Raw genomic sequence first — 230,686 nt, forward strand, 5'->3', positions numbered from 1 at the left:
CTCTCTTTTGACCAGCAGACAAAAACCAACAAGTCTATGCACATATGTTCTTTGACCTTTTTTCGAAGCCGTATATGCCTTCGCAAAGGCAGGAAGCTCCTTCACATCTGTGTAAGATGGCTGAACGAGCTGAGGACCACTCACATAATTGGAGACAGGGCCTACCATGCCAATACGATCTGATGCAAAAAGGGCTTCTCTTAAAGGCAAAAGCCAGTTTTCGGTCACAATCGTGTCGTTATTTAAAAAAAGAAGACTATCTCCTGTTGCTTTTTTCGCTCCTTGGTTACAGCCCTTGGCAAAGCCTTGATTCTTCTCGTTGTCAATCAACACGACATCTTCCAGTTGTCTCACATATTCCTTTGTTCCGTCTGATGAAGCATTATCCACGATAATGAGTTCATATTCATCAGGCTGAGTATGCTTCTTGATACTGTCGATACATTTTTTCGTTAGGTGCAGTTCATTGTACGTCAGCATCACAATGCTCGTTTTTCCTTTCATCTCATTTCCACCTTTCGCCCGCCTGTTCCATATGTATGTCATAGGTAGCACGTTCAGAAGATGAGTGATTGTCCTTTCTTGATTAAACGTTTGTTTAACAAAGGAAGACCAGCTGCCTCATGCAGCTGGTCTTTTTTCATACCGTTTCCCCTTCATCATTCACGACGGCACGGTTTCTCTTTTTTAAATCTTCTTCAATCTCTTCAAGACTTTTCCCTTTCGTTTCTGTGACTAAATATTTCACAAATAAGAAGGCACCTATGCCGATGGCTGCATAAATAAGGAAAAGGTTACTGATGCCAATTGCACTTAACAAGGTTGGGAATGTGAGCGAGATGATCAAATTCCCTGTATGCAGTAGGAAGGTCGATACCCCCGTACCGATTCCCCGGACATGTACTGGGAACAGCTCCGGCAGCATCACCCATACGACCGGGCCCCAGCTGACAGCAAAAATGACGATGAAAAGTCCTAAACATATAATCGTTGTCCACCCTGCAGCTGTTGATCCCTCGAAAAAACGATTGACCACTGCTAGAACAATCAAACTAAGAACCATCCCTACATTTCCAAATAGGAGTAACGCTTTCCGCCCGACACGATCAATGATTTTAATCGCAACAAACGTCATGACAACATTGACTGCACCAATTCCTACAGTTCCTAAAATGGCTGCTGAATCGCCAAAGCCGACACTTGTGAATGTTTTTGGTGCATAATAAATGATTGTATTTGTCCCAATAAACTGCTGTAAAAAGGCTAAACCGACACCAGCAATTAAAGCGGGGCGCACCCATGGTTCGAGTAATTCCTTAAGACCGCCTTTTTCTTCACTTTCTGCTTTTTGAATATCCGCAATTTCGTCTTCAACTTCCTGCTTATTTTGTCTAAGTTTTGACAATATTTCTTTCGCCCGATCCGCCTGTCCTTGGACAAACAGCCAGCGAGGACTTTCTGGCATAAACAAAATACCACATAACAAGAGAACAGAAGGAACAACGGCAATTCCAAGCATCAGACGCCATGCCTCTGCATCTGCTAAAACGTAGTTCACAATATAGGCAAGAAGAATACCAAATGTGATCATGAGTTGGTTTAATGAGGAAAGTGCCCCTCTTGATTCCTTTGGCGCAAGTTCAGATAAATATAATGGAACAATCGTCGTCGAGCATCCGACAGCAAGTCCTAGCACGATTCGGAATAAGACCATGACCTCCGTATTCGGTGCAAGGGCTGTTCCAAATCCGCCGATAATAAATAAAATGGCTGCGGCGATTATCGCTTTTTTCCGTCCGAATTGATCTGTCAGTTTTCCAGAAAGAGAAGACCCGAGCATCGCCCCGATTAAAATCGAGCTGACCACAAGTCCCTCTGTAAATGCATTTAAACCTAAATCCTCTTTCATAAATAAGATAGCGCCAGAAATGACACCTGTATCGTAACCATATAAGGCGCCGCCAAGTGCGCCGAAGAAATAAAGCCACCCATTCCGATTTTTCATGATCATAACCCCTCTTTTATCTATGTAATGACTAGATGTTTCTCTATGAAAAATCATTTTCCTCACTTCCTGTCATTTCAAACATTTCGATGTTTTATGACAAATATATTTCATTTGCGTATCATTGAAACTTTTTTAGATAAGGAAACGTCAATTAAGCGTTAGTGAAAAAAATGTCGCACTATATCCCGTTTTAAGGTATATTTGTTTTAGTTTGTAAGCAGGAAGAAGGACATCTTTACTATAAAATCATAGCGAGGGTTTAAATATATGGATCAAACAAGAAGTAAACGCAAAGGCAAAAAGCGTTTAAAACCATGGGTGAAAGTCACTCTTTTTATTTTTGGTATTCTTTTACTGACAACCGCTTCTGTCACCGGCTATGCCTACTATAAAGTGACATCGGCTGCGAAAAAAGCACAAGTCTCTCTAGACCGCGGTGCACAATCTGTCAAACGGATTGAAGCATTTGATCCTGGGAAAGACAGCTTTTCTGTCTTGCTGCTTGGCATTGACAGCAGACCAGGCGAAACCGTCAAACAAGCACGAAGCGATGCAATGGTATTAGCAACAGTAAATCGTACGAATAAAACCGTGAAATTATTAAGTATTCCAAGGGACTCATATGTTAATATTCCAGGTCATGGTTATGACAAAATCACACATGCACACGCATTTGGTGATGCAGACCTCACGGTGAGTACAGTTGAGAATTTACTAGATATTCCTGTCGACTTTGTGATTGAAAGTAATTTCAAAGCATTTAAGGAAATTGTGAATGAATTGAATGGTGTTTCCGTTAACATTAAAGATGAATATGTTGTGAAACAGATTCTTAAAGATACAAAGGGCAAAGTTCAGCTGCAAACGGGTACTCACACACTAGATGGTAATCAAGCTCTCGCTTATGTGAGAACAAGAAAAGCAGACAGTGATCTCATGCGTGGACAGCGTCAAATGGAAGTTTTAAAAGCCATTTTCGATAAATCAAAATCAGTAACGTCTATTCCGTCTTATGACAATATCATAGATACTCTAGGTGATAACGTCTCAACTAACCTGTCAATGAAAGAGCTAGTCGGTCTTTTCCCACTACTCACTTCATTGAAATCTGTTGATACGATTCAACTAAAAGGATCTGATTACCAGCCAAATGGCGTTTATTATTACCAATTGGATCAAAACCAACTGAACGAAGTCAAAACGGAATTGAAGAAACAGCTTGAATTATCATAAAAACAGAAAGCGTCCTTTTGGGCGCTTTTTATGTGTTGAAAAAGGTGTTTGCCCTTTTTCTTCTTTTAAGCGTGATAGAAAACCTTTGCAGTCTAGGAAGGACGAGCACCGGAGCAGAGCGAATTTGACATTCGTGAGCACCGGAGCGCAGGACTGACAAAGAATGCGAGGGTTTGTCTACACGCTAAAAGCGTCCTTTTGGGCGCTTTTTCTTATATCCTTGATCAATTGACCATTTTTGTTTAGCCTTAAAGAGAGGAATCCACGATCCGACTCTTTCATGAGAATGAAGGAAATCGTACATACTTTGAAGAGGCTATTGCATGAATGAAGGAGGATATAACAGCAATGAAAAAGATGATTGCGATTGATTTAGACGGTACACTCTTAAATACGAAAAGTGAAATATCCGCTCAAAACCGGCAAGCATTGATTCGTGCGAAGGAAGCTGGATATATTGTGACCATTTGTACAGGGCGCGCGACTTTTGATGTAAAAGAGCTTCTTGAGGATTTGGACATTCCCATTATTGCGGCAAACGGAGGAACTGTCCATACAGAAGGGTACAAGCTCTTCAGCAGAATCACCCTTGATCAAGAAGCTGGAAGACGTGCTGCAAAGGAATTAGTGGAACGGAACATTTATTTCGAGGTCTATACAGACGATGCCCTCCTTTCCCCATTTGATGGAAAAGAAAAGCTCAAAGCTGAATTTGATATGATCAAAAGCGCCAATCCTCATGAGGATGTAGCTGATTTATGGGAAGGGGCGATGACTCAATTTAAACAGTTTGGCATCAAACCTGTCGATGACATCCGTCAAATTTTTGAGTCGAATGAACCAACCTATAAATTACTATGCTTCTCCTTTGATATGAATAAGCTGCAAGAAGCACGAGATCTTCTTTCTAAGATGCCTGAGCTCTCCTTGACCTCATCTGGAGAACATATCATTGAGGTACTGCCAAAAGAGTCAGGTAAAGGACATGCCCTCAAAAAACTTGCAGCCCATTATGGCGTAGACCGATCCGATATTTATGCGATCGGTGACAGCCCCAATGATCTATCCATGTTCGATGAAGCAGGACACAGGGTAGCGATGGGGAATGCGGTGGATGTCATTAAAGAAAAAAGCACCTATATCACAAAAGGCAATCATGAAGATGGCGTCGCCTATTTTATTGATCTGCTTTTGCAGAATCAATTTCAAGAAAAAAAGACGCTTGTCTGATCAGCGCCTAGTGAGAAGTCGAGAAGTCCGATCCGAGCATTGATCGGGCTTTTTCTTTATTTTTTGATTCTAACGGCCGTCTCATATTTATCCTTCCAATACGTACTTGTTTTCATATTGGTAATGACAACGCCATTTGAAACCGTCACATGAATGACTTGATTTGAACCAGCATAAATGGCTGGCATCAACGAAGTCCCTTTAAAAAAGACAAGATCTCCTGGCTTTAGTTCCGATCGTTTCACAGGTGTACCTGCTTTAACTTGTCCCGGCGCATAGCGAGGCATCTCAATTCCAAGCACTTCTTGATAGATATACTGCGTGAATCCTGCTGTATCAAAGCCTTGCTTTGGGCTCGCACCACCTTTTACATAAGGTACTTCTCCAATATACGTAGCGGCTTTTGATACGACTGGGTCTTCTTTCGCTAGTTTCAGCTCAGTTAATCGTTTCGCACCTGTCCATTTCTCACGCCAATACGATTCAGACAAATAAGAAATCGTCACACTTTCCGAACGGCTCGCATGAATAAAGCGGTCTCCTCCGATGTACATTCCTACATGTGAAATTCCTTTTTTATACGTGTTGCTAAAAAAAACAAAGTCTCCAGGGCGAATATCGTCTCGTGCTACTTTCTCTCCAACCATCCATTGCTGCTCAGCACTTCTTGGTAAATAAATCCCAAGTGATTTTTCAAATAAATATTGTAAAAAACCTGAACAATCGAATCCTACTTTTGGATCTGATGCCCCGAATACATAAGGGATTCCTAAATATTTCATCGCATCTTTCACCAGTTGATCATCCGACATCTCTTGGGAGACAGGCAGCCGTTTGACCGCATAGAACCGATCGGTCCAATATTTACTTTTGCTGACATCTGTTTTCACCACCCCTTGACTGAGTGTGATGTGGATCACTTGATCATTTCCAGCGTACAAAGCAACATGTGTCGGGATGTCTTTTGTTTCTTCAAGACTGCGAAAATAGACAAGGTCTCCGGGCTTCGCTTTTCCCCATGATACGTTTTCACCGATTTGGTATTGATCGATCACCTTTCGCGGCAAATCAAATGCACCTGTTGTTTTGTATACATATTGTATAAAGCCAGACGCATCAAAGCCCGTTTTCGGATCGATTCCTCCTTTATGATAAGGCGTACCTATCAGCGTTTCCGCTTGTTTTAAAGGAGTTGTTGTTTGAGCAGACACCTCTGTTTGAGACATAAACATGAGTCCTACAATGGCACATCCTCCAAGCAGTATTCCTTTCCATTTCATCCTCTCTTCCTCCTTTCTTTTATAGTTTCGACATGACCCCTTTCATTTTACACCTTTTTCCGTCAAAAAAGAGCACGCCTCGCGTGCTCTTTTCATCATCATTTCTTTATTTACTCGCTTCCGCTTTTGACTGCTTTTGCTGCTCAATTTTCTGCATTTCAACCGAGATCTTTTGTTTCTCATGATCTGTGAGGCTGTCACTAAATTTAAAAGCAGACATAAAGACAAAGACTAAAATTAACGCAACAAACGGCCAGCTTGCTTTAAGGAATTTCATTTTTTATCCTTCCCCTCGTTTTCTTTTAATGTTTGAACTTTATCAGAATGATCGACTTCAAAGAAAATATGTCCGTCTTTTTCTTTCCAATCCGCATTCGTGCCATTTGTCAGCATACGGATAATCGATTTTGATTCAAGAGATCCTGCTTTAACTGGAGCAGGTGTCGCTTCTTTGATGTACATTGGAACCACTTCAAATGTCGCTTTTCCATCTTCATTCAGATGATACTGAACAATGGCAGAGTCACGTGTTCTTGACCAGCCTTGGTCAAAAATAAAGTTCCCCAAGCTATAGAAAATCGCTGTTCCGTTATAGACTTCCATCGGTTCAAGAACGTGCGGGTGTGCACCGATAATGATATCAGCACCAGCCTTTGACATCGCTCTTGCCAGCTCTCTTTGTCTGTCGTTTACTTCATTGTTATATTCCTGTCCCCAGTGCGCATGAACAACAACGATATCTGCCTTTTCAGCAGCTTGTGAAATCATCGGAATAAAGATAGATGGATCAGCTGGCAGAATACCTGCCTTGCGATTTGTTGCTTTAAAATCTTTTCCATATACATCTGTAAAACCAAGGGTAGCGATTTTAACGCCATTCACTTCTTTGTATGAAATGTTCTGCTTCGCATCTTTGACGTTGCGCCCTGCCCCTGTATAATCCATGTCAGCTTTTTCAAAGGCATCAATCGTGTTATTTAAGCCTTTTTCACCGTAGTCTGCTGCATGGTTATTCGCAAAGTTTAGTACAGAGAAATTCAAATCTTTTAACGCTTGTACAGAATCTTCATCTGTTTTCAAATGAATATTCTTTTGTGCTGCCTGTTCCTTATCTGAAGCCACTGGATGCTCAAAATTCCCAGTTACATAATCTGATACATCAAAATACGGCTTCGCATAGCGGAACAGGTGCTGCTTTCCATAGCGGTCTGTGACTTTCTCTACATTTCTTCCAAACATAATATCTCCGACAAACGAAGCGGTCAGGATGTTTTCTGGATTCTTTTCTACAGTTGGTACTTGTGCTTTCCCGATAAATGTAAATAGAAATGTACAAGCAATGACAATCGGTAAAGCAATCAGTACGTGTTTATTCGTCTTTTTCTTTTGGTTCTTTGTGATTTTCAGCAGCTTTTCCTGAAAGCTCAATTTTTTATTCATCATTGGACACACCTTATCTTAAAATAGATAGTAAACATACATGATGGCAAATGTTGCACCACTTAGAAGTAATGTGCTTCCAAGGGTAATCGTAAGACCTTGCTTTTGAATCGTATTCGCAATCAATCCAGGCACGATGATTCCAATTCCACGGAATTCTGCTATTTCAAACGGAACCACTGGATAGAAGAAATCAAATATGAGCTTTAGGGCAATTCCTGTAATCAGCATCGCCGCAAACTTTCTGCGTCCGTACAAAATCATAAATTTCGATAGACCAAAACGAACGATCACATATGTCAGCAAGCTGACAGATAAAACAACTAAAATGAAGACTGGCTGGTTAAAGACGAGCGCCAGATAACCTGGAACAACCAACCCAGCTGGTACGATTCCTGTTTTTTCTGCAAAGATTAAACTGAGTAGAACACCTAAAATTAACGAGATATAAAGATCTGATCCGAACATTTTCTATATTTCCTCCTAGCTGACAAGCTGCTTAATTTTGTATTCTTGAATTTTTTCGATTAAAGGTTCAGCGGCGCCGTGAATATTGCCGACTCCATAAACCACTCGATTATGAAGCTTTTTCTCAAGCATGTTCATAATTTGTTCTGTAGATTGATATTCAAGGTTGTGTAAGTGGTCAGCCGGAATTTTTCCATCCTCAAATGCCTTCACAATTGGATCTGTCGTTTCACCAATTAAGACAAGATCACTTGCTTCAATATAAGGAAGTACATCCTCCGCAAACTGGATCGTTCTATCTACGCGATCCGCACGACAGTTCATGATAATAATCGGTTCATCTGTTGGATATCCAATTTCCTTCACACGCTTCCAAATGTTCAATGTAGATGCTGCGTCATTAGCCGCAAATCCATTTACAAAATGTCCAGGTGTTTTTGCGTCCATTAATGGAAGAATTCTCATCGCTCCTGGATCAGGCGCGCATTTAACATGCCTCTGAATGCCGTATCTTCATCAATTCCCAATGCTTGTGCGACACCAAGTGCAAGTGAAGCATTATCCGGGAACACCATGTACTCAAATTTCCGTAAATACTCATCGGTAATCTTGGAATTATCTGCAACAATCACTTCAGTATTGCGTTTTTTCGCAATCTCTTTAAAGAAATCTGTATATTCACTATCCGTAATAACCAAGTGCCCATTGTAAGGAATTGTCGCTGTAAAGGCTTCAGCTATTTCATCAAGAGTTGGCCCCATCACATCCATATGATCTTCAAGAACGTTTACGATCACGCCAATATTCGCTTGAAGCAGCTCTTCCTGAAAGATAATTTGGTAATCTGGATTCACCGCCATACATTCACTGACGATGGCATTTGCTCCTCTTTCAACGGTTTCTCTCATAACTTCTTTCTGCTCTCCGATATTTGGTCCTTGCGGTTTCCTTTTAATCGGTTTCTCTTCTGGCGTATCCCAATAAATCATTCTTGCATCCGTTCCTGTTGTTTTGCCGACAGTTTTATAACCTGCCTCCATTAAGATACCGGTTGTCAATCTTGTAACGGTAGACTTTCCGCGTATACCATTAATATTGACGCGTACCGGCAGGGCATCGATATTTTTCTGATGACGCTTCTTTTCAATAAAGCCAATCCCTAACATGATGACACAGGCTATAACGATTAACCACATCGCTTATCTACATCTCCTTTTTTTATGAGTGTGATATGTAAATTCAATCAACAGTATATAGGTTCAGCATAAAATCACAATCGGTATTATGTAACATAATCTTTCACTTCCTCGTATGCCAAATTCCTCTAATCAGAAGGCGTATTTGCCTATCTCACGCTCAAATGAAAAGGCCAAAAGACGGACAAAATGACGACTGAATTTCTGCTTCAAACAAGAGAAAGCGTTACCATCAAACAGTGAAAAATCTTTTGTCCTTTTCTCCCTAAATTTTTCGACAATTATTAAGATGTATTTTGAATCAATGTTTTAAAGCCCTCTCATCTCTATGAAATCAGTCATATCAGCGCTTTAAATGAATAGTGCGTGTTTTAGAATATTTTATATTTTTAAATGAACAGGTTAGAAAGTCATCCTCATTGGTCAGAACGCTATGTGTTGACCTATGACAAAGGTCACCTCTCAAAAAATCAAGTCATCTGCTTATTTTCAGGTCACAAAAAATTGGGATAAGATGTCAAAGATTAATCATTTTGTTATAGCCTCTTTTTACGATATTCACTCCTTATGACCTAAACAATGAAACATTATTCATTTCTTTTTATCAAGATTCATCATTTCTTAACATTTTTAATGTGATTTTAGTTGAAAGTTGTCGGTGCGTGTCATGCTTTCCCCAAAGATGACGCATAAAATCATCTTCTCGGCTTACACTATGGTTAAAAAATCTGTGAGAGGAGGCTAAAGATGCCAAACACGAATGAGCAAACACGCTTACACTTTTTATCAGGCGGTTTTGAGGAAAAGATTCGGATTCTGAAAAAAGCATTTCAACAAAGCGCTGATTTTGAATACCGAGAATTAATGGTGAATGAAACAAAATCAGTGCTGTTTTTTATTAAAACAAGAGTGGATGAAAGTAAATTAAACAACTTCATTATTGGCAACTTGCTTGGCCCTCCTGGAAAGCAGGACTATGCAAAATCTCTTAGTACACTCGAAACAGGTGACTTGACACTGATTGTCGACAGCATTATTGCCGGAAGTATTGCCTTCCTTGATGAAAAATCCGCACAGATTAAAATATTTGCTGTTGGGCAGCCGCCGCTGCGTTCCATTTCTGAACCTTCTTCTGAAAGTATTATTGCAGGCGCACATGATGGGTTTGTTGAGAGTTTAGATACCAATTTATATTTGCTGCGTTCACACTTAAATGATCGAAAACTTGCAATCCAGTATCATAAGGTCGGTACAAAATCTGAAACAAAGGTTGCGACGGTTTATATTTCTGATATTGCCAATCAAGAAAAGATAGATGAGGTTAACAAACGAATTTCTTCTATTAAAGTAGACACGCTGCTTAGCCCCGGTTCTATTGTAGAGGCGATTGAGGATGATTCGTATTCCATCTTCCCGCAGCTTATTGACACAGAACGACCTGATAAAGTGAGATCTGCCATTCTTGAAGGAAGAATTGTTGTGCTGATGGATGGCAGTCCAATGGCTATCATTCTGCCTATTACGTTCTTTAGCTTCTTTCAATCACCAGATGACTACAATAGTCGCTGGATTCCGGCTACGTTTATTCGTATTCTTCGTTATATTGCCTGTATCATCGCTGTGATTTTGCCTTCTTTTTATATTGCAGTCATCGGCTTTCATTATGAGGTAGTCCCGGATGAATTAGCGATTACGATGAAAAATTCCATTATCGGCATTCCTTTTCCGCCTTTAATAGAAGCAATGCTGATGGAGATTACGATTGAGCTCATACGAGAAGCAGGGGTGCGACTGCCAAAGCCAATTGGTCAGACGATTGGAATTGTAGGCGGTTTGGTTATTGGGGACGCTGTTGTAAAAGCTGGACTCATTTCGAATGTTCTTATCGTTGTGGTCGCCGTGACCGCTGTTGCTTCCTTTGTTCTTCCTTCGTTTGAAATGACGTCTACCATCAGGATGCTGCGTTTTCCCCTCATGTTCATGGCATCGATGTTTGGGTTTATTGGCATTTCATTCGGCCTGTCGATCGTCCTGATGAATTTATGCCGCCTCGAATCACTAGGTGTCCCGTATTTATCACCAGTGGCTCCATTTAACTGGCAGGACTTAAAAGATACTGTGATTCGATTACCGATGTGGATGTATAAAAAGCGCCCTGTTTACTTAAATCCAAAAAAGAAAGAGCAAATTGAAAATTTGAGAGGATGGAAAAATCAAGATGAAAAATAAAATATCTCCATCTCAGGCTGTCTTTTTTATCATTCAATCTCAAATTGGTGTCGGTATTTTAGCCCTGCCTCATTTGCTCATGAAAGATATGGGGCATGATGGCTGGATGGCTATCATTTTGGCCTGTTTTTTTATCCAAATCATCAATACCATTTTTATATATATCATTCACAAATATCCTGAGACATCATTTTTCGAGGCGTTAATTGAGGTTTTTGGAAAATGGGTTGGGCGAATCTTAGTGGCTCTTTATACAATTTATTTCGCCTCAGTCTGTATTGTCGTTCTATCTATTTTCACGAGAATTCTGGGTATATGGGTTTTACCACTTACACCCAATTGGGTCATCAACCTACTACTCATGATATCCATCCTTTACATCGCCAAGGAACAAATTACAGCGATTGTCAGATTCAACTTTATTCTGACTCCTTTTTTACTCTTGTTGTCTCTCATCATGCTGTATTCATTAAAAGGAACCAATATCGACTACCTTATGCCCTTTTTCCAAACGGACTTCTCTCAATTTCAGCTTGGATTGAAGGATGTTGTATTATCTATGAATGGATTTGAGATGATTCTGATCATCTCTCCACTGATGAAAGGCACCATTAAAGCGCGATACAAGGTCATGACCATTGCCAATATATGCACGACTCTTTACTACCTATTTATCACAGTGATTTGTTTTATGTTTTTCAGCCCGATTGAGCTTAAAATCATTCCAAACCCTGTTCTTTATCTGTTAAAAACCATTTCGTTCGGTGTGATTGAGCGGACAGATCTGATTTTTCTTAGTTTCTGGGTATTTATCATTCTTGCCACACTCAGTAATTATCTTTACTTTTGTGCAAATGGCGTAGCAAGTATTCTCAAGAAAAAAGACCACAAAAAATACGTCTTTTATTTTGCCATTTTGATCTATGCGGCTAGCTGTTACCTTGCAACCGATAATTTTAGAATTCAGCGTTTTAATGATTTTACCACCATCGCTCAATATTCATTTATTTACACACTCCCAATCTTTATGGCCATTATCATCTTTATCAAACATCGCAAAGGGAAGGTGAAATCACATGCGTCATAAGTACATACTGACTTTGCTCATGTGTGTTTCTCTCATATTCATGCCTGGCTGCTGGGATCAGAACCTATTAAAGAATATCTCTCTTGTTTTAACCTCTGCTGTTGATCAAGGAGAGGATGACAATGCGAAGTACTCGATTACTTATCGAAAGGTGCAGCAGTCTCAAAGTATGGAGCAAGGAAATACTGGCAGCTTTTTAACCACTCTTCTCACAACGGAAGCACCTACTTTAAGAAAAGCAAGAACCAACTTCAGCCGGATAGTGGATCAAAAAATAGACATGTCGAAAATGCGGGTGATGCTGATCGGTGATGAATTTGCCCAAAATCGTCTTCTTCCCTACTTAGATATGTTTTATCGTGATCCAAAAAGCCCCCTCCTCGCAAATCTTGCCGTTGTTCAAGGGGGGACCTGTGAAGAAGTGATTAACTCGCTGCTGAAGGAAAAACTCATTGTGAGTGACTATTTAAATAACTTGATCACAACCGCATCACGCTCCTCCCAAGTAGCACCTAAAAACATTCAAAGTATTCGATCTAAAATGCTTCAAACTGGAGAGGATTTCACACTGCCGTTAATCTATTTTGATCAATCGAAGAAATTAATCAGTGTAAAAGGGGTTGCTCTATTTGATAATGAGAAGAAGAAAGGCGAGTTGTACGGTCAAGATGCGATCTTACTCACCGTCATGGACGGAAAAATGGGCAAGTATGCCAACTTCACCAAAAAAGTGAGAAGCGACATGAAGTCAAAAGAAAACAATTACATTACGATTCAAGTCACTGATGTGAAGAGAGACATCGAGATTCTAAATCCTGATCATCGAAACTTAACATACTCACTCAAATATGAATTCGCAACCTCTGTCCTTGAGTACCCAAAAGATAATCTAGATACAGACAAAAAAATTGAAATGCTTAACAAAAGACTTTCAACCATCTTGACAAAAGAAGCAGAAAAAATTGTTGCTGCCCTGCAAGATGCGAATTCCGATGTGCTAAGCCTCGGCAGAAAATACAGAGTCAGACATTATGATGAGTATATGAAAATGAATTGGGTCACCGATTATCCAAAAGTGAAGATCATCCCAAAAATCAAAGTGAACATTACCCAAACGGGCATTATTAGTTAAGAAAAGGAAGACGTCCTCTTTCTTTTCTTTTTTTATTTTTTTAAGATTGTTTTTTCAATGCTTTCATGATAATCTATCTGTGTAAACGGTTACACATCAAAGAAGGGAGGCACTCCATTGGCTACAATTAAAGATGTTGCAAAAGCTGCTAAAGTGTCTGTTGCAACTGTTTCACGCGTGCTCAATGATACTGGATACGTCCATATTGATACGAAAACCCGTGTGACACAAGCGATGCAGGAGCTAAACTACTTCCCCAATGAAGTGGCACGATCCCTTTTTAAAAGAGAATCTAGATTAGTTGGTCTCATCTTACCTGATATCACAAACCCCTTCTTCCCTCAGCTGGCTAGAGGCGTTGAGGATGAGATTCATGCACACGGTTTTCGCTTATTATTCGGAAACAGTGATGAAGATCGGGAGAAGGAAATGGCCTATTTACAAACCTTTAAGCAAAACCAGGTGGTCGGTGTCATCGCTGTCACAAACGAACCTGAATCGGATTTGTACAATGATGATGAACTGCCTGTTGTCTTCTTAGATCGTACCGTTCCAAATGCACCTTCTGTGTTTGCAGATGCTACGGCAGGTGGGAAAATGGCTGCAATGGAATTAATCAAACGCGGCAGTCAGCAAATCACATTGCTAAAAGGGCCCGCTCATCTTCAAACGGCGCGGCAAAGATTCAAAGGCGCACTTGATGTTCTGACTGAAGAAGGTGCTAACTTTCATGTGATGTCTAACGCTTCTTTTTCTTTTCAGGAAGTCCGAAAAAGCGCCAAGGCTCTTTTCAAGCTGTACCCTGAAACAGATGGCATCATTGCCAGCAATGACATCGTCGCAGCAGCCGTCGTACACGAAGCGCTTCGTATTGGAAAAGCCATTCCAAAAGAAGTACAAATCATTGGATTTGATGATATTCCGCAAAGTGAACTGCTCTTCCCTTCTTTATCAACGATCCGGCAGCCTGCCTATGATATGGGGAAAGAAGCCGCAAAGCTGATCATTAAAGCCATTCAAAAACAGCCTATAGATCAAGCAGTTATTCAAATGCCCGTCTCTTTTATTGAACGAGAGACCACAAGAAAGGTGGATTCACAATGAGTCAAATAGTTGTCGTAGGAAGTTGTTCCATGGATCTAGTTGTCACATCGAATAAGCGTCCCAATGCAGGAGAAACCGTCCTAGGCGAATCATTTAAAACGGTTCCTGGGGGAAAAGGAGCCAATCAAGCAGTGGCAAGCGCAAGGCTCGGTGCAGATGTATATATGATCGGCCGAGTTGGTGATGACGCGTATGGTCAGGACATTATGAGCAATTTGCAAGCACAAGGTGTTCGTACCACCTATATGAAACCGGTTACCGAAATGGAAAGCGGAACAGCTCATATCATTTTAGCTGAAGGGGATAACAGCATTGTTGTCGTCAAAGGAGCAAACAATGAGGTAACACCTCATTATGTAAAAGATGCGCTTTCTTCTATTGAAAATATCGGAATCGTCCTCATCCAGCAGGAAATTCCTGAAGAAACAGTCGAAGCCGTCTGCGCCATTTGCAGCGAAAAAGGGATTCCAGTCATCTTAAATCCCGCACCAGCTCGCAAAGTCTCTCAGCAAATATTAGATCAAGCTGCCTACATCACGCCAAACGAACACGAAGCAGCTCTTATGTTTGATGGACTCACCATAGCAGAGGCTTTGCGCCAATATCCAAACAAATTACTCATTACAGAAGGAAAAAGTGGTGTTCGATACTTTGATGGATCAAAAGAAGTGTTGGTACCGGGCTATCCTGTGAAAGCCGTCGACACTACAGGCGCTGGCGATACTTTTAACGGCGCTTTAGCTGTAGCACTAACAGAAGGAAAATCCCTATACGACGCACTTGCCTTTGCTAACTTAGCCGCATCTATCTCAGTCACAAAATTTGGTGCCCAAGGCGGCATGCCAGCAAGAGAAGAATTGGAGAATAAGAAATGAAGAAAAATGGTATTTTAAATAGTCATATCGCCAAGGTGCTTGCTGACCTTGGTCATACAGATACGATTGTCATCGCAGACTGCGGCCTGCCCATTCCAGAAGGCCCGCTCAAGATCGACCTTGCATTATCCATCGGCACACCATCCTTTCAGGAGGTTACTTCTCTCCTTCTTGAGGAAATGGCCGTTGAACACATCACGATCGCCAGTGAAATCAAAGAAGCCAATGAGAGAGATCATTTATTTCTAAAGAAAGCGTTCTCACATCCGTTAGATGAAGTCGATCACGAGACATTCAAAGACATGACCAAACAGGCAAAAGCAGTGATTCGAACGGGTGAAGCCACCCCATACGCAAACTGCATTCTTCATGCCGGTGTCATCTTTTAAAAGGAGGAGCCACTTATGAACATTGAAATGCATAACATCCATAAGGCCTTTGGAAAAAACACCGTTCTCGCCGGGGTCTCCTTTGACCTCGTCACAGGTGAAGTCCATGCACTTATGGGTGAAAACGGGGCAGGAAAATCAACGTTAATGAATCTGCTGACAGGACTCTATTCCCTGGATCAAGGAACGATTCAAATCGACGGAAAAGAAACCGCTTTCAAGAATCCGAAAGAAGCCGAGCAGAACGGGATTGCCTTCATTCATCAGGAACTGAATATATGGCCTGATATGACGGTACTCGAGAATTTATTTATCGGGAAAGAAATCTATACAAAACTTGGTCTCCTAGACACCAAGAAAATGAAAGCCCTCGCCCAAGCGCAGCTCGACCGATTATCTGTCAACCTCTCGCTTGATCAAGAGGCAGGAAGCTGTTCTGTCGGACAAAAGCAGATGATTGAGATTGCGAAAGCGTTAATGACCGATGCAAAGGTCATCATTATGGATGAACCAACAGCTGCTCTCACAGACCGTGAGATTGAAAAGCTATTTCAGGTCATTGAATCACTCAAAAAAGAAGGTGTGTCTATCGTCTACATTTCTCACCGTATGGAAGAAATCTTCGCCATCTGTGATCGAATAACCATCATGCGTGACGGGAAAACGGTCGATACGAAAGCGATACCGGACACGAATTTCCATGAAGTCGTCAAAAAAATGGTCGGCCGCGAATTAACCGATCGTTACCCTGAACGCACACCTTCTACTGGTGATACCGTCCTAGAAGTGAAGCAAGCAACGAGGAAAGGCCGCTTTCAAGATGTCAGTTTTTACGTCAAAGCTGGAGAAATTGTCGGTGTTGCAGGCTTAATGGGTGCTGGCCGGACGGAAATGATGCGGTCGCTCTTTGGACTCGATCCCCTGGATCAAGGAGAAATTTGGGTTCATGGGAAAAAGGCTGTCATTAAAAAACCAAGTGATGCAGTCAAACTTGGCATCGGTTTTATCACGGAGGATCGTAAAGATGAAGGACTGATGCTAGATGCATCCATCCGGGAAAACATCGGGTTACCTAACTTAGATAGCTTCTCTCCAAAGGGGCTGATTGATAAGAAAAACGAACAGGATTTTGTTGACCTGCTTATCAAACGACTCACGATCAAAACCGCTTCATCTGAAATCTCTGCACGCAGCCTGTCCGGTGGAAATCAGCAAAAGGTCGTCATCGCCAAATGGATCGGCATTCAGCCGAAGGTGCTGATTTTAGATGAACCGACAAGAGGTGTCGACGTCGGGGCGAAACGAGAAATTTATCAGCTCATGAACGAGCTGACGGATCGAGGCGTTGCGATTTTGATGGTCTCCTCTGAGCTCCCAGAAGTTCTTGGGATGAGCGATCGAGTGCTTGTCATCCATGAAGGAACCATCAGCGGAGAATTAAGTAAAACAGAAGCTACACAAGAACGAATTATGACACTAGCTACAGGAGGGAAGTAACATGAAACCACTTACTTCAAATGGACGATTTGACAACATCATGCAAAAGCTTGGGCCATTCTTAGGACTCATCATCCTTGTTGCCATTGTTTCTATTTTAAATCCAGCCTTTTTAGAACCATTAAACATTTTAAACTTACTCAGACAAATCTCCATTAACGCCCTCATTGCCTTTGGCATGACGTTTGTTATTTTAACCGGAGGAATTGATTTGTCTGTCGGTGCCATTCTAGCGCTGTCTAGTGCTCTGACTGCCGGCTTTATTGTATCTGGTTTGGACCCGATTCTTGCCATCATCGTTGGATGTATCATCGGTGCCATCCTTGGAATGATCAACGGTCTTTTAATCACAAAAGGAAAAATGGCTCCTTTTATCGCAACACTTGCGACGATGACGATTTTCAGAGGATTGACGCTTGTTTATACAGACGGAAACCCAATTACAGGGCTTGGCTCTAACTATGCATTTCAGCTATTTGGCCGTGGATATTTCTTAGGGATTCCTGTTCCAGCGATCACCATGCTTCTCACCTTTATCGTTCTTTGGGTCTTGCTTCATAAAACACCTTTTGGCAGAAGAACGTATGCCATTGGCGGAAATGAAAAAGCAGCCCTCATCTCAGGTATTAAAGTACCACGCGTCAAAATCATGATTTACTCATTAGCCGGCTTTATGTCTGCTTTAGCCGGTGCGATCTTAACATCTCGTCTCAACTCAGCCCAACCAACAGCTGGTACGTCGTATGAACTTGATGCAATTGCTGCCGTTGTACTTGGCGGGACAAGCCTGTCCGGCGGAAGAGGGCGAATTGTCGGCACACTCATCGGTGTACTCATTATCGGGGTCTTGAACAATGGTATGAACTTACTTGGTGTTTCATCATTCTATCAGTCTGTTGTGAAAGGGATTGTCATCTTGATTGCAGTCCTACTCGACAGAAAGAAATCTGCTTAAGGAGGCAGCTGCTATGAAAAAATATGTAATCTTGATCGTGACTCTCTCACTATTCATGCTTTCTGCCTGCTCGCTTGAACCGCCAGAGTGGGCCAAATCAACAAAGGATGGCAAGAAAAAAGACATTAAAATCGGACTGTCGATCTCGACTTTAAATAACCCATTCTTCGTTTCTCTTAAAAACGGTGTGACAAAAGAAGCGAAAAAGCTTGGCATTGAAGTTGTCATTGCCGATGCACAAAATGATTCAGCCAAACAAACGAGTGATGTAGAAGATTTAATTCAACAAGGGGTTGATGCATTACTCATTAACCCAGCCGATTCCTCAGCTATATCAACGGCTGTCGAATCTGCGAATGCTTCAGACATACCGGTCATCACATTAGACCGTTCGGCAGAAAGCGGAAAGGTTGAAGCGCTCGTTGCTTCCGATAACATCAAAGGCGGCGAAATGGCAGCTAACTTTATTATCGACAAAGTCGGTAAAGGAGCAAAAGTGGCTGAACTGGAAGGTGTACCAGGTGCTTCTGCGACACGTGAACGAGGAAAAGGTTTCCATCAAATTGCAGACAAAAAGTTAGATGTCACAGCAAAACAAGCCGCTGACTTCGACCGGACAAAAGGGCTCAACGTGATGGAAAACCTTCTTCAAGGAAACCCTGACATCAAAGCCGTTTTTGCCCACAATGATGAAATGGCACTTGGCGCACTAGAGGCCATCCAAAGCTCTGGAAAAGACATTCTTGTCGTCGGTTTCGACGGTAATGAAGATGCACTCAACTCGATCAAAGCAGGAAAACTATCTGCAACAGTCGCGCAGCAGCCAGAGCTGATCGGTCAACTGGCAGTCGGCGCTGCTGACGATGTATTAAAAGGAAAAAAGGTAGAAAAAAATATCGCCGCTCCATTGAAACTAGAACAAAAGAAATAAACACTAAACCCCCGATAGCCTCGGGGGTTTTAGATTATAGACAAAGGCTGAAATGAACTTGATTTTAGCCCTTTGTCTTCTTTTCAGCGTGATAGAAAACCTTTGCAGTCTAGGAAGGACGAGCACCGGAGCAGAGCGGATTGACATTCGTGAGCACCGAAGCGCAGGACTGACAAAGAATGCGAGGGTTTGTCTACACGCTGGACCACCGATAGCCTCAGGGTTTTAGATGTTATTCCGGCCTCTTCAGTACAAATGGCGTACCTAAATGGGCATAATCATTACCTGCTAGGCGCGCGACTGGCTTTAATTCATTCGTAAAAATATATCCTTTTTCCGCATCATAGACGGATTCATCTAAATGCGCACACACCACCCGGCCAATGATATGATCGACTGTGATCTCCCCTTCATCATTTTGAAAGGTCAGATGTTTTTCCAGCTGACATTCAAAGCGAATGCGTGCTTCCTTGATTCCTGGCACTGACACCACGCTGCTCTTCACTTGATGAAGACCGGTACGAGTCAGCTCACTCTCTTCCTCTGGCAAAGTAGCAGCTGTTTCATTAATATCTTCAATCATCGCTTCATCACTCACATGGACAACAAATTCTTCCCTGTCGATGATATGTTTTGCTGTATCTTTCATCTCTCCTTGACGACGTCCAATAGAAACAGCGATCAGCGGAGGATGGCCGCTGATGACATTAAAGAAACTAAATGGTGCAGCATTGACGACTTCTTCTTTAGAAAGGCTTGTAATAAATGCAATGGGTCTTGGAACGACGGAACCAGATAATACTTTATATGCTTCTTTTCGTGACAACTGATCCATTTGTAATGTAATCACTTCAGACATGCCTCCTCTTGTATGTAACGACATCATACCATACCCAGTTCTCTCTTCCCTTACTCCGGCTCACCGCGATGGAGAATATGATGGACAAGATGAAACAATGCTGGATTATGATTTTCTCGTCTATAAGAAATGGTCCATTCCGCGAGTAGCTGCTCACCTTCAATTGACCGATACACCACATCTAAATTAAATAAACGCCGGGCCGATGTTGGAATGACAGCAATTCCGATTCCCGCTGTGACAAGCCCAATGACCATTTGATATTCTGCTGCTTCCTGCACGATATTGGGTGAAAATCCGTACTTTTCACAAAGTAGGACAAAATGCTGATAAAGGGACGGCCATGATTCCTTTGATAAAGAAATAATCGGCTCATCACGAATATCTTCAATCGTGACTGCTTCTTTTTCCGCCAGCGGATGGTTTTTCGGAATCGCAAAAATACATTCACTTTGCTTCATTAAACGACTGACCAATTCTTCTTGCGGTGATGTAGGATGCAAAAAACCAATATCAATCTCACCATTCAAAAGCGCCTCAAGCTGCTGCGGGACAGAGAGCTGTTGCAGTTCAATACTGACAGAAGGGTACCGCTCTCTGAATTCACGGACAACTGGCGGCAGAATATCATATGTCGCTGTACCAACGAAACCGATGATAATCTTCCCAAGCTCCCCTCTTGCCGTATGCCGGGCATGATCAACGGCTTTATCAAGCTGATGCAGCACCCCCCGGACCTCCTGTAAAAAAACCTTTCCAGCAGCTGTTAACTCCACCACCCTTTTAGACCGGTGAAACAAAGGAAATCCCAATTCTTCCTCAAACTGCTTAATTTGCTGACTAAGTGGAGGCTGTGTCATGTTCAATCGTGCGGCCGCTCTGCCGAAATGCAGCTCCTCCGCGACTGTGACAAAATACTGCAAATGTCTCAGTTCCATCCTTTCACTCCTCAAACACTTATTCGTGAAACATATTAAAACTACGTTAAACATATATTGGAAAATTTATTTTGTGAAATGTATAGTAAATCATATCATGAAAATATATTTTCATAAAAAATTTTACTTGCCGAAAGGAGTGCGGGGTAAATGAATTCTCAAACACAACCCCTAACAAAACGAGGAGCAGAGTTGATTGTCGATACGCTCATTGCCCAAGGTGTGACCCATGTTTTTGCGATTCCAGGTGCAAAAATTGATGCAGTATTTGATGTATTAAAAGACAGAGGTCCAGAGCTTGTGCTATGCAGGCATGAACAAAATGCGGCATTCATGGCAGCAGCTGTCGGTCGTTTAACTGGCAAACCAGGCGTTTGTCTCGTTACATCAGGTCCTGGCGCATCCAATTTAGCGACAGGTCTATTAACAGCCAATACAGAAGGTGACCCTGTTGTTGCAATCGCTGGAAACGTCATCCGTGCGGATCGGCTCAAACGAACACATCAATCACTCGACAATGCGGCATTATTCAAACCAGTGACAAAATATAGCGTTGAAGTACAAGACGTAAACAATATACCAGAAGCCTTAACAAATGCTTTTCGCGCGGCACAAAGAGGTCAAGCTGGGGCAGCATTTATCAGCTTTCCACAAGATGTCGTGACCGAACTCACCACACAAACACCAGTGTCTGCTCACCCTTCTCCAGAACTAGGTCCTGCACCGGATGCTCTCATCAGTTCGGCCATCGCCAAAATTCAAAATGCGCACTTACCTGTTGCAATTGTGGGAATGAAAGCTAGCCGTCCAGCTGCGGCAAATGCGACAAGAACATTATTAAAAACACTTGGTATCCCATTTGTTGAAACGTACCAAGGAGCCGGCGTTCTCTCAAGAGAGCTTGAGGCTCAATATGTGGGCAGAATCGGTTTATTCCGTAATCAGCCAGGCGACCTTCTCATTGAGAAAGCGGATGTGATTTTAACTATTGGCTTTGATCCAATCGAATACGATCCGAAGCATTGGAATTTGAAACCGAAGCAGCGTCAAATCATCCATGTGGATGACATGCAGGCAGATATTGACCATTTCTATGAACCGACGCTTGAGCTTGTGGGCAATATATCTGAAACGGTGCAACATCTAGCCCACGACAGCGTTCCACTTTCATTAAGCAAAAAGAACGTAGATCTCGTCACAGAATTACAAGAGCTGTTAAGTGATATCGAAAAAACACCAGAAAGAGAAAGTCATTTATCACACCCGCTGGATGTCATTCATACGTTGAGACGTATCATCCCAGATGACACGAAAGTGACATGTGATATCGGATCGCACGCCATTTGGATGTCTCGCCACTTCCGTGTTTATGAACCGAACACGTTCCTAGTCAGTAACGGAATGCAAACACTTGGCGTGGCATTACCATGGGCGATTGCAGCCTCCATATTGAATCCAGACGAAAAGATCATTTCAGTCTCAGGTGATGGCGGTTTTCTCTTCTCCGCCATGGAATTAGAAACAGCCGTGCGCATGAAAACAAATCTCGTTCATCTCGTTTGGAACGACAGCACATACGATATGGTGGCATTCCAGCAGGAAATGAAGTATGACCGTACGTCTTGTGTTGAGTTCGGTCAGATCGACTTAGTGAAATATGCAGAAAGCTTTGGAGCAACTGGATTACGTGTCAACTCACCTGAAGAGCTTTCAACTGTCCTTCAAAAGGGTATAAACATAGAAGGACCCGTTATTATTGATATTCCGATAGACTATCAAGACAACCCAGACCTCGCCAGTCAAAAATGGCCAGAAGTCTTTCGTGAAAAACACACAACGAACGTCAGATAAGACTTCGATACATTACGTTAAAGGAGTGAGCGGATATGGGTATGATGCACCCAATGAATCAACAAAACAACACAATACCGCAGGACAAAAAGCAAGAGGTCTATCAAGTATCAACCATGACCTCCTTGCTGGAAGCCGTATACGATGGAGATTTCTCCCTATCACATATTCCCGAGCATGGTGATTTTGGCATTGGCACATTCAATCAATTAGATGGGGAACTAATCGGCTTTGACGGCGCTTTTTATCGACTGCGCTCTGATGGAACAGCCACACCAGTAACCGATCAAGATTATTCACCATTCTGCTCTCTAGCATTTTTTGAAACGGACATCGTTCATCGAATTGATGCACCGATGACGTCCAAAGAGCTAGAGGAAGAAATCGACCGAATCTTACCGAGCAAGAATGTCTTTTATGCGATCCGCATCGATGGGTCATTCAAAAAGGTTCAAACCCGTACGGTTGAAAAACAGGAAAAACCTTACGTTCCGATGGTTGAAGCAGTCAAGTCACAGCCTATTTTCGATTTTGAAAATATACGCGGAACGATTGCAGGCTTCCGTACACCACAGTACGCACATGGCATTGCGGTAAGTGGATATCATCTCCACTTTATTGATGATGATCGAAGCGTAGGCGGGCATGTATTTGATTACACTGTGGATCAAGTGACCATCCGAATTTCCCAAAAACGTCACATGAATTTACACCTTCCAAATACGCAGGAGTTCTTCCAAGCAGACATTGATCGTGCTGACCTTGCACAGCAAATTGCCAGTGCGGAAAGCAGCCCAGAAAAATAAAATGAACACACCCCGGTGATACTGGGGTGTTTTTTTATGCAAAAAGATATATTATCTTCTTTTATTATTTCATTTCGTCGCTCAATTAAAAATCAAACATTCTATTCGTAATAAAATATGATAGAATATCAACAGAAGAAAGGTGGTTATACGGTGGCACATGAATATCGCATTCCAAACTTAACATTAGATGAAAGAGATAAACAAATTCTTTCCTTATTACACGAGGACGGGCGTATGTCCTACACGGATCTAGGGAAACAAGTCGGCCTTTCCCGTGTTGCTGTACAAGCCCGTATTCAGCAGCTCATTGAAGCAGGTGTCATTGAACGATTCACCGCTGTCATTAATCCAGCAAAGATCGGCATTCATGTCTCTGTCTTTTTTAACGTAGAGGTTGAGCCGAAATGTTTAGAAACAGTCGCCCTTCAGCTTGAGCAGGAAACAGCCGTCACAAGCCTTTATCATATGACAGGACCAAGCAAGCTGCATATGCATGGCATTTTTCAAAATGAACAGGAAATGGAGACGTTCCTGACAAAGAAGCTGTACCCGCTTGAAGGCGTCGTCAGTGTTGACTGTCAAATGCTCATTAAACGATACAAAAGCCGAATGGGCATGAAATTGTAGATAGGAGTTGAACCACTTGCAATCATATCTTGAACTCATGATCGCCATGGTACGAACCGGTATTCTGGGATTTGGCGGAGGACCTTCTGTCATCCCGCTCATTCGCCATGAAGCGGTCGTCAAATACAAATGGATCAATGATGACGAATTTGGAGAAACACTCGCCATCGCCAACGCATTACCCGGACCGATTGCTACGAAAATGTCGGCATACCTCGGCTATCGATTAAAAGGTGTATCTGGCGCCATTGTTGCAACAGCTGCACATATTTTACCGACATGTCTCGCTATGGTGGCACTTGTTACACTTGTCAGCGTCTTAAGCTCTTCAGTCATCATTCAAAATATGATCGGTGCTGTGACACCAGTAATTGCCGTTCTGTTAGGAATCATGGCATATGAATTTGGACAAAAAGCGTTGAAGGGCTTCGGCATGATCTTCGGAATCGTCCTATTCCTTTTGGCATTTGTCGGTCTTCAAGTACTCTCCATTCATCCAGGAATCATTGTCATCATCTTTTTATGTTATGGTGCCTTTCATTTCAAACTGAAAGATCGCTGGACTCGAACAAATAAAGAGAAAGGAGTGTCTTCGTGATGCTGATTCTCTTTTTATTCTGGGCATTCTTCTTATCCAATCTGTTAGGGTATGGCGGAGGACCTGCCTCCATTCCGCTCAATTATGAAGAAATCGTCAATCATTTTCATTGGATGACGAACGAAGGGTTCTCCAATATGCTCGCATTAGCCAACGCACTTCCAGGTCCAATCGCTACAAAAATTGCGGCTTATGTAGGCTATGATGTCATGGGATGGCCAGGCTTTATCGTTGCACTGCTTGCGACTGTCCTGCCGTCTGCGATCGGATTGATCTTACTGCTAAAACTCATTGACCGTTTTCGCCAATCTTCTGTCGTCAAAGGCATGACCCTATCTGTACAGCCTGTCATTGCGATGATGATGCTTTTATTAACATGGGAAATTGGTGGAGATGCCGTGAAAGCCATTGGCTGGACGCAATCACTTGCCATTGCCGCCATTTCATTTTTCTTTATGACCAAATTCAAATTGCACCCTGCCTTTCTGATTGTGGCTGCATTTTTATATGGCGGATTCATTCTTCCGCATTAACGCAAAAACCGATAACACATGAAGTTATCGGTTTTTCTCATTACATATAAATAGGAGAGACAGACCTGCGTCCAATAGAATGATACTCGACACCAGCTACTTCTGCCGCTTCAAGCGTATGACAATTCCGGCCATCAAAAATGATCGGCTGCCTCATGAAATCTTTATAAGCTGAAAGTGGAAATGACTGAATATCCGCCCACTCAGTTAATATACAGACAGCATCAGCATCCTTGATCGCCTCTTCAATCGTTTGAGCAAAAAGGACTTGATCAGGCAGTTCTTGAGCTGCATTGCGAGCGGCAGCAGGATCATAGGCTACGATCTCCGCTCCTAATTGATGGAGCTGATGAGCGATCGGGATTGACGGCGCCTCTCTCATATCATCTGTATTCGGCTTAAAGGAAAGGCCAAGAAGAGCCATTCTCTTCCCTTCCAAGTTTTCTCCCATCCGCTCCTTCACACTTCGAATAAAACTTGCTCGCTGCTCATTGTTGACTTTGATGACAGCCTTCAATAGCTCAAAATCATGGGACACATGCCCTGCAATTTGGACAAGGGCATTAGTATCCTTCGGAAAACAGGAACCTCCGTAACCAATGCCTGCCCTAAGAAACGAAGCACCAATCCGCTGATCGAGTCCCATCCCTTCTGCAACTCTCTCAACATCAGCTCCCGTTTTTCCACAAATCGAAGCAATTTCATTCATGAAGCTGATTTTTGTGGCAAGAAATGCATTTGATGCGTATTTGATCATCTCTGCGCTTTTCCGATCTGTTCTCACGAATGGAATGTGGAAATCCGCATACATAGACTCTAGCTGATCTAATCCGTTCTTCGTTTCGGCTCCAATCACCAGCCGATCCGCTCGCAGCGTATCTGAGATGGCAGACCCTTCTCGTAAAAATTCTGGGTTCGATGCAATAGATAATGGCTCCTTACGACCTAACACGTGATGAATCAAATGATCAATTTGATCGCCCGTTCCGACAGGCACTGTACTTTTCACGACAAGCACTGCGCCTGGCTTTGCTTGTAAGCCCATCTCCTTTGCCGCTTGAAAGACATACTGCAAATCAGCTTGACCGTCTGCCTGCTGCGGAGTACCGACAGCAATCATTAACACGTCAGCCTGCGAATAGGCTGACGCTCCATTGATGTGAAAACGAATGCGTCCTTGCTCCATATTCCGTTTGAGCAGTTCTTTTAATCCCGGCTCGTACATCGGAGGATTCCCTTGCTTCAGCTGCATGACCTTCCGCCGGTCAATATCCATACATGTCACATCATGTCCCGCCTCTGCTAAACACACCCCTGTGACAAGCCCTACATATCCACAGCCTGCAATCGCAACCTTCATGACACATCAGCTCCCCATACTCCTTATGCTTGTAATGTCATCGTATGCCGGGGATTTTCGTTCCATTCATAAAAGCATACAAAAACCCCCTGCTGAGAGAGCAGGGGGTTACTTTTATGAAACAAGGCCATTTCGAATATGAGCAATCAGATTTTCAAGCATTTCTTTTGTTGTGACATCATTGGAATTTTCACCAATATCATGAGCGTACATCAAAATCTTTAAAAACTCTTCTTGATTTAAACCCTTATTATCCATGTCTGTATCCTTTCGATTCCACTAATTTCATTATTATATGCTGTATGGTTGGTTTATGCAATACTCTAATACATCATTCGACAGCTTTTGAAATTTATGACCATTTTCATGAAAAACTTTTTTATAAATCACCATTGAGCTATAATAAAAGAATTGGAATCTTTTACTTGGTTAGGAGCGGGTCAAATGCTTCAGCACAACATCAACGAAGAAGAAATCAAACAAACAGCCGAACAGATCAAAGAACTTCTTCCTTCAACAGATGAAAACAAGCAACTCATCAAAAAAGCATTGATTACTTATAGACAGGACAGCGTATATCGGCTCAAGCAAGAGTCTGATACCGAATGGTCAGCTTATGTACATGATGTCGTGGCAGCAAGAGTCCACCTTCATGTGCTGTTTCCAGTGAGAAGCAGCTGCTCATGTCCAGCTGATGGACTATGTAAACACATCCTCGCTGTCTTCTTTTCGCTATACGCTCAAGTAGAGAGTGTGACCGGCTTTACAGAAAATTGGTCAGAGAAGGATGAATTACAGCGCAGCAAAGAACTCATTCGTCAGCACTTCCAAGTGAAGCGCCCAGATGAACGATCACTTCAGAGCTGGCTGAATTTTTTCCAGGAGGAATTTCACCTCTGGCTGAAACGGACACCGAAGCACCAGCAAACGCCACAGCATTTGTATTACGGCTATTTATCGATCCTGAAAAAACACGCACCCACTTCACCTGAATTCAAGAGTTTGTATGCGATTCATACGTCCATCGATGTGTGGTTAAGGCTCCATGAGCTAATCGATCTCGGCCGTCTTGATGCCGAAAAAGACTTTTATTCGATGAATCCATATGTAGAACAGCTCATGAACACCATTTTTGATTCAGTGGATCATTTGAGGACATACGCCCTTTCCTTTTCCCTCGATCCGTTTCTTGAAAACACACCAACTGCCGTTCGGACACTTCTTCAAATCAGCGGACCTTTCCAACATGAACGAGTTGCGGTCTTTATGGAAATGTGGGGAACTATATTAAATAGAGGGAAATGGGTCAAAAAAGAAACAGAATTACTCAAGAGCGCCCAACAGCAGGAACAAACGGTTGAGCGAACCATTGGGCTCATGCATATGGATTATTTGCTAAAAGAAGACGAAAGACTCTTCCAGCAATTAAAATTGCTCAATGCAGATATGCTGCCGAATGTGCTCAATTGGCTAAAGGATCTCACAAATCGCAAGGACTGGAAGCGTCTCAAACTTTGGTATCAAGAGATCACATATGTATTAGAAGAATATTGCCAGCTTGACCTATCTTATAGAGAACTGCGTGGAGCCGTCAGCGATTTCTTCTTTTATTTAGACGCGTACTTTAAACAGACGAAAGATCATTTCTTGTATGAACGCTATCTCCAAATCTGTATGCCTTATGCATTTACTGAATATAGTCAGCTCTTATATGCACAAGAACGCTATGCAGAATGGATTGAAATACACAGCCTCGTTGGTTTCTCCATCAGTGAATTGGAGAAAGAACTGATCAAACAGATTGCAAAGGAAGAGCCTGAAGCACTCATTCCTTCATACCACCGGGAAATCTCACTGCTTCTCGATCAAAAGAATCGAAGTGCTTACCGGGAATCTGTGAAAATGCTCAAAAAACTGCGTACGCTTTATCATAAAACGAAAAAAACCGCGGTGTGGGAAAGATATGTACAGCAGCTGCAAGATTCAACAAAACGGCTGCGTGCGTTCCAAGAGGAAATGAAGAAAGGAAAATTAATTGATGACACGCCATAAACAAATTGTCATTCATGCAGAACAAACCGAAGATTTCTCTTTCACCATTTCAGCGCAAGCAGAGGACGGACAGCCTGTACCGCTAAATGAAATGAAGAGGCAGCTTTTCCAATGGCACGAATCATCTTTTTACGGAACATTCTTAGAAGATGTGAGCTTTATTGGCACACCTGCCTTCCTGTTAAGTCCTTGGATGACCGTTGAATTGCTAGGGAAAAATTCATTCAATACTTTCAGCCATGTGACGTTAACGGATGAAACAGAGCCGCTTATGAAAACAGCCTCAACCATTTACGAATTCATCGAGGATGAAGATTTTGTCCCAGATTTCGAGGCATGGACAAAAGGCATGCTTCGCTTTAAAGACAAAGAAGGCCTGTTAGATGGCTACACAGCTGATTGGTTCTCCTTTGCCGTACAGGATTACATTCAATATGATGATGCCTTGCAGCACAAATGGAACCGAATGACTGCTCAATCGCCTGCTCTTTCCTCCTTCCAGGGACATTTTTTAGATGAACAGGATTTCTTGGAAACGATCGGCTGGATTGATGATGAGACGCCTTTCACTGTCGGCTTGCGTTTAAATGAGCCTGATTTCGACGGGGATGATTGGAAAATTGAATTGTTTTTGCGTGATAAGAAAAACAGTGATCTGCATTTCTTTGAAGGCATCCGTTCTTTAAAAAAATCATGGCGTCCGTTTCAAGAAAAAATCACCAGAGAGCTGGAGCGGTTCGGTCAGATTGTCCCTTGGCTCTCATTTACATCTGGTACCACCCTCATGTCAGAAGAAGAAGCGTGGCTCTTCCTATCTGAAGCGAGTGAAACACTTGTGAACATGGGGATTGAGATCCTGCTCCCATCATGGTGGCAGATCGTCAAAGAAAGCACCATGATGCTAAAAGCACGGATTTCCTCCACACCACGAGGCGAATCGCACGTTGGAATGGATGCCCTTATGGACTTTAATTGGCGCTTTGCCACAAACGGTATTGAGCTGACAGAAGATGAGTTCAACGAGCTTGTTCAAAGTAAACGTCGTCTTGTCAACATTCGTGGACAATGGATTAAAATCGACCCGACCTTTATCCAGCAAATGAAGAAATGGATGGAGCGCGCTGAGAACGAAGGACTTCATATGTCGGATATTTTATCACGTGAACTCGCAGACCAAGAGGCCTCCTCTGAGTCGATTCCTGAGCTGCTAGACAGTTCGGCCTTTGCCCATATTCAATTTGAACTTTCGTCTCAATTACGAGGGCTTGTTCATCAGTTAAATGATACACAAGAGTTGCCATCCTATGAGATGAGTGAGTCCTTTAAGGGCACACTGCGCCCGTATCAGCAGCACGGTGTCAACTGGCTTCTGTTCTTAAGGTCTCATGGATTCGGGGCTTGTTTAGCAGATGATATGGGACTTGGAAAAACGATTCAAATGATCGCTTATTTCACCTATTTGAAGGAGCATCAACAAGATGCCGCTCCATCTCTCATCATTGCACCGACTTCCGTATTAGGGAACTGGCAAAGAGAGCTTGAAACATTCGCACCACATTTGAATGTCGCTCTGCATTATGGACCGTCACGTCCACAAGGTGAGAACTTTACAAAAGCGTACGAATCAACAGATATCGTCCTCACTTCGTATGGTCTCTCACATTCTGACCGTGATGAATTAACAGCAGCCAAATGGAATACCATTTGCTTAGACGAAGCCCAGAACATTAAAAATGCCCATACGAAACAATCGAGAGCCATTAGGCAATTAAAAGGACAACATCACATTGCCCTCAGCGGGACACCGATGGAGAACCGCTTGACAGAGCTTTGGTCTATTTTCGACTTCGTGAACAAAGGATATCTCGGCAGCCTGACCAGTTTTCATAAAAAGTTCGTCCTTCCGATTGAAAAAGACCGTGAAGAAAAAAGAATCCAACAGCTGCAGCAGCTGATCAAGCCATTCTTATTAAGACGAACAAAACAAGATGAAGAAGTCGCACTCAATCTGCCAGAGAAACTAGAAGAAAAAGAATTCATCCCGTTATCTGCAGAGCAGGCATCTTTATATGAACAGCTGGTCAAAGATACATTCGAACATATGGCCTCATTAACAGGGATGCAGCGGAAAGCCATCATTTTAAGTATGCTTGGCAGACTCAAACAAATTTGCGATCACCCTGCTCTTTATTTAAAAGAGAGCGGAACAGATGTGAAATTGTTGAAGCGTTCATTAAAAATGGATAAATTAGCAGAGCTGTTAAAAGCCATACACGAACAAGGAGAAAGCTGTCTCATTTTTACGCAGTATATTGAAATGGGCAACATGATCAAACAGCTCGCCGAAAAGATGTTTGGAGAACCAGTTCAATTTTTAAATGGGAGCTTATCAAAACATGATCGGGACAAAATGGTGGAACGCTTCCAGAAAAAAGAGTTCAACATCTTAATTCTTTCTTTAAAAGCAGGAGGAACCGGACTAAACTTAACCGCCGCCAATCATGTCATTCACTACGATAGATGGTGGAATCCTGCTGTAGAAAACCAAGCAACAGACCGTGCTTACCGCATCGGGCAAAAGCGGTTTGTTCACGTCCATAAGATGATCACAACCGGCACGATAGAGGAAAAAATTGATCAAATGCTCGAAACAAAACAAACGTTAAATGATCAAATTATCCAAAGTGAAAGCTGGATTACAGAGCTGTCAACGAACGAACTAGAAGATTTATTCACGTTAAGTGCAGCCGCTCAATCATCGTAATGACAGCAAAAAGAGGACTTTTCTCAAACTTGATGAAAAGTCCTCTTTTTTTAATCTCATCTAAAGGAATGCTTAAATTTGCAGCTTTTTCAATGCAGATTTCACATTCATATACGTATTCAACTCACGGAAGTCCTCTCTCATTTCTCCCATTTTCATCGCAAGATTTGGTTTAATACCTGTCACGATCAGTTCTGTGCCAGTCATTAAAATCAGATCGTTCAGCTTAAAGATCGCATCCGCCACAAATGAATCCACCTCTAATAAACCAGACAGATCCACAATGAAGTAATCGTCTTTGGATTGAGAGATATAAGTGGAGACTGTTGAGATGATTTTATCAAACCTTGGCGCTGTTAACGTACCTATGATCGGCAGGACAGAAATACCATCCTTCACCGGAACAATTGGGACAGAAATATTCAATACTTCATCAATGGATTGCTCAAGAAGCTCTTGCTGTTCCTTCTCTTTCGTAACATCCTTTTGCAGACCAACGAAATAAAGGCGTTTCCCTTCATTTTCATCAATCCATAGAGGCGCCACACTTAACTCGTTCCAAAACATTTGACCAGATTTTTTATAGTTTTTCAACTGTACAGTGACAGCCTCTTTGTTTTCAATGGCTGCCCTAATTTGTTTGAGAGCAATCTGTTCAGTTTCATCTCCTTGAAGGAAACGACAGTTCTTTCCTAATACTTCGGTTTCTTGATAGCCTGTCATATCTAAAAAGCCCTTGTTCACATATATTAAAGGATTATCAGGTAAAGACGGGTCCGTCACCGTCAGGCCAACCTGAGTATAGTCTAAGGCTTCCTTGATTAAATGCAGATTGTCGGACTTATAAGATTCCAGCGCCATTCGTTTACTCTCCTTAACTTCCTTACAAGCGGGTTATATTCATAATTAAATTATATGATGTTCCATAGCGGGTGTAAATAGAAGTAGTTCTGAATTCCTCTTTTGTAGAATGCGCTTCATCCTATGTCATTTATACAAATACATACGATTCAATTATTTCAAAAGATGTTGAATCATATGTGCCACACCATGTTCATCATTTGTTAACGTGACGTGATCAGCTAATTCTTTTATATCCTTTCTCGCATTCCCCATTGCAATTCCAACCCCAGCTGCCCGAATCATTGATTCATCATTTAAACTGTCTCCTACAGCCGCTGTTCGGCTTAATGGAATACCGAGCTTTTCTGCCAGCCTGGTTAACGCCTGCCCTTTCGACGCTTCCTTTGCTCCAATTTCAAAGTTATGATCAGCCGAACTAACCAATGTTAATTCAGAATCATGTCCAAACGCATCCCATCCGGCTTTCAATCTGTCTTGAAAAAATGAGAAACCTAAGATGTTATAAAACGAAAGATTCTGATCCTCACGAAACAATTCTTGATATGTATCAATATAAGCAAAACCTGACTGGCTGTATTGAACCTCAGCCGCTTGCTCAAGAACACGCTGATCCGTTTCTGGATTTGCACTCTTTAAGCGGTCCATTTCTATCGCCAGAAGCTCCCTGCCGCGGTTTGGTGTGTAAATGGCTTCATTCGTAAACACTTCATAGTAATAATCACGCTCCTCAAGCCATGATAAGATGTGTTTTGCTTTTTCTTCTTCTAGAACAGCCGAATGATATACCTGACCTTCTGGATCATGAATCACAGCTCCATTTGCACTGATGACCCACGTATTCATCCCAAGCTGATCAAAAATAGATTTCACATCAAAATACGCTCTTCCTGTTGAAACGACAACCTCAATCCCACTCGCCGCTGCTTCCTTTAACGCCTGCTCGTTTTCCTGACTCACTTTGTGCTCACTGTTCAATAAAGTTCCGTCTAAATCCGTTGCGATTAATTGAATGTTTGTCATCGGTCTCTCCTTTTTTGCCTGCATTTTTAGTTGACCTTCCGTTTATCAAATCCATCATCATTATGAAATGAGTATCCACTATTTGCAAGGGATGATCGGCTTATCAATGAATATAAGAGTACCCGGTCACGCTACATGACCGGATACGCATAAGGGGATTCACAGGGGACACATGACTGATACAAAGAAACCTTGGTTCTACTATTACGCAGTGAATATGTGTACAAGGCAAAGTCTATCAGCTATAGCTAGAGGAGGGCCGCGAGATGCTAGACCTTTGCCTTTTGCCTCCTTTCCTTTCAGCTAACCCTAGTCTACTGAGAAATAGCACAAGAGACAAAAAACGAAAATGACAAAATCGTTCTTCAAATTCTTTATTTCCTCAATCATTTTTACTTTTTACCGCTTGCGTATAAAACATCATCTTATTTTGTTTGACGAAATACTTATTTTTCATAAATTGATAAAAAACATCTGAATGAATCCAATTACTAGAAGGCATGTGAATATAGTCAGACCCGTCCCACGCAAACCAATAAAAACAAAGCCTTCCATCATGAATTGACAATTGAAATTCAAAACAGTCCATTTGATCGTCTGTCACATATTGAAAAGTGAGGGACTCCCCTTCTTCCATATACACGTCACAAAATGAGAGAATGTCTCCCCATGTATAGACCCTCACATTGCTTTCCTTTTCCTCACCAATATGTATGTTTCGAAGTTGATAGGACTCCATAAAACATCTCCTTTCACTTATATGCAGCTAGTTCTGAGTAGGCAGCGGTTTCATTTATACAGATGTTGTATGCTATAATGATACTTACGAATAATGAACGCTTGTGAGGTGATAAATATGAAAACCTTTAGGCTGATTGATTTAAAAATCGAACTTGATCCAAAGCAAGATAAAATGTCCAGCATTCCCCTTCGTGACGGCTTAATCATTAATAAAGAAGATGGCGAAAATCACTGGATGATCGAGGCACTGATTCCAAAGAAGCATAGACAAGTGTTTGAGGTGCTCTTTCAGCAGCATACAGAAGTAAAGATTCTCGTGACGATTACAAAAGAAAACAACCGCCCTGTTCATCTATCGGTCCAAGTCAAAAACATCGTTGCCTTAGAAGAAAACATATCTGTATTACTCGACGGTAAAATGATCACAAATCGTTACAGAACAGAAACCGAAGAAGTATTAAAAGACCTCGTCAAAGAGGGGCTATCAGGAGAAAAACTACTGGATGCTTTTAAACAGAACACATAAAAAAAGAGCGGGATGAGCCGCTCTTAGATGGTTGACAAAGGGCTAAAATGAACTTTATTTTAGCCCTTTGTCTTCCTTTTCAGCGTGATAGAAAACCTTTGAAGTCTAGGAAGGGCGAGCACCGAAGCAGAGCGAATTTAATATTCGTGAGCACCGGAGCACAGCCCTGACAAAGAATGCGAGGGTTTGTCTACACGCTGATAGCGGGATGAGCCGCTCTTTTTCTATTGCACATCTTTCGATTGGCTTTGATTTTTCAATAAATCTCTAATTTCGGTTAACAACACTTCCGTTTGATCTGGCGTTTCAACCACTTCTTCCTCTACCTTTTTCCGTTTTAATTTATTTAAATAACGAATAAAGATAAAAATGGAAAAGGAGATAATCAAGAAGTCGACCACTGTTTGAATGAAACTTCCATACAAAATTTGAGCAGAACCGATTTTAATAGACAATCCACTAAAATCATGCCCCCCAACAATAATACCAACAAGCGGCATAATTAAATCATTCACAAGAGAAGTGACAATTTTGCCAAATGCTCCCCCGATGATGACACCGACAGCCAGGTCAATCACATTCCCCTTGACGGCAAACTCTCTAAATTCTTTCAGCATTCTTTATCACCTTCATCTTTTTTTGTCTAATATGACGTTTTTTTGTCAAAAAAGCAAGTCCTCATCCGCTCTGGATGAATGTTTCCATATAAAAAACGGTTCATACAAGATGAACCGTCAGACACATTACGATACTTTCGGACCGATAGAAAATGTCAGTTCTGCTTCACATGCCACTTCGCCATCTACTGTTGCAACTGCTTTTCCTTTGGCAACTGGACCGCGAAGACGTGTGACTTCAACCTCTAAACGTAGCTGATCGCCTGGCTTGACCTGTCTTTTGAATCGGCAGCTGTCAATCCCTGCAAACAAACCAATTTTCCCTTTGTTCTCTTCTTTACCTAACATGATGACCCCAAAAACTTGAGCAAGCGCTTCTACAATAAGCACACCCGGCATGACGGGGTATCCTGGGAAATGGCCATTAAAAAATTCTTCATTTACTGTGACATTTTTGATTCCAACCGCTCTTTTCTCACCATCAACTTCTAAAATACGGTCAACCAATAAAAATGGATAACGGTGTGGAATAATGTCTTGAATTTGCTGAGCATCAAGCATGTCTTGATCTCTCCTTCTTTTCTATATCGCTAATCTTCATTTGATTCCTATTGAAGTATATTATGAATGCAGTCATTTTTCAATGTTCAGCCAACATTTATGGTAAAAAATAGAATCTATCATTACCTATTGTCATGAAATATAATCCACTCTACACTCATCGTTTTTTCACAAATATGGTAATATATATTACATCATTGATTGAATAAGAGGGTAAAAATGAATTTTATAAGCGATAAATCCATTAAAAAACTTCTCCATTCGTGGTATACAATGCTAAAACATCGACATTTTTCGAAGGCTGAAGAGATCAAAACGTCCTTAACCAAATATAAACGTAGATTGTCAAAGAAACAGGAGCTTCATTTACATTATCAGCTTATGCTTTTTCGGCACCAGCTCTGGATGAACCAAACAGAAGACTTAGAAAAACTGAAGCATGAACTCATGCTCCACAAAGATCAAATGAATGATCAACTGCAATATTATTTTTACTTTTTTCTCGGTTTATACGAATCTTTAAAGAGCGATCAAAATGATGCCATTCATTATCTTGAAAAAGCAGAAGAAAAACTGCCCCTGCTAGACGATGAGCTAGAGGAAGCGGAGTTTCATTTCCGTACAAGTGGTGTTTATTATAACAACCGCTATTCACTGTTATCCATTCGACATGTTGAAAAAGCCATGGATATCTTTGCAAAGCACGGGGATATCCACAGCATTTATCGGTGCAAAATTGTGCTCGCCCTTAACTTTAGTGATCAAAAAAAATATGAAGAAGCAGAAGCTATTTTTATTGAAATTATCGAATACGTGAAAATGATTGATGACCAAGAACTGCTTGGTATCGTGTATTATGACGCTGGTTTTATCAAGTCGAGACAGAATCGTCATAAGGAAGCACTAGAATACTTTAAAAAAGCGCTTCGGCTCCCAGCATACCGGAAATCTGCCCACTCCTATGTATCGTGTCTCTATGAAACTGTGCGTTCCTGCTTTAAAGAGGATTTAACTGATGAAGGAATGAAGTATATTCAAAAAGGGCTAAAAGAAGCCGTTGATGCCCAATTTGATCTATTAAGAATCAAGTTCCAAATTTTATTCCTTCTCTACAGCCAAACGCCCAAGGCAGATGAACAGATTGCTACACTCGTCACATGTCTTGAACGAAAAGAAGCCTGGATTGATCTTGAAGATCTGCTTGCAGATGTCTCAGATTTTTATAAAAAAAAGGGCGACTTTGAGCGAGCCGCCTTTTTTATCATGAGAGGCTGACATCCGCCTGCTCATTATCGAATGGTATTAATGAGTCCTAGCATTTGATCGCCCATCGTAATGGTTCTTGAGTTCATCTGATACGAACGCTGTGTTGTCATGAGGTCTGTTAATTCTTTAGACATGTCCACATTCGACGTTTCAAGTGCACCTTGCTGAAGTTGAATGGCCTGACGGTTTGCGCCATTCAGTGCCGTTAAAGCGCCTTGATAGTTGCCGTCGACTGAGAACAAATTTTCTCCTTCAGAGATGAGTGCTGAAGAATTATTCACTTGAACAACCCCAAGATTCACCTGCTGATTCGGTTGATTGCCTCGAGAAATAGCTGTAAGCCGGCCATTTTTATCGATAGAAATATCACGGAAATTCGCATTTAAGACAATCTCATTCCCGTTTTCGTCAAGAATCGGATGGCCTTCGCTTGTCACCAGCTGGACTTGATTCCGATTATTTCCTGGCTGTAAATAAAGAGAGCCATCTCTTGTATACCGGATGTTACCGCCAGCATTGACCTGCAAATACTGAGATGGCGCACCAAATGCAACATCAAGGTCACGGCCTGTTTCTTTAATAGAACCTTGCAATGAGTTAATGGATGCATTGACCATCGTTCCAGTTCCAAGCCTTAAACCAGCAGGTGTCAGACGACTGTTTGCCACCTGCTCATTTTTTTCATCTACCTGATTAAACTGTTGTCTGACCAGCTCTGAAAAACGGGTGTTTTTTGCGCGATACCCTGTTGTTTCACTGTTTGCGATGTTATTACTAATGATATCAAGCTGCTTTTGCACCTCGTTCATTGACACAGCTGCATTGATCATCGTTCTAAGCATGAGAATCCTCCTCTCTCTTTCATTTCTTTATTAATACACTCTTCCGATTTCATTCACTGCTTTTTCTAAACTTTTATCATATGCCTGAACCACTTTTTGGTTTGTTTCAAATGCGCGGTAGGCTGTTGTCATTTCTGTATATGATTTCGTCACATCAACGTTCGAGAGCTCTGATACACCTTGGCTTAATGTATAGGACATTTGACCGTTATTGACCGCACTTGGAAGAGGCTGGTTATCAGCTGTACGGTATAAATCATTTCCTTCACGCGCAAGATTTCTTGTATCCATTGCAACACGTACATCAATTTGTCCAAGGTTTTGTCCGTTTTCACTCACGGTTCCATCTGCGTTCACTTTGAAATTCTCACTTTGAACGGTAATCGGCTGACCCGTCACAGAAAGAAGGGCACGTCCATTGATCGTCAACTGATTTTGATCATTCAATGTAATGGAACTGCTTTTCGTATAACGAACGCCTTCTGGTGTATTCACAGCATAAAAAAGCGCTGACTTTTGATTTGTCTCCGGGTTGATGGGTACATTATTTTCTACTAATGCGATATCCGTTGTTTGATCCGTTGTTTTTAATGTTCCTTGTGTAAATTGAGGAATCAATTCCTGCATGTATGTTCCCGTATTAATTCCGCCAATCGCCGTTTGCTGTGGGATACTAAAGCCTTTGCCTGGAGATGTTTGGAAACGTCCTGATTCCATTCGGCTTAGCAGCATTTCTGGAAATGCGCGCATGGCCCCTTCATCTGCTTTATAGCCTGGAGTATTCGCATTTGCGATATTATTTGAAAGCATTTCTGTCCGCCGCTCTTGAGCGATCATGGCAGATGTTGCGGTGTATAGTCCTTTTAACACGTGCTCACCTCATTCAAATTCTTTCACATGACCTAAAATCATCAGTACACAATCTTCTATGAAATATATCGGCATATTGGCAGGCTTCTTTAATAAAAATCCCCCATTCTTTCTAAAAAGAATGAGGGAAATCATTAGCTGAGTTTACGCTTTGGCAGCTTGTCCATATTATCAAGCATCACGCCAGTACCAACTGCTACACAATCCATTGGATTTTCTGCAACGAAAACTGGTACTTTCAGCTCTTCTGCAAGCAATTGATCAAGCCCGTTTAGAAGCGCTCCGCCACCAGTAATGATGACGCCGCGGTCAATGATATCAGCTGATAATTCAGGTGGTGTTCTTTCAAGAACTTGTTTCGCAGCCTGAACAATGGCAGATACAGATTCACGTAATGCTTCTTCTACTTCTTTGCTTGTGACGGTAATCGTTCTTGGTAATCCTGTCACCATGTCTCGTCCACGAATCGAGATCTCTTCGTGACGTGCGTCTGGGAATACCGTTGCAACTTGGATCTTAATGTCCTCTGCAGTTCGCTCACCGATCAACAGCTTGTACTCTTTTTTAATGTAGTTTAGAATTTCCAAGTCAAATTTGTCTCCAGCCATTTTAATAGAAGAGGCGGTTACAATGTCACCCATTGAGATGACAGCGATATCTGTCGTTCCGCCTCCAATATCTACGACCATGTTTCCACTTGGCTGAAAAATATCCATACCAGCACCAATAGCTGCTACTTTTGGCTCTTCTTCAAGAAATACATGCTTCCCGCCGCTTTTTTCAGCAGCTTCTTTGATCGCCTTCTGCTCAACAGATGTAATGTTTGTCGGGCAGCAGATGAGCATACGCGGCTTAGAGAATAGCCCTTTCACATTTAATGAGTTAATAAAATGCTTGAGCATCGCTTCAGTTACTTCAAAATCAGCAATTACGCCATCTTTTAATGGACGAATCGCAACAATATTCCCAGGCGTACGTCCAACCATACGTCTTGCTTCTTCTCCAACAGCTAATACTTTCCCGCTGTTTTTATCAAGAGCGACAACAGATGGTTCATTTAACACAATTCCTTTTCCTTTGACATGAATCAGTACATTTGCAGTACCAAGATCAATTCCAATATCCCTAGCAAACATCTATATATATCCTCCTTGAAAATCTGTTTCCATAGCAAATACCACATTCTGCCCTAATTATATATTCTATCATAATTTGCAGAAAAAAAGATATTTCTTTACAAAAGTCTTTACAAAATTTGTGGTTAGAAACTACCGATAAGAGGAAGATATATATATCATGTTTATGAACAAAGAACTAAAGCTTACTGTTTTACAGGCTCACCTTCTAAAATTTCTTCTTTTTTATACTTTAACTTTGTGGCTTCTCCCCCTCGCAGGTGGCGGATTGATTTATGATAATCCAGTATCTCCTTCACTTCGTTAGCCAGATCTGGATTAATTTCTGGCAGTCTTTCTGTTAGATCCTTGTGTACAGTACTTTTAGAGACTCCAAATTCTTTCGCAATTACACGAACGGTTTTCTTTGTCTCCACGATATACTTTCCTATCTTGATTGTTCGCTCTTTGATGTAATCGTGCACACCACTCGACCTCCCTAAAATGGATGTGAGAAGTGTGAAATGAGATCCGTATCAATATTATCCATTTTCAGCGGCGCTTGTTCGTCTTAATTTCTCATCCATTAGGTAGTAAATGCCAAACACGATCCCTCACCTCAAACACTCTCTTTGTCAGGTTTGTAACAGTGTATTAGCATTGCATAGGGAATATGCTAAAAATGAAGATGGGACAAGGGATTTATCAGAAAAGACAAAACAAAAAATCATTTCGAGTGGCGAAAATTTTCACTTTACAAGCATCGGTGTAACACGTAAAATAGGAAAGGTGAATTTATTTACCTAGATAAATAATGAATAAAGGTGAGCCTATGGATACGTTAAACAGAGAGTGTTTACATCAAATACATCAAAGCGCGCGGCTGCTGTCTAAAAAAGCGAACGAAGCGCTTGCTGCTTATGACTTGTACATGTCCCAGTGGACTGTACTTTTTTGTTTGGATACATTCGGTCCTAAAACGCAAAAAGACATTTGGACCTATTTGAACGTCGAAGCACCGACGATTACAAGAACCGTGACGCGTCTAGAAGCAAACGGCTGGGTGAAACGAGTCCAAGGAAAAGACAAACGTGAGAATCTCATCGTCATGACAGACGATGCAAAAGCAAAGTTTCAAAAAATCAAACAGACGATGGAACAATTTGAAGAAGAATGTCTTTCAAATTTTACCTACGAAGAAAAACAACTCCTCCATACACTTTTACACAAATTATCAACTGAATAGGAAGTGACTTACACCATGAACGAACGCATTTGGACAAAAGACTTTATCATGATTGTCCTGGTGAATTTATTTACATTCACCTCTTTTTATGCCCTTTTGACACTACTCCCCATTTACACAATGGATGAATTAAATGGAACAGAATCACAGGGTGGCCTCCTTGTGACGGTCTTCTTATTATCAGCAATTGTGACAAGACCATTTTCAGGGGCCATTATTGAGAAATTCGGCAAGAAACGCATGGCGATTTTTTCTTCAACAGCTTTTGCCCTGCTCACTTATTTATACATTCCAATTGATCAATTCCAAACACTTCTCATGCTGCGTTTCGTGCAAGGAATCTTCTTCAGCATTTTGACAACCGTAGCAAGTGCCATTGCAGCTGATATGATTCCGAAACATAAACGAGGAGAGGGTCTTGGATACTTTGTCATGTCAATGAACCTCGCTGTGGTTATCGGTCCGTTTATCGCACTGAATCAAGTCGGAAAAGTAGGATTCCATTCTTTATTTCTTCTCTTTTCGATCATCGTCTCTATCGGTGCAGCTTTCACGATACTGATTAGACAGCCAGAGCCTGAAAACGGCGGAAGTGTCATCTTTCGATTCACTTTTTCTCATCTGTTTGAAAAAGGTGCTTTAAAAACGGCAGCAGTTGGAATCATTATCTCCTTCTGTTACTCGCCGATCATTTCATTTATTTCAGTCTATGCCAATTCCCTGAACCTAATGGGTGCAAGCAGTTATTTCTTCATTGTTTTTGCAGCTGCAATGCTTGGATCACGTCCATTTACAGGCAGACTGTTTGACCGAGTTGGACCTCATATAGTGATCTACCCATCGATTGCTCTCTTTGCGATTGGTTTATGGATGCTGACCGCTACCCAAACAGCCACCATGCTTCTTTTATCCGGCGCTGTCATCGGCCTTGGCTACGGCTCTTTGGTGCCATGTCTACAAACACTTGCGATACAGCACTCACCAGCAAACCGTACAGGCTACGCCACAGCAACTTTCTTTACCCTTTATGATACGGGGATTGCCGCTGGATCCTTTGTCTTCGGACTGCTTGTCAGCTTCACAGATTTTTCAAATGTATATCTCATTGCTGGCGTTGTCGTGTTACTCAGCATGGGTGTTTTTTATTGGAGCGAACGAAAACCGCAAGAAGCAAAAGCACAAAAGGTTTCCCTATCAGAATAGGATACTGTTTTAAACTTCACTGAAAACATGCTAAAATATAGGATATTTCAAATGAACAGATAGGTCTTTTGAAAAATAGTTGGCGTTAAGCGAAAGTATAGGTGATGTTTTGAATTACGAATTGTTTAAAGTCATACACGGGATGGCTCATCATTCTGAGTTTTTAGATCAGGCCATGATTTTCATTACGAAAAAGGCCATTCTCGTATATGCCCTCGTCTTATTGATTTGCTGGTTTTTAGGTAATCACAAATTTAAGAAGCATGTCTTCTTTTCTGGTGTAACAGGCATCGTGGCACTCATCGTCAATTTTGCCATTACGCTGTTTTATTATGAAGAGCGGCCGTTTGTGGCGCACAAAGTCGACACACTCATCCCGCACTCAGCAGACGCTTCCTTCCCAAGTGACCACACAACAGGTGCACTGGCTCTTTCACTAGCCATTCGATCCCGTAATAAAAAACTCGGCAATATTTTGCTTGTTTTTGGATTACTGACAGGGTTCTCCCGCATCTGGGTCGGTCATCATTATCCATTTGATGTATTAGGCAGCTTGATCGTATCGATTGTGGTTGTCTTTATCATGAATAAATTATGGAAGTTCTTTGACTCTCCAATTGACCGTATCGTGACATTTTACGAGAACATTGTGGGCAAAATTTTCAGAAGGAAGCAAAAGGACCAAGGATCAGACCTGTCCAACTCTTAAGCGGCTTGCGATAAAGTATGGAAGACCTCTCTTCTACTTTATCCCAGCCGCTTTTTTCATTGTTTGTTTTCCTCTGACCATACTCGAAAAATAAAGGCTGACGCTAATGCCGACAAGGGAAATCATGATCAATGTCCAGCCTAATTGTTCAAAATGAGAACCTGCAATTTCCTCACCAAACAGCATGCCAAGCACGGCAGATGACAGAATGGAACCAAGGTACCTGCATGTTTGAAAAAGCCCAGAGGTCGTGCCAATCATTTGTTGAGGGCTCGCTTTTAACATCGCAGCTTGAAGCGCAACATTTCCAATCCCGTAACTGAGTCCAAGCAAAGCAAGAACCAGTCCTTTCCCCCAGAATGGCGCAGGAATAAAAAAGAAAGTCATTGCGGAAGCGCCGGCCAGCATCAGCACAGCACTTGCCAAAACAGGGTGCCGTTCATCGCCGCGATCTACCCACTTGCCAGTCAGCGGCGAGACCATTATGCTCACGCCAGACATGCAAAGCATAAAGAGACCTGTCATCTCCACACGCCAGCCCAATTCATCCTGAAAATAACTTGGCAAGCCAAAAAAGAGACAATAGAAGAAAATATTCAAAATGATAAATTGCACATACACAAGCGAAAGCCGTTTCTCCTGCCTGAACATCCGAATTTGGATAAATGGCTCATCCACCTGATATTCCCACCATATAAAAGCACCCGCACTCACAAGACAGAGAATGCCCTGTACATACTGAATACCATCAGATAGTGATAATAAAAAAGAAAGCAAAAGGACAATACAAACTGTAAATAGAAACATCCCTGGCAAATCAAGCTTTCGGACAGTGTCTCCGATACGCAATTTTTTCTTCTTCTCCTTAGGAAACAAGGAAAGGCCTAGAAAAAAACTGATCAATATGAATGGCAGATTCACTAAAAAGATCGCCGGCCAGCTGCCGATCGTCATCAAAAACCCGCCAAGTGTCGGCCCGAGTGCTGTCATCGCTGAAGCAAAGATGGACAATACCGCTAAAGCAGAAGCTTGTCGTTCCTTCACATGATCCCGAATCAGTCCAACACCTGAAGGATAGATCGCACTGCTTCCAATCGCCTGAAGAAGCCGGATCACAATCAGCACCGCAAAAGTCGGGGCAAACGGCGCACAAATGGCCGAGACTGCCACTAGAACTAGTCCAAATAAAAATAAGGTTCTTCGGCTCATCACATGATCTCCAATTCGTCCACTCACCGGCTGCGTGACCGCGCTGGCCAAATAAAAGGTTGAAATGAGCCAAGATACCGTCGTAAACGACAAACCGAACTCATGCTGAATTTGATGCAAGGCTAAAGAAATCATTGAGGAATTCAATGGATTTAACATCGTTCCAAAAGCAATCGCCGTTAAAAAGACTTTTCGATTGTCTTTCCATTTGATCATACACCCGCCCCCTTCTTTTGACATACACGTTCTTTGTCTATCTCCTCGTTATTATGAGATTCATTTCCCTTTTTTACCCTGATCAATTCAAGTTCTCTCTCCGAAAAGCAAGACATACATTTTAAAAAGGGCAAGTGTTGGAAAAGCGCATATAAAATTGAGAATATGAGGAACAAATGGTAAGATGCTACACATATTGAAAAGCCTACTTTCTCCTTATACGGAGAACGGCTGAAAAGGAGGAGAAGCTTATTATTAAAAAAAGACGGTTTTGGGTCCCAGCCCTTTTCTCGGTTGCAGTATTACTTCTGTCTTCGTGTGGTTCAAATGAAACAAATGGGAACGGAGATAAACGTAATTCTACAGCGAAAGGGTCGCCGATTTTGGAGGATGGGAAATTTATTTTTGCAGCATCAGGTGAATTCCACCCATTCAGTTACATGGATGGAAACCAGATGTCTGGCTTTGATATTGATGTCGGCAATGCGATTAGCGACAAGATGGGCCTAGAGCCTGTACAGAAAAAATATAAATTCGCAGGCATCGTCGAAGGCGTCAAAGCAGGTAAATTTGATGCCGCCATTGCAAGTCATACCATCAACGAGGAACGAAAAAAACACGTCCTTTTTTCTCAACCGTATTACTACTCAGGTTCGCAAATCTTCACAAGACCCGGCGCAGACATTCACAGTGCAGATGACTTAAAAAACAAAGAAATCGCTGTCTCTAAAGGTTCGTCTTATGCGGATATTGCCAAAGAACATAGCGGTCAGGAACCGAAATATTACGACAGTGATGTTGTCGCTTTAGAAGCACTAGCCAATGGCAAACACGATGCGGTCGTCACTGATTTTGCCACAGGGGCAGAAGCCATGAAGAAAAAACTAAAAATTGAAGCACAAGAAAGACTCGGGCAAAGTGAGCAAGCAATTGCTGTCTCTAAAGACAATAAAGAGCTCATAAAAGAAATCAACGATGCGATTGATGCACTCAAAAAAGACGGAACATTAAGACAAATTAGCGAAAAGTATTTTGACGAAGATATTACCGTCAAACAGGATTAAAACCACGATTGTGCGCCTTTCTCCAGGCGCACTTTCTTCAAATGGAGATGATTGTTTTGCCTACCTTATCACATTTTTTTCAAACGCTGATTGATTCTAGAGGCGTTTTCTTAGAAGGAATGCTGCTCACCTTACAACTCACTGTCATCAGTATTTTCATCGGCATGTTCATCGGGCTTTTCTTTGCCTTACTAAAAATATCCCGCGTGGCCGTTTTCGGTTATATCGCAAATGCCTATATCTTCCTTGTACGCGGGACACCACTCATTGTGCAGATTTTCATCCTGTATTTTGGGCTTACAGAATTAAATATACCCGACTTTTGGGCAGCCTCTATTGCGCTTGCCTTCCATAACGGTGCCTATATAGCAGAAATATTCAGAGGGGCGATTCAATCAATCGATCAAGGTCAAAAAGAAGCAGGACGTTCTCTTGGCATGGGGCGATTTCTAACCATGAGACGTATCATTCTCCCGCAAGCGATGCGGCGCGCCCTTCCCCCTCTCGGCAATCAGTTTATCATCGGCTTAAAAGATTCATCACTTGCTGCCTTCATCAGCGTCAATGAACTCTTTAACATAGCCACCACTCAAGGCTCCAACAGTTTTGACAACATGACGTACTTACTTGTCGTGGCTGTCTATTACTTAGTTCTTGTCCTGCTGCTAACATTCGCTGTGCAAACCGTTGAGAAGAAACTATCAGTCAGTGATCATTAGGAGGAGAAGCATGACAGAATCAAAAGAGATCATTCGTGTTGAAAAACTGAATAAATACTTTGGAGAACTGCATGTCTTAAAAGATATCGACCTCACTGTATATGAAAATGATGTCGTCGTCTTAATTGGTGCAAGCGGCTCTGGGAAAAGCACCTTGCTCCGTTGTATGAATTTTTTAGAAATAAAAAATGACGGTCAGATCATCATTGATGGCAGTCCCGTTCATCCAAAACGAGATCAATTAAACGAAATGAGGCAGAAAATAGGCATGGTGTTTCAGCATTTTAATCTCTTCCCGCACAAAACCGTGCTTGAAAACATCATCGAAGCACCGGTTATGGTGAAAAAAACAAAGAAAGCACAAGCGATAACTGAAGCCAATGTCTTATTAGAAAAAGTCGGACTAGCGGATAAAGCAAAAGTGTACCCTTCAAAGCTATCAGGCGGTCAAAAACAGCGTGTTGCCATCGCACGAGCTCTTGCCATGAAGCCCGATGTCATGTTATTTGACGAGCCCACTTCTGCGCTGGACCCAGAGCTTGTAGGCGAAGTGCTGCAAACCATGAAAAGTCTTGCCAAAGAAGGCATGACAATGGTCATCGTCACTCATGAAATGGGCTTCGCAAAAGAAGTAGCTGACCGAGTTGTTTATATGCATGAAGGACGAATTGTCGAACAAGGTACCCCATCAGAATTATTTGATTCCCCTCAAGAGGAGCGAACCAAATTGTTTCTCAGTTCGATTTTATAGGTCAAATGCCCTTTATTTTTCGTCGTTCATACACGTTTATTCTCATTTTTTACGAACTTTTCATCCATTTATATTGATAATGACCAAAAAACCATGTTAGATAAACTTACACGAATATGTTATATATGACTTTTCTCTCTATAATGAAGAATTAAGAAATCTATTAATTCTGAATGATTCGGGGGAATGCAGCATGCAAATGGGTGATACAGTATTTATGTTCTTCTGCGCACTACTCGTGTGGTTAATGACACCGGGTTTAGCCTTATTCTACGGAGGACTTGTGAGAAGTAAAAACGTGTTAAGTACGACAATGCACAGCTTAACCTCACTAGCCATTGTCTCTATCGTCTGGATCGTGTTTGGCTATTCACTGGCCTTTGCGCCAGGCAATGCATGGATCGGAGGCTTTGACTGGGTTGGACTAAAAGGAGTTGGCTTTGAACCTGGTTCATATAGTGATACGATTCCACATTCATTGTTCATGATGTTCCAAATGACCTTTGCTGTCCTCACAACAGCCATTATCTCTGGTGCCTTCGCTGAACGTATTCGTTACTCAGCGGTGGTCGTGTTTACACTCCTTTGGGTCACATTTGTATACGCTCCAGTCGCACACTGGGTATGGGGTGGCGGCTGGATTGGCGAAATGGGAGCACTTGACTTCGCCGGTGGAAACGTCGTCCATATTTCATCCGGTGTGGCTGGTCTAGTCGTAGCCATTGTTCTCGGGAAGCGAAAAGAAGCGGCAAGTTCTTCTCCGCATAACTTGATCTACACACTTCTTGGCGGAGCTGTGATTTGGTTTGGCTGGTTTGGGTTTAACGTAGGAAGTGCCCTCACATTAGATAGTGTCGCCATGTATGCCTTTATTAACACAAATACAGCAGCTGCTGCAGGAATCATCGGCTGGCTGTTAGTCGAATGGATGATCAACAAAAAACCAACGATGCTAGGTGCAATCTCTGGAGCCATTGCAGGCCTAGTAGCGATTACACCTGCCGCAGGTTTTGTCACACCATTTGCTTCGATTATCATCGGAATCATCGGCGGAATCGTTTGTTTCTGGGGCGTCTATTCACTTAAAGCCAAGTTCGGCTATGATGATGCACTGGATGCATTCGGTCTGCACGGAATCGGCGGTACGTGGGGAGGCATTGCTACAGGCCTTTTCGCCACTACATCTGTCAATGATGGCGGAGCCAACGGCTTATTTTACGGCGATCCAAGCTTACTTTGGAAACAAGTTGTCGCCATCGTGGCCACATACGTCTTTGTTGCAGTTGTCACATACGTGATCATCAAAGTCGTCAACATCTTCTTCAAGATTCGCGCAACTGAAGAAGAAGAATCAGTCGGTCTTGATTTAACGATGCACGGCGAAAAAGCATATCAAGATTAAAGAAAAAGGGGTGCCTCTATGAGCAAAATGTATAAAGTGGAGATTGTCACACGTCCAGCTAATTTTGAAACATTAAAGGTGGAGCTTGGAAAGATTGGTGTCACCTCGATTACCTTTTCCAATGTGCACGGTTGCGGATTACAAAAGGGACATACGGAACTATACCGTGGCGTCAAAAAGGAAAGCAATGTGTACGAACGTTTAAAGATTGAAATCGTCTTAAGCAAAGTACCTGTTGAACAGGTCGTGGAAACGGCTCAAAAGGTACTTCGTACAGGAGAACCAGGGGATGGGAAGATTTTTATATATGAGATAGAAAATACAATCAACATTCGGACAGGTGAAGAAGGACCTGCCGCCTTATAATCCATCCTCCGCCGAGTGCGGGGGATTTTTTAAGACAGAAAAAAACCTCTGCATATTCATATACACAGAGGCTGCAAGGTATTAAGATTGTTTTGTTTCTTCTGACTGACTGCGGTCTTTAGAGGAATCAGAAGACTTTTCTTGATCAGAGGATTTCCCCTTCTCATCAGACTTATCTTCAGATTTTTCTTCAGCCGGCTCTTTTGCCTTATCGTCAGCAGGAGGTTCCTTCGTTTTTTCATCAACCTTTGGCTGAGCAGGTTCTTTTGCTTCTTCCGTCACTTCTTGCGCTGCTTTTTCAATGGAAGAAACAGGCTTATCAATGAAGCTAAGTGGATTAAGCGCTAAACCTTCCATACGAATTTCAAAGTGAACATGATTGCCGCTTTCAGCACCGTATAGATTCTTACCAGAAGCACCGATGACATCATTCTGCTTTACTTCATCGCCTTCTTTTACACTCACTTGAGACAACGATTGATAAACAGTAGACAATCCATCTTCATGTTCAATTTCAACAACGTGACCGAGAACTGGATCTTTTTTCGCCTGAACGACTGTTCCACTAAGAGCAGCTGTGACATCAAACACTTTGCCATCTTTATCTGCAAGATCAATACCTTTGCTTAAGGTATAGGTGTTATTATAGTTTACAAGTGCTGCTTCTTTTTCTTTTTGATCAGCATCTGCTTCATAGAACTTTTTCACGACAGAAACATTCTCAGAATTCTGGACCGGCATAGCGACATTTTCAATTGGCTTTCCAACTTCAACGGCATCATCACGTTGTTCTTGTCCTGTTTGATTTCCATCAGATAGTTGGTCTTTCACATCTTTCGATACAGCTTGATACCAAAGAACGGCTGTTAACACGACCGCTGCGCTGACCAAGTAAATAGCAGGGAATACCCAGCGCTTACGGAAAAATTGCTGAACTTTTGTGATTTTGGAAGTACGTTTCTTTTCTTCCTCTCTCATTTTTCATCACCTCAGCAACATTCTGAACACTTTTCAAAAAATATATACACACGAAATTATTTTTCTTTTTATTTTGCGCAATCGCATCAATAATATGTATGATGAATGAAAAAAGATGGGGGTACATATGGTGAAGACTTTCAACCGCATGGCAACAGAAGATGACCTCAAAGAGATCGTCGATATCTACAATTCAACGATTGCTTCAAGAGAAGTAACGGCCGATACAGAACCTGTTACAGTAGAAGACCGCCGTCAGTGGTTTTTGAATCATTCAGAGAAACGTCCTCTCTATGTGAAAACAGATGAGGAAGGAAATATCTACGGCTGGCTCAGTTTTGAAACGTTTTACGGCAGACCTGCATACAACGGTACTGTTGAAATGAGTATTTATTTGAACCAAAACTATCGAGGAAAAGGTTTAGGGTCATTGTTCTTACAAGAGGCGCTCGAATTGGCACCCTCATTAGGCATCCGAACGTTACTTGCCTTTATTTTCGGCCACAACGAAGCCAGCATCAAATTATTTAAGAAGCACGGCTTTGAGACTTGGGGACATTTGCCACGCATCGCAGAAATGGACGGCAATCGGTACGACTTAGATATTTTAGGAAAAGAGTTATAAACGGAGCGTCTCTTGAAGAAAGAGACGCTTTGTCTTCTTTTCAGATTGATAGTTCGAAAATCATTTAATTATCATAAAAAGTAAATAAATGATGAAAAAAAATCAATTGATCAACATTCACTCTTCCTAAAGTACTACATGCTCCAGTATGATAAAGAATGAGTACATAAAGGAGTGAACACAATTGCAACAAACTGAGAAAATCATTCAATCTCTTCATTCAATAACAAAGTGGGGAAAGGTTGGGAGCATCTTTCTCTATATTTCAGGTGGTCTATCCATCCTCAGTGGGTTTTGGCTTGTTCTTCCTGCTGCCATTGGCGTTTTTCTGATTATGATGGGAATACATGTCCAAAAATCCGTGAAAGCAGCTGAACAATTGATTCAAGCGCCTGATACTTCTTACGAAGAATTATTGGAACAATATGCTAAGATGATGAAAATGCAAACACTGTTTGCGATTTCAAGTATTGCCGCCGTTATTCTCTCATTCATCGCTATCGTTTTGATGTTTATACTAGGCGGACTAGCCTTTCTCCAAGACCTCCCTACTGATGTCCAACAGTACGAAGATTATTACGAAGAAGAACTTGGTGACTTTTATTAATGAAAAGGGGTATCAATGAAATACGATACCCCTTTTTTATTTGAGTTGGCATAGACTTGATACTAAACTTGACAATCAGCCTTTATCATTTTAAAATACAAATCGTAATCATTACGAAATAAAGGAGGATTATAGCAATTATGCGCGTGAAAATCACCTTAGCCTGTACTGAAACAGGTGACAGAAACTATATCACTACAAAAAATAAACGAACGAATCCAGACCGATTGGAGTTAAAAAAATATTCTCCACGATTAAAGAAATACACCCTTCATCGGGAAACAAAATAATTTTTAAGATTTAAATCGTAATCATTACTATATAAGTGAGGCGGCATACAAAATGAGCATGTTCAAAAGGACTAAAACAAATGGATAAAAGAATACCTGTCACAGTTTTAAGCGGCTTTTTAGGAGCTGGAAAAACCACGATATTAAATCATGTTCTTCAGAATCGTAAAGGCCTAAAAGTAGCTGTTATTGTCAATGACATGAGTGAAATAAACATTGATGCGGAATTAGTTAAGCAAGGCGGCGAACTCTCTCGATCAGATGAGAAACTGGTTGAACTATCTAATGGTTGTATTTGTTGCACATTGAGAGAAGATTTATTAATTGAAGTAGAACGCCTTTGTAAGGCTGGGAATATCGATTATATTGTCATTGAATCTACGGGTATTAGTGAACCAATTCCTGTCGCTCAAACTTTCTCTTACATTGATGAAGAAATGGGCATAGATTTGACACGTTTTTGCAGATTAGACACGATGGTAACGGTGGTAGATGCAAACCGTTTCTGGACAGATTTCCAGTCAGGAGAAAGTTTATTGGATCGTAAAGAAGCAGTTTCAGATGATGATGAACGAGAGATTTCCGATTTGCTTATTGATCAAATTGAATTTTGTGATGTGCTCATTATCAATAAATGTGATCTTGTATCAGCATCAGAACTAGATCGGCTTGAGCACGTGTTAACCAAACTTCAACCAGAAGCAGCCATTATTAGAACCTCTAAAGGTAACGTACAACCTAGTGATATTTTGAATACTGGTTTATTCGATTTTGAAAAATCTAGTGCTTCTGCGGGCTGGATCAAAGAAATTAATGCTGGACACTCTCAGCATACGCCTGAAACAGAAGAATACCAAATCTCATCTTTTGTTTATGAAAGAAGGCTCCCTTTTCATACTGGCAGACTGAATGCATGGTTAGATCAAATGCCAGAGCAAATCGTTCGAGCGAAAGGATTTACATGGCTAGCGACACATCATGATTTAACCATTTTAATTTCACAAGCTGGAAAATCTGTGGCAATTGAACCAATCGCATACTGGATTGCTGCCTTGCCTGAGCAAGAACGATCACGGATCTTAAATCAGGAACCAGACATTCTAGATGAGTGGGATGCAGAGTTTGGTGATCGACATACAAAACTTGTCTTTATCGGTGTAGATTTACCTAAAGCAGATATTATTCGTACACTAGATCAATGCTTACTTACACCTGAAGAATTTGATCAAGATTGGACAACGTTTGAAGACCCCTTTCAATGGAACATACACACTTAAACCAGGAGGGTTTTAAATGGCAAAGAAATCAAAAATAGCAAAAGAAAAAAAGCGGCAGCAGCTCGTTTTGAAATATGCACAATTAAGGAAAGAGCTAAAAGAAAAAGGTGACTATGAAGCTTTGCAGAAACTACCTAGAGACTCTTCACCCACTCGCTTAAAAAACCGCTGTGAATTAACTGGCCGTCCTAGAGGTTACTTGAGAAAATTTAAAATGTCTCGAATTGCTTTTCGTGAGCTTGCCTATAAAGGACAGATTCCAGGAGTGAAAAAATCGAGTTGGTAAAGATTGATTTGATCTTAGCATAGTTCCTATCAATGTAAAGCAGGACAAAATGAATAAAAATCTCTTTTTCATCCTTACTCCGTCAATTTTGAGGTACAAAATAGCATTTTAAAAAACAGCAGAATCTCTGCTGTTTTTTTATGGGGCCGAGCCTTATAGGAAAGATTGTCCTGATGTTAAAAGAAGATTTTCAACAGTGATTATAGCATTTTCTCTTCTTTTCAAAAATCGATGATCATGATACTTTGTTGTCATTACCCGCCGATGTAGGACATCTCAACTTTTTTCTGATCTTTCTTTTGCTCTCTCTCAGCTGAATATTGATCCTGTCTGTTTGACCAAAGTTCCTTCAATATGTTCACTAGGTATTCATCATTTTCTGAATTACGGATGAATCGTCTCAGATCAAAACCCGATGATGCAAAAAGACAGGTGAATAATTCGCCACGTGCAGATAGTCTAGCTCTATTACACGATCCACAAAAAGCATCTGAAACGGAAGAAATAATGCCAATCTCTCCTGACCCATCCTCATAAAAATAACGATTGGCTACTTCCCCTTGATATCGAGGAGGTTCTGGTTTGATAGGGTATTTTGAATGAATTAGCTCCATAATCTCTTTTTTCGTCAATACATGCTTGAGATTCCATTTGTTCGTATTGCCAACATCCATGAATTCAATAAATCGTAGAATGTGTCCTTCTTTTTTAAAATAGGCTGCCATTGGTAAGATATCTTGATCATTCACACCTTTTTGGACAACCATATTGATCTTAATAGCAAGTCCAGCTTTTTTTGCAGCCTCTATCCCATCAAATACTTTTTGGATAGAGATGTGTCTTCCATTCATCTGCTTAAAACGATCTGGATTTAAAGAATCTAAACTAATGGTGACTCTATTCAAACCTGCTTTCTTTAGCTTATCTGCGTACAAAGGTAACAGCGTTCCATTGGTTGTCATCGCGATGTCTTCAATACCTGGAATTTTTGCGAGTTTTTCTATCAAAACGGGCAAATCTTTACGCATTAAAGGTTCACCGCCTGTAATACGTAATTTCACCACACCTAATTCCTTTGCAAAAAGCGCAGCAAGTCGTTCAATTTCCTCGAAGCTAAGCAGCTCTTCTTTATCTAAAAAAGGATAATCTGGTCCAAAGATTTCAGCAGGCATACAGTACGTACATCTAAAATTACAGCGATCTGTTACGGATATTCTTAAATCGCGCAATGGTCGATGTCTTTTATCCAAAATACTGACCATACTTAGCCTCCTATTCTGTAATACGCTGATGATGAGTATAGATATTAAAAGATTCTCCTCTTACGAATCCAACTGTTGTTATATTTAATTCTTCTGCCATTTTAAGTGCTAACTCAGTAGGAGCTGATTTTGATATGACGATTGATACTCCTAATTTTGCTGCCTTCAACAGAACTTCAGATGATATCCGGCCGCTAAATACAAGGATTTTATCTCTCAGTGGGATTTTATGAAGTAAACAATATCCATAGATTTTATCCAACGCATTATGCCGTCCTATATCCGTCCTAGTGATGAATAGCTTTTCTGTATCACACAGTCCAGCATTATGGACACCACCAGTATGTTGAAATAACTGACTTTCCTCCTGTAAACATTTCATTAAATGAATACAAGTTTCAGCAGAAATACTGATTCGGTCAATGGCTGTTTTTGCCATCTTCACATCTTGGAGAAAATAAAAATGTCTTCCTTTCCCACAGCAAGATCCGATCACTCGTTTTGTAAAATCTGAGGATTGGAACTGAGTTGTGTGATGTAAGTCAACATATGCAAAACCCATACTTTCATCTATTGTAAACCTTTTAATCTCTTTTTCAAATCGAATGACTCCTTCTGAAGCTAAAAAACCGATCACCAATTCTTTCAAATGATCCGGTGAACAAACGAGTGTGACAAACTCTTCACCATTCACCAGCACGGTTAAAGGGAATTCTTCTACAACTTCATCTGTTTTACATGTCATTTGACCTTTGCGATATTGGTGTATGCGCCGTTTCGTTTTAACAGAAGGATTCATGATCTGATCTTCCTTTCAACACAAATTTAGTTATATGAACCAGACGAATTGTGATATTATTTTAAAAAGTCATAAAAATGTAACATATTTCTATCTTATCAAACTTTTTGTTTGCTTTATATGGAGGGAACACAATGAATAAAACAAAAAATCGTTGGCTGATCGCTACAAGTGCTGTGGGGATTCATTTATCTATCGGATCTGTTTATGCATGGAGTGTTTTTACGAATCCTTTACATCAAACCTTTCAATGGTCATTAACAGAAATAAGCCTGACATTTAGCATCGCTATTTTATTTTTAGGTTTATCAGCTGCCTTTATGGGGCATTTCGTTGAAAAGTATGGGCCGAGGGCATCAGGGCTCTTCTCAGCTATTTTCTTCGGCATTGGGATGACTGGATCAGGGTTTGCTGTCCACATGTCTTCATTACCTCTCCTCTATTTATTTTATGGTGTACTCGCTGGAATCGGATTAGGTGTAGGCTATATTGCTCCAGTATCAACATTAGTCAAATGGTTTCCAGATCGAAGAGGACTCGCAACGGGTTTAGCCATTATGGGTTTTGGGTTTGCTTCTCTGATTTGCAGTCCCATTATTCAATTTCTCATTGAAAAAGTTGATATTGCAAACACCTTCTATATTCTCGGAATCTCTTATTTTATTATCATGGTCGTTTCATCTCTTTATTTATCACCACCAACACCTGATGATGTCAAACAATTTAACGTGCTAAAAACAAGCCAAAGGAAAATTCCTCAAGATTTATCACAGCTCACCGCAAATGAAGCCATTAAAACACGGCGTTTTTATTATTTGTGGGTCATGCTCTTTATTAATATCACATGCGGAATTGCTATTATTTCTGTAGCATCACCGCTTGCTCAAGAAAGTGTTGGTTTCACGGCGGGTGCAGCAGCTACTCTTGTTGGAATTTTAGGTGCTTTTAATGGGCTAGGACGGATCGGATGGGCATCCTTCTCTGATTATATCGGAAGGCCAAATACGTATACGATTTTCTTTACTATACAGCTCATTGCTTTTCCCTTACTTCCCTACTTAAAAGAACCGCTCATCTTTTCAATCGTGATGGCGATCATTTATACGTGCTACGGAGGAGGGTTTGCTTCAATTCCAGCCTATATCGGAGATTTATTTGGTACGAAGCAGCTAGGTGCCATACACGGTTATATTCTCACCGCTTGGGCCGCTGCTGGTTTAGCAGGACCTTTATTTTCCTCCTTTATTCGTGACATTACAGGCAATTACACACAAAGTCTTATGGTCTTCTCTGGCCTATTTTTCATTGCGTTTATCATATCTCTTCTCATTCGGAAGGATATTAAACAACTTCGTGAATCAAATCTTACTGCTCCTTCTTCTGTCACGGTCCGCTCTTAATATGAATTTGACAGAATGACAATCTACAGGTAATTTTTAGATGTGAAAACGCTTTACAAAATGATAGGAGGGTGACGATATCATGGGAAAAACAAAACACAAGGGGCCTATTAAACTCAACAAAAAACCCTCACCAAAGCTATGGGCCTCTTTTGCTCCTATGGGGCTCGGAAAAGTAAAACCGAAACACATTCGAGACACGATGAAAGTGGCATGGGAGAACAAAGATAATCTCCCTTATGCGTACCGTATATTGACTCAGGGCGTTTGTGACGGCTGTGCTCTTGGTGTATCAGGTTTATACGATCAAACACTAGCAGGACCCCATATATGCACTACAAGACTGAATGTGCTACGGCTTAACACAATGCCAGCTATTGATCCAAAATGGTTCGAAGATATTGAGCGGCTCAAACAAATGGATAGCACGTCTCTTCGAAAACTTGGGCGTATTCCTTATCCCCTGATTCGAAAAAAAGGTGAGAATGCTTTTACACGCATTTCTTGGGATAATGCATTAGATCAAATCGCCGCTAAAATCAAATCAATTGATAAACGTCAGCTTGCTTTCTATTTAACGGCTAGAGGGATTACAAATGAAGTGTACTATACTGCGGCGAAAGCTGCGCGATTTATTGGAACAAATCATATCGATAATGCTTCTCGTATTTGCCATTCACCAAGCAAAACCGCTCTAAAACGCTCCCTTGGTATAGGTGCATCCAGCTGTAATTACAGTGATTGGATTGGAACAGATGTATTGATATTTTGGGGCTCTGTTGCAGCAAACAACCAGCCGGTTTCGACTAAATATATGTACGCCGCTAAAAAGAAAGGAACCAAAATCATTGTCATCAATCCATATAAAGAGCCTGCAATGGAAAAATATTGGGTCCCTTCTATTCCAGAAAGTGCTTTATTCGGCACAAAAATAGCGGATGATTTTTATCAAGTCAATATAGGCGGCGATATTGCGTTTATGAATGGTGTCATCAAACATTGGTTTGATATGGAGGAGCAAGCGCCCCATTCCGCTCTTGATCATGAATTTATCCAAGCGCATACAACCGGCATAAAAGATGTAAAGCAGCATGTCACTCAGTTAAAATGGTCGGATCTCGAAGCATCGTCAGGCTTATCTAAAGAAAGAATGAAGGAATTCGCTGTACTGCTTGCCAATGCCAATTCAGGCGTGTTTATTTGGAGTATGGGTCTCACTCAGCATCGCTTTGCAACTGATAATATATCACAAGTCGCAAACCTTGCCATGTTACGCGGATTTATTGGCAGAAAACATTGTGGCGTTATGCCTATTCGTGGCCATAGCGGTGTCCAAGGTTCAGGCGAAATGGGTGCTGATCCATTCGTATTGCCCGGCAGTGATTTTGATGAAGAGAATATTAAAAGAATCGAGAAGATATGGGGATTTGATATTCCAAAATGGCATGGTGACACGATTGGGCAATCATTTGAAAAAATGGCTCTTCCAAAAGAACACCCGCAAAAGCTGAAGATGCTGTTTACTAGCGGTGGAAACTTTTTAGAAACGATGCCAAATCCAGAAGCGATTGAAAAAGCACTATCCGAACTTGAACTCCGTGTCCATCAAGATATTATTTTGAACACCTCTACACTGGTAGAAGCAGAAGAGACTGTGATTGTTCTGCCTGCAATGACAAGATATGAACAGCCAGGCGGCGGTACATCAACCAGTACGGAACGCATGGTGTATTTCAGTCCGGAAATTGAAGGGCCTCGCATTGAAGAAGCTAGAGCTGAATGGGACATTTATATTGACCTAGCAAAAAGAGTTCGCCCAGAAGACGCGAAGCTGATTCATTTTGACCATGCTGAAGACATTCGCCGTGAGATTGCCATCGCAAATCGGAACTATGATGGGATCCAGCATTTGCGTCATAAAGGGGATGTCTTTCAATGGGGTGGCGCATGGCTTTGCGAAGATGGGGTGTGTCCAACACCGGATGGAAAAGGACACCTACTCCCAGCACAGCTGCCTCAATACCGAAAAACTGAGGGGCATTTCAATATCACGACAAGACGAGGCAAGCAATTCAACTCTATGATTTACAGTGAAAAGGATGCCTTTAATGGTGGAAAGCGGCATTCTATCTTGATGAATGAAGAAGATGCGAAAGAGCTTTACGTCCAAGAAGGCGATCCCGTTGTCCTTTTTAATCAATATGGATCCTACCAAGGAGTTGCTCAATTCGGAGAGCTGAAACGTGGAAATATCGCAGTTTATTGGCCTGAAGGAAACGTGTTAATACCAAAAGGGGTTTACGAAAGCTATTCTCAGATTCCAGAATACAATACCACCGCAATATTAGAAAAAGCCGAAACCTTTCATGCAAGAAAAGATCAGCACTACGTGGAGAAACGGATTGATGAATTGGAAACGACTTTAAATTGATCCTTAATGAAAAAACAGCTGGGGGTTTCTCCCCAGCTGTCTATTCACATCCTATTGACCAAAAGAGTTCGCTTCTTTTTGAAGAATATGATTCAATTCTTCTGCATTTGCTGCTGGTTGATATTGTCCACCACCAGATTTGGCAACAGATTTTAGACTTTTTGCTTCTTTTTCATTTACATCGAAGCCAATGATATTGACGATTGTGTCAATACCTTCTTCATGTAATTGCTTTGCTGCTTGTGATGGGCTTCCGCCACATGTTTCCTCACCATCGCTGACAACATATACAATATTTTTTCCTTTAGCTTGGTGATCTTCAAAATCTTGTTTCGTATCAGTTAATGCTTTGGCAAGTGGTGTCCATCCTGTTGGACCATACACATTTAGCGCTTGTTGAAAGGTTGCTTGCTCATATGTTCCAAATCCATAAACTGCTTCGGAACTTGCACAAGAAACGGCTTTTCCTGCATTTTTATTCGTTCCTTCATGACCAAAAACACGAAGCAAGACTTGTGTATCTTCTGATAAAATACTTGCGAAACTTTGGATCGAGCGTTTGGCGATATCGATTTTCTTTTCGCCTTCAACCGATTGTGCCATGCTTCCGCTTAAATCAAGTAAAATCACCACATGAGCAGGCTCCTTTTTCGTTACAGCATGAGCTGGTGAAGAAAGAAGCAGAACAAGACTCGCTAAAATGGTTAATATAATATTTCTTTTCATTAAAAAATCTCCCTTTTTTTCATTTGTACAGAAAAAGAGAAACGAAAGCATCAATCGTTTCCCTTTTCTTCAGCAAGTTATTCGTGTAGTTTTAATGATTCTGCTGTAAGGATAGAACCCATTTCTTTCCCTGTGCTTGCTTGGTAGTAATGACCTTTACCAGCTTTAGCTACTTGCTTCAATTGACCTTCATAGCCATCGTTAAAGTCTAATCCAATCACATTGACTACAGTAGATCCTTTTGAGTTATGAAGCTCTTTCGCTACTTTCACTGGATCTCCACCACAAGTTTCTTCACCATCAGTAATTAAGTACACAATGTGTTTTGTTCCCTTATGAAGCTGCTTATCCGCTTGCTTTGCACTTTCAAGAGCACGTGCAATCGGTGTCCAGCCATTTGGTCCAAGACCGTTTAGAGAGTTTTCGAAACTATCCTTTTCATAAGGCTGAACGCCATAAACGCCTCTAATGACTTCACATGATTGGGCTTTACCTGAGTTTTTGTTGTTTCCTTCAGACCCAAACAAGCTCATACGGATTTTAGCATCTTTCGGAAGAGACTGAGCAAATTTAAATACCTCTTGTTTTGCTAAATCGAATTTGCGCTCTCCATCCACTTTTCTTGCCATACTTCCACTTGCATCAAGTAAGATCGTCACTCTTACATCTTTCTTATGTTTTTTGGCTGATGCTGCTTCTGCAAATACTGGTGAAGAGATTGACATTGATAATGTCAATACAGCTAAGGTTACGAGTGTAAATACTTTTTTCAACATGCTTTTCCTTCCTCCTTATGTATTTGATTGAAACATCTTAATCGTAAAATATTCTGTCTTGGAATGGTATAGGACTCGATCCCTTTTTCTCTTTCATCAAAATCACTAAAATTCTGTCAGATGTCTAGATATATTCACCTAACGACTCTTTTGTCACCCTCGTTTTCTCATTCTTTCGAGGGGCTTTGTATCGGCCATCGGTTCTTGTCGGGATGTAAATGTTTAAGATTTCCTGAGGTGCGCCTTAAGTCGCAATTTGTCACATTCTGTTCAAACCTCTTCACACATAAAAAAAAGATGCCCCCATTTTGAGGCACCTTTGCTTTTATTTCTTAGCCATATATGTGTTCAGAAAGCGATCAGCTGATTCAATTTTTATCCCTTGATAATAATGTTTCACGATCGCCTCTACTTTTTTGCCTGACTGTGCCATATAATGTGCACCATACTGACTCATGCCCACACCATGGCCATACCCTTTTGTCGTAATCACGATTTGCTGACCCTTTCGTTCCCATGTAAAGTCTGCAGAGTGCAATCCTAGTGATTCGCGAATGTCTCTGCCCGACAATGTTTTTCCGTTAATGACGGCTTTGGCTACTTGATTGCCTGGTGTTCGTTCTACAATTTCTCCCACCTGCTGCTGGCCAAGGGTCACACCCAGTTTTTGCTGAAATTCACTCACTGTGATGGTTTTCTTGTTTTGAAATTTGGGTGATTTTTCGTCCCATTTGCTTGAGACGCTTTTCAAATAAGGGATTTCATTTTTCCAATAAGCTTCTGCATTTTCGGTTTTCCCATTACTTGTTGAAAAGAAGGAAGCATCAATTGGTTTTTCGTCATACGTCAGTACTTTCCCTTGTGTACTGGCGACCGCTTCTGTGACCTTTTTTAATTTCCAATTGTACGCTTTTCCCCAAATTTTCTTCAGTTCCTGTTTATTTTTGTACACTTGGAACATTTGGGTGTCATCTACAAGAGAACCCTGTGGAGATTTGACGGTTTTATCAATGATCATTTGTCTGACGATATACGTTCTAGCGGCGAGTGCCTGTGCCTTGAGCGCCTCTATTTCAAAATCGGCTGGCATTTCAGAAGCGACGACACCGATCACATACTCTTCTAAGGGGATGTTTTCTACCTGCTGATGCGCTGAACGGTAGACGGGAATGGAGACGGGTGATTGTTTCAATTTGACTGAACCTTTCACTTCTTTTTTAACTGATGGTTCTGCTGCTACGTGTTGGCTGGCTGCTGGTTTTCCTTGGAACGTCGGCAACACGAGTAAGGTTGGAATCATTAAAATGATGATGCAAATTCCTGCGATTGTCCATATCATTGGTTTCATATTGGCTGCCCCCATTTGTCATTGAATCTCTTTTATCCTATGGGCAAGGACAAGCTAATATGACAGCTTCTTTCATTCATTGGACAAGTCTTTTGGTGATATGTTTGTGCTCTTCATCATTTGATTTACTGTTCGTCTGTATGAATAAAATTTAAAATGATTGGATACACTAATGATAAGCTTTTGAAAATGAAACCAGTCTATGATTCTAAAAAAATCAGCATGCCCAAATGGACACACTGATTTCTTTTATGATTATGCGTTTAGATCTGATACAACTTGTTCTTGTGTCACATCTGCTGATTCATCATTTACTCTTTCAATGTCTGCACCGATTGCTGCTAGTTTTTGGTGGAAGTTCACATATCCACGGTCAATATGCTTCAATTCAGTGACACGTGTATGACCTTCTGCCACTAATCCAGCAAGTACAAGTGCTGCTCCTGCTCTTAAATCAGTCGCTGCCACTTCAGCACCTTGAAGTTGAACAGGTCCATTGATTATCACAGAGCGACCCTCAATTTTAATATCGCCATTCATGCGGCGGAATTCTTCAGCATGCATAAAACGATTTTCAAACACAGTTTCTGTGATCATGCTTGTTCCGTTCGCACGAAGCAATAGCGCCATCATCTGAGATTGCATATCCGTTGGGAAACCAGGATGCGGCATTGTTTTTAGATCGATTGGCTTGAGCTCAGATGGTCCAATGACTCTTAAACCTTCTTCTTCTTCAATGATCTGAATACCCATTTCTTCCATTTTCGCCACAAGTGAAGTCATGTGCTCAGGCACAGCGCCTTTTACAAGAACATTTCCTTCAGTAATGGCTGCTGCCACCATAAACGTACCAGCTTCAATTCGGTCAGGGATGATGTTGTGTTTTGCACCGTGAAGTGTTTCTACACCTTCGATTTTGATTGTACCAGTTCCAGCCCCGCGAACCTTACCGCCCATGGCATTGATGTAGTTTGCCAAATCAACAATTTCAGGTTCTTTTGCTACGTTTTCTAAAATCGTCGTTCCTTCAGCCAATGCTGCTGCCATGATGATGTTTTCAGTTGCCCCTACACTTGGGAAATCCAAATAGATTTTTGCACCTTTTAAACGGCCATTTACTTCAGCCTCGATGAAACCATTACCTACTTGAATTTTAGCTCCCATTGCTTCAAAGCCTTTTAAATGCTGATCAATTGGTCTTGAACCAATCGCACAACCACCAGGTAATGCAACTCTTGCATGACCTGTTCTAGCTAAAAGTGGTCCCATGACGAGCACAGATGCTCTCATTTTACGGACGTACTCAAACGGAGCCTCAGTTTCTAGTGCATGAGATGCATCTACTGATACTTCGTTATTTTCAAAATGTACTTCTGCTCCTAAATGACGTAACACTTCATTGATTGTATATACATCGGAGAGCGTAGGTACATCACAAATTACGCTTTTTTCTGTACTTGCTAACAAAGATGCAGCGATAACTGGTAAAACGGCATTTTTTGCGCCTTCTACTTTAACTGTGCCGTTTAACTTTTGACCGCCGCGGACGATGATTTTTTCCAAGGTCTTCCCCTCCGCGTCCCAAATTCTCTATATTAATATTCAGTCGTTACGATTGGTGTGCCAACCGTAATCGTATGATTTTCGTTCATTTCCGAACTTCTGATGGCAATTTGAACATTCATTTTATCATTTGAAGTCATAATGAACTGTTCCCACTTCTCTGTGTAAGCGGAAAGCGACACAAAATTAGACTCAACGAGATACTCAACAGGTTTTGCTTGAAATTCATTTGCTATCATTTCAGCTTTTTTTTGCAAAACAACATCCATCATACCATTTACATGACCATCGAGACAAGTAAAAATCACAAATTTTTCTTGTAATATGCTTTTTGCATGACGTACGAACTGATCATATGTATGCTCCCAGGTATTCAGTGGGCGAGCACCTTTTTGCTCATATAATAAATACGACTTTTGGTTTGATTTTGTGTCGGTCTTCACGAGTAAAATTTTCGATAATGTATCATTTTTTTCATCTTTGTAAATTCCTGTGACTTTGGTGACATGTTTCTCTTTTTTTTCGGTCCACTCATACTGTCGTAGTTCGTCTTTCAAACGTTTCACTTTTTTTGAAAATTGTTCGGATGAAATGTCTATATTTGTTTTGGCATGAAGCGTCCATCCACTTACTTCGATTTGCTGGTTTTTCATACCTTCTGCTATTTGGGCGAGCGTGGATGTTTCTTCCGCCCGAACACCTTGAATCATCAGAACAAAAAAAAGAATAAATGCAAATAATGGCCAACCTTTTAAATACTTTCTCACTTGTCATTCCCCCTTGCTACAAGTGTTGCCGCAAGGAGATCAATGCATACGTGGAAAAGTCATCAAAGGCCATATTTTTGACACTTCTTTTTACGTTCCCGCAGAAGGCAGTGACCAAACCTTTTATGTTAAAACATATAAGGGATTTGTCTGGAGAAATTTAAATAATCAAGGAAGAAATTGCTGACTGCCGATGCAATAGCAATCGTGATCAGCATCATGAGCAATCTAGCTTGAATAATTTTTCCTTTTTTAATCAGTGGATCGATATTCACCGCAAGCAATGCCCACCACGTAATGGCAATAAAAAATAGGTGGATCACAATACTGACAATTGCTTGTTGTCCTACGTCTTCCATACACTTGAATCCTCCTTTTATTGATTTCTGTAAAGGAAAACTCCCTTTCATTATATCCTCCAAAATCGGAAAGATGAATCATTTGGAAAAAAGAGCTACATTTAGAGTGAATCCCCTCTTATTCTGATGCGAAGGAGATGATATACTGCGGTGGAAGGAGCTGATCATATTTGAAAGATTCTTTTCCTGACTTTGTTGATTTGTACGGAGAACTGGTTCCCTCATTTGAACATGAATGGGAAGCCATTGCTTTCTACTTTGATTATAGACAGACACAGCTAGAAGAATTAGCACAATTGTGTCATTTTCATAACATTTCTTTGGATTACTCAGAGGAAAGCCTTTATCAGTTAGAGTCATTATACTTCGATGCCTTCCGTCAGCAGCTTTTTGCTGAGTGGAAAATGCCTATTGATGCATTGGAAGCGATGTTAAGTGTGTACATGGGTGAGGTTGTCATCAAGCATCATTCAGATGCTGATTGGGTCGTGCGGCCTTATATGGACTCTTCGCACCAATATACGCTTGGCTTACGCAGAAATAATAAAACATGGCATTGCAGTACGCAATTTTGCGAGCAGTTATATCTAGAAAAGCAAGCATCTCATCCTTATGTGTCGATGTATCAATCTCTCATGTCATCCTAAAAAAAATCCTTCTTATCACAGTGATAAGAAGGATTTTCTGTTTTATTTCCCTGCTACATTTAAACGGTTTAATGCCCGTTTTAATGCGAGTTCCGCCCTGCGTACATCACTTTCATTCGGGTGGTTCAAATGCTCTTCAGCACGCTGTTTCGCTGATTTTGCACGATCTACATCAACTTTGTCTGATGTTTCAGCAGCCTGAGCAAGAATGGTTACTTTTTCAGGGCGAACTTCAACAAATCCACCGCTTACTGCAACCAATTCAGTTGATCCACTATGTTTTAAGCGAACTGCACCGATTTTTAGCGGAGCAACCATTGGAACGTGGCCAGCTAAAATCCCAAGCTCACCGCTTTCTGCTCTTACACTGACCATTTCCACATCCGCTTCATACACTGGGCCGTCGGGAGTAACGATATTGACTTGAACGGTCTTCATGCTTTTACCCTCCTAAGGACCAGATTAGGCCTCTACACCCATCTCTTTGGCTTTTTCAACCACTTCTTCAATGCGGCCGACTAAGCGGAATGCATCTTCTGGAAGGTGATCGTATTTACCAGATAAGATTTCCTTGAAGCCTTTAACAGTTTCTTGCAATGGCACATAAGAACCTTTTTGGCCAGTGAACTGTTCTGCTACGTGGAAGTTTTGAGATAGGAAGAATTGAACACGACGAGCTCTGTGTACCACAAGCTTATCGTCCTCAGATAATTCATCCATACCTAAAATGGCAATGATATCTTGCAATTCTTTATAACGCTGCAATGTTTGCTGAACTTCACGCGCGATCGCATAATGCTCTTCGCCAACAATCTCAGGTGCAAGGGCACGAGATGTTGAAGCAAGTGGATCTACCGCTGGGTAAATCCCCATCTCTGTCAACTTACGCTCAAGGTTTGTCGTTGCATCAAGGTGAGCGAACGTTGTAGCTGGAGCTGGATCTGTATAGTCATCCGCAGGTACATAGATCGCTTGAATCGATGTAACCGATCCTACGTTTGTAGACGTGATACGCTCTTGAAGTTGACCCATTTCTGTTGCAAGAGTTGGCTGATAACCTACCGCTGAAGGCATACGTCCAAGAAGGGCTGATACTTCAGAACCTGCTTGTGTAAAACGATAGATGTTATCGATGAAGAACAATACGTCTTGACCTTGTTCATCACGGAAATGCTCTGCCATTGTCAAACCAGTTAGAGCTACACGCATACGTGCACCTGGTGGCTCGTTCATTTGACCGAAGACCATCGCTGTTTTTTCGATAACGCCAGAATCTTTCATTTCGTAGTAAAGGTCATTTCCTTCACGTGTACGCTCTCCAACACCAGCGAATACAGAAATACCGCCGTGTTCTTGTGCGATGTTGTTGATCAATTCTTGAATCAGAACGGTTTTACCAACACCGGCTCCACCGAATAGACCGATCTTTCCACCTTTGATGTAAGGAGCAAGAAGGTCAACAACTTTGATACCTGTTTCAAGAATTTCAACTTCTGTAGAAAGTTGATCAAAAGAAGGCGCTTGTCTGTGGATTGGGTCTCTTTGCGCTTCCACACCAAGTGGCTCATCTAAGTCAATGTTATCTCCCAGTACGTTGAATACACGTCCAAGTGTTACGTTACCAACTGGTACTGAAATTGGTTTTCCAAGGTCTACAGCTTCCATACCGCGCTTCACACCGTCTGTTGATGCCATTGCGATGGTTCTCACTGTATCATCACCTAAATGTAGTGCTACTTCTAAAGTTAAGTCGATATCAACTTCACTTTCGCTTTCCGCTTTATGCGAAACTTTGATCGCATTATAAATCTCAGGCAAGTGACCGTCTTCAAAACGAACGTCTACGACTGGTCCCATGATCTGACTGATGCGTCCTGTTTTCATTGCATTCCCTCCTGACAATTATTTCTATTCTAAGGCAGCTGCTCCGCCGACAATTTCTGTAATCTCTTGTGTAATCGCTGCTTGACGAGCACGGTTGTAAGAGAGTGTCAGGCTGTCGATCAATTCTTTTGCGTTGTCTGTTGCACTCTTCATTGCTGTCATCCTTGCAGCATGTTCACTTGCTTTGCTGTCAAGAAGCGCACCGAAAATCAAACTCTCTGCATATTGAGGAAGGAGAACTTCAAGAATTTCTTCTTCAGAAGGCTCAAACTCATAAGATGCGGAACGTTTATTTGGTGTCGCTGCGGCCGAAAGGTCCGTTAGCGGCAATAATTTTTTCTCTGTTACTTCTTGCGAAATGGCACTGACGAAATGGTTATAGAACATGTAAAGCTCATCAAACGCTTCATCAGAGAACATTTGCACTGTACTGCTTGCTAATTCTTTAATATCAGCAAACGCTACTTCGTCTCCAAGCCCTGTGACTTCAGAAATAACTGGAATACCACGCTTTTTGAAGAAGTCGCGTCCGATTTTACCAATCACAATCACCGCATATTCATCAGCAGATTGATGACGAGATTGAATGGCTTGGTAAGCGGCACGTAAAATCGAGCTGTTAAAAGGTCCTGCAAGTCCTCGATCAGATGTAATGACGAGATACCCTGTTTTCTTAACAGGTCTTGAAAGAAGCATTGGGTGCTTAGCACTTGTTCCAGTTGCGATTGCCGCAACGACTTCTTGGATTTTCTCCATGTAAGGAACAAAGGACTTCGCATTATTTTCAGCACGATTCAGTTTCGCAGCTGATACCATTTGCATCGCTTTTGTGATCTGACTCGATTTTTTTGTTGACGTGATCCTTGACTTAATATCGCGTAATGAGGCCAAAGATTTCACCACCTTTTTTCAGGAATCCGTGTTCATTTACGTGAAAAGAGAGAAAAAGAGAATCTTTTTCTCTCGGAAAGATTACTAATTAGTTGCTTGGTGCAAACGTACGTTTAAAGCCTTCGATCGCTGCTTTCCACTCTTCATCAGCAGGCATGTTTCCTGTTTGAGAGATTGTGTCAAACAAGTCTTTATGGTTTTCTTCAATGTACATGAATAACTCAGCTTCAAAGCGTTTGACATCAGCAATCGCTACATCATCTAAGTATCCTCTTGTCAGTGCATAAAGAATCGCTACTTGTTTTTCAACTTTCAGCGGTTTGTTCAAGTCTTGTTTTAAGACTTCAACTGTTCTAGCACCACGGTTTAATTTGGCTTGAGTCGCTTGGTCTAGATCAGATCCAAACTGAGCGAATGCTTCAAGCTCACGATAAGAAGCAAGATCCAGACGAAGTGTACCTGCTACCTTTTTCATCGCTTTGATTTGTGCAGAACCACCTACACGAGATACAGACAATCCTGCGTTTACCGCTGGACGTACGCCTGAGAAGAAGAGATCCGATTGTAAGAAGATCTGTCCATCTGTGATTGAGATAACGTTTGTTGGGATATATGCAGAGATATCACCAGCTTGCGTTTCTACGAAAGGCAATGCTGTGATAGAACCGCCACCCTTTTCATCACTAAGCTTCGCTGCACGCTCTAATAAACGAGAGTGAAGATAGAAAACATCACCAGGGAATGCTTCACGGCCTGGAGGACGACGAAGCAATAATGAAAGCTCACGGTAAGCTGCCGCTTGTTTAGAAAGGTCATCATACACAACAAGCACATGCTTGCCGTTATACATGAATTCCTCACCCATCGTTACACCTGCATAAGGAGCAAGGTAAAGAAGTGGAGCTGGCTGTGATGCAGAAGCTGTGACAACGATTGTGTAGTCAAGCGCACCATGCTTACGAAGTGTTTCAACAACACCACGAACAGTTGATTCTTTTTGTCCGATCGCTACATAGATACAGATCATGTCTTGATCTTTTTGGTTCAGGATCGTATCGATTGCAACAGATGTTTTACCTGTTTGACGGTCCCCAATAATCAATTCACGCTGTCCGCGTCCGATTGGAATCAAGGCATCAATTGCTTTAATTCCCGTTTGAAGCGGCTCATGTACCGATTTACGATCCATAACGCCTGGTGCTTCACTTTCAATTGGACGTGTTTTGCTTGTTAAAATTGGACCTAGTCCATCAACAGGCTGACCAAGTGGGTTCACAATACGTCCGATTAACTCTTCTCCTACTGGAACCTCCATGATACGACCTGTACGTTTTACGTCGTCACCTTCACGGATATCTTTGTAAGGTCCTAAGATTACGATACCTACGTTAGACTCCTCAAGGTTTTGAGCCATACCCATTACACCGTTAGAGAACTCAACAAGCTCTCCTGCCATAATGTTGTCAAGGCCATGTACACGCGCGATACCGTCCCCTACTTGAATGACTGTACCGACATCTTTTACTTCAATTTCAGATTGATAGTTTTGGATTTGCTGCTTTATCAGCGCGCTAATCTCTTCAGCTTTGATACTCACTAAGGTTTCACCCCTTCTAACGATTTTCGCCTGCAAGCTGACGTTCAATGCGGGAAAGCTTTCCGCTGACACTGCCGTCATAAATGCGGTTTCCGATACGGATTTTCACTCCGCCTATTAGATCCTTGTCAATCACGTTTTCTACACGCAGTGATGTGACTCCGGCTTTTTTGGCAAATACTTCAGATAAAGATTGAATTTCAGCTCCGCTGAGCGGTTTCACTGAATACACGATCGCATCGTCTATTTGTTTCGTACGGTTTGCAAGTTTCACAAACTCAGACGCCATTTCAGGAAAAATATTCGTGCGTCCACGGTCAATCAGTAAATACATTGTGTGCAAAACATATGTCGAAACACCTTTGAAAGCTTCTGCAATCAGATGTTTCTTTTTGTCTGCCGTAATCTTCGGATGAACAAGAAAGTCATTTAATTCTTGGTCAGCCTTGAGAACTTTTTTGATCTCATTCAGCTCTTTTTCAGTTTCGTCTACTGCCGAAGAAGCAAGAACGATGTCAAAAAGAGCAGAAGCGTAACGCTTAGAGACAATAGTCACGCTCATCGGCTTTCGCCTGCCTCTTTAAGATACTCTTGGATCAATTTCTCTTGTGCTTGCTCATCAAGTTCTTTTTCAATCACTTTAGAAGCAATTAATACAGAAAGTGATGCAACTTGCTCGCGCAGTGCAGCCACAGCTTGTTCTTTTTCTTTCACGATTTCAGTTCTAGCAGACTCTTTCAAGCGCTCTGATTCTTGACGCGCTGCTTGAATGATGTCTTCTTTTTGTTTCTCACCAATCTTTTTCGCATTTTCGATGAGTGTATGTGATTCTTCGCGTGCTTCTTTCAATAAGACACGTTGTTCTTCAAGAAGCTTTTCAGCTTGAACGTGCTTTTCTTCAGCACTTGAAATTTCATTTCCTATATAATCTTCACGCTGTTTCATAATCCCTAATAAAGGCTTAAGCGCAAATTTCTTTAAAAGTGCAAGCAGGATGAGCATAGCGATCAGCTGGAATATGATATCTCCGGTGTTTAGACCTGCTCCTAAAACTACTGGTAACTGAGACATTTAGTACGGCAACTCCCTTCTTTAAATAATATGTTAAGAAACAAAACATAAAGGAATGGCGAAGTTTCGAACTAATCTGATCTTCGCCATTAAAATTCATATTAGAACGCTTCTCACATATTAACCAAAGAATGCCAAGAATGCGATAACGACAGCGATAATTGGAAGTGCCTCAACTAAAGCTACCCCGATGAACATAAGAGTTCTTAGTTCTCTACCAGCTTCTGGCTGACGAGCGATTCCTTCAACTGTTTTAGATACGATTAGACCGTTACCAATACCTGCTCCTAGTGCTCCTAAACCGATTGCAATTGCTGCTGCTATTAAATTCATTAAAAAGCTCCTCCTTTAAAATAACGTCCTTTTTGGACTCTCAATTTTTTAGTGTTCGTCGCTGACTTTATGGGAGATATACACCATTGTCAGCATGGTGAAGATAAATGCCTGGATGGTTCCGACAAACAAACTGAATGCCTGCCATACAATCATCGGCACGATGGCACCTAATGTACCAATGATACCTAGTGCAAGGTTTTGCGAATAGAAATTAGTCGCAAGTCCTGCAAGTAAACCAAGAAGAATCTCTCCAGCGAAAATATTTCCATAAAGACGCAAACCAAGTGTTAATGTGTTTGCAAATTCTTCAATAATTTTCAGCGGTACTAAAAGTGGGATTGGTCTAAAGTAGTCTTTTGTATATTCCTTGACTCCTTTTGCTTTAACACCATAGTAGTGTGTCAATCCCATGACCATAACCGCTAGTGTCATTGTGATTGCAGGATCAGCAGTTGGTGATTTCCACCATAAGTTGTGATCGACCGTAATCGAGAATGGCAGTCCAAGCATGTTTGAAACAAATATGTACATGAGTAATGTAACGCCAAGCGCTAGAAATGGGGCTCCTGTTTTCATGTCCATCGAACTACCTATGATATTTCGAACAAAATCAACAATCCATTCCATGAAGTTCTGCGCCTTTGTCGGACGAATAGCCAGAACACGAGTAGTCAGCACCGCTATGAGAAGAACGATGATACTAGCAATCGTAATCATGAGAACATTGGATAAGTTGAACGTTAACCCTAAAAATTCTGTAGTTTTTGAACTGTGACCCAAAGAGTATTCACCTCTCTTCCATAGTAGAACGTTTAAGTTGAATGAAGGAATCTATCATAATGACAGGATATATTGTCATTAATCCTATAACAACACCTGCCAGATGAACTTCGTTAGGGTAACGCCAAGCAATCGCTACTGCGAGAATTGCGTTGGCCCACCTGGCTGTACTTCCCATTGAACGAATAGATTTTCCTTTTTTAACTGCTCGATCAAAAGCATGCATTCTCCGAATAAGCAGGAATAAATTAAAGAAAGCAAAAATTGTGCCGATAATGAAACCAAGAAACAGTGGTTTAAAACCAGGCATGGCATAGCCAAACACAAAAATTGCCAATAAATAGAACATATATTTACTCTGTCTGCGGAAAATGACGTTTGGATCGTTCATTCATCTGACTCCCGATGAAAAATATTGTAAAAAAGGTGATAAATGGTGATGAAAACTGCGTAGAAGACGCTTATGATAAGCCGTCCTATTTGAAAAAAATCAATCACCCATCGGTCTAATTGTGCAATCAGACTTGAAATCTTTAGATCTATGGGATTCTGCTTCATTCGCTGATACAAACCCTGATTATTAAAGGGTTCACAATGAGGATTAGTAGAGTGCTATAGGCTATGAAAACCTTACCATAATACCCTCGTTTAGCATACAATAGCGTCTATGATGTGTCAATCCGTTGAAAGTTAAAAAACTTTTCTATAATGAGAGAGCACACAAAATGTTCACAATTTCATCAAACTTTAGGAGAGTTGTGACATTCATTCAAAAAAACTGCTAATGTTCAGTATACATTGATTTTTCTAAGAACGATATCAACCGTTTGTCATATTTTTCAAAAAAGCCCACATGCACGTTTGCATGTGGGCTTTTCATGAATCTTTCTTATTTTGTTCCATACATACGGTCACCAGCATCACCAAGACCTGGGATGATGTAACCTTTTTCGTTTAACTTCTCATCTAATGCCGCAATGTAGATATCAACATCTGGATGATGTTTTTGCATTTCTTCTACACCTTCTGGCGCAGCAATCAGACACATGAAGCGGATGTTTTTCGCACCGCGTTTTTTCAAGCTGTTTAATGCTTCTACAGCTGATCCGCCCGTTGCAAGCATTGGGTCTACTACGATAAATTCACGCTCTTCCACATCAGATGGAAGCTTCACATAATATTCAACAGGCTTTAATGTCTTCGGATCACGGTATAAACCGACATGTCCCACTTTGGCAGCTGGAATGAGTTTCAAAATCCCGTCTACCATTCCAAGACCTGCTCTTAAAATCGGCACAACTCCGAGTTTTTTACCTGAGATCACGTTTGATTTAGCGACTTGTACAGGTGTTTCTACATCTACCTCTTCAAGCGGTAAGTCTCTTGTGATTTCAAATGCCATTAATGTTGCGACTTCATCCACTAGCTCTCTAAATTCTTTTGTTCCTGTATGAACGTCACGAATATATGTAAGTTTGTGCTGAATAAGCGGGTGATCAAATACATAAACCTTTGCCATTGCTTGCTACAACTCCTTTTCTGTCATCTTCCGGTGAACTTTGCACACTTCCTACAATTCTACATAAAAAGACATCATCTTTCAATATGATTCGCAAATCCTACAAAAAAAACCCACATGCCAAAAATAGGCAAATGGGTCTGCATCTTAATAATCTAATTCTTGATATAGAGGGAAACGAGCTGTCAGATCAGATACACGCTTTTTCGCCTCTTCTAATTTCGCTTCATCTTCATGATGTTTCAGAGCAAGCGCAATAATGGAACCGACTTCTTTCATCGCTTCTTGATCGAAGCCACGGCTTGTCACTGCTGCTGTACCTACACGTACACCACTTGTAACAAATGGTTTCTCTGGATCATATGGAATTGCATTTTTGTTCACCGTGATACCAATTTCATCAAGAACGTTTTCTGCAATTTTTCCTGTAATGCCAAGAGAGCGCAAGTCGATGAGAACAAGATGGTTATCTGTTCCACCAGATACAAGCTGAATATCCTCAGATAAAAGTGTTTCAGCTAGTTGTTTTGCGTTATCAATCACGTTTTGTGCATATGTTTTGAAATCTCCGTTCAATACTTCACCGAAAGAAACAGCTTTTGCAGAGATCACATGCATGAGTGGTCCACCTTGAATACCAGGGAAGATCGATTTGTCGATCTTTTTACCAAACTCTTCACGGCATAGAATCATTCCGCCGCGAGGTCCGCGCAATGTTTTGTGAGTTGTCGTTGTCACAAAATCAGCGTAAGGAACTGGATTTGGATGAAGACCTGCTGCAACAAGACCCGCGATGTGAGCCATGTCCACCATAAAGTAAGCACCGACTTCATCGGCAATTTCACGGAACTTTTTGAAATCAATTTGACGTGGGTAAGCACTTGCCCCCGCTACGATTAGTTTCGGCTTATGCTCACGTGCTTTTTCAAGTACATCTTGGTAGTCGATATGTTGTGTTTCTTTATCTACACCGTATTCTACAAAGTTGTACTGTACGCCGCTAAAGTTTACAGGGCTTCCATGTGTTAAATGCCCGCCATGTGATAAGTTCATGCCTAGCACTGTATCGCCATGCTCAAGGATTGTAAAGTATACGGCCATATTCGCTTGAGCTCCTGAGTGAGGCTGTACGTTCACATACTCAGCGCCAAAAATTTCTTTTGCGCGGTCACGTGCGATATCTTCTACAACGTCTACATGTTCACAGCCGCCATAGTAGCGTTTACCAGGGTAACCTTCTGCATATTTGTTTGTTAAGACAGAGCCCTGTGCTTCCATGACTGCTTCGCTTACGAAGTTTTCTGATGCAATTAATTCGATTTTGTCCTGCTGGCGTTTCCGCTCTAGTTGAATTGCTTTGAATACTTGTGCGTCTTGCTCAGGTAAATGTTTCATCAGCGAAATCCTCTCCAATCTATTTCCATTCGATGTTTTCACCATCTCATTGTACACGGTTTTTGAGTAAAATGTAAAAGTTTTTTTTGGAAAATCGACTTCTTTTTTATGAAAACCCGAATATTCAAGGGGTGGAGCGTCTTCATCATTCAACATTATATTAGAAATATATCCGAACTATGATCTTGTATAAACGGCTCGTTCTCCGCCAATCAGCTTTGGACGAGTTTTTGCAAACGTCACATGTGCTTGTCCTAATTGATGACGACTGAGACGGACCGGTACGGCTACCCGCTTTAAGTGCATGCCGATTAATGTATCACCGATATCAATCCCTGCATGCGCTGAAATGGATTCAACCAGCACAGGGTGTTCCATTTGCTGATACGCATGCGCCGCCATAGAACCACCCGCCTGACGGACAGGTACAGCCGCTACAATTTCTAAGTTAAGCCGGTACGCCACCTCTTCTTCCACAACGAGGGCACGATTCAAATGCTCGCAGCATTGGAAGGCCAATTCAATTCCTGTCTCGCGTCTCAGTTGATCGAGCTCTTGATAAATAGCTTCAGCAATTTGCTCACTTCCCGCTGTCCCAATGTGCTCGCCAGCCACTTCTGACGTACTGCAGCCAATCACTAAAATGTGGCCGGCTCGCAGTTCAACTGTTTGATGAAACTCTTTTAACATTTCAAGCCAATCTTGACCAATGTTCATGTTAAGCGCTCCTTACAGGTGCTTTTCTTCGTAATCAGCGATTTTACCAATCCGCACAGCATGACGTCCTGCAGTAAATTCTGTTGTCAGCCAAATGTGAGCAATCTCTCTTGCCAATCCTGGTCCAATGACTCGTTCTCCCATCGCAAGAACATTTGTATCATTATGTTCTCTCGTCGCCTTTGCACTGAATGTATCATGCGCCAGTGCACAGCGGATGCCTTTCACTTTGTTTGCTGAAATGCTCATACCGATACCTGTCCCGCAAATCAAAATGCCTCGATCGACTTCCCCGTTTGCCACCATATTGGCTACAGGAAAAGCATAGTCAGGGTAGTCTACAGAACCTGATCCACATTCACAACCCATATCAATGTATTCAATCTTTAATTCATCCATTAGTTGTTTGATTTCTTCACGAATATTCGTTCCGCCGTGATCGGATGCAATGGCTACTTTCATCGGGCAATTCCTCCTAAGGGTGAGTTAATCTGTCATGTCTTACATTCATTCTTTATTTACAGTTATATTTTAACCTCTGCCTAGTCATTTGCAAACAAAAGCAGAAAAACCGTTTGCGCAACGGTTTTACAGGTTGTCCATTTATGAGGATTTATGATCCTGTTTAAGCTTTTTAGCAAGTTGATACAATAGCGTTTCTAGTTCATCTCGTGTCTCCTGATAAATGGAGAGACTCCCTCCAAATGGATCCGACACGTCACCTTCTGATCCTGTAGCAAATTCTTTTAGAGTGAAGACCTTGTCTTTCACATGAGCATATTGCTCCACAATCAACTGCTTATGCTGAATCGTCATGGTGAAGACATAATCTGCTTCATGAAGAAGTTCTTCTGTTAGTTTAGACGACGAGTGATTCAGTGGAATGCTTTTCTCAAATAATGCTTCGACTGCTTGAGGAGAAGCCTTCCATGCATCAGAGGCGAAGATGCCCGCTGATTTTACAGTGACCTGTAAGCCTTTTTCATCTGCAATGGAGGAAAAAAGGGCTTGAGCCATCGGACTTCTGCAAGTATTTCCCGTACAAACAAATAAGATATTCATCTTTCGACCTCCTTTTCTTCTATTATATAGCATTTCATTCTACATGTTATGTAAGGAGACTGGCTAGAGCGGAAATAATAATTTGATTCCAAAGGCTAGTAAAATCAATCCGCCAAGCGCCCCGCTGTATGAACCTACCCATGACCGAACCTGTTTACCAAGTAATAATCCAAGCCATGTGAGCATCATACTAAAAAAGCCAAACAATAAAATGGTCATCAACACCCGAGAACCGTAAATCCCCAGGCTTAAGCCAACGGAAAAACTATCTAAACTCACACTTGTTGCAAAAAGAACGAGACCGGCCCCAACAGGTGCGATAAATGGCTTATCTTCTTTTCGGATAGAAGCGATGATCATTTGCAGACCTAGCACCAAAAGCAGCGCCCCGCCTATATAGGTTGCTAGGAGCCCAAGCCAGCCAGATAAAAGCTGACCTGTTAGCATGCCAAAAAGAGGCATAAACATATGAAATATCCCAATGACAAGTCCAATATAAAGGATCTGGCGGAATCTCAGCTGAATCATCCCCATGCCGAGTCCAACCGAAAAGGCATCCATTCCAAGTGCAAAAGCCATGATACTGAGTGTCAGCAATTCGCCAGCTAGTTCATTCATGTAAATCCCCCTTGGACACGCATTCTCCTTTAACCTATGTTTGTCCAAGAGAGGTTAGAACTATTTGAATGAAGAGAGAGTGCGCCCTCCTGCCGCTTTTTGCAGACGGTTCATGATCGCAGAACCAACTCCCTGCTCTGAGAAGGCTTCTGAAATGATCAAGTCTACATCCGTTTCATCAAATTGTCTCAGCACACGATATAAGTTTGCCGCAACCGTTTCAGGCTTTTCTCTCCATCCACAGCTAAAGATAACATCTGCCGCAAACCATTCCTTCTTTTCTTCTGTCGTCAGCACACCTACTTTTAGCCCTTCAGCTCGGTACTTCTGAATGTGCAGCTGCATGTCTTCATCACTTCCATGAAATATATACATTTGTGCTTCAGGTGCATAATGTGTATATTTCATTCCCGGCGATACAGGCGCTTCATCCTTTTTCGTCAGCCCTGGATCCGTGTTGACCGTTCCTACGACCTCTTCTAACGCTTCTTTTGTAATACCGCCCGGCCTTAAGATCACTGGAATCTCGTCTATACAGGATACAACCGTTGACTCCACGCCAATACCTGTTGAACCACCATCGACAATGCCAGCAATTTTCCCATCAAGATCACTCGCGACATGATCCGCAAGTGTCGGCGATGGTTTCCCCGAACGGTTGGCACTAGGTGCGGCAATTGGCAGACCAGCTGCTCGGATGAGTTCAAGCGCAACAGGATGATCAGGCATTCTTACGCCTACTGTCGTTAAACCTGCCGTCACCTGCTTTGATAATGTGCCCGGCTTACAAGGTAGAACAATGGTGAGAGCGCCTGGCCAAAAGGCATCCATCAGCGCTGTTACTTTTTCATTTTCTATTTGCGCAAATTCATGAAGCTGTTGAATGTCCGCAATGTGAACAATCAACGGATTATCACTTGGGCGTCCTTTCGCTTCATAAATTTTCTTCACAGCCTCTGTCTCTTTTGCATTTGCCCCTAGTCCATACACCGTTTCTGTTGGAAAAGCGACCACTTCATTCTGCCGCAACAACAGAGCTGCTTGTTCAATTTGTGGATAGTATGTGGATAAATCCTTTTTTAAATCCACAGACCACCTTTTTGTATTTAACATCATACAAACTCCTTTTAAAAAAGATAAAACTGTTGATATATCTCAATTATCCTTTTGAAAGTATAAAAGATGCTGCTAAATAAAACAAGCGTTGTCCACAATTTGTGGATAACGCTTGTTTTACAGTGGATAAGTATGTGAATAAGTCCGGTGTTTTGTGATTAACTCGCTGTTTTTTGCAGCACAACCGCCTGCTCTTTTCCCAACGACTCTTTTGCATGCGCAGATACCCACACACTTTCTGGGATTTCCTCTATAGGCGTAAAGCCCATCAGTGCTAAAAAATCATGCGAAGAGGAATGATTGGCTACAACATAAAAGGTGTCCACACCTTGCTTTTCCCCTAGCGTTTGAACACTTTGGAACAGAGAAACGATATGCCCCTGACCAAGTTTATCTGATATCACAAGTGATCTTAGCAATCCTTCTTGTTCATTTAGTCGTTCAAGGCCTAAACAGCCTGCAAGCTCACCGTCTGCATCTTCCATGACCACAAATGACGTACGCTCTGCAATCGTCACCCCGCCTTTTGCTTGGCCTTTTTCAAGAAAAGCATTAATGGCCGGGGCATCTTCTTCTGTCGCTATTCTTAATTGATAATACATGCTTTCACCTCTTTTTGTTCTCTTACTTCAACTCTATGAGGCAAAAACAGATTTAGACCTTTTTTAAGAGAAAAGACTAGAGACCCATTCGAACAGAAAGAATTTCACTTCACCCGTCTCTTCTTCTTTTACCACTTCATTGACAGATTCATTTGATGGCTCTGCGGCTACCTGCTCTTTATCATCTCCTTCTGGTGAGGCGATCGCTTCTCCGTTTGAAAAATCGATAAAGCAGAGAGGTGGGAATAACACACACCACCAATTGGCTCCGTCTCCTTCCCCTAACGTAATCAAAATGGCTTCATATTTCCCAGCAGGATAAACAAAGTTGCCATATAGCTTTGTTGGAAATGAGGCTTTTTGAAAGCTGACCGATACGGATTGATCAATGTGTTGTTCCTTTAATTTTGCTTTGGCAATACGATTGATGTCTGGAAGCTTTGAACGAATCACACGTCTGGCTTCTTCAATGGATGTGAGGTCTTTCACCCACTCCGTTATATTGGCATTGACCTCATCTCGAATACTTCGTTTCACATCTTGATCTGCCGACCGGTCACTGTTGGCTAAAATGCGTAAACGAATGGCTTCATCTGGAATCACAACAGGCTGATTGGCAGAAGCAGCCGCCGTCTCCTCTTTTCCAAGGTTTGCAAAAGCACCACATAATAATAGAAACATATAAAGACAAATCATCATTTTACTTTTGAACATAATGTGTTCCCCCCACTTTTTCTCTTCGCTACAAACATTGTGTCCAGGAAACGCATCTCGTAAACAGCAAAAATGATTTTTTTAATAGATTATGAGTAAAAAACAACTACATGAGGTGAGCGAATCAATGTTTTTTCTGCATGCAAAAAAGCCATTCAACAACTTATGAACGGCTTTTTAGTGAGGATTGGTAATCGGAAGGGTACAGTCTTCCATCCCAATCTCGGCTGATTTTTAATCCCGAATCTGTTTTGATAACTGTCATTGCACCTTTTTTCTCAATTTCCTTTTTGACCTTTCCTTTATGGTCAATAAATTGAATGATCATTTCATAGTCAAATTCAATCCTGTCATCGCTTTCATCTGAAGGTGTAAACGTAATTTTTTTCAGTTTAATTTGACAATCTTGATCTTTTGCTGCTTCTAATACACTTGGAAACATACTGTCTTCTGTATATTCTTGATATTCATGCTCGGTTAAATAATCCTTCAACTTCTCCTTCATGTCAGATAGGTCATCCGTCCGATTCACTGTGTATTGTGCTTTTTTATAGTTTTCCCCAAATGCTGCTGCTTCTTTTTTAAAGCTCGGTTTACCGCAAGCACTCACAATCAATAGTACACTGACGATGACCAACACCATCGCATACCTTCTGTTCACACCATTCGCTCCTTCAAAACAAATTTATGTAAAAAATCATGATCAGAATGTTCATTCTTCTATATATACGTTTCCCTTTTACCATAAGTTTCATCTTTACATAATAAAATAGTCCGACTTTATTCAGCCGGACTTCCGTTTTGAATGTGTGCGCAAACTGCTCGATCCTTTCCGTTGATGTCCTTGATGATATGAACATCAGCTGAAGGGAACGCCTGCAAAAGAAGCGCTTTTACATCTTGTGCTTGTGTATGTCCTATTTCAAAGACAACCACCGCTTGCTGATGAAGTACCTTGTGGAGATCACAGGCGATACGCTCATAAAACCACAGGCCATCACGCCCATCTGTCAGCGCATTAACAGGTTCATGCTTTGTGACAACCTCTGATAATCCATCCATTTCTTCTGCCGCAATATAAGGAGGATTGGAAATAAACACATCGACTTTGATGCCTTGAGACATAATCGGTTCAAGTAAATCCCCTTGGACAAAATGAACGTCTGCACCAAGCGCTTCTTGATTTCGCTTTGCTACTTCAAGTGCTTCATGTGAAATATCCGTCGCTGTCACAGTGAGAGATTCTTTTTCAAGAGCTAACGTAATCGCAATTGCACCGCTACCTGTTCCTACATCAACAGCTTTGAGCGGTTGATCATCAGGAAACACACGATTCATCATATTCAATGCCGCCAGCACCACTTCCTCCGTTTCAGGACGAGGAATCAGAACGTGTTTGTTTACCTCAAAAGGACGCCCATAAAAAAATTCAACACCCGTTAAATGCTGCACAGGCACTCCACGCTTGTGCTGTGCTACGAACTCGCTGAATTGTGAATCTTGCTCCTCTGGCAGTGGATCATGAAAACGGGCAAGAAGTTCACTTCTGCTCCATCCAAGCACATGCATCAACATTAACTCTGCTGCGTTTTGGTCTCTGCCCGCTTCCGTTAACAAAGAAGAAGCCCATTTAAGGGCTTCAAAGATCGTTCGCTCTTTATTTTGCATTTTGAAGTTTTCTTGCTTGGTCTTCCATAATTAATGCATCAATGACCTCGTCAAGTTTTCCTTCTAAAATTTGATCAAGCTTTTGAATCGTCAATCCGATACGGTGGTCCGTCACGCGGTTTTGCGGGAAATTGTACGTACGGATACGCTCTGAACGATCCCCTGTTCCAACAGCAGATTTACGGGTTTGGTCATATTCAGCTTGTGCTTCACGCTGGAATTTATCATAAATTCTCGCACGCAAAACTTTCATCGCTTTTTCTTTGTTTTTGATTTGTGATTTCTCATCCTGACAGGAAACCACTACACCTGTTGGAAGGTGAGTCAAACGAACAGCAGACATTGTGGTATTAACACTTTGTCCCCCTGGTCCGCTTGATGCGAATGTATCCACACGAATATCTTTTTCGTGGATATCAATTTCAACTTCCTCAGCCTCAGGTAATACAGCAACTGTCGCTGTTGATGTATGAATACGGCCGCCTGACTCAGTTTCAGGAACACGCTGCACGCGGTGTGCACCGTTTTCAAACTTTAGTTTAGAATATGCACCTTTACCGCTAATCATAAAGATGATCTCCTTATAACCGCCAGTTCCAGTGACACTCGCTTCCATGACTTCCGTTTTCCAGCCTTGCATTTCAGCATAACGGCTGTACATACGGTACAAGTTTCCTGCAAACAGCGCAGCCTCTTCTCCGCCCGCTGCACCACGAACCTCCACAATAACGTTCTTATCGTCATTCGGATCTTTCGGGATGAGCAAGATTTTCAGCTCGTCTTCTAAACGTTCTGTTTCCTCTGTGAGCTCTGAAATTTCTTCTTTGACCATGTCGCGCATGTCGGCATCGAGCTTATCTTCCAGCATGGCTTTCGCATCACTTAGCTGATCGTATGCCGCACGATATTGTCTATATACCTCAACAGTTTCTTGAATATCAGATTGTTCCTTCGAGTATTCGCGAAGCTTCTTAGGGTCGTTCACCACTTCAGGGTCACTTAAATATTCATTTAGCTTTTCATAGCGTTCTTCAATTGATTTTAAACGGTCTAACATGGTCTTCACCTCTGTTTTGTGCGTAACAGTCTAATTATAGTATAGCGGGGTATGACAGTCAAAAAAATTTCCAAAACAATTGATTTTCTGCAATTTTTCACTAGAAAACACGATCTTTGGCGATTGGTTACTTGTTTTGTCTAACGTGAAGGAACGGATGCTCCCGAAAGAGAATGGTACTTATAATTGAAAAAAGGGAGGGCATTTGGTTTGAATACAAATGAGGTTGCAAAGGAAATTGGTGTATCTTCAAAAACCATTCAGCGCTGGGTCAAACAGCTCAACATCCCTGTCGCCCGGAATGAACTTGGACATTACGAATTTCACGATGATATTGTCCAGCTGCTCAAAGAGGTCAAACACCAAATGAACGAAGGTGTGATTCTCCATGACATTAGATTGCCGATCCATGAAGAAACCGCCCAGCAATTATCACCTGCTGTAGAAACTTCTGACTCATCAAAACGGATAGAAGCCTTAGAAGAACAAGTGAAACAGCTCCTTCAAGAGCAATCACACGTCAGTCATATTGAAGCGCGTTTTCAGGAAATGGAACGGAAACTCGCTAAGAAAGCAGATGAAGGTGTCTCCTACCAGCTCCTCCAGCACAGAAGAGAAATTGAAGAATTAACTGCAAAATTAGAACGCCTCACAGCCACATTGACAAAACCAAAACCATCAAAAGAAGAAGAAAAGGAAAAGGCACACCCCGAAATGAAAAAAAAGCGTGTGCTCTTCCCTCTGTTTCATTCATTTCGCTAAGAAAGGCTGCCTATAAGGCAGCCTTTCTACTATATTATACGGTAAGTGCAATAATGATCGGTAATGTAATGAGTGACATGATCGCACTGATCACAAATGCGGATGCTGTTTCTGCTTCCTGTTTCTCGAATCGAGTGGCAATCATGGCCGCAACAGCTGAACCTGGGAAGGCAACAAGCAATACAGCTTTTGTAATTTCATCCGCCGAAAGACCCATAAGAATGGCAATAAAATACATAAGCAACGGTTGGACAGCTACTTTGAGCAATGCGATACTGAAAGCTGGTAAGCTCAGTTTAATTTTGCGGATACCGACTGTGACACCGACTGCAAAGAGCGCAACCCCTGATGTAACACTTCCAATTTCCTCTAGCATTTCATGTCCGATTTCAGGAAGTTTAAATCCTAAAAGAACAAGAATGATACTTGCTAACGGTGCAAGCGCAAGCGGCTCTGATAAACCGTGCAAAATCGCTTTCGTCGTCATTTTTAGGAAACTTTCGCCGTCTTTGGCTTTTCCTTTTGTTTTTTCACCGACAGTTGACACAATAATAGCAATTGGATCAAGCAATGCATTTACAACTATTCCGGTAATAGCAATCGGAATTGCAACTTCTTGAGCCCCAAATAAACTGCCCAAGACCGGAATCCCCATAAATGCAAAGGTCGGTTGTGCTGAGTTTAATGAGAAAACAGATGAATCTGTTAAATCATATTTAAAAGCAAATTTCGTAACTAAAAGGATAATGATATAAAAGCCTACGATTCCGAGAATCAATGCAACGAAAAATGGAATTTGACTATAGAATTTATCTTTTGGTGTTGACAGAATGCTGGCGATAAAGTGCGCTGGCAAAGCATACTTTGTAACAAGTGTACTTACACCTTTTGCAGATTTAGCGTCATAGCTGCCGAAGTTCCCTGCGAACCAACCCAGCGCGATAACGAAAAAAATCGGTGCTAGGAGGATCAAAATATTTAAAAAGTCCATCTTACTATTCCTCCTTGAATCCTTTACATGTTTCTTATTTTATAGCGGCATTGCTTACATTACCCGAAACAATGCCGCGTTACACATTTTATTATGCTCTTACAATTTTTTTATATTCAGGAATCCACATAGCATCTTTCACAGCTTGTTCGATGTTGTCAGGTGTTTTTCTAGCGACACCATCTTCAATTGCTGCTTTTGCTACTTCAACAGCTACCTTGATTGATACTTCTTGCAATTTATCAATGCTTGGAAGCAGTCCAGCGCCTGGTTTTTCATGATCAACCATTTCAGCGATCGCATTTGCAGAAGCAACGAACATGCCTTTTGTGATAATTTTTGATTCCGTTACGATTGAACCAAGACCAAGTCCAGGGAAAACGAACGCATTGTTTGATTGTCCGATTTCATGTTCAATTCCGTTATACTCGACATTTTCGAATGGGCTTCCAGTTGCAACAAGCGCACGACCGTCTGTCCATTTGAATAGATCTTCCGGTACTGCTTCAGCAAGTGGTGTTGGGTTAGACATCGGCATGATCACTGGACGCTCTGTATGAGCTGCGATTTCTTTAATAATTTCTTCAGTGAATGCGCCGCCTTGACCTGATGTACCAATAAGAATGGTTGGCTTCACCTTGCGAACAGCTTCAGCAAATGAGATTTGTCCTTTTTCATCACGAGCCCAGCCTTCTACTTCATCAGAAGAACGAAGGTATGGTTTTTGGAAATCAAGCACTTCATCTTCAAACTGATCTGTTAGCAATCCTCTGTAGTCTAACGTCCAGAATGCATTGTTTGCTTCTTCTTCACTTAGACCTTCAAGAACCATTGTGTCACGCATTTGATCGGCGATTCCGATTCCAGCTGATCCAGCTCCGAAAATCATCACACGGTGATCTTTCAATTGAGTACCAGTTTTCTTGACAGCTGCAAGAACACCCGCTAAAGTAATGGCACCAGTACCTTGGATATCATCATTAAATGTTAAGATGTTGTCGTTGTATTTTTTCATGATGTTACGCGCATTTTTGTTTCCAAGGTCTTCCCAGTGAAGCAATGCTTTCGGGAAGAATTTAAGTGCTGCTTTTACATACGCATCAATGAACTCTTCGTATTTTTCACCTTGCACACGTTTGTGGTGGTTCCCGATGTACAATGGATCATTCAATAATTTCTCATTGTTAGTTCCAACATCTAATACAACTGGAATCACGCGGCTTGGATCAATACCTGCTGCAGCCGTGTAAACAGCTAATTTACCGATTGCGATGTTGATACCACCAACACCCCAGTCACCAATTCCAAGAATACTCTCAGAGTCAGTTGCTACGATGAGGTCGATGTCGCCTGCTGTTGCATGTAAGTTTTCAAATGCTTTCTCAATGCCGTCAATGTTGTCGATTGAAAGGTAGACACCATGAGGTCTTCTGTATTCATGACTGTATTCTTGAATCGCTTCACCAACAGTTGGTGTGTAAACAACAGGAAGCATTTCACGAAGCTTGTCTGATATAAGCTTATAGAACAATACTTCGTTACGGTTTTGCAAATCACTTAAGTATACGTTTTGACGAAGACGATCTGGCTGAGCTAGAAATTGCTTGTATGCTCTCTCCGCTTGCTGTTCTAAAGTCAGAACAGTTGGAGGAAGTAAACCTTCTAGTCCAAGCTCTTGTCTTTCTTCTTCAGAGAAAGCAACGCCTTTGTTCAACGTTGGAATCGATAATACATCTTTACCTGTCAAAGTGGTTTCGAGGTACCCTTCTTTTGTTTTCTTCACGTTGTTCATCAAAAACTACCCTCTTTCTAAAATATAAATAAAGTGAACTATTAATACAAAGAATGATCAAGGAGAAAAATCCTTAATCAAAAAAATTATGACAAGAAATCGAACTTTTCGTTTAAATGCTTTACACTACAGTTAGTCATTTTATGCCTGCTTATACTAAAACGCAAGCGTTGAAAATTAGATAATTTTTTCGTAGCGTTATTTAATTTATTTAAGTACAAATGATGGGTGTTCAGCCAAAAACTCGAAAAACGAAACACAGCGGCATTTGCTATTTTTTTAATTGTCAAGTGTTGTACCAACATCTAGTTTTGGTACTTCATGGTGATGTCTGCATCGTGCTTCGTATGATTCCTGCGCACCTACTAAAATAATGGGATCATCATAGGATGCGGGTTTACCGTCGATCAAGCGTTGTGTTCTACTCGCTGGGGAGCCGCATACCGAACAAACCGCTTGAAGTTTTGTTACAAGCTCTGCACATGCCATTAAATGCGGAACAACACCAAATGGCTCTCCTCTGAAGTCTTGATCAAGGCCTGCAACAATGACTCGGTAGCCTTTATCAGCCAACTGAGTGACAATATCAATGATTGTCTCATCAAAAAATTGCACCTCATCAATGCCAATGACATCGGTTCGTTCTGATATGTGCGTTATTATGTCTTTTGGTGAGGTTACTGCAATCCCATCGACAGATGAACCGTTATGTGACACAACTGAGCTTGTGCTATACCGGTTATCAATCGCTGGTTTGAATATTTTTACTTCTTGTTTGGCAAAGGTGGCTCTTTTGGCTCTCCGAATCAATTCTTCCGACTTTCCAGAAAACATACTTCCGCAGATGACTTCAAGCCAACCGCTTTGTTTCATCACATACATAAGGTCTTCTCCCCCGTTTTAAAGTTCCATCAATCCACGTAAAAAAACAGGCAAGAACGGATTCCTGCCTGTTTATTGTATCTATTATTACTTAAGACCGTATTTTTTGTTAAAGCGGTCAACACGTCCATCAGCAGAAGCGAATTTTTGACGGCCTGTATAGAAAGGATGGCACTCAGAGCAAATCTCGATGCGTACCTCTTCTTTTACTGATCCAGTTTCAAACTCATTTCCACAAGCGCATTTGACTGTAGCTTTTTTGTAGTTAGGATGAATTCCTGTTTTCATCTACTGTCATCTCCTTCCGCCCTGAATCCAATTCGGAAACAGAGTTAATATCTCAGAATAAATTCTGAAACGCACATGATAAAATTATAACAGTGTGAGTCTATGATTGCAAATGTATTTTTTCAGGAAGCTATCTTCTTGATGCAGACATATTTGCTTGTTTCCACTCTTGCGTTAAAATATCAAAAAATTCTTGGTTTGTCTTTGTTTTTCTCATTTTGCGCATGAATTTCTCAGCGAAATCAGGTGTATCTGACATCGATTTTCTCATCGCCCATAGACGATCAAGATGCTCTTTAGGCACAAGCAGTTCTTCTTTTCTTGTACCGGAACGACGAATGTCGATGGCTGGGAAAATTCTTCTTTCTGCAAGAGAACGGTCTAAATGGAGCTCCATGTTTCCTGTTCCTTTAAACTCTTCATAAATCACATCATCCATACGTGATCCCGTATCAACAAGTGCAGTAGCTAAAATGGTCAAGCTTCCACCTTCTTCGATGTTACGCGCAGCACCGAAGAAACGTTTTGGGCGATGGAAAGCAGCTGGATCAATACCGCCAGAAAGCGTTCGGCCGCTTGGTGGAATGACCAGGTTGTATGCACGGGCAAGTCTTGTGATGCTGTCCATTAAGATGATAACATCTTTTTTATGTTCAACTAGACGCATCGCACGCTCTAATACAAGCTCTGCTACTTTAATGTGGTTTTCCGGTACTTCGTCAAAGGTTGAGCTAACGACATCACCTGCAACAGATCGTTCGATATCTGTTACTTCCTCTGGACGTTCGTCAATAAGAAGAACAATCAGTTCCGCCTCTGGATGATTTTCAGAAATGCTGTTGGCAATTTCTTTGAGTAAAATGGTCTTCCCTGCCTTAGGCGGCGCAACAATTAATCCACGCTGTCCAAAACCAACTGGTGCCATCATATCCATAATTCTAGTAGACAGATGATTAGGCTGTGTTTCAAGAATCATTTGACGATCAGGGAATAGCGGTGTGAGAGCAGGAAAGTGAACACGTTCCTTTGCTGATTCTGGGTCGTCCCCATTTACCGCTTCTACATGAAGGAGGCCATAGTAGCGTTCATTCTCTTTTGGAGGTCGTACCTTTCCAGACACCTTATCACCATTTCTTAAATCAAAGCGTCTGATTTGTGAAGCAGAAATATAAATGTCTTCAGAGCTTGGGGAATAGTTAATTGGTCTTAAGAAACCAAATCCCTCTGACTGAATAATTTCTAGAACCCCTTCCATAAATAAGAGATCCTCTTGCTCAGCGTTTGCCTTTAAGATAGCAAAAATTAATTCTTTTTTTGTTAGTTTGCTGTAATAAGAGATTTTGTACTTTTTTGCTAACTCATACAGCTCTTTTAATTTCATATTTTCCAAAGATGAAATCGAAACATCTTTCAATATGGACACCACACTTTTCTAGTCAATGTATTTCATTACAAATGCATGACCATTGTATTTGATTAGCTTTTAATTCCGTTTTTGTTGGAATGACCTTGCTCTCATGGTAACGCTCCCACTCGTTTTATCGTAAAGATAGGAACAATGTGAAATAGAGCTTTGTCAACATAGAGAAGGATAATGAGTATATCGTCATGATGCGGCAGTATTTAAACTTGTTGAAGCTTAAAAGAAGTAAATTCGCAGAAAATTTCGCAGCACTCTTTAGTTTTACCTCATTTGCAGGGAATATTCAACTTTAAAAAGAAAATGATATATATTTGACACCTATATGAAAAGCGGGTAAAGAATACCCGCTTTCAGATTACGGACGAATGACAAGATTCGGTTTTTTCTTTAAACTGTGTCTGCCATCGACGAATCGAACCGTACCTGATTTCGCACGCATGACAACACTATGTGTTGTTCCAACAGAGCCTTTAAATTGAACACCTTTTAATAACTCGCCATCTGTTACACCTGTCGCTGCAAAAATGGCGTCATCGCCTTTCACGAGGTCTTCCATTCTGAGGACTTTTCCAACATCCAGTCCCATTTTCTCACAGCGTCTCAGCTCTTCTTCACTTTGTGGAAGAAGCTTACCGTGGATTTCTCCACCAAGTGCTTTAAGCGCAACAGCAGAAAGGACACCTTCAGGCGCTCCACCTGAACCAAATAGAATATCAACACCTGTGTGATCAAATGCTGTATTAATGGCTCCTGCAACGTCACCATCATCGATCAGCTTGATTCTTGCTCCAGCTTCTCTCAGCTCAGCAATGATCTTTTCATGTCGCTCTCTGTTTAAAATTGTCGCAACAACATCTTCAATATCTTTGTTTTTCGCTTTTGCAACAGCACGAAGATTGTCAATGACAGGCGCTTCAATGTCGATGCAGCCTACCGCTTCTGGACCTACTGCGATCTTATCCATGTACATATCAGGTGCATTCAGCAAGTTGCCATGATCTGCAACAGCGATAACAGCTAAAGCATTCCAGCCGCCGCTCGCCACAATATTTGTTCCTTCCAATGGATCAACAGCGACATCCACGCGAGGTCCATATCCGTTTCCAAGCTTTTCCCCAATATAAAGCATTGGCGCTTCGTCCATTTCTCCCTCGCCGATGACCACAGTTCCCTTCATCGGAATCGTATCAAATACATCACGCATGGCACTTGTTGCAGCATCATCCGCTTCGTCTTTTAAACCTCTACCCATCCAACGAGCAGATTTTAATGCAGCTGCTTCTGTCACCCGTACTAGTTCCATCGATAAACTTCTTTCCATTTTTGTCCAAATCTCCTCTCACAGTCAAAGCCTTATGAATTTTGAAGTTCTTCTATTTCTTGGTCATTCAGCTTTTCACGCCAGATGGTTGCACCCAAGCCTTCAAGCTTCTCCTCAAGCATACTATATCCTCTGTCTATATGTTCAAGCCCTGTGATTTCGGTCACACCGTCTGCCATTAACCCTGCAACAACGAGACAAGCACCTGCTCGCAGATCACTTGCTTTGACCTTTGCACCTTGAAGCTGCGTTTGACCTGTAATAATGGCAGATCTTCCTTCCACCTTCATGTTAGCACCCATTCGACGCAATTCGTCAATGTGTTTAAAGCGGGCAGAGTAAATGGTATCTGTCACGACACTCGTGCCTTTCGCTTTTGTTAACAAAGCCGTCATCGGCTGTTGAAGATCGGTCGGAAAGCCCGGATACACAAGGGTTTTGATATCGACAGGCTTGAGTCCTTCATTTCTGCCAACGATCAGCATTTGATCGTTGCTTGTTTCAATTGTGAATCCCATCTCTCTAAGTTTCGCCGTAATTGATTCTAAATGAGTTGGGATCACATTATCAAGCACAACTTCATCCCCCATCGCTGCACCTGCAATTAAAAATGTACCTGCTTCTATGCGGTCAGGGATGATGGAATGCCTGCAGCCATGAAGAGATTCCACACCTTCGATCCGAATCACATCCGTCCCCGCACCTTTGATTTTAGCTCCCATGCTTGCAAGCAGTGTCGCTACATCAATAATTTCGGGTTCTTTTGCGGCATTTTCAATCACTGTTTTCCCTTCAGCTAGCACGGCTGCCAGCATGATGTTGATGGTCGCACCTACACTGACAACATCAAGATAAATACGGGCTCCGACTAATTTTTCAGCGCGCAAATAAATCGCACCCTGTTCGTTTGTCACCTCGGCTCCAAGTGCTTCAAAGCCTTTGATATGCTGATCGATCGGTCTAGGTCCTAAGTGACATCCCCCTGGCAATCCAATGACAGCCTGCTTGAATCTACCGAGCATGGCGCCCATTAAATAATAGGATGCTCGTAGTTTCTTCACTTTCCCATTAGGAAGCGGCATACTGATCATGGAGGCAGGATTGACAACCATCTCACCTTTTTCAAACGTGACCTTTCCGCCAATCTCTTCTAACAGATCTCGTAATGTGTCAATATCTGAAATATGCGGAAGGCCTTCAATGGTTACTGGAGAATCAGCGAGAATCGTGGCAGGAATCAGTGCCACAGCACTATTTTTCGCACCACTAATATGTACGGTCCCGCGCAAGGGGTCACCGCCGGCAATGTTTAACTTTTCCATATTTGTCTCCCTTCTTAAAGAAGATCACTGTTGGAGTTATACTGTTTGTGGATGTCGCGCTTTAAAAGGTCTTGTCCAAAATTTAGCCAATATCAAGAGAAAGAATACAGGTTAAACGAAATTTGTCGGAAGAAAAATAATCGAAGCTTTGCGAGGCTGTGATGTTCTCTTCTTTGCACAAAACATTTCTTAGCGTATTAAAGGAAAACTGCGGCAAACGGATGGATATCCGTCTGCCACAATCACTTATTTATTCCAGTCTGCTAAAAATTGCTCAATGCCTGCATCCGTTAATGGGTGTTTTGTCAGCTGCTTGATGACTTTCAGCGGCATTGTGCCGATATGAGCACCTCTAAGCGCAGCTTCTGTCACATGCTGCGGGTGACGAATGGATGCAGCAATGATTTGTGTATCTAATCCATGAACATCAAAAATGGTTTTCACTTCACTAATGAGATCAAGACCATTTTGGCCAATGTCATCTAAGCGGCCGAGGAATGGAGAGACATACGTCGCACCAGCTCTAGCTGCAAGAAGTGCCTGGTTTGCACTAAAAATCAACGTGACGTTTGTTTTAATCCCAAGGTCTGTTAACGCTTTGACCGCTTTAAGACCGTCTGTTGTCATTGGGATTTTAACTGTAATATTTGGTGCAATAGCAGCAAGCTCTTTTCCTTCTTCGATCATTTCTTCTGCTTTGAGGGAAATGACTTCCGCACTAACTGAACCTGATACCACGTCAGTGATTTCACGAAGGCGGTCGTGGAACGATACGTCCTTTTCTTTCGCTACTAAACTAGGGTTTGTTGTCACGCCTGCTAAAATGCCAAGCTCGTGTGCCTCTTTGATGTCTGCGATATTCGCTGTGTCTACGAAAAATAACATAACTGTGCCACTCTCCTATCAATAAATTGTCTGAAATGTAAATTTGATTGCGCTTTCTCAAGATATGGAGAAAACCGCCTGTGACTCAGGCGGCTTTCGGTTCTCATCAAATTATGCTTGGTTAGAAGAACCAAATTCACGCATTTTGCCGATAACAGTCGCTTTAATTGCGTCACGAGCTGGTCCAAGATATTTACGTGGATCATACTCTTCTGTTTTTGCAGCAAGTGTTTCGCGAACTGCTTTCGCAGAAGCAATTTGGTTTTCAGTGTTTACATTGATTTTTGCTGTACCAAGTGAAATCGCACGCTTGATGTCAGCAGTTGGGATACCTGTTCCGCCGTGAAGAACAAGTGGAAGTCCAGTCGTTTTACCGATTTCTTCCATTTCAGCGAAACCAAGGTTTGGTTCACCTTTGTATGGACCATGAACTGAACCTAGTGCAGGCGCAAGGCAGTCAATACCAGTACGTTCTACAAGCTCTTGGCACTCTTTTGGATCAGCATAAATAACGCCCTCAGCGATGACGTCGTCTTCTTGTCCACCAACAGTTCCAAGCTCAGCTTCTACAGATACACCGTGGAAATGTGCAAGCTCAACCACTTTTGCAGTTGTCGCTACGTTCTCATCAAATGGATGGTGAGAAGCATCAATCATCACAGAAGTAAATCCTGCATGAATGGCTTTTGCACAAGATTCAAAGCTTGAACCGTGATCTAAATGAATCGCAACAGGAACTGTTACATTATATTCTTCGATTAACGCTTTTACCATTGCGACAACTGTTTTGAAGCCGCCCATGTAGCGTCCTGCTCCTTCAGATACTCCTAAAATAACTGGAGATTTCTCTTCTTCAGCAGCTTGTAAAATCGCTTGCGTGAATTCTAAGTTATTTAAGTTAAACTGTCCAACAGCGTAACCTTTTTCCTTTGCGTCTTTCAACATTTCTGTCATTGAAACTAAAGGCATGATGAAAAATCCTCCCTATGTAGCTAATTTGCTTACTAAAAAAAGCTCTCCACCCTAGCATGACCAGAATTTCTCGCCATATGTAAACTTTCAAAGTCAGATCGCTTTCTTCTTCTTATCTAGAATACCAATTATTCGACAAATCGGCAACAGAATGACTTGATTCAATCATTTCCATCTAGCCATTTGTTTCGAGTGGCAAGTATTCTTTGACCGCATCACGGATTTCATCAATATCAAATGGTTTAGCAAAATGCGTTAATGCACCGAGCTCTTTAGACTCTTGAATCATATCTAGTTCGCCATAAGCTGTCATAATGATCACGCGGATGTCTTCATCAATTAATTTCATGCGTTTTAAAATCTCAATGCCATCCATTCCGGGAATCTTCATATCAAGCAGGACGAGGTTTGGTCTATGGTTTTTCACAATATCTAATGCCTGTAGTCCATTAGCGGCTTGAAAGGTTTGATAGCCTTCTTTATGAAACACTTCATTCAGCAATATTCTAATACCGTACTGATCATCGACAATTAAAATTTTCTCATTCATCTGTTACACCCCATTGCTTTCATTTTTCGCCATAAAAAGAGCTGTTGTTAAATAATTCTGTTTGATTTTCACATTTCCTTTAATTATAATAGTTTACTTTACGACATTTTCTGAGCATTTTTCCTAATATTCTCTTTATATTCTATTATAAAATGATCTGACAGAAGGAGGAAATGAGTCTTGTTAAAAATTTTCACTACCCAATTATCAGGTATTTTTTCACGTATTGGAGATAAGCAGGCCGAAGCGATCGAAGACGGTGCACGCCTTCTTGCTCAGGCCGTTGTCAGTGGACATGCCGTGTATTTTCATGGCAAGAATGAACTGGCGGCTGTAGCCTTAGAGGCATCCGAGAGCAAGGAGCCGTTTCCGGGTGCGAAGGTTCTGCCGCTGGATCAAAAGGAGCGCAGCTTACTTCATCCAAGTGACAGGGTGCTTTTATTTTATTCAGATCCAGAAGATCAAGAGATTCAATCCCTTGTCAAAGAGCTGCACGAACAAGGCACACCTATTGTCGGTGTCGGTCCTGCACAAAAGGAGACATCATTTATTGAAGAGCATTGTGATGTCCACATTGATTTTCAGCTCAAAAAACCACTTGTGCCTGCTGAAGATGGAACAAGGTTCGGCTATCCTGCACTGATGACCTGCTTATATGTCTACCATGCTCTATCGTTTACTGTGAAAGAAATCGTTGAGGAATATGAATAAAAAAACTGCCGAGAAGATGATATTCTCGGCAGTTTTTTGTTTTATTTTGATTCAGATGCCTGTAGTGAAGCACCAACGAAATCTCTAAATAACGGCTGTGGTCTTGTTGGTCTTGAAATGAATTCTGGGTGGAACTGAGAAGCAAGGAACCATGGGTGATCCTTCAGTTCAATGATTTCAACAAGGCGTCCGTCTGGGCTTGTACCAGAGAAGACAAAACCTGCTGCTTCCATTTGCTGTCTGAATTCGTTATTAAACTCATAGCGATGACGGTGACGTTCGTACACGACTTCGTCATTGTATGCAGCAAATGCTTTTGAGTCTTCGTTTAATTTACAAGGGTATAGGCCGAGGCGAAGTGTTCCACCTAAGTCATCAACATCCTTCTGTTCTGGAAGAAGGTCGATGATTGGGAATGCTGTTTCTGGATCAATTTCAGCGGAATGTGCTCCCTCTAAACCTAGTACGTTTCTCGCATATTCGATAGATGCGACTTGCATACCTAAGCAGATTCCGAAGAATGGCACTTTGTTTTCGCGCGCATATTGTGTTGCAATGATTTTCCCTTCTACTCCGCGGTCTCCGAAGCCTCCAGGAACAATAATGCCGTCTACATCTTGAGCGAAATCAGCCATATTTTCTGCTGTGACTTCTTCTGCGTTGATCCATTTGATTTGAACATCCGCATCAAATGCATAGCCCGCATGACGAAGTGATTCAACGACAGAAATGTATGCATCCTGCAGCTCAACATATTTCCCTACTAGACCAATTGTGACTTGTTTTGAAAGGTTTTGCACTTTATCAACAAGCGCCGTCCACTCCGTCATGTCCGCATCTTGACAGTCAAGCTTCATGTGCTCACATACAAGCTTGTCTAATCCTTGTTTTTGTAAATCAAGCGGAATCGAATAAAGGGTATCTGCATCCTGACATTCGATGACTGCTTTCGTATCAATATCACAGAATAGCGCAATTTTGTCCTTCATGTCTTGTGCCAATGGCATTTCAGTTCTGACCACAATGACGTTTGGCTGAATACCAAGACTGCGAAGTTCTTTTACACTATGCTGTGTTGGTTTTGTTTTCAGTTCGCCTGCTGCACGGATGTAAGGAACAAGGGTACAATGAATGTACATCACGTTTTCACGGCCGATGTCACTCTTCATTTGACGAATCGCTTCAAGGAATGGAAGGGATTCGATGTCTCCTACTGTTCCACCGATTTCTGTAATGACCACATCTGCACCCGTTTCTTTTCCGGCACGGTACACACGGTCTTTGATTTCATTTGTAATGTGGGGAATAACCTGTACTGTTCCACCTAAGTAGTCGCCGCGACGCTCTTTCTTCAAAACAGTAGAGTAGATTTTACCTGTTGTAACGTTGCTGTACTTATTTAAGTTAATGTCAATGAAACGCTCGTAGTGACCTAAGTCAAGGTCTGTTTCAGCACCGTCGTCTGTAACAAATACCTCACCGTGCTGGTATGGACTCATTGTCCCTGGGTCTACGTTGATATATGGATCAAATTTTTGAATGGTGACATCCATCCCTCTATTTTTCAGAAGGCGGCCTAACGATGCAGCCGTGATCCCTTTTCCAAGTGAGGAAACAACTCCTCCTGTTACAAAAATATACTTTGTCATTTCGTATGCTCCTCTCTTTTTTACCCTTGCATGACTAGACATGCACAGCTTCATCCTTTTAGAGTGTATCCCTAAATCTCTTGAAAAATAAGAAAGCTCCCTTTCAAATAAATGAAAGGGAGCGTAAATGAACGTATCTTTACGTACTCTTTTTTAGAGAGCCCAAAATACATACTACATAGTTCGCTCTGGAAAGTCAAGACGGTTTTGTCCTGTTTTCAGGACCGGTTTGTGAGGGTTATTTGTCTTCCTCATCATCGTCTAAATCGTCTTCATCAATTTCCGTTAAGCCGTCATCATCTTCATCATCATCTTCGTCGAAGTCTTCTATCTCTTCATCGATTTCTTCATCATCTAGGTCAAGGTCCTCGTCGTCTTCAACAAGATCAAGATCTTCTTCAAGCTCGTCGATTTCTTCTTCCTCTTCAATATCATCGAAGTCTTCTTCAACGACAGCAGCTTTTGTTTTTTTCTTTTTCGCTTTTGTTTTCACAGCTGGCTGAACTTCTTCTTCGATTTGATCAACTGGATACCAGCTGCGAAGTCCCCATCTCTGATCACCTAACGAAATAAAGCGGCCATCTATATTTAAGTCTGTATAAAATTGAGCAAGTCGATCATCAAGATCAGATTTTTGTATCCCTTGCAAACGGACCATTTCATCTATTAACTCGGAAAACGTAATCGGCGTTTTGCTGTCTCTGAAAATTTCATAAGCAAGTTCAACTAAAGACATTTGTTTGAGCTGTTCCTGTGAGTATTCTTTCAAACTCAAGGTCAGACACTCCCTTTCTATTACATGTATGTATCCATTTATCAGTGAAATAATAAGTATTTATACCTTATTCTTACGACAAACCATACCTCTCATTATAAACAAATTAGGGGAGTTTATGCCACCTTTATTGATGTTAATTTTTGATTTTTTCACAAGAGGAGCCTCTAGCGGTCAATTATTTGCGCCGAATTGGCATAATTCATGTGTGAAGCACACGTTTTGCATGCTTTTTTGTCTTCTCTTTTGATGAATACAAAGCCATTTACTCTTCTTAAAAAAGGGGATTTATTCCTTCACAAAAAGTTCACTTACGACGAATTGAAACAGAAATCTATAATAAATAGACTAATTTTGAGAGGTTGATCGAATTGCCAATGACAAAAAAAGAAGATATACAATTTGGTGTCTTGATGTGTTTTTGTATGTTTTCAGTGATGTTCTTTTATAACCTATTTCTAAATGGACGGCTTGGACATATGACATGGTTAGAAGGTGTACTCACCTATGTGATCGGTTTTGCTATCACGTTGTTGATTGAGATGTGTATTATTGGGCCTTCAGCAAAAAAAGCAGCCAACCGTTTTGCCCCAAAAGGCAAGAAAATCTATTTTATTCTCACTCTTTCTATCTTTATCGTGTTTGGGATGGTGTGTCTCATGTCTTTATGCGGATATGTCGTTCAAAGCATCAGCACAGGATTTCAAACACAATCGATTCTATCTGATTACTTAACGATTTTCGGTCATAATGTCATGCTGGCGTTCCCTTTGCAAATGTTGATTATGGGACCGCTTGTCCGTTTTGTTTTTTTCAAATGGGTGAAATTAAAACAGACAGCAGCAGTTTAGTCGAATGGATATGTTACAGCTGGATATTCTGAATGAGTGAAAAAACCAAAGGTACGGTGAATAAAGTGCCCGCAGACACGAGTACAATGAGTTTTCTGCGGCTGTTTTCTTTTTCTTCCTTCCTTTTTGGAGACTTTGAAAGCTCTGTGGAGACCATAATCCATATGATCATCGTGACGATTCCTAAAATGCCAATAAATGTTGTGTTCATCATGATAACCTCCATTTTGGTTCTTTTCCCAATTTTACCATAGTGATCAGGTGATATGAGATCATATTGGAGAGATTTCACATTTCACACAAAAACAGACCACCTCATATCAGGTGGTCTTTACTTGGTTTCTACATATCTAGCAGTTTCCGTGAGATGACCAGCCGCTGGATTTCTTGTGTACCTTCATAGATTTGAGTGATTTTCGCATCACGCATGTATCGTTCGACTGGGTAATCCTTTGTATAGCCGTATCCGCCGAAGATTTGTACGGCTTCTGTCGTCACCTTCATGGCTGTATCACCGGCAAAGAGCTTGGACATAGCTGATTCTTCCCCATACGGAAGCCCTTTCGTTTCAAGCCATGCTGCCTGATAGGTGAGCAGTCTTGAGGCCTCAATTGCCGTTGCCATATCCGCTAACTTAAAAGCAATGCCTTGCTGCTGAATGATTGGTTTCCCAAATTGTTTGCGCTCCTTTGCGTAATTGACTGCTGCATCCAGAGCACCTTGAGCAATGCCAACAGCTTGTGCGGCAATACCGTTTCTGCCGCCGTCAAGTGTCATCATCGCTATCTTAAAACCTTCGCCTTCTTGACCAAGCCGGTTCCTTTCGGGTATACGACAGTCTTCAAAGATGATTTCTGTCGTTGGCGATGAGCGGATGCCCAGTTTGCTTTCTTTTTTGCCGATTGAGAAGCCTTGCGTCTCTTTTTCTACTATAAAAGCGGTTGTATTACGGGATGAAGGATCTTGGTCGGTAACGGCAAACACAATATAATAATCCGCAATGCCTCCATTGGTAATAAAAATCTTTGCCCCGTTCAAGACGTATTCATTCCCTGCTTTTACTGCTGTTGTTTTCATTCCGCCGGCATCTGAGCCCGAGCCGCTCTCGGTCAGTGCGTATGCGCCGATCTTCTGTCCTTCTGCAAGCGGCTTTAAATACGTCTCCTTTTGCTCATCTGTTCCGAATGTATAGATTGGCCATGAGGCGAGTGATGTGTGAGCAGATAGGGTGACGCCTGTTGAGGCGCACACTCGTGAGAGCTCTTCAACCGCTATGACATAGGCCAAATAATCACTACCAATCCCCCCATTTTCTTCTGGCCAAGGGATTCCCGTTAAACCAAGCTCCGCCATTTGACGAAAAATAGCGGGATCATACGATTCTGTTTCATCTCGCTCTGCTGCTGTTGGCTCCACTTCATTTTTCGCAAAGTCTCTCACCATTTTTTGTATCATTTCGTGTTCGTCACTTAATTGGAACTGCATCATAAGCCACCTCACTTCATATTAGCTGTTTACAAATAACCAGCCTTTGTATTTCACTTGTTCCTTCATAAATCTCACAAATTTTCGCATCACGAAAGTACCGCTCTGCTCGGTATTGCTTCGTGTAACCGGCTAGACCAAGCAAATGGATGACTTCAGTACTAATATCAACCGCTGTTTTAGATGCAAATAATTTCGCCATCGACGCTTCCTTCGTGACAGGGCGATTGGCCTCTTTATAAGAAGCCGCTTGATAGACAAGAAGTTTTGCCGCTTCCAGCTCGGTGCCCAGATCGCCCAACCGAATGGTCGTTTCAAGGCCAGCTGGATGCTGCTTTAAATACGTGACCGCCTCAGCTAATGCGGCTTCTGCAATACCAAGGCTTTGAGCCGCAATGCCAATTCTCCCCGCATTTAAGCTAGACATGGCAATCCGAAAGCCTTCTCCTTCTGCGCCGAGCAGCTGTTTTTTTGGAATTCGAACACCTTCAAAATGAAGTGTGACTGTTTTTGATCCATGCAGGCCCATTTTCTTCTCATCTTTTCCGATCGTAAATCCTGGTGTCCCCTTCTCCACAATGAACGCTGATATATTTTTCTTAGCAGAAGCCGGGTCTGTCACAGCAAATACAAGATAGACTTCCGCTTCACCGCCGCTTGTGATAAAAATTTTCGTTCCATTTAACACATAGTGATCGTCTGCCCGCTCTGCTTTCAACTGAATACTAGAGGCATCTGATCCTGCCTTCGGTTCAGTTAGACAAAAGGCGCCCAGCTTCTGCCCGGACGCAAGCTTGGGAACGTAGGATTCTTTTTGTTCAGTCGTTCCAAACGCCAAAATCGGCATCGTCACAACGGATGTATGAACGGATACAATGACACCGATGGTTGCACTTACTTTGGAAAATTCATGAATCGCCATGATATAGGTTGTGAAATCTGCCCCTAATCCGTGATACTTATCTGGGATCGGAATGCCTAAAAAGCCTTGCCGACCCATTTCAGCTAAAAGCGTTTTCGGGAACACGCCCTGTTCCATCGCTTCTATTTCAGGGAATACATGCTGGCGTGCAAATTCTGCTACTCGTTTTCTCCAAAGACGTTGTTTTTCTGTCAGCAACACATCCATCTTGACTCCCCCTATGAGTGGTCGTGGTAAGTGTAAAAACCTCTCTTTGTCTTTTTGCCCAGCCAGCCTGCGTTCACGTATTTTTTCAAAAGAGGACAAGGTCGATATTTGCTATCTCCAAGACCCTCGTGAAGGGTATTCATAATAAATAAACAAGTATCGAGCCCGATGAGGTCGGCGAGACGAAGCGGGCCCATTGGATGGTTCATTCCAAGCGTCATGATGCCGTCAATACTTTCTACATCCGCCACACCTTCATAAAGGGTGTAAATGGCTTCATTGATCATTGGCATTAAAATGCGATTTGACACAAACCCAGGGAAGTCTTCCACTTCTATTGGGGTTTTGTCTAATGTCTTCGCGGTGTCAAAAACAAATTGGTACGTGGCATCATCCGTTTGTAGCGCACGGATTACTTCCACAAGTTTCATCACGGGAACTGGATTCATAAAATGCATGCCGATCACTTTCTCAGGCCGTTTCGTCACGGCTGCTAATTCTGTGATCGACAAGGAAGACGTATTTGTCGCAAATATCGTGTCATCAGGTGCAAATTGATCGAGGGTTTCAAAGATTTGTTTTTTGATCTTCATTTGTTCAGATGCGGCTTCAATCACTAAATGCGTCTGCTGTACATCCTTTAAATCTGTTGAAACAGCCAGTCGCTGTGTAATATCACGGACTGCCTGATGTGCCAGCTTTCCTTTTTCTGCTCGTTTCGTCAGTTGTTTGGTCATAGAGGAAATGGCTCGATGAATCTGCTCCTCTTCCGTATCATGGAGCAGGACGGTATAACCTGACTGTGCAAATACTTGGGCAATACCCGAGCCCATTTGCCCAGCCCCAACGACCATGACGGTTTCTTCTATACTCATGACAATGAACGCCTCCCTTTTAATCCACCTTGATCATGATCGCATCACCTTGACCCCCGCCGCTGCAAATCGCCGCAATGCCGATCCCGCCGCCTCTTTGTCTGAGTGCATGGATCAAGGTCAATATAATACGTGTTCCGCTTGCTCCAATCGGGTGACCAATCGCGACTGCCCCTCCGTTCACATTCATTTTCCGCCGATCCAGTCCAAGAATTTTTTCGCATGCCAATGCAACCGCTGAAAAAGCCTCATTGATTTCAAACAAATCGATATCCTCTACTCGCTTCCCTGTTTTCTTTAACACTTTTTCGATGGCATAAGCTGGTGTTTTCGGAAAGTCCTTTGCCTCTACTGCTACTTGCGCATGCCCAAGCACAACTGCCAGAGGTTTTTCACCTTGCTGCATGGCGTATGTGTCTTTCATTAATAGAAGCGCACTTGCACCATCATTGACACCAGGTGCATTGCCAGCAGTGATCGTACCTGCCTGATCGAAAACGGGCATCAGTTTTGACAAACGTTCATATGACGTATCACGCCGCGGGGCTTCATCTTCTGAAATCAGCTGATCTCCTTTTTTATTCTTGACGGTAACGGGGATGATCTCATTTTTAAAAAAGCCGCTTTTTTGCGCCTCAATGGCTCGTTCATGACTTCTTAACGCCCAAAGGTCTTGTTCTTCTCGTGTAATGCCAAGCTCTTTCGCCGCCATGCTTCCATACTCACCCATATGAACACCTGTAAACGAACAGGTTAATCCATCTAAAATCATGGCATCTTGTACTGCACCATCTCCCATTTTGTAACCCCATCGTGCTTTTTTCAGAAGATAAGGAGCATGAGACATGGATTCCATGCCGCCTGCCACGATCACATTGGCATCTCCCGCTCGAATGATTTGATCGGCTGTCGTGACACTGCGCATTCCTGAAGCACAGACTTTGTTGATGGTTTGCGTCGGAACCGACCAAGGGAGATCTGCATGTCTAGCTGCCTGTCTTGAAGGAATTTGACCTTGTCCTCCTTGAAGGACACTGCCCATGATGACTTCATCCACTTCATGAACATTTGAGGCTCTTTCCAGCGCAGCTTTTATCGTCATCCCGCCTAATTCTGCAGCAGTCAAACGACTTAAAGTTCCACCTAGTTTTCCAAATGGTGTTCTCGCCCCAGATACAATGACCGTCGTGCTCATTTCTTTCCCCTCCTATTTGTTACCGCTTACATAAATGCTAGACAGTTCATAAAATATCGGTGTCCACTGGCCGATGAACAGTCGATCCATCGGCCTGACACCTTTATGAAGCCTGCGTTCTCGTTTCGCCAAACACTGATTTTTCAAGAAGTTCTGCGACATCAAATGTGCCGACCTGCTCTTCTACTTCCTTCGCTTTCGTCCCATCCCCAAGCATGGTTAAACAATATGGGCACCCTGAGCTGATGATGGACGGCTGTACCTGTAAGGCCTGCTCCGTCCTCGCTGTGTTAATTCGAGTACCTGTCTCTTCTTCCATCCACATTAAGCCACCGCCGGCACCACAGCACATCCCCGATTCACGATTCCGTTCCATTTCTTTCAGTGTCACACCAGGAATGGCTTTTAAAATATCTCTTGGCGGATCATAGACCTCGTTATATCTGCCTAGGTAGCAAGAATCGTGGAAAGTAATGACTTCGTTCACTTCATGAATAGGCGTTAATTTCCCCTCTTTTACTAGCTCTGCCAGCAATTCTGTATGATGATACACCTCTGCCTCAAGTCCAAAGTCTGGGTATTCATTTTTAAATAAATTGTAAGCATGCGGATCGATCGTGACGATTTTGGTTACGTCATTTTTTTGGAATTCTTCGATGTTTTTTGCAGCAAGCTCTTGGAACAAAAATTCATTCCCAAGTCTTCTCGGTGTATCACCTGAGTTTTTCTCTTTATTACCTAGAATGGCAAAAGAAACACCTGCTTCATTGAGCAGTTTTGCGAAGGCAAGAGCAATCTTTTGGCTTCTATTGTCATATGCACCCATCGATCCAACCCAGAATAAATAGTCGAAGGTCTGATCTGCTTTTTTCAGTTCTTTCACCGTCGGTACGTGCACATCTTCTCTTAGATCACGCCAGTTTTCTCTTTCTTTTCGATTCAATCCCCATGGGTTCCCTTGTCGCTCGATGCTTGTCATCGCACGCTGTGCATCTGCATCCATTTTTCCTTCTGTCAGTACTAAGTATCTGCGCATATCAATGATTTTGTCGACGTGTTCGTTCATGACAGGACACTGATCTTCACAGTTTCGGCATGTCGTGCATGCCCAGATTTCTTCTTCTGTAATGACCTCACCAATGAGAGAAGGATGATACATTGCGCTCGCCGCAGATTCTTCCGCTCCAGCTCCCCTTGCCTGTAATGCCAGTTGATTTCCTTTCGTCTGTTTGAAAGCAAGCTGCGGAACCCACGGTGTCTTTGAAGTAATGGCAGCCCCTTTATTTGTTAAATGATCTCTTAATCGTAAAATCAAATCCATTGGAGACAGCATTTTCCCCGTCCCTGTCGCCGGACACATATTCGTACAGCGCCCGCACTCCACACAAGCGTAAAGATCGATCAGCTGAGATTGACGGAAATCTTCAATTTTCCCAACGCCGAACGTTTCTTGTGTCTCATCTTCAAAATCAATTTTTTGCAGTTTGCCTGGCGGGTCCAATCTGCTGACAAATACGTTGACCGGGCCAGCGATGAGATGGGCGTGCTTAGACTGCGGGACGTACACTAAGAACGTCAGTAAAATGAGAAGATGCACCCACCATGCGACATAGAACACAATTGTTGCCCCAAGTGGTGACAGCCAGCCCAGCAAGAAAGCAATGCCGGAAGCAATTGGCTCAGTTGCTGATAGTGAGTGCCCATGCCAAATGATGTTCATTCCGTTTCCCAGTAATACGGTCAGCATCAATCCGCCAATAAACAAAAGGACAAGCCCTGACTTAAAGCCCCTTTTTAAACGGACTAACTTCTCGACATATCTTCTATGGAACGCCCAAACCACTGCCACTAAAATGAGAAGTGTGACTACCTCTTGGAAGAACGTAAAGACACCGTAAAGCGGACCTAATGGTAGCCCGCTGTCTGGAACAAGTCCCTTCATAATAAAATCAAGGGCTCCGAACTGCACTAAAATAAATCCATAGAAAAACAGCACATGAATGATGCCGCTCTTCTTGTCCTTCAGCAGTTTCTTTTGACCAAACACATTCACCCAAACACGTTCTAAGCGTTTTTTCATGTCTTTCTGAAATTCTTCTTTTTTGCCAAGACGAATATACGCGGCTCGTGTTCGAATGAGATAAATAAACAAATACACAGCGTAAGCGGTCACTGCCGCAAATGCAATCAAGTTAACAATTAAAAGGCTATTCATCTTGCTCCCCCTTTCATTCCCCAAAACCCACTTTGTTCCGTTTCCATGTTGTACCTCTATCATAAATAATGAATGAGTATTCAGTCAATATTTTTTGCCCATTTGGGTACACTATCGTCATATGTAAAAAAGGAGGAACCTTCATGATCGCATGGATCATTCTACTCGTCGTCTTCGTCATTGTTCTACTCGTCAGGCTAGATCTTTATATAGGGAGAAAATATTTTTCTACCCATGCTTTTGAACGGTCTTTTGACCAAACAAGCGGCGATGCAGTTTTTTATCATGATGGCGAACCACTGTTTGATCAGTTGCTTACGGATATACAGCAAGCCTCTTCTTCTATTCATATGATGTTCTTTATTGTAAAGAACGACAAGATTGGGCAAAGGATTCTGCAAGCACTTAAAGCGAAAGCAGAGCAAGGTGTTTCGGTTTTTTTGCTCACTGATCGGTTAGGCTCCTATCCATTTGATCAAACATCCATTCAGATGCTCGAAAAAAGCGGCATTCAATTTTACTTTTTAAACAAACCACGTTTTCCTTTTTTCATTTATCGCTTGAACATGAGAAATCACCGGAAGATCACGGTGATCGATGGGAAGATCGGCTACATTGGCGGGTTTAATATCGGCGATGAATATGTAGGGAAAAACGGCAGGTTTGGCATTTGGAAAGACTATCACCTGCGCATGACAGGACAGGTTGTCGCAGACCTCCAGCACGTGTTTCTGAATGATTTGTACCGGTCATCTGGTATTCACCAGCTGCAATACGAGGTTTTTCCTACACTGGAACCGGGAACATTACAGTGCACTACACGTGCGACGGCAGGTTTTTCTTTAGAAGCCTTATTTCTTCACGATATTCAACAGGCGAGAAAGCAAATCACCATCTGCACGCCCTATTTTATTCCATCCGCTCCTCTTCTAAGCGCCCTTCTTGACGCACGGAAGCGAGGCGTGACTGTCGACATCATCATCCCAATGAAGGCAGATCACCCGCTTGTGAAAGAAGCTGGATTTCATTATTTGAAAGATCTGATTGCTGCTGGATGTCTTGTGTATCGTTTTTATAAAGGGTTTTATCATGCGAAAGCCATTCTCATCGATCATAGCCGTTGTATGATCAGTACAGCGAACTTTGATAAACGAAGTTTGTTTTTCAACGAAGAAGTGGATGTGGCCATTGATGATCCCGCCTTCACCGCACATGTAGAGGAAAAGATTCGTGAACACATGGAAGTGTCAGAACTGATGACTGAAGAAAAATACAAACAACGCCCACTTCTCACGCGACCAATTGAGTGGATAGGCGCCCTGTTCTCGTATTTTTTATAAAGGAGTTGACCTATGCGTTATCGATTTGGTTATGTATCCAACGCCGTCACTTTATGGGAAGCTTCACCTGCCAAGTCGCTGACCTTTGCAAGATACAGTAAGCTCTCAAAGGAAGAGAGGACAGAGGCTCTATTGCGAACGACGAAAGCCAACCTCGTCAATACATTAAGAACGCTTTATTTTGCGATTGCCCATGATATTCCGCTTTACCGTTTTTCAAGCTCGATTGTCCCGCTCGCCACCCATCCTGAGGTGCGGTGGGACTTTGTGACACCCTTTCGCAAAGAATTTCTAGAGATTGGTCAACTCGTAAAGCGGCACGGATTACGAGTGAGCTTTCACCCCAATCAATTTACTTTGTTCACAAGTCCAAAACCTTCCATTACAGAAAACGCCGTCATTGATATGACCTATCATTATGAAATGCTTGAGGCCATGGAGCTTGAAAAGGAAGGCTATATGAACATTCATGTCGGAGGTGCATATGGCGACAAGGCATCTGCTTTACAGCGTTTTGATGAAAATATAAAGCAGCTTCCTGCACATATCAAGGCGAGAATGACGCTTGAAAATGATGACAAAACCTATACGTCATTAGAAACGCTTGATGTTTGTGAAAAGCATGGCATCCCGTTTGTATTTGATTACCACCATCACATTGCAAACAAAGATGATGATGCGGCACTTGATGACATTTTGCCAAGAATGTTTGACACGTGGGCAAACACTGGCATACCGCCTAAAATCCACTTATCCTCACCAAAATCAGAAAAGACGATACGAAGCCATGCGGATGGAGTGGAGATGTCCTTTGTATTGCCACTTTTTCAAGCTTTAAAGTCGTATGGTCGTGATGTGGATTTTATGATTGAGGCAAAGAAAAAGGATCAGGCTTTGCTCCGTCTTGTTGAAGAACTGTCAGCGATCAGAGGCAATCGGCGGACGGGCGGAGGCACCATTGAGTGGAAATCGTAGAGAAAGGTTTACCTCTATCACAACGGGGGTAACAAAGCTATTGTGAGAAAGTATTTAACAGGAGGATATGAAGATGTCACAAATCTATTCAATCCGAATTGCTGCGAAAGCATTGAATTTACATAAGCTTATTTCTCTATACGAAAAGTGCCAGCACGCTCAACATCGTTTATATGTATATTCTAAAAAAACAATGTGCAACATTAAGAACATCGTAGAGCTAGAAACCTTTAGGCTTACTCATTTAGAATCAGACTATTTAATCGTGGTAGAAGGAAAAGAGGCACAAGACCTTCTTCAGCCATTTGAAAAAGAACATGCTTCGTAAAGGCAGTCTTAAGGCTGCTCTAGATTGTTGATAAAGGGCTAAAATAAAATTTATTTTAGCCCTTTATCTTCTTTTCAGTGTGATAGAAAACCTTTGACGTCTAGGAAGGACGAGGAGCGGAGCAAATTGCGCATTCGTGAGCACCTCTTTTTCTTATATCCATGCTTCTGTCAGCCAAACCTCACCTGACGATGCATTCATTTTTACTTGTGTACCGATTGGCATCGTGAGCATCGGATGCGTATGGGCACTGTCAAATTCCGCGATGAGCGGCCTCTTTGTATCTCCCAGTACTTCAAGTAAAAGATCGTGCGGCCTTTTGCCCGTTCCTTCATCATCAAACAGCTCATGTTTCCCTAAGAGGATACCAGATACCCGTTCAAACACACCATTTATCTTTAACAGAGAGAAGTTCTTTTCGACGGTGGAGGCGGTTTTCATACAATCTTCAATGAGAAGGATATCGCCTTTTTGGATTTGAGGCATGAATTCACTTCCCCATATGCCATACATGGCATTTAGGTTCCCGCCGATCAGTCTGCCTTCTGCCTGCCCTTCAATGACGCACATCCAATCGTTTGGACGTTTTTCTTTTTCTCGTATTTTCTCTTCCCAGTTGATCCGTTCGTCCGTCCAGAAGGGCGGTTTTTTCACCTGATATGGGATGGGCTGCGGATGAATGAGAATGTCCTCGAAAGATCGATATGTATGATTAACAAATGGTTCAAACTCTCCAAAAGACGGCACAAGTGCAGGCCCGTAAAAAACAGGCAGACCCGTTTTTTCATAAGCCGCTAAAAGAATCGCCGTCGCATCTGAATAACCAATCATGATTTTCGGATGCTTCTTCAGCAGCTCAAAATCAAGATAAGGCAGCAAACTATTCGAGTTCGTCCCCCCAATCATCGACATGATACAGGACAAATCTTCTCTCGCCATCAGCTCATTCAGCTCAGCTGCTCGTTCTTGAATCGTTCCCGAACGATAGTGATCCTCTTTCCCTGTTAATGATCCTGGTACTACAATGAATCCTTTTTGTTCAAGCCATTCCTTCGCCCGCTCATACCTAAGAGGCGAGGTAGCAGATGCTGGACTTGAAGGAGAATAAATACCTATTTTATCGCCCTTCTGTAAATGCCGAAGCCCCTTCATTCCATCAGATCCTTCCTACACGAGTTTTTACTATCCTAGCAAAAAAAGCCCTTTTTCAAAAGGGCTCAGATTTAATATAAGAGCTTAAACAGCCCAAACAATATGACAGCAAAACTGATGGCCAGCATCGCAAATATCTTTTTTCTGCTCAGAGAACTACCTATGATGTTCACTCCAGTATTGATGCCAAACAAAATCATTCCCACATAAAAAAAGACTGGATTGAGTCCAGCGGGAATGATTAAGATAAATAAGCCAACGAGCGTCACATAGTGAATGCTTTTGATCATGACTGTTTTTGCCGTTTCACCCAAGCCATCCTCTCCTTTTGAATCCAATTGCCTTATCGTATATCAACATTCCATTTAAATGGAAAAGAAGATTTTATCCTATCAAAAAGAGCCCAGCTTAATAACTGGACTCATTCAATCACTTCTCTTCAATGACCAAACTGCGCTTCATGCAGTCTGCTATAGACGCCGCCCATTTGGATTAAGTCTTGATGGCGGCCTTGTTCTTCAATGCCTTCCTCTGTCACGACGATGATTCGGTCTGCATGTTTAATTGTCGCAAGGCGGTGAGCAATGACGAGTGTCGTCCTGCCGACTGCCAGTTCGCTTAGTGCGTCTTGGATCGCTTTTTCTGTTTCTGTATCAAGTGCTGACGTCGCTTCATCCAAAATAAGAATAGACGGGTTTTTCAAAAACATCCGTGCAATTGACAGGCGTTGCTTTTGACCGCCGGATAGCTTAACGCCGCGTTCACCAATGACCGTATTCAACCCTTCTGGGAAACGCTGAACGAGCTCCTCTAAATGGGCACGTCGCACCGCCTCCCAAATGTCTGCATCACTCGCTTCTAGGTTGCCGTACGCAATATTCTCACGAATGGTGCCTGAGAATAAAAACACATCCTGCTGCACAATGCCAATCTGCTGTCTTAAAGAGGACAAGGTCATCGATTTTGTGCTCACACCATCAATGGTGATGTCTCCTTCGTCCACATCATAAAAACGAGGCAGCAGACTGCAAATGGTCGATTTCCCCGCTCCTGAAGGCCCGACAAACGCAACAGTTTCCCCTTGTTTGATCTTTAAGTTGATATCCTTCAATACATGACTGTGCTCATCGTAGCCAAATGTCACGTCTCGATACTCAATTTCACCTTTCAAGCCGTAAATATCACGTGCTCCTTCTGTATCCTTCACATCTGGCTCTGTTTCAAGCAAATCGACATAGCTTTTAAAACCGGCAATGCCTTTTGGATACATTTCAATCACCGTGTTGATCTTATCAATGGGTCTGAATAACACATTTGTGATCAAGACAAAGGCGATAAATCCGCCTGCCGTTAATTGACCTTGAAGAACAAACCAAGTACCTGCCAGAAGGACAAACAGCGTCACAAGCCTTGTGAGAATATAGCTGATTGATCCGTTAACTGACATAATTTTATAGGAAAGAAGTTTCGCTTTTCGAAAGCGGTTGTTATTTTCAGCAAAGCGCTTTTTCTCAAAATGTTCATTTGCAAAGGCTTGAACAAGACGAATACCGCCAATATTATTTTCAACCCTTGCATGAAAATCTCCAATGTCATTGTTGAGTTGTGTAATCGCCTGTGTCATTTTTTTATTAAAATGAAGGGCTAACCAGATGATGACTGGCATAATCAAGAAGGTTAAAATGGCAAGCTGCCAGTTAATCATGAGCATGACGGCAAAGGCGCCAAGAATGGTCATAATCGCAATAAACAAATCCTCAGGTCCGTGATGAGCCACCTCACCAATGTACATGAGGTCATTTGTCATCCGTGACATGAGTTTACCTGTTTTGTTGTTATCGAAAAATTTGAAGGACAGACGCTGAAAATGATCAAATAGCTTTTTTCTCATATCGGTCTCAATGTTAATGCCAAGCATGTGCCCCCAATATGACACGATAAATTGCATCACTGAGCTGAGTGCGTAAATGACAAACAGCGCAAGTGCGGTCCAGGCAATGACCGTCCAGTTCCCTGTTGGTAATAATGTATCAATGAAGTAGTTCACGATGAGCGGGAAACCTAGTTCCATGAGCCCAACGGCAACAGCGCAAAAGAAATCTAAAAAGAACAGACCGCGATAGGGCCTGTAATAGGCAAAAAAGCGTTTTAGCATATGTAAAAGAACCTCACTTCCTCTATAATTGATAATCATTTTCAATTATAGAGGAATCATTATCGAAATACTAGATCAGGAAATGATTTATTTCCCTGGAAACCCTCACAATACACCTGAAAACAATCGTGCAAACGATTCCTTTAAACGTTCCTTTAAGCCCCTTTTATAAAAATGAACCGGCCCCATTTGCTCACATTCTTTCATATCTTCCTCATAATGAGCCATCAATTGCTCGATCGGTTTCTTTGCCGCTGTAAAGACATTGACCTCAAAATTGAGTTGGAAGCTTCTCATATCAACATTGGCCGTTCCGACAGAGGCAAGTTCTCCATCTGCAATCATGACCTTTTGATGCATGAATCCTTTTTGATAGTGATACACCTTGATGCCCTCTTTCAAGAGCTCAGAAAAATAAGATCGTGTGGCGTATTGCGTGAGAAATCCATCATTAATCTCAGGCACCATCACCCGCACATCCACCCCTCTTGTGGCCGCAATTTTTAACGCTGTGCGAATAGATTCATTTGGGACAAAATAAGGCGTCGCAATCCAAACAAATTGCTGTGCATTCGAAATGAGTGCGTCATATAAATCACTCATACTTTCCTTCATATCAGGTCCAGTCGGCACGACCTGAATGACATCTTCTCCTGTCACAGGATGCGGGGTGTGATACTTCGGATCATCAATTAACACTTCATCTGATACATACTCCCAGTCCAGCATAAATATGGAGTGAAGTGTCTGAACGGCTTCACCCTTTAACATCGTATGCGTGTCACGCCAAAAGCCGATGTTTTCATCGCGTCCTACATATTCCTTCCCGACATTGAGCCCGCCAACAAATCCTGTTTCTCCATCAATAATCACGATTTTTCGGTGATTTCGGAAATTGAATTTTTGATTAAAGAATCCATATTTTAATGGTAGAAAAGGAGCGACCTTTATCCCTGCCTGCTTCAATCGTTTAATATCTTTTCGTGAGAAGCGAATGCTGCCAGCCGCATCATAGATGAATCGAACCTCTACTCCTTCTTTCACTTTTTCAATCAGGATCTCCATCATCCGGTGACCGAGGAAATCAGATTTGAACATGTAATATTCTATATGGATGAACGTTTTTGCCTTTTTTAATTCTTCAAAAATACGAGGAAAGGTTTCCTCTCCATTCTTTAAAATCTCCATATCACTATTTGTATTTACATGCATCCCTGTCGCTTTTTCTGTGTAATGAAAAAAAGCACGCTGATTATCGGTTAAACGCGTCTCATCCGGCTTACTCTCAAGCTCTGATATTCTGCGTAATTTTTCTCGGTTATACATTCTCTTTGATTTAAACAAATGTCCTTTGACATAAAGCTGCCCCGAGAACAAATAAAACATATAGCCGATGATCGGGAAAAAGATCAGTACATACATCCATAACAGCGTGTGCTGTGATGTCCGGTTCTCTAGCATAAGCGAAATAATACTAAATAAAATGATGGCGATATAACTAGCTGCGTAAAGCTGAAAACCCCACGCTGGAACCGGCCACCAAAACACCACATATGCCCCAAATATCATGAAATATAAAAATAGAAATTCCAGTCTCCTCTTTTTCACATTCTCCGCCCTCATTCTGTCTTTTTCTTTTCCATACCCTTTGCACAGCTCGTCTGAAACGCACGGTTTGCTGCTTTCTTTTAGCTTTTACAGACTGGAGCGTTTTGATCCGATATAATGGAAAATATGTGAAGGAAAGGACGAATGACTTATGCGTACACCATCTGCTTTAAAAAAGGGAAGCCACATTCGGGTAATTGCTCCAAGCCGAAGTGCCAGCATTTTATCAGAAGAAGGAATAGCTCAGGCGAAAAAACGTTTAGAGGCATTAGGGTTCACTGTTTCTTTTGGACAACACGTGTTTGAATGTGATCTGCATTCCTCTTCTTCTATTGAACACCGTTTATCTGATCTACATGAGGCATTCTCAAATGATGAAGTCGACGGCATTTTGACAGCAATCGGCGGCTTTAACTGCAATGAGCTCTTGCCTTATATAGATTATGATTTGATTCGTCAACACCCAAAAGTTCTTTGCGGCTACAGTGATATTACCGCACTTGCAAACGCCATTACCGCCAAATGTGACATGGTGACGTACTCAGGCCCTCATTTCTCCAGTTTCCAAATGGAACAAGGACAAGAGGAGCAGACAGCCATGTTTCAAGCGTGCGTGATGAGCAGCGAGCCATTTGATGTCACCCCTTCTACAAAGTGGAGTGATGATGCGTGGTATCTTGATCAAGTAAATAGGCAGTTTCATCCGACAACATGGGGGATTTATCAGGAAGGAACTGCTGAAGGCACCTTATATGGCGGAAATCTTTGTACACTGAACTTACTGCAAGGGACACCCTTTATGCCTCGCATCAAGGATGCCATCTTATTTGTAGAAGATGATGACTTGGTCTTTCCTGAAACATTCGCCAGAGACCTTGCCTCGCTTTTGCAGCATGCCGAATCCATTAAAGGGTTAATCATCGGACGTTTTCAAAAGAAATCCAAGATGACAGAGGAACATTTGAGGTTCATTCTAGATAAGCACCCAATGCTTCAACACATTCCAGTGATTTACGATGTCGATATCGGACATACACAGCCGGTCTTCACCTTGCCGATTGGCGGGAGTGCCGAGCTCTCCTGCGACGGCGGACAAATACAATGGCGTGTTCATGCATAAATAAAACCTAAAAAGCACCAACATATGGGGGTGCTTTTTCTATGCCAACGATTCTTTTTTAAAAATTTTTTTAGAAAAAGTGATCCAATCCTTCATCCCCTTCGTTAAGTAGATGTAAAAAGAAAAGAGAGGAGGCAAAAACATGTTCTCTGATGTACTTAGCCAATTATTCGATTCTATCTCTAACATTATTAATACACTTGGATAATCCCATTAACGCACACATACTACATGCTTGCCGAAGGGAGGATACAAACTATGTTTTCTGATGTACTTAGCCAATTATTCGATTCTATCTCTAACATTATTAATACACTTGGATAATTCCATTAACGCACACATACTACATGCTTGCCGAAGGGAGGATACAAACTATGTTTTCTGATGTACTTAGCCAATTATTTGATTCTATTTCTAACATTATTAACACACTTGGGTAATTCCTATGACACGCACATACTACATGCTTTCTGAAAGGAGGATATGCTCTATGTTCTCTGATGTACTTAGCCAATTATTTGATTCTATTTCTAACATCATTAATACGCTTGGTTAATTTTTCAAAACCCGCTATCTCTCGAGAATAGCGGGTTTTTTATATAAAGAAGCCCCGCTCATAAAATAGAGCGGGGCTTTTTGCATTACATTTTTTCCGGTGCAGATACGCCAATGAGTTTTAATGCATTCGCAAGCGTGATTTGTGTTGCTTTCATGAGCGATAGACGTGCTGTTGTTTTTGTTTCATTTTCAACATCAATGACCTTTTCGGCATTGTAGAAGCTGTGAAGGGCTGATGCTAGATCATAGATATAGTTTGTAACGCGGTGCGGAATACGTTTTTCTGCTGCTTCTGCTACAACTTCTGGGAAGCTGCCGATGATTTTCAGAAGATCGTATTCTTTATCCGACTGAATGTGAGAGAAATCTGCTTTTTCAAGGTTTGGCTCGTAGCCTTTTTCTTCCCCTTGACGCAGCATGCTGCAAATTCTCGCATGTGCATATTGTGCGTAGTACACAGGGTTTTCGTTAGACGTAGAAATCGCTAAGTCTAGGTCAAAGTCCATATGTGTCGCCGCACTTCTCATCGCAAAGAAATAACGAGTGGCGTCTAAGCCTACTTCTTCAATCAAGTCACGCATTGTGACGGCTTTACCTGTACGTTTACTCATCTTCATCTTTTCACCGTTTTTGTAAAGGTGAACGAGCTGAATGATTTCGACTTCCAGTTTGTCCGCTGGATATCCGAGTGCTTGGATTGCCGCTTTCATTCGAGGAATGTAGCCGTGATGATCCGCTCCCCAAATGTTGATGAGCTGGTCAAAACCTCTATCCAATTTGTCTTTGTGATATGCGATATCTGGAAGCAAGTACGTGAAGCTGCCATCTTTTTTAATCAGGACACGGTCCTTGTCATCACCAAAATCAGTTGAACGTAACCATGTTGCGCCGTCTTCTTCAAAGACATAGCCTTTAGCGCGAAGTGTTTCTAGCGCTGGTTCGATTTTTCCGTTTTCATATAAAGACGTTTCAGAATACCACACATCAAATGGGACACGGAAATTCTCTAGGTCGACACGTAGTTTTTCTAGTTCATATTTTAAACCGTACTCACGGAAAAATTTCATACGCTCTTCTTCTGATTCATGCACGAAACGGTCACCAAATTCATCCGCAAGTTTCTGCCCGATGCCTTTGATGTCTTCTCCTCTGTACCCGTCCTCTGGCATTTCTTTTTCAAGACCGAGCGCCTCAAAGTAACGTACTTCTACAGATAGAGCAAGGTTATTGATCTGATTGCCTGCATCGTTGATATAGTATTCACGGCTCACGTCGAAGCCTGCTTTATCAAGGATGTTGCAAAGAGAATCTCCTACAGCTGCGCCACGGGCATGTCCAAGGTGAAGGTCACCTGTTGGGTTGGCTGAGACGAATTCGACTTGCACTTTTTGACCGCCGCCTGTATTCGTTTCGCCATAAGCCTCTTTTGCTTCAAGAACTGCCGGAATCAGTTTCGTTAAATATTGATTGTTCATATAAAAGTTGATGAATCCTGGACCTGCAATATCCAGTTTTTCAATTGACGCTTTGCCTTTATCAAACGCATTGACGATGTCCTCGGCGATTTGACGAGGTGCTTTTTTCGCAATGCGGGCAAGCTGCATCGCCATATTGGTGGAATAATCACCGTGAGTTTTGTCTTTTGGCACTTCCAAAAGAACATCCGGCACCTGGCTTTCATCAGCAAGTCCTGCTTTGACGACTGCCGCAATGATTTCTTCTTTTAACGCATCTTTGACCTGTTCTGCGATATTCATGAACGTAAATCCTCCTTATATGAAATCGATAATGTATGTAAATGCTTTTGATCTTCACCTGTCAGCATATCGTATGTAATGTGTAGAAGCCCATTGTCTACATCAAGATCAATACCATGTGTGTGTACATCGAGCTGAAGTGTGCCAAATGGCATCGTGTAATGTGTCACGGTCGTTTCTCCAGTGAGAAAGCGCTGCTTCATTTGAATTGCACCTGATCTCATGACAAAAATTTCTTTTTCACTTATTTTGACAACAGTTTTTACTTGACCCATTTCATGTTCTTCATGGTAAGTGAGATACGTTTTGTCATTCTTCTCTTGATACGTTCCAGTTGTTCGGAATTCGATCGTTTCAGCCGGTTCCGTCTCTGGTTTCATCACTGACTTTACATGAATTGAAATTTGGTTTTGTGTCATTTTGCACTTCCTTTGCTAAGACCCGTTTAACTAAAATAGTATACCATAATCCCGATTGCCTATCATCCCATCATTTCTCATCTTCGTGTGGATGAAACCCCCTTTTTGATCTTCACATGTCTCTTTAGAAAAAAAGAAAAATGAAGCTCACGCCTATCACGAGTCCAGTCTTGAGCCCTGCGCTTTTTCGATTGATGAGATAAAACAGTGCTTGGATACCTGAACTTGCCAAAAATGCCTGAAAGAAATCAAATGGGAGAAGATGCCCTTGCTTATAAACAAATAGCATAAACAGCGCTATGCCAGTGAGATAGAAAAAGCCTCGATCCTGAAACAGATGAACCATCTCATCCTTCGCCTCTTTTTTCGAGGTGAACGTGGGCGGACTCGCTACAAGCTCTCTTTTCAGCGTAAGAAAGCCTGCCGCTAACACACATAAAGCGAGTAATACCATCAATACAGAAGAAAACACGACCTGCCTCCTTTATCATGTCACCAATGTAAAAAAAGAGCTTGTCCATATGAGATGACAAGCTCCTCTATCAATGTTATTTCACAAAACCAAGCAGCATTTCACGTAAAAGTTTGCTTGCTGTATTCGCCGTTTGATCGGAATGATCATATACAGGCGCTACCTCTACAAGATCTGCACCGACGACATGCACATCAGAACCAGCAATGGCATGAATAGATGCCAGCAGTTCTTTCGACGTAATACCACCAGCATCCACAGTTCCAGTACCAGGCGCATGTGCCGGGTCGAGTACATCGATGTCAATTGTCACATAAACTGGACGGCCTTTCAGCTTTGGCAATACTTGCTTCAATGGCTCCAGCACTTCAAATTTAGAAATGTGCATGCCTGCTTCTTTTGCCCATTCAAATTCTTCTTTCATCCCTGAACGGATGCCGAAAGAGTATACATTTTCAGGTCCAATAAGTCCTGCAACTTTACGAATCGGTGTCGAATGTGAAAGCGGCTCCCCCTCATATTCCTCACGAAGATCGGTATGTGCGTCCATATGGATGATGGCCAAATCAGGGTATTTCTTATACATCGCACGGAAAACCGGCCAAGACACAAGATGCTCGCCGCCCATTCCTAACGGAAACTTCCCTTTTTCTAAAATGCTGTCGACATACTCTTCAATTAAATCTAAGCTTTTCTGTGCATTGCCAAATGGAAGCGGGATGTCGCCAGCATCAAAGAATGGCACCTCGTGCAGTTCACGATCTAAATAAGGGCTGTATTCCTCTAATCCAATGGATACTTCACGAATACGGTTCGGGCCAAAACGAGAACCTGGACGGTAACTGACGGTCCAATCCATCGGCATCCCGTATAAAATGACTTTCGCATCTTCCCATGTCGGATGACTTCCAATAAACACTTTTCCTGAGTAAGCCTCGTCGAATCTCATACAAGATTCCTCCTTTTACGCTTCAAAAAATGCGCAAACGGTCATTTGCGCATTTCCACTTCGCTTGATTTATTTGATTAAGTCGCTCACAAATTTCGGCAGAACGAATGCCGCTTTGTGCAATTCTTTTGTGTAATATTTCGTATCGATATCAAAGAAGCGGCTGTCTTCTACAGCAAGTGGATCATACTTCTTAGAACCGATAGTAAATGTCCAAAGACCGCTTGGATATGTTGGGATATTCGCTGTATATAACTTGGTAATCGGGAAAATTTCTTTTACATCACGCTGTACATTTGTAATTAACTCAGGTGTGAACCAAGGGTTGTCCGTCTGTGCAACGAAAATACCGTCTTCTTTGAGTGCTTTTGAGATTCCTGCATAGAAACCTTTAGAGAACAGGTTCACAGCTGGTCCAACTGGCTCAGTTGAGTCAACCATGATCACGTCATATTCGTTGTCAGCTTCCGCAATGTGCATAAAGCCGTCTCCGACTTTCACCTCTACACGAGGATCGTCTAGTTTCCCAGCAATTGAAGGAAGGAACTTCTTCGAGTATTCAATGACCTTGCCATCAATATCAACAAGTGTCGCTTTTTTCACACTTGGATGCTTCAGGATTTCACGAATGACACCACCGTCTCCTCCGCCTACGACAAGAACATTTTCCGGATTTGGATGAGTGAAAAGAGGAACATGTGCCACCATTTCGTGGTATACAAACTCATCTTTCTCTGATGTCATCACCATACCGTCTAAAAACAGCATATTACCAAACTCTTCTGTTTCCACCATTTCTAAATGCTGAAAATCTGTTTGTTCTGTGTGAAGGGTTTTGTTCACCTTCAATGTAATGCCAAAATTCTTCGTTTGCTTCTCTGTATACCAAAGTTCGCTCATTGTTCATCTTCCTCTCATCCAATAATAAACAAACATCTATTGTTAGTGCCTTTTATCGGCTATGACTATATCGATTGTCCAAGAAAAAAGTATAGTGGATTCATATCAAATTGTAAAGAACCGCATGAGATAACTTCATTTTTAAAGCATACCCTTGCAGTCGCCTGTTTAAAACGGTTTTCTTTGTCCCATACTGATAAAAAACCGTCAAAATGGGGGCTTTGCATGGACACAATCATGAGTAATAAAAAAATCCGCATGACCGTGAAAACGATTCGGGCCTGTTTTTTTATCGGCTTGCTCGCTTTTCTATTTGCAGGCACAGTCTTTTTGACGATTCTTTTACTAGCTAAGTGGCAAGGCGCTCCCTCTGTTCAAGTTCCCCAATCCACGACCATTTATGCAGCCGATGGGTCTAAACTTGGCGAATCGAGCTTTGGAGAAAAGAGATACTGGGTTCCGTTAAAGGACATGTCCCCTCATATACAGCAGGCAGTGGTCGCGGTTGAGGATAAAACCTTTTATCAGCATCACGGCTTTGATGTGAAACGAATGGCAGGTGCTGCGGTGGCAGATATTCGTGCAATGGCAAAAGTACAAGGCGCCAGCACGATCACCCAGCAGTACGCACGAAATTTATATTTAGATCATGATAAAACTTGGAAGCGGAAGTGGAATGAAGCCTTTTACACCATCCGCTTAGAACAAAACTATACAAAAGATGAGATATTGGAAGGATACTTGAACACCATTTATTATGGCCACGGCGCATACGGTGTGGAAGCGGCATCCCGCCTTTACTTTGGAAAAAAAGCGAAGAATTTAACTTTAGCTGAGTCTGCCTTGCTTGCCGGTATTCCAAAGGGGCCTTCTCTCTACTCCCCTTATGTGAATGAGGAGAAAGCCAGCGCAAGAAAGAATATGATTCTGAGGCAAATGCAAGAGGATGGCATGATTACGAAAAAAGCGGCTGCTGATGCCAGCAAGGAAAAGCTGTCCTATCGCCCGCTCAAACAAGAGCAGCTGCAAGCAAAGCAGGCCCCGTATTTTTATGATGATGTGATTCGCGAACTGAAACAAACACTGGGCTTAACCGAGGAACAAATTGAAACGTATGGTCTTCATATCGAAACGTCCTTACAACCTGAATTACAAAAAATCGCTGAAAAGACTTTAACCAACATCATGGATTCTGAATCAGGTATCCAAATTGGCTTTACCGCCATTCATCCCCAGACAGGTCATGTGCTTGCCCTCATAGGCGGGAGAGATTATGAGAAAAGCCCATTCAATCGGGTCACACAAGCGAAAAGACAGCCGGGTTCAACAATGAAACCGCTTCTCTATTACATGGCTTTGCAAAATGGGTTTACACCAGCAACCGTGATGCGCAGTGAAGAAACTGTTTTTGAACTCGATGAGCAAGGAAGCGGCGCCGCTTATTCACCAAGCAACTATCACGGCTATTATGCCAATGACGGCATTACGATGCTTCAGGCTTTGGCTCTATCTGATAACATTTATGCGGTCAAAACCCATCTATTTTTAGGAATGGAACAGCTTGTACGTGCAGGCAAAACGTTTGGGATTCACGAAAAACTAGATCAAGTGCCTTCACTTGCGCTAGGTACTTCACCTGTCAAACCAATCGAAATGACCAATGCTTACGCGATGCTTGTCAATGGAGGAAAACGCGTCAAGCCAACCTTTATTACGAAAGTAACGGACGCAAAGGGCAACGTACTCTTTGAGGAGAAACAAAAACGAGAGCAAGTACTAGATGAAAAAGCAGCATTTGTCACCACTGACATGATGTCAGGGATGTTCAATCATCAATTAAATGGCTATACAAGTGTCACAGGTCGTACCATTTCAAAAGATCTTACCAGAACGTATGGAGGGAAATCGGGGACGACAGGCGCTGACAGCTGGATGATCGGCTTCTCTCCCCAGCTCGTCACAGGTGTGTGGACTGGCTATGATAAAGGACGCACCATTGACTCGGTCAAAGAAACCGCCTATGCGAAAAAGATATGGGCTTCCTTTATGGAATCAGCCCTCTCGAATCAGCCAGCCTCCTCCTTCATGCCGCCAGACGGTGTAAAAGGCGTATATATCAATCCAAAAACCGGTGATCTCGCAGGCCCAGGATGCGAATCAAAGGTATTTACCTATTTTATAGAAGGAACGGAGCCGACCGGTGTCTGCTATGGTGCCGGGAACAAAGCTTCTGAGCAAGACACGGCTCAGGATCAACAGCCTAAGAAATGGTGGGAAAAGTGGCTGAAACGTTAAAAATGGACATGAAAAACCCCGAGATCTGCATCTCGGGATTCTCCATGTCCTAGCTTTAACACCAGTTTACTGAAAAAACGCTTGGAATTGGTATCCATTCATCATTCTTCACAAAAATTTCACAATTACTCAGGAACAGCCAATCCTTCTTTTAATTCATCTGTAGATGCTTCCCATAACGCTTCATTGTGACTCTTCAAGAAATCAGCGAGCACCTTTTTCGAACCATCATCCATATGACTGACAACGATTTTACGCTTCATGGATTTATCCATTAAATTCACATGCTCAGGAAGTGACTTATATCCTCTGCGGATCGAGCGGTCAACTGTCATTTCACAAGCTGTGACTCCTGCATAATATGGCCCTTCTTCTCTACGGTCAATCGTCACCCATACGAGCCAATACGGTTTTCCGTTAGGTACCTCTTCTTTGGTTTTTAAAAATTTAATTCCTTTTTCGACGGCACTTCTTGCATGCATCGCACCAATATCAATGACGGCTTCCTTTTCCTCCACATCAATGATCACCGGCGAGATATTATCAAGGCTGAGGGCACCTGCCCCAAAACCTCCATGCCCATCCGTTGCATCTGTTTTTTTAATGATATTAAAACCAATTGGTTTCTTCTTTTTACCTTCCATTCATTAGACCTCCTAAAGCAGCGGCTTCAAAATAAGATTAAACCAGTATATGATTTGATCCCGCATTCCGATCAATGGAACAAAAACAAACTGACCTAGCGGTGTGATGACGAAGATGAGGAAAATGATGATCCCATACTGTTCAAATTGCGTCATCTTTGCACGGATGCCGGGACTGACAACATCCTCAATAATACGATATCCGTCCAGCGGCGGAATCGGTAATAAGTTAAATAGGAACAAAATCACGTTCAAGTTAATAAAGATTTGGAAGAAATAATCGATCCCCGGCTCAAAGCGCATGAGCGACTCCCCGCCAAATTTCTGAAGAAGCGCATACACACAAAAGCCCAAAAATGCCAAAACCAAATTGCTTAAAGGTCCTGCGATCGACACACATATCCCTGCGAGACGTGGGTTTTTGAAATGGTACCGATTCACAGGTACAGGCCTCGCCCAGCCAAACCCAGCCACAAAGATCAAGATCGTCCCGAAAATATCAAGGTGCTTCAATGGATTGAGCGTCAGTCTCCCTTGATTTTTAGCTGTCGGATCTCCAAAACGATACGCAACATATGCATGCGCCAGCTCGTGCATCGTAAAAGCCACAACAAGCGTAATGGCGACATATGGAATCAGTTCTAATGGATAAACAAGAAATTGGTCCAAAGGCATGAATCCCTCTTTCTTTCTATACAATGATTTACTTCATTCAGTATACTATAAGAAGTCCCTTAAACTAAAGGGAAGCGTAGCACTACAGGAAAAAGGAGGTTGCCATCATGCCGATTATCACCGTTCAAATGCTTGAAGGAAGAACAGATGAGCAGAAAAGAGCTCTTGTGGAGAAAGTCACAGATGCCGTTGTTGAAACAACAGGCGCAGGTGCAGAGAAAGTCTCTGTCATTATTGAAGAGATGAAAAAAGAACATTATGCTGTAGCAGGAAAGCGAATGAGCGACCTGTAAGCATATAAAAAGGACAAACACTTTTTCGGTGTTTGTCCTTTTTTCTCTTACCTTATCTGTACCAAGCTTTATTACGGTTCACTTGATTTTTATGAGCCGCATCGAAGAAATCGACAGTGTAAGAATAATCATAATTCATTAAGCAGACAATTCCGCTTCCTTGAGGATCATGCGGCAAACCAAAGTTATGGCCGTATTCATGCGTAGCCGCTTTTGCTGTATTCGCTGTTCCTTGGTCAAGGTTAACGGCGAATGCACTTCCGCTTGGTGCACTATTGTAGACATAAGCGATTCCGCCAGCATCAAAGTTTGGATTTGCTGTAAATCCTGTGACAAAATCGTATCCTCTGCCATCAAAGCTGCGCTGAAGGTTAGACAAAATTTGTGATGCATTTGATCCTGAAGACGTCCAAGACCCTACGGCTTGTACGACAAAGTCCACATCATGATCACGGTTAAATGTCACATCCGCTTGCTCAATGATGCTGACAATGCGCGTCTGCCAATCACTATATTTCGCACGATACTGCGCATCAGCTACTGCATAGACGGTCACTTTCTGACTGCCTGTACTAGCTTTTGTTGAAATCGAATCTCCTGTATTTGCTTTAAAGGTTCTAGACCCTACCTGTTTACCAGACTCATCTAAAATCTTTGTTGTCACATCTCTTTCAATAGGAGGTGCCTTCGTCAAATCTTTAAAATCGTTTGCCTTTGGCAACCCTTCACTAATATGTGTTTCAAACGGCGCATGACCATGATCATGCCCATGACCTGCACTTGCAACTGGTGCAGAAGCTGAACTTACCCCCGGTAACAAACTACCTACCAATAAAAATGACAAAAAGACTGAACGCTTTTTCATTCCTATCCCTCCTTTGTTTTTCACAAGGTTATATATTCACTGAAAATTCACCATTTTCCTTCTATTCAGTCAAAAACAGGGAATTGGATATACAGGAAGAAAGTCGAAACATGTCATTTTCACTAATTTTTCAGATATTTTGACACACATTTTATCAAAAAGCAGAACTTTTGATCCGGGACATTCGCTTAGTAAACATCCATCTTTTTCTAAAGTGCTGTTATAGACCCAGCCACACCATATAAAGAAGCAAAAATTGATATTAGAAAAGATAAATTCAGACTTTACTGATACGAATTATACTTCTTTGCGATTCTCCCTTATGATGAAGAACATAAAACAATGCTATTTCAAAACAGAAGGGACGATCCACATGTCTGAAAAAAAGCACATACAATTTGGATTGATGTTACATGGTCCAGGAGGTCATATGAATGCATGGAAGGATGAATCCGTTCCAGCAGATGCAAGTGTGAACATTGATTATTATCAAGCAATGACAAAAAAGGCAGAAGCAGCGGGTTTCCGTTTTGTCTTTGTCGCAGATGGCTTATATATTCATGAACATTCAATTCCTCATTTCTTGAACCGATTTGAACCATTAACCATCTTATCCGCTCTTGCTGCGGTCACCAAAAAGATTGGACTTGTGGGCACTGTATCCACTTCCTACAGTGAGCCCTTTACCATTGCACGGCAATTTGCATCCCTAGATAAATTAAGTAAAGGGCGGGCCGGATGGAATGTTGTGACTTCTCCACTTGAAGGCTCTGCTGAAAACCACATCATTCGTCCACATCCTAGCCATTCACTTCGGTATGAAATTGCAGAAGAATACCTAAAAGTAGTGAACGGCCTTTGGAGCTCATGGGAAGAAGATGCTTTTTTAAGGGATCGATCAACAGGGGTTTTCTTCGATCGGGATAAACTGCACACATTAAACCATCATGGCAAACACTTTTCTGTCAAAGGTCCTTTGAATATCGAACGATCTGAACAAGGGCAACCGGTGATTTTCCAGGCAGGTGCGTCAGAGGCAGGAAAGGATCTAGCCGCAAAAGAAGCGGACGCAGTATTTACGAATGCAGACTCACTTGAGAAAGCGAAAGCATATTACCGCGACGTGAAAAATAGAGCCGCAGCGCTGGGCAGAAATCCATCTGACATCAAAATTTTCCCCGGTATCCACCCGATTACAGGGAGAACAGTCGAAGAAGCAGAAGAAAAATATGAAGCCATTCAACATCTGGTCTCTATTGAAGAAGCCCTTCATTACCTGGGCAGGTTCTTTGATCACTTGGACTTCAGTCAATTTCCACTTGATGAGCCATTTCCTGATATCGGTGATGCCGGTTCAAACAGCTTTCAATCCACAACTGAATCGATTAAAAAAATGGCGAAAGAACAAAGCTTGACCTTAAGAGAAGTCGCTCTACGAGTAACCACTCCCAAAAGTGCTTTTTTCGGTACTTATGAACAAGTGGCAGACCAGCTGATCCAATGGATCGAAGAAGATGCCGCAGATGGATTTATTTTTGGCGCGCCTATTCTAGCAAGCGGTTTATCTGAATGGACGGAGCACGTCATTCCGATATTAGTAGAAAGAGGATATTACGAACCGAATTATCCAGCTCATACCCTTCGTGAAAATTTGGGTCTGCCTATCAAGAAGAATCAGTTTCTTAAACAAACAGTGAAATAAACATGAAAAGAGGGGTTAGCTCAAAGGCTACCCCCTCTTTTCATGTTGGTTGATGCAATCGATTTTCGATGAGATCAATGAATTGAAGTACGGCTCTTCCTGGCGAATCATTTGTTTTCCTCAATAGACCAACTGGCGGGGAAACATGAATGCCCTTTATTTCTAATACCTTGGTGCCTGGAAGAGTAAAGGAATGAGCAGTTCGTGTAAAAAGAGAGACACCTAATCCAGCCTGAACATAATGTTTATGGGACATGCTGCTCGTAATCTCTAACTTATTGTAATTGGTCCCAATGACATCGACGATTTGTTGTTCGATTTGAATACGGATGGGGCAATTGTGTGGCGTGAATAAAATGGTCTCATCCTTTAAATCTGTCACCTCCACTACCCCTTTTTCCGCTAATCGATGGGAAGACGGGATGAGCAGCACGATATCATCTTGAAAAAGAGGCTTATAGCTATTCTCCATCGAAGCTTCTGGTGCTCCGCAAATCGCAAAATCAATCTCATCATGCGAAAGTAAGGAACTCAACGTATTCGCATCCGCTACTTGCACAGAAAATTCTACATTCGGAAACCTTTCCTTGAATTCTGCAATAAGGGCAGGAAATTCTAAGCTGGCAGTGGGCTCAGAAACACCGATGCGAATGAACCCCGCAATGCCCACTTCTAAATCTTGGAGTGTTTTCGTCAATTTCTCATATTCATTGAGTAAAGAATTGGCTCTTTCATAAAAAAGCTGTCCTGATGCTGTTAACTTTAAGGTCTTCCCTCTTTCTAGAAGCTTCTCTCCAATTTCCTCTTCTAAATGTTTGATGTGCAAAGTGATGGTTGGCTGAGAATAATTCAGCGCTTCTGCTGCTTTTAAAAAATTTCCGTATTTCACGATCGTGGCAAAGGTGCGTATCGCTCGAATCTCCATGAAAACCCCTCTTCTCCCTGTATTTTAAATATCTGAATCGTGTATTTATGATTACTAATTATACTTTTCTATTGGTTTGCCTTATTATAATTTATATTATCAACTATTCCAAGTTGTTTAGAAGGAATTATCAGAAATGGAGGAGACGAATTGGCAAAAGTAACGATTATAGCAGGCGGGCATTCTGTCCAATCTCGGTTAACCGGTGTCCTGCAGCAGATCCATCATCGTTTGGCGTTACATGGGATTGATGTTCATGTCATTCAAGTCCACCAACTTCCTAGCGGCGCCTTAATAGGAGCAGATTTTTCAAACGAAGACATTGTCAAAGCCATTGAACTTGTGAATGAGAGCGACGGTGTCATTGTGTTAACACCTGTCTACAAAGCGTCTTTTTCCGGTATTTTAAAAACTTTTTTAGATCTACTTCCCCAGAAAGCATTACAAGATAAACCCGTCCTTCCTTGTGTTTTAGGAGGAACATATGGGCATTTGCTCGTCATTGAATATGCACTTAAACCGATCATTCATCAACTCGGTGCAACTGTCGTTCAATCTGGCGTGTATGTTGTGGATCAACAGGTCACAAAGCAGGATTCAAATAGCTATGTGCTTGATCCAGATGCCACAGACAGATTAAACCTCGCACTATCTCAATATCAAAGTCTAATAGGAGGAACAGCCAATGTCGCTCACCCTTAGTATTCTTGATCAAAGCCTCGTCAGTGAAAACGAGAAAGCAGAGACGGGTATTCAGCATACTGTCAGATTGGCTGAAGCAGCAGATCAGCTTGGATATCACAGGTTTTGGGTGTCTGAACATCACAATAATTCTCAAGTGGCAGGTTCATCCCCTGAAGCCCTCGCTGGTTATCTTTTAGCAAAAACGAACCATTTGCGAATTGGGTCTGGAGGTGTCATGCTTCAGCATTACAGCCCGTTTAAGGTGGCTGAAACATTTCATGTACTGGCATCTCTAGCGCCTGGCAGAGTCGATTTAGGCGTTGGGAAAGCACCGGGAGGGTTGAACCTCTCAACACAAGCGCTTCAGGAAGATTATCAAGCGTCACGGAAAGACTTTTCTCAAAAATTAGTGGATCTCAAAACGTATCTAACTGAACAAGCAAATGAATTAAATGCTCAGCCAATTCCCAGCGTATCACCCGACATGTTCCTTCTAGGCGGCAGTATTGAGAGCGCGGAATTCGCAGCGAAACTTGGGATATCCTTTGTGTTTGCCTATTTTATTAACGGGGATGACGCATTATTAAAAGAAGCAAGAGAGACTTTTCAAAAATTCAAGACACAGAACACGCACCAGCAATTTCTTCTCGCCATCACCGTATCTGTAGCGGAAGACCACAAACAAGCCCTCTCGTACATCAAGCAAAAGGAAACAGTAAAGGTCTCCTTTTCCGATGGAAGAAAGCTTAATGTGACGTCACTAGAAGATGCAGAAAAGCTGGTGAAAGGAACAAAAAAAGAACACTACAACATTCACGTTCAAAAAACCGGTTATACCGCTGGCACAAAAGAAACCGTTCATCGCCGGCTGACTGAACTAGCCGAGACATATGATATCAACGAGTTCATTGTGCTATCTCCGATTGTAGACATTGAGGCAAGAATAGCGTCTATCACATTATTAAAAGAAGCATTTGATCATGAACTAACAGCCAAAAACCAAATAAACCAAGAGGTGAGCGTCTAATGTCAAATAATCAAAAAATCATTTTATGGAGCAAAAATGGATGCAGCTATTGTCAGGACATTCAGTCCTATTTCAACGAACAGCACATTACTTATTCAACCATTGATGTAACAGAGCATGATCATTACAGAAATATTTTAGAAGAAAAATACGGCGTCCGTTATGTGCCAGTAGTAGAAATCAGCCGTGATACCCACGTGTATCAAGCATTGCTGAATCCAGATATCGATACTTTACGAAAAGCGTTGAGCTGACATTACACACTACCCTTTTGATTGGAGGTTTGTCATGAGTCGAGATATTTTTCGCATCGCTACCGAAGGAGATGCACCGGCTTTTCTAGAATTGCTGTCCAGTGCATTTAAACCGCTTGGAGAAATGGGCATTGATTGGCCATCCACGAACGCCACACTTGAAATGGTCACAGAAAACATCAAACAATCCGTTGCTGTTGTGTTAGAACGAGACGGGCGGCTCATATCAACCATCACCATACGTTTTCCGTGGGAGAGTACTCAACCGGTCTCAGGCTATCCATTTGTTTGGTGGTTTGCCACAGCTCCTGATTTAGCCGGTCAAGGGATCGGAAATAAGCTGCTCGATTATGTAGAAAACACCTTGCTCCGGCAGACATTTAAAGCACCAGCATACACACTGGGCACTTCTGGCCGAAAGCACCCCTGGCTTCTAGAGATGTACGAACGAAAAGGCTATACAGCATATATTGAACGTGAAGCCGATAATGGCGACTTAGGTGTATTAATGTATAAAGTCCTCATCCCTGAACGGTTTGATGCCGCCATATTAGGCGCACCGCCCTCAGAAGAAAAAGTCCAAACGAGTTCAACATAGGAGGTGATTCAACATGGGGGAGTTTTTCAAATGGGAGTATGTCGTCACACTCTTCCCTAAAGTATTGTCAGCCCTTCCAACAACCTTACTGATCGTTTTATTTGCCACTTTGATTGGCAGTTTTCTTGGATTCATTCTTGCTTATTTCCGAATTGAGCGTATTCCCATCCTGCATCAGCTCAGTGCAATTTATGTCTCATTTATTCGTGGAACACCTATCCTTGTTCAAATGTTTATTGTGTTTTATGGCCTGCCTGGTGTGCTTGCAACAATTGGGCTTGATATCTCCATGTGGAACAAATTGATCTTTCTGTATATTACATATGGACTCAATACAGCTGGGTATTTTTCAGAAATATTCCGATCTGCCCTATCGAGTGTCCCAGCATCTCAATATGAAGCGGCCGCCTCGATTGGACTGACGAAATGGCAGATTTATAGAAGAACGCTTATTCCTCAAGCAGGGAGAATCGCCCTTCCTAATATCGGCGTGGCCATTGTCAACTTATTACAAAATACCTCCCTCGCCTTTACATTAGGTGTGATGGACATGATCGGAAAGGTTCAAACATTAGGGGCTTTATACTATCGCGTATTAGAAGGATACTTTATTGCTGCCGTTATATTTATCATTTTAAGTATGGTGTTAGAAAAATCATTTGACCTATTGGAAAAACGGATCAATACACCGAAAACAAAAAAACAGCGACAGACGGCATTGCTTCCCTTAAAAAGAGCCGAAGCGGCCTTCACTGTAGAAAAACGTGCAAAATAAACTGGGGAGGAATTTACATGAAAAATAACAGAATATTCAGTAATAACTATATCATCGGTCTGCTTCTACTTGGTTCATTGCTCCTTGCCGCCTGCGGAAATAACGAGCAATCGGATGAAGTCAAAGCAGAAGCAAACAATAATGACCCAGATGCAAAAGAAATCGTCATTGGGACAGGGAACGCCTATCAGCCTTTCGTTTACTTAGATGAAAACGGCAAATTAACAGGCTACGAGAAGGCTGTATTAGATGAAGTGGATCAGCTGCTTCCACAATATAAGTTTAAATATGAATCCTTTGAGTTTAAAAATATTCTGCCTGCTTTAGATGCCGGTAAAGTTGATCTCGCTGCCCACCAATATGAAATCAATGACGAGCGTCAGAAGAAATATCTATTTGGAAAAGTTGGCTACACAGATTATACAAGCTATGTTGTGGTGAATAAAGCATCCGGTCATGACTTTCAAAGCCTGGACGATTTAGCTGGACACAAAGTGCACACCTCTACAGGAAGTAATTTCGCTTATCTTCTAGAGCAATATAACGCAAAGCATGATCGGAAAATTGACATTGTCTACGGAGATGGCGGGAACGAAATTTTAGTCAAAAACCTGCAGAATGGCACGGTCGATGCTGCCTTACTCACAAAGTATGACGTCAATAAGCTAAACAAACAGTTCAATGCCAATCTTGTGACATCCGGAAAGCCTGTAAACGTATCTAAAACGTATTATCTATATCAAAAAAACAATACAAAACTTCAAAAAGACATTGATCAAGCCCTGCAAAAACTGATCGATAACGGGAAGCTCGCTGAATTGTCTAAAAAAATATTGGGCGGAGACTTTACTACATCATAAGAAAGGAGCGATCTGAGTGGATTTTGACGTTGCTTTTATGTTTCAGGCCTTTCTAGCCGCACTTCATTATTTGCCAACGACGCTGCTATTAGGTTTTCTCCCGCTATTATTCGGCTCCATCTTTGGCTTTGGCATTGCCCTTATTCGTTTTTATCAAGTGCCTATATTGTCTCCATTGTTCAAATGGTTTGTGGCGATTTTTAAAGCCATTCCTGTTGTATTAATCTTGCTCGTATCTTATCTTATTTTTTCCGATTCGCTCGATCAATTGGCTGCATCTCTTTCGCTGCCCATCCGTTTTAGCGATTTAGATAGACGATGGATTGCCATTTTCGCCCTTTCTTTATATGCCGTCAGCGGGTTATCAGAGATATTTCGAAGCTCTCTTGCGTCCATCCCAAAGGGCCAATTTGATGCCGCTCTATCCGTTGGTTTCACAGGCAGACAGGTGTTGCGAAGAGTGATCATTCCACAAGTCTTTCCCATCTCTCTTCCTTTACTGAACAACATGCTCATCAGTTTAATCAAAGCCTCTTCTCTCGTCTCTATGGTATCTGTGGTCGATATTTTAAACGGCGCTTTAATCAAAGCCAATGTGAACTATCGTTATCTTGAAGCCTACATTGCTGTTGCCCTTATTTACTGGGCGCTGTGTGCCTCTATTGAAGCCATTACAGCCGGATATGAGAAATATGGACACAACAACAAAAGGAGGCGATTGGCATGATTCACATCAAACAAGTGCATAAAGCATTCGGTCAAAACCAGATTCTAAAGGGAATTGATTTAACGGTAGAAAAAGGCGAAGTCGTTGTCATTTTAGGTCCGAGCGGCTCTGGGAAATCAACATTTCTCAGATGCTTAAATTTTCTTGAGCGTGCGGATCAAGGTGAAATCAGCATTGATCAGACCACTGTCACATTCAATCAAGCAAAACCGAAAGACATTCTAGCAATTCGCAGAAAAACAGCCATGGTCTTTCAGCAATACGACCTGTTTATTCATAAGACAGCACTTGAGAATGTCATGGAAGGCTTAGTCATTGCCCGTAAACAACCGAAAGACCAAGCCTATGACACAGCACTCCAATTGCTCACAAAAGTAGGGTTACTAGAGAAAAAAGATGCCTATCCGCATCAATTATCTGGCGGACAGCAGCAGCGAGTAGGCATTGCAAGAGCACTTGCATTGAATCCGGAGGTCATTTTGTTTGATGAGCCGACCTCCGCTTTAGATCCCGAGCTTGTAGGTGAAACACTTGACGTCATTAAACAAGTGGCACAAACCGGGGTCACCATGATCATCGTCACCCACGAGATGAGCTTTGCCTATGATATTGCCGACAGGGTCATTTTCATGGAAGAGGGGGTTATTGTTGAATCAGGCACCCCAGTAGAAGTCTTTGAACAGACGAAGGAAGAACGGACAAAACAATTTTTAGCAAGATTTTCTTATCATCATTCCTAAAAAACAAGTCGATCCATGAGGTCGACTTGTTTCTGTTTCTATATGCGTGCAAAATAAAAACCAGTCTGTTCTAGCCATTGGCTATTACATACTGGTTCTTATCGTTAGTTCAATTCCTTCAACTGATCAATATACGCAAGGGCTGCCTCAAATTCTTCGTCCGTATAGCGCTGCTTGCTTTTAATGGTGAAGACCTTTTCCTTTACCTCATCTTTTGGCAGATCATCAAAGTATAAAATCGTTGAGACAAGCTCTAGAAAACGAGACGATTGCTCATTCATCTGCTGCGTCAGCACTTTGAGGTCAGGCATGTCCACTTCACACTGATCGAGAAACTCTTTCCCATTGTCCGTCAGCGAATAGCGATATTGAAAGTATCCGCCCTTTTTTTCCTTCATTTCGTCCAAGAATCCAAGGTTGCACAGCTCTTCAATTCTGAGCGTCAACTCCTCTGAATAGGGGCCATAAAAATGAAAATCGTATTTCTCGTAAAAAGGCAAATCTAGCTTTTTTGCTATGTAAATCATTTTTTGCAGCTTCTTCCGTCCAACGATTTCCCCAGATTCAGAGAACACCTTCATCAACTTTGCATGCTCTTTCAACAAATTCCCGACATCTCCTTTTTCAGTACTTCCTTATCCCAATCCAAGCAGCTTCATGATCGCCTTCTTTTCTTCAGCTTTTTCCGACATATCTACAATTAAGTCCATCGGGAAATAAAGTTTATGATCGGTTCTTCGTTTACCGGAAATGGCGTCAACAATATCTGACTGTCTCGACAGTTCTTTAATATGACCACTTTGCGTCAAGAGATGGATCGGCAGCCGTTCTTCTTCTTCGCCCGGTCTATAGAAGTCATAAGGCAAATCAGAGGAAGAGTCGACCACTAAATAATAGTCAGGATCAATTCCTGCTTCTTTGAACAAAGCCGTCAGCTTGAAATATTTCGTCATTTCTTCGTTTGGATTAAACTCTGTATATTGGAATAAACGGCGGTTCATAAAACGGCGGCACAAATCAGCCAACACGTGATCTTCTTCATCTTCCCACGCCTGAAAATAAAATAAGACAATGGATTCATCCAGCTTAATATAGTCCTCTGTGGTGACATTTCCTTCAAAAATTGAATAAAAATGCACAGGAGCATGTGTGAAAATATATCCCGTTTCATGCAGCTCTTTTGCACGATGGAGAATTTTTGTTAAAATGACTTCCGCACTGCGTGTCACTGGATGGAAATAGACTTGCCAGTACATTTGATAGCGGCTCATAATATAATCCTCTACGGCATGCATCCCGCTCTGTTTCATCACAATCTGATCTTCTCTTGGACGCATCACGCGTAAAATACGTTCCATATCAAAGTGACCATAGCTGACGCCTGTATAGTAAGCATCACGCTGCAAGTAATCCATTCGGTCGGCATCAATTTGACTTGAAATCAAACTGACCACCTGTTTGTTTTGATACGTTTTGGCAATGACTTCTGCTACATGCTTTGGAAAATCGTCACTGACCCGGCGCAGCACTTCATTTACTTCCGTCTGCCCTAAAATGATATCTCTTGTAAACGATTCATGATCTAAATGAAAGACCTTTTCAAAGGAATGAGAAAACGGACCATGTCCAAGGTCATGAAGCAGGGCGGCACTCAGTACAAGCTCACGCTCCCCTTCATCCCATTCGGGTCTTCCTTTAAACACATCATCCACAATTCGTCTGACAATCTCGTATACACCGAGTGAATGATTAAATCGGCTGTGTTCTGCCCCATGAAACGTTAAATAAGTGGTGCCTAGCTGTTTAATTCGTCTAAGGCGCTGGAACTCTCTCGTTCCGATTAAATCCCATATCAATGCATCCCGTACGTGAACATAGCGGTGCACAGGATCTTTAAATACCTTTTCTTCGGATAATTTCCCTTTTGGATACGCCATCGTTTCGTCCCTCTTTTTTTAAGACGTGTTTCTATTATATCGGGTAACTTTTCCCGAAAACATCCTTGAATTTGCTGGCGAATGTGTTCTCATAGATTGAACGGACGTAAAAAGCCCGACCTGACAGGGACGGACCTCTTTTTAGGTCGACTGAACACATTCAGTGACATTTATTTGACTTTTTTTTGAACCTTTTCGAGTAACTCATCTTCTGTTGGTGCGGATAATGGGCGATTGTTCACAAACGCAAAAGCCTTTTTTCGTCCTGGACCGCAATACGATTGACAGCCAATCTCAATTTTTGCATCAGGGTCAACCGATTTAAGTCGAGGCAATAACGTTTTTAGGTTCGTCGCATCACAATCGTCACATACGCGAAACTCATTAGCCATGTTCTTACGCTTCCTTTCAATGATGAAACTTCATTCTATATGAAACAGTTGGACAACTAAGAGTGAATAATATACCACCCAACATTGTACATCGAAGCGACTGGAGTTGCAAGATGCATTGTCAGCACAGAGACGTATTCACATAAAAGCTAGTATTTTCCACTATCCTTTTAGCAAACTTGTATAAACCTTCTTCAACTTGGCTAATCTAATACCATCAAATCTTATGGGGGTTTAAACACATGTCAAAACAAAGACAAGATGCTTGGTCAGAGGAAAATGATCTCCTTCTGGCAGAAACCGTCTTACGTCACGTCAGAGAGGGCAGTACACAGCTGAACGCATTTGAAGAAGTGGGAGACAAGCTAAACCGTACCTCAGCGGCATGCGGATTTAGATGGAATGCTGTCGTGAGGCATCAATATGAAAAAGCATTGGCACTTGCCAAAAAACAGCGTAAACAACGCATGCGTGCACTCGGCAATGGGCAGCCTGCGAAAAAACGTTTGCTCTATCAGCCGCAAGTTGAAGAAACGATCACACAGGAAGAGTTCTCTCAAGAACTGGAACCTGCGCAAGAAGAAACGTTTGCACCTGCAGCCGAAACAGCCGAACAGCTTCAGTTTGTGGATCAAAGCTACAATGAAGAGTTAGCTAGTTTATCACATTTATTGTCACAGGCTTCTCAAGTGACAGAGAAAAAGCCAGAAGCCAATCCATTTGGGCAGCGCCAAGAGTTAACCATTGAGGATATCATTGATTTCTTACGCCGCTATGAAGGCAATGGACAGCAATCAGCTGCCTTACGCATGGAAAACAGCCGGTTAAAACAAGAAAACAATGAACTTTCACATAAAGTGTCGCAGCTAGAAGCTGAAGTGAAAAAGCTTGAAAAGGATCAGCTCACGATTCAAGAAGATTATGAAACACTCGTCAAAATCATGAACCGTGCAAGAAAACTAGTTTTGTTTGAAGAGGACGACAGTGCCGCACCAACCTTTAAAATGGATCGTAACGGCAACCTTGAAAAAATGGCTGAATAACCAAAAAGTGCTCCCCACCTGCGGGAAGCACTTTTTTAAATACCCAAAAATAGCATCACGCTAAAAAGGACATTGATCAAGAAGACGAACATAAAAATATACCTAACTTGCCTCACCTGAAAATCACCAAACATAAAAATATAAAGCCCTGCGATACCAAGCGTCAGTACAGGCTGAAGAAACGGCACGAAAAGCGAAATGCCGTAGCCGGCTCCTATGATGACAGGAAGCCATAGTAAATAGAGGTAACCGCCATTTTTAGATTTCAAGAAACCACTCCCTCTCTTTCTTCTATCTGCTTGATTTCAGGCTGAACAAACTTGAGTCCGGCCATTGTACGTCTGCGTTTTTGTGATGTCCAAACCGCAATCGCCGGCTGATCCGTTAGAGACTCTATGTCAATGGTGATCAGCACTTTCCCATTTAATTCAATTGAATCTTCAAACTCAATTTTGCACCCAGATAAACTGATATCATGTATGATCACCGGCACCTTCTCTTCTAGTCGGTCCTCATAGGCGATCGTGCCTGTCACACCTTGCAATGGCCTTCTCATCCATTTGCGACGTAGAGCCTTTGGTACCTTCTCCGTTTCTCTTAAAAAGCGGAGAAACGTCCGAACGGCATACGATTTTTTCTCACGATCCGTCATCGCTACATGCTCTCGTGTGAATAAGAAACGGATCAGTGATAAATACTCTGATTTTTTGGTGTCAGTAAAAGCAACACCAACCATCAGCTTGTCTCCCTCTGGATAGCTCCAAACCACGTCACACGACACACTTTCATTCTCTTGAAAAAATAATTGCGTTTGTCCTTGATAAAGAGAAGACGCTTGGTCCAATGGAATGGATAGACGTGCACCTGAATCACTCATATCTAGTAGAAAACAAGCAATAGACTGATCTTGATGATCAGAACGAAGATGCCCCTCTTTTTCAATGACAAACCGCTCTGATTTCCGATAACGCGGTCGATCAAACGCCACAAGCAGTGCCATGAATAAGCCTGCACCGTTATAAAGCACCCAAAAAATATTAATCAACATGAGATCAGCGTTCATCGTCCCATTTACCTTCACATCGTAACCTATTTTCACAAGGGCAAGCAATGAGAGCAGCAAGAAGATCAGATGGGGAATCATCGTTTTCAAATGAAAATGTCTTTTGTCCGTTTGAATTCCCTTCGGTGTGACAAGAAATTCAACTCTCTTTTTGAAAAACAGCTCACTTAAAGCAACACCAGCTAGGTGGAACGCCATAGAGCTTTCATAAATGTGACTCCAGAACATGCTTCTCTTTTGATTCGACACAAGTTTAAAAGCTAAATACGAGCTAAAGAACGCCGGCAGCCAAAACATGAAAACGGACTGGAAATCTGCCCAGAAACTTTGAATACCAAACAATAAAAACAAAATCGGTGTGAGAATATAAATCATTTTAAACAAACCGTTAAACCAATACACAATGCCATCTAAATAAAGAACACGCTGCATAAGCGTTAAGCCGCGCACCTTCAAAGGATTAAACTTACGGGCACACTGAATGTTCCCTCTCGACCAGCGATCTCTTTGCTTTAACAGATCAAGCCAGCTTTCAGGCGCCAGACCGACGGCTAATACTTCTCCGACAGACACAGATTTGAATTTCCCCTGGAGAAGCATTCCTGTTGCCATGTCTTCTGTAATCACTCCAGTAGCAAATCCGCCAATTTCATCTAATGCCGTTCTTCTAAATACCGTATTACTCCCAACATACATGACGGCATTAAACCGATCTTTACCAGCTTGGAGAGTTTGCATGAAGAAGTCCTGCTCATTTGGAATTCGATCTTTCGAGAACATATTATATTGGAAAGGATCTTCGTTATAAAACGCCTGTGGAACTTGAACAAACGCAGTTGCTCCATCATGAAAATAGGGCACTGTTTTTTCTAAAAAGGAAGGAAGAGGGACCATATCTGCATCAAGTGTCAGAATCAGCTCTCCATCCGTTTGAGACATCGCATGATTTAAATTACCTGCCTTAGCAAATCTGTTATCTGTTCTTGTCAGATAATGAACACCAAACGCAGAAGCAAGCTGCTCTACTGCTTCCCTATTGCCATCATCACATAAATAAATTTGAACGCTTTCCTTCGGATAAGAGAGATTCAAACAACCTGCAACAGTGCGTTTCAGCACCTCAATTGGTTCATTATATGTAGCTATGAAAATATCAACTGTTGGCAGCCTTTCAAGATCACTGATCATGACTTGTTTCCGGTTTGAAGGCTTCCAAACAAGTGTATAAAACACAAGCAACTGGATAAACCCAATGCATTCACAGACAACAAGCAAAATGCCCATGACAACATTAAAAGTACCTTCATGCGGCAATGTAAAGAAGAGACGCCAGCAAATATAGGCAGCATTTGTTAACACACAAAGCACAATGATGATTTTTTTCACAGTAGAGGCCATTGGCTGGATACGATATATCATATACAACAGAGACAACATACAAAGCATAAACAGCGGGTAATACGTGGTGATGAATGACAATACATTTTCCTTCTTTCTTATGTCATAAAGGACTATCACATATAAAATGTCATAACAAAGGAGGGGATTCTTCCATTACATTGCCCCTCCATTTCTATATAAATCATTTCCACAATCGATCTAACTGATTTGAATAAAAATCAATGGCCTTTCGATAACTCAAAATAGCAGGATCGTTTGTCGTTTCAGTTAAACAGTTCAGTAATATTTCCATTGCTTTGCTATGTTCATTTAAATTATACAAAGTCATGGCATAAAACGTTTGAATGGCTTTATTATGCGGATAAGCTTCCATCGCATGGAGGAATATTTGTTTTGACTTTTCATATTCCCCTAAGGTTCTGTATGTACTTCCTAATCCTAAGAAAGCATCTTCTCTTTCTTCTGAAGACAAACCTAGTTCAAGGGCCCTCTCATAAAAAAAGACAGCTTGTTTTTCCTTCCCTAACACATCATAACTCCAAGCACATTGATAGTGAATGGAGGCATGATCTGGATACTCTTCTACAAGACGGATGAGCATGTCATTGGATTCTTGAAGATGTCCACTTTCTCGAAGTTCAATAGCTTTCAGAAGTTTGGTTTCCATTACATCACCCCTATTTTTAAGATGGGACGATATGTTTACGAGAACACTTTCTCATTCCGCTCAATCATCCGTGTCATGTTCTTCTCAAACTCCAGTTGTTCCTCGGTGGTCAACCCTGAAGCGGTCAGTTGCTCGCTCAGCTTTTGAAGTTCTTCTAGTAAAAGACGCATGAGAAGCGCACAATCAATGGGTTCTCCAGTTAATTCTGATAGGGATGCCATCGTATCAGGCTGTATATCAGGGAATACCGCTTTCACCTCATGCCTTCTATCCTTTAAGGCCGCCTCATAAAAACGGCGAATCAAATCAGCTCGTTCCCGGCCGCTTCCATCTGCACACAAATAGATTTGCACAGCAACCCCTCCTCGTAATCTACGCTGAGAAATGCCGGCAAATTTCTTTCCATTGATGCTCAAATCGTAGCTACCTGGACAATAAGAGCCGACAATTTCATAGGCTTCAATGTCCACCTCATACATCGACAGCATCCGGCGGATCAATTCCACCATCGCATCATATCCACGGTCAATATCAATGCCCTTCTTTTGTTCCGCAAAGATTAAAGACACATTTAGTACGCCTTCATCCAGCACAACAGCAAGACCACCTGAATTGCGCACAATGACGCGATATCCCTCTTCCTCAAGAAGCTTTACACCCTCTTGGAGAAATGGAAGTCTTGTATCCTGAATCCCAAGAACGATCGTATTGTGGTGTACCCAAGAACGCGCTGTCGCTGGTGAGAGTCCTTTCCCGACCGACGCACAAAGCGTATCATCCATCGCAAAAGATTGCTTCGGGTCCACATAAAGACCAAGGCTCGATTGATCTATGATTCGCCATGTCGGCTGCGTCAATAACTCAATAGGTTCATTTTTCATGTCCTGCATATCCTCTCGTTCATAAACTGTGTTTATTATAACATGGAGGGAGAATGAGCGAGAAAAAAGCTCTATGACAAGGAACGTCACAGAGCTTTTCAACTGGATGCTTTGGTTTTCTTGTTCTTCCTTTTCGTGATGAAATAAACAGCTGCAATCAAAACGACAGGAACCCCAACCACGAGGCCCGCAGCGATCAACGTGTTCCACGGCAAATCGATCATCTCCTTAATAGACTAAACTTCTATGAAACAGCCGTGACTTACCCAGCTTAACAAGTCTTCAGCCACCAATTCCGCATGCTGAGGATCCATCACACCAGCATCGACGATCCACACTTTTTTCTCCTCTTCTGCCTGCCGCATGAGAAGTACTCGCCCACCGCCATCGTCACCAATGGCTACATAGCCGCTGGCATAATGATGGACTTCCCATGTTTTATTGCGTTCCACTATGTCCTCAGTTCCGTATAGTAGAACATCGCCTTCGACGGAACATCCATTTGTCTGTTGTAGTAATGCTTTATATGTATGGGGCAGAACCATGTTTAGCTCGGATTCTGCCTCTTTGATATGTATATCACTTGCTGGTTTGTTTATGACCAGGTTGGGAATCTGAGAAAAACGAATCATTTTGAAAGCCTCCTAAAAGGATGTACAAGCGTTTATTCAGCTGATTTTGGCATAATTCTTTTATACACCCGCAGGAGCACTTTTAATAGAAAATAGAAAATGATGACATCGAGTATAAAACCAAAAAATAGAAATTCAACACCATAATTTGAATGCAGGACTAGCCAATCAATGGGAAATCCTCGATAATCCGAACCGGCATGTGGGACATAAACCCCTCTCATAAAAGCTGTCCCAATGACGAGAAGAACACTGATGCTTAATAGCCAATTGACTGTTTTTTTGTTGATGTGTTTTTTCTGATTCATACGAATTCCTTTCTGTGTTTTTGTATCGCTTTCTAATACAAAGACTTCTACATATCACTATATAATCAATACAACAATTCTTTTAGTAGACTTTCCGCTTTATGTAATTCATCTAAAAATGGATTTAGATAATCATTATGACTATCCAAGTAAGCCCTAACTCCGCCAATGATAAAGACTTTTTGGAGATCATCATTGGCTTGCATGATTCTTTGGGCATTCTTGTATCTTCTATATATTAATTCAAGTACACCTTGATTGATCTCTTGAGAATATTCTTTTTCTAGGATGTTGATGACCGTTTGAATTTGTTTCGTTAGTTCTTGTTTTTTGTTCATTTAATGCTCCTTAAAACTTCGGCTCATACTAATAAATATCTAACCGTTGACAATTAAAACTTATAAAATCGCCTTCATTTATATCTCCCGGTATATTGCAATCCAATTCTAATAAAAGTCCGCCTACCTTCACTTTTTCATCACGCTTATCAATTAATTGTCCTAAAAAACTATAACTGAAATTATCATCTAATTTTTCAATTCTATACTCTGACAATTCAGCTTTCACTAAGTCTGACACATCTAAACAATAAATGGGTTCTAATAGTTCATTTTCTTCAAGGTAATTTAATGGTTGAGCAAAACACATTATTTCCAGTTCGCCATCTGTTACAATCACTTCAGCTTCTGAGGCTTCTTGTGAAATCCAGTTTATTTTTTTTATTTTCAATACGATCACCCTTTTTTTACTTCTTTGTTTTTATCCCTAAACTTGGTGCTTTTTTAGAAAGTTCTTTAACCGATTTTATATGAAATGTGGTGATATTTCCTGTTTTTCTATCGAGCCCAACAAATCCGTATTTTGCACTTCCCTTTCCACCAACAATTCTTACATATCCATTCAGTTCTGGTACATATTGTCCCTTTTGAATAAGGTGATTTGCATCTTCAAGATAATTTTTGATATTGTATTTGTTTTTGCCGATTGCACCCATTATCTCTTTACTATGCTTTTCAAAATGAATAATAGCTTCATCACCTTTGAATTTAATCAGTTCACCCGTACCCTTTCTTGTCTTCTCAACTCTCTTCACCACATTCTTCCCTTGATCAATCTTAAAGACATATTTCCCGCCTTTAATGATTTTCATAAATGGGATAATAGAGGCTGCGGATAGGGCTTGGTCGGTGCTGCTAATATTTTTGCTGGTTTCTGGGTCTTTGCCAGTAACGGCTCGGTAGCCGTCGTAGATGCCGCTGTATTCTAAAATGATGTTTTCGGCGGTTGAAACGACCTCACCGTCTAGTATACGTTTGGCATTTCCGCGGCTGCGGCTTTCTGGGATGTTGTCGACTTCTTCTATTCTAACTTCACCGTTTGCGATATACGTTCGAATGATTTGTTTATTGGCGTAAACGGTGTATCTCCCGCCTATAAAATCAATGTCCGACGGATCTGTGACAACTTCATCAGCGATGTCGAATTCTTTTAGCTTTTTGATGCCTTTTACGTTGAATAGTTTACCCTTTATGACCCTGATGTCTCTATGAATCTTGTTTTTCCCGTTCACGGCTTCCCTTTGCAATGGCGTAAGCGATGGATCGTTTACTGTGATTTGTTTACTGATGTTTTTATGGGTGTCATTCCGAACAACCGTCTCCACATTCGCCTGTTGTTTCTCTTTCAGTTTCTTCAGCATGATTATCATTGGATTGTCTTTTAGGTTGTCTATTTTGTCGCTCAATCCACTGATGGTGCTGTTCACTTTTTCTTCTTTTCCATCTTTGAAAATAGATCCTTTTTGATAGCTCGTGATGTCGATTTTTGGGCCGGTGAACATGGTGCTTAGCGTGTTGATGAATTGTTTCATTGTTTGAAGGGAGCTTTTTGTTTCATGTAAAGCACTCGTCTGCTCCCTGTCAAATGCATGAAGCAGACCAATGGTTCTTGACGTCTCAAGCCATGCCTTTTGATAGTTTTGCTGAAAAGCTGATTCATCTACACTTGGCAAGTGAACAATATGACCAACTCTGCCAATGGCGTGGTTCACCTCTGATACGATTTCAGAAATTGTTCGTTCAGCTTTTTTTAAGCCTTGATCAAGTTCGTGTTCAATAAATGCTTGTGATATAAAGCCGTGCTGATTTGATTCAAGGGCATGAAGCGCCTGCTTTGTGTTTTTCAATGCAGCGCTATAATCCTCAATGATGACCTGAAAAAATTGCAGGAAGGGAATATGGCATTCTGTATAAAAGGAGCGGATGGCTTGTCCCGCCTCTCCCTTTAGTGCGCCATCAAGTGAGATGATCTGTTGGATTTGTTTTTCTATGGAGCTAATCTGTTGTGATTGCTGTTTTAATGTATTCAGCGTTTGGTCAATTCCGTTTATTATCGCAAAAGCATCAAGGGTTTTCATTACGTTCTCCTTTATTTTCTTTTACTGCTGGAAGCAAGCGCCTTGTCCGTTTCGATCATGGTGTTCACCGCTCATATTAGATGTTTACTTAACGATACATTCAGGTGAAAATTTCACAAAAACAGAGTTTGTACCATCATCCATCATTCTTTTCAATTCCTTACCTAATGAATAATTAGAATTTGGTTCTGTTTGCAATACACAAACAATATTTCCACCCTCACCTTGAGTTAGACAGGTTAATTGTAAATATTCATTGTTATCATAAATAAAAGAAACGATGTAATCATAGAAATTACCTTCTAGGTTATCCTTATTTAATTCCTCCGTAAAAACTCTAACTACGGTTCCGGTCCAAATTTGAGTATCATCTTCAATTTCCAGAACAGATATCCAATCATTATTCATCATTCTATTACATCCCTACTTTGATCCTACTTTCACTTCACCATCATGAAATATTTCAATAACATAACCAGAAGATGGTGAAAAAATCCATGTATCAAAACTGACTGCAGTAACATCATCTATAGCTTCAAAAACTTTATCTAAAGTAGATTGAATAATTGGTAACGTCCCTTCATCCCAAATTACATAAACAACATCATTATACTCATCCATTTTTTGATTTAAAAAGGATTGTATCTCATCAAACGTATTCACTTCAGCATAAGAAGATAAATTCTTCCATTCAATTTGCCCCCAATCAGAAAATGGAAATGAACTTTCAAAATGGATTAATATTTTATCCCTACTATTATCATATAAAACGTGTACATTCTCACCAAGTGCCTCAATACATTCTTCAAATAAACTCATATAAAATCTCCTTATCTATTCAGATGTTTTAATAAAGATTTAAAAGTACCTTCGTTACCTTCAAATGGTATAGCGATTTTCTTTGCATTAGCTCCTTTACCATTACGAAAATCTTCAATATTTATATGTGGTCCCTTATTAGGATCATAATCTAATCTCCATCTTACTTTTCCGTCAACAGACTGCCTACCAACAACTTTACCATACCCAGCACTCGACTTAAGCGTACCTGTATATGGTTGTGCATTGGGTCGGGTTATTACAGGAAGAGATCCAATAACAGATGATAAAGTCGCAGGTATGGATCGTTTCTCCTTTATTTTCTTTTACTGCTGGAAGCAAGCGCCTTGTCCGTTTCGATCATGGTGTTCACCGCTTGTTCTGTTTGTACAAGTTGTTTCTGAAGAATGTCTATATAGGATGTACTTAATTCGTTCAGCTGCTGATTGATTTTTTCTAATGTGTCTGCCGTCAGGAGCTGATTTCTTCCTTTGATGGTTGTTGGAAGTGTTGCATTCATTTGAGCGCCTGATTGTTTTGCATGCTGTAATACTCGTTTGACCTGACTGGCATCTATTTTAATTTCTCTGCTCATGTGACTACCCTCTTTTTTCTTCCAGTTGTTTTTGCTTTTCTTTCTCTATTTTTCTTTCAACCGAATGAATTTCATGTTCTAATGAATGGATCTCTGATTTTAAGTCGCTGATTTTCTCATCAATTCGATTCAATAGATTGGTTAGCTGTACACTTTTTATCTCTTGACTGGCGGATGCCATCTCGTCTCGAATGTCATCAAACGTATCTGCGAGATGGCCAAACCATGTATGTGATGTCAGATCTGGATGAGTCATTTTCTTGTTAGCATCTGCCAGAGCAGACTTTGCTTCTTTGATTTCTTTTCGACACATGTTCAGTTCTATGATTTGTTCTTTTTTTATGGATATGTCTGCCTTTAACGAATACAAGGCTGTTGTATAACCGATGATAGCTCCAGACATCGTCAAACACCTCTATTCCTCAAATAGTCCTCCGTTATGTTACCATTTACTAGCACAAGAGGCATATGATTGAAAACGAATTCAATAAAAAATGAATCGTATGTATTGGGTTTTTATACCTAATTCACATAAAAAAGCTGAATCCTTCGATAGGATCCAGCTTTTGATGCTTATTTTAAAGTTTCAGTGACTGATGCTGAGTCATGATCGTTACATGCAGCGTCTTTCTTCTCAGGGATATAATGGAGTGAAAACCCGACAAGGCTAAAAAAGGCACTTAACACCAGTGTTGGGTTTTTAAATAGGTTCGTACTAGCAATGATCATATCTCCCTTTTGCAAGAGAATTCCTAGTATTTGACCGAATACCAACAACGTTCCTGACGTTAGGAATAGGACAAGCAGCACTTTAAATAAGAATTCCATCAATACTCTCATCTGTTTCTCCTTTCTATACGGGAAGTATCTCCATTCCAATGAGCCAGCCAATGCCAACGATCGGAAGCATATAATAGAGGATCAGTGGGATAAAGGTTTTTTCTGGTCTGGCCCCTGCTAGACCAGAAGCGATAAATATGGACCCTGATGCAGGCGGGGAAGCGCCTTCAGTTGATGAAAAAGCAAGAATGGCAACTACAGCCACAACTGGGTCCACTCCAACTGAGATTAAAGCTGAAAATGAGACAAGCCCAACCGCTGTTAATGTCGCTGTTGAAGATAGAGGGCCTGCCACCAGTGTGACAAGAACACCCACAATGAGCACCATGAGCCATTTCGGAATGGCAAGTACTGATGTGATTTGCGTCAAATCTTCTGCGAGTCCTAATTCAGCAAGCACTTGACTAGCAGCCACTGCAAACAGCATCAAGGCGCCAATCGTTGTGAATTTAGGAATGGCTGATTTGAAAAATTGAGACCAATCTAAAGCAGACGCCTTGCTTCTTCCAATTGTTAAACTAATCAGCATCATGAGAATCGGAATCCATGTAATTAAAGATATTTGATCCATTGCCTCTGGTCCGATGTTTGGGTTACTTTTTAAATAGTTTGCCAGAGGACCAATCGTGACAATGATAGGAATCAAGGCACCGAAAAAAATAAAGATCGACTTCCACCCTTGTTTCACAGCTTCCCAGAAAGGAAGAATATCATCTGGCGGCATGGCCTGAATTTTATTCTTTTTCACCAGAAGATACACCAAAATAAATCGGTATACGACTTGATACAGTCCTCCTATTAGAAGGGCAATATATAAATCTCCCTCAGATACAAGGGCGGCAACTGGTGCAAACCCAAGCATGATGAACATGGAAGAGTTCGGAGGCAGTGCCGCTCCAAGTCCGCCATTCCCTGCTAGAATCGTGGCCGTATGGGTCCGGCTCCACCCGGATTTAATCATCCAAGAGGCCGTGATAGAGCCAGTCGCAGCTGTGTTTGCAGAATTTGAACCTGAAAGAGCGCCTAAGACTGCTGAACCTAACGTACTCATATAAGCTGCTCCACCAGGAAGTTTCCCTACAACCGAATTTAGGATTCGTAAGAGTGCATGAATTAATTCCAACTTTTCGATTAAATAAGCCATGAATACAAATGCGACAGCTGCATAAAGCACCTCATATGTGGATGCAAATATTAAACCATCCCAGAAAAGTCTTAACGCATCCAATCCGCCAAATAATGTGGTCGCAATAAAGCCTAATAGCATGGCTTCTCCCATATTCCGCTTCACGACGACATTCCATATAATGATGACAGCTATGAACACAATCAACGCAATAAAACCCATATCGTTTCTTCGCCTCCCCTTCATTAAATAAAACGCTTACAAATTATTCCCCTTGCTGCATCACGTCAATGACTTCTTCCCAGCTAGCAGGTTTTACCCCGTCAAATCGTTCAGCAAAGTGAAAGTCTGCTAATTTCTCAAGCTTCTTTTGTGCTGCCCGAGACATACTGGCATCAATCTCTGCTTCATCTAGCATTTCAATAGTGCCAAGAAGCTCTACTGCCCGTCTTTTTGCATGCAATGCACTCCCTGTCACAAGACGATTCATGGTCTCTTCAAAACTTTTGCTATCGATTGTATCGCTTAGTGAAGAAATCACTTGATGTTCCACATTATATTTTTTAGAAATTTCCAAAAATTCAATCAATAGACCGACAATCCCCTTCATATAAATGCTTCTGATTAGCTTTAGTGCCGAAGCATCTCCTGGCTGGTCACTAATTTTTGTGATATTCATGCCATAAGCATTCATGACTTTCATGAATTGGTCAATTCCACTGCCGCTTGCCGTGATCGGAACCTTGTGTTTGTTGACTGGAAGAGACCCTAGCATGGCGGCATCTACAAATAGCGCTTCTTTCTTTTCAATTTCGTTTGCTACTTGTTTTTTGATGTCTGGTGTTGATGCCGATACATCTACATATAATTGATTCTTTTTCAAACTTCCCGATACAGATTGTGCCACTTCTAAGGTTTTATTCGCTGGTACAGCTGCAATCACAAGATCAGATTTCTCAATGAGTTCGCTAATACTGCTCGTTAATTGAACGCCTGTTTGCGATGCTTTTTCTTTCAACGAGCCAGCTAATTTCTCATTTTGTAATAGGACATCATACGCATAAAATTGATTTAATCCTTCTGTTTTCAATCCCGTTGACAGCTCATATGCCGCTTCACCATATCCGATAAAGCCTATTTTCATCACCGATTCCCCTATTCCTGAAATTTTTTCATTCTGCCTTCCAGCCATGCCGGTGCTAAGAAAATGATGTCTTGCTTTCCTTCGTCCACATACTGTTGAATCGTTTTTAGTCTCTGATGTTCATACGCTTGTTTCTCTTCCGCTAGTGTCAGCAGGTGTTCCGCCTTTTCCTTTGGAACGATGACGACTCCATCATCGTCAGCAATGACTAAATCACCTGGGGCTACTTTGACACCGCCGCACGAGATGGTTTGATTCAATTCCCCAGGACCATCTTTATAAGGTCCGTTTGGCATAAATCCCTTACTGTAGATTGGCAAAGCCAGCTCCTCTAAAGCGAGTTTGTCGCGAACAAGCCCGTCAATCACGATTCCTTCTATTCCTACAGCCTTTGCTGAATGTGCCATCAATTCCCCTAAATAGGCATGACCCTTATGGTCTTTCCCATCAACAATCAGTACATCTCCTTCTTTAGCAGAGTAGATCGCTTGATGAAGAAATAAATTATCCCCTGGCCGTAAGCTAACAGTAAAAGCTGTGCCGACTACATTCATGCCTTTCGCAACTGGTTTGATTTGATGATCCATCGCGCCAGTGCACCCCATTACGTCTGACAGCAAGGTCGAGTTAAGCTTTTTTGCCCTAGCGATAAGATCCTTCGACACGAAATGAACAGTACTCATTGTTTCCATCATCCCCTTTGAGTTATATTCATTACACTTATTTTTATTAAAGTAATATTTATTACTTTTGTGATATGATCATACCACCTCATTTCCAATTAGTAAAGCGCTTTCAAAAAATAAAAAATGAGTTCCACACGACTAATGTGTTGTGTGGTAACTCATTTTCGTTAACATATGATTGATTTGATCTAAACGTGGTTTTGTTCTTTCAGGATCATTCATCGCTAAGGCACTTAAAATGTAATCGACGATAAAGATAGCAGATACGACAGAGTTATGGGAGCCGACACTTGCTGAGGAACATGGTAATACATATTGTGCATATTTGGTTAATGGCGAGCTGTAACTGTCTGTGATTAAAAGCACTTCCACCCCATAAGACTTCGCTGCTTCCATCAAATCTTTCATACGCTTTGCATAGCGCGGATAGCTGACAGCTATAATGAAATCATCAGAATGAAAATGAACGAGATCATCCACCCAGTCGCTTTTGTCTGCATCAATGTATTGGCAATTCCCCAATAACCGATTGATTCCGAGTGACAGATACTCACCAACAGGTCTTCCACTTCGAACACTTGTACACAAAACGTGGCGTGCGCTGGCTATTTTCCCAACAATCTGCTGAAAGGTTTCTTCCGTGATATTGTCCAGTGCGTACTGGATATTTTGAAATTGCAGTTCTACATGGTCATGCAGGAGCTTATTCTTATTTGAATGCTTGAGATTCGCTTCAAGTCTCGTTTGAGGGTCGGCTTTATGCTTCATAGCTGATTGAAGCTCTTTTTGGAACTCAGAAAAACCGGAATACCCCACAGCAGCAGAGAATCGCATGATCGTTGCTGTACTCGTCCCGACTTTTGACGCCAATTTATCGACAGTTAAAAAAGCGACTTCCATTGGATTTTGTACGATATAATCTGCAATTCTCCTCTGCGCATCGGTTAAAAATGCGACCTTATGCTGAAGTTTATATATTAAATCCTCCATTATAGCACCTGCCTATCCTATCGGCTTTATCTACGATTCGTGTTTTCTTTTCACTCTTTATTGTACACATTTGGACAAAATAAAAAAACAGCCAGCACGAATCTATCGTACTGACTGCTCTAGTCGAGATGCTATTTTATAGTGCTTGAGCTGCTGTAATAAGCGCAAGATTGTAAACGTCTTCGGCATTACAGCCTCTTGAAAGATCGTTTACTGGCTGATTTAGACCTTGTAGGATTGGACCTACAGCTTCAAAGTTACCTAAGCGCTGGGCAATTTTGTAGCCAATGTTTCCAGCTTCAAGGCTAGGGAAAACAAATACGCTAGCATCGCCTTTGATGACGGAATCTGGTGCTTTTTTCGCTGCCACTGAAGGAACGAAAGCTGCATCGAATTGAAACTCTCCATCAAGAACAAGCTCAGGTGCTTTTTCTTTAGCAATGCGAACCGCTTCAGATACTTTGTCTGTTTCGTCTGATTTTGCTGAACCTTTTGTAGAGAAGCTAAGCATTGCTACACGTGGTTCGATGTCAAACATTTTTGCTGTGTTTGCACTTTCGATCGCAATTTCAGCAAGATCTTGGCTGTCTGGTGCAACGTTGATCGCACAATCAGCAAACACATATTGCTCTTCGCCGCGAGCCATAATGAAGACGCCAGAAGTTTTCTTTACGCCTTCTTTTGTTTTAATGATTTGAAGTGCTGGGCGCACTGTATCAGCAGTTGAGTGTGCTGCTCCGCTTACAAGGCCGTCTGCAAGACCTTTATACACAAGCATTGTACCAAAGTAGTTTTCATCCAGTAATGCTTTTCTCGCTTGCTCTTCTGTCGCTTTGCCTTTACGTCTTTCGACGAAAGCTTGTACAAGATCTTCAAAACCTTCATATGTATGAGGATCATACACGTCAACACCATCAAGTGTAAGACCTAATTCTTTTGCTTTTGCTTCTACTTCTTCTTTCTTACCTACAACAATTGGCTGCAATACTTTGCCATCTGCTAGTTTTTGAACGGCTGTTAGAATGCGTTCGTCCATTCCCTCAGGAAAAACGATCTTAACTCCTTTACCTGCAACCTTTTCCTGAACTGTTGAAAAAATATCTGCCACTTCAATACCCTCCTTGATTTTACAAAAAAAGCGTTCTCTTTTAAGCATACTCTTCTTCTACATAAATTCAAACTACCAACTTACATTATAGCGCTTACAATTTAAATTCTTATTTTTCAAACTAATTAAATCAATTTCTAGAAAAGCGTTTTCGTCGTTCAAGTTTTGATCACATCTTCATTTGGACAAACTATGTTATAGTTGGAACAGATGGAAAACTGTAAATAGGAGTGAAAGAAATGAGCGAACAACATACTACAAATGAAGCAGCTCAAACACTAGATGGCTGGTATGCACTGCATGATTTTAGAACGATCGACTGGACCGCTTGGAAGCTGCTGACAAGCGATGAGCGTCAAGCCATCATTCATGAGTTCACAGGTCTATTAGAAAAATGGAAAACAGCCGAGCACAATCAGGCTGGAAGCCAAACAATCTATAGTATTGTCGGCCAAAAAGCAGATATTATGCTCATGATTTTACGTCCGACCATGGAAGAACTGGGTGAAATTGAACTTGAATTTAACAAGACACGACTAGCAGAGTTTACGATTCCAGCTTATTCTTACGTGTCAGTTGTTGAACTCAGCAACTACTTGGCAGGAGGCGGAGATGGCGGAGACCCTTACGAGAACCCGCATGTACGTGCGCGCCTCTATCCAGAGCTTCCTTCTTCTCAATATGTCTGTTTCTATCCAATGGATAAAAGACGTTCTGGCAATGACAACTGGTACATGCTTTCAATGGATGAACGTAAATCCCTTATGAGAAGCCATGGTTTAATTGGCAGAAGCTATGCTGGGAAAGTAAAACAGATCATTACAGGTTCTGTTGGCTTTGATGATTATGAGTGGGGCGTCACTCTTTTCTCTGATGATGTGCTTCAATTTAAAAAATTGGTTTACGAAATGCGATTTGATGAAGTAAGTGCACGTTACGGCGAATTTGGTTCCTTCTTTGTTGGAAACCGATTAGCAAACGAGCAGCTAGCGTCTTATTTCCATGTATGATAAACTCTTAAGGCTTCGGATCTCTCCGAAGCCTTTTTATGTATTTGTTTAGAAAGGTGATCTCATCATGAAAAACTTCCCCATCGCTATTTTTGCGTTAACGCTCGGTGCGTTTTCGATTGGCATGACTGAATTTGTGATCATGGGACTTTTGCCAAATGTCGCAAATGATCTTCATGTATCTATTTCTGCTTCAGGTCAGCTGATTACCGGATATGCACTCGGTGTCGCAGTTGGCGGCCCTATTTTAACGTTATCAACTGGAAAAATGTCGAGAAAACGTCTCCTCATTCTATTAATGATTCTTTTCGTAGCAGGAAATGCTGTCGCAGCTGTATCGTCTTCTTATGGTCTCTTGATGGCTGCACGTATTTTAACGTCATTTGCCCATGGTACCTTCTTTGGTGTCGGCGCCATTATGGCTGCACGGCTTGTTCCTAAGGAGCGAAGCGCAAGTGCGATCAGCTTCATGTTTACAGGACTGACAGTAGCCAATGTACTGGGTGTGCCATTTGGCACCTTTATCGGAAATCAATTCGGCTGGCGCATGTCATTTCTCGTTATTGCTGTCATTGGTCTCATTTCCTTAATCGGTATTATCAGTTTAGTACCCAATCAATCGAAAGAAGAAGTATTAGATATTCGAAATGAAATATCGGTGTTGAAAAAGCCGCAGGTCCTCGTCTCCTTTGCGATGACGATATTCGGTTTTGCGGGTGTGTTTACCGCCTTTACGTATATCAGCCCGATCCTGCTGCAAGTGACTGGCTTTCAGGAAAACGGGGTCACCCTCATTCTTGTCCTCTTTGGGCTTGGGGTCACCATTGGGAATTTAGTCGGCGGAAAGCTTGCCGACTGGAAGCTGATGCCGAGTATTATCGTCACATTGATCTTGCTGATGGCTGTCCTGTTGTTATTCACATATACATCTGCTTTTAAAGTGCCTGCCGTGCTGACGATTTTTGTTTGGGGAATCATTTCATTTATTCTCGTTCCTACCTTGCAATACCGCACGATGAACATGGCACATGAAGCCCCGACACTCGCATCAACGCTCAGTCATTCTGCCTTTAATATTGGAAATGCCGGCGGTGCAGCGCTTGGCGGTCTTGCTATCGAAATCACACATTTACAGCTTGTCCCGCTCTTTGCGGCAGGTGTAACATTCATTGGATTGATCATTACGATCATGAGCTATCAGTCAGATAAACGAATCAAAAGGACCTGAGGGCAGGTCCTTTTTCTATTTCACCACGGTCATTTCTGGCTCTTCTATTTGTTTCACACGTTCCTGAATGGGATGAGAAAAAGAGTGCTCTGACAATACAATATGGGAGACCGTTTTTGTAAAACCAGAAACATCTTGAATAAACGCTTCAATTTCTTCAAGAGAAGAAACAGACAGCTTAATGAAAAAACAGGACTGTCCTGCCACTCGATAAGCAAAGAACGCACGTGGATGCTGGTTCATAAATGTCACAAAACGCTGATACTCCCCATTTAATACGGTGACTTCCAGTAAACAGTCTATCATCAGACCCAACTTTTTATAATTGACTTGAACAGAATACCCTTCGATAATCCCTGCATCCTCTAGTTTTCGCACTCTTTCTGCTACCGCAGGTGCTGATAAATTCACTCGTTTGGACAATTCCCTCATTGATAAGCGGGCATCTTCTCTCAATTCGTTTAAAATATGCACATCCACATCGGTGATTTTCATTCGTTACGCTCCTATCCCAAAATCGTTCCATTTGAAAAGTATTTTATGATGATACTTATGATACGAAATGTAAAATAAAACTAAATAATGGTAGAATTTATTTTAACGGAATTGAATGAAAAAGCAAGTATGGAGGGATCACTTGATGAAAGAATCTTTAGACAGCCAGGCTTCTAAAACATTTCCCATCACACTTGCCATTGCACTCACACTTGGCGTTTTTGCGGCGGGATCGGAGGAACTGGTGATTTCACCACTGCTGCCTGATTTATCAAACTCCTTTCAGCACTCTCTTGATGTTCTCGCTCTTTCCATCAGCATTTATGGGTTAGCTGTGCTGGTTGGAGCTCCGCTGCTCGTTCCTTTAGGGGACCGATATTCAAGAGAGCTGTGTTTGATAATTGGGCTGTCTTTCTTTTTGATTGGAACAGTGATGTGTGCTGCTGCTCCAAATTTGGCCGTGTTTTTTGCAGGCCGTGCTATTTCTGGGCTGGCAACTGGTGTATTTGTGCCAACAGCCTATGCTCTTGTGGGCGACCGGGTTCCATACGAATATCGCGGCAAAGTGATGGGACTCATTGTATCAAGCTGGTCTCTTTCTCTTGTCCTTGGTGTGCCCATTGGCGCCTTTATCGGCCAGAGTTTAAACTGGCGCTGGACGTTTTGGATTTTCGCTATGATGAGTCTCATTGTCCTGCTGCTCGTCATCCTTGAATCAAGAAAACAAGTCAGAGCAGCTGATCCGAAGGCACCTCAAGCTAGAGAGAAAACAGGCTCTTTATGGGGGGCTTTGAAAATTGATCGTGTGCCTGCCTATTTGACTGTGACGTTTTGCAATATGCTTGGATTTTACGGCATGTACTCGTTTTTAGGTGCTTATTTGCAAAGTCTGTTTGATGGCGGACAATCAACAGCTGGACTTCTTATTATGGCTTATGGCGTCGGCTTTTCTATGAGTATGTTTACTGGAAAATTAGCAGACTGGTTCGGTAAAACCCGTTCCCTTGTCTTCGTGCTGGGTGGAATTGCGCTTGTTCTAGCCTTGCTTCCTTATGCGCCATTCTCGTGGATGTTGCTGATTTTCGCCCTATTTATTTGGGGTGCTATGCAAAGCTTATCTGTCACGCTTCTAAGCACGGTTCTAAGCGACTGCTCTCAAACCCATCGCGGGAAAGTGATGGCTTTTTATAGCCTGGCCTCCAACTTTGCTGTTATGCTCGGTTCCGCACTGATGGGACCCGTTTATGTCCATTTCGGATATCATACGGTAGGTCTTGTCTGTGCATTGATCACACTTGTTGGTTTCATCATCAGCTTTGGCAGCTATAAACGAGAACGTGCCTTACAGAAAAAACAGCCAACTACTCTTGAAACGTAAGCACATTTCACTGCACATCTCGATATGTGCAGTTTTTTAGATCAATTTTTAATATCATCATATATTACATTTTTTATAAAATTTGTTGACAATTACCAATTTTAAATTTTATAATCTAGTAAAAATTTGAAAAAGATTGGATGGTAAACATGATCCTAAAGAATGATGATGTGTTTCATTTCAAAGAAGAGCCAAGCCCTTCACCTAAGATGTTTACAGTCAACACTCTAGGCCCTAAGGGGACAAGCAGTGAATACGCAGCAAAACATTTCATCTCTCAATCCACCACTACACTCGGTACTCATACGAAACTATCCCTTTATGACACATTCGAAACTTGCATTGAACATACTCTCTCTCAACCACTTCAATTTACTCTCGTCCCACACGCATATGAAGGCATCAAACACTTCTACATGAGACCAGATCTACAGCTTTTACAAATTTTCAGATGTGACACGCCCATGTATGGTTTGGCTGTCAGACCTGATTTCCCATTCAATGAACAAATGCTCCACCATTTAAAAATTGTCTCACATCCTGCACCTGTCAATTTAATTCAATATTTCATTCACCAAAATGCTGAATTTGAACTTGTTAATTCTACAAGTACTGCCGCGCAGAAAGTAAGGGACGGCGAATTTGATTTTGCTTTAACGAATGAGGTGGCAAGAGCCACATATGGTCTCATCTTCATTCGAACGTTTAAAAGTATACCCATGAGCTGGTCCATATTCGGAAAAGGAGAGATATAAGATGCAAACTGAACAAAAGACGCAAGAACGGTATTTTCCTCAAGCGAAAAAATTAGAATGGGATAATGGCGTTATCCAATATTCCACTGTAAGAGGCGGTACGGAAGTGTTAATTTCATACGTCCCTCCCCGCACGATTATTGAACCTCACGAACATCCCGAAGCACAAATCGGTATTGTGTTAAAGGGCGAGCTTCAAATGACTGTCGGCCAATCGACTCAACTGCTCACCCCATTAGAATCAGCCTATATCGCACCACCGTTTGTCCCTCACGGCGCTTCAAATCTGACAGATGAAGAAGTGATCGCCATTGATATTAAGAGATTAAAGGATGACGAAGAATATACAGCTCCCCCCACTTATTTCTTAGACATTTTCAAAACACGGGATTTACTCCCTGGCATGGAAGTGACTTTTTTTGTGGAGGATTGGATGGAGCTGATGATTGCCAATATCCCTGGAAACGGTGGAGAAATGCCTTTTCATAAACATAGAAATGAACAAATCGGCATTTGCATCAGTGGAGGGTATGATATGACAATCGAAGGCTTTACAGAAAAGATGGAATTTGGCACCACCTATTTCTGTGATCCACGGGAAGATCATGGGGCCATCAACCCAAAGCCAGAAGCATCAAAGTCTATTAATCTCTTCTTCCCTCCTCGCTATAATCGCTTAAAACCAAAGGCATCTAAGGTGAAGAAATGAAGCTGGATGGAAAAGTTGTCCTCATTACAGGGGGTGCGTCGGGGATTGGGCTTGCTGCTGTCAAGCTCTTCCTCGAGCATGGAGCAAAAGTAGCTGTCGCTGACATCAATGAAAGCAGCGGCAACCAACTAATTGAATCATTGCCGCATGAGCACCTTGCATTTTTTAAAACAGATATTACGAAAGAGTCTGACTGTCACCAAACCGTTCAGAGCGTGCTGAGCCGATTCGGTGCCATTGATGTCCTCATTAACAATGCAGGCATCGAAATTGTCTCACCTATTCATGAGATGGCACTGGAGGATTGGCATCGTATTCTTCAGGTCAACCTGACCGGCGTCTTTCTCATGAGTAAGCATACATTGCCGCATATGCTTGAAAAGAAGAGTGGAAGTATTATCAATACCGGATCTGTCGGAGGTCTTGTGGGCTGGCCTGACATTCCGGCATACAATGCAACAAAAGGCGGTGTCATTCAGCTCACCAAATCAATGGCCATTGACTATGCCGCTCATCAAATCAGGGTGAATTGTATTGCCCCTGGCATCATTGATACACCATTAAACGAGAAGTCCTTTTTAGACAACCACACAGAAAGTCTCGAGATCGTCAAAAAGGAAAAGGCAAAGGTGAACCCTATGCTGCGGCTTGGAAAACCTGAAGAAATTGCTGGCGTGATGCTCTTTCTCGCCTCTGATCTATCCAGCTATATGACTGGAAGTGTCGTCACAGCAGACGGAGGTTACACCGCTAGATAAAAAGGAGTGCTTTCATTGAGTAAAAAAACTGTACTTGTCATTGCTGATCTAGGTGGGTGCCCGCCCCATATGTTTTATGAAAGCGTGGCGGCATCGTATCATATCGTTTCTTATATCCCGAGACCCTTTGCGATTACAAAGGGACATGCCGAGCTAATCGAAAAATACTCCATTGCCGTCATCAAAGACCGTGATTATTTTGATACACACCCTTCTTTTGAACACCCTGATTCTATTTACTGGGCACATGATGATTATCCAAAATCAGAAGAAGAAGTTGTGGAAGACTTCATTCGAGTGGCTTCCTTTTTCAAAGCAGATGCAATCACCACCAATAATGAATTATTCATTGCACCGATGGCAAAGGCCGCTGAACGTCTTGGTCTGCGAGGTGCCGGTGTCAAGGCAGCCGAAATGGCGCGTGATAAAAGCCAAATGAGGGCTGCATTCAACGCCTCTGGCGTCAAAGCGGTGAAAACTCAGCCTGTCACGACTTTATCTGATTTCCAAAAAGCCATTGAGTCTATCGGAACACCGCTCATTTTAAAGCCTACATATTTAGCCAGTTCTATTGGCGTCACCTTGTTTCATGAAAAGGCTGGAAGTGATGATCTGTTTTTACAAGTACAATCGTATTTGGAAACCATACCAGTCCCAGACGCTGTCACGTATGAAGCACCGTTTGTCGCTGAAACGTATTTAGAGGGTGCTTACGAAGATTGGTATGAAGATGAAGGATATGCTGATTATGTCAGTGTAGAAGGGCTGGTCGTAGAGGGCGAATATCTCCCTTTTGTCATACATGATAAAACCCCTCAAATCGGTTTTACAGAAACGGCTCATATCACTCCGACGATCTTAGACAATGAAGCAAAGCAAATCATCATTGAAGCAGCAAGAAAGGCAAATGAAGGACTAGGTCTTGAACATTGTGCAACCCATACAGAAATCAAACTCATGAAAAATCGAGAAACTGGACTGATCGAATCAGCGGCTCGATTCGCTGGCTGGAATATGATCCCGAATATTAAAAAGGTCTTTGGCGTCGATATGGCCAAGCTATTGATTGATGTATTAGTTGATGGTAAAAAGGCTGTACTGCCAAAACAGCTGCTTTCTGGACATACATTTTATGTAGCGGACTGCCACCTGTACCCTCAGCATTTTAAAGAGAGTGGGCTTATCCCACCTGAAGCCACACATATCACCATTGATCATGTGTCTATTCCAGAGGAGGCATTCGTTGGAGATACTGCGATTGTCAGTCAATCATTCCCTGCCAAAGGGACTATGGTGGATCTTGCTTTATTTGAAGCTTTTAATGGAATCGTATCTCTTGAATTAAAAGGATCATCCTCACAAGACGTTGCCGCGTCCATCCGCAACATTCAGACACAGGCAACGATTCAGTTAATGGATGAATTAGTGAAGGGATAGAAAGAGAGGCTGCTGTGGTGAAAATGTTAGCATCTAAAATGATTGAACGGCTGCCTGAACAGAAATTCGGCACCGTCTTTGAAAAAATTGCTCAAAAGACAAAAAACGGAGCAAACATCATGAATCTAGGTCAGGGAAACCCTGATCTACCAACTCCTGCCCATATCGTGAGTGCCCTACAGGAGTCAGCGGGTGTTTTGCCATTTCAACAATATGCCCCTTTTAGAGGCTTTGACTTTTTCAAACAAGCCATTGCAGATTTTTATAGATCGGAATTCGGTGCTGAGATTGATCCGCAGAAGGAAATTGCTCTTTTCACTGGCGGAAAAACGGGACTGTATGTCATGAGTCAGTGTCTTCTTGATCCAGGAGATATCGCACTCGTTCCCGATCCAGGATACCCTGAATATCATTCAGGCATTTTGATGGCGGACGCCAAGCCATACAGTATCAAACTTGAAGAGAAAAATGGTTATTTACCAGAGCTCTCCTCAATTGATCGTGACGTAGTCAAAAAAGCAAAAGTACTGTTCTTGAATTATCCGAATAACCCCACGGGTGCTGTCGCAAATGAGGCATTCTTTGAAGAGGCTGCTACCTTTGCGGCCGCTCACGAACTGTATGTTATTCATGATTTCGCCTATGGTTCATTACATTATGAACAAACACCCGTGAGCTTCATGAATACTCCTCTCGGGAAAAGTGTAGGAGTCGAATTATATTCTCTATCAAAGACTTTTAATATGGCAGGATGGAGAGTCGCCTTTGCTGTTGGAAATGAGGAGATCATCCAAGCCATCAACACCTTCCAAGACCACGTGTTTGTCAGTATGTATGGCGGATTTCAACATGCAGCGACTGCTGCCTTGCAAAGTGATGACCGTCATATTCAATCATTAAGGGCGGTATACCTTGAACGAATCAATTTCTTCATCCGGCAAGCGGCGAGAAAGCTTGGCTGGACAATCAAACGTCCACCCGGCGCCTTTTATTTATGGGCTCCGATTCCTAATGACTTTGAACATTCTCATGCCTTTGCTGACTATTTACTCGAACATGCCGATGTTGTCGTCACGCCTGGAGGAGTATTTGGAGCCAATGGGAGCCGTCATGTACGCATTTCAATGGTTGCCCCGATTGAAGAGCTTGCTCTCTTTATCGACCGTCTGTCCATCCTCCCCATTCAATTTCATCAAAAAACCCGCCTATAGCGGGTTTTTTTCAGTTTATATACTTTTCATCGTTCCACCGTCTACGGAGATTTGTTGCCCTGTGATATAAGAAGCTTCCTCTGATGCCATAAAAGCTGCCAATGACGCCATCTCACTCGCTGAGCCTACTCTTTGCATTGGGATGCCTGATGCGACAGCTTGTACAGCCTGCTCTCGTGACACTCCCTGCTTCGTCATCATATTGCCGATAAATTGTTCATACCGATCGGTTGCAATAAAACCAGGATTTAAACAATTCACCGTAATACTAGACGACGCAAGCTGTGTGGCTGCATTTTTACTGGCATTAATAATCGCTGCATTCATCATACTATTCGTAAACATTTGTTCACCAGGTTCCTTCCACAGGTTCCCGACAATTTGAATGATCCGTCCATATTCATGTCTTTTCATCAATGCTACTGCACGCTTCATTGTATCTACGTAGGCGATGGCTTTTTGGGAGAAAGCAGCCAGCATCTGGTCAGTTTCACATGAATCAAATGTATCTGGTTTTCCTCCAGGAATGTTATTGATCAGCACATCGAGTCTGCCAAACTCCTTTTCTATTTCTTCAAAGGCTTCCGACCTCACCGCTTCAAGCGACATATCTCCACAGAATAGAGACAGCGGTTCCTTTGTTTCTATCATATCTTGAATGTGCTGTTTCGTCTGTTCAAGTGAGGCCATATTTCTAGAGTTGATGATCACCTTCATATCGCTCTGGGCGGCAAGTTTTATTGCGATTGCCTTTCCAATGCCTGTACTTGCCCCTGTTACAAATGCAATTCTTTTAGACAAACTCATCCACATCCCTTTTCATCAATATACATAAAATGACACATACAGAATGTATTTCAACAAAAAAAGACCTTTCTCCTGCGAAAGGCCTCTCTTCTCTATTTAAATGTCGTTTCCCAATTAAATCCGATTCCCTCATCATTCCACGCAATTCTCTTCTCATCTGGTTTTTTTGGGTCGTACGATTCTGTTGTAAAATACACAATCTGCAGCGGCGTCTCCCCTAATACGCGGTAGCCATGGGCAACTCCCTTTGGGATGAGGAGCAGCATCGGATTATCTTCTCCCATATAATACACATCGGTTTGACCCTTTGTCGGGGAATCTTCTCTCAAATCGTATAAAACGACCTGTGCATGACCTGCTGGGAAAAACCAAACATCGTCTTGTTTTTCATGATAATGAAAGGCTTTGATCACTCCTGGGAAACTTTTCGACCACGACGCCTGCCCAAATCGCTTCAGCATCGGTTCGTCATCTCGAATAAGCTCTGCGAAAAAGCCGCGATCATCACAATGTTTCATGAGTTTTTTCGTTTGTACACCATCAATCATGCTGCTCGAATCTCCCTTCTTTCTGCAAGTATTCGTGAAGTGCATCCTTCCAATGTCTTGGCTTCCAGCCTGTCGCTTCAATCGCTTGCAGGTCTAAAACAGAGTAGGCGGGCCGAGGTGTTTGGAAACCATACTCTTCAGTGGAAATGGGCTCAATTATCGTAGACAGACCACTTGCTGCCACAATTTCTGCCGCAAAGTCAAACCATGAACAGCTTGCTCGGTTACTGACATGATAAATACCTGCTTTCTGGTCAAATAAGTGAATCAAAGCTTCTGCGGTATCCTTTGTATAAGTAGGAGACCCTAACTGATCATTGACGATGCGCAAATGATCCTTCGTTTCAGCCAGCCGAAGAATGGTATTCACAAAGTTATGTCCCTCATGTCCATAAAGCCACGATGTCCGAATGATCTTCACTTCATCTGACACAAGATGAATCAATTCTTCTCCAAGTTTTTTACTCTTTCCATAAATGGTTTGCGGATCTGCTTGTGCATCAACTTGGTAAGGGGTATCCGCTTGCCCATCAAACACATAATCTGTGCTGACATGTAATACATCAGCCCCTACGTTTTTAGCTTCAAGCGCTGTATAGTAGGCGCCAATCCCATTCACAAGATAGGCTTTTTCCGTTTCTGTTTCGCATTGATCCACAGACGTATAAGCAGCCGCACTGACAACAATATCCGGACGGAAATGTCTCATTGCATGTCTGACTGCCTGTTGATCTGTGATATTCAGCATACTCCTTGTTAAAGCAATGACTGTGATGTCTTTTTCTTTCAGCTGTTTCGTCAATTCTTTCCCTAATTGGCCGCCTGCACCGGTGATTAAAACTTTCATCGGTCACCCTTCTTCACTTTGATCATATTTGGCACGATACCAATCGATCGTTTTTTCGATACCTTTTTCGAATGAAGTTGCCTGCACCCAGCCAAGCTCTTCTTTTAGCTTACTGGCATCAATGGCATACCGCCTGTCATGCCCTTTCCGGTCTTGAATAAACGCGATTTGGTCATGAGAGATGCCTAGATGTGTGAGAATGGTTTTGGTTAAATCAAGATTTGTTTTCTCGTTGCCGCCGCCAATATTGTACACCTGACCGGCTGTTCCGTTTTCTACTACTTGCTTTACGGCTCTCGCATGATCCTCTACATACAGCCAATCCCGGATTTGCTGGCCGTCTCCGTAAATCGGAATCTTTTCACCATTGACCGCTTTTCTAATAATGGTTGGGATTAATTTTTCTTCATGCTGATAAGGTCCGTAGTTGTTGCTGCATCTTGTGATCATGGCGGGTAGTTGGTGGGTGTGGATATAAGATTTCACAAGCAAGTCTGAACTTGCCTTGCTTGCTGAATAAGGATTATTCGGTGAGAGTGGTGTTTGTTCTGTGAAAGCAGGATCATCCGGCTCTAAATCTCCATATACTTCATCTGTGGAAATATGAATGAGTTTTTTCGCCTTTCCCTTTAAAACAGCTTCAAGCATACGATAGGTACCAAGGACATTTGTTTGGATAAAGGGTTCTGCTGACTCAATACTGCGATCGACATGTGATTCTGCTGCGAAATGAATGATGGCATCATAGGCTTCATCAAATACTTGATCCAGTTCGTCTTGCAGCGTGATATCTCCTTGGACAAAACGGAAATGAGGCAGCTTTGATAAATATTCCATTTCCTCTGGATGACTGGCATATGTTAATTTATCAAATACGGTAAGCCGGACATCGGACTCTTGAAGCAGCAGCTTCACAAAATTCAGTCCAATAAACCCTGCTCCACCTGTAATTAAATAAGACTTCGTCATTCGTATCCCTCTTTTTCCTTCATCGTTTCAAACATTTTTGTAGATGCTTCGTGGAGAGATTCATGTGTTCCTGCATCAATCCACCACCCTTTTAACATATCATAGGTCAGCTGGCTATTTGAGATGTAGAGATTATTCACATCAGTAATCTCTAGTTCACCTCGATCTGACGGCGAGATTTCCTCGATATATTGAAAGACGTCTTGATCATAAAAATAGATGCCCGTGACGCAGTAAGATGACCTCGGGTGCTCTGGCTTTTCTTCTATTGATAAAATTCGGTGATGAGCAGGATCAATTTCTGCAATGCCAAATCGTTTTGGATCTGCCACCTCTTTCAATAAAACCTTGGCTCCGCTTTCTTGTTGCCTAAAGGCGTCGACAAAAGGGCGTAATGAATCTTCAAATACATTATCACCAAGCATCAACACAAATTTTTCCCCTTGAGCAAAGGGCTCTGCATAGGATAAACCATCGGAAATACCAGACGCTTCTGGCTGTACTTGATACACAATATTCATCCCAAGTTCACGATCATCTTCCAGTAACTTTTGAAACAACGGAATTTGTTCTTCCTGTGAAATCAGCATCACATCTACAATTCCTGCTTCTTTCAGTTTGAATAATGACCAATAAATCATCGGGTATGGACCAACCGGCAGCAAGTGTTTGTTGAAAATCTTCGTTAATGGTGCCAGCCGTGATCCCTTTCCTCCTGCTAAAATAACTCCCTTCACATCTACACATCCTTATGTTCTTTTTGGTGTGAATTCATGAGGTGTATAAGAATGTTTTTCACTCGTTCGATTCCTTTTCCATCAATGAGTGAACGTCCATTAAGATGAATGCTTCTGCGGAGAAAATAGCTGTCAGACAGTTTTTGAACAGCTTGCAACAGGTCTTTTTCTTCCACAAGGTCACCTAATCCAAGGTGAAAACAAGCGCCCTTTTGCGCAAACATGCTCGCTGTCACTGCTTGGTGGTCTACTTGCGATAGGACAATGCTGGGCACCCCGATACAAATTACCTCATATAACGTCATACCGCCTGCTACGATAGCCACATCAGCTTCTGATAAAAGAACCGGTAGTTGATCTGTATGTTGAATGAATTGGATATGTTCCGCCTCTACTTGCTCTTTGATGTGAGAGGCTTTTCCTGCGACCGCTAAAATGTCTAGGTGATTTGTTTGAAGAAGCGCCGATACAGCCTTTGATAACAGGCCGCACGGATCACTGCCGCCAAGGCTGATGACCACCTTTTTACATTCTTTCCGAACCTCATATGTGTCTTTGAATCGATTAATCTCGTGATCTAACAATAAATAGGGCGTTCCATGATAATAAGCCGTGCCATTAACCTGCTCGTGCTTCCCGTCCAGACCGCCATAAATGCCGTTTATGACCGTGTCCGCAAGCTGACAGGCTTCCTCTCTTTTTTCCTCAAATAAGACCAATCTCGCACTGCCACAGGAGTCTTTGATCGTTTGAAGAAACTGAAGATCACAATCAAGAACATCTATGACTAAAAGGTCAGGCTTTAGCTTTTTGATGTCTTGTTGGACCTGGAGAAGCGCATTCGACTCATGCACCATCTGAACGTGCCACTCTGGGTGCGAAAGCATTTCTACACAAATCTGATCATTTGTATAGAAATATAAGTTGTTCCCTTCCTGAAGCAGTTCTTTTGCCAAACGTTTCATTCTGACGACATGACCCATTCCTCTTAAAAAACCCCCATAAACAACAATCATGATTTTTTTGTTCATTCAGCATCCTTCTGTCTCACAGATTGATTCAAACGAACAATGTCTGGATGTTGTTCACAGATGGAAATGAGCTCAGCTGTCGGCACAGCAATAGAACCACCAGCTTTCTCTAATAAACAGGTAGCAAACTCATAATCTTCTTCTGTATCAATCGTGAATCGATAAGCAGGATATGCAAGTTCTTTGGGCGGTGTGAATAATTGAAGGTGAAATTGCTCGGGATGCTTTCTGATATACAGCGTGACATGCTCACGTTCTGAATAAGTGAGGGGAAATTTGTCGATTTCACATAAAATAGATGCCTCAATCATTTCCCCGGAAATACCGAGTGGTGTTCCGTTCGTATATGTGTAATCAGCCTTTTCCTGTCTATGTTTTTCAAGCATTTTCGACAAAAGCGAAGGATCTATAAATGGATTGTCTCCCGTTAAACGCACAACCGTTTTAGGTTCAAATTGGCGGACAATCTGCGCAAACCGCTCAAGCACATCTGCCTCACTGCCTCGAAACACCTTATAACCCTTTGACATACAGTATTGAGCCAAATAGTCATCCTCTGGCTCGACCGTTGTGGCAATCATAAGATTTTGCATTTTGTGATGGTAATCATCTGATTGCTTCACTCGCTCCACAATCAAATCAATCAGCGCCATTCCGCCGATCGGTTTCATCACTTTTTTGGGCAGTCTTGTTGATCCCATCCTAGCCTGAATGACAAAAAGTACATCATGCATCATCTCGAGACTCCTGCATGAGTACGTCTTTCCACGAAACACCTGTATGGGCTGGGATGTCTCTCACAGCCTTTGTGCCAAGTAAAATCGGCATATATCGCGGATGCAACCCCTGATTTTTTTGTCCAGGGCGCAGCACAGCTACATTTTCTGACGTGAGGGTCTCTCCCTTTGCAATGCCTTTGGTCGTAAAAATTCCTCGATACGCAAATTCTCGAATCTGCCCTTCAATGGCTGTTGTCGTTTTATAAGAACTGCCAAGAAGCTCCTCTGGTAATGAATGAACGTCTATTTCCGCTTGATTCCGCTGCTTTTCTGCTGCTCGAATGTGCTGAACCATTTCCTTTAATTCTTCAGGACTAAGAGCAAATGAATGATCCGCTCCGGGTAATGTTTTATCTATTGTAAAATGTTTTTCAATCATTGCTGCCCCGAGCTTCACAGCGGCTACTGGCGCTTCCGTCGGGTGTTCACTATGATCTGAAAAGCCAATGACTGCTTCAGGGAAAGCGGACCTTAAGGTTTGAATTACCCGCAGGTTCGTATATGCTCTAGGAGCTGGATACTTTGCCACACAATGCATGATGGCGACTTGCTTATTTTGCTGGCTCGTAATCGTTTCGTATGCTTCATGAACATCAGCAATGGTGGCCCCAGCTGTTGAAAAAATGATCGGCTTGTGAAAAGAAGCCGTATGACGCAAAAGAGGCAAATGGTTGATTTCATAGGATGCCAGTTTAAAAGCAGGCGGATTCGTTTGATTCAATAAATCAGCCGATTCTTCATCACACACGGTGCTTAAAAACATCAGTCCTTTTTCCTTACAACGTCTCAATAAGACAGGTAGCCATTCTGGCGGCAGCTCCATTTGTTCCACTAAAGAAAAAATAGACACTTCTTCTCCTTTGGCCGTTTCGTATAACCCCGGTTCCTTTTGATACATCCGATCCGCTTGAAACATTTGAAACTTCACCGCATCAGCCCCTGCTTCTTTTGCCACATCAATTAAAGCAAGTGCCTGATCCAGCTTTCCATCATGGTTAATGCCTGCCTCTGCAATGATAAAGACAGGCGCATCATCTCCTACTTTGCGATCTCCGATATAGAAATGCGCCATCTTACCTCTCTCCTTTTTTCGGCCACACATGGTAATACAAAAAGGCATTTGTTGTCCTAAACCCCATCTTTTCGTACAGCTGAATGGCTGTCGTATTATGAAGCTGTGTCCCCGCAGAAATGAAGTGATGCCCTCTGTGATGAGACACTTTCATCATCTCAATAAACAGCTTTTTTCCGATCCCTTTTCCTTGAACATCCGGTCTAATCGCAAAAAGCTCAAGCCCCATCTCATGCCCCTTTGTCATACCTTGAATCAAGCCAACCACTTCATCATTTACCTTGGCAACGAGGTTGATATCTGCGCGTCCGAATAGGTTGTTTCTCATCCACTCCTGATAAAAATGCTGAACAACACGCTGGTCTAAATATGGATCAAGGGCATAACGGCTTTTCACAAAAGCCTGATTACCTAGTAAGACCGCCTCATCGTAATCCTTTTCATCTGGCACACCCATCACCACATCTTGATCTGATGATGGCATCTCCATGAGGGCAGGCGGTGCCTCAAGCCTAGTGAGACCACCGACATAATACACATGGGATAGTTTTTGAACAATGCGGTTTTTTTCAAGATCAGCCGCCTCAAGACGTAAAAAGAAAAAATCACATTTTTCTGTTCTCATCCAATTGATGAATCTCTCCATCAATTCTTTAAAGAGCAGCGCTGATTCAGCTTTCACAAACTTCACATGAAAAATATGCTTGTCAAAAATGCCGCTCTCCCATTTGGACCATTCGTATAGCAGCACTGCTTTGAGCTTAGCACCGCTGACAAGAGCAAACTGCTTGAATCCTGCCATGCGTTCCGCTTCATGACCATATGTTTTGAGCCAAGCTGCCAGCACCTGATCGTCTATTGCATGAACGACTTTCATGAAGAGGCCTTCTTGTCTTTTAAAATTGACACGACTGCGGTGATGACATCCTGCACATCTTCATCTGTCATACTTGGATAGAGCGGGAGCGAAAGCGTTCGTTTGTAATAAGTGAGTGCCTCAGGGAAATCCTCTGGTGAATGGTTATAGGTCTCTTGATAATATGGATGCAAGTGAACGGGAATAAAATGAACACTCGTGCCGATTTTATATTCCTTTTGCAGCTGATCAATCATGTCATCGCGTGTGATCAGTGCTTCTTTTGGATCAACTTGCAGCACATATAAATGCCACGCATGTCTTCCCTCATCATGTACAGGCGGCAAGATGAGACCAGCTTCATGTTGAAATGCCTGATTGTATGTCTTCGCAATCTGTTCTCTACGTGTCTGCATCTCCTTCAACCGGCTTAGCTGAACGAGCCCTAACGATGCTTGCACGTCAAACATGTTCATTTTATAGCCCGGTTCCTCGACCTCGTAATACCATGTTCCCTTTTCTCCATAACGATTCCACGCTCCCTTACTCATCCCGTGAAGCGCCAGCCTTCTGATTCTAGCCGCAAGTGCATCATCATTTGTCGTCAGCATGCCACCTTCACCAGTCGCTATGTTTTTCGTTGCATAGAAGCTAAAAGCGGTCGCATCACCAATTGATCCAATCGGTTGATCATGATAGGTCGTATAGAGGGCATGAGCGGCATCCTCCAACACGAACAAATCATATTTTTTGGCAATCGTTAAAATTTGGTCCATATCACACGATTGACCAGCAAAATGTACAGGGACAACCGCTTTCGTATGTGGTGTAATGGCCGCTTCTAATTTTTTCGCATCTAGATTGAGTGTCGCCGGATCAATATCCACGAAAATAGGGGCTGCCCCCGTATGGATGATCGTATTGGCTGTTGCGCAGAACGTCAGAGGCGTTGTGATGACCTCATCACCAGCTCCAATGCCTCTCGCCTTTAACGCTAAAAATAGAGCAGCTGTGCATGAATTGACTGCTATTGCGTGCTTCGCTCCAGTCAGCTGCCTAAACTCTTCTTCAAACTGTCTAACTTTTGGTCCGGTGGACAACCAGCCGGACTTTAATGTTCCAATGACTTCATCAATTTCTTCCTGTTCAATAAAAGGCAGTGCATAAGGAAGAAATTGTGCTCTCTTTTGTCCCATATCGCTTGCACACCCCTATCTTCATCTCTGAAAATCCACGCCTGTTTTTGTTTTGAGCAGAGAAAGCAGAACATCGGTCGATTGTGCATGCGGATAATGCTCTTGAATGAAACGAGCACCTTGCTGTTTCGCCAGCTTCATTTCTTGTTCATCCGATAAAATACGGATCGCTTTCTCGGCCAACTCAATAGGGTTTTCCATGTGGCAGCTGCCAAGCGACTCGTAATAAGGGTATCTTCTGCCTTCTGTCATTTTTCCAATCAGTACACTCTTTTTAAAGAGCATTGCTTCCAGACCAACTGTTGATGTGAGCGTTATGACCATATCCATATACGGCAGGAGGTCATACAAGTCGATCTCTTTTTTAATTAATCTCACATGGTTCCCCGCACGTTCAATCGCTGTGTAGTCATTTAATCGATTTCGAGCGATTTCCCACGGATGCGGCTTCATAATCAGCTGAATATCTTTCCGTTTTGCAATCGTTTTAAGAACATCACCGTAAAAGGCTTCTGAAAACGGCTGTGTTGCCACGAGCACAGTCTTTTTGGCAGGATTGAAGTTCAATTTACGAAAGACCATTTCCTGTTGAAGCGGTGTTCGCTCCTGCACCAAATCAAATCTCGGGTGACCTGTGATCTCCACCTGCTCAGGCTGACAGCCTTTGTCTACATACCAGTCCTTTTCATATTTTCCAAACACTCCGTGGCAGGTGGTGAAAATCGGCAAAAAGGCTTCGTCTCCCATGAGCGCACCGTGCTGAAGACAAATACTTGTGAGATGGCGCTTCACGGTTTGCAAGGCGAGCACACGGCTATATGCATCCTCCGTCGTACCAACCACGACAGCTGTGATCGGCTGCATCTCAAATAGCGTTTCTATTTGGTCAATCACATCAATAAATTGCACAATGTCCTTCCGAAGCTTTTCTCTAAAAAAGACATTGCCAAAGACAGGATGGTGGGCGTAAGGTTTCAATAGAGCATTTGCTTTTTCAATATATTCAACATGGGCTTCTTTATTAACCTCTCCGGCTAATTCCGGCTTGCTGATCACCGGTAATCCGAAATAATCAGCCTTCTTCCAGCGTGCGAGCACCACTGTTTGGTTCGGATGGAACCGCATGTAATTTTGTTCAGTAAAACGCAGGTGTTCAAAGTGAAGCAGCACCTTTCCATGACTCGGACGATAAGGGATATGCTTGATCTGCTGTTTATGCTGATCAAAAAATGGCTGAATGTCTTGCGGCTTTGGACAAGTCGTTGTCAGCTCTTCACCAAACGCCTCATCTTCCATACGTTCCCTCACTTCAGGGCTGATATATTGATAAAAATTACTGATTAATCCAAGGGGGATGTGGCGATAGGTTAAGTCTTTCATCAGATTCACATACTCAAAGTACACCTGCCAATAATGATGAATATAATGCGACACTTAAGGTCACCTCCCATGTCTTTGTTTTAATATATGACGGAGCTCCCTGCAGGTAGACTGCGGAGGAAGTGCTTGAATAAAATCGCTTTTCTCATCTTCTGCCAACTGATAATGAATAGACTGTTCTGTGATGTAGTTTGTATCCAATACCTCATCAAAAGGGTAGAACGGATAAAAGTGATTTAATCTAAAAAAGAACCGCGCATCCCCTATTCGATAAAAATGCGGACTCTCGTCCCAGTAGGATCCAAACTCAGCTCGAATCTTTGTTAAAATGGATGCACGATGTACAACTGAACAGTGATCAATAGCACAAGGTGCATTCCACTGCACCGTTTGCGCAGGTCGAATCGTTTCCTTTACTGGCTCTTTTTCGCTATTTAAATAGATAACTTTTGAACTAGAATAGACAATATGTTCATTTGGACGAGCATCTAAATAATTCGTGAGCTTCTCTAAACGGTCTGGTGCATAGACATTGTCATCTGTGGCATAGGAAATATACTCGCCCTTTGCCTGTTCTAATGCTTGATTAATGAGGACGGCATAGCGTGTTTTCGCCGTTCTTTCCTCCAGCGTTTTCACCCCGCTTTGGATAAAATGGATGCGTGGATCTTTACGGAAAGGCTCAATAGCAGCAAGGGTTTGTTCGTTTGATCCATCATCCATGATAAAAAGTTCAAAGTCTGACAAGGTCTGCTGCAGCACCGCTTCAATTGATCTGCCAACGTAGGCCGCTTTGTTGTAGCTCGTCATAATGACCGTTACTTTCGTCAATGTTTTCACCTCGGTCTCTTTTAAACTATGGTTATCATATGTGTCTCCTCTTAAAGAGACTGTAGAGTGACCTATTTTTTATAAAATTGGATTTTTTTCATGATCTATCTTTGAAAAACGTAAAAATTTTGGTAATATAAGTAATCATTTATGTGTATTAAAGGAGTAAAGAACATTGGAGTATATGAAGAGTGATCTCTCCCAAGAAGAGGAAGCAAAAGGTTTTTTTCGATTCTTTAAAATTTTTGTCGCGACAAAAACGATTATTCGCTCATATGAACATACCTCTATTCCCATGTGGCTGATGATACTCCTTGCAAGTATCGCTGGTACTAGCTGGATGTACGAAGGGTATTTTAGTGAGTATATGGGCAATCATATTCCATATCCTTTTATTCTGTTACACGGAGCAGGTTTTGGTATTTTAGTAGGCAATTTCCTTCTATTTTTCGGTTCATTCATTTTACAGTGGTTAGGGCGACTGTTTTTTGGCAGTAAAGCGCCGTATCGAGATGTGCTCAAAGCTTGCACACTGACGGTCATTTTTCCTTCCACCTTATTTGCTCTTACTTGGATTTTTACTGTGGGGTTGCTTGGTCCGTATACATTTGTGAAAATCTCACCCTATTTAGACCAGCACTATGAATTATGGTATTATCTCAGTGTTTTACCACTGGTTGATGCGTATACCAAGACATGGATATTTGGGATGGCTGTTTTAGGCCTTGTCGCTGTGATGAAGCTGAGAATATGGCAGGCCTTTATCATTGCCATCACACCGATCGCCTTATTTTTTCTCATCATGACCCTTCTCTATGACGTCCAGCGGGCTATGAATTGGTTGATGTAAACAGGCATTCCTTAGATTGTTGGAAACCTTTGCAGTCTAGGCAGTACGAATATGGGGTTTGTCTTCTTTTCAGCGTGATAGAAAACCTTTGCAGTCTAGGAAGGACGAGCATCGGCGCGGAGCGAATTTGACATTCGTGAGCACCGAAGCGCAGGACTGACACCGAATGCGAGGGTTTGTCTACACGCTGAGGAACTGCACAAAGCAGTTCCTTTTTTTCGTTCAATGTACATATTCTCTCTTCCTGTCTCATAGTGTGAAAGAGAAAAAGAATGCTATGGAAACAACAGGCGCTTTTCTGCCTTCTGTTTAGAACACCATGAGGAAAGAGGAGGAACGTTATGAAATTGAAAAATCAATTTGGGCAAGGTTCGGGTTTCGAAGGTCAAGATTTTCGCCAGCAACAATATGGAGCAAATCCGTATCCTGCGCAGCAGATGGGTTATTCAGTCCCTCCCCAAACGCAGGGTCAAATGCAAGGTCAAATGCAGCAGGGGTATTCGCCAATGCCGTCTACTGGTACTTCACAAGGAGGCCAAGGTGGGCAAAGTGGCGGGCAGCCCTATCAAATTCCTTCGGGACCGATTTATCAGCAGAACGTCACCGGTCAGCTGCCGCTTGAGCAGTCCTATATTGAAAATATTTTACGATTAAACCGCGGCAAAGTAGCCACGATCTATATGACGTTTGAGGCAAGTAAAGAATGGAACTCTAAGATTTTTAGAGGGGTCATTGAGGCCGCAGGACGTGATCACATTATCATTAGTGATAACAAAACTGGGACACGATACTTATTGTTAACAATCTACCTTGATTACATTACGTTTGATGGGGAAATTCAATATGACTACCCATACTCGATGTCTACGTATTCTCCGAGATAACCTCAAGGTCCTATCAGCAGCAAGGTGCAGACGCCCTTGCTTTTTTCTTTTGTCTAGGTTTTTGACACACCTTCGGGGGAAGGCTCATAAGATGCCTAGTAGTTTTTATTAAACGCCTAGAGGTGACATCAATGACTGTTGAGCTGGATTATACATCGCCGAATGTCAAATATTCATTTGATCTGAACCAAAGCCCCCTTGTGAAATATGACCAACACAACCTGATTAATGTTTTAGGAAAAAAACAATTAAATTCGCTCGATCAAGTATCTCTGCTGGATATATATTTGAGTAAAAGCAAAGTAGTAGAGCCTCATTATCATCAAAATGCTGCCGAGCTTGTTTATTGTATCGCCGGCTCTGCTGCTGTATCCATGTTGAACCCTTTTACAAAAAAGCTGTCCACCTACACCATTACCCCTGGGCAGGTAGTCAATGTGCCACAAGGCTGGTGGCATTATGAAGTCGCCTTACAGGACAAAACCCATTTGTTAGCCATTTTTAACGCATCGACGCCAGAAGTCATCTTAGGTTCAGACCTTCTAACCCTCACGCCTTCACACATCATGGCACATACTTATTGCATGAACGAAACGCAGTGGAAGCAGGCGACGCAGCCTGTGAAACCTGGTGTGTTTATCGGACCTTTCTGCCACCGGGAGGAAGAGACACAAACGCACCCTGTCCCCCCTTCCCACTATGTACCTTATTATCAAGCACCTCCGAACTATTCTCCTTATTGGAGTTAAGAAAAAAACCGATGCCCTTATGAGAGCATCGGTTTTTTATCTTATAAATTTTTTGCTGCTGCAATCACTAGCATGATCCAAGAAGCGATAAATGCCACTCCGCCAATTGGTGTAATGGCACCTAGAATCTTCACCTGAGTCAAGGCAAGCACATAAAGGCTTCCTGAGAAGAAAAGAATGCCTGCCAGCATCACCCAGCCAGCGGTCGGCACTAGAGAAACACCTGACAGCTTATCTGCCAGAAAGGCGACAATAAATAGGCCAATTGCATGGAACATCTGATATTGAACCCCTTTATTCCATATCTCAATATACTTTTCAGGAATTTTCCCTTCCAATCCATGTGCACCGAAGGCTCCAAGACCAACCGCAAGCATGGCGTTAATGGCACCTAATATGAAAAATAGTTTCATTCGTCATTCTCCTTATCTCATCAATTATGTTTATCATAGCGCGGGTCTTATCCAACATTCAACTTTCCTATGATGCTGACACGAGATTGTCGGATTTCTTCTTCTTTCGCAGTAGCACTTGATCGACCACAATCGCAATCAGTGTGCCAAGCACAAGACCATTGCTCAATAAAGAAATCAGCACAGGATGCATGCCTTTCAATGCCCCCTGCGGCACAAACATTGCGCCCACACCCGCTAAAACAGCGATGCCAAGCACAAATCGAATGCGCGGGATGTCTTCTTTTTCATACTGATCGAATTCAGACATAGCAATCCCAATCATAGAAGAGAACACCACAAAGTTCACAGCCAGCCCCACAGGAGAAGGCAATGCAGAGAAAAAGCTCATCAATAATGGAAATAAACTAATGAGGACAATGAGCAGACTGCCAATAAAAAATGGCTTTCTCGATGGAATTTTGGTTGTTTGTATAAAACCCGCTGCCCCTGAAATAGGGACAGGCGCAATCGCACCAATCAGTCCGCTTAGCAAATGACCAAATGCGGCGACAAAACCAGCCGGTCTGGCTCGTTTCCGCTCACGCAGTTCACCAAATGCCTTCACGGAACTTTCCACAATTCGAATACTTGCCAGCATATTCACAATGAGTAAGATCGTAATAAAAAAGGACGTGACAAGCAGTCCACTGTCAAAGACCGGCATGCCAAACGGAAACAGTTTTGGAAACTCAATGATCTGCTCAGGAATGCGAACTGGCTTCGCTAGTCCGAGTAAAGCAAATAACAGCCAGCCGCCTGCAAGTGCGAATAACACAGAAAACTGTCTTAAATAATGCCATTTTGAGCGGCTGATCATGAAGGTGATGACAATAATCAAGATCGATAGACAAAAGACAAGCCCATCTACCTGATTTCCCCGATAGCCGATCCCCATTAGCCCTTTCATGATTGGCTGACTTAACTGCACAACAAGTAGCAGCAAATAAATACCTGTGACAACCGGCGTAAATAAAGACGCAAGCCAATTAATGATTTTAAAGAGACTAAAAATAAAAAAGAACGCAGCACTAAAAATTAAAGCCCCTTGTAATGCTTGCAAGGTTTCAGGATATGTGGCAAAAATCGTCCCTGTCATGCCTGCATAAAGGGTATATACCCCCCACCACAGCCCTGCTGGACTTTCATTGATCGGCAGCATATGACCACATAAACACTGCACCATCGCCACAAGTCCAAGTGAAAAGAATGTACTCTGAATCAGTTCCGCCGACTGCACTTGATTTAATTCAAATGCTTGTGCAATCGCAATCGGCACAGCAATAGAAGCTGCGATAAAAAATGCCATCCACTGAATGGCGCCCAAAAATAGTTTCAACCCGATCACCTTCCCTTTGTCGTGACAAGACCATTAAAAATCAAAAATAGAGTCACCGTTGCCATCTTTCTCTTGTTGACCCTCTTCTTTATGCTGAAATTTCTTTGCACCGCTAGTGCCCATCAATTTCTCTAGCATGGCTTGATCCGTAGACACAGCCGGTGCAGATGGTGTCTGTATAGATGGAGGTGGTGAAATGACCGAAGACTGCGGCATTTGCACCTGTGATGATGTGTCGAGAATGACATCACATAGTGAAGAGATGACCGCCGCTTGACGTTTCACCTCTTCATCATTTCCACTTTGTTTTGCTTTTTGAATGGCTTCCTCCATTTTTTGAAGCAGACTTGATATATGAATATTCAAGGGTAGACCCTCCAATCTAAAAAATTCGTTTTCCAACATTATTTTACCAAATGAACAAACCGAATGGGTTCATTTTTTCAAAGCTGTGTGCTTCTGATCCTCTTATTTGACCCTTACCCAAGATTCACACATAATAAAAAAGAAACAATATCGTCTTTGAAAGGACTGAAAGATGAGCAAACTCACTGAACTCATTCACAAACAAAAAAACGTGCAAACACCAGCTGTTCAAGATCGAATCCGTCTTCTTAACGATTTGAAAAAAGCCATTAAACATCATGAAAAGGACATATTACAAGCCTTAGCCCATGATTTACATAAATCCGAACAGGAAGCCTATACAACAGAAATTGGCATGGTATATGAAGAGATCAATCATACCGTCAAACATCTTCACAAATGGGCCAAACCATCTCGCGCGAAAACACCTCTGACCCATATCGGATCGAAAAGTATGATCATTAAAGAACCGTACGGAAGTGTTTTGATTATTGCCCCTTGGAACTATCCTTTCCAATTGGCCCTTTCGCCATTAGTTGGAGCCATTTCTGCCGGAAATGCCGTTACTTTAAAACCGTCAGAATTAACGCCGCACGTCTCAAACGTGATTGGCACGATTGTGGAAAGCGTGTTTCAAGAAGATCTTGCAGCGGTCGTTGAAGGCGGTGTGGATGTCAGCACAGAGCTTCTGAAACTGCCTTTTGATTATATTTTCTTTACTGGAAGTGTAGCCGTCGGCAAAGTTGTCATGGAAGCGGCCGCAAAACATCTCACACCTGTCACACTTGAGCTCGGCGGAAAAAGTCCATGCATTGTCATGCCTGATGCAGACATCAAACTCGCTGCGAAGCGAATCACCTTTGGTAAATTCACGAATGCTGGTCAAACATGCATTGCACCAGACTATTTACTTGTTCATGAATCGATCAAAGAGGACCTATTGCGTGAAATGACGACCTGTATCCGTGACTTTTACGGGGACCAGCCTGAAACAAATCCGCATTTCGGAAAAAATGTCAGCCAGCGTCATTTTGATCGGCTTTCACAATTTCTCTCAAATGGCACGATTGTGACAGGTGGACAGCGTAATGAACAAGAGCTCAAAATCGCACCGACCATTCTAGATCACATTACATGGGAAGATCCTGTGATGCAGGAGGAAATTTTCGGACCTATTTTGCCTGTCATCACATTTGACTCTCTTCAAGAGGCAGCTGACATGATTAAGGCAAGACCGAAGCCGCTCGCTCTTTACTTATTTACAACCAATAAAGAAACAGAAGCCTATATTCTAGACAACCTCTCATTTGGCGGGGGCTGCATCAATGATACACTGATGCATGTCGCCACTCCATATTTACCATTTGGAGGCGTTGGTGAAAGCGGTATCGGACGATATCATGGAAAAGAAAGCTTTTTCACCTTTACACATGAAAAAAGTGTCCTACGCCAGACCAATCGCTTTGATTTTTCTTTCCGATATCCAAATGCGAAAAACGGACTCGACATTGTCCGCAAATTTTTAAAATAAACAGGACGAAGGGATTTTCCCTCGTCCTATTTTGATTCGATGTCCTTGATACACCAGTTGATTTCATCGTTCCCCATTTGCTTTAAATAGGCGTTTACTTTTGAGAACGGACGGCTGCCAAAAAAGCCGTTTCTTGCAGAAAAAGGACTTGGATGAGGTGACTCAATGATGTAATGCTTGCTTTGATCAATTCGTTCTTTTTTATTTTGCGCATGTCTGCCCCAAAGCACAAAAACGACTGGCTGTTCTCGGTCATTCAGGACGTCGATGACGCGGTCTGTCACACGTTCCCAGCCTTTGCCTTTATGCGAGTTCGCTTCCCCTTTTCTTACAGTGAGCACGGTGTTTAACAGCAAGACACCCTGCTCTGCCCAACTGACAAGCGAGCCATGGTTAGGGACCGGACAACCGAGGTCATCCTTTAGCTCCTGAAAAATATTTCTCAAAGATGGCGGATGTTTGACACCAGGCTGAACAGAAAAGCTTAATCCGTGTGCCTGTCCTGGGCCATGATAAGGGTCTTGTCCCAAAATCACGACCTTCACATCTTCATACGACGTCAAATGGAGGGCACGATAAATGTCATCTGGCTTTGGAAACACGATCTGCGTACGATATTCTTCCTTTACCCACTCACGTAATTCCTGATAATATGGCTGTTCAAATTCACTTTTCATCACAGCCCACCAGCTATCATTTAAAAATGGCTTCATTGCGATTGTCCTCCTTCTGTCTGCTGTGCCAATCTTGAGATCATCGGTTTTCCATCCCATACAATCTCACTCTCTGATTCTCGTTTTTTCATCGCTGGTTCTTCTAATAGGACAGCAAAGTTTGCTGTCGGCAAATCACCCAGCCCATGCTTTTCACTCAGGTCATCTAAGTAGGTCTTCCTTGTTTCACCAAGATCACTCGACTGATTGCCCCCACCATCAAAGAACGCATAGATCACACTGGCAGCTGGCACTCGTTTGGCTCGTGCATGCTGCGTAACACGCAGGAAAAAGTCCCAGTCCCAGTAGTGATGCATCGCTGGATCAAAATAGCCAATCTCATCATGTATGCGGCGTTTGTACATACTACCAGAAGGAACATATGTAGAAAAAACACGCATGTCCTCAATGTCCGCTGCATAAGCAAACAAACGTCTTGATACTGGAAATCGAGTCGCACCTCGTTCTTCAAACGAAACAATTTCCGCATCCGAAAAGACAAAATCAGCGTCTTCCAGCGCCTTGCTCATACGTTCAATATGACAAGGCGTAAAATAATCATCGTCATCACTCAGCATAATGACGTCACCTGTCAGCTCCCGCACCCCAACATTTCTTGCGTTCACATGCTGGACATTCTCATCTAAATGAATCAAGCGGATTGGCAGCTCTGGATAGAGTTCCTGAATCACGTCCACTCGCTCTCCTGCATCATTTACGACCACAATTTCAAAAGGCTGTACGCTTTGTCTCGAGATGGATTCAAGCAGTTCACACAATGCGCTCAGCCGGTTATGTGTCACAATTAATAAAGAAATCTTCATATCGGCCTAACTCCTTTAATAGATTCGTCTTTTTCATTAAAACATAAATCGGCTTTCTTCTCATGATATAAAAGACGGTTTGATTGATCGAGAAAATGGGAATTTTTGATGAAAAGGAGTGATGATAATGGAATTTTTCACAGTTGAGAATAGTAAAGAAGCCAAACAGACGATCGAACAGATACAGTCAGCAAAGGACGATGTGTTTGTTTTTGCGTATGACCCCGAACGCTCTGATAACGTTACTGAGTATACGGAAGCAAAGAGCATGACAGCTGTCGATCAAGGGATTTTAGATCAGATCGCCAATGTCATTCGCACCAGGGATGATGAACTGATGGCCAAAATGATGTCGACCGGCGCCGATCAAGAATTAGCCTTAACGCTTTTAGAGGAGCTGAAAAAAGGGAAATTGGTGATTTGTAAAAGATAAAGAATGAGCGTTCCATGAAGAGTGGAACGCTTTTTTATGCCGTTTCATTGTGATAAATGGAAAAGCTGATTATAATAAGGGATAGAACAGTAACTGTTACACATCACATTGGAGGTTCAGCAACTATGTCTATGAATAAAGCACTCACCATCGCAGGTTCGGATTCAAGCGGCGGTGCAGGTATCCAAGCAGATTTAAAAACGTTTCAAGAAAAAAACGTCTACGGGATGACAGCTTTAACCGTTGTCGTTGCAATGGATCCTCATAACAACTGGGATCATCAAGTGTTTCCAATCGATACATCAACCATCCGCGCGCAGCTCTCGACGATCGTGGAAGGCATCGGTGTAGATGCGTTAAAAACAGGTATGCTGCCAACAGTTGACGTCATTGAACTCGCAGCTGAAACGATCAAAACATATGAGCTGAAAAATGTCGTCATTGATCCTGTTATGGTATGTAAAGGTGCGAACGAAGTCCTTTATCCAGAGCACGCTGAAGCATTGCGCGAAAAGCTCACACCACTGGCAACAGTTATCACACCTAACCTTTTCGAAGCAGGTCAATTAAGCGGCATTGGCGAGATCAAAACGATGGAACAAATGGAAGAAGCCGCAAAACGCATCCATGAACTTGGTGCAAAATATGTGGTCATCACTGGCGGCGGTAAGCTAAGCCCAGATAAAGCGATTGACTTGCTTTATGATGGACAAACCTTCGAACGCCTTGAAACAGATAAGATCGACACAGAATACACACACGGCGCAGGCTGCACATTCTCAGCCGCAGTCACAGCTGAACTAGCCAACGGCTCAGACGTGAAAGAAGCCATTTATGCAGCAAAAGAATTCATCACAGCTGCCATTAAAGGCTCGTTCCAACTAAACGAATACATCGGACCAACGAAACATTCCGCACATCGTTTGGACAAATAAGTGGAAAACTCAAAGGATACAGAAGCAGCGCAATAAACCATATGTATAAATAAATTTCAAAGTAATTTATAAAACTTACAGAGCGTATTGATGTGTAAACTAGTCATTCCTTTAATATTGCACAATTCATAAACAGTTGAACCCCCCTTTTTATATTTGTTGCATTCTATATGTAATAAGTAAATTTTGGGGGTTCAACTTATATCAGTATTACAAGCCTTCCACTCAGTCATTATAAGAGTTCTTCCACTTAGATATTTCCTGAATTCTCCTATTTTTATAAACTCCGAATGTTCCATTCATTTGATTTAATCAATCTTAATTCGTTTTGATACTATCTTTTCCAAAGATACCTTTCCACATCTTCCGTGGAACATAGAGTTCACATAAAGCGACAATTTTTGGTACTCTTTAAGTCGAACTTCTCCTGATTTCATCTCAAAAGAAATTTTTTATTTCGGTACAACAACATCGACGATTACTTCTCTATTACCTAAGTATTCTTTAAAGTTTATAGAAGCAGTTATTAATATTAGGCGAGAAATCATCATCACGACAAATATTCTTATTGCAACCTGCAAAATGAACACAATTTTAATACTCAAATAAATATTAAACCAAGGTCAAGGAAAATAAGAAAAATAGTCGCCATTATGAATACATATGATGTTTTTCTATCTTCATTCCAAAAATTAAAAATTAAAATAAAAGATACTATTGTAGTGATTAAAGCCCAAATTATCATTTAGTCAACTCTCCTCTATATTTGTAATGCTGTTTATAAATAGTTCTCTACGCTTTTTTCAATTTCCAGGATTTATTATATTATGGTGTGAACCATTCATAACATTTTAGTCAAATAAGACTGAAAGGGGACATTAAAATTGCTTAACAATATAGGACAGACTATGCGATCAATTAGAAAGAACAAAGGATATACTCAGCATTATGTTTCTAGTGGTTTACTATCACAAAGTGCTTATTCAAAGTTTGAACTACATCGAATCGACATACTTGCGTCATCTTTTATGGCTTTACTGGAAAAAGTAGACGTTTCTTTAGATGAGTTTCACTATATTATGAACGATTTTCAATATACTCGAAGACAAAAGTTTATTAACGATTTTTTTCGTACGACTTTCAATCATCCAAACAAATTAAGACAATTGATAACAGAATCTGAAAGGTTGCTATCAGATTCGGAGGACCAATTGGTCAGTGATATTCAATGTATTTGTACAGCTTTAATAGTGCTCCATGAAACGGGTAGTATTGAACAAGCACGCAATCACGTAGATAATGTTTGGGAACGTCTTTCTAAGCATGAAAATTGGTACCTGATTGATATTAGACTGATAAACTCTATACTTTTTATATTTCCTATAGAAACGGCTATACATATAGCAAAGAATGCATTGAAAAGACTTAATATATATAAGAATTTTCAAGATGCTTATAAAATTGAAATTAATATTCGAGTTAATTTTTCGCTTCTTTTAATAAAATACAATAAATTTAAGTCGGCATTAGTTGTATTAGAAGAAGCAATCCCTCTCTGTAAAAGACATGGTGCATACAGGGAGATGGCCATCTGCTATGGTCGTAAAGGGATATGTCTAAAAAACTTAAACATGGATTCACCTGAAGAGTATACTGAAAAAGCTGTAACAGTCCTTAGTATACTAGAAGAAAAAAAACTAGAAGAAATGTTAAATACGGAGATCAAAAGCTATTATTAAAGCCATAAAAATAAATTCTACAATTCAATAAGATACAAAATACTATAACTGATCTCACTTTAATGGATTGAAAGTGGGTTCAAGAAATACATAAAAGAATTTCAAAAAATAATCCTAAGACAGTCCTTAGGATTATTTTTACTATCTACTCATATATTAGATAAAATATGGATATCAGTTCTCTCTACATTCGTTTTGAAAAGAATGGTTATCCTTCCGCATTGTAATGTTTCTTGCACTTTTATAACTCATATACATTAAATAATCTATCTACAAATTTCTATTTATCTTCATACATTAAGATTTAGAATAAAACTGACATAGATAATCTTTAAATAAAAAAAGCATACCCGCACCCAGGTACACTCTTTCACCATACTTTTTTACCTACTTTTGCTGATCAGATTCTTTCGCCATTTTTCGAATAAAGGCTTCAATGGATTCAACAAATAAGGCATATTCTTTCATTTGTTTATACGTATCTGACAGCTTCTCTTTTAATTCTTCCTGCTCTAGAGAAGGTTCACCGAGAATAGATTGGACTTGAATCAGCAATTCTTTATATTCTTCACGTTTATCTTCAACATGATCTGCCATTGTCTCCAAGCGTTTTCTAGTCGTCGGCTGCTGTTTTGAATTCAAGTAAACAACCCCTTTTTGTCCTACCGCATTTGGATAAACGTCAGCCTCAGCTGTATATATTTTAAAATGATACCACAATTGAACCTGTTATCATATATGTAAAACGTCATCAAACCGCTTTAGGCCAACCTTGTATATACATGATATAGGCTTTAAGATACAGGCTGATCTCACTAGAAAAAGCAGATCAATGATCTGCTTCTTTTTGCAAATGCCACGTCTTCAATTTAAGCTTCGTTTCATTTCTACCACTGATGGAGATTGATTTATTTCCCGGGGAAGGAAAGTAACGTGCAGTAAATACTTCCCGGCCTCCGTTGACAAAAATCTCAATCGATGATGCATCAATAAAGATATGCAAATCCTGTAATTCATCAATTTCTACTTCACGAACTTCCTTTGTTCGATCTTCAAATCGATCTCGCTCTAACGTTAGTTTGCCTTCATCTTTATCATAAATGATACGAGCAGCAGCACGGATACAGCATTCAAATCCTTTTTGTGTTTCAATTTGATCAATGAATACCTCTGCGCTCGTCAAATCTTCAACAGGAATGGAGTGAACAGATCGTTTAACGTGAAAAACATGCTCCTGCTCATTTGTCCGCATAGATCGAAGTTCACTTACCGGCTGTTGAATAAGACGCCCTTCATCATCTAAACGAAGCTCTCTCGGAATCGTCAAACAATGGATCCATTGATAAGAGACAGTTGGGTGATGCTCTTCCCCTTGATCTGGTACACCCATCCATCCCATTAAAATGCGTCTGCCCGATTCATCTTGGAAAGTCTGCTGTGCATAAAAGTCAAAGCCACGATCCAGCTCCTCAAACGCTCCATGCGTATATTGGTAGGTACGATCATCCAATGTACCAACAAAATAACCAGATTGATGTGTATTGTTGTATTTGAATCCATCAGGCTTCAGCCCCTGTGGTGACACGATCAATACATCCTGACCGTCTAATTCAAATAGATCTGGACATTCCCACATGTATCCGAAATGGTCTAATCCATTCTTTCCACTGCCTGCAATAATGCCTTGAAACGTCCAATTGTCTAATGTATCAGATGTGAATAAGACAAGATGTCCTTTGAGATCTTCACTTTGTGCTCCAAGGACCATGTACCACTTTCCATTCCGCTTCCACACCTTCGGGTCACGAAAATGTGCAGTGAATCCCGCTGGCAAAGTCGCCACGACACCTTTTTTCTCAAAATGAACCCCATCCTCTGACACAGCTAAACATTGATATGTCTCACGATTTCCTTGCTCATCACGGACATTTCCGGTATACATCACGTACATACGACCATCGTCAATGACTGCACTGCCAGAATAACAGCCATTTTGATCAAACCAATCACTTGGCGTGAGGGCAGCCTCTTCATGCTGCCAATTCACTAGATCGGTTGATGTGTAGTGACCCCAAAATTTTGCCCCATGTCCTGTTTTAAATGGCTGCCATTGATAAAACACATGGTAGACTCCCTTCCACTGAATCAATCCATTCGGGTCATTTAAAAGACCGACTGGCGGCATTAAATGGAAGTTCTGACGGTACACATCTTTTTTCACCAAATGCTCATAGTTTCGAATACGATCTGTTACCTTTTGACGAAGTGCTGCGTCCGTTGTTGTCATCACTGTGACCACTCCTTGATTATTTTTCGACTTCTTTGACTTTAAAGATGATGGTAAGAATAAATGAAACAGCAACAGCTATTAACATACCAATAACATAATTTACCACATTTTGTAAACCAAATGGGGCTGCAATTGCAATCATCGGAATCCCTGTTAAACCATAAGCGTTGGCGGCTACCTTCGTGAAGACGACAAACGCCCCGCCTAATGCACCTCCGATCATTGCAGCAATAAATGGCTTACGATAACGAAGATTCACACCGAATATGACCGGCTCAGTAATACCTAAGAAAGCAGAAAATGCTGCTGGTAATGCAATTTCTTTCGTTTTTGCACGCTTTGCTAAGAAAAAGACCGCTAGCCCAGCTCCGCCTTGAGCGACGTTTGACATGGCCCAGATCGGCAGCAAATAATTCCGTCCAATATCATTTAGAAGTCCTGCCTCAATCGCATGGAAGCTGTGATGAACACCTGTCAGTACAATTAAAGAATAAGCGCCTCCAAAAATAAGTCCAGCTAAGAATCCTGCATGGTCATAAACATAAGTGAGTGCATTTGAGATTCCTGTACCAAGCATTCTCCCTAGAGGTCCTACAGCAATAAACGTCACAAATCCAGTCACAATCACCGTCACAAACGGCGTCACAAGTAAATCAATACTGTTCGGCACAACTTTTCTTAAATTCTTTTCAATCACGCACATGATATACACAGTTAATAACACGGGAATGACCGTTCCTTGGTAACCAAGAAGAGCAATATCAAAATTGAATAGATGCATATATTCTGGTTTTGCGTCTGTCAGTCCCCATGGATTCAGCAAGCTCGGGTGAATCATAATGCCCCCAATGACAGCTCCTAAATATGGATTTCCACCAAACTCTTTGGCTGCACTAACACCAATTAAAATCGGTAAAATGATAAAGGCAGCACTTGAGAACATATCTAGCATTTGGAAGATGGCAGAGCTTGGATCAGCCCATTTGAAGGCTTTCATCATACCTAATAGGCCCATTAATAAACCGCTTGCTACAATCGCTGGAATGATTGGTACAAAAATATTCGATAGCGTCTTGGCAAAACGTGCAAGTGGATTCATTTTTTGCTTCACGGCTTCATCATGGCTGGCTGGTTTCTGATTCTCGTCGTCTGCCTCAAGACCCGTCTCACGAGCAAAAGGCTCATATACTTTGTTGACAGAACCTGTTCCAAATATGATCTGGAATTGACCCGAGCTTGAGAAGGCACCCTTCACACCCTCAAGTTCTTCAATGGCATCTTTGTCAATCAACGCCTCATCTTTCATCACCAATCGGAGTCGTGTGGCACAATGTGTTGCGCTAATGACATTTTCTTTGCCGCCTAATAATGTTGTTAATTCTTTGGCTGTTTTTTGATAATCCATGTTGTCTCCCCCTTTTTTAAAACAAAAAAGACCTAAAATTCACTAACGATTAAAGGACATACACGTCCCCTCGTTACGCAAATTTTAGGTCTTGCCTGCCTGACAGTCACAATCCCACGATATTGGTTTTTGATTACGCTTTCATCATAGTATAAGAGCGCGACCTGCGTCAACCTATTTTTTCGAATCAAATGACCCATATACACTAATTAGAGTAGTGTGCATAAAAAAAAGCCTGCGGACAGGCACAACCTTTACACCAATTCGGCATCCTGCAGACGCTGGACATGCAGCGTGATGTAGCCGATCTCCGATTCAGGGAGATGAAGTCCATATTCTTTTTTCAGCAAATCAGCCAGTCCAAGTGCACACCGGTAAGCCGAATCATACTTTGTTTGGATAAAAGTCAGCATGTCATCGTCCATGATTTGAAATGCTTCATTCGATTCCAACCTGCCTAATGCATACCTCAAATGTGTCACAAGCCGCTGATATGAAATACTATCCTCATCAATCGAGCGCTCAAAAACGCTTTCGATATGCTCGATCATTTCTTTGATCATCGTTGTGTATTTGACCGTCTTCTTCATGGACTCCGTATTCATTTTGGCCGTATGAATATGAAGTGCCACATACCCTGCCTCATCGTCCGGCAGGTCAACCCCAAGCCGCTCCTTTACATAACGAATGGCATACTTTCCAATATCATATTCCTGCTTATATAAGACTTTGATCTCACCAAGCAATTTATTATATAGCACAATGCCTTTTTGAACGCGTTCAATGGCAAAGGATAAATGATCTGTCAGTGAAATGTGGATATGATCACTGAGCGGCATCATGAGTTCACCCTCTGCATAACTAATAATATGCTCTGCCACCTCAATATGCGTTTCTGGCAATGTCGCAAGAATTTGTTTAAACTTCTCATTTTCTTCACGCACAACAAAAATCTTCTCTATTTTTTGAACGGGAACGACGTCATTTTTCCCCTTCTGAAAAGCAATTCCGGGCCCCATCACAATTTTCTCCTGATCACCCTCCTTTACAACCACTGCATTGTTATTCAATATTTTATATATCTTCAAGGGGCATCCTCTCCCACAGATAACGTGTCTTATGTGGGATTTTACCCTGTTTCAACTTTTCTGTAAAGATAAGAACGGACCGGCACGCGCCTCTCTCGTTGTCTTTTCATAAAGCATCATCAGACTTTCTTGAAACGACTTTTCTGTCCTGCGCTTCTTCTTCTTTTCATCTGCCAGTTTCTCTAGCTTTCTCTCATTCACCGCAAGAAAGAATCCTCCATCCACTGCTGCCACTTTCACCCCTTGCTTCTTCAGCAGCTCACCAGGATTCACAAGCACATTCATCACAAAACCAAACCATACACTCAACCAGTTCTTCCATTTCTTCACTGAACATCCCTCCGCTTTCCTTAGAATCTAGCAGTTCTAGCAAATTAACTGTTCCTATCATATCCCGAGAAAAAAGAGAGGTTTGTCACAATCTGGGTGAAAAAACGAACTAGTTTTCAGAAGTTTTGTTGAAAAGTGCAGAAGATGATCATGTTCCACAATGTTTCTATGAAAATTTTATACACACACTATCCCAAAGATAAGCACATCTTATCAACAGGTTTTATCCACATATCAACACCCTCTTACTAGATTTTGTGTATGAGATTTTTTTATTTTCCATATATATATCTGAATAATTGAGTTATCAACAGATAATTGTGCATAAGTGTGACTTTATAAACAAAATAGTTCTTTATGACTATGTAAAATAAGACCATTTCAGTAAAGGAATTGGTTTCATCGTATGGAATACTTAATAACGGGCAGTGAATCTTTCCTATTTATCCACAAAAAGAAAGGCTATCTCCCTAAATACACAGCTAGAAAGGGGAAAATTAATTGAAAAAAGTAATCTCTCGTTCTTCTGTTCTATTGTTCTCCACTATTTTTACCTTATCCACATTCTTTTCAGGTCAGGCTGCTGCCGCTCCATCGAACAAACAGGTGGAACTGGAAAAAGCAGAAATCTTCGGCGAAATCAATGTTAAGTCTAGAAAACACACCACTGTCATTGTTGAATTAAAGGAAAAATCCTTAGTTGAAGCCAAGCAAGAAGGCGAAGCACAAACAAAAGCCTCCCTCAAAAAATCTCGAACTAAAGTAAAGAATGCAGCACTCAAAAAGTTAGATAAAGCGAGTGTTCGTCAAGAATATGAAAAAGTCTTCTCTGGTTTCTCTATGAAACTTCCTGCAAACGAAATCCCGAAACTGCTCGCAGTTGACGGAGTAAAAGCCGTTTATCCGGATGTTACATATCAAACAGATGAAGTGAAAAAGAAAAGCGTCCAGCTTCCTCATGAGGATGTCTCTCCACTCATGGATAAAAGTGCTCCATTTATCGGTGCCCCAAAAGCTTGGGATGCCGGCTACTCTGGAAAAGGAGTAAAAGTCGCTGTCATTGATACTGGCGTAGATTATACCCACCCTGATTTAAAAGGAAACTTCGGATTATACAAAGGCTATGACTTTGTTGATAATGACTATTCTCCACAAGAAACACCAAAAGGAGATCCTAGAGGCGAATCGACAGATCATGGTACACACGTCGCAGGAACAATTGCGGCAAATGGACAAATTAAAGGTGTCGCAAAAGATGCTACCCTTCTCGCCTATCGTGTCCTTGGACCAGGCGGATCAGGAACAACTGAAAATGTCCTTGCAGGCATCGACCGGGCTGTCACTGACGGAGCCGATGTCATGAACCTTTCTCTTGGAAACAGTGTGAATAACCCTGATTATGCAACAAGCATCGCACTGGATTGGGCCATGTCTGAAGGGGTTGTCGCTGTGACATCAAATGGAAACAGCGGGCCGAACAGCTGGACCGTTGGATCTCCTGGGACATCAAGAGATGCTATTTCTGTCGGAGCCACTCAGCTTCCGTACAGTCTATACAACGTGAAATTCCCGAACTATTCAACAGCAAAAGTGATGGGCTACTATCAAGAAAATGATTTAAAAGCACTTGACCAAAAACAAGTCACACTCGTCCAAGCAGGCATCGGTGACGAAAAAGCTTTTGAAAACATCGATGTCAAAGGAAAGGTGGCAGTGATTGAACGTGGAGCCATTGCCTTTGTTGATAAAGTGGACAATGCGAAGGCTGCTGGTGCGATCGGCGTTGTCATGTACAACAATACCGATGGAGAAATCCCTGTGGATGTACCAGGTCTAGCCCTTCCGACGATTAAGCTGTCAAAAGCGGAAGGAACAGCACTTGTTAAAGCCATTGAGGCTGGTAACAATACAACGACTTTCTCGATTCAATTTGTGAAAGAGTTAAGTGAACAAGTCGCTGACTTCTCATCTCGCGGACCTGTTGTCGATACGTGGATGATCAAACCAGATCTTTCAGCACCTGGCGTGAGTATTGTCAGCACCATTCCGACACACGATCCTTCTCAGCCATACGGCTATGGATCGAAGCAAGGAACAAGCATGGCATCTCCTCATGTAGCCGGAGTAGCAGCGATTATTAAACAAGCAAAACCATCCTATTCTACAGAGCAAATTAAAGCGTTAATGATGAATACAGCAGAAACATTGTATGACCCAAATGGTAACCCGTTCCCTCACAATACGCAGGGCACAGGCAGCGTTCGAATCATCGAATCACTTCAAGCGTCTTCTATTGTGTCTGATGCAAGCTATTCGTACGGCACTTTCTTAAAAGAAAAGGGCGTTCAAATCAAAACGAAGAAGTTCAAGGTAGAAAACCTGTCAAAAGCACCGAAAACCTATACCATTGATTACAAGTTCGATGGCAACGGCATTAGCACAAACGGCACGAAAAAAATCACAGTGAAAGGGAATTCCACAGGGTCCTTTACTTCCGCAGTACAAGTGAATTATGGAAAAACGAAAAAAGGAACGTACCAAGGCAGTATCACCATTCGCGAAAATGGCAGAAAGGTCACTGAAATCCCTACTTTATTGATTGTAAAAGAGCCTGATTACCCGCGCGTCACTTCGGTTTCTGTAGAGCCGGATAACCGTGCTGGAAGCTATGTTATTAGCAGCTATCTCCCAGGCGGTGCTGAAAATCTTGCATTCCTCGTCTACTCGACAGATGGAGAGTATTTAGGTGAAGCAGGAGTTTATCAACATGTTGATAAAGGAGAGCATCGTGTGAAATGGAATGGCACGATCAATAAAGGACAGAAGTTAGAAGCAGGTGAGTATACAATGCTTGCGTATGCGAGCCTGAAAGGTAAATCAGATACGGTTCAAACGAAAGAACCATTCGATATTTATCCTGAATAAACAAGAATCACATAAAAAGCCTTGTATGAGCCCATCAGCTCAACAAGGCTTTTCTATCATGTATGGAGGAAAGAGAAATTCATGTTGATATGGCTATGGATCGTTTCTTTTATGACGGCTTTTTTTCTCACGATCACCTTGGTTTATTTTTTTACCTTTTTACATGCAAAACAGCCTCGTCCTTTTCATCAAGCATGTGAACTGACTGTCTATACCACCTGCATTTATCCGCTTAGCTTGGCGGTGACAGCTGCCTTTATTCTCACCATGATGCTCCTCTATCCCTTTTATTGGCTGCGCAAATGGTAAAATGACATACGTTATGCATCAAAAGCTTCTTTTAATAAACGATACGATGTGAGACGGTCTTGTATGTGATGTGTGATGGTCACAGCGATCACTTCATCTGTACGATACGCCTTTGCGAGTGCTGTCAGCTGTTGCTTCACAGAGGACGGCGTGCCAACAACCATCCTCTGCCTATTGGCTGCTACTCGTTTTTGTTCATATGGACTGTAGGAATAGGCCTTTGCCTGTTCAAATGAAGGAAAGCCGCCAAGGTTCTGTCCTTGTTCGCTAGCTAATAATGATAAATCTAAGCTAACAGCCAATTTTTCTGCCTGTTCCTCTGTTTCTGCACATAAAACGAAGACCGCAAGACTGACACGCGGCTCATCACCAAATTCCGAAGGTTCAAATCGGCTGATATACTGCGACACAGAGTCTTCTCCGCCTTCTCCATTAATGAAAAGAGCAAACGTATAGCCTGCTCCAGCTTTTGCGGCAAGCCGTGCACTTCCTCCAGAAGAACCTAACATCCATACCTCTGGGGCAGTTTCTACCTTCGGAGAAGCAGTCAGGTGAGGCAGCGGATAAAATTCATCGGCTAAATCATGTAAATACACCCTTAATTCTTCTACCTGCTCAGGGTATTGATCACCAAGTCGCTTCCGTTCTCCATGATGAAGGGCAATGGAGGAGATCGGCATACCTCCAGGAGCACGTCCAATGCCAAGATCAATTCTGCCCGGAGCCAAGGCTTCGAGCACTCTGAAGTTCTCTGCTACTTTATAGGCACTGTAGTGGGGCAGCATGACGCCGCCTGAACCAATACGGATATGTGACGTCACAGCTGATAAATGACCGAGAAGCACCTCTGGACTCGATCCTGCGAGCCGGTTTGAAAAGTGATGCTCTGATACCCAAAAACGATGATAGCCCCATTTCTCTGCCTGCTTCGCCAGCTCGACTGTTTGCTTCAGTGCCTCAGCAGGCGTCGCATCTCCAATCAAAGGAGATTGATCCAGTATACTTAATTTCATGATGTCGCACCTCTTACACAAATCCCCCTCTCTCACTCGAAAGGGGGATTTCCTGATTTATTTTCGATTAAAGCCCTTCTCTTTCACAAAATCTCCGAGGAAAGCACGTTTTGGCTGGCTAAAGCCTCGAAGCATTTGCTCAGACCATGTATCTTTTCTCTCACCGTTTGTTCGTTCTTCATAATATGATGAAATACGATCATCGTATTCTTTTAAATAACGATCCACATGAGCTTCGTCTTGCTGATATGTGTTTTCATGGTAGATCAGCTCAACGGGCAGCCGTTCCTTTTGAGATGATGGATTGGCAGGATGTCCTATGGCCAGACCGAATAGCGGCAGCACATAGGAAGGCGTTTCAAGTAACTCGGATACTTCCTTCAGCTGATTACGCAGTCCGCCGATATAGCAGATGCCAAGTCCCATAGATTCTGCGGCGACACTGACATTTTGCGCAGCGAGCGCCGCATCAATCACACTGATAAGAAAGGCTTCAGTATTCTCAAGCGCTTCTTGATGGTTCTTTCCTGCTTTTTTTGCGATATAGTCGTGGCGTTTCAAGTCTGCACAGAAAACAAAAAAATGCCCATTCTTCTCAACGTATGGCTGATTTCCAGCCAGTTCAGCAAGCTTCGCCTTCTTCTCCTGATCTGTTACACCAATGATACTATACGCCTGTACATAGCTTGATGTCGAAGCAGCCTGTGCACTTTTGATAAGTGTCAGCACTTCTTCCTCTGTCAGACGCTCATCTGTAAACGAACGGATGGACCGATGATTTAAAATGGTTTCTATCGTTTTATTCAATTCGAAGACCTCCTTCACTCCTACTATCATAAGTCAAATGAATATTGCTTTTCAAAAGTTAGAACTCACGTCAAAAAGCAGCCTATGCTTAGACTGCCCTTTACCCGTTTTATTTAAATAAATAACTTTGATATTTCGTTAATTGAACACTTGCATTATAGGCGATACCAAATCCAATAAGAACAGATAAAACAGAACTTCCCCCGAAGCTGATGAATAAGAGCGGTATCCCCGTTACAGGCATGACGCCTATGTTCATACCAATGTTCTGGAATGTATGGATGACAATCAATGCTGTATATCCTACACAGAAAAATGACGCAAACCGGCTATAAGGATGGATACGGTCGATCAGTACAACAAGCCGATAAATCAGGAAGAAAAACATGATGACCACAAATGCGCAGCCGACAAAACCAAAAGCTTCCCCTATGATAGAGAAAATCATATCTGTCTGAGCTTCTGGAACATATACTTTTAAGTTCTTAACACCGTTCCCGAAAATTTGTCCTGCCCCAATTGCCATAATGGCTTGCTCGACTTGATATTTATCCGATCCAGATGCATCCTGTGTCTGGGCTTGGTTAGCTGTCGAAGAACTATCAGGCAGCCAAGCGGTAATCCGGTTGATCTGATACTGCTGAATCCCGATTTTTTGTGCGAAATCAGGGAATAGAATAATCACGGCTAACACAGCGGCAACTAAGAGCACAACCACTGAACCGATGAGAGAGATCAATTTCCAGTTGACCCCTGATAAAAAGACCATGACAACGACAATAAACATACATACCGCAGCCGTACCTGCATCTTGCAAAAAGATGAGTCCGACTGGTACAGCAGCCACGCCGGCAATTTTTAATAGTAGGAAAATATCATCTTCTAATGTTCGTTTTCCTCTTGGGGTTGCCTTCCCAATGACAGAGGCGAGCATCATAATCAAACCAATTTTCATGAACTCTGAAGGCTGAAATGTTCCAATTCCCGGTAACACAAACCAACTTTTCGCACCATTTTTAATTGGAGCAAAATCATGACCTGCAATTTGTGCAGGAGCAATTTTCAAAAGAATTAAGAGCATAATACCGCCTATAAAAATATATAAGCTTAACTTTTCTAATTGTTCCAGATCGAAGTAATTAATAGCCACAATACAGATGACCCCGACCATGTAGTAAATGATCTGTCTGGTCCATGCATTAGATCCATATTGCCCAAACTGTCCCGCAGCATAAATAGCGATGACACTGATGGCAAAGAAGGCTAAAAATATAAAAATCAAATCTCCTTGATAGTAAGGAGATGTATTCTGCTTGTTCATGAACTAACCACCCTTATTACAAAACATAAAAGCCCTTATTTATATTAGATTGAAATTTTCACAAAAGCAACTCACCTTAAATATGACGGAAGTGACACCTGAAAGGTTCCATTCTAATTTCAAAAAATGAAATACTTTTCATCCTAATAATAGGAAAAAATCCCTTTCTACTCTATCATGACAACCGATCATAAGTCCTTTAAAAAGATTATTTTACAGATTTTAAGGGGAAAATTCAATGACTTATGTGGCGATATGAAAGGTTAACATCTTGCCAGCATAAGCTTAACTGAGGTATAAGAAAAAAAAACAATTTCTGCGGAATAAGGCCCATTTTCCAATTATTGAGTTTACTTCAAAGTCAATTGTGGTATAATATTTGTAACAAAATGTTCACAATATCTCCTAAAAACAGACACAATTGCATCCTGACCTCTCATTTGAATTGAACATCAACTTACAAAGGAGTTGGATACGATGGATATGTTCTTTGCGTACCTATGTATTGCAACAGCTACACCCCTGTTTTTATGGTTGGAAAACAGAAAGATTGCATTAGCATCTATTCCACCCATCATGATTATGTGGATTTTCTTCGGTCTTTACATGACAAGCAGTTTATCTCCAGCAGGACATACCTTCATGATCGCATTCTTTGCCATTAACGTGATTCTGGCTCACATTGCAGCATTCCTCATCTATGGACTTCCATTCATTCGCAAAAGATTCAGCAGCAGATAGATATCGCATCATCAATTGGAAGCGTTATCACAATCAGCATAAAAACCACTCATCTATGAAAGATGAGTGGTTTTTTATTATTTCTCTGAATGCTCAGACTGCTTTGGCGCAGATGGTGAATAACCGTCTTTGCTGTTCTCTCCGTGGCTGTAGTGAGCCGCGAAGATCCAAACAGACCCGATGACGAAAATGATCGCACAGAACAGACCAAACAAAGTATTTCCGACTTGAACAGTCCCGTTCTCACTCTCTGTCATGTGCATAAACATGAACAGCTGCAAGAATGCTTGAATGAAGGCAAAACCAAAGATAATCCATAGTTTTGCGGAACTGCCAATTTCAGCTCCGATAGCAATCCAGAATGCTAAGATGGTTAGCACAATGGAGAGAATGAAGCCGACTACATGTTTCCAAGGGAAGTGTTCGTGCTCTGCTGAGGAATGTGTTTTTCCAGCCATATCACAAAAGCCCCCCTAATCCGATCAAGTACACAGCTGTGAAGATGAAAATCCATACAACATCAAGGAAATGCCAGTATAGACTTGAGATAAAGATCTTCGCTGCTGTTTGTGGTGTTAATCCACGTTTTTTAATTTGGAACAAGACACCTGTAATCCAGAAGATACCGATGGATACGTGTAATCCGTGAGTTCCTAAAAGAACAAAGAATGCAGACCAGTATGCACTTGTATGGATGCTCGCACCCTCATGTACATAATGGAAGAATTCGAAAATCTCAAAACCAACGAAACCTGCACCTAGAAGCAGTGTCAGAATCGTCCAAATGACAACCCCTTTTGTACTTCCACGGCGCATTTCATGAACGGCAATCCCACATGTAAATGAACTCACCAATAGCAGGAATGTCATGATCAATACAAGCTTCATATCAAATAGCTCAGCTGGCAAAACGCCGCCAGCTGTTCTGCCATGAAGAACAAAGTAGGTCGCAAAAAGTGTTGAGAATAACACGATTTCCGCGCCAAGGAATATCCAGAAACCAAGGATGTTTAAACGTCCTGTTTCAGACTGATATTCAAGCGGTGCATTTGCATAGCTGCTATCATTATGTCCCATTACTTCTGCGCCTCCTTATTCTTTTTCTCTGTTTCAATCACTTCTTCAACAGGAATATAGTAGCCATCGTCATATTCAAATGAACGTAAAATCATTGTTGCGAATACACCGATTAAGCCGATAACGCCAATCCAGTACCATTCAAATACAAGACCGAATGCACCAAGTCCGAAGAATGCAGACATGATCAGCGGTCTGCCTGAATTGTGCGGCATGTGAATTTTCTTGAATTCTTTTTCAGGATGAACGTCTACATTGTTTTGCTTCCAATGATGGAATGCATCTGGTGTCGTCACTTCTGGAAGTGCTGCAAAGTTATAATGCGGCGGAATTGCAGAAGATGTCGCCCAGTCAAGTGTACGTCCTTCTCCCCAGCTGTCTCCAGACACTTCACGTTTCGCGTGTCTCCAGCTGTAGTAAATGTTATAGCAAAGGATGATGAATCCGATACCCATCATGAATGCACCAATTGTTGAAATAAAGTTTAGTGCAGTCCAGCCATCTTCTGGTCCATACGTATAAATACGTCTTGGCATTCCTTGCAGTCCTAAGAAGTACTGCGGGAAGAAACAGATGTTAAATCCGATCATGAATACCCAGAAGAACCATTTGCCGATTCTTTCGTTTAACTTGTAACCAAACATTTTTGGATACCAGAAAACAAGACCAGCAAAACAAGCAAATACAGTACCTGCGATTAATACATAGTGGAAGTGGGATACAAGGAAGTACGTATTATGGTACTGGTAATCCGCAGCTGCCATCGCAAGCATAACCCCAGTCACACCACCGATTACGAAGTTCGGGATGAAACCAAGTGCCCAAAGCATTGGTGAAGTAAAACTGATACGGCCTCGATACATTGTAAAGAGCCAGTTAAAGATTTTCACACCTGTTGGTACAGAAATCGCCATTGTTGTAATCGAGAAGAATGAGTTAACCGCTGCACTGTTCCCCATTGTAAAGAAGTGGTGAACCCACACAAGGAAACTAAGAACAGAGATTGCCACAATCGATACAACCATCGCTTTGTAACCAAACAACTGTTTTCTTGAGAACGTCGCAAAGATTTCTGAGAAAATACCGAAAGCTGGCAGGATAACGATATATACCTCAGGATGTCCCCAAATCCAGAAAAGGTTCGCCCAAAGCATTGGCATACCGCCCGCTTCGAGTGTAAAGAATGCTGAACCGAATAAACGATCGAATGTCATAAGTGCTAAAGCAACTGTTAAAACAGGGAATGCGAAAACGATAATGACAGACGTGATCAATGTTGTCCATGTAAACATTGGCATACGCATAAGCGTCATACCTTTTGTACGCATTTTTAAAATGGTCACCATGAAGTTAATACCTGTCATTAGTGTACCAATACCTGCAATTTGGAGCCCGAGCAAGTAGTAGTTCTGTCCAGGTCCTGGTGAGAAATCATTTCCGGCGAGCGGCATGTAACTCGTCCAGCCTGCACTTGGTGATCCTCCAATAACGAAGGAAATGTTGAACAACATTGCTCCGACCATAAATGTCCAGAAGCTCAAGTTGTTCAAATACGGGAATGCAACGTCACGTGCACCAATTTGAAGAGGAACCACGACGTTGATTAAACCAATTAAGAATGGCATCGCCATGAATAAAATCATGATCGTACCATGCGTTGTGAAAATTTCATTATAGTGGTTTGAATCTAAAAACGTATTATTAGGAAGCGCCAGCTGCGCGCGCATCATCAGTCCGTCTACCCCACCGCGGAAGAACATAATCACAGCAGCAAGGATATACATGATTCCAAGCTTTTTATGATCAACTGATGTCAGCCATTCTTTCCAGAGCCATTTCCACTTTTTGAAGTAGGTTAAAACAAACACAATAGCAATGGAAGTAAGAGCGATAGAAATTTGCGCACCAAGAATTAATGGGTCTCCAGTTACAAAAAACTCATCCCATTTTAAATGCATAACGGCCTCCTCCTTTCCTTAGTCAGTTTATTCGTTTTCTAGTTTTCTTTTATAGTTCTTCACATTCTCGAAAGGATCTGTCTTGGAATGCGGAGAAACTGATTGGTAACCTAAACGTTTGCGTGCTTGGAGTGCATATTCAGAATCCTCTCCGTGCTTCGCAAAAGATAAATGTGTTGATGAGAATGTCTGCACATCTGCAGCATCAGGAAGCATCAAGTAGTCATACGTTTTCTTCGTTAACTTCGGTGCTTCTTTTTTCGTTTTATTTACCCATTTATCATAGTCAGACTGCGTCATCGCATTGACTTTGAATTTTTGCTGAGCAAAGCCTTCGCCTGTGAAGTTGGCGTTTCTTCCTTCATATGTGCCTACTTCATCAGCTTGAAGATATTGTTCCATTTCCATTCCAGCCATCGCATACTTCTCCCCGCCTAGCTGAGGAATCCATAGTGATGCCATTGTATCAGCGGAAGTGATTTTGAATAAAACCGGCTGATCTTTTGGAATGTTTAAGTAGTTCACTGTTTCAATATTTTCCTCTGGATAGCTGAAGATCCATTTCCAATCAACTGCTGTAGCATAAACGACAAGTGGATCTTTATGACTTGTTGCTTGAGGCGCCTCTTCCAAAGAGTAAATGGTTTTTACAGTTGGAACTGAAAGGGCAGCAACGATTAATATTGGGATCACTGTCCAGACAACTTCTAGAAGCGTATTCCCGTGTAGTTCTGGGTTATAAGAGGCGTTTCCAACGTCCTTACGCTCACGGTATTTAACCAAAATGATGGTAAACAGTACAAATACCGCACCAACGATAAAGAGCATGAATCCAATAGATAATAGGATTAAGTCTTTTTGTTGTGCTGCGACTGGTCCTTTAGGATCTAAAACAGCGATATTGCTGCAACCTCCTAATACAAAAACACTCACGAGCATCGCTAATAAAAGCATAGGTTTAATGGCTCTGAACAAGAAGATCACCATCCTTCCTTAAATAATGTATAAATTGCTGAATAATTGTGAAAAGCCATCTGCCTTCGAAAACTTTTCTTCCCTTTGTAATGCTATCAAAATCTGTTGGAGTTAGCTCCCCTTTTTTCAAAAGTTCATTTATTTTTCAACAGATTTCTATTGAAATGTCATAAATTCGCCATAAATTTATATTATTGCACACACAATAAATTTCTAGGAATTTGAAAAGTTGAGAGTTGAAGGCAAAGGACAAACAATCAAGAACTTTGTCAAATTTAGGTTTACCACAATAAAAAAGTTTGGTCAAATTTCAATTTAACTTAATGAAATTTTATCTAGGTAAACAATTCTGAAATAGGTATCCCCATATTTAACAAAAACCTTACTCATTTTAACGCAAGTCGACAAGAAAAGAAAGTATCGATCGCTCGCCTATGCGCTGTAATGATTGGTAATGGTGATAAATGAGTGGAAACTCACTAAAGACTTCCAGCAAAAAACCGGCTCATCGCCGGCTTCTCATTATTCGTCTCTCACCAAAATGTCTGGTCGTCTATAGATGCTTCCTTCATGTTCTATGTCTATATACGTCCACTTGCCTGTATAGGTTAAAAAGCGATTTCCTTCTTTCTCGACGACCATCGTATCTTCTGATTTCAATCCTGGTAAGGAAGGATTCCAAGTGAATACTTGATGAAGCTGGATCTCTTCCACCGATGTAGGAACTGCAATGATCTCTCTAGACACAAATCCAGTCTTGCCACCTTGGTGAAGCTTTTTCCAGCTATCAGGAAATCCTTCTTTTTCATATTGAGCAATGCCGGCCTTCAATACATCTCCAATGGTGTTCCCTGGACGAGTAGCCGCATTCATGACCGTGTCGATTCGCGCAAGCCTTTCCTTGTTTTCTTCAAGCTCCTTTGGTAGCTGTCCAAAGTAAACGGATCTTGTGACATTTGCCACGAGTCCATGCCGTTCAGCACAAAGGACAACCAGTGCATGCTTTTGAAGTGCTTTTTCTGTTGGGATCGGGTGGCGATATTGATGAATCCGGTCATCTGTCGCCACAAGCAGCACTTCTATCGTCATTCCCTGCCCGATCGCTCTTTGAGCAACAAGCGAAGCAATTTCATGCTCCGTCTGTCCTGGAACGATTTCTTGACAGACACTTTCTACAATAACAGCTGTGTCATGACAAAGGGTTTCATATTGGCTGAGCTGTGGCGCTGAAAGGATCGATCGAACACGAGACAAATCGGGTTCGATCCATTCCACTCCTTCCATTTGAATGTCCGCACCAATTCGTTTGTCTTTTATGAGTGTTTGAATGTAAGGAGTCTCATCCTCAAACCAATCCATTGTGACGACTTGAAAGGGATGGTCAAAATACGCCATTTCTTCTTCAATGATTCGTTTTTCTTCCATTTGATTCACAACTAGGACAATATCGTCTTTCAACACAAGTAGCTGACAAACGCCCTCTGGAGTATTTAACACAATGTGGTTTCTTCTTCCTCCTGTAAGCCAAGAAAAGTTATTCCGCTTTTGAATCAGAACACCGTCGAGTTGTTTTTCTTCCATTAAAGTTCTTACCTGTTCAATCATCAACTCATCACCTGCCTGTATGGAGTGTTTGAATGAAACGTTTAAATGCTGTTTTCCCTTGCTCTGTTCTTTTAAACACACCCGCCTGCGCGAGTATACGAGAAAAAATGAGGCCGATTTCTTTTTGTAAAATGGTTTCTACGTTGTCCTTCGTAAAGGTATTCTCTTCGATCAGACGCTCTGCCCATGACTCGTGCTTCATGATAGACGGGCAGGCTTTGATTTCTTCAAGAGGGTTTTTGGATAGCAGCGCCGCTTTTAGCTGGCTTAATTCCTCTGCTAATCTTCCAGGAAGGACGGCGAGACCCATGACCTCAATTAAACCGATATTCTCTTTTTTAATATGATGAACTTCTTTGTGCGGGTGGAAGATTCCGTCGGGGTGCTGCTTATCTGTACGGTTATTTCGTAGCACGAGATCTAATTCGTACTCATCCCCATGACGGCGTGCAATTGGTGTAATGGTATTGTGCGGGGTCTCTCCTGTATGAGAGAACAGCCCCGCTTCTGGATCTGAATACATTTTCCACTCATGTAATATAAAATCCGCTGCCTCCGCAAGTGTCTGCTGGTCGCTGCTTTGAAGCCTGATCACTGACATCGGCCATTTCACAATACCCGCCTTCACCCTCGGAAACTTTTCGAGAGAAAACACTTCTTCCATCTTTGCTTTCGCCATCGGAAATTCATGAGCACCACCTTGAAAGTGGTCATGACTTAATATACTGCCTCCAACAATGGGAAGATCAGCATTTGATCCTATGAAATAGTGCGGATATATAGATATGAAGGAAAGCAGACGCTCGAAGGTCTTTTTAGATATCTGCATTGGTTCATGCTCGCCCTTGAACACAATACAATGTTCGTTGTAATACACATACGGCGAGAATTGCATAAACCACGACTCATTTGTAAGTGTCACCGGAATAATCCGGTGATTCTGTCTTGCTGGGTGATTGATGCGTCCCCCAAACCCAACGTTTTCTTTACAAAGGAGACAAAGAGGATATTGCTTTTGACTAAGCTTTTTGGCTTCAGCGATCGCTTTTGGGTCCTTTTCCGGTTTCGATAGATTAATCGTGATCTCAAGCTCACCATCTTCTGTCGGTGTAAACCACTGCACATTTTTGGCGATTCTGCCTGTATGAATATAGTGGGCATGCTGCTGCATTTCATAAAACCAACTTGTCGCTGCCTTTGGTCCGCAATGCTTGCGTTTCTCTTCAAACCTTGCATAGATGACACTCGGAGGCGCCACCAAGCAGCCCATGATTTTGGCATCTAATAAATCACGATACGTATCTGTCCCGTCAGGAATAAGACCTGTTTCAACTGCCCAATCGAGCATTGGCATTAAGATGTCTTCAAGGTCGCTGTCTCCTGAGACTGTTCTTGGCTCAGCATCATCGAGACCAAGCACCTCTAGCAGCCGGTTCCTTGTATAATCCATATCCAGTGGTGAGATCAGCTCTTTATTAACCCCATATTGAATCAGCTGTTCTAGCTTTTCAAAAATATCAATCGCCATTCCCTTTGTCTCCTCCCCTGCCTGCTACACGTTATTCACTTTGATAGCCATCTGGATGTTTCTGAAACCAATCCCATGCACTTTGAATGATGGTGTGGAGATCTGCATATTGAGGCTTCCATCCTAGTTCTTTCAGCGCTTTTTCTGATGAAGCAATCAGCTTAGCTGGATCACCCGCACGTCTTTCTGCCACCTGTGCTGGAATGGTATGGCCCGTCACTTCTCTTGCGGCTTCTACGACCTGCTTCACAGAGAAGCCTGTGCCGTTCCCTAAGTTGTACGTCGCGCTTCCTTTTCCTTCACGCAGACGCTCAACCGCTAGAATGTGCGCCTCTACTAAATCCATGACATGAATGTAGTCTCTAATGCATGTGCCATCCTCTGTTTCATAATCATCACCGTAAATCATGATTTGATCACGTTTTCCTAATGCCACTTGCAGAATAATTGGGATTAAATGCGTTTCTGGCTGATGATCTTCACCGACAACCCCTTCTGTATGAGCACCGGCTACATTAAAATAGCGAAGCACAACGTATTCGATACCATATGCCTGCTCAGACCACTTCAGCATTTTTTCAATCGCGAGCTTTGTTTCCCCATAAGGATTTGTTGGGTTCGTCTCATCCGTTTCAACGATCGGTACACGCTTTGGTTCACCATATGTCGCAGCAGTTGAAGAGAATACAATGCGTTTCACATCAAATTCATTCATCACCTGAAGTAAAGCCGTTGCCCCTCCGACGTTGTTGTCATAGTACTTCAGCGGGTCTGTTACACTTTCTCCAACAAGTGAATCTGCCGCAAAGTGCATGACCGCTTCAATGTCATGAGTTTGAAAAACACGTCTTAAAAAAGCGTGATCCCTTAAATCTCCCTCTTCTAATACGGCACCCTTTACCACTGCCTCTTTATGACCTGTCTGTAAATTATCCACAATCACCACTTGTTCTCCTTTAGCCAAAAGAGCCGCTACCGCATGACTGCCAATAAAACCTGCTCCTCCACATACTAAAATTGCCATCAAATGTCCTCCTTCGTTAATTCTCTAGCGCCGCCTCCAATTCCAGCTGTGTAAAAAGAGGCTTGAATGCCTGTTTTTTCTTGATAAATCGCACCTGTTTCTTCTATAAATGAGTCCAGCAGCTCTTCTTTCACAATGCTGACGGTACAGCCCCCAAAGCCAGCACCTGTCATACGAGAACCAATCGCCCCTGGATGTTGCCATGCGGCTTCAGCCAGTGCATCTAGCTCAAGCCCAGTGACTTCATAATCATTCTTTAAAGAAAGGTGAGATGCCTTCATGAGTGCACCTAGTTCTTCCATTTTATCATCTTTCAGAAAATTTACTGCTTTCATGGTCCTCTCGTTTTCCGTGATGGCATGTCTTGCACGTCTTCTACACGTTTCATCTTGTATCAAATGTTCATGCTTAGCGAATTCATCGACCGTGAGCTCACATAAATGCGCAATATCTCGTTCTTTTCTAAGATCGTTTAAAGCAGATTGACATTCTGAACGGCGTTCATTGTATTTGGAATCTGCAAGTGTTCGTTTTTTATTTGTATTGGCAATGACAAGTGCCAGACCCTCTTGCCGAAATGGGCTATATTCAAAGGAAAGCGTGTCACAATTGAGCAAAATAGCGTGACCTTCTTTTCCAAGACTAATTGAAAATTGATCCATAATGCCGCAGTTCACGCCAATAAACTCATTTTCAGCACGCTGCGCAAGAAGGGCTAGGTCGATTTGCGTTACGCCGAATGACGACCATTCATTGATCAAGACAGCCGTGACGAGCTCAATAGAGGCAGAGGATGACAGGCCTGCGCCATTTGGGATATTGCCGGCATACACAATATCAAAGCCTTCTTTCACATCCATGCCTGCTTCGATAAACTGTTGGAATACTCCCTTCGGATAGTTCGCCCAGCCGTCCGATTCTGAGAAAGCGATTTCAAAAAGGTCGAACTCTTTCACACCTTCTTCTTCAAAATTCAAGGAATACATTCTGACGCGTCCATCTGATCGTCTTGCTCCCGCAGCATATGTACCAAGGGTAAGTGCACATGGAAAGACATGGCCCCCATTATAATCTGTGTGTTCACCAATCAGATTGACTCTGCCTGGGGCGAAAAAATAGCGGAGTTCTTCCTGATCTCCAAATTGCTGGTGAAATGCTGCTCGTAATGTGTCGATCATATCCATTCCCCTTTTCTCTTCTGATAATCTTATTTTAGTTGCCCCGTCAGCTGAAGTTCAATGGTAAAAAAATCGTTAAAAAATACCCTTTTTTTGCTGTGAATGGTACGATGTGATATGAGGTGTACCATGATTCAAAATAGAAAAAGGTTGTTTTTTGCTGTGAAGGAGGGTTTCCAATTTGAAGAAAGAAGCATTTGCATTTCGTTTTCACCATTCTGATGTGACATTGCCGGCCCAAATCTGGTCTGTTGGCTGGGAAGTTCAATCATCTTCGTTATACAGCTGGAATGGCGTAGAGCGGAAGGATCAGGGCAAGTGCATCTTTCAGCTCACACTGTCTGGACACGGCATGATTGAAATCGGACAGAAACGATTCAAAGTATTGCCTGGACAGGCCTTTCTGGTGAAAAGCCCCAGTGCTTATCAATACTATTTTCCAGAAGACAGTGAACATTGGGAATTTCTCTATTTAACACTTTATGGGGAAGCCTGTGACCTTTGCTTTGATCAATTTATCGATCAAGGAAAGCAGGTCATGCGTTTTCATCCGAATTCCAAACCGATCCGCCTGCTAAAGAAGATTTATGATGAAGCCAGTGAAAGACGGATTACCAATCCATTTGAGGGGTCTAGCCTTGCTTATCAATTTGTCATGGAACTGTATTCATATTTGCCAAAGCTTGAGGGACAAATGGAGAAATGGCCTGAGCCCATCGTCCAAGCGGCCTTATTTGCAAGCCACCATTTTCACGAGGAGATTGGGCCTGACGATATGGCAGCTGCGGCACGTTTATCCAAAAGTCATTTTACGAGGGAATTCAAAAAGGCAACTGGCTTCACACCGATTCATTATTTAACCAATATTCGTTTAGAAAAGGCGGAAACGTTACTGAAAACAACGAAATACTCGATTGAAGAAATCGCCACACAGTGCGGCTACCGAAATGCGAATTACTTGAATAAAGTCTTTCGAAAGAAAATCGGCATGTCTCCAAAGCAACTCCGGGAAACAAGCGATGCATAATAAAAAGCAGCCGCTTTTCAATTGGCTGCTTCTTTTACGCTTTCGTTAGGTCAACACGAATTCTCCCTTGTCTTAAAACAATGGTCATTTGCGTATCAGGGGTCATTAAATTTTCTAAAATGTCCGTTGCTGTTTGAAGCGCAATGTCCATCCGGTTGATCTTTTCCTTTTCTTGTTCAGAAAATGCTTCTGGATGTGCGGTCATTTCCTTGACTAGTCTCAACACTTGTTCATGCTGCTTTTCTGTTTGTTGATATATGGCATCATATAATTCGTCTGGCCTGCTGCTCATTTCACATCACCTATCTTTTTCATGTGTTAAATCGCATCTTCTTTTGTTTTCTTGAAGACGAACCATTTACTGGCGACATAATTGACCACGACAATCACAAAGTTAACAAGAATTTTTGCGACGGTTTCGTTGAGCGCCATTTGGCTCACAAATAAAATCATCAGCCCCAGATCTACACCTAGAGACATGAGACGGACACTAAAAAATGAAGAAAGCTCACGCATCAGGCTTTTTGTGTCACGAGCCTTTTGCTTGAAGACATACTTCTTATTGGTGATATAAGCAAAGAGCACAGCAAATACCCATGAAACAACCGTTGCTGTTTTGTAATCCATAGAAAACATCTCAACGAATAAATAGAAGCTGACTATGTTGACAATGGTTGTACACACACCCATGATCAGATACATGACAACTTCTTGATACTTTTGAAAAAGGCTATACATGTCTTTCTTCATTCCTTCTTGGTGAATTCTGTTTCTTTTAGAATACCATCTTAAGAAGAACTTCCCAAACGAACAATATGTGCGTCCTGTAAAGATGAAATTTGTTCACGCTGATGGCATATGTCAACCTTATTGGTTTATATGAGTCAAATGATTTAGGTCTTTATCATTATTTTAATTTATAATCTTTTAACTGACTTTACAATTGTTTATTATGAGAAGTAAGAATTCAATATTTATGGGTTTTTTAGTCATTTTTTTAGGGACGTGGTAGGTGATAGATTTTACAAAATAGGTTAAATGTCATCATTTTTCGACAAAAATCTATTTTTGTACTCCATTCACATACACGTACAGTTACTAGACGGTTTGTTCAAGTCATTGGTTGCAGATGAATATGTCTTATTGAACTGGAGGATATTATGGATACGCAAGTGAAAAGAAGAGTTGACGAAGAGTGGGTTTATTTGATTCAAGAAGCGAAAAAAATTGGACTAGGCATCGAGGAAATACAAGCTTTTTTAACATCCAACGGTGATCAGAAGATGATAAACAAACCGTAATCAACGCCGTTATCCTTTGTCTTTCAGATTGCTTTGGCTAAAGTTCTAACCTGTCAATTGACCTTTTAAACATCCTTTCATGACGATACGCTACAATAATTGAACACCTCATCATACCAATCCCTTCCACTCAATGGGGTTCTGTCTTTCTATTTTTAGGAGGACAGTCCGTTCCCTGTTCTTTATATGACCCCTTTTTAGCTGTCATTCATGAAAATTGCCCATTTTCGTTATAAAACCAAGCTCCCCACCCATATATTAAGCATAAGACACAAGAAAGAAGAAAGGTGGGTGGCGCGTGAGTTCAGATTCTCTATCTTATTATCATCAAAAGAAGGATCAATATTATCACGGTGTGAACCCTGTGATTGTCCATCGTATTCGCAAGGAATGGACGTCTATCTTGGATATCGGATGCGGCACAGGCCAGCTTGGCAAAGTCCTAAAACAGCAAGACCGTACCATATATGGAATTGAATCTTTTGAAGATGCGGCAAAGCAGGCTGAGAAAGCGCTGGATCATGTTTTATGCGGCAATATTGAACAGATGGCGCTGCCTTATCAGCATGAACAATTTGACTGCATCATTTTCGGAGATGTTCTTGAACATTTATTGGACCCTTGGGCCGTTTTAAAAAAGGTCAAACCCTTTCTAAAAAGGGAAGGGGCGATCTTGTCTTCCATTCCGAATATTGGTCATATTTCAACGGTTTTAGAATTACTAGCCGGGAGATTTACTTATACAGATGCAGGGTTAATGGATCAAACACATTTACGCTTCTTTACCCTTCACGAAATTCATGCCCTCTTCCAGTCAGCCGGGTTTCATGTTCGTGAGCTTGAAACCATTCGTGTACAACACCCTTCCTATACGGGCGTCATGAATGATCTACATGAATTACTCGTAAAACATGGCATTCGTTTTGATTTTAACGAGGCAGCGACAGCCTATCAATACGTGGTTGAGGCGGTTCAACTCAATGAGTAGCCCCACCATCTTATTTGTTTTATGTGTAAATGATGAGTCGATGTTTCAAGCTTGCTTCCGGCAGCTCGCTTCACTTCCTGCTCCGCACGGGTATCATGTAGAGGTTTTGCCCATTAGACATGCATCAAGTATGGCCTCTGCATACAATGAAGCTCTCACTCATCCTGCACAGTTTAAAATTTATCTTCATCAAGATACACTCATCGTCAAACAGCATATGCTTCTCGAGCTGATTCCACTTTTCTTGCAGAATCCGTCACTTGGCATGCTTGGGGTAATAGGTGCAGAAAGTGTGCCAGACAATGGAATCTGGTGGGAGAGCCATGATTGCAGAGGGAAAGTCATTGAATATCGGCACGACACCTATCAGCTACTGACGTTTGAATCTGGTCATCCACAGACAGAGCCCCAAGGTTATATCAAAGCTTCTGCTATTGACGGTCTTTTTATGGCAACACAATATGATATCAAGTGGCGTGAGGACCTCTTAGACGGGTTTCATTTTTATGATGTGTCACAATCTTTTGAGTTTGCACAGCAGGGATATGAGGTTGGGATTGCAAGGCAAGTGGAGCCCTGGTGTATTCACAAATGCGGAGATCATTTTGATGCAGAAGCATATGAAAAAGCAAGACAAACATTTCTTGCGCATTATCGGTAGAAAGCACCCTTTTCGGGTGCCCAGAATGTAGAGAAACTCATGTTTTGCTACATTCTTTTTTATTTTCCACGTCATGATGTTAGGTGAGAATGAATGAAAAGGCCTCCCACACATGTTTTGAAATGGCCTTTTGGTGCTTTTGAGATCTTGTGCAGCTTTCAAGAAAAGGAAACGGAGCTCATGCTTTCGGATCTGATTTGTAGAACCAATAACCTTTCCGATCCGTTATTGTATATGCTTTTCTCTATTATAAAATGGGGAGATGTAAGTTTTAATGGGGACAATAAAGCTGTCGAGATTTTCTCGACAGCCTGACAGCCCTAAAGGTCTGTTTGATTCATCAAGTAGATAATCTAGAATCACGGGTTCCAAAACGAACATCAGGATTTTCACTAGAACGGGTTCCATTCCTCACAGCAAAATCGTTATCTTGTTGAGATAAAGTTATAAGAGGAAAATCCTCAGTATCCTCAGTAGTAACGCTACTGCCTGTAGCATTTCTTACAGTCAGATCAGTGGATTCTGGAGAAGTAGCATTTCTTGAATTCACATCAAAATCGACAGATGATAATGAGATCACACCTAGCAATGTTGAAGCACTCAAAAAACCAGTAAGAACCGTTTTAAAATTCATATGAACAGTCGCCCCTTTGGATTTGTTTTCGGGCGTACATCACTTTTTCATACATTTTTACAGATTCATCCATACGCCCATTCTCATTATAGTACCGAGCCGCTTCGAGCGCTAGGTCTTCCATGTATGGATAACCCCTCTCATTCTCTAATTTTTCCAATGAGCTCATGACTTCACTTAAGTTTGCTGTTTTTAAAAATAAAATTTCCAATACCATCAATAACGATAAAAATAGATCATTTTTTCTATTCTTCGCTTCTTCCCAGCCTCTTTTGAAAAATCTTTCACCCTCAATAAATTCCTTTTGACTCAAATGAAATAACGATAATTCATAATAAACCAAAAGCAACTCTGTAGCATTAATAGGCTCTCCTTCTAGAATCACCTGATTAAAATAAGCTAGTGCCCTATTAAAATCACCTACTCCTTTATAACAACACCCAATATTAAATAATGACTTCACAATCATTGGCTTATTAGACATTGCCTTAGATTTTTCTAAAGCTGACAATAAATGAGGAAGCGCCTTTTCTCTGCATTCAAAATCAATGAAATTACCTGCCATAACAGTTAGACAATTAATTTCTCGAATCATATAAAGGGAATTGCTCTTATGTGCCTTATAAGTATCATAAGAAAGACCAACGTAATACATAGATACGTGTGTCTGTTTCATGTGATAAAACACTTCTGATAATTTGTAATAAAATTCCGCTCTTTCTAACTCATCCCCTACTTGCTCCAGGCGCTTTTCCGCGCGCTTATAGAACACAATAGCTCTAATAAACTCACCTTTTTTAAATTCATACATTCCTTGAAAAAAATTAAAATAGTATTCAAGAATGGCTGACATCTTCTTGCCTTGTCCTTCTACAGCTTTCAAGTAATCCGATTTTTCAAGTGGTTCTTTAGAAGGCTGCACATAGTCTGTCATCAATTGATGACGGAACTCCATCAACTGAAAATAAAGAACCGCCTGTTCATCTTCTTCCATGACATCGATTTCTTTTCTAACCTCTTCTCTTAGCTTCTGAGCCTCTTTAACATTGAATCTTTTTATTTGCTTATACCATTCATTTATCTTGATCGCTACAACTGGAGACGGTATAGACGCCATCTACAATCCCCCCTAGAAAACCAATTTTTAATAAATGTTAGCACAACAACTCCTAATAAAACCCTATTTACCCATTTATATGTAAAGTTTTCGGCATAGCGCAAGCACTTTTTAAGCAAGTAGGACACAAGACATATCGGTTTTTATACGCAATCGCATTGGTATTTTTGAAATAGGCGCCATGTATTTTAAATAACAAAAAAACAGGCTCTTCAGCCTGTTCTTTATTATGATGAATGGGAAACTCATTAAAAAGAAAACAACAGCAAAATAACAAGCACCATTTAACATCATCAATACTGATATTACCGTCATCATAAATTCGCCTCCCAAATAAAAGAACCTAAATTGCGGTCACCGCAACCCAAAAAGAAATTTTCCAACGAATTCCCAAATGCGAATCAATCAATGATAGGATGAAAACATGTCAAAAAAGGAGGGAGCACTATGAATTATTATGCTGTTGTATTTTTTTACGCCGCCACTTAATAAAAGCCACTGAAAACACAAGAAGTAAAATCGCAATAAGCTTGAAAATAAAGCGAGTGAAGAAAGTAGCATCTTCGAACTCCGTTGCAAAGATACAAGCCCCTATGATTATCCCGATCATGCCTACTACCCAATTCCAAAACACATCAATCACTCCTCAATTAACTTTTTTTAAAAGAAAAGCATTTTTTATCCATATGTTTATTATTGCACAAAAAACAAGGGGGAAATATCCAAAATGAAAAAGTTCATAATCGGACTTTTAGGCCTGACGCTATTTTTAACAGTTCCATTACAAACCGCAGCCGCAGTAACCCTAGAACCTCAAGAAATTAAAGAATCTTATCAAACTGAAATTGAAGGCAAACTACATACTTTCAATTCTGTAGTGAAAGGCAGCACTCAAACAATAACGATTGATAATGGTGAACAAATAGATAGCGTCTCTTATGACCGGGCAAAAGAAGAACTCCGTATTAACAATGAACTAGTAGACATTAAAGAATTTAAAGAAGCTGGATCAGAATTATTAAGTGAAGACGGCGAATTTAACACAAAATCAAACAAAGAATATCAGTGGAGACTTGTAAAAACCTATAAAAACAAATTCAACGTTACTCTTGCTATTGTCGTTCTTGTGACAACAACAATTTTGGCATTACCGACAGGGACCGGTGCTGTTGCTGGCGCAGTCTTGACACTAAAAGCAATAGCCATACTCGCTACAACAGTAACTACAGCTTCAGGATCAACAGGTCAAAAAGTCTTTCATTACACATTCAAAACATACTACAGCCCGAAAAATGGTTACTGGAACAACAAATTTGTCCTATCTGTCTACAAAGATTCAAAGCGTAAAAAGCATGTTAAAACAGTTTCACATACGACACGTCTTGGGAAAAAATATTAAAAGAGAAGCAGGCTCCATCAGCCTGCTTCTCTACATGTTTATGTAATGTAATTCTTGATGTTAATATGCCAACGCATTATGACCTAAAATGTTTCATTTGCTAAATCGAATCTACAGACTATGTGACAATGGATATCACAGAGTTTTTTTCTTTGATCTTATATTTGATTTCCAGCTTCTTGTGTTTATTTTCATTTTCCCAATATTTATATCCACAATTGATCAGGCTAATCACCCTTTTCGGGTGCCTTTTTTATGATATACTGTCATAAACAACCAGATCGTCTCATATGCATTGGAGTACCTTGTCCCTAATTCGTACAAAGGAGGAAACAATGGCAGACAAAAACGTTCATTATAAGAAGGTTGCCGCTTCAAAGGATTTTCGAAAACTTCTTGAGGAAAAACGCAGATTTATCGTACCGATGACGATTTTCTTTTTTCTCTTTTACTTTTCACTTCCGGTTGCTACATCCTACTTCACCTTTTTGAACACGCCAGCAATTGGAGCGATCACGTGGGCTTGGTTATTTGCCCTCACGCAATTTGTGATGACATGGGTTTTATGTGGGCTTTATGCAAAAAAAGCATCTCAGTTCGACAAATATGTAAGCGCTTTAAAAATTGAATCGAGAGGTGATGACGAATGAGCATGACCGCTTTTATTTTATTCATAGCGATCGTAGGGCTCACATTGGTCATCACGTATTTTGCTGCGAAAAAAACAAGCAATGCGAGTGATTTTTACACAGCAGGCGGCGGTCTGACTGGGTTTCAGAACGGCCTTGCCATTGCCGGGGACTATATGTCTGCTGCTTCATTTTTAGGGATCGCCGGCATGATCGCCTTAAATGGATTTGACGGCTTTTTCTATAGTATTGGTTTTCTTGTAGCGTATCTTGTCGTCCTTTATGTCGTGGCTGAACCGCTTCGAAATCTAGGAAAATATACGATGGCTGATATGATTGCTGCACGATTCAAACGCCCTGCTATTCGAGGCGTGGCTGCTTTTAACACCATCACGGTTTCCACTTTTTATATGATTGCGCAGCTTGTTGGGGCAGGTGCATTAATCAAACTGCTTCTTGGCATTGATTACTGGATTGCGGTGCTGATCGTAGGTGTCTTGATGACTATTTATGTCGTGTTTGGCGGCATGATCGCCACCAGCTGGGTACAGATCACGAAAGCTGTGCTTCTCATGCTGGGCACGCTGATTATTTCGCTGCTTGTGTTTGCCAAATTTGATTTTAGTCTGCTGAAGATGTTTGAGCAGATGAAAACAGCGACCCCGCTTGGTGAAGCTTTTCTTCACCCGGGAAATAAATATGATGTGCCTTTAGAGACCCTGTCTCTGAACCTTGCACTTGTACTTGGAACAGCAGGTTTGCCGCATATTTTGATCCGTTTTTATACGGTAAAGGATGCCATTTCTGCGCGTAAATCTGTTCTATCCGCTACGTGGATCATCGGGATTTTTTATTTAATGACGGTTTTCCTCGGCTTCGGTGCCGCTGCTTTTGTCGGAACAGATGCAATTACGGCAGCCGATGCAGCAGGAAACATGGCAGCACCACTGCTTGCACAGGCCCTAGGGGGAGATTTATTATTTGCCTTTGTTTCCGCTATTGCCTTTGCGACTATACTGGCAGTGGTCACCGGTCTCGTTTTATCCGCCGCATCTGCCTTTGCTCATGACTTTTATAGCCAGATTATCCGCAAAGGAAAAGCGAGTGAACGTGAACAGGTGAAGGCGGCACGCTTTGCTTCTATCGGCGTGGCTATCCTTTCCATCATTCTTGCATTATTTGCGCAATCTTTAAACGTCGCTTTTCTTGTGTCACTTGCCTTCGCAGTGGCAGCAAGTGCGAATTTACCGTTGATTATCTTCACTGTCTTTTGGAAACGATTTAACTCAACAGGTGCTATCGCAGGAAGCTTAACAGGTCTTCTGAGCGCACTCCTGATCGTGTCACTCAGCCCAAGCGTCTGGGACCCATCAGGGGCAGCCATTTTCACAGGAGAGCCGCTTATCCCACTATCGAACCCTGGGATTATCTCGATCCCGCTCGGATTCCTTGCGGCTTACTTAGGCACCATTTTCTCCTCTGAAAAAGCAGATGAAGACACCTTTACAGAAATTCAAGTAAAAGCACACACAGGTATGCATATGGATACAGATTGATGAGAAAAAGCCGGCTGCTCTGCCGGCTTTTTCAGTGTTCTTGCTATTTCAAAACTGTGCTTAATATGGGATAAATTGGCCTTTTAATCTCTCTTTATATCTTTCTAACTTGTCACATTTCCTCAAAGTGATCAACGAACAGCATGTGATGATGATCAGCAGAATTTCATGAACTTCTCCTCTGTTATCAATGATTCTTTTCAACCCTATTACCCCCATAGACTTCAATTCTCTTGTTATTCCTATGTTATCATTTTAAACATATACTGGGAAAGTCACCCCACAAGGAAGAAGTGAAACAAATCGTCAAAGACCATTTTCCAGAAGAGACATTTGAAAATGGAGATCATGGACAAACAACCACAAAACTAGTAGCCGTACTAGATATCTTTGAGCTAGTCGAAGACTTAGACGAAGGTCCCCTGCATTTAAGCGAAGTGTACAGCCGATATCTTCTTTTTGATCAAGAAACATCTGCTAAAGAAGCGATTGACGCTTATTCGTTAGACAAATAAAAAAAGCCGGCTGCTCTGCCGGCTTCTTAATATCGCTGGAATAACTCTGGGTTTTTCGGGACGTTTTCTAAATAAACGATCTTTCCTTGATCATCCAGCTCTGCAATATCAATGCCTTCTGCTGTATATACACGACTGTCTGTTAACTTTCCGCAAACAGCCCAGTTTGTTTCATACTTCCCATCTTCTCGTTTCACCCAACCATCCCACATATGCTTAATGTCTTCATGTACGTGGAAAAATGTGTTCAAAAACTGTGTGAACGCTTGGATGCCAGGCTTTTCAGCACCATTTAAGACAATCATGACATCATCGGAAAACAATGCCAGCAATTCGTTCATTTGCTCTTGCCCTTTTCCCGCTTCATCATATCGGCGAAAATACGTATCGAGCACTTCCATCATTCATTCTCCTTTATTTACCTGTCATTTCGAAAACAATCGAACAATTAGATTGTACACAATTGTATCTCTTGTGTCTATTTTTCACGTAGATAAGAAAAGACATGGATGAGTCAATCCATGTCTTTTACAGATGAAAGAGCTGCTTTCTCTGACTCGACAAGAGATGCTAGTTCTTCCGCAGCTTTTTTCGGATCAGCGCTTTGGCTAATGGCGCTGATGATGCTAATGCCATCGGCTCCCGCTTGGATGACTGGTGCCGCATTTTCATACGTGATCCCGCCGATGCCCACAATAGGAATGTGAAGACCGTGTTGACGTACTTCGTTGATTAAAGAAACACCTTGGACACTGCGTGTATCCTTTTTTGTTTCTGTAGGATAGACTGGACCCATCCCAACGTAGTCTGCCCCGTCCTTCATCGCTTGCCTCACTTCATCTAGATTGTGCGTGGACACGCCTAATATTTTATTCCCGATTCTTTGCCGTACATCTTGTGCAAGTGTATCTTCCTGCCCAACATGGACACCATCTGCATCAAGATCTATTGCAAGCTGTACATCATCATTTACGATAAAGGGGATATTCGCTTCTTGGCAAAGTGCTTGAATCTGCTGAGCGATTTTTTTCTTTTCTTCACCTTGCAGAGCACCTTCACCCTTTTCACGAAACTGAAACATCGTGATCCCGCCTTGAATGGCCTCTTTCACCACATCAAGCGGATGCCGGCTTGTATTCGCTGTTCCCATAATAAAATAAACCGATAATTGCTGTTTGATTAGCTGCTGATCAACCTTCGTCATGCAAAACTCCCCCTATTTTCCCTAACGTGATCACATCTTGACCATTTGTATTGGATAGTGCGTTTAACAATTCGATTTGAAAGGTGCCTGGCCCTTTCTCTTCTGTCTGCTGAGCTGCCTTTTCTGCAGCGACACCATAAAACAGCAGAGCTGATGCCGACGCTTGAATGGGCCGTTCCCCTGTTGCACAAAATGCCCCTATGACAGAGGTGAGTAAACAGCCAGTCCCTGTCACCTTGGTTAACCATTCGTATCCATTATGAATAGATAGAACCTCTTCTCCATCTGACACGACATCCACTTTCCCCGTAATCGCCACAACGGTTTGAAGGGCTTTTGCCGCCTGCTTTGCTAAAGACGATACATCTCCATTTGCCCCTTTTGCATCAACCCCTTTTGACTGCCAGCCATTCACTCCAATTAAATGAGCTATTTCAGCAGCATTCCCTCTGACAACAGTGATGTCCACTTGCTGCAACAGCTGTTTCGCCGCACTCGTCCGAAACGTTGTCGCACCAACACCAACAGGATCTAATAGAACCGGTACACCTTTTTCATTGGCCGCTTGTCCAGCAATGACCATCGCCTCCACCGTATCCTTTGTTAGTGTGCCGATATTCAGCACAAGTGCATCCGCTAATTGCGCCATTTCTGCCACTTCTTCTTTGGCATTTGCCATGACTGGAGAAGCACCTAAAGCAAGCAGTCCATTCGCTGTAAAGTTCGTCACAACTTGGTTGGTGATATTATGGACAAGCGGATTTTCCGCTCGAACCTTTTCCAAAAGATGAGACACGCAGCTTAATTTCATCTGTATCGTCCTCCCTTTTACTCTGCATCCCACACATAGGATTTTGTATGTTTTAACCATTCTCTTGCAGCAAAGGACAAGTAGCGGTCCTTTCGCCAAATGACACCCAAATGCCACGGAATAGACGGATTTAAGGAAATGATCCTCACTTTATCAGGATCTAGATCACGGCAAATCCGTTCAGGCAGAAGCCCGATTCCAAGGTTCTCAGCAACCATTTCACTGATGAAATCCCATTGTGACGTTTCATAAATAACGTTCGGCCTGAATCCCGCATTCATACATTCATTTAAGATTCGGCTGTGCAGAACGAAATCTTCTCGAAAGAAAATAAAAGACTCTTCCTTTAAATCAGCCAAATGAACCTCATCACGTCCTGCCATCGGATGTGATGGATGGGTGACAAGCTTCATATTCTCTTTAATGATGGTGTATGTATGAAAAATTTTATCATTTGCAGGCAGAACAATGACACCAATATCTAATGATCCATCCTCTACCCCTTCCTCTACTTTAATGGAGCCGTGCTCCACCAATTGAAAGGTGACATCTGGATACTGCTGGCGGAATTCCCCCATCACATTTGGGAAAAAGCTTGATCCAATCATGGGAGGCAGTCCTATTCGGATATGTCCTTTTTTCACATTCATTAAATCATTTAATTCACTCGTTAAATTCTGAAAGGATTGTGTGATTTCACTCGCCTGTGTATACATGGTTTGTCCAGCATCTGTCATTTCAACCTGTCTGCCATTACGGTAAAACAACTGCACACCTAGCTCATCCTCTAGGTTTTTGACCATCTTGGAAATGGTCGGCTGCGACACATAGAGCGATTGTGATGCTTTCGTAAAACTCTTTAACCGTGCCACTTCTAAGAAATATGTTAAATGTCTGATGTCCATATGGTTCACCCTTTCTATAGACAAAAGGAATACTAACTATTCGATATATGTATTTTACCTATAACAGAACGTGCTGTACACTTTAAAGTAAGCTCACCGATTAGAACGTTGTGTTGTTTTTGTGAAACAGTGAACAATTTATATAGAAAAAGGAGTGAACAGAAAGTGCAATTGCTCAAAACGTCGCTGATTGCTACCCTTCAGATTATGGCTTTATTTGCTTTTGCGAAATTGATGAATGTGCTGGCGGCCTTTTTGCATTTAAGAATTCCGGGCACGATCTTAGGCATTCTTGTCATTTTCTTATTACTTCATTTTAACATCATTAAATTAAAATGGATTGAACTTGGCGCCGTATGGCTGCTCGGAGAACTGCTACTCTTCTTTATCCCTTCAGCAGTAGGCGTGATTGATTACGGAACATTACTTTCTCAATCTGGCACAAGTATTGTCCTTGTGGTTTTACTTAGTACCTTTGTGGTCATGCTCTCGACTGGCATGATGACGCAGATGATTGCGAAAAGAAAGGAGCGAAAAAAGCTATGTTAGTTGGCGGACTATTCTTGATCCTAACCATTCTGATCTATCTCGGATCAAAAGCGGTTTATAAACGTCATCCGAAAGTCTATGTCTCCCCTTTACTTGTGACACCGGTTGTTCTTGTGGTCTTGCTGTTAATCGTGAACATTCCTTACGATGCTTACAATCAAGGCGGAAAATGGCTGACAAATATGCTTCAACCTGCGACTGTGGCATTTGCCATTCCTTTATATAAGTATTTTCACATTCTGAAGAAGCATGCAGTAGAAATTATTTTGAATGTGGCTTGCGGTTCTATCGTTGCAATTTTATCAACAGCGTTTATCGCCAAATTGTTTCATTTGGATACGAGCCTGATCGAGAGCCTCGTCCCAAGATCCGTCACAACACCCGTTGCGATGAGTGTGTCTGAAATGATTGGCGGGATGCCGTCCGTTACGGCTGTCTTCGTCATTTTAACAGCATTATTTGGCTCAATCATTGGGCCATTGGTTATCCGTTATTTCCGTATTGATAATGACATTGCAATGGGCGTTCTGCTTGGTACAGGAGCACATGGTGCAGGCACATCGAAGGCCTTTGAACTGAGCTCGGTCTCAGGCACGATCTCAAGTGTGTCCATGATCATTTCGGCCATTATTACATTATGTGCAGCGCCTATCCTGATGTCGTTTGCCTTATAGAAAAAGCCATTTCCCCTTATCGGAAAATGGCTTTTTCTTATGCTTGGATGAAGACAACCTTTAAATAGTTCCCCTCAGGATAATTTTTCGTTGTACGGAAGTCCTCAGGAAGTGAATATTCCTCAAGAATACGATACGTTTTCCCAGATTCTTTAAAGGCCTGTGCAATAAATCCTTTAAACTTTTTCATCCCAAATGCACTGCTATTGGTTGACGCCACAATGACGCCGTTCTCAGCTGTGATCTGGATGGCTTCTTTTAATAGTTTCTTATAATTCTTCGCTGCACTGAATGTGTGTTTCTTCGTTCGTGCAAAGGAAGGTGGGTCCAAAATCACGACATCATAGTTCCAGCCTTTTTTCGCCGCAAACGGGAAATATTTAAAGACATCCATGACTTTGATATCCTGCCCGTCTACATCAATGCCATTCACTTCAAACTGCTCAGATGTTTTTTTCAAACTGCGGTTTGCAACATCTACACTTGTCGTACGGCTTGCCCCGCCAAGCGCTGCTGCTACAGAGAAAGCGCCGGTATAAGAGAACGTATTAAGGACGGTCTTTCCTTTTGCATAGCGGTCTCGAATTGCTTTTCGCACATGACGCTGATCAAGGAAAATACCTGTCATCGCACCATCATTTAGATAAACCGCCACGTTCATCCCATTTTCTTTGACGATAAGAGGAAATTCACCTTTCTCCCCTTTTACAAAATCGTCATCTTCGATATATTGTCCAGACGTATCAAATCGCTTCTTTTCATAAATGCCTTTATAGTCAGGGTACACCTGTTCAATCGCAACCAATACATCTTCTTTTAATGTATAAACACCTTCGCTATACCATTGGATGAGATAGAATCCATCATAATAATCAATCGTGATTCCACCAATTCCATCCCCTTCCCCATTGAACACACGGAAAGCCGTCGTCTGTGCATCACGAAATAGATGCGTTCTGCTTTTGGATGCCTGTTCAAGTTTAGAAACAAAAAAGGCCTGATCTATTTTTTCGTTAGCGTCAAAGGAAAGCACCCAACCGATGCCTTTATTTTGCACACCATAATATCCTTTCCCTAAAAAAGAGCCTCTTTCATCTACCCATTCAATAAGCTCGCCTTCCTGTACACCGTTCACACGCGACACAGCATCTTTTGAAATAAGCGGATATCCCTTTTTCACTTGTTCTGCAAATGTTTGTTTTAATGAGATTTTTTTCATTTGTGTCATCCTTATCCTAAATTGACTCTCTCTATCCTACCATATGAATGTATACGTTACTTCTATTATGATAAGATGAGGAGAAAAATATCAACTCGACATAGAGGAGGCTCTTTTTTGACAACATTACGCTTAGATCATACAGGGATTATGGTGACAAATATTGATCAGTCCATTGATTTTTATGAAAAAGTGGTGGGCATGAAATTAAAGGATCGCATCACTCATACAAACGGAGTCATTGAACTTGCCTTTCTTGGCTTTAAAGACGAAGCGGAAACGGAAATTGAACTCATTCAAGGGTATAGCAGCGACCTTCCATCTGAAGGAAAGGTCCACCATCTCGCCTTCACAACAGATAATATTCACGCGGAATTCAACCGTATTCAAAAGCTGCAAATTGAGCTAATAGATGAAGAAATCACAACATTGCCCAATGGCTATTGCTACTTCTTTTTCCGAGGGCCAGACCAAGAGTGGATTGAGTTCTTCCAACGATAATATTTCCTAGGAAATGCATGCGAATCGGTATATTCATTCTCGTCACAAAGAAAAAGAGTAAGAGCATACCTGCTCTTACTCTTTTTTTATAGCACCTTACTAAGAAACAATTTGGTACGCTCGTGCTGTGGGTTTCCAAAGAGTGCTTCTGGTTTGTCTTCTTCGACGATATATCCACCATCCATAAAGATCACGCGGTCTCCCACTTCTCTTGCAAAGCCCATTTCATGTGTGACGACAATCATCGTCATTCCTTCGACTGCTAATTGTTTCATAACAGCTAAAACATCCCCAACGACCTCAGGGTCAAGAGCAGATGTCGGCTCATCGAATAAGAGCACTTTCGGGTCCATCGCCAAGGCTCTTGCAATGGCAACACGCTGTTTTTGTCCACCAGATAATTGGTTAGGGTAACTTTTGGCCTTGTCTTTCAAGCCGACCTTTTCAAGCAAGTCTAATGCTTTATCGACTGCGGCTTTCTTCTCCATCCCTTTTACTTTCACCGGTGCGATCGTGATATTTTCTAACACGGTTTTATGAGGAAATAAATTAAAGTGCTGAAACACCATACCAACTTCTTGTCGTACTTTATTGATATTCACTTTTGGGTCTGTAATCGTATGTCCGTGGACAACAACTTCCCCAGCCGTAATATCCTCTAATTTATTGAGACATCTTAGAAATGTGCTTTTCCCTGATCCTGAAGGACCAATGACACATACAACCTCTTTTTCCTCGATGACTGCATTAATATCCTTTAAGACTTCGTTGTCACCAAAGGATTTCTTTAAGTTTTTCACCGTAATCATACTCATTTCACATCAAATCTCCTTTCTGCGTAGCTAGCCAGTAGAGAAAGTAAATAAATGATCACGAAATAAATGACACCGACAATGAGCCAGACATTCAAAGGATCAAAGGTAGCCGATGCTTGAACTTGTCCCCGCTGCATAATATCAGCAATACCGATAATCGATAAGAGAGAGGTGTCCTTCAAACTGATGATGGCTTGGTTAGTAATGGCTGGAAGCATACGGCGAAATGCCTGTGGAAGGACGATAAAGCGCATGTTTTGTCCACCTGTGAATCCTAAAGAGCGTGCGGCTTCAGTTTGTCCTTTATCAATGGACTGAATCCCTGCACGAATAATTTCTGAGAAATAAGCTCCAGCGTTAATCGCTACTGTAATAATCCCTGCCGGCACTCGGTCAAGTGAAATGAATTCAAGTGTATTTAGCCCAAAATAAATAAAGAATAGCTGTACGATAAATGGCGTACCTCGAATGGCATTGACAAAAACGAGTGAAATAAAGTTCAAGATTTTAAATGGTGACAGGCGGAATAGCGCCACAATCAACCCGATGATAAAACCTAAAATGATAGCAACAACAAAGATATATAAAGTGGTTTGCAAACCATCCATTAAATACGGAAATGCATTAACAATCGTATCCATGTTTCTCCCTCCCTAATTCACATACGGTTGACACATAAAGAAAGCGCGCTCTGAGCGCGCCTCGCTTGTGTTATGACTTCAAATATTTCTCAATAATTTTGTCATATTCACCGTTTTTCTTTAGGTTTTCCAGCCCTTTATTGATTTTCTTCAATAAGTCCTGGTTTTTCCCCTTCATCACTGAGATCCCGTATTGGTCTCCATTCAAGCGATCTCCAACTGTTTTCAATTTCAAGTCTTGCTGTGCGATCGCATACGTAATGACAGGATAATCTTCAATTAAAGCATCTGCATTTCCATTAGATACTTCTTGGAACATAGATGGACTGTCATTGAATTGAACTACTTCATACCCATATTTGTCTGCGTTATCTGTTGCAAATTTTGCACCTGTTGTCCCATTTTTAACAGCTAGCTTTTTCCCCTTTAAATCATCAATTGATTTAATGCTGCTGTCCTTTTTCACAACAACTGTCAGACCAGCGTCGAAGTATGGATCTGAGAAATCCACTTTCTTTTTACGCTCATCTGTAATACTCATACCACCCATTCCAACATCAAGCTGACCTGCTTGCATCGCTGGAATAATCCCTGAGAAATCCATTGCTTCAAGCTTCACTTTGAAGTCTTGGTCTTTCGCAATGGCGTTAATTAAATCAACGTCTATTCCCACAGTTTTACCGCCCTTTTCAAATTCAAATGGCGGATATGTTACATCTATCCCGATTTTATATGTGCCTTTGCCTTCTCCCGAACCGCTGTCTGATTTTGAACCACAGGCTGCCATGACGAGCACAACAATTAGTCCCATGATCAGTAACATCGATTTCTTCATAAAACACGACCCCCAATTGTCAGTTTTGTCTAAATATTCGCAACAACAATCTTACTATACCACGCTAAAGCTATACTGTGTGATATTTTTTATCAATACCAAAGATCCATACAATTCTAGATCGATAGTCTCTTTAAATTTTACTTTTTTGCGAATAACTCATTTTATTCTGAAAGAAGCATGTTTCACAATATTCATGTGATATAATCTCACAAAAAACCGAGAACACTCCTTTATAAATACCACTTCTTTCTCACTTATGAAAAAACCCTCTTTCACTGTCTCTCTTCCTCTATTGATATCGTGATATATTTTTTTCAATATCCTCTTTTTACCTAAAAAAATGTAAGCGTATACAATCCAATCGTTACTCCCTATTTTTTTCACTACTGGTTGAATTTACATCAAAAAACATGTTTTACAAATTGAGATAGACCGCTTAAAATATAAGAAGATACTTAATATGGAAAGATGATTCAGACAAATGAGAATCAGCAGAAATGAATAGGTGAAGAAAGGAGGATACCAATTGGCAGAAACAGGTGTTTTGTCATCCGTTGATGTAGCTAATATGCTAAATGACTGGTATGTCTTGATGAAAAAAAGAGACATACAAGAAGCAATACAGCTAAAAGAAGAGATTCTTCAAGCATTTGATCGAATGGAAGAAAATCAAGACGTCTTACTCTACTATCAACTTTTAGAATACCGTTTCAAAGATTTAGTCGAAGATACAGCTTCGTTAGATCACAGTCTTTTTGTGGATGAAAATGCGATTCGTACAGATGATATGCTCAGCTACTATTTCTATTTCTTTAAAGGCATGTATGAAATGCGCAGAGGGAATCAAGATACAGCATTTCACCATTTGAAATTGGCCGAGGATAAATTAGATCTCGTACATGATGACATTGAAAAGGCAGAATTCCATTATAAAACAGGATGTCTATACTATAATATAAGATCCACACTTCTCTCCATCCACCACTTAAAAAAGGCTTCGTCTATTTACGACGCAGATCCATGTTATGTGAAAAAATCAATCAGCTGTCAAATGATGCTTGCTCTGAATTATGCGGATCAATCGAAATATGAAGAGGCAGAAGCTTTGTTTGGACAGGTGATTCACTCACTCGAACAGATGGAGGATCCAGATTTACTTGGTCACGCGTATTGCAATGCAGCCTTTATTAAAAGTCTAAGAAATGAATACAGTGAAGCTGTACCGCTCCTAGAAAAGGCTTTATTGATTGAGGCATTCGAAACTTCTTCTCCAGGCGGCTATTTACTGGCCTTGTATGCCTACACGAAAGCGCTGTTTAAGCTGAAAAAGCCTGGTTTGTTCCACTATTATGTACAGCTTTCACTTCAAAAAGCAGAAAATTTAAAACAACGAAACATTTCACTTAAATTATCCATTTTAGAAACATTGATGCTCCAGCCAAACAACATGATTGAGCAGATCATTTCTTATTGTGATCAATTAGAATCTATGAATTTCCTTGTTGATCTTGAGGCTATCTGTCAGGATGTAGCCGCCTACTTAACTGAAAATGGTCTTCCGAAAGAAGCGATTTATTTTCAGAACAAGGCATTGTCATTCAAAACTTGTTAAGAAGATGGAGTGATGTATGATGAAAAAATGGCTGATCTCAAGTGCGATTTTTGCGCTCTTGTTCACAGGTGTTTGGATTGGCACTTCTACACAAAAAGGCAGCCCGTCTGCACAATCGCAAGATGGCGGTACGATCATTCAAAAGAGAGATCGAGGCACCAACCCTTAATAAGACTGAAAAGAGTAGCTGTCATTCAAAACAGCTACTCTTTTTATTGGTTAATCAATTTCTCGTTTGATATTTTGCATTTTTTCATCTAAGTAGTGAGCGATATCTGCCGCTTCCTTTAGTTCATCGGTGAGCTGATGAGGAACATCGTTTTGCAGTTTATAATAGATTTTATGTTCGAGACTCGCCCAGAAATCCATCGCAATGGTCCGCACCTGAATTTCAACCTTCACATGCTCCACACGATTCGTTAAGTAAACAGGAATCTCAACAATTAAATGAAGACTTCGATAGCCATTTGGTTTCGGATGCTGAATGTAATCCTTCACTTCAAGGATCTTTAAATCCTCTCTTTGCCTCAGAACATCAATAATGTTATAGATATCTTGAATAAACGAACAGATGATGCGGACACCAGCAATATCATGTATGTACTCCTTGGCACATTGTGTGGTGATGTCACATCCTTTTCTCGCGAGTTTATTCACGATGCTTTCAAAGGATTTGATCCGTGATTTTGTATGCTCTATTGGGTTGTGTCCATGGATTAAATTATATTCCTGACTAATAATCGAAAACTTTGTATCCATTTCATCTAATGCAAATTTATATACTAATAATTCATTTTTCCAGTCTTCCATGACACTTTTCAAATCTTCTACATGAGTTGCTGACATATTCATTCTTTTTGTCATCTCCTTTTGGCAAACAGCTGTTACACTGCTTTCCGTTTACTAGACGGAGAGAGGACGCAAATGGTTTTAAAAAAATACATCTTAGCCCCGCTGTTTGTAATAAGTCAGCGCGAGTGCCAGTGCAAGCACAGATCCTTTCACGATATCCATTGCATAATACGGGACAGACATCATCACAAGTCCATTTTGCAAAATACCGATGAGCACCGCACCAATAAACGTACCGAATGCGTTTGGTTTACCTGCTCCCATGACTGAAAACCCGATAAAAGCAGCAGCTACCCCATCCATTAAATATGGCGTTCCTGCGTTAATTTCTGCTGTCATCACCCTTGATGCCAGCACGATACCACCGATCGCCGCAAATAAAGCAGACAACAGATATGCTGCGATTTTGTATTTGTTCACATGAATACCAGATAATCGAGCGGCTTCTTTATTTCCACCAATGATATACATCAACCGCCCATGCTTTGTGTAAGTCATAAAAACATGTGCAAAAAGCACAATGGCCGCCATAATCAAAATGATATAGGGGACCTGCCCAATCTTGCTGAAAAAGGCAGGGATGGTGCCAGTTGAAAAAGTGCCATCAGGCAACACCATATTTTCAGAAATGGTCGCACCTTTCGTATAGGTTTGTGCCAGCCCTTGAATGATAAACATCATGGCAAGTGTCATGAGCATATCTGGAATCTTCATTTTGACAATCATCCAAGCATTCAGCAAACCGACAATAAGAGAAGCCGCCAGCGCAGAAAGGATCGCAATGAATGGGTTTTGCGAGAACCATACAAACATGGAGATCACAATTGCATTTGATAACGTAGCAACTGAGCCTACAGATAAATCAAAGCCATTCACTGCTAGGGAGATCGTCAGCCCTACCGCAATGATGGTTACAATCGAGATCGATCGTAAAATGTTGATGATATTTCCTGACTGTAAAAATGCCGGATTGGCTGCCGCAAAGACAACAATCAATACGACAATCGTTAAGATGGTGCCATATTGATAAAAGAAATCAAACAGATGAAAGGATGGTCGCTGTTTCTTGATTTGTTGAACTGGGGCTGAAACTTGTCGTTCACTCATGATTGTCCTCCTGTTGAATGATATAAAAGCTCTTCTTCAGTCATTGGTGCCGTCATTTCCCGGGCAATGCTGCCATCATATAAGACGTATACTCGGTCGGCAATTCCTGCAATTTCTGAAAGCTCACTTGAAGCATAAATAACCGCTTTTCCTCTTGCAGCTAGTTCTGCAATAAGGGAGAAAATGTCCTTTTTTGCTCCAACGTCTACACCTTTGGTTGGTTCATCAAAGAGATAGACATCCGCCTCAGCCAACAGCCATTTTCCAATCGCAATCTTTTGCTGATTTCCACCAGAGAGATGCTTCACCTTCGCTTCAAGAGAAGGTGTCTTGACGCCAAGCCGCTTGACGATTCCATCTGCTGCCTTCCGTTCCTTAGAACGATGTAAAAAGCTGAACGGCCGTGTAAACGAACGTAGACTTGCAGCTGTTACGTTCCATCCAACAGTTTCTTCTGTTAGAATCCCTTCTTTTCTCCGTTCCTCAGGCACAAGGGCAATACCCGCTCTCACAGCGTGATGAGGCGACTTGATATGAATGGTTTGACCATGCAGCTGCACAGTGCCTGACTTTTTTTCTGAGGCGCCGAATAGGGCTTTGCACAATTCTGTTTTACCAGCACCGACTAGTCCTGCAATCCCGAGAATTTCTCCTTTTTTCACATGAAGATGAATGTTGTTTAATTTATGCTGGTCATGCAACTCTTTCACATCAAGCACATTCGGTGCATCCTTAAGCGGTGTACGTAATGGGAATTGATCCTCTAATGGCGCGCCAAGCATTTCTTCAATGACCTGCTTTGGATCGGTTTCTTTAATGAGGTGCGCCGCCACATCAGTTCCATTCTTCATCACAGTCAGTTCATCACAGATGTTGAAAATCTCCGGCATGCGGTGCGAGATAAAAATGATGCCTGTGCCGTTCTTTTTCAATTGATGAATCATTGAGAATAGCTTGCTTGTTTCTGCATGACTAAGTGGAGCGGTTGGTTCATCTAAAATTAAAATGCTGCATTTGATCGACACAGCCTTGGCAATGAGCACCATTTGTTTTTCTGCCAGTGTCAGATCACTCACAAGACGCTTCGTCGAGATGTCAATGTCCATCTCTTTTAACAGCTGTGCTGCCTTGCGGTGAATCTCTTTCCAGCGGACGAATGTTTTTTTCTCCATTTCATGGATCATCATATTTTCGCCAACACTTAAATAATGCACTAGAGCTGTATCCACTTCTTGATGGACGGTCTGCACACCGTATGAGGCCGCATCCTTCGGTGTATGAATGGTCGCCGCCTCGCCATTGATGTGGATGGTTCCTTCAAAATGTGAATGAGCACCAGAGAGAACTTTCATTAACGTTGACTTCCCAGCGCCGTTCGCCCCAATCAGGGCATGGACTGTGCCTTTTCTTAATGTGAAATTTGCTTGATCTAACGCTTTGACTCCTGGGAATTCAATCGAAATGTTTTTCATATGAACAAGCGGCGTTGTCATAGGTGTCCTCCTTCTCTCCTGATCGTCAATTGAAAAACGAAACACCCTCTATGAAAAGAGAGTGCACGTTGTTTATTTTGCATAATGCTTCTTCAAGGTCTTCATCCAGTTTTCTTCAAAAGCAGTCGATGATCCGAATCCTTTTACTTCATCTGCAAGATTGACCATATTGATGGCCTTTCCTGCATCCTGAAGCTGCTTTTGTGAAATGAGAGAGGCCTCAAGGTCATAGGAAGATGGCGTTTTCTCGCCAGCTAGTTTCTTCGCAAGAATCCTTACGTCGATTGCGCCAATGAGCTTCGGATCGACAGCGGCAGTGTACTTCCAAGGACTGTCTTTCGCAGTCATTTCTTGCAGATCGGCATTAGACACATCAATACCGTATATTTTCACTTCGGTTCTTCCTGCTTCTTTTAAAGCTCTTGCGGCACCAATCGCAAATGCATCCCACGTGGCAAAAATCGCATCCAGTTTACCCTTTGGATATTTATTTAGCATAGCCGCAACCGCATTTTGTGTTTGAACTGATGTATCAGAGGCCGCAACGCCAAATCGGTCAAGTTCCTTGATTCCTGTATGCTGTTTGAGCGTTTCTTGGTACACCTTGTTTCGTCTCACCATTGGAGGGAATCCGTCTACCCAAAGATACGCAATATTTGCTTTCCCTTTAAAATCAGCCACGAGTGCATCTAATGATTTTTTCGCTAATTGCTCGTCATCTTGAGACGTCACTGTGACCCCTTTGATGTCCTTCAGCTTCGGATTTGAATCAAACGCCACAACTGGAATGCCTTTCGCTGTGATCTTCTTCACATCAGCGACTGTCGCCTCATCATCCCCATGAGAGATGATAAAGCCATCATAGTTTTCTTCTAGTGCTTGAGAAATAGCATCATGGAACTTCGCCGTATCACCATTTGCCGTGTAGACATCTACTGTAAAGCCTAGCGCTTCACCTTCTGCCTTCGTTCCTGCTAAAAACTGAGCAGTATGATCGTCCCCGCCAATTTTACGGATGACTTTAATTTTTGCTCCCTGTCCTTTTGCAAATCGCTTCGGGACATTGTCAAAGGAGACCTTTTCGTTTGCATTAGCCTTTGAGCCTGCGCTTGATCCCGTACCGCAACCAGATAATAGCACGGTCAGAACCGTCAATAATACAAGAGATGATGTCCAATATTTACGTTTCATTGCTGTTCCTCCTCAAGTTGTTTTATTTTTCACATCGGAAAACTAGGTAAAGAAGTGGAAATATGCCTGTGAACCCAGTCTTTTGATTCTAAAAAAAGAGATCAAAAAAGCCTCTCTTGATAAAGAGAGGCTTGATCACCGTTGCATGAAACATGTATCGGGAAGTCTTCCTCTCTTATCTGTCAAAGCTGTAACAGCTTTGCAGGAATTAGCACCAATTTCTTAAATAGAAACGGTTGCTGGGCGTCATAGGGCCAGTCCCTCTGCCTCTCTTGATAAGAGATCCGTTATGAAATTTGTTTTAGTTGAAATGTCTTCTTTACTTTAATGTGATGTCTCATCAATGTCAATGACTTTTTTGAAAATTTCTAAAATGATCATTTGCACCGAATGCCTTGTTTAACTGCCGATGATTTTCTTAGCAGGTGATGATGCCTTAAGACGGAAATCATATTTTTTCTCATTCACAAATTGGGGATTGAGGTGTGCTGATCCTTTATCTTGACCGCTTTTCGAGCGATACGTTTTGTAGCCTTCCAGCCATTTGCCGCGCCATACCCATTGTGAGGCTTTTGCACCTTTGCGGTCATCGTAGACATTCTTTTGGAATGTATTCTTCTTGTTCACTTCGTAGAGATTCACGACTAAGTAATGCGAAGCACTGGCTGTCATGATATTATTCGTGATTCGATTGTTCACCGATTGATATTGCATGAGCAATTGACCGCCTTCTAAGCCGGCTGTGTCATTTTTGTACAAAATGTTATGGGAGATGGTCGTGTTTGTGGTTCCGCCCCGCTTCTTGTCATAGCCGCCAATGGAGATGCCTGTATAACGATTTAAATATACTTGATTGTGCTCAATGCGAATGCGTTCGGCCATCTTCCCTTTATGTTCACTTGTGACCTCAATCCCAAGGTCATTATGATGGCTGATGTTATGATCAATCACGATGTCTTTCCCGCCATCCACATAGATTCCTCCTGCAGAGATGTCCTTGCCGTACGCTGGATTCCCAACACTCGTAATCTCATAAACTTTGTTTCTAGATACGACACCATTTCTCACTTGATCATACTTTTTAGAAGGTGCGACATTCTCAAAACCAATTAAATCAATCCCGATATTGTCCGTATGCCGGACTGTATTATGTGTCACGCGGAATTTTTTAACGTTTCCGTTTAGCACAAGGGCTTCACTAAAACCCAGCTTTAACTTTTCCACAGTGTTTCCTTTGATTTCGATGTCTTCAATGGCTGCAGGTGCTTTCGTTCCATAGACCGCAATGCCATGAGCATTCCCATTTTGATGTGTCGTCTGAATGTCGTACACACGGTTGTTAAGCAGTTTGACGCCTTTGCCGCTTCCTGTGATGAATATACCGATGGGTGTCACATCTTCTTGATTCGTTTTAATATGACCGACTGTCAAACCTTTCAGGGTGATATAGCTTTTTTGATCAAGCTTCACGAGACCTCCGTCTGCTTGATTTCCTTTAAGAGATGCTCCGCTTATGACAGGCTTCTCTTTTCCATACGCTTGAAAAACAACTGGTGCTTTCTTTGTTCCAGAATGGCGGACAATCAATCTCTCTTTGTATGTACCGCCTCTCATATAAACTGTTGTCCCAGCTTTCGCGATACTTGCCGCTTTTTTCAGCGTACGGAAAGGCTTTTGCTTTGTCCCTGGATGTTTGTCGTTCCCATTTGCTGCGACGTAATAGGCAGTACCTTGCTTCGCACCAGCCTCCTCCGTCATCGCTTGACAGCCAAAACTAATGACGGTCATCAATAAAATCAATAAGGCGCCTGATATCATTCGTTTCATCTCGTTGTTTGCTCCCTTCCACTCTCTTCTACCTTTATCGGTTAAAAAAAAGAGGATTAAAATATGGCAATGCCCCTTGCAATGTACTAGTCAAAAGGTGTATGGTTGAAAGAATATCTTACAGGAAAACAAATCGCTTTTAAATTGTCAGATTAATCAGTTAATAATGAAATTGGATTTTATTTCTAAGGGGAAACTTCAGTAAAACCACGACAGAGAGGAGGAAAGCGCTTTAACAGATTTTTCTTGTCTGAATTCCAGAAAACCTATTGCTAATATTTTGTGAAGGTATAGAATAGAATCATAATTATTTCATATTATTAGAATTTTCAAATAATCAAACAGCAAGGAGATTTACGATGCCAAAACAACCCATCCGCGTTGAACTTAGTTCAACAAAAAAACCAAAACCTCAATCTGATCAACTTGAATTCGGAAAAATCTTCACAGACCACATGTTTGTGATGGATTATTCAATTGATAAAGGCTGGTATGATCCGAGAATTATCCCTTATCAGGCGATTCCAATGGATCCAGCTTCTATGGTTTATCATTATGGCCAATCTGTTTTTGAAGGCTTGAAGGCGTATGTGTCTGAGGATCAAAAGATTCTTTTATTCCGTCCCGAAAAAAATATGGAACGCTTAAACAGATCAAATGATCGCCTATGTATCCCGCAAATTGATACAGAAACGGTTTTAGAAGGCTTAAATGAACTCATTCGCATTGATAAGGATTGGGTACCTGATGCAGAGGGCACTTCTTTGTATATTCGTCCATTCATTATTTCTACTGAGCCCTATTTAGGTGTTGCACCGTCAAGCACCTATAAGCTGATCATCATTTTATCTCCAGTAGGTTCTTATTATAAAGAAGGCATTCATCCGGTCAAAATTGCGGTGGAAAACGAATTTGTCCGTGCTGTTAAAGGCGGAACAGGAAATGCCAAAACAGCTGGAAACTATGCATCAAGCCTGAAAGCACAGCAAGTTGCTGAAACGAAAGGATTTTCACAAGTCCTGTGGCTTGATGGCATCGAGAAAAAGTATATTGAAGAAGTCGGTAGTATGAATATCTTCTTTAAAATCAACGGAGAAATCGTGACGCCTGAACTGAACGGCAGCATTTTAGAAGGGATCACACGGAATTCTGTGCTTGAGCTGTTAAAGCATTGGGAAATCCCTGTGACAGAACGCAAAATTTCAATTGATGAGTTAATCGAAGCACATCAGTCAGGTGAACTTGAAGAAATCTTCGGGACAGGAACGGCAGCCGTCATTTCTCCTGTCGGTGAATTAATTTATCACGATCAGCCATACGTCATTCAAAATGGTCAAACAGGCGAAGTATCGAAGAAATTGTACGAAGCGATTACTGGAATCCAAAAAGGAACTCAGCCAGACATCTTCGGCTGGACAGTAGAAGTCGATTCGGTTGTCAAACAGGCATAAGCAAGCGAAAGAACCTTTCATTTGATGAAGGGTTCTTTTTTTGTTTCTTTATCCCCTTCACTACCTCATAATGGAAAATATGGATCTATTCCACACTTGAGGAGTGATGGTATGTTTTTTACTTATTTACTAGCGTTCTTTGGAATTTGCATCGGATCGATCATCATCGCTACAGGTTTCGATGATTCACCGTTCTTCACCCGTTTTCTATTTAAGTTTCTCGGAATTTCTATCTTTGTTCTTTCGATTACTTTTGTAAAAGTGAGGCGAAAGAGGTTACGCAACAAAAAGGCGAAAAAGACTTAGATGTCAGTCAGCCTCTCATCAAATCGTGCACCAAAACAAGACCGATATCCCCACAATGGCCCCTGCATATATCCACTGTTTCCCTTTGATACTCCGCTTTCTCTCGATCAGTAAAAAGATCTCTGGTAAAAAGACGATGATGATTTCTAGGATAAAAACAAGATGATAAACTGGCGGCATCGGCTGGAAATCAAAGTCTCTTTCATCTCCACCGATGGTGGCGAAATACATTAACAGATTGGTTACGGGAATGGTAAAACAAACGAGCAGGCGGAGAACATACATCCACACATCCTGTCTATGCCGAATCAGACCAATAAATGAAGCGATGATTCCATACAAAAACAAAACCACTGTGCCGTAACTAAGTAGAGGTTGAACGATAAAGCCGTAAAGCATTAAACCAATTGCCACCATATTCTAACCGTCCTTTCTTTGAAGCAGTACATGTTGTTTTTTCTATCATACACTGCTTTCTCCGGTTTCCATATGAAAAAATCATAAAAAACGACCCCATAAAGGGGCCATTTTATTTTACGCATTCACTGATTTGAAGAACTGCGGTAAATATTCACGGTGCGCTTCAAGCATTTCATCTAAGATTTGCTTTGCAATTTCGTCAGATGGAACGAGTGGATTGATGGTCATGGCGACAAGAGCCGTCTCGTAATCTCCTGTCACAGCTGCTTCAGCTGCCACACGCTCGAAGGACTTGATTTGTTGAACGAGTCCTCTCACAGCCACAGGCAGATCACCTGTCGCGATTGGTTTTGGTCCGTCCTTTGTAATGATACAGTTCACTTCAACCGCTGATTCGGCCGGAATGCTGGCAATCGCTCCTCTGTTCACTGTATTTACCGGTTGAATGTCATGTTTATCATTATAGATGGAGCTGATCAAATTACATGCTGCATCGCTGTAATAAGCCCCGCCTCTTTTTTCGAGCTGCGGCGGTTTAATCGATAAATCTGGGTCTTTATATAACTCAAATAGTTCATGCTCGACTTGCTGCACAACCTCTGCTCTTGTTCCTTTTTCTTGAGCCGCTTTTTGTTCTTCCTCCAGCATATCTTTCGTTTTATAGTAATAACGATGATACGGACATGGAATGACCCCTAAGCCTTTGACGAAAGAAGGCTCCCAGTTTTTCGCTTCAATATTCCTCATGGACCACTGGCTATTTGGATTTCCTAATTCATCGAGCACTTGATCCATAATGCTGACCCCGTCTAAATACACATCTAAGCCATAGACCATGTGATTGAGGCCTGCAAATTGTACTTCAATGCGTTCGACATCGACATCCAGCGCTTTTGCAATGCCCATTTTGATTCCAATCGGCACATTGCATAGACCGACCACTTTTTTCAGATTCGTGTAGCGTAACACCGCCTCTGTGACCATGCCTGCTGGATTTGTAAAGTTCACCAGCCAGGCATCTGGGCAAAGCTCTTCCATATCCTTCACGATGTCTAGAATGACTGGAATGGTGCGTAGACCTTTAAATAATCCGCCTGGACCATTCGTTTCCTGTCCAATGACGCCATATTTGAGCGGGATTCTCTCATCCTTTGCTCTGGCTTCGAGCAGTCCTACACGAAA

General features: G+C 41.8%; 243 protein-coding genes, 2 pseudogenes and 1 riboswitch (2 of these 246 running past the window's edge). Of the genes and pseudogenes, 87 read left to right on the forward strand and 158 right to left on the reverse strand.

The annotated features are described in order from the left end of the window. Both MHH31_RS16635 and MHH31_RS16640 read right to left on the reverse strand, forming a co-directional pair. Positions 1–504 carry the beginning of a bifunctional glycosyltransferase family 2 protein/class I SAM-dependent methyltransferase gene (locus tag MHH31_RS16635; RefSeq protein ID WP_212359744.1) on the reverse strand. It extends 894 nt beyond the left edge of the window, so only the first 504 of its 1,398 coding nucleotides appear in the window; the start codon lies at positions 502–504; its stop codon lies beyond the left edge, outside the window. Between the two features lie 136 nt (positions 505–640). Then, positions 641–2,005, reverse strand: a complete 1,365-nt coding sequence (locus MHH31_RS16640) for a sugar porter family MFS transporter (RefSeq protein WP_178929820.1) — start codon at positions 2,003–2,005, stop codon at positions 641–643. Positions 2,006–2,275: 270 nt separating this feature from the next. On the opposite strand from MHH31_RS16640, the gene MHH31_RS16645 reads away from it, so the two are divergent. Next, positions 2,276–3,241, forward strand: a complete 966-nt coding sequence (locus MHH31_RS16645; RefSeq protein ID WP_017360001.1) for an LCP family protein — start codon at positions 2,276–2,278, stop codon at positions 3,239–3,241. Positions 3,242–3,589: 348 nt separating this feature from the next. Then, positions 3,590–4,471 (forward strand): Cof-type HAD-IIB family hydrolase, encoded by an 882-nt coding sequence (locus MHH31_RS16650; RefSeq protein ID WP_326242342.1) that lies wholly within the window; start codon positions 3,590–3,592, stop codon positions 4,469–4,471. 56 nt (positions 4,472–4,527) lie between these two features. Here MHH31_RS16650 and MHH31_RS16655 read toward each other — a convergent pair whose 3' ends face one another. The 5 genes and pseudogenes from MHH31_RS16655 to pgsB all read right to left on the reverse strand — a co-directional run bounded on the left by MHH31_RS16655 (position 4,528) and on the right by pgsB (position 8,855). Further along, the gene (locus MHH31_RS16655) at positions 4,528–5,751 is read right to left on the reverse strand and encodes a C40 family peptidase (protein WP_144679115.1); all 1,224 of its coding nucleotides are present in this window, start codon (positions 5,749–5,751) and stop codon (positions 4,528–4,530) included. Between the two features lie 106 nt (positions 5,752–5,857). Then, on the reverse strand, positions 5,858–6,028 hold the full coding sequence (locus MHH31_RS16660) for a hypothetical protein (protein WP_008343253.1): 171 nt from the start codon (positions 6,026–6,028) through the stop codon (positions 5,858–5,860). After that, positions 6,025–7,191: a CapA family protein gene (locus MHH31_RS16665; protein ID WP_024718710.1), complete on the reverse strand. Its 1,167-nt coding sequence runs from the start codon at positions 7,189–7,191 to the stop codon at positions 6,025–6,027. The genes MHH31_RS16660 and MHH31_RS16665 overlap by 4 nt, the downstream gene beginning before the upstream one ends. Positions 7,192–7,209: 18 nt before the next feature. Further along, positions 7,210–7,659 (reverse strand): poly-gamma-glutamate biosynthesis protein PgsC, encoded by a 450-nt coding sequence (pgsC, locus tag MHH31_RS16670; RefSeq protein WP_007497520.1) that lies wholly within the window; start codon positions 7,657–7,659, stop codon positions 7,210–7,212. Between the two features lie 15 nt (positions 7,660–7,674). Continuing rightward, positions 7,675–8,855, reverse strand: a pseudogene (gene pgsB / locus MHH31_RS16675) (poly-gamma-glutamate synthase PgsB). A 747-nt stretch (positions 8,856–9,602) separates the two neighbouring features. On the opposite strand from pgsB, the gene MHH31_RS16680 reads away from it, so the two are divergent. The 9 genes from MHH31_RS16680 to rbsB all read left to right on the forward strand — a co-directional run bounded on the left by MHH31_RS16680 (position 9,603) and on the right by rbsB (position 19,054). Then, the gene (locus MHH31_RS16680; protein ID WP_259253572.1) at positions 9,603–11,084 is read left to right on the forward strand and encodes a spore germination protein; all 1,482 of its coding nucleotides are present in this window, start codon (positions 9,603–9,605) and stop codon (positions 11,082–11,084) included. Next, positions 11,074–12,171, forward strand: coding sequence for an endospore germination permease (locus MHH31_RS16685; RefSeq protein ID WP_216895262.1), 1,098 nt, complete (start codon positions 11,074–11,076; stop codon positions 12,169–12,171). The genes MHH31_RS16680 and MHH31_RS16685 overlap by 11 nt, the downstream gene beginning before the upstream one ends. Then, positions 12,161–13,303 (forward strand): Ger(x)C family spore germination protein, encoded by a 1,143-nt coding sequence (locus MHH31_RS16690; RefSeq protein WP_342462043.1) that lies wholly within the window; start codon positions 12,161–12,163, stop codon positions 13,301–13,303. Before MHH31_RS16685 ends, MHH31_RS16690 begins: the two co-directional genes overlap by 11 nt. A gap of 117 nt (positions 13,304–13,420) precedes the next feature. After that, entirely contained in the window at positions 13,421–14,407 is a 987-nt protein-coding gene (locus tag MHH31_RS16695) for a LacI family DNA-binding transcriptional regulator (protein WP_342462044.1), read from the forward strand. Beyond that, positions 14,404–15,282 (forward strand): ribokinase, encoded by an 879-nt coding sequence (gene rbsK, locus MHH31_RS16700; protein ID WP_096881952.1) that lies wholly within the window; start codon positions 14,404–14,406, stop codon positions 15,280–15,282. The genes MHH31_RS16695 and rbsK overlap by 4 nt, the downstream gene beginning before the upstream one ends. After that, on the forward strand, positions 15,279–15,671 hold the full coding sequence (gene rbsD / locus MHH31_RS16705) for a D-ribose pyranase (RefSeq protein ID WP_342495011.1): 393 nt from the start codon (positions 15,279–15,281) through the stop codon (positions 15,669–15,671). The genes rbsK and rbsD overlap by 4 nt, the downstream gene beginning before the upstream one ends. Before the next feature lie 15 nt (positions 15,672–15,686). Then, positions 15,687–17,168 (forward strand): sugar ABC transporter ATP-binding protein, encoded by a 1,482-nt coding sequence (locus MHH31_RS16710; protein ID WP_342495012.1) that lies wholly within the window; start codon positions 15,687–15,689, stop codon positions 17,166–17,168. Between the two features lies 1 nt (position 17,169). Continuing rightward, positions 17,170–18,123 (forward strand): ribose ABC transporter permease RbsC, encoded by a 954-nt coding sequence (gene rbsC / locus MHH31_RS16715; protein ID WP_007497532.1) that lies wholly within the window; start codon positions 17,170–17,172, stop codon positions 18,121–18,123. A 13-nt stretch (positions 18,124–18,136) separates the two neighbouring features. Continuing rightward, positions 18,137–19,054, forward strand: a complete 918-nt coding sequence (gene rbsB, locus MHH31_RS16720) for a ribose ABC transporter substrate-binding protein RbsB (protein WP_017368181.1) — start codon at positions 18,137–18,139, stop codon at positions 19,052–19,054. Between the two features lie 232 nt (positions 19,055–19,286). Here the strand turns inward: rbsB and MHH31_RS16725 are convergent, their stop codons facing one another. Continuing rightward, positions 19,287–19,904: a flavin reductase family protein gene (locus MHH31_RS16725; RefSeq protein ID WP_024718717.1), complete on the reverse strand. Its 618-nt coding sequence runs from the start codon at positions 19,902–19,904 to the stop codon at positions 19,287–19,289. A gap of 59 nt (positions 19,905–19,963) precedes the next feature. Further along, complete coding sequence (alsR, locus tag MHH31_RS16730; protein WP_342495013.1) at positions 19,964–20,851, reverse strand: acetoin biosynthesis transcriptional regulator AlsR; 888 nt, start codon at positions 20,849–20,851, stop codon at positions 19,964–19,966. A gap of 150 nt (positions 20,852–21,001) precedes the next feature. On the opposite strand from alsR, the gene alsS reads away from it, so the two are divergent. The 5 genes from alsS (at position 21,002) to MHH31_RS16755 (ending at position 25,269) form a co-directional block, all read left to right on the forward strand. Further along, positions 21,002–22,702 carry an acetolactate synthase AlsS gene (gene alsS / locus MHH31_RS16735; RefSeq protein ID WP_342495014.1) on the forward strand — a complete coding sequence of 567 codons (1,701 nt, stop codon included), beginning with the start codon at positions 21,002–21,004 and terminating at the stop codon, positions 22,700–22,702. Between the two features lie 53 nt (positions 22,703–22,755). Further along, entirely contained in the window at positions 22,756–23,508 is a 753-nt protein-coding gene (gene budA / locus MHH31_RS16740) for an acetolactate decarboxylase (protein WP_024718720.1), read from the forward strand. 153 nt (positions 23,509–23,661) lie between these two features. After that, a complete protein-coding gene (locus MHH31_RS16745; RefSeq protein WP_017360010.1) occupies positions 23,662–24,138 on the forward strand; it encodes an Lrp/AsnC family transcriptional regulator in 477 nt (158 codons plus the stop codon). A gap of 37 nt (positions 24,139–24,175) precedes the next feature. Beyond that, positions 24,176–24,736 (forward strand): chromate transporter, encoded by a 561-nt coding sequence (locus MHH31_RS16750; protein ID WP_135009809.1) that lies wholly within the window; start codon positions 24,176–24,178, stop codon positions 24,734–24,736. Then, the gene (locus tag MHH31_RS16755; protein ID WP_007497548.1) at positions 24,736–25,269 is read left to right on the forward strand and encodes a chromate transporter; all 534 of its coding nucleotides are present in this window, start codon (positions 24,736–24,738) and stop codon (positions 25,267–25,269) included. Before MHH31_RS16750 ends, MHH31_RS16755 begins: the two co-directional genes overlap by 1 nt. A gap of 40 nt (positions 25,270–25,309) precedes the next feature. Here MHH31_RS16755 and MHH31_RS16760 read toward each other — a convergent pair whose 3' ends face one another. After that, the gene (locus MHH31_RS16760; RefSeq protein WP_045033946.1) at positions 25,310–26,629 is read right to left on the reverse strand and encodes a UDP-glucose/GDP-mannose dehydrogenase family protein; all 1,320 of its coding nucleotides are present in this window, start codon (positions 26,627–26,629) and stop codon (positions 25,310–25,312) included. A gap of 114 nt (positions 26,630–26,743) precedes the next feature. Further along, the gene (locus MHH31_RS16765) at positions 26,744–26,887 is read right to left on the reverse strand and encodes a hypothetical protein (RefSeq protein ID WP_003214884.1); all 144 of its coding nucleotides are present in this window, start codon (positions 26,885–26,887) and stop codon (positions 26,744–26,746) included. Positions 26,888–27,073: 186 nt separating this feature from the next. Here MHH31_RS16765 and MHH31_RS16770 point away from each other — a divergent pair, with 186 nt between their 5' ends. Next, positions 27,074–28,681 carry an SWIM zinc finger family protein gene (locus tag MHH31_RS16770; RefSeq protein ID WP_160757773.1) on the forward strand — a complete coding sequence of 536 codons (1,608 nt, stop codon included), beginning with the start codon at positions 27,074–27,076 and terminating at the stop codon, positions 28,679–28,681. After that, positions 28,668–31,445, forward strand: coding sequence for a DEAD/DEAH box helicase (locus MHH31_RS16775; protein WP_017360014.1), 2,778 nt, complete (start codon positions 28,668–28,670; stop codon positions 31,443–31,445). Before MHH31_RS16770 ends, MHH31_RS16775 begins: the two co-directional genes overlap by 14 nt. 72 nt (positions 31,446–31,517) lie before the next feature. On the opposite strand, the gene MHH31_RS16780 is transcribed toward MHH31_RS16775, so the two are convergent. From MHH31_RS16780 to MHH31_RS16790, 3 genes are all read right to left on the reverse strand, one after another. Next, a complete protein-coding gene (locus tag MHH31_RS16780; RefSeq protein ID WP_017360015.1) occupies positions 31,518–32,306 on the reverse strand; it encodes an STAS domain-containing protein in 789 nt (262 codons plus the stop codon). Between the two features lie 153 nt (positions 32,307–32,459). Continuing rightward, on the reverse strand, positions 32,460–33,320 hold the full coding sequence (locus MHH31_RS16785) for a Cof-type HAD-IIB family hydrolase (RefSeq protein WP_211256834.1): 861 nt from the start codon (positions 33,318–33,320) through the stop codon (positions 32,460–32,462). Positions 33,321–33,711: 391 nt separating this feature from the next. Beyond that, on the reverse strand, positions 33,712–34,068 hold the full coding sequence (locus MHH31_RS16790; protein WP_008343305.1) for a hypothetical protein: 357 nt from the start codon (positions 34,066–34,068) through the stop codon (positions 33,712–33,714). Between the two features lie 117 nt (positions 34,069–34,185). Here MHH31_RS16790 and MHH31_RS16795 point away from each other — a divergent pair, with 117 nt between their 5' ends. Further along, positions 34,186–34,596: a YwpF-like family protein gene (locus MHH31_RS16795; protein WP_003215215.1), complete on the forward strand. Its 411-nt coding sequence runs from the start codon at positions 34,186–34,188 to the stop codon at positions 34,594–34,596. Between the two features lie 224 nt (positions 34,597–34,820). Here the strand turns inward: MHH31_RS16795 and mscL are convergent, their stop codons facing one another. Both mscL and fabZ read right to left on the reverse strand, forming a co-directional pair. Beyond that, positions 34,821–35,213, reverse strand: coding sequence for a large conductance mechanosensitive channel protein MscL (mscL, locus tag MHH31_RS16800; protein ID WP_342495015.1), 393 nt, complete (start codon positions 35,211–35,213; stop codon positions 34,821–34,823). A 126-nt stretch (positions 35,214–35,339) separates the two neighbouring features. Continuing rightward, the gene (gene fabZ / locus MHH31_RS16805) at positions 35,340–35,774 is read right to left on the reverse strand and encodes a 3-hydroxyacyl-ACP dehydratase FabZ (protein ID WP_007497564.1); all 435 of its coding nucleotides are present in this window, start codon (positions 35,772–35,774) and stop codon (positions 35,340–35,342) included. A 219-nt stretch (positions 35,775–35,993) separates the two neighbouring features. Here fabZ and MHH31_RS16810 point away from each other — a divergent pair, with 219 nt between their 5' ends. Further along, the gene (locus tag MHH31_RS16810; protein ID WP_160757774.1) at positions 35,994–37,049 is read left to right on the forward strand and encodes a tetratricopeptide repeat protein; all 1,056 of its coding nucleotides are present in this window, start codon (positions 35,994–35,996) and stop codon (positions 37,047–37,049) included. A gap of 14 nt (positions 37,050–37,063) precedes the next feature. On the opposite strand, the gene MHH31_RS16815 is transcribed toward MHH31_RS16810, so the two are convergent. From MHH31_RS16815 to spoIIID, 4 genes are all read right to left on the reverse strand, one after another. Next, on the reverse strand, positions 37,064–37,882 hold the full coding sequence (locus MHH31_RS16815) for a flagellar hook-basal body protein (RefSeq protein ID WP_007497568.1): 819 nt from the start codon (positions 37,880–37,882) through the stop codon (positions 37,064–37,066). 30 nt (positions 37,883–37,912) lie between these two features. Then, positions 37,913–38,752, reverse strand: coding sequence for a flagellar hook-basal body protein (locus MHH31_RS16820; protein WP_342495016.1), 840 nt, complete (start codon positions 38,750–38,752; stop codon positions 37,913–37,915). 134 nt (positions 38,753–38,886) lie between these two features. Then, positions 38,887–39,888, reverse strand: a complete 1,002-nt coding sequence (mbl, locus tag MHH31_RS16825; protein WP_012011515.1) for a cell shape-determining protein Mbl — start codon at positions 39,886–39,888, stop codon at positions 38,887–38,889. Positions 39,889–40,073: 185 nt separating this feature from the next. Beyond that, positions 40,074–40,352 (reverse strand): sporulation transcriptional regulator SpoIIID, encoded by a 279-nt coding sequence (gene spoIIID, locus MHH31_RS16830; protein WP_008343327.1) that lies wholly within the window; start codon positions 40,350–40,352, stop codon positions 40,074–40,076. Positions 40,353–40,699: 347 nt separating this feature from the next. On the opposite strand from spoIIID, the gene MHH31_RS16835 reads away from it, so the two are divergent. From MHH31_RS16835 to MHH31_RS16845, 3 genes are all read left to right on the forward strand, one after another. Then, the gene (locus MHH31_RS16835) at positions 40,700–41,113 is read left to right on the forward strand and encodes a MarR family transcriptional regulator (protein WP_216099246.1); all 414 of its coding nucleotides are present in this window, start codon (positions 40,700–40,702) and stop codon (positions 41,111–41,113) included. A gap of 15 nt (positions 41,114–41,128) precedes the next feature. Continuing rightward, positions 41,129–42,316, forward strand: coding sequence for an MFS transporter (locus tag MHH31_RS16840; RefSeq protein WP_268372868.1), 1,188 nt, complete (start codon positions 41,129–41,131; stop codon positions 42,314–42,316). 109 nt (positions 42,317–42,425) lie between these two features. Beyond that, entirely contained in the window at positions 42,426–43,025 is a 600-nt protein-coding gene (locus MHH31_RS16845; protein WP_008343330.1) for an undecaprenyl-diphosphatase, read from the forward strand. 33 nt (positions 43,026–43,058) lie between these two features. On the opposite strand, the gene MHH31_RS16850 is transcribed toward MHH31_RS16845, so the two are convergent. Continuing rightward, positions 43,059–44,450 (reverse strand): MFS transporter, encoded by a 1,392-nt coding sequence (locus tag MHH31_RS16850; RefSeq protein ID WP_281215500.1) that lies wholly within the window; start codon positions 44,448–44,450, stop codon positions 43,059–43,061. 218 nt (positions 44,451–44,668) lie between these two features. Between MHH31_RS16850 and MHH31_RS16855 the strand changes: the two genes are divergently transcribed. The 5 genes from MHH31_RS16855 to MHH31_RS16875 all read left to right on the forward strand — a co-directional run bounded on the left by MHH31_RS16855 (position 44,669) and on the right by MHH31_RS16875 (position 48,752). After that, positions 44,669–45,514 (forward strand): transporter substrate-binding domain-containing protein, encoded by an 846-nt coding sequence (locus tag MHH31_RS16855; RefSeq protein ID WP_338705111.1) that lies wholly within the window; start codon positions 44,669–44,671, stop codon positions 45,512–45,514. Positions 45,515–45,555: 41 nt separating this feature from the next. Next, entirely contained in the window at positions 45,556–46,233 is a 678-nt protein-coding gene (locus tag MHH31_RS16860; RefSeq protein ID WP_007497584.1) for an amino acid ABC transporter permease, read from the forward strand. Between the two features lie 10 nt (positions 46,234–46,243). Then, positions 46,244–46,984 (forward strand): amino acid ABC transporter ATP-binding protein, encoded by a 741-nt coding sequence (locus MHH31_RS16865; protein ID WP_008343342.1) that lies wholly within the window; start codon positions 46,244–46,246, stop codon positions 46,982–46,984. A 193-nt stretch (positions 46,985–47,177) separates the two neighbouring features. Continuing rightward, positions 47,178–48,386, forward strand: a complete 1,209-nt coding sequence (locus MHH31_RS16870; RefSeq protein ID WP_008343343.1) for an ammonium transporter — start codon at positions 47,178–47,180, stop codon at positions 48,384–48,386. Positions 48,387–48,404: 18 nt separating this feature from the next. After that, positions 48,405–48,752 carry a P-II family nitrogen regulator gene (locus MHH31_RS16875; RefSeq protein ID WP_007497589.1) on the forward strand — a complete coding sequence of 116 codons (348 nt, stop codon included), beginning with the start codon at positions 48,405–48,407 and terminating at the stop codon, positions 48,750–48,752. Between the two features lie 81 nt (positions 48,753–48,833). Here the strand turns inward: MHH31_RS16875 and MHH31_RS16880 are convergent, their stop codons facing one another. Continuing rightward, positions 48,834–49,730, reverse strand: a complete 897-nt coding sequence (locus tag MHH31_RS16880; RefSeq protein WP_342495017.1) for a peptidoglycan DD-metalloendopeptidase family protein — start codon at positions 49,728–49,730, stop codon at positions 48,834–48,836. 127 nt (positions 49,731–49,857) lie between these two features. On the opposite strand from MHH31_RS16880, the gene MHH31_RS16885 reads away from it, so the two are divergent. From MHH31_RS16885 to rpsN, 5 genes are all read left to right on the forward strand, one after another. After that, on the forward strand, positions 49,858–50,355 hold the full coding sequence (locus MHH31_RS16885; RefSeq protein WP_008343345.1) for a GNAT family N-acetyltransferase: 498 nt from the start codon (positions 49,858–49,860) through the stop codon (positions 50,353–50,355). Between the two features lie 184 nt (positions 50,356–50,539). Then, on the forward strand, positions 50,540–50,962 hold the full coding sequence (locus MHH31_RS16890; RefSeq protein WP_212359710.1) for a DUF5362 family protein: 423 nt from the start codon (positions 50,540–50,542) through the stop codon (positions 50,960–50,962). A gap of 140 nt (positions 50,963–51,102) precedes the next feature. Then, positions 51,103–51,252 carry a 50S ribosomal protein L33 gene (gene rpmG, locus MHH31_RS16895; protein ID WP_003214771.1) on the forward strand — a complete coding sequence of 50 codons (150 nt, stop codon included), beginning with the start codon at positions 51,103–51,105 and terminating at the stop codon, positions 51,250–51,252. Between the two features lie 80 nt (positions 51,253–51,332). Then, positions 51,333–52,529: a GTP-binding protein gene (locus MHH31_RS16900; RefSeq protein WP_041091417.1), complete on the forward strand. Its 1,197-nt coding sequence runs from the start codon at positions 51,333–51,335 to the stop codon at positions 52,527–52,529. A 16-nt stretch (positions 52,530–52,545) separates the two neighbouring features. Continuing rightward, complete coding sequence (gene rpsN / locus MHH31_RS16905) at positions 52,546–52,815, forward strand: 30S ribosomal protein S14 (protein ID WP_008343369.1); 270 nt, start codon at positions 52,546–52,548, stop codon at positions 52,813–52,815. 254 nt (positions 52,816–53,069) lie between these two features. Here the strand turns inward: rpsN and moaA are convergent, their stop codons facing one another. Next, entirely contained in the window at positions 53,070–54,077 is a 1,008-nt protein-coding gene (gene moaA, locus MHH31_RS16910) for a GTP 3',8-cyclase MoaA (RefSeq protein WP_045033932.1), read from the reverse strand. Positions 54,078–54,087: 10 nt separating this feature from the next. After that, on the reverse strand, positions 54,088–54,876 hold the full coding sequence (gene fdhD, locus MHH31_RS16915; protein WP_342495018.1) for a formate dehydrogenase accessory sulfurtransferase FdhD: 789 nt from the start codon (positions 54,874–54,876) through the stop codon (positions 54,088–54,090). Between the two features lie 134 nt (positions 54,877–55,010). On the opposite strand from fdhD, the gene MHH31_RS16920 reads away from it, so the two are divergent. Both MHH31_RS16920 and MHH31_RS16925 read left to right on the forward strand, forming a co-directional pair. Further along, positions 55,011–56,276, forward strand: a complete 1,266-nt coding sequence (locus tag MHH31_RS16920) for an OFA family MFS transporter (protein WP_025208127.1) — start codon at positions 55,011–55,013, stop codon at positions 56,274–56,276. An 82-nt stretch (positions 56,277–56,358) separates the two neighbouring features. Further along, a complete protein-coding gene (locus tag MHH31_RS16925) occupies positions 56,359–58,707 on the forward strand; it encodes an FdhF/YdeP family oxidoreductase (protein WP_212359702.1) in 2,349 nt (782 codons plus the stop codon). A gap of 51 nt (positions 58,708–58,758) precedes the next feature. On the opposite strand, the gene MHH31_RS16930 is transcribed toward MHH31_RS16925, so the two are convergent. The 6 genes from MHH31_RS16930 to MHH31_RS16955 all read right to left on the reverse strand — a co-directional run bounded on the left by MHH31_RS16930 (position 58,759) and on the right by MHH31_RS16955 (position 64,246). After that, positions 58,759–59,433, reverse strand: coding sequence for a VWA domain-containing protein (locus MHH31_RS16930; protein ID WP_342462056.1), 675 nt, complete (start codon positions 59,431–59,433; stop codon positions 58,759–58,761). A gap of 77 nt (positions 59,434–59,510) precedes the next feature. Next, positions 59,511–60,209 (reverse strand): VWA domain-containing protein, encoded by a 699-nt coding sequence (locus MHH31_RS16935; RefSeq protein ID WP_008343379.1) that lies wholly within the window; start codon positions 60,207–60,209, stop codon positions 59,511–59,513. Between the two features lie 325 nt (positions 60,210–60,534). After that, positions 60,535–61,557, reverse strand: a complete 1,023-nt coding sequence (gene spoIID / locus MHH31_RS16940) for a stage II sporulation protein D (RefSeq protein ID WP_008343381.1) — start codon at positions 61,555–61,557, stop codon at positions 60,535–60,537. A 255-nt stretch (positions 61,558–61,812) separates the two neighbouring features. Beyond that, on the reverse strand, positions 61,813–63,120 hold the full coding sequence (murA, locus tag MHH31_RS16945) for a UDP-N-acetylglucosamine 1-carboxyvinyltransferase (RefSeq protein WP_007497616.1): 1,308 nt from the start codon (positions 63,118–63,120) through the stop codon (positions 61,813–61,815). 32 nt (positions 63,121–63,152) lie between these two features. Continuing rightward, positions 63,153–63,887, reverse strand: coding sequence for a YwmB family TATA-box binding protein (locus MHH31_RS16950; RefSeq protein WP_008343385.1), 735 nt, complete (start codon positions 63,885–63,887; stop codon positions 63,153–63,155). A gap of 128 nt (positions 63,888–64,015) precedes the next feature. Continuing rightward, positions 64,016–64,246 carry a DUF1146 family protein gene (locus tag MHH31_RS16955; RefSeq protein ID WP_025208130.1) on the reverse strand — a complete coding sequence of 77 codons (231 nt, stop codon included), beginning with the start codon at positions 64,244–64,246 and terminating at the stop codon, positions 64,016–64,018. Positions 64,247–64,416: 170 nt separating this feature from the next. On the opposite strand from MHH31_RS16955, the gene MHH31_RS16960 reads away from it, so the two are divergent. After that, the gene (locus MHH31_RS16960; protein ID WP_017360036.1) at positions 64,417–64,893 is read left to right on the forward strand and encodes a hypothetical protein; all 477 of its coding nucleotides are present in this window, start codon (positions 64,417–64,419) and stop codon (positions 64,891–64,893) included. 42 nt (positions 64,894–64,935) lie between these two features. On the opposite strand, the gene MHH31_RS16965 is transcribed toward MHH31_RS16960, so the two are convergent. The 21 genes from MHH31_RS16965 to prfA form a co-directional block, all read right to left on the reverse strand. Continuing rightward, entirely contained in the window at positions 64,936–65,331 is a 396-nt protein-coding gene (locus tag MHH31_RS16965) for a F0F1 ATP synthase subunit epsilon (RefSeq protein ID WP_008343393.1), read from the reverse strand. Between the two features lie 24 nt (positions 65,332–65,355). Further along, entirely contained in the window at positions 65,356–66,777 is a 1,422-nt protein-coding gene (gene atpD, locus MHH31_RS16970; RefSeq protein ID WP_008343395.1) for a F0F1 ATP synthase subunit beta, read from the reverse strand. Positions 66,778–66,801: 24 nt separating this feature from the next. Continuing rightward, positions 66,802–67,668 (reverse strand): F0F1 ATP synthase subunit gamma, encoded by an 867-nt coding sequence (locus tag MHH31_RS16975; protein WP_007497628.1) that lies wholly within the window; start codon positions 67,666–67,668, stop codon positions 66,802–66,804. 88 nt (positions 67,669–67,756) lie between these two features. Beyond that, positions 67,757–69,265: a F0F1 ATP synthase subunit alpha gene (gene atpA, locus MHH31_RS16980; protein WP_008343398.1), complete on the reverse strand. Its 1,509-nt coding sequence runs from the start codon at positions 69,263–69,265 to the stop codon at positions 67,757–67,759. Positions 69,266–69,281: 16 nt separating this feature from the next. Next, entirely contained in the window at positions 69,282–69,827 is a 546-nt protein-coding gene (locus MHH31_RS16985) for a F0F1 ATP synthase subunit delta (RefSeq protein ID WP_007497632.1), read from the reverse strand. Beyond that, the gene (gene atpF, locus MHH31_RS16990; protein WP_007497634.1) at positions 69,824–70,336 is read right to left on the reverse strand and encodes a F0F1 ATP synthase subunit B; all 513 of its coding nucleotides are present in this window, start codon (positions 70,334–70,336) and stop codon (positions 69,824–69,826) included. Before atpF ends, MHH31_RS16985 begins: the two co-directional genes overlap by 4 nt. A 120-nt stretch (positions 70,337–70,456) precedes the next feature. Then, complete coding sequence (gene atpE, locus MHH31_RS16995) at positions 70,457–70,669, reverse strand: F0F1 ATP synthase subunit C (RefSeq protein WP_003214968.1); 213 nt, start codon at positions 70,667–70,669, stop codon at positions 70,457–70,459. 48 nt (positions 70,670–70,717) lie between these two features. Further along, a complete protein-coding gene (gene atpB / locus MHH31_RS17000; protein WP_007497637.1) occupies positions 70,718–71,452 on the reverse strand; it encodes a F0F1 ATP synthase subunit A in 735 nt (244 codons plus the stop codon). Positions 71,453–71,459: 7 nt separating this feature from the next. Beyond that, positions 71,460–71,843 (reverse strand): ATP synthase subunit I, encoded by a 384-nt coding sequence (locus MHH31_RS17005; protein WP_007497639.1) that lies wholly within the window; start codon positions 71,841–71,843, stop codon positions 71,460–71,462. 498 nt (positions 71,844–72,341) lie between these two features. Then, positions 72,342–72,971, reverse strand: a complete 630-nt coding sequence (gene upp, locus MHH31_RS17010) for a uracil phosphoribosyltransferase (RefSeq protein ID WP_003214553.1) — start codon at positions 72,969–72,971, stop codon at positions 72,342–72,344. A 147-nt stretch (positions 72,972–73,118) separates the two neighbouring features. Further along, positions 73,119–74,366, reverse strand: coding sequence for a serine hydroxymethyltransferase (gene glyA, locus MHH31_RS17015; RefSeq protein ID WP_024718755.1), 1,248 nt, complete (start codon positions 74,364–74,366; stop codon positions 73,119–73,121). Positions 74,367–74,543: 177 nt separating this feature from the next. Next, positions 74,544–75,083: a TIGR01440 family protein gene (locus tag MHH31_RS17020; protein WP_024718756.1), complete on the reverse strand. Its 540-nt coding sequence runs from the start codon at positions 75,081–75,083 to the stop codon at positions 74,544–74,546. Positions 75,084–75,095: 12 nt separating this feature from the next. Then, a complete protein-coding gene (gene rpiB, locus MHH31_RS17025) occupies positions 75,096–75,545 on the reverse strand; it encodes a ribose 5-phosphate isomerase B (protein ID WP_003214714.1) in 450 nt (149 codons plus the stop codon). Between the two features lie 141 nt (positions 75,546–75,686). After that, complete coding sequence (locus MHH31_RS17030) at positions 75,687–76,145, reverse strand: low molecular weight protein arginine phosphatase (RefSeq protein WP_058337030.1); 459 nt, start codon at positions 76,143–76,145, stop codon at positions 75,687–75,689. 63 nt (positions 76,146–76,208) lie between these two features. Next, the gene (locus tag MHH31_RS17035) at positions 76,209–76,763 is read right to left on the reverse strand and encodes a manganese efflux pump MntP family protein (RefSeq protein WP_025208133.1); all 555 of its coding nucleotides are present in this window, start codon (positions 76,761–76,763) and stop codon (positions 76,209–76,211) included. 60 nt (positions 76,764–76,823) lie between these two features. Continuing rightward, positions 76,824–77,876, reverse strand: a complete 1,053-nt coding sequence (locus MHH31_RS17040; protein ID WP_082627036.1) for an L-threonylcarbamoyladenylate synthase — start codon at positions 77,874–77,876, stop codon at positions 76,824–76,826. A gap of 161 nt (positions 77,877–78,037) precedes the next feature. Next, a complete protein-coding gene (locus tag MHH31_RS17045; protein ID WP_007497650.1) occupies positions 78,038–78,481 on the reverse strand; it encodes a general stress acyl- n-acyltransferase in 444 nt (147 codons plus the stop codon). A 63-nt stretch (positions 78,482–78,544) separates the two neighbouring features. Further along, entirely contained in the window at positions 78,545–79,195 is a 651-nt protein-coding gene (gene spoIIR, locus MHH31_RS17050) for a stage II sporulation protein R (protein ID WP_007497652.1), read from the reverse strand. 163 nt (positions 79,196–79,358) lie between these two features. Further along, on the reverse strand, positions 79,359–79,856 hold the full coding sequence (locus MHH31_RS17055) for a hypothetical protein (protein WP_008343418.1): 498 nt from the start codon (positions 79,854–79,856) through the stop codon (positions 79,359–79,361). A 119-nt stretch (positions 79,857–79,975) separates the two neighbouring features. Continuing rightward, on the reverse strand, positions 79,976–80,863 hold the full coding sequence (prmC, locus tag MHH31_RS17060) for a peptide chain release factor N(5)-glutamine methyltransferase (RefSeq protein WP_058337032.1): 888 nt from the start codon (positions 80,861–80,863) through the stop codon (positions 79,976–79,978). Continuing rightward, positions 80,853–81,920 carry a peptide chain release factor 1 gene (gene prfA, locus MHH31_RS17065; RefSeq protein WP_008343422.1) on the reverse strand — a complete coding sequence of 356 codons (1,068 nt, stop codon included), beginning with the start codon at positions 81,918–81,920 and terminating at the stop codon, positions 80,853–80,855. The genes prmC and prfA overlap by 11 nt, the downstream gene beginning before the upstream one ends. Before the next feature lie 210 nt (positions 81,921–82,130). Between prfA and racA the strand changes: the two genes are divergently transcribed. Further along, on the forward strand, positions 82,131–82,682 hold the full coding sequence (gene racA, locus MHH31_RS17070; RefSeq protein WP_017360049.1) for a chromosome-anchoring protein RacA: 552 nt from the start codon (positions 82,131–82,133) through the stop codon (positions 82,680–82,682). A gap of 34 nt (positions 82,683–82,716) precedes the next feature. Here the strand turns inward: racA and MHH31_RS17075 are convergent, their stop codons facing one another. The 10 genes from MHH31_RS17075 to MHH31_RS17120 form a co-directional block, all read right to left on the reverse strand. Beyond that, a complete protein-coding gene (locus tag MHH31_RS17075; protein ID WP_007497662.1) occupies positions 82,717–83,673 on the reverse strand; it encodes an AEC family transporter in 957 nt (318 codons plus the stop codon). A 91-nt stretch (positions 83,674–83,764) separates the two neighbouring features. Continuing rightward, complete coding sequence (gene malS, locus MHH31_RS17080; RefSeq protein ID WP_019743245.1) at positions 83,765–85,465, reverse strand: oxaloacetate-decarboxylating malate dehydrogenase; 1,701 nt, start codon at positions 85,463–85,465, stop codon at positions 83,765–83,767. A 279-nt stretch (positions 85,466–85,744) separates the two neighbouring features. Continuing rightward, entirely contained in the window at positions 85,745–86,347 is a 603-nt protein-coding gene (locus tag MHH31_RS17085) for a thymidine kinase (protein ID WP_007497666.1), read from the reverse strand. A gap of 87 nt (positions 86,348–86,434) precedes the next feature. Next, positions 86,435–86,635, reverse strand: a complete 201-nt coding sequence (rpmE, locus tag MHH31_RS17090; RefSeq protein WP_003215407.1) for a 50S ribosomal protein L31 — start codon at positions 86,633–86,635, stop codon at positions 86,435–86,437. A 130-nt stretch (positions 86,636–86,765) separates the two neighbouring features. Next, on the reverse strand, positions 86,766–88,049 hold the full coding sequence (gene rho / locus MHH31_RS17095) for a transcription termination factor Rho (RefSeq protein ID WP_007497667.1): 1,284 nt from the start codon (positions 88,047–88,049) through the stop codon (positions 86,766–86,768). Between the two features lie 364 nt (positions 88,050–88,413). Beyond that, on the reverse strand, positions 88,414–89,379 hold the full coding sequence (glpX, locus tag MHH31_RS17100) for a class II fructose-bisphosphatase (protein ID WP_007497670.1): 966 nt from the start codon (positions 89,377–89,379) through the stop codon (positions 88,414–88,416). Positions 89,380–89,411: 32 nt separating this feature from the next. Next, a complete protein-coding gene (locus tag MHH31_RS17105) occupies positions 89,412–90,701 on the reverse strand; it encodes a UDP-N-acetylglucosamine 1-carboxyvinyltransferase (RefSeq protein ID WP_007497673.1) in 1,290 nt (429 codons plus the stop codon). A 246-nt stretch (positions 90,702–90,947) separates the two neighbouring features. Continuing rightward, entirely contained in the window at positions 90,948–91,586 is a 639-nt protein-coding gene (fsa, locus tag MHH31_RS17110; RefSeq protein ID WP_003215343.1) for a fructose-6-phosphate aldolase, read from the reverse strand. A gap of 111 nt (positions 91,587–91,697) precedes the next feature. Continuing rightward, positions 91,698–92,555, reverse strand: a complete 858-nt coding sequence (locus tag MHH31_RS17115; protein WP_007497678.1) for a class II fructose-bisphosphate aldolase — start codon at positions 92,553–92,555, stop codon at positions 91,698–91,700. Positions 92,556–92,733: 178 nt separating this feature from the next. Beyond that, positions 92,734–93,108: a response regulator gene (locus MHH31_RS17120; RefSeq protein WP_003214681.1), complete on the reverse strand. Its 375-nt coding sequence runs from the start codon at positions 93,106–93,108 to the stop codon at positions 92,734–92,736. Positions 93,109–93,288: 180 nt separating this feature from the next. Between MHH31_RS17120 and MHH31_RS17125 the strand changes: the two genes are divergently transcribed. Continuing rightward, a complete protein-coding gene (locus tag MHH31_RS17125; protein ID WP_008343445.1) occupies positions 93,289–93,819 on the forward strand; it encodes a DUF2529 domain-containing protein in 531 nt (176 codons plus the stop codon). A 41-nt stretch (positions 93,820–93,860) separates the two neighbouring features. On the opposite strand, the gene pyrG is transcribed toward MHH31_RS17125, so the two are convergent. Both pyrG and rpoE read right to left on the reverse strand, forming a co-directional pair. Then, a complete protein-coding gene (pyrG, locus tag MHH31_RS17130) occupies positions 93,861–95,468 on the reverse strand; it encodes a CTP synthase (glutamine hydrolyzing) (RefSeq protein WP_017360053.1) in 1,608 nt (535 codons plus the stop codon). Between the two features lie 238 nt (positions 95,469–95,706). Then, positions 95,707–96,243 carry a DNA-directed RNA polymerase subunit delta gene (gene rpoE / locus MHH31_RS17135; RefSeq protein WP_035389808.1) on the reverse strand — a complete coding sequence of 179 codons (537 nt, stop codon included), beginning with the start codon at positions 96,241–96,243 and terminating at the stop codon, positions 95,707–95,709. A gap of 371 nt (positions 96,244–96,614) precedes the next feature. Here rpoE and MHH31_RS17140 point away from each other — a divergent pair, with 371 nt between their 5' ends. Then, the gene (locus MHH31_RS17140) at positions 96,615–97,094 is read left to right on the forward strand and encodes a DUF2798 domain-containing protein (protein WP_338704447.1); all 480 of its coding nucleotides are present in this window, start codon (positions 96,615–96,617) and stop codon (positions 97,092–97,094) included. A gap of 13 nt (positions 97,095–97,107) precedes the next feature. On the opposite strand, the gene MHH31_RS17145 is transcribed toward MHH31_RS17140, so the two are convergent. The 6 genes from MHH31_RS17145 to MHH31_RS17170 all read right to left on the reverse strand — a co-directional run bounded on the left by MHH31_RS17145 (position 97,108) and on the right by MHH31_RS17170 (position 103,993). Then, a complete protein-coding gene (locus tag MHH31_RS17145; RefSeq protein ID WP_034647437.1) occupies positions 97,108–97,305 on the reverse strand; it encodes a hypothetical protein in 198 nt (65 codons plus the stop codon). Between the two features lie 131 nt (positions 97,306–97,436). Then, positions 97,437–98,579 carry an acyl-CoA dehydrogenase gene (locus MHH31_RS17150; RefSeq protein ID WP_342495019.1) on the reverse strand — a complete coding sequence of 381 codons (1,143 nt, stop codon included), beginning with the start codon at positions 98,577–98,579 and terminating at the stop codon, positions 97,437–97,439. Positions 98,580–98,595: 16 nt separating this feature from the next. Continuing rightward, positions 98,596–99,708: an acyl-CoA dehydrogenase family protein gene (locus MHH31_RS17155; RefSeq protein ID WP_342495020.1), complete on the reverse strand. Its 1,113-nt coding sequence runs from the start codon at positions 99,706–99,708 to the stop codon at positions 98,596–98,598. An 11-nt stretch (positions 99,709–99,719) separates the two neighbouring features. After that, entirely contained in the window at positions 99,720–100,583 is an 864-nt protein-coding gene (locus MHH31_RS17160; RefSeq protein WP_007497692.1) for a 3-hydroxybutyryl-CoA dehydrogenase, read from the reverse strand. Positions 100,584–100,602: 19 nt separating this feature from the next. Next, entirely contained in the window at positions 100,603–101,778 is a 1,176-nt protein-coding gene (locus MHH31_RS17165; protein ID WP_058337036.1) for an acetyl-CoA C-acetyltransferase, read from the reverse strand. 103 nt (positions 101,779–101,881) lie between these two features. After that, complete coding sequence (locus MHH31_RS17170; RefSeq protein ID WP_342495021.1) at positions 101,882–103,993, reverse strand: heterodisulfide reductase-related iron-sulfur binding cluster; 2,112 nt, start codon at positions 103,991–103,993, stop codon at positions 101,882–101,884. A 143-nt stretch (positions 103,994–104,136) separates the two neighbouring features. Here MHH31_RS17170 and cls (MHH31_RS17175) point away from each other — a divergent pair, with 143 nt between their 5' ends. The 3 genes from cls (MHH31_RS17175) to MHH31_RS17185 all read left to right on the forward strand — a co-directional run bounded on the left by cls (MHH31_RS17175) (position 104,137) and on the right by MHH31_RS17185 (position 106,636). Beyond that, positions 104,137–105,333, forward strand: a complete 1,197-nt coding sequence (gene cls / locus MHH31_RS17175) for a cardiolipin synthase (protein WP_144679093.1) — start codon at positions 104,137–104,139, stop codon at positions 105,331–105,333. Between the two features lie 12 nt (positions 105,334–105,345). Further along, positions 105,346–106,308 carry a UV DNA damage repair endonuclease UvsE gene (gene uvsE / locus MHH31_RS17180; protein WP_342495022.1) on the forward strand — a complete coding sequence of 321 codons (963 nt, stop codon included), beginning with the start codon at positions 105,346–105,348 and terminating at the stop codon, positions 106,306–106,308. A 73-nt stretch (positions 106,309–106,381) separates the two neighbouring features. After that, the gene (locus MHH31_RS17185) at positions 106,382–106,636 is read left to right on the forward strand and encodes a hypothetical protein (protein WP_017360064.1); all 255 of its coding nucleotides are present in this window, start codon (positions 106,382–106,384) and stop codon (positions 106,634–106,636) included. 153 nt (positions 106,637–106,789) lie between these two features. On the opposite strand, the gene MHH31_RS17190 is transcribed toward MHH31_RS17185, so the two are convergent. The 4 genes from MHH31_RS17190 to cls (MHH31_RS17205) form a co-directional block, all read right to left on the reverse strand. Next, positions 106,790–107,788, reverse strand: a complete 999-nt coding sequence (locus MHH31_RS17190; RefSeq protein WP_342495023.1) for a S66 peptidase family protein — start codon at positions 107,786–107,788, stop codon at positions 106,790–106,792. Positions 107,789–107,859: 71 nt separating this feature from the next. After that, complete coding sequence (locus tag MHH31_RS17195; RefSeq protein WP_342495024.1) at positions 107,860–108,102, reverse strand: hypothetical protein; 243 nt, start codon at positions 108,100–108,102, stop codon at positions 107,860–107,862. A gap of 125 nt (positions 108,103–108,227) precedes the next feature. Next, positions 108,228–109,943 (reverse strand): ABC transporter ATP-binding protein, encoded by a 1,716-nt coding sequence (locus tag MHH31_RS17200; RefSeq protein ID WP_144679090.1) that lies wholly within the window; start codon positions 109,941–109,943, stop codon positions 108,228–108,230. Between the two features lie 105 nt (positions 109,944–110,048). After that, a complete protein-coding gene (gene cls / locus MHH31_RS17205; protein WP_025208143.1) occupies positions 110,049–111,551 on the reverse strand; it encodes a cardiolipin synthase in 1,503 nt (500 codons plus the stop codon). 151 nt (positions 111,552–111,702) lie between these two features. Here cls (MHH31_RS17205) and MHH31_RS17210 point away from each other — a divergent pair, with 151 nt between their 5' ends. Next, positions 111,703–112,671 (forward strand): S66 peptidase family protein, encoded by a 969-nt coding sequence (locus MHH31_RS17210; protein ID WP_163116002.1) that lies wholly within the window; start codon positions 111,703–111,705, stop codon positions 112,669–112,671. Positions 112,672–113,312: 641 nt separating this feature from the next. On the opposite strand, the gene argS is transcribed toward MHH31_RS17210, so the two are convergent. The 5 genes from argS to speE form a co-directional block, all read right to left on the reverse strand. Next, entirely contained in the window at positions 113,313–114,986 is a 1,674-nt protein-coding gene (argS, locus tag MHH31_RS17215) for an arginine--tRNA ligase (protein ID WP_008343507.1), read from the reverse strand. Next, the gene (locus MHH31_RS17220; protein WP_008343509.1) at positions 114,983–115,405 is read right to left on the reverse strand and encodes a DUF1934 family protein; all 423 of its coding nucleotides are present in this window, start codon (positions 115,403–115,405) and stop codon (positions 114,983–114,985) included. The genes argS and MHH31_RS17220 overlap by 4 nt, the downstream gene beginning before the upstream one ends. A gap of 124 nt (positions 115,406–115,529) precedes the next feature. Beyond that, the gene (locus tag MHH31_RS17225; RefSeq protein WP_342495025.1) at positions 115,530–115,877 is read right to left on the reverse strand and encodes a hypothetical protein; all 348 of its coding nucleotides are present in this window, start codon (positions 115,875–115,877) and stop codon (positions 115,530–115,532) included. Positions 115,878–115,953: 76 nt separating this feature from the next. Then, on the reverse strand, positions 115,954–116,826 hold the full coding sequence (gene speB / locus MHH31_RS17230) for an agmatinase (RefSeq protein WP_017360073.1): 873 nt from the start codon (positions 116,824–116,826) through the stop codon (positions 115,954–115,956). A gap of 69 nt (positions 116,827–116,895) precedes the next feature. Beyond that, positions 116,896–117,726, reverse strand: coding sequence for a spermidine synthase (gene speE, locus MHH31_RS17235; protein WP_017360074.1), 831 nt, complete (start codon positions 117,724–117,726; stop codon positions 116,896–116,898). Positions 117,727–117,951: 225 nt separating this feature from the next. On the opposite strand from speE, the gene MHH31_RS17240 reads away from it, so the two are divergent. Further along, the gene (locus MHH31_RS17240; protein WP_342495026.1) at positions 117,952–120,021 is read left to right on the forward strand and encodes a transglycosylase domain-containing protein; all 2,070 of its coding nucleotides are present in this window, start codon (positions 117,952–117,954) and stop codon (positions 120,019–120,021) included. Positions 120,022–120,146: 125 nt separating this feature from the next. On the opposite strand, the gene MHH31_RS17245 is transcribed toward MHH31_RS17240, so the two are convergent. Continuing rightward, positions 120,147–120,665, reverse strand: a complete 519-nt coding sequence (locus tag MHH31_RS17245; protein ID WP_007497712.1) for a YwhD family protein — start codon at positions 120,663–120,665, stop codon at positions 120,147–120,149. Between the two features lie 12 nt (positions 120,666–120,677). After that, positions 120,678–121,340, reverse strand: a complete 663-nt coding sequence (locus MHH31_RS17250; RefSeq protein ID WP_047945771.1) for a site-2 protease family protein — start codon at positions 121,338–121,340, stop codon at positions 120,678–120,680. A 107-nt stretch (positions 121,341–121,447) separates the two neighbouring features. Here MHH31_RS17250 and MHH31_RS17255 point away from each other — a divergent pair, with 107 nt between their 5' ends. Beyond that, positions 121,448–121,633: a 2-hydroxymuconate tautomerase gene (locus tag MHH31_RS17255; protein ID WP_008343530.1), complete on the forward strand. Its 186-nt coding sequence runs from the start codon at positions 121,448–121,450 to the stop codon at positions 121,631–121,633. 52 nt (positions 121,634–121,685) lie between these two features. Here MHH31_RS17255 and MHH31_RS17260 read toward each other — a convergent pair whose 3' ends face one another. After that, the gene (locus tag MHH31_RS17260) at positions 121,686–122,498 is read right to left on the reverse strand and encodes a zinc-dependent metalloprotease (RefSeq protein WP_024719439.1); all 813 of its coding nucleotides are present in this window, start codon (positions 122,496–122,498) and stop codon (positions 121,686–121,688) included. Between the two features lie 373 nt (positions 122,499–122,871). Between MHH31_RS17260 and MHH31_RS17265 the strand changes: the two genes are divergently transcribed. Further along, entirely contained in the window at positions 122,872–124,200 is a 1,329-nt protein-coding gene (locus MHH31_RS17265; RefSeq protein ID WP_342495027.1) for an LLM class flavin-dependent oxidoreductase, read from the forward strand. Between the two features lie 40 nt (positions 124,201–124,240). Here the strand turns inward: MHH31_RS17265 and MHH31_RS17270 are convergent, their stop codons facing one another. Continuing rightward, the gene (locus MHH31_RS17270) at positions 124,241–125,125 is read right to left on the reverse strand and encodes a LysR family transcriptional regulator (RefSeq protein ID WP_342495028.1); all 885 of its coding nucleotides are present in this window, start codon (positions 125,123–125,125) and stop codon (positions 124,241–124,243) included. 150 nt (positions 125,126–125,275) lie between these two features. On the opposite strand from MHH31_RS17270, the gene ssuE reads away from it, so the two are divergent. Genes ssuE through MHH31_RS17310 form a run of 8 tightly spaced genes read left to right on the forward strand, consistent with a single transcriptional unit; the run spans position 125,276 to position 130,790 of the window. After that, positions 125,276–125,827, forward strand: a complete 552-nt coding sequence (gene ssuE / locus MHH31_RS17275) for an NADPH-dependent FMN reductase (RefSeq protein WP_056704192.1) — start codon at positions 125,276–125,278, stop codon at positions 125,825–125,827. After that, positions 125,811–126,836 carry an LLM class flavin-dependent oxidoreductase gene (locus tag MHH31_RS17280; protein ID WP_039165233.1) on the forward strand — a complete coding sequence of 342 codons (1,026 nt, stop codon included), beginning with the start codon at positions 125,811–125,813 and terminating at the stop codon, positions 126,834–126,836. Before ssuE ends, MHH31_RS17280 begins: the two co-directional genes overlap by 17 nt. Beyond that, complete coding sequence (locus MHH31_RS17285; protein ID WP_056408369.1) at positions 126,836–127,090, forward strand: glutaredoxin family protein; 255 nt, start codon at positions 126,836–126,838, stop codon at positions 127,088–127,090. The genes MHH31_RS17280 and MHH31_RS17285 overlap by 1 nt, the downstream gene beginning before the upstream one ends. Before the next feature lie 34 nt (positions 127,091–127,124). Beyond that, positions 127,125–127,688: a GNAT family N-acetyltransferase gene (locus MHH31_RS17290; RefSeq protein WP_342495029.1), complete on the forward strand. Its 564-nt coding sequence runs from the start codon at positions 127,125–127,127 to the stop codon at positions 127,686–127,688. Between the two features lie 13 nt (positions 127,689–127,701). Further along, positions 127,702–128,463 (forward strand): amino acid ABC transporter permease, encoded by a 762-nt coding sequence (locus MHH31_RS17295; RefSeq protein ID WP_008343545.1) that lies wholly within the window; start codon positions 127,702–127,704, stop codon positions 128,461–128,463. 17 nt (positions 128,464–128,480) lie between these two features. Further along, positions 128,481–129,323, forward strand: coding sequence for a transporter substrate-binding domain-containing protein (locus MHH31_RS17300; RefSeq protein ID WP_058337045.1), 843 nt, complete (start codon positions 128,481–128,483; stop codon positions 129,321–129,323). Positions 129,324–129,339: 16 nt separating this feature from the next. Further along, positions 129,340–130,050 carry an ABC transporter permease subunit gene (locus tag MHH31_RS17305; protein ID WP_082627037.1) on the forward strand — a complete coding sequence of 237 codons (711 nt, stop codon included), beginning with the start codon at positions 129,340–129,342 and terminating at the stop codon, positions 130,048–130,050. Next, positions 130,047–130,790 (forward strand): amino acid ABC transporter ATP-binding protein, encoded by a 744-nt coding sequence (locus MHH31_RS17310; protein ID WP_058337046.1) that lies wholly within the window; start codon positions 130,047–130,049, stop codon positions 130,788–130,790. The genes MHH31_RS17305 and MHH31_RS17310 overlap by 4 nt, the downstream gene beginning before the upstream one ends. Positions 130,791–130,894: 104 nt before the next feature. Here MHH31_RS17310 and MHH31_RS17315 read toward each other — a convergent pair whose 3' ends face one another. From MHH31_RS17315 to MHH31_RS17325, 3 genes are all read right to left on the reverse strand, one after another. Next, entirely contained in the window at positions 130,895–131,395 is a 501-nt protein-coding gene (locus tag MHH31_RS17315) for a YwgA family protein (RefSeq protein ID WP_024719448.1), read from the reverse strand. Positions 131,396–131,425: 30 nt separating this feature from the next. Beyond that, positions 131,426–132,727: an HD domain-containing protein gene (locus tag MHH31_RS17320; RefSeq protein ID WP_007497716.1), complete on the reverse strand. Its 1,302-nt coding sequence runs from the start codon at positions 132,725–132,727 to the stop codon at positions 131,426–131,428. A 170-nt stretch (positions 132,728–132,897) separates the two neighbouring features. Further along, complete coding sequence (locus MHH31_RS17325; protein ID WP_003215259.1) at positions 132,898–133,119, reverse strand: DUF1450 domain-containing protein; 222 nt, start codon at positions 133,117–133,119, stop codon at positions 132,898–132,900. Positions 133,120–133,361: 242 nt separating this feature from the next. Between MHH31_RS17325 and MHH31_RS17330 the strand changes: the two genes are divergently transcribed. Beyond that, on the forward strand, positions 133,362–134,162 hold the full coding sequence (locus MHH31_RS17330) for an RsfA family transcriptional regulator (RefSeq protein WP_058337047.1): 801 nt from the start codon (positions 133,362–133,364) through the stop codon (positions 134,160–134,162). A gap of 35 nt (positions 134,163–134,197) precedes the next feature. On the opposite strand, the gene MHH31_RS17335 is transcribed toward MHH31_RS17330, so the two are convergent. From MHH31_RS17335 to pta, 20 genes and pseudogenes are all read right to left on the reverse strand, one after another. After that, positions 134,198–134,431 carry a DUF5970 family protein gene (locus tag MHH31_RS17335; protein WP_039165219.1) on the reverse strand — a complete coding sequence of 78 codons (234 nt, stop codon included), beginning with the start codon at positions 134,429–134,431 and terminating at the stop codon, positions 134,198–134,200. After that, entirely contained in the window at positions 134,428–136,704 is a 2,277-nt protein-coding gene (locus MHH31_RS17340) for a glycosyltransferase (protein ID WP_058337048.1), read from the reverse strand. The genes MHH31_RS17335 and MHH31_RS17340 overlap by 4 nt, the downstream gene beginning before the upstream one ends. Positions 136,705–136,807: 103 nt before the next feature. Next, a complete protein-coding gene (locus MHH31_RS17345) occupies positions 136,808–137,293 on the reverse strand; it encodes a tetratricopeptide repeat protein (protein ID WP_017368242.1) in 486 nt (161 codons plus the stop codon). 35 nt (positions 137,294–137,328) lie between these two features. Then, positions 137,329–138,174: a lipoate--protein ligase family protein gene (locus MHH31_RS17350; RefSeq protein WP_058337049.1), complete on the reverse strand. Its 846-nt coding sequence runs from the start codon at positions 138,172–138,174 to the stop codon at positions 137,329–137,331. A gap of 236 nt (positions 138,175–138,410) precedes the next feature. Then, positions 138,411–138,806 carry an SMI1/KNR4 family protein gene (locus MHH31_RS17355; protein ID WP_144679079.1) on the reverse strand — a complete coding sequence of 132 codons (396 nt, stop codon included), beginning with the start codon at positions 138,804–138,806 and terminating at the stop codon, positions 138,411–138,413. A 32-nt stretch (positions 138,807–138,838) separates the two neighbouring features. Next, positions 138,839–139,114, reverse strand: coding sequence for a hypothetical protein (locus MHH31_RS17360; protein WP_008343569.1), 276 nt, complete (start codon positions 139,112–139,114; stop codon positions 138,839–138,841). Positions 139,115–139,179: 65 nt separating this feature from the next. Beyond that, a complete protein-coding gene (locus MHH31_RS17365) occupies positions 139,180–139,452 on the reverse strand; it encodes a hypothetical protein (protein WP_024719454.1) in 273 nt (90 codons plus the stop codon). Between the two features lie 28 nt (positions 139,453–139,480). Continuing rightward, complete coding sequence (locus tag MHH31_RS17370; RefSeq protein WP_008343573.1) at positions 139,481–139,843, reverse strand: hypothetical protein; 363 nt, start codon at positions 139,841–139,843, stop codon at positions 139,481–139,483. 16 nt (positions 139,844–139,859) lie between these two features. Further along, positions 139,860–141,530, reverse strand: coding sequence for a T7SS effector LXG polymorphic toxin (locus MHH31_RS17375; RefSeq protein ID WP_342495030.1), 1,671 nt, complete (start codon positions 141,528–141,530; stop codon positions 139,860–139,862). 84 nt (positions 141,531–141,614) lie between these two features. Next, positions 141,615–141,941, reverse strand: a complete 327-nt coding sequence (locus MHH31_RS17380; protein ID WP_019743227.1) for a hypothetical protein — start codon at positions 141,939–141,941, stop codon at positions 141,615–141,617. Between the two features lie 12 nt (positions 141,942–141,953). Further along, complete coding sequence (locus tag MHH31_RS17385; RefSeq protein WP_008343580.1) at positions 141,954–142,349, reverse strand: hypothetical protein; 396 nt, start codon at positions 142,347–142,349, stop codon at positions 141,954–141,956. An 11-nt stretch (positions 142,350–142,360) separates the two neighbouring features. Further along, a pseudogene (locus tag MHH31_RS17390) lies at positions 142,361–142,597 on the reverse strand (T7SS effector LXG polymorphic toxin); the annotation flags it as partial. 68 nt (positions 142,598–142,665) lie between these two features. Further along, the gene (locus MHH31_RS17395) at positions 142,666–142,944 is read right to left on the reverse strand and encodes a YwqI/YxiC family protein (RefSeq protein ID WP_008343583.1); all 279 of its coding nucleotides are present in this window, start codon (positions 142,942–142,944) and stop codon (positions 142,666–142,668) included. Positions 142,945–142,948: 4 nt separating this feature from the next. Beyond that, positions 142,949–143,347: a DUF5082 family protein gene (locus MHH31_RS17400; RefSeq protein ID WP_041507929.1), complete on the reverse strand. Its 399-nt coding sequence runs from the start codon at positions 143,345–143,347 to the stop codon at positions 142,949–142,951. A 170-nt stretch (positions 143,348–143,517) separates the two neighbouring features. After that, complete coding sequence (locus MHH31_RS17405) at positions 143,518–143,784, reverse strand: hypothetical protein (protein WP_008343586.1); 267 nt, start codon at positions 143,782–143,784, stop codon at positions 143,518–143,520. Between the two features lie 13 nt (positions 143,785–143,797). Continuing rightward, entirely contained in the window at positions 143,798–145,132 is a 1,335-nt protein-coding gene (locus tag MHH31_RS17410) for a TRAP transporter large permease subunit (RefSeq protein WP_135009571.1), read from the reverse strand. Between the two features lie 43 nt (positions 145,133–145,175). Beyond that, positions 145,176–146,054, reverse strand: coding sequence for an NAD(P)-dependent oxidoreductase (locus tag MHH31_RS17415; protein ID WP_135009570.1), 879 nt, complete (start codon positions 146,052–146,054; stop codon positions 145,176–145,178). Between the two features lie 11 nt (positions 146,055–146,065). Further along, positions 146,066–146,737 (reverse strand): RraA family protein, encoded by a 672-nt coding sequence (locus MHH31_RS17420; RefSeq protein ID WP_326241784.1) that lies wholly within the window; start codon positions 146,735–146,737, stop codon positions 146,066–146,068. A 141-nt stretch (positions 146,738–146,878) separates the two neighbouring features. After that, the gene (locus tag MHH31_RS17425) at positions 146,879–147,730 is read right to left on the reverse strand and encodes a MurR/RpiR family transcriptional regulator (RefSeq protein ID WP_256688798.1); all 852 of its coding nucleotides are present in this window, start codon (positions 147,728–147,730) and stop codon (positions 146,879–146,881) included. A gap of 136 nt (positions 147,731–147,866) precedes the next feature. Then, positions 147,867–148,838, reverse strand: a complete 972-nt coding sequence (gene pta / locus MHH31_RS17430; protein WP_342495031.1) for a phosphate acetyltransferase — start codon at positions 148,836–148,838, stop codon at positions 147,867–147,869. A 239-nt stretch (positions 148,839–149,077) separates the two neighbouring features. Between pta and hemQ the strand changes: the two genes are divergently transcribed. Both hemQ and MHH31_RS17440 read left to right on the forward strand, forming a co-directional pair. Continuing rightward, complete coding sequence (hemQ, locus tag MHH31_RS17435) at positions 149,078–149,848, forward strand: hydrogen peroxide-dependent heme synthase (RefSeq protein ID WP_024719459.1); 771 nt, start codon at positions 149,078–149,080, stop codon at positions 149,846–149,848. Positions 149,849–149,915: 67 nt separating this feature from the next. Next, on the forward strand, positions 149,916–151,076 hold the full coding sequence (locus tag MHH31_RS17440; RefSeq protein WP_135009568.1) for an MFS transporter: 1,161 nt from the start codon (positions 149,916–149,918) through the stop codon (positions 151,074–151,076). Positions 151,077–151,091: 15 nt separating this feature from the next. Here the strand turns inward: MHH31_RS17440 and MHH31_RS17445 are convergent, their stop codons facing one another. Beyond that, positions 151,092–151,571, reverse strand: a complete 480-nt coding sequence (locus MHH31_RS17445; protein WP_056408380.1) for an Lrp/AsnC family transcriptional regulator — start codon at positions 151,569–151,571, stop codon at positions 151,092–151,094. 145 nt (positions 151,572–151,716) lie between these two features. Here MHH31_RS17445 and MHH31_RS17450 point away from each other — a divergent pair, with 145 nt between their 5' ends. From MHH31_RS17450 to MHH31_RS17475, 6 genes are all read left to right on the forward strand, one after another. Then, positions 151,717–152,949: an MFS transporter gene (locus MHH31_RS17450; protein ID WP_342495032.1), complete on the forward strand. Its 1,233-nt coding sequence runs from the start codon at positions 151,717–151,719 to the stop codon at positions 152,947–152,949. Between the two features lie 149 nt (positions 152,950–153,098). After that, the gene (locus tag MHH31_RS17455) at positions 153,099–153,704 is read left to right on the forward strand and encodes a bacilysin biosynthesis protein BacA (RefSeq protein ID WP_024719463.1); all 606 of its coding nucleotides are present in this window, start codon (positions 153,099–153,101) and stop codon (positions 153,702–153,704) included. Between the two features lies 1 nt (position 153,705). Then, entirely contained in the window at positions 153,706–154,413 is a 708-nt protein-coding gene (locus MHH31_RS17460; RefSeq protein WP_017368257.1) for a cupin domain-containing protein, read from the forward strand. Next, a complete protein-coding gene (locus MHH31_RS17465) occupies positions 154,410–155,171 on the forward strand; it encodes an SDR family NAD(P)-dependent oxidoreductase (RefSeq protein WP_008343608.1) in 762 nt (253 codons plus the stop codon). The genes MHH31_RS17460 and MHH31_RS17465 overlap by 4 nt, the downstream gene beginning before the upstream one ends. A gap of 15 nt (positions 155,172–155,186) precedes the next feature. Next, on the forward strand, positions 155,187–156,608 hold the full coding sequence (locus tag MHH31_RS17470) for an ATP-grasp domain-containing protein (protein WP_342495033.1): 1,422 nt from the start codon (positions 155,187–155,189) through the stop codon (positions 156,606–156,608). A gap of 14 nt (positions 156,609–156,622) precedes the next feature. Continuing rightward, positions 156,623–157,819 (forward strand): aminotransferase class I/II-fold pyridoxal phosphate-dependent enzyme, encoded by a 1,197-nt coding sequence (locus MHH31_RS17475; RefSeq protein ID WP_342495034.1) that lies wholly within the window; start codon positions 156,623–156,625, stop codon positions 157,817–157,819. Positions 157,820–157,834: 15 nt separating this feature from the next. On the opposite strand, the gene MHH31_RS17480 is transcribed toward MHH31_RS17475, so the two are convergent. The 12 genes from MHH31_RS17480 to MHH31_RS17535 all read right to left on the reverse strand — a co-directional run bounded on the left by MHH31_RS17480 (position 157,835) and on the right by MHH31_RS17535 (position 168,872). Next, positions 157,835–158,626 carry an SDR family oxidoreductase gene (locus MHH31_RS17480; protein WP_342495035.1) on the reverse strand — a complete coding sequence of 264 codons (792 nt, stop codon included), beginning with the start codon at positions 158,624–158,626 and terminating at the stop codon, positions 157,835–157,837. Positions 158,627–158,718: 92 nt separating this feature from the next. Continuing rightward, entirely contained in the window at positions 158,719–159,174 is a 456-nt protein-coding gene (locus MHH31_RS17485; RefSeq protein ID WP_301232149.1) for a dTDP-4-dehydrorhamnose 3,5-epimerase family protein, read from the reverse strand. Beyond that, positions 159,167–160,021, reverse strand: a complete 855-nt coding sequence (gene rfbD, locus MHH31_RS17490) for a dTDP-4-dehydrorhamnose reductase (RefSeq protein WP_135009562.1) — start codon at positions 160,019–160,021, stop codon at positions 159,167–159,169. Before rfbD ends, MHH31_RS17485 begins: the two co-directional genes overlap by 8 nt. A 3-nt stretch (positions 160,022–160,024) precedes the next feature. Then, positions 160,025–160,990 (reverse strand): dTDP-glucose 4,6-dehydratase, encoded by a 966-nt coding sequence (rfbB, locus tag MHH31_RS17495; protein WP_024719470.1) that lies wholly within the window; start codon positions 160,988–160,990, stop codon positions 160,025–160,027. Further along, positions 160,987–161,727 (reverse strand): sugar phosphate nucleotidyltransferase, encoded by a 741-nt coding sequence (locus MHH31_RS17500; RefSeq protein WP_178929765.1) that lies wholly within the window; start codon positions 161,725–161,727, stop codon positions 160,987–160,989. The genes rfbB and MHH31_RS17500 overlap by 4 nt, the downstream gene beginning before the upstream one ends. Positions 161,728–161,729: 2 nt before the next feature. Beyond that, entirely contained in the window at positions 161,730–162,758 is a 1,029-nt protein-coding gene (locus MHH31_RS17505; protein ID WP_056704143.1) for a glycosyltransferase, read from the reverse strand. Then, positions 162,755–163,495, reverse strand: a complete 741-nt coding sequence (locus tag MHH31_RS17510) for a glycosyltransferase family protein (protein WP_096882000.1) — start codon at positions 163,493–163,495, stop codon at positions 162,755–162,757. The genes MHH31_RS17505 and MHH31_RS17510 overlap by 4 nt, the downstream gene beginning before the upstream one ends. Then, a complete protein-coding gene (locus MHH31_RS17515; protein WP_041507943.1) occupies positions 163,485–164,609 on the reverse strand; it encodes an N-acetylneuraminate synthase family protein in 1,125 nt (374 codons plus the stop codon). Before MHH31_RS17515 ends, MHH31_RS17510 begins: the two co-directional genes overlap by 11 nt. Position 164,610: 1 nt before the next feature. Next, on the reverse strand, positions 164,611–165,486 hold the full coding sequence (locus tag MHH31_RS17520) for a GNAT family N-acetyltransferase (protein ID WP_342495036.1): 876 nt from the start codon (positions 165,484–165,486) through the stop codon (positions 164,611–164,613). Next, positions 165,483–166,661: a DegT/DnrJ/EryC1/StrS family aminotransferase gene (locus tag MHH31_RS17525; RefSeq protein ID WP_342495037.1), complete on the reverse strand. Its 1,179-nt coding sequence runs from the start codon at positions 166,659–166,661 to the stop codon at positions 165,483–165,485. Before MHH31_RS17525 ends, MHH31_RS17520 begins: the two co-directional genes overlap by 4 nt. A 21-nt stretch (positions 166,662–166,682) precedes the next feature. Then, the gene (locus MHH31_RS17530; protein WP_342495038.1) at positions 166,683–168,095 is read right to left on the reverse strand and encodes a CDP-glycerol glycerophosphotransferase family protein; all 1,413 of its coding nucleotides are present in this window, start codon (positions 168,093–168,095) and stop codon (positions 166,683–166,685) included. Positions 168,096–168,101: 6 nt separating this feature from the next. Next, positions 168,102–168,872: a glycosyltransferase family 2 protein gene (locus tag MHH31_RS17535; RefSeq protein WP_041508123.1), complete on the reverse strand. Its 771-nt coding sequence runs from the start codon at positions 168,870–168,872 to the stop codon at positions 168,102–168,104. Positions 168,873–169,047: 175 nt separating this feature from the next. On the opposite strand from MHH31_RS17535, the gene MHH31_RS17540 reads away from it, so the two are divergent. The 3 genes from MHH31_RS17540 to MHH31_RS17550 all read left to right on the forward strand — a co-directional run bounded on the left by MHH31_RS17540 (position 169,048) and on the right by MHH31_RS17550 (position 171,355). Further along, positions 169,048–169,722, forward strand: a complete 675-nt coding sequence (locus tag MHH31_RS17540) for a YIP1 family protein (protein WP_024719479.1) — start codon at positions 169,048–169,050, stop codon at positions 169,720–169,722. 341 nt (positions 169,723–170,063) lie between these two features. Further along, entirely contained in the window at positions 170,064–170,606 is a 543-nt protein-coding gene (gene gerQ / locus MHH31_RS17545; protein ID WP_007497781.1) for a spore coat protein GerQ, read from the forward strand. Between the two features lie 131 nt (positions 170,607–170,737). Then, positions 170,738–171,355, forward strand: a complete 618-nt coding sequence (locus MHH31_RS17550) for a cupin domain-containing protein (RefSeq protein ID WP_335364607.1) — start codon at positions 170,738–170,740, stop codon at positions 171,353–171,355. A 41-nt stretch (positions 171,356–171,396) separates the two neighbouring features. Here the strand turns inward: MHH31_RS17550 and MHH31_RS17555 are convergent, their stop codons facing one another. The 3 genes from MHH31_RS17555 to MHH31_RS17565 form a co-directional block, all read right to left on the reverse strand. Next, on the reverse strand, positions 171,397–171,768 hold the full coding sequence (locus MHH31_RS17555) for a DUF423 domain-containing protein (RefSeq protein ID WP_003215282.1): 372 nt from the start codon (positions 171,766–171,768) through the stop codon (positions 171,397–171,399). Positions 171,769–171,835: 67 nt separating this feature from the next. After that, positions 171,836–173,146, reverse strand: a complete 1,311-nt coding sequence (locus tag MHH31_RS17560; RefSeq protein WP_041507947.1) for a purine/pyrimidine permease — start codon at positions 173,144–173,146, stop codon at positions 171,836–171,838. Positions 173,147–173,179: 33 nt separating this feature from the next. Then, entirely contained in the window at positions 173,180–173,512 is a 333-nt protein-coding gene (locus MHH31_RS17565; protein WP_008343634.1) for a YwdI family protein, read from the reverse strand. A 172-nt stretch (positions 173,513–173,684) separates the two neighbouring features. Here MHH31_RS17565 and MHH31_RS17570 point away from each other — a divergent pair, with 172 nt between their 5' ends. Further along, complete coding sequence (locus MHH31_RS17570; RefSeq protein WP_178897430.1) at positions 173,685–175,043, forward strand: aldehyde dehydrogenase; 1,359 nt, start codon at positions 173,685–173,687, stop codon at positions 175,041–175,043. A gap of 26 nt (positions 175,044–175,069) precedes the next feature. Here the strand turns inward: MHH31_RS17570 and MHH31_RS17575 are convergent, their stop codons facing one another. Together MHH31_RS17575 and MHH31_RS17580 are read right to left on the reverse strand one after the other, a co-directional pair. After that, positions 175,070–175,756 carry a uracil-DNA glycosylase gene (locus tag MHH31_RS17575; RefSeq protein WP_342495039.1) on the reverse strand — a complete coding sequence of 229 codons (687 nt, stop codon included), beginning with the start codon at positions 175,754–175,756 and terminating at the stop codon, positions 175,070–175,072. Then, on the reverse strand, positions 175,753–176,580 hold the full coding sequence (locus tag MHH31_RS17580; protein WP_144679060.1) for a glycosyltransferase family 2 protein: 828 nt from the start codon (positions 176,578–176,580) through the stop codon (positions 175,753–175,755). The genes MHH31_RS17575 and MHH31_RS17580 overlap by 4 nt, the downstream gene beginning before the upstream one ends. 127 nt (positions 176,581–176,707) lie before the next feature. Here MHH31_RS17580 and MHH31_RS17585 point away from each other — a divergent pair, with 127 nt between their 5' ends. The 3 genes from MHH31_RS17585 (at position 176,708) to MHH31_RS17595 (ending at position 179,687) form a co-directional block, all read left to right on the forward strand. Beyond that, the gene (locus MHH31_RS17585) at positions 176,708–177,013 is read left to right on the forward strand and encodes a general stress protein (protein WP_342495040.1); all 306 of its coding nucleotides are present in this window, start codon (positions 176,708–176,710) and stop codon (positions 177,011–177,013) included. Between the two features lie 125 nt (positions 177,014–177,138). Continuing rightward, the gene (locus MHH31_RS17590; RefSeq protein WP_008343648.1) at positions 177,139–177,948 is read left to right on the forward strand and encodes a bifunctional hydroxymethylpyrimidine kinase/phosphomethylpyrimidine kinase; all 810 of its coding nucleotides are present in this window, start codon (positions 177,139–177,141) and stop codon (positions 177,946–177,948) included. A gap of 884 nt (positions 177,949–178,832) precedes the next feature. Next, the gene (locus MHH31_RS17595; RefSeq protein WP_342495041.1) at positions 178,833–179,687 is read left to right on the forward strand and encodes a hypothetical protein; all 855 of its coding nucleotides are present in this window, start codon (positions 178,833–178,835) and stop codon (positions 179,685–179,687) included. 387 nt (positions 179,688–180,074) lie between these two features. Here MHH31_RS17595 and MHH31_RS17600 read toward each other — a convergent pair whose 3' ends face one another. From MHH31_RS17600 to MHH31_RS17620, 5 genes are all read right to left on the reverse strand, one after another. Next, positions 180,075–180,329, reverse strand: a complete 255-nt coding sequence (locus MHH31_RS17600) for a hypothetical protein (protein ID WP_008359596.1) — start codon at positions 180,327–180,329, stop codon at positions 180,075–180,077. 187 nt (positions 180,330–180,516) lie between these two features. After that, the gene (locus MHH31_RS17605) at positions 180,517–181,974 is read right to left on the reverse strand and encodes a sucrose-6-phosphate hydrolase (RefSeq protein WP_058337070.1); all 1,458 of its coding nucleotides are present in this window, start codon (positions 181,972–181,974) and stop codon (positions 180,517–180,519) included. 19 nt (positions 181,975–181,993) lie between these two features. Further along, on the reverse strand, positions 181,994–183,382 hold the full coding sequence (locus MHH31_RS17610; RefSeq protein ID WP_007497804.1) for a sucrose-specific PTS transporter subunit IIBC: 1,389 nt from the start codon (positions 183,380–183,382) through the stop codon (positions 181,994–181,996). 254 nt (positions 183,383–183,636) lie between these two features. Next, positions 183,637–184,470 carry a PRD domain-containing protein gene (locus tag MHH31_RS17615; protein ID WP_076821319.1) on the reverse strand — a complete coding sequence of 278 codons (834 nt, stop codon included), beginning with the start codon at positions 184,468–184,470 and terminating at the stop codon, positions 183,637–183,639. Positions 184,471–184,521: 51 nt separating this feature from the next. Next, positions 184,522–184,800, reverse strand: a complete 279-nt coding sequence (locus tag MHH31_RS17620; protein ID WP_268372586.1) for a hypothetical protein — start codon at positions 184,798–184,800, stop codon at positions 184,522–184,524. A 501-nt stretch (positions 184,801–185,301) separates the two neighbouring features. Between MHH31_RS17620 and MHH31_RS17625 the strand changes: the two genes are divergently transcribed. Both MHH31_RS17625 and MHH31_RS17630 read left to right on the forward strand, forming a co-directional pair. Next, positions 185,302–187,725, forward strand: coding sequence for a S8 family serine peptidase (locus tag MHH31_RS17625; protein WP_024719489.1), 2,424 nt, complete (start codon positions 185,302–185,304; stop codon positions 187,723–187,725). 81 nt (positions 187,726–187,806) lie between these two features. After that, positions 187,807–188,034, forward strand: a complete 228-nt coding sequence (locus tag MHH31_RS17630) for a hypothetical protein (RefSeq protein WP_024719490.1) — start codon at positions 187,807–187,809, stop codon at positions 188,032–188,034. Positions 188,035–188,045: 11 nt separating this feature from the next. On the opposite strand, the gene MHH31_RS17635 is transcribed toward MHH31_RS17630, so the two are convergent. From MHH31_RS17635 to MHH31_RS17645, 3 genes are all read right to left on the reverse strand, one after another. Further along, positions 188,046–189,050, reverse strand: coding sequence for an LLM class flavin-dependent oxidoreductase (locus MHH31_RS17635; RefSeq protein ID WP_342495503.1), 1,005 nt, complete (start codon positions 189,048–189,050; stop codon positions 188,046–188,048). A gap of 54 nt (positions 189,051–189,104) precedes the next feature. Continuing rightward, the gene (gene nfsA / locus MHH31_RS17640; RefSeq protein WP_017368283.1) at positions 189,105–189,854 is read right to left on the reverse strand and encodes an oxygen-insensitive NADPH nitroreductase; all 750 of its coding nucleotides are present in this window, start codon (positions 189,852–189,854) and stop codon (positions 189,105–189,107) included. 109 nt (positions 189,855–189,963) lie between these two features. After that, a complete protein-coding gene (locus MHH31_RS17645; RefSeq protein WP_008345489.1) occupies positions 189,964–191,175 on the reverse strand; it encodes an FtsW/RodA/SpoVE family cell cycle protein in 1,212 nt (403 codons plus the stop codon). A gap of 477 nt (positions 191,176–191,652) precedes the next feature. Between MHH31_RS17645 and MHH31_RS17650 the strand changes: the two genes are divergently transcribed. After that, positions 191,653–191,916, forward strand: coding sequence for a spore morphogenesis/germination protein YwcE (locus MHH31_RS17650; protein ID WP_008345491.1), 264 nt, complete (start codon positions 191,653–191,655; stop codon positions 191,914–191,916). A 77-nt stretch (positions 191,917–191,993) separates the two neighbouring features. Here the strand turns inward: MHH31_RS17650 and qoxD are convergent, their stop codons facing one another. The 8 genes from qoxD to MHH31_RS17690 form a co-directional block, all read right to left on the reverse strand. Beyond that, complete coding sequence (gene qoxD, locus MHH31_RS17655; RefSeq protein ID WP_007497818.1) at positions 191,994–192,374, reverse strand: cytochrome aa3 quinol oxidase subunit IV; 381 nt, start codon at positions 192,372–192,374, stop codon at positions 191,994–191,996. Position 192,375: 1 nt separating this feature from the next. Further along, a complete protein-coding gene (qoxC, locus tag MHH31_RS17660) occupies positions 192,376–192,993 on the reverse strand; it encodes a cytochrome aa3 quinol oxidase subunit III (RefSeq protein ID WP_007497820.1) in 618 nt (205 codons plus the stop codon). Further along, positions 192,993–194,951 carry a cytochrome aa3 quinol oxidase subunit I gene (qoxB, locus tag MHH31_RS17665; protein ID WP_007497822.1) on the reverse strand — a complete coding sequence of 653 codons (1,959 nt, stop codon included), beginning with the start codon at positions 194,949–194,951 and terminating at the stop codon, positions 192,993–192,995. Before qoxB ends, qoxC begins: the two co-directional genes overlap by 1 nt. Positions 194,952–194,978: 27 nt before the next feature. Next, positions 194,979–195,935: a cytochrome aa3 quinol oxidase subunit II gene (qoxA, locus tag MHH31_RS17670; RefSeq protein ID WP_089374137.1), complete on the reverse strand. Its 957-nt coding sequence runs from the start codon at positions 195,933–195,935 to the stop codon at positions 194,979–194,981. A gap of 513 nt (positions 195,936–196,448) precedes the next feature. Further along, on the reverse strand, positions 196,449–197,531 hold the full coding sequence (locus MHH31_RS17675; protein WP_035389879.1) for an aminopeptidase P family protein: 1,083 nt from the start codon (positions 197,529–197,531) through the stop codon (positions 196,449–196,451). Positions 197,532–197,538: 7 nt separating this feature from the next. Beyond that, complete coding sequence (galT, locus tag MHH31_RS17680; RefSeq protein ID WP_342495042.1) at positions 197,539–199,059, reverse strand: UDP-glucose--hexose-1-phosphate uridylyltransferase; 1,521 nt, start codon at positions 199,057–199,059, stop codon at positions 197,539–197,541. Positions 199,060–199,090: 31 nt separating this feature from the next. Further along, positions 199,091–200,083, reverse strand: coding sequence for a UDP-glucose 4-epimerase GalE (gene galE, locus MHH31_RS17685; protein WP_342495043.1), 993 nt, complete (start codon positions 200,081–200,083; stop codon positions 199,091–199,093). After that, positions 200,083–201,267 (reverse strand): galactokinase, encoded by a 1,185-nt coding sequence (locus MHH31_RS17690; protein ID WP_080673843.1) that lies wholly within the window; start codon positions 201,265–201,267, stop codon positions 200,083–200,085. Before MHH31_RS17690 ends, galE begins: the two co-directional genes overlap by 1 nt. Before the next feature lie 175 nt (positions 201,268–201,442). Between MHH31_RS17690 and MHH31_RS17695 the strand changes: the two genes are divergently transcribed. Next, the gene (locus tag MHH31_RS17695; protein WP_008345501.1) at positions 201,443–202,288 is read left to right on the forward strand and encodes an AraC family transcriptional regulator; all 846 of its coding nucleotides are present in this window, start codon (positions 201,443–201,445) and stop codon (positions 202,286–202,288) included. A gap of 34 nt (positions 202,289–202,322) precedes the next feature. Here the strand turns inward: MHH31_RS17695 and MHH31_RS17700 are convergent, their stop codons facing one another. Both MHH31_RS17700 and MHH31_RS17705 read right to left on the reverse strand, forming a co-directional pair. Next, entirely contained in the window at positions 202,323–202,580 is a 258-nt protein-coding gene (locus MHH31_RS17700; RefSeq protein ID WP_008345502.1) for a hypothetical protein, read from the reverse strand. Positions 202,581–202,606: 26 nt separating this feature from the next. Next, the gene (locus MHH31_RS17705) at positions 202,607–202,990 is read right to left on the reverse strand and encodes a GtrA family protein (RefSeq protein ID WP_024719496.1); all 384 of its coding nucleotides are present in this window, start codon (positions 202,988–202,990) and stop codon (positions 202,607–202,609) included. A 458-nt stretch (positions 202,991–203,448) separates the two neighbouring features. Here MHH31_RS17705 and MHH31_RS17710 point away from each other — a divergent pair, with 458 nt between their 5' ends. The 3 genes from MHH31_RS17710 (at position 203,449) to MHH31_RS17720 (ending at position 205,238) form a co-directional block, all read left to right on the forward strand. Beyond that, positions 203,449–203,589, forward strand: a complete 141-nt coding sequence (locus tag MHH31_RS17710) for an anti-repressor SinI family protein (protein WP_008345506.1) — start codon at positions 203,449–203,451, stop codon at positions 203,587–203,589. A 298-nt stretch (positions 203,590–203,887) separates the two neighbouring features. Continuing rightward, positions 203,888–204,577, forward strand: a complete 690-nt coding sequence (locus MHH31_RS17715) for a class I SAM-dependent methyltransferase (protein WP_024719497.1) — start codon at positions 203,888–203,890, stop codon at positions 204,575–204,577. Beyond that, positions 204,570–205,238: a glycosyltransferase family protein gene (locus MHH31_RS17720; RefSeq protein WP_163116300.1), complete on the forward strand. Its 669-nt coding sequence runs from the start codon at positions 204,570–204,572 to the stop codon at positions 205,236–205,238. Before MHH31_RS17715 ends, MHH31_RS17720 begins: the two co-directional genes overlap by 8 nt. A 340-nt stretch (positions 205,239–205,578) precedes the next feature. Here MHH31_RS17720 and MHH31_RS17725 read toward each other — a convergent pair whose 3' ends face one another. Both MHH31_RS17725 and MHH31_RS17730 read right to left on the reverse strand, forming a co-directional pair. After that, positions 205,579–205,872, reverse strand: coding sequence for a hypothetical protein (locus MHH31_RS17725; protein ID WP_342495044.1), 294 nt, complete (start codon positions 205,870–205,872; stop codon positions 205,579–205,581). Next, entirely contained in the window at positions 205,862–206,989 is a 1,128-nt protein-coding gene (locus MHH31_RS17730; protein WP_061420631.1) for a RapH N-terminal domain-containing protein, read from the reverse strand. The genes MHH31_RS17725 and MHH31_RS17730 overlap by 11 nt, the downstream gene beginning before the upstream one ends. A gap of 727 nt (positions 206,990–207,716) precedes the next feature. Here MHH31_RS17730 and MHH31_RS17735 point away from each other — a divergent pair. From MHH31_RS17735 to MHH31_RS17750, 4 genes are all read left to right on the forward strand, one after another. Continuing rightward, complete coding sequence (locus MHH31_RS17735) at positions 207,717–208,388, forward strand: hypothetical protein (protein WP_342495045.1); 672 nt, start codon at positions 207,717–207,719, stop codon at positions 208,386–208,388. Between the two features lie 335 nt (positions 208,389–208,723). Further along, positions 208,724–209,038, forward strand: coding sequence for a DUF485 domain-containing protein (locus MHH31_RS17740; RefSeq protein WP_017368293.1), 315 nt, complete (start codon positions 208,724–208,726; stop codon positions 209,036–209,038). After that, complete coding sequence (locus tag MHH31_RS17745; protein ID WP_007497838.1) at positions 209,035–210,573, forward strand: cation acetate symporter; 1,539 nt, start codon at positions 209,035–209,037, stop codon at positions 210,571–210,573. Before MHH31_RS17740 ends, MHH31_RS17745 begins: the two co-directional genes overlap by 4 nt. A 293-nt stretch (positions 210,574–210,866) precedes the next feature. Then, a complete protein-coding gene (locus MHH31_RS17750; RefSeq protein WP_342495046.1) occupies positions 210,867–211,088 on the forward strand; it encodes a hypothetical protein in 222 nt (73 codons plus the stop codon). Between the two features lie 26 nt (positions 211,089–211,114). Here the strand turns inward: MHH31_RS17750 and MHH31_RS17755 are convergent, their stop codons facing one another. From MHH31_RS17755 to MHH31_RS17770, 4 genes are all read right to left on the reverse strand, one after another. Next, positions 211,115–211,489 carry a nuclear transport factor 2 family protein gene (locus MHH31_RS17755; protein ID WP_251185121.1) on the reverse strand — a complete coding sequence of 125 codons (375 nt, stop codon included), beginning with the start codon at positions 211,487–211,489 and terminating at the stop codon, positions 211,115–211,117. Between the two features lie 113 nt (positions 211,490–211,602). Continuing rightward, positions 211,603–212,292: a thiamine phosphate synthase gene (gene thiE, locus MHH31_RS17760; protein WP_342495047.1), complete on the reverse strand. Its 690-nt coding sequence runs from the start codon at positions 212,290–212,292 to the stop codon at positions 211,603–211,605. Next, on the reverse strand, positions 212,279–213,103 hold the full coding sequence (thiM, locus tag MHH31_RS17765) for a hydroxyethylthiazole kinase (RefSeq protein WP_342495048.1): 825 nt from the start codon (positions 213,101–213,103) through the stop codon (positions 212,279–212,281). Before thiM ends, thiE begins: the two co-directional genes overlap by 14 nt. Before the next feature lie 17 nt (positions 213,104–213,120). Further along, positions 213,121–214,008 (reverse strand): LysR family transcriptional regulator, encoded by an 888-nt coding sequence (locus MHH31_RS17770; RefSeq protein ID WP_008345526.1) that lies wholly within the window; start codon positions 214,006–214,008, stop codon positions 213,121–213,123. A 165-nt stretch (positions 214,009–214,173) separates the two neighbouring features. On the opposite strand from MHH31_RS17770, the gene MHH31_RS17775 reads away from it, so the two are divergent. After that, positions 214,174–214,557 carry a CidA/LrgA family holin-like protein gene (locus MHH31_RS17775; RefSeq protein ID WP_008345527.1) on the forward strand — a complete coding sequence of 128 codons (384 nt, stop codon included), beginning with the start codon at positions 214,174–214,176 and terminating at the stop codon, positions 214,555–214,557. Continuing rightward, positions 214,551–215,231, forward strand: a complete 681-nt coding sequence (locus MHH31_RS17780) for a CidB/LrgB family autolysis modulator (protein ID WP_007497850.1) — start codon at positions 214,551–214,553, stop codon at positions 215,229–215,231. Before MHH31_RS17775 ends, MHH31_RS17780 begins: the two co-directional genes overlap by 7 nt. Before the next feature lie 37 nt (positions 215,232–215,268). Here the strand turns inward: MHH31_RS17780 and MHH31_RS17785 are convergent, their stop codons facing one another. Beyond that, on the reverse strand, positions 215,269–216,450 hold the full coding sequence (locus MHH31_RS17785) for a class I SAM-dependent rRNA methyltransferase (RefSeq protein ID WP_342495049.1): 1,182 nt from the start codon (positions 216,448–216,450) through the stop codon (positions 215,269–215,271). A gap of 117 nt (positions 216,451–216,567) precedes the next feature. Between MHH31_RS17785 and MHH31_RS17790 the strand changes: the two genes are divergently transcribed. Continuing rightward, positions 216,568–216,951, forward strand: a complete 384-nt coding sequence (locus tag MHH31_RS17790; RefSeq protein WP_008345541.1) for a VOC family protein — start codon at positions 216,568–216,570, stop codon at positions 216,949–216,951. Between the two features lie 86 nt (positions 216,952–217,037). On the opposite strand, the gene MHH31_RS17795 is transcribed toward MHH31_RS17790, so the two are convergent. From MHH31_RS17795 to MHH31_RS17805, 3 genes are all read right to left on the reverse strand, one after another. Further along, positions 217,038–217,766 (reverse strand): amino acid ABC transporter ATP-binding protein, encoded by a 729-nt coding sequence (locus MHH31_RS17795; protein WP_007497858.1) that lies wholly within the window; start codon positions 217,764–217,766, stop codon positions 217,038–217,040. Further along, positions 217,763–218,407 (reverse strand): amino acid ABC transporter permease, encoded by a 645-nt coding sequence (locus tag MHH31_RS17800; protein WP_007497860.1) that lies wholly within the window; start codon positions 218,405–218,407, stop codon positions 217,763–217,765. The genes MHH31_RS17795 and MHH31_RS17800 overlap by 4 nt, the downstream gene beginning before the upstream one ends. A gap of 70 nt (positions 218,408–218,477) precedes the next feature. Then, on the reverse strand, positions 218,478–219,242 hold the full coding sequence (locus MHH31_RS17805) for a transporter substrate-binding domain-containing protein (protein WP_007497862.1): 765 nt from the start codon (positions 219,240–219,242) through the stop codon (positions 218,478–218,480). Between the two features lie 529 nt (positions 219,243–219,771). On the opposite strand from MHH31_RS17805, the gene MHH31_RS17810 reads away from it, so the two are divergent. Together MHH31_RS17810 and MHH31_RS17815 are read left to right on the forward strand one after the other, a co-directional pair. Next, a complete protein-coding gene (locus MHH31_RS17810; protein ID WP_039165127.1) occupies positions 219,772–220,857 on the forward strand; it encodes a tetratricopeptide repeat protein in 1,086 nt (361 codons plus the stop codon). A 19-nt stretch (positions 220,858–220,876) separates the two neighbouring features. After that, entirely contained in the window at positions 220,877–221,026 is a 150-nt protein-coding gene (locus tag MHH31_RS17815) for a hypothetical protein (RefSeq protein ID WP_167493217.1), read from the forward strand. Positions 221,027–221,076: 50 nt separating this feature from the next. Here MHH31_RS17815 and MHH31_RS17820 read toward each other — a convergent pair whose 3' ends face one another. The 5 genes from MHH31_RS17820 to MHH31_RS17840 form a co-directional block, all read right to left on the reverse strand. Further along, entirely contained in the window at positions 221,077–221,709 is a 633-nt protein-coding gene (locus MHH31_RS17820; protein ID WP_007497867.1) for a GTP pyrophosphokinase family protein, read from the reverse strand. A 93-nt stretch (positions 221,710–221,802) separates the two neighbouring features. Then, positions 221,803–222,816 carry an ABC transporter permease gene (locus tag MHH31_RS17825; protein WP_061420647.1) on the reverse strand — a complete coding sequence of 338 codons (1,014 nt, stop codon included), beginning with the start codon at positions 222,814–222,816 and terminating at the stop codon, positions 221,803–221,805. After that, complete coding sequence (locus MHH31_RS17830) at positions 222,813–224,309, reverse strand: sugar ABC transporter ATP-binding protein (RefSeq protein ID WP_342495050.1); 1,497 nt, start codon at positions 224,307–224,309, stop codon at positions 222,813–222,815. The genes MHH31_RS17825 and MHH31_RS17830 overlap by 4 nt, the downstream gene beginning before the upstream one ends. Positions 224,310–224,381: 72 nt before the next feature. Beyond that, entirely contained in the window at positions 224,382–225,500 is a 1,119-nt protein-coding gene (locus MHH31_RS17835) for a sugar ABC transporter substrate-binding protein (RefSeq protein ID WP_342495051.1), read from the reverse strand. A gap of 172 nt (positions 225,501–225,672) precedes the next feature. Continuing rightward, positions 225,673–225,782, reverse strand: a riboswitch (SAM riboswitch). Positions 225,783–225,899: 117 nt separating this feature from the next. After that, entirely contained in the window at positions 225,900–227,327 is a 1,428-nt protein-coding gene (locus MHH31_RS17840; protein WP_342495052.1) for a right-handed parallel beta-helix repeat-containing protein, read from the reverse strand. A 359-nt stretch (positions 227,328–227,686) separates the two neighbouring features. Here MHH31_RS17840 and MHH31_RS17845 point away from each other — a divergent pair, with 359 nt between their 5' ends. Beyond that, positions 227,687–228,778: a branched-chain amino acid aminotransferase gene (locus MHH31_RS17845; protein ID WP_008345553.1), complete on the forward strand. Its 1,092-nt coding sequence runs from the start codon at positions 227,687–227,689 to the stop codon at positions 228,776–228,778. Positions 228,779–229,102: 324 nt separating this feature from the next. On the opposite strand, the gene MHH31_RS17850 is transcribed toward MHH31_RS17845, so the two are convergent. Further along, the gene (locus tag MHH31_RS17850; RefSeq protein WP_025208200.1) at positions 229,103–229,501 is read right to left on the reverse strand and encodes a hypothetical protein; all 399 of its coding nucleotides are present in this window, start codon (positions 229,499–229,501) and stop codon (positions 229,103–229,105) included. A gap of 117 nt (positions 229,502–229,618) precedes the next feature. Continuing rightward, a protein-coding gene (locus MHH31_RS17855) for a 6-phospho-beta-glucosidase (protein WP_007497885.1) crosses the window boundary here: on the reverse strand, positions 229,619–230,686 show its 3' portion. Its footprint extends 261 nt past the window's final position; only the last 1,068 of its 1,329 coding nucleotides appear in the window; its start codon lies beyond the right edge, outside the window; the stop codon is at positions 229,619–229,621.

The organism is Bacillus sp. FSL K6-1033, assembly GCF_038630765.1.
GTDB lineage: Bacteria > Bacillota > Bacilli > Bacillales > Bacillaceae > Bacillus > Bacillus altitudinis.

Coding starts and splice junctions, on each gene's coding strand:
- MHH31_RS16640 (WP_178929820.1), bottom strand. CDS start 2,005: ATGAAAAATCGGAATGGGTGGCTTTATTTCTTCGGCGCACTTGGCGGC.
- MHH31_RS16645 (WP_017360001.1), top strand. CDS start 2,276: ATGGATCAAACAAGAAGTAAACGCAAAGGCAAAAAGCGTTTAAAACCA.
- MHH31_RS16650 (WP_326242342.1), top strand. CDS start 3,590: ATGAAAAAGATGATTGCGATTGATTTAGACGGTACACTCTTAAATACG.
- MHH31_RS16655 (WP_144679115.1), bottom strand. CDS start 5,751: ATGAAATGGAAAGGAATACTGCTTGGAGGATGTGCCATTGTAGGACTC.
- MHH31_RS16660 (WP_008343253.1), bottom strand. CDS start 6,028: ATGAAATTCCTTAAAGCAAGCTGGCCGTTTGTTGCGTTAATTTTAGTC.
- MHH31_RS16665 (WP_024718710.1), bottom strand. CDS start 7,191: ATGAATAAAAAATTGAGCTTTCAGGAAAAGCTGCTGAAAATCACAAAG.
- pgsC (WP_007497520.1), bottom strand. CDS start 7,659: ATGTTCGGATCAGATCTTTATATCTCGTTAATTTTAGGTGTTCTACTC.
- MHH31_RS16680 (WP_259253572.1), top strand. CDS start 9,603: ATGCCAAACACGAATGAGCAAACACGCTTACACTTTTTATCAGGCGGT.
- MHH31_RS16685 (WP_216895262.1), top strand. CDS start 11,074: ATGAAAAATAAAATATCTCCATCTCAGGCTGTCTTTTTTATCATTCAA.
- MHH31_RS16690 (WP_342462043.1), top strand. CDS start 12,161: ATGCGTCATAAGTACATACTGACTTTGCTCATGTGTGTTTCTCTCATA.
- rbsK (WP_096881952.1), top strand. CDS start 14,404: ATGAGTCAAATAGTTGTCGTAGGAAGTTGTTCCATGGATCTAGTTGTC.
- rbsD (WP_342495011.1), top strand. CDS start 15,279: ATGAAGAAAAATGGTATTTTAAATAGTCATATCGCCAAGGTGCTTGCT.
- MHH31_RS16710 (WP_342495012.1), top strand. CDS start 15,687: ATGAACATTGAAATGCATAACATCCATAAGGCCTTTGGAAAAAACACC.
- rbsC (WP_007497532.1), top strand. CDS start 17,170: ATGAAACCACTTACTTCAAATGGACGATTTGACAACATCATGCAAAAG.
- rbsB (WP_017368181.1), top strand. CDS start 18,137: ATGAAAAAATATGTAATCTTGATCGTGACTCTCTCACTATTCATGCTT.
- alsR (WP_342495013.1), bottom strand. CDS start 20,851: ATGGAACTGAGACATTTGCAGTATTTTGTCACAGTCGCGGAGGAGCTG.
- alsS (WP_342495014.1), top strand. CDS start 21,002: ATGAATTCTCAAACACAACCCCTAACAAAACGAGGAGCAGAGTTGATT.
- budA (WP_024718720.1), top strand. CDS start 22,756: ATGAATCAACAAAACAACACAATACCGCAGGACAAAAAGCAAGAGGTC.
- MHH31_RS16750 (WP_135009809.1), top strand. CDS start 24,176: ATGATCGCCATGGTACGAACCGGTATTCTGGGATTTGGCGGAGGACCT.
- MHH31_RS16755 (WP_007497548.1), top strand. CDS start 24,736: ATGCTGATTCTCTTTTTATTCTGGGCATTCTTCTTATCCAATCTGTTA.
- MHH31_RS16760 (WP_045033946.1), bottom strand. CDS start 26,629: ATGAAGGTTGCGATTGCAGGCTGTGGATATGTAGGGCTTGTCACAGGG.
- MHH31_RS16765 (WP_003214884.1), bottom strand. CDS start 26,887: ATGGATAATAAGGGTTTAAATCAAGAAGAGTTTTTAAAGATTTTGATG.
- MHH31_RS16770 (WP_160757773.1), top strand. CDS start 27,074: ATGCTTCAGCACAACATCAACGAAGAAGAAATCAAACAAACAGCCGAA.
- MHH31_RS16775 (WP_017360014.1), top strand. CDS start 28,668: ATGACACGCCATAAACAAATTGTCATTCATGCAGAACAAACCGAAGAT.
- MHH31_RS16780 (WP_017360015.1), bottom strand. CDS start 32,306: ATGGCGCTGGAATCTTATAAGTCCGACAATCTGCATTTAATCAAGGAA.
- MHH31_RS16790 (WP_008343305.1), bottom strand. CDS start 34,068: ATGGAGTCCTATCAACTTCGAAACATACATATTGGTGAGGAAAAGGAA.
- MHH31_RS16795 (WP_003215215.1), top strand. CDS start 34,186: ATGAAAACCTTTAGGCTGATTGATTTAAAAATCGAACTTGATCCAAAG.
- mscL (WP_342495015.1), bottom strand. CDS start 35,213: ATGCTGAAAGAATTTAGAGAGTTTGCCGTCAAGGGGAATGTGATTGAC.
- fabZ (WP_007497564.1), bottom strand. CDS start 35,774: ATGCTTGATGCTCAGCAAATTCAAGACATTATTCCACACCGTTATCCA.
- MHH31_RS16810 (WP_160757774.1), top strand. CDS start 35,994: ATGAATTTTATAAGCGATAAATCCATTAAAAAACTTCTCCATTCGTGG.
- MHH31_RS16815 (WP_007497568.1), bottom strand. CDS start 37,882: ATGCTTAGAACGATGATCAATGCAGCTGTGTCAATGAACGAGGTGCAA.
- mbl (WP_012011515.1), bottom strand. CDS start 39,888: ATGTTTGCTAGGGATATTGGAATTGATCTTGGTACTGCAAATGTACTG.
- MHH31_RS16835 (WP_216099246.1), top strand. CDS start 40,700: ATGGATACGTTAAACAGAGAGTGTTTACATCAAATACATCAAAGCGCG.
- MHH31_RS16840 (WP_268372868.1), top strand. CDS start 41,129: ATGAACGAACGCATTTGGACAAAAGACTTTATCATGATTGTCCTGGTG.
- MHH31_RS16850 (WP_281215500.1), bottom strand. CDS start 44,450: ATGATCAAATGGAAAGACAATCGAAAAGTCTTTTTAACGGCGATTGCT.
- MHH31_RS16860 (WP_007497584.1), top strand. CDS start 45,556: ATGGAGATGATTGTTTTGCCTACCTTATCACATTTTTTTCAAACGCTG.
- MHH31_RS16865 (WP_008343342.1), top strand. CDS start 46,244: ATGACAGAATCAAAAGAGATCATTCGTGTTGAAAAACTGAATAAATAC.
- MHH31_RS16870 (WP_008343343.1), top strand. CDS start 47,178: ATGCAAATGGGTGATACAGTATTTATGTTCTTCTGCGCACTACTCGTG.
- MHH31_RS16875 (WP_007497589.1), top strand. CDS start 48,405: ATGAGCAAAATGTATAAAGTGGAGATTGTCACACGTCCAGCTAATTTT.
- MHH31_RS16880 (WP_342495017.1), bottom strand. CDS start 49,730: ATGAGAGAGGAAGAAAAGAAACGTACTTCCAAAATCACAAAAGTTCAG.
- MHH31_RS16885 (WP_008343345.1), top strand. CDS start 49,858: ATGGTGAAGACTTTCAACCGCATGGCAACAGAAGATGACCTCAAAGAG.
- rpmG (WP_003214771.1), top strand. CDS start 51,103: ATGCGCGTGAAAATCACCTTAGCCTGTACTGAAACAGGTGACAGAAAC.
- MHH31_RS16900 (WP_041091417.1), top strand. CDS start 51,333: ATGGATAAAAGAATACCTGTCACAGTTTTAAGCGGCTTTTTAGGAGCT.
- rpsN (WP_008343369.1), top strand. CDS start 52,546: ATGGCAAAGAAATCAAAAATAGCAAAAGAAAAAAAGCGGCAGCAGCTC.
- moaA (WP_045033932.1), bottom strand. CDS start 54,077: ATGGTCAGTATTTTGGATAAAAGACATCGACCATTGCGCGATTTAAGA.
- fdhD (WP_342495018.1), bottom strand. CDS start 54,876: ATGAATCCTTCTGTTAAAACGAAACGGCGCATACACCAATATCGCAAA.
- MHH31_RS16920 (WP_025208127.1), top strand. CDS start 55,011: ATGAATAAAACAAAAAATCGTTGGCTGATCGCTACAAGTGCTGTGGGG.
- MHH31_RS16925 (WP_212359702.1), top strand. CDS start 56,359: ATGGGAAAAACAAAACACAAGGGGCCTATTAAACTCAACAAAAAACCC.
- MHH31_RS16930 (WP_342462056.1), bottom strand. CDS start 59,433: ATGAAAAGAAATATTATATTAACCATTTTAGCGAGTCTTGTTCTGCTT.
- MHH31_RS16935 (WP_008343379.1), bottom strand. CDS start 60,209: ATGTTGAAAAAAGTATTTACACTCGTAACCTTAGCTGTATTGACATTA.
- spoIID (WP_008343381.1), bottom strand. CDS start 61,557: ATGAAACCAATGATATGGACAATCGCAGGAATTTGCATCATCATTTTA.
- MHH31_RS16955 (WP_025208130.1), bottom strand. CDS start 64,246: ATGGAAGACGTAGGACAACAAGCAATTGTCAGTATTGTGATCCACCTA.
- MHH31_RS16965 (WP_008343393.1), bottom strand. CDS start 65,331: ATGAAGACCGTTCAAGTCAATATCGTTACTCCCGACGGCCCAGTGTAT.
- atpD (WP_008343395.1), bottom strand. CDS start 66,777: ATGAAAACAGGACGCATCAGTCAGATCATGGGACCAGTCGTAGACGTT.
- MHH31_RS16985 (WP_007497632.1), bottom strand. CDS start 69,827: ATGAGCGTGACTATTGTCTCTAAGCGTTACGCTTCTGCTCTTTTTGAC.
- atpF (WP_007497634.1), bottom strand. CDS start 70,336: ATGTCTCAGTTACCAGTAGTTTTAGGAGCAGGTCTAAACACCGGAGAT.
- atpE (WP_003214968.1), bottom strand. CDS start 70,669: ATGAATTTAATAGCAGCAGCAATTGCAATCGGTTTAGGAGCACTAGGA.
- MHH31_RS17005 (WP_007497639.1), bottom strand. CDS start 71,843: ATGAACGATCCAAACGTCATTTTCCGCAGACAGAGTAAATATATGTTC.
- upp (WP_003214553.1), bottom strand. CDS start 72,971: ATGGCAAAGGTTTATGTATTTGATCACCCGCTTATTCAGCACAAACTT.
- glyA (WP_024718755.1), bottom strand. CDS start 74,366: ATGAAACATTTACCTGAGCAAGACGCACAAGTATTCAAAGCAATTCAA.
- MHH31_RS17020 (WP_024718756.1), bottom strand. CDS start 75,083: ATGAACATTGGTCAAGATTGGCTTGAAATGTTAAAAGAGTTTCATCAA.
- rpiB (WP_003214714.1), bottom strand. CDS start 75,545: ATGAAAGTAGCCATTGCATCCGATCACGGCGGAACGAATATTCGTGAA.
- MHH31_RS17030 (WP_058337030.1), bottom strand. CDS start 76,145: ATGAATATCTTATTTGTTTGTACGGGAAATACTTGCAGAAGTCCGATG.
- MHH31_RS17035 (WP_025208133.1), bottom strand. CDS start 76,763: ATGAATGAACTAGCTGGCGAATTGCTGACACTCAGTATCATGGCTTTT.
- MHH31_RS17040 (WP_082627036.1), bottom strand. CDS start 77,876: ATGTTAAATACAAAAAGGTGGTCTGTGGATTTAAAAAAGGATTTATCC.
- MHH31_RS17045 (WP_007497650.1), bottom strand. CDS start 78,481: ATGTATTATCAATTAAGAATAGCGACAGAAGAAGATGCCCCGGCCATT.
- spoIIR (WP_007497652.1), bottom strand. CDS start 79,195: ATGTTCAAAAGTAAAATGATGATTTGTCTTTATATGTTTCTATTATTA.
- prmC (WP_058337032.1), bottom strand. CDS start 80,863: ATGCAAAATAAAGAGCGAACGATCTTTGAAGCCCTTAAATGGGCTTCT.
- prfA (WP_008343422.1), bottom strand. CDS start 81,920: ATGTTAGACCGTTTAAAATCAATTGAAGAACGCTATGAAAAGCTAAAT.
- MHH31_RS17075 (WP_007497662.1), bottom strand. CDS start 83,673: ATGGACTTTTTAAATATTTTGATCCTCCTAGCACCGATTTTTTTCGTT.
- malS (WP_019743245.1), bottom strand. CDS start 85,465: ATGAACAACGTGAAGAAAACAAAAGAAGGGTACCTCGAAACCACTTTG.
- MHH31_RS17085 (WP_007497666.1), bottom strand. CDS start 86,347: ATGTATGTGATGAAACAAAGCGGTTGGCTTGAAGTCATCTGCGGAAGT.
- rpmE (WP_003215407.1), bottom strand. CDS start 86,635: ATGAAAACAGGAATTCATCCTAACTACAAAAAAGCTACAGTCAAATGC.
- glpX (WP_007497670.1), bottom strand. CDS start 89,379: ATGGAAAGAAGTTTATCGATGGAACTAGTACGGGTGACAGAAGCAGCT.
- MHH31_RS17105 (WP_007497673.1), bottom strand. CDS start 90,701: ATGGAAAAGTTAAACATTGCCGGCGGTGACCCCTTGCGCGGGACCGTA.
- fsa (WP_003215343.1), bottom strand. CDS start 91,586: ATGTTATTTTTCGTAGACACAGCGAATATCGCAGACATCAAAGAGGCA.
- MHH31_RS17115 (WP_007497678.1), bottom strand. CDS start 92,555: ATGCCTTTAGTTTCAATGACAGAAATGTTGAAAGACGCAAAGGAAAAA.
- MHH31_RS17120 (WP_003214681.1), bottom strand. CDS start 93,108: ATGAATGAGAAAATTTTAATTGTCGATGATCAGTACGGTATTAGAATA.
- pyrG (WP_017360053.1), bottom strand. CDS start 95,468: ATGACAAAGTATATTTTTGTAACAGGAGGAGTTGTTTCCTCACTTGGA.
- MHH31_RS17145 (WP_034647437.1), bottom strand. CDS start 97,305: ATGAACACAACATTTATTGGCATTTTAGGAATCGTCACGATGATCATA.
- MHH31_RS17150 (WP_342495019.1), bottom strand. CDS start 98,579: ATGCAGTTCCAATTAAGTGACGAACACGAAATGATACAAAAAATGGTG.
- MHH31_RS17155 (WP_342495020.1), bottom strand. CDS start 99,708: ATGGATGTGTTGCTGACAGAAAAACAACGTCTTTGGAGAAAACGAGTA.
- MHH31_RS17160 (WP_007497692.1), bottom strand. CDS start 100,583: ATGAGTATAGAAGAAACCGTCATGGTCGTTGGGGCTGGGCAAATGGGC.
- MHH31_RS17165 (WP_058337036.1), bottom strand. CDS start 101,778: ATGAGCACGACGGTCATTGTATCTGGGGCGAGAACACCATTTGGAAAA.
- MHH31_RS17170 (WP_342495021.1), bottom strand. CDS start 103,993: ATGAATAGCCTTTTAATTGTTAACTTGATTGCATTTGCGGCAGTGACC.
- cls (WP_144679093.1), top strand. CDS start 104,137: ATGATCGCATGGATCATTCTACTCGTCGTCTTCGTCATTGTTCTACTC.
- uvsE (WP_342495022.1), top strand. CDS start 105,346: ATGCGTTATCGATTTGGTTATGTATCCAACGCCGTCACTTTATGGGAA.
- MHH31_RS17185 (WP_017360064.1), top strand. CDS start 106,382: ATGTCACAAATCTATTCAATCCGAATTGCTGCGAAAGCATTGAATTTA.
- MHH31_RS17190 (WP_342495023.1), bottom strand. CDS start 107,788: ATGAAGGGGCTTCGGCATTTACAGAAGGGCGATAAAATAGGTATTTAT.
- MHH31_RS17200 (WP_144679090.1), bottom strand. CDS start 109,943: ATGCTAAAACGCTTTTTTGCCTATTACAGGCCCTATCGCGGTCTGTTC.
- MHH31_RS17210 (WP_163116002.1), top strand. CDS start 111,703: ATGCGTACACCATCTGCTTTAAAAAAGGGAAGCCACATTCGGGTAATT.
- argS (WP_008343507.1), bottom strand. CDS start 114,986: ATGAATATCGCAGAACAGGTCAAAGATGCGTTAAAAGAAGAAATCATT.
- MHH31_RS17220 (WP_008343509.1), bottom strand. CDS start 115,405: ATGACACAAAACCAAATTTCAATTCATGTAAAGTCAGTGATGAAACCA.
- speB (WP_017360073.1), bottom strand. CDS start 116,826: ATGAGATTCGACGAGGCTTACTCAGGAAAAGTGTTTATTGGAAGTCAT.
- speE (WP_017360074.1), bottom strand. CDS start 117,726: ATGAGCGAACTTTGGTATACAGAGAAGCAAACGAAGAATTTTGGCATT.
- MHH31_RS17240 (WP_342495026.1), top strand. CDS start 117,952: ATGGACACAATCATGAGTAATAAAAAAATCCGCATGACCGTGAAAACG.
- MHH31_RS17245 (WP_007497712.1), bottom strand. CDS start 120,665: ATGGAAGGTAAAAAGAAGAAACCAATTGGTTTTAATATCATTAAAAAA.
- MHH31_RS17250 (WP_047945771.1), bottom strand. CDS start 121,340: ATGCCTTTGGACCAATTTCTTGTTTATCCATTAGAACTGATTCCATAT.
- MHH31_RS17255 (WP_008343530.1), top strand. CDS start 121,448: ATGCCGATTATCACCGTTCAAATGCTTGAAGGAAGAACAGATGAGCAG.
- MHH31_RS17260 (WP_024719439.1), bottom strand. CDS start 122,498: ATGAAAAAGCGTTCAGTCTTTTTGTCATTTTTATTGGTAGGTAGTTTG.
- MHH31_RS17265 (WP_342495027.1), top strand. CDS start 122,872: ATGTCTGAAAAAAAGCACATACAATTTGGATTGATGTTACATGGTCCA.
- MHH31_RS17270 (WP_342495028.1), bottom strand. CDS start 125,125: ATGGAGATTCGAGCGATACGCACCTTTGCCACGATCGTGAAATACGGA.
- MHH31_RS17280 (WP_039165233.1), top strand. CDS start 125,811: ATGTCGCTCACCCTTAGTATTCTTGATCAAAGCCTCGTCAGTGAAAAC.
- MHH31_RS17285 (WP_056408369.1), top strand. CDS start 126,836: ATGTCAAATAATCAAAAAATCATTTTATGGAGCAAAAATGGATGCAGC.
- MHH31_RS17290 (WP_342495029.1), top strand. CDS start 127,125: ATGAGTCGAGATATTTTTCGCATCGCTACCGAAGGAGATGCACCGGCT.
- MHH31_RS17295 (WP_008343545.1), top strand. CDS start 127,702: ATGGGGGAGTTTTTCAAATGGGAGTATGTCGTCACACTCTTCCCTAAA.
- MHH31_RS17300 (WP_058337045.1), top strand. CDS start 128,481: ATGAAAAATAACAGAATATTCAGTAATAACTATATCATCGGTCTGCTT.
- MHH31_RS17310 (WP_058337046.1), top strand. CDS start 130,047: ATGATTCACATCAAACAAGTGCATAAAGCATTCGGTCAAAACCAGATT.
- MHH31_RS17320 (WP_007497716.1), bottom strand. CDS start 132,727: ATGGCGTATCCAAAAGGGAAATTATCCGAAGAAAAGGTATTTAAAGAT.
- MHH31_RS17325 (WP_003215259.1), bottom strand. CDS start 133,119: ATGGCTAATGAGTTTCGCGTATGTGACGATTGTGATGCGACGAACCTA.
- MHH31_RS17330 (WP_058337047.1), top strand. CDS start 133,362: ATGTCAAAACAAAGACAAGATGCTTGGTCAGAGGAAAATGATCTCCTT.
- MHH31_RS17345 (WP_017368242.1), bottom strand. CDS start 137,293: ATGGAAACCAAACTTCTGAAAGCTATTGAACTTCGAGAAAGTGGACAT.
- MHH31_RS17350 (WP_058337049.1), bottom strand. CDS start 138,174: ATGAAAAATGAACCTATTGAGTTATTGACGCAGCCGACATGGCGAATC.
- MHH31_RS17355 (WP_144679079.1), bottom strand. CDS start 138,806: ATGATTCGTTTTTCTCAGATTCCCAACCTGGTCATAAACAAACCAGCA.
- MHH31_RS17360 (WP_008343569.1), bottom strand. CDS start 139,114: ATGAATCAGAAAAAACACATCAACAAAAAAACAGTCAATTGGCTATTA.
- MHH31_RS17365 (WP_024719454.1), bottom strand. CDS start 139,452: ATGAACAAAAAACAAGAACTAACGAAACAAATTCAAACGGTCATCAAC.
- MHH31_RS17375 (WP_342495030.1), bottom strand. CDS start 141,530: ATGAAAACCCTTGATGCTTTTGCGATAATAAACGGAATTGACCAAACG.
- MHH31_RS17380 (WP_019743227.1), bottom strand. CDS start 141,941: ATGATGAATAATGATTGGATATCTGTTCTGGAAATTGAAGATGATACT.
- MHH31_RS17385 (WP_008343580.1), bottom strand. CDS start 142,349: ATGAGTTTATTTGAAGAATGTATTGAGGCACTTGGTGAGAATGTACAC.
- MHH31_RS17395 (WP_008343583.1), bottom strand. CDS start 142,944: ATGAGCAGAGAAATTAAAATAGATGCCAGTCAGGTCAAACGAGTATTA.
- MHH31_RS17400 (WP_041507929.1), bottom strand. CDS start 143,347: ATGTCTGGAGCTATCATCGGTTATACAACAGCCTTGTATTCGTTAAAG.
- MHH31_RS17405 (WP_008343586.1), bottom strand. CDS start 143,784: ATGAGAGTATTGATGGAATTCTTATTTAAAGTGCTGCTTGTCCTATTC.
- MHH31_RS17410 (WP_135009571.1), bottom strand. CDS start 145,132: ATGGGTTTTATTGCGTTGATTGTGTTCATAGCTGTCATCATTATATGG.
- MHH31_RS17415 (WP_135009570.1), bottom strand. CDS start 146,054: ATGAAAATAGGCTTTATCGGATATGGTGAAGCGGCATATGAGCTGTCA.
- MHH31_RS17420 (WP_326241784.1), bottom strand. CDS start 146,737: ATGAGTACTGTTCATTTCGTGTCGAAGGATCTTATCGCTAGGGCAAAA.
- MHH31_RS17425 (WP_256688798.1), bottom strand. CDS start 147,730: ATGGAGGATTTAATATATAAACTTCAGCATAAGGTCGCATTTTTAACC.
- hemQ (WP_024719459.1), top strand. CDS start 149,078: ATGAGCGAACAACATACTACAAATGAAGCAGCTCAAACACTAGATGGC.
- MHH31_RS17440 (WP_135009568.1), top strand. CDS start 149,916: ATGAAAAACTTCCCCATCGCTATTTTTGCGTTAACGCTCGGTGCGTTT.
- MHH31_RS17445 (WP_056408380.1), bottom strand. CDS start 151,571: ATGAAAATCACCGATGTGGATGTGCATATTTTAAACGAATTGAGAGAA.
- MHH31_RS17450 (WP_342495032.1), top strand. CDS start 151,717: ATGAAAGAATCTTTAGACAGCCAGGCTTCTAAAACATTTCCCATCACA.
- MHH31_RS17455 (WP_024719463.1), top strand. CDS start 153,099: ATGATCCTAAAGAATGATGATGTGTTTCATTTCAAAGAAGAGCCAAGC.
- MHH31_RS17460 (WP_017368257.1), top strand. CDS start 153,706: ATGCAAACTGAACAAAAGACGCAAGAACGGTATTTTCCTCAAGCGAAA.
- MHH31_RS17465 (WP_008343608.1), top strand. CDS start 154,410: ATGAAGCTGGATGGAAAAGTTGTCCTCATTACAGGGGGTGCGTCGGGG.
- MHH31_RS17480 (WP_342495035.1), bottom strand. CDS start 158,626: ATGAGTTTGTCTAAAAGAATTGCATTTGTAACAGGGGCAAGTACAGGC.
- MHH31_RS17485 (WP_301232149.1), bottom strand. CDS start 159,174: ATGATTGATGGTGTACAAACGAAAAAACTCATGAAACATTGTGATGAT.
- rfbD (WP_135009562.1), bottom strand. CDS start 160,021: ATGAAAGTTTTAATCACCGGTGCAGGCGGCCAATTAGGGAAAGAATTG.
- rfbB (WP_024719470.1), bottom strand. CDS start 160,990: ATGACGAAGTCTTATTTAATTACAGGTGGAGCAGGGTTTATTGGACTG.
- MHH31_RS17505 (WP_056704143.1), bottom strand. CDS start 162,758: ATGAACAAAAAAATCATGATTGTTGTTTATGGGGGTTTTTTAAGAGGA.
- MHH31_RS17510 (WP_096882000.1), bottom strand. CDS start 163,495: ATGATGCATGATGTACTTTTTGTCATTCAGGCTAGGATGGGATCAACA.
- MHH31_RS17515 (WP_041507943.1), bottom strand. CDS start 164,609: ATGGCGCATTTCTATATCGGAGATCGCAAAGTAGGAGATGATGCGCCT.
- MHH31_RS17520 (WP_342495036.1), bottom strand. CDS start 165,486: ATGAAAGTCGTTCATGCAATAGACGATCAGGTGCTGGCAGCTTGGCTC.
- MHH31_RS17525 (WP_342495037.1), bottom strand. CDS start 166,661: ATGGGACAAAAGAGAGCACAATTTCTTCCTTATGCACTGCCTTTTATT.
- gerQ (WP_007497781.1), top strand. CDS start 170,064: ATGAAATTGAAAAATCAATTTGGGCAAGGTTCGGGTTTCGAAGGTCAA.
- MHH31_RS17550 (WP_335364607.1), top strand. CDS start 170,738: ATGACTGTTGAGCTGGATTATACATCGCCGAATGTCAAATATTCATTT.
- MHH31_RS17555 (WP_003215282.1), bottom strand. CDS start 171,768: ATGAAACTATTTTTCATATTAGGTGCCATTAACGCCATGCTTGCGGTT.
- MHH31_RS17570 (WP_178897430.1), top strand. CDS start 173,685: ATGAGCAAACTCACTGAACTCATTCACAAACAAAAAAACGTGCAAACA.
- MHH31_RS17575 (WP_342495039.1), bottom strand. CDS start 175,756: ATGAAGCCATTTTTAAATGATAGCTGGTGGGCTGTGATGAAAAGTGAA.
- MHH31_RS17580 (WP_144679060.1), bottom strand. CDS start 176,580: ATGAAGATTTCTTTATTAATTGTGACACATAACCGGCTGAGCGCATTG.
- MHH31_RS17585 (WP_342495040.1), top strand. CDS start 176,708: ATGGAATTTTTCACAGTTGAGAATAGTAAAGAAGCCAAACAGACGATC.
- MHH31_RS17590 (WP_008343648.1), top strand. CDS start 177,139: ATGTCTATGAATAAAGCACTCACCATCGCAGGTTCGGATTCAAGCGGC.
- MHH31_RS17605 (WP_058337070.1), bottom strand. CDS start 181,974: ATGACAACAACGGACGCAGCACTTCGTCAAAAGGTAACAGATCGTATT.
- MHH31_RS17610 (WP_007497804.1), bottom strand. CDS start 183,382: ATGGATTATCAAAAAACAGCCAAAGAATTAACAACATTATTAGGCGGC.
- MHH31_RS17630 (WP_024719490.1), top strand. CDS start 187,807: ATGTTGATATGGCTATGGATCGTTTCTTTTATGACGGCTTTTTTTCTC.
- MHH31_RS17645 (WP_008345489.1), bottom strand. CDS start 191,175: ATGAACAAGCAGAATACATCTCCTTACTATCAAGGAGATTTGATTTTT.
- MHH31_RS17650 (WP_008345491.1), top strand. CDS start 191,653: ATGGATATGTTCTTTGCGTACCTATGTATTGCAACAGCTACACCCCTG.
- qoxD (WP_007497818.1), bottom strand. CDS start 192,374: ATGGCTGGAAAAACACATTCCTCAGCAGAGCACGAACACTTCCCTTGG.
- qoxC (WP_007497820.1), bottom strand. CDS start 192,993: ATGGGACATAATGATAGCAGCTATGCAAATGCACCGCTTGAATATCAG.
- qoxB (WP_007497822.1), bottom strand. CDS start 194,951: ATGCATTTAAAATGGGATGAGTTTTTTGTAACTGGAGACCCATTAATT.
- MHH31_RS17675 (WP_035389879.1), bottom strand. CDS start 197,531: ATGATTGAACAGGTAAGAACTTTAATGGAAGAAAAACAACTCGACGGT.
- galT (WP_342495042.1), bottom strand. CDS start 199,059: ATGGCGATTGATATTTTTGAAAAGCTAGAACAGCTGATTCAATATGGG.
- galE (WP_342495043.1), bottom strand. CDS start 200,083: ATGGCAATTTTAGTATGTGGAGGAGCAGGTTTTATTGGCAGTCATGCG.
- MHH31_RS17690 (WP_080673843.1), bottom strand. CDS start 201,267: ATGGATATGATCGACACATTACGAGCAGCATTTCACCAGCAATTTGGA.
- MHH31_RS17700 (WP_008345502.1), bottom strand. CDS start 202,580: ATGAGCAGCAGGCCAGACGAATTATATGATGCCATATATCAACAAACA.
- MHH31_RS17705 (WP_024719496.1), bottom strand. CDS start 202,990: ATGTATCTGATCATGGGTGTGTGTACAACCATTGTCAACATAGTCAGC.
- MHH31_RS17710 (WP_008345506.1), top strand. CDS start 203,449: ATGGATACGCAAGTGAAAAGAAGAGTTGACGAAGAGTGGGTTTATTTG.
- MHH31_RS17720 (WP_163116300.1), top strand. CDS start 204,570: ATGAGTAGCCCCACCATCTTATTTGTTTTATGTGTAAATGATGAGTCG.
- MHH31_RS17725 (WP_342495044.1), bottom strand. CDS start 205,872: ATGAATTTTAAAACGGTTCTTACTGGTTTTTTGAGTGCTTCAACATTG.
- MHH31_RS17730 (WP_061420631.1), bottom strand. CDS start 206,989: ATGGCGTCTATACCGTCTCCAGTTGTAGCGATCAAGATAAATGAATGG.
- MHH31_RS17735 (WP_342495045.1), top strand. CDS start 207,717: ATGAAAAAGTTCATAATCGGACTTTTAGGCCTGACGCTATTTTTAACA.
- MHH31_RS17740 (WP_017368293.1), top strand. CDS start 208,724: ATGGCAGACAAAAACGTTCATTATAAGAAGGTTGCCGCTTCAAAGGAT.
- MHH31_RS17745 (WP_007497838.1), top strand. CDS start 209,035: ATGAGCATGACCGCTTTTATTTTATTCATAGCGATCGTAGGGCTCACA.
- MHH31_RS17755 (WP_251185121.1), bottom strand. CDS start 211,489: ATGGAAGTGCTCGATACGTATTTTCGCCGATATGATGAAGCGGGAAAA.
- thiE (WP_342495047.1), bottom strand. CDS start 212,292: ATGACGAAGGTTGATCAGCAGCTAATCAAACAGCAATTATCGGTTTAT.
- thiM (WP_342495048.1), bottom strand. CDS start 213,103: ATGAAATTAAGCTGCGTGTCTCATCTTTTGGAAAAGGTTCGAGCGGAA.
- MHH31_RS17770 (WP_008345526.1), bottom strand. CDS start 214,008: ATGGACATCAGACATTTAACATATTTCTTAGAAGTGGCACGGTTAAAG.
- MHH31_RS17780 (WP_007497850.1), top strand. CDS start 214,551: ATGTTAGTTGGCGGACTATTCTTGATCCTAACCATTCTGATCTATCTC.
- MHH31_RS17785 (WP_342495049.1), bottom strand. CDS start 216,450: ATGAAAAAAATCTCATTAAAACAAACATTTGCAGAACAAGTGAAAAAG.
- MHH31_RS17795 (WP_007497858.1), bottom strand. CDS start 217,766: ATGAGTATGATTACGGTGAAAAACTTAAAGAAATCCTTTGGTGACAAC.
- MHH31_RS17800 (WP_007497860.1), bottom strand. CDS start 218,407: ATGGATACGATTGTTAATGCATTTCCGTATTTAATGGATGGTTTGCAA.
- MHH31_RS17805 (WP_007497862.1), bottom strand. CDS start 219,242: ATGAAGAAATCGATGTTACTGATCATGGGACTAATTGTTGTGCTCGTC.
- MHH31_RS17815 (WP_167493217.1), top strand. CDS start 220,877: ATGAAAAAATGGCTGATCTCAAGTGCGATTTTTGCGCTCTTGTTCACA.
- MHH31_RS17820 (WP_007497867.1), bottom strand. CDS start 221,709: ATGAATATGTCAGCAACTCATGTAGAAGATTTGAAAAGTGTCATGGAA.
- MHH31_RS17825 (WP_061420647.1), bottom strand. CDS start 222,816: ATGAGTGAACGACAAGTTTCAGCCCCAGTTCAACAAATCAAGAAACAG.
- MHH31_RS17830 (WP_342495050.1), bottom strand. CDS start 224,309: ATGACAACGCCGCTTGTTCATATGAAAAACATTTCGATTGAATTCCCA.
- MHH31_RS17835 (WP_342495051.1), bottom strand. CDS start 225,500: ATGAAACGTAAATATTGGACATCATCTCTTGTATTATTGACGGTTCTG.
- MHH31_RS17840 (WP_342495052.1), bottom strand. CDS start 227,327: ATGAAACGAATGATATCAGGCGCCTTATTGATTTTATTGATGACCGTC.
- MHH31_RS17845 (WP_008345553.1), top strand. CDS start 227,687: ATGCCAAAACAACCCATCCGCGTTGAACTTAGTTCAACAAAAAAACCA.
- MHH31_RS17850 (WP_025208200.1), bottom strand. CDS start 229,501: ATGGTGGCAATTGGTTTAATGCTTTACGGCTTTATCGTTCAACCTCTA.